The organism is Yoonia maritima (assembly GCF_003003285.1).
Lineage (GTDB): Bacteria > Pseudomonadota > Alphaproteobacteria > Rhodobacterales > Rhodobacteraceae > Yoonia > Yoonia maritima.
Genome location: NZ_PVTP01000003.1, coordinates 1 through 230686, shown reverse-complemented (window position 1 = coordinate 230686; position 230686 = coordinate 1). Strand labels below are relative to the sequence as shown.

Sequence of the window (230686 nt, the reverse complement as noted above, 5' to 3'; positions counted from 1 at the left end):
AGGGTGCATATTTAATTTAGCAACTGATTTAGGTTGCGTTGTGGTTGATGTAATCTAATTGGGTTGCGTCAACGCGGTATTCGCCCAGATACACAAATAAAAAGGCGGCCCAGTGGACCGCCGATCAAAAAGCTAACAGTGTTAGGGGGGGCTTTACATAAAGCCCAGCTCTAGCCGCGCCTCGTCAGACATCATTTCCATGCCCCACTGTGGTTCAAACGTCATCTCAACATCGACGTGTTTTACACCGGGCAGTGGTTCTACCGCATCTGCGACCCAGCCGGGCATCTCGCCCGCAACGGGGCAGCCGGGGGCGGTGAGCGTCATGATGATGTTCACGGCGTTATCTTCTTTGACATCAATCGTGTAGATCAGACCAAGGTCGTAAATGTTCACAGGGATTTCTGGGTCATAAACGGATCGGCACGCCTGTACGATCTCATCATACAGCGGATGATCTGTCGTGGATGGCGCGATCATTGGTGTGCCTTCGAGCTGTGCGTTCGTTTCAGTCATGACGTCAGTTCCCTAAAATCCTGACGAAACATATAGGGATTGCCGCAGGGGGCGTAAAGAGCAGACCGGACCAACTGGTAGCTGTATTACCCTATCTTCGTTTTACGCGGCCTCTTGGCATTTGCAGCAGGATCGGAGAAAGACACTGTATGACAAAACGTTTCTCTTTTTCTTTGAATGCCACTGATGGCAAAGCCCGCACTGGCGTTATTTCCACCCCACGTGGCGATATTCGTACGCCTGCGTTTATGCCCGTTGGGACTGCCGCCACCGTAAAAGCCATGATGCCAGAAAGCGTTGCGGCGACTGGGGCGGATATTCTGCTGGGTAATACCTATCACCTTATGCTGCGCCCCACGGCCGAACGGATCGACCGTTTGGGTGGCCTGCACAAGTTTATGAATTGGGATAAGCCGATTCTAACAGATAGCGGTGGCTTTCAGGTGATGTCGCTTGCCGATCTGCGCAAGCTGACTGAAAAAGGCGTTACGTTTAAATCGCATATCGACGGGTCCAAGCACGAGCTGACCCCAGAGCGGTCGATGGAAATTCAGCGCCTGTTGGGTTCTGACATTGTGATGTGTTTCGACGAATGCCCGGCACTGCCTGCAGATCGCACACGCATTAACGAAAGCATGCAGTTATCAATGCGGTGGGCTGCGCGGTCACGCGAGGCATTTGGCGACCGTCCGGGGCATGCGTTGTTCGGTATTCAGCAGGGCGGGCTTGAAGAAGACTTGCGGGCTGAATCGGCGCAGGCTTTGCGTGATATCGAATTTGACGGTTACGCTGTCGGCGGTCTTGCGGTCGGTGAAGGCCAAGAGGCGATGTTCAGCGTGCTTGATTTCGCGCCAGATCAGCTACCCACAGATAAGCCACGTTACCTGATGGGCGTTGGCAAACCTGACGATATCGTTGGTGCCGTAAAGCGGGGAATCGATATGATGGACTGTGTTCTGCCCAGCCGTTCAGGCCGGACAGGGCAGGTATTTACCCGCCGTGGTGTGCTAAACATCAAAAATGCGCGTCACATGGATGATCCGCGTCCGCTGGACGAACAGTGCACGTGCCCAGCCTGTAGCAACTATTCACGCGCCTATCTGCATCACGTGTTCCGTGCGCAGGAAATGATCAGCGGCATGCTGTTGACCTGGCATAACCTGCACTATTTCCAAGAGATTATGCAGGGCATGCGCGATGCGATCGCTGTTGGTGCGTTTGGCGCGTGGGAAGCTGATTTCCATGCGCAGCGCGCGTTAGGTGATATCGCGCCTTTGTGATCACTGCTTACAATTATGGCGGGCCGACAAAAAAACATGTTGGTTCGTGACCCTGTCTTAATATTTTTGCGTTTGTATGGTTGCGGCTGGGGACAGACACGGGCAGTCTACGGCGCGATATAACGACGTGTTTGGTTGAAAGGCGCCCCCATCAACCCCACATGCATTGGGCAAGAGGAGACTCTCAAGCTGCCGTCGAGCGGGGCTGGGTGTCTTGCCAAAAAAGGAAATGAATATGCAAGAACCGTTGAGTTCATCTTATCCCGTCCTGCCGTTGCGCGACATTGTGGTATTCCCACATATGATCGTGCCGCTGTTTGTTGGGCGTGAAAAATCGGTCCGCGCACTCGAAGAAGTGATGCAGGACGATAAACAGATTCTGTTGTCGAGCCAGATCGACGCTGGTGAAGACGATCCGGCGCAAGATGGCATCTATAAGACAGGTGTGCTGGCCAATGTGCTTCAGCTGCTAAAACTGCCCGATGGTACCGTTAAGGTGCTTGTCGAAGGCCGTAGCCGCGTGCGCATTACCGGATTTGTCGAAAACATCGACTTTTTCGAAGCGTCAGCAGAGTATCTTGACGAAACACAGGGCGAGGCCGCTGAAGAAGAAGCGCTTGTGCGCAATGTCGCTGCCGAGTTTGAGCGTTACGCGAAGATCAAGAAAAACATCCCCGAAGAAGCAATGGCCGCCGTTGGCGAAGCCACAGAGCCTGCAAAGCTGGCCGATTTGGTTGCGGGTCACCTTGGTATCGAGGTCGATCAAAAGCAGGGCTTGCTTGAGACGCTGTCAGTGACCGAACGCCTTGAAAAGGTTTACGGTCTGATGCAAGGCGAAATGTCTGTGCTACAGGTCGAGAAAAAGATCAAAACGCGCGTCAAATCCCAGATGGAGCGCACCCAGCGCGAATACTATCTGAATGAGCAAATGAAAGCCATTCAGAAGGAATTGGGCGACGGTGAAGAAGGTCAGAACGAAGTAGCCGAGCTTGAGGCGAAGATCGCTGAAACCAAGCTTTCGAAAGAGGCGAAAGAAAAGGTCGATGCTGAGCTGAAGAAGCTTAAGAACATGTCGCCTATGTCTGCCGAAGCTACGGTCGTGCGCAACTATCTGGATTGGATCTTGGCTGTGCCATGGGGCACCAAGTCACGCACGAAGAAAGATCTGGGCCACGCGCAGAAAGTTCTCGATTCCGACCACTATGGCCTTGAAAAGGTAAAAGAGCGGATCGTCGAATACCTTGCGGTACAGCAGCGCTCCAAAAAGCTGAAAGGCCCGATCATGTGCCTTGTTGGCCCTCCGGGTGTTGGTAAAACCAGCCTTGGGAAATCTGTGGCCAAAGCAACAGGTCGTGAATTCATCCGCATCAGCCTTGGTGGCGTGCGTGACGAATCTGAGATTCGTGGCCACCGTCGGACTTACATCGGGTCTATGCCCGGTAAGATCATTCAGGCGCTGAAAAAGGCGAAAACCACGAACCCGCTGATCTTGCTCGATGAAATCGACAAGATGGGGCAGGATTTCCGTGGCGATCCCGCGTCTGCAATGCTTGAGGTTCTTGATCCAGAACAGAACGGCACATTCGTCGATCACTATCTTGAAGTTGAATATGACCTTTCGAACGTGATGTTCCTGACCACAGCGAACAGCTATAACATGCCGGGTCCGCTTCTTGACCGGATGGAGATCATTTCGCTGTCGGGTTACACCGAGGACGAAAAGGTCGAAATTGCCAAGCAGCACTTGCTGCCGAAGGTCATGAAGAACCACGGCCTCAAGCCATCTGAATTCAGCGTTTCCGATGATGCGCTGCTGTCGATGGTCCGCGTCTACACCCGCGAAGCTGGTGTGCGGAGCCTTGAGCGTGAGTTGGCGAAAGTGGCCCGTAAGGCCGTGACCAAGATTGTGAAGAAAGAAGCCAAAGTAATTGAGGTCACTGCTGAAAATCTGACCGAATTCTTGGGCGTAGAAAAGCACCGCTTTGGCTTGGCCGAAGAAGAAGATCAGGTTGGTGTTGTCACCGGTCTGGCATGGACAAGCGTTGGTGGTGAGCTTTTGAACATCGAAGCACTGCGTTTGCCCGGTAAGGGTCGCATGAAAACGACTGGTAAGCTGGGCGATGTCATGAAGGAATCGATTGATGCGGCGTCTTCGTACGTGCGTTCGATTGCGCCTGAAATTGGTGTGAAACCACCGCAGTTCGATACGCTTGATATCCACGTGCACGTGCCCGATGGCGCAACGCCAAAGGATGGTCCTTCAGCCGGTCTTGCGATGGTGACATCTATCGTTTCTGTGCTGACCAAGATCCCTGTGCGCAAGGATGTCGCCATGACTGGCGAAGTGTCACTGCGCGGGAATGCGATGCCTATCGGTGGCCTAAAGGAAAAACTGCTGGCCGCGTTGCGCGGTGGGATCAAAACGGTCCTTATCCCGCAGGATAACGCCAAAGACCTTCCCGAAATTCCTGACAACGTGAAAGAAGGGTTGACGATTATCCCTGTCACTCACGTGTCTGAAGTTCTGGAGCACGCATTGGTCAGTAAGCCAGAGGCTATCGAATGGGACGAAGCCGCAGAGGAGGCCGCCGCGGCGGCCTTGAAAGCGAATGCTGCGGCTGAAGGCGCCCGCACGCATTAAGCGCCCGATGCAAGAATTGAAAAAGCGCGCCCATTGAGGCGCGCTTTTTTGTGGGTGAAGCCTATCTAAAACGACGACTGGCAGGCATGATGCCACCGTTGCTAGAGATTACTATGAAATAAAAGGAATGTGCGAATGACGACATCAGAAGAACCACAAGGTGACCCGATTGCGGAAGTTGCTCCAACGCTTAAGAAGCCCCAGCTTTTCAACGAAGTTGTTGCGCGGACTGGGTTGAAAAAACGCGATGTGAAACCCGCTGTCGAGGCGGCGCTTGCGGTGATCGGAGAGGCGCTCGCGCGGGGGGATGAGCTGATTCTGCCGCCGATGGGAAAAACGCGAATCGTAAAGACGAAAGACTTGGGGCAAGGTGCTACATTGCTGACACTTAAATTCCGCACGCCAAAGATTGATACTGCGCAGCCGGATACCGATGCATCAGATAGCTAATCCTTTCAAATGACATGAAGGTAAAAAACTACTTTGAACTATCCAGAACTATACATCCTGCGCCACGGCCAGACTGAATGGAACCTCGAAGGCCGTATGCAGGGGGAATTGAATTCTCCGCTCACGGCGCAGGGGCAGTTAGAAGCGGCACATCAGGGCGCGATTCTTGCGCAATGCGACCTGCAAGGATTCGCATTTTTGAGCAGTCCGCAGGGCAGGGCGGTGCAAACTGCGGGAATCGCTTTGGGGAATCTGGCTGAAACTATTCGCACAGACGACAGATTGCGGGAAATTGGCGTTGGTGACTGGTCAGGTTTATTGCGGGATACCTTGCCTTTGCCTGATGCCGAAGATCCCTATATGGCGCAATATGAGGTCGCGCCAAATGGCGAAGGGTTGGCTGCTGTGAAGGCGCGGTGTTACGCTTTTTTGCAAGAATTAAAGGGTCCTGCTGTGCTCGTCACCCATGGCGTGACGGGGCGTACTCTGCGCGAAATTCTTGCCGGGACTGACGCAATTCAGGGCACAACCATCCACGGTGGGCAGGGCTATGTGTATCATTTGAAAAATGGTTCACAAAAGTTGCTTTCTTAGGCTTGCGCCCACCGGCAACATACCCTAAATCACGCTTCATCGGGTGATTAGCTCAGTTGGTAGAGCGCTTCCTTTACACGGAAGATGTCGGGAGTTCGAGCCTCTCATCACCCACCATCCTATCCCATTGTTATTAAAGAAAACCCTTGCATTGCTAGGGGTAAGTCCGTTTCAAGGTTACAAACTTGGTTACAAACGGGCTGTGAAATGGCTGGGAAAGTTATGCATCTGCTGAACCGCAGGGGGCGCTATTTTGCGAGACTGGTTGTTCCCAAGGATCTACGGGGAATCGTCGGTAAGAGCGAATTGCGTACAGCGCTAGGTGCCGATTACCGCGACGCACTCAGGAAACTACCGGGTGCCGTTGCTAGCCTTCAAAACCAAATCGGTGAAGCTGAGCGCAAGCAAGGGCAGGTAGGGGCCGCGCCGCGTTATCCGCTTGCCGCCGATCAGATCGCTTATGCCCAGTATGTGCGCCGTATGGCGTTTGATGATCAGCTGCGTAACGACCCTAGATATGCCGCCATCGGGATTGATGATATACTGGCCCAAAGGTTGCGGGATGCAATTGCTGGCCGTGCAAATGATGCTGAGCTTGATGCCCTAACAGGTGATCAGCTCCAAAGGTTTCGTGCCGCAGGGAATTTCGACGCACCAACTGGAAGTGATGAATGGCGCGTTGTTGCGCGTGCTTTGTGTAGCGCTGAGCTAGAAGCCCTAGCGCGAGCCGCTGAGCGCGATGAAGGTGATTTTTCCGGGCAGCCTACGGCACCTATCATTGTGAATGCTACGCCTCTTGAGAAGCCGCAGAAACGGGTGAGTATCAAGAAGCTGTGGGCTGAGTATGTCTTGTCGCGCAAGCAAGCGGGTTTCATGAAAGACGGTGCAAAGCGGCAAACGCCGGTCATTGATAACCTATGCAAATTTCTTGGCCATGATAATGCGCTCAAGGTGACGAAGAAGAACCTGCTCGAGTGGCGCGACCACCTCTTAAAATCATATCAGGCTAAAACCATTAGCGATGTTTACTTATCGACAATGCGAACCCTCTTCGAGTGGGCTGTCGATAACGACCACATACCAGAAAACCCGGCGCTAAACGTAAAGCAGCCGAAACCTAAAAAGGCCTTCAGTCGTGAACGGGGCTATACAGACGAAGAAGCGGTCAAGCTGTTAAGGGCGGCCCGGTCCTACCAACCTCATGCAGATGAAAACGGATACATCCGAGAAACGCCGGCGTTTGTGACAGCAAAGCGGTGGGTGCCGATTATCTGCGCATTCACAGGCGCGCGCGTTACCGAAATTACGCAGCTACGCAAAGAAGATATTCGGCAAGTTGATGGCCTTTGGGTGGCTAGGATCACGCCAGATGCAGGTAGCGTGAAAACTGGTGGTTATCGCGATGTACCGCTGCATTCGCAGATCATAGACGAGGGATTTGCTGATTTGTTGAACGCATCAGGGCAGGGGCCTTTGTTCCACAACGGAAAGACGCCGGATAGCTATGTGCGCAAATCAAAGCAAATCTCAAACCAGCTTGCTACATGGTTGCGCACGGCGGGGTTAAGTCCGCAAGGTCTACCACCTAGTCACGCATGGCGGCATCGACTCAAGACGCAGTGTATGGAGCTTGGAATCTCTGATCGTGTGATGGATGCGATACAAGGCCATGCAGGGCGCACCGCTGGCGATGCATATGGTGATGTGACCATTGCCACCAAAGCCGCAGCCATTGAGAGATTGCCGAGGTACAGGCTTGGATAATAGGTCAGTTTTGCTGTCTTAATAAAAGGTCAGCAGTGCTGTCATTTTGTGGATTCACATGATCGCTCGAGTGTGCTATGTTATAACATACACAGTGGAAGCGGAAATGTATGGCCTTCGATAAGATCAAAAACGCCTTGGGCCTTAAAACTACCCAGAAGGCGTTGACCCTAACCGATCCAAGCGCTTTCGAGCTATTTGGTGCCTCGCCGACATCATCCGGCTTTTCCGTCAGCGCCAACTCTGCAATGCGCGTTCCTGCCGTATCTTGCGCTGTTGCCTTGATCAGTGAAAGCGTCGGCACTTTGCCAGTGAAGCTATTCACAGAAGCCAAAGAGGCCACCAAGGATCACCCGGCTTATCGCCTGATCCATGACGAAGCGAATGAATGGACCAGCGCAAGCGAGCTGCGCACTGCCTTGACCGCTGATGCTCTATTGAATGACAGGGGCGGCTTTGCTCAAGTTGTCCGGCTTGGCGATGGCACCCCGTTTGAGATGCATCGGCTTGATCCGGCGACAGTCACTCCCAAGCTTGAGGCGGATGGCACGCCTTATTACGTCGTCAAGCTGACTGCTGGCGATGCCCGCTTTGAATACCAAGACATTCTGCATATCCAGCCATTTGCTGGCGTAAGCCCGATCACACTGGGTAGGGAAGCTATTGGCCTTTCCCTCGCATTCGAACAGCACATTGCGACGCTCTTCGCCAATGGTGGGCGTCCATCCGGCATCATCAAGTCTGACAAGGCGCTTGATGTGGACGCAAAGAAAAAGATTGCCGCGTCTTGGTTTAGTACACATTCCGGCAAGTCCGCAGGCGGCACCGCCATTCTCGACGAAGGTATGTCTTACGACCAGCTCAGCTTGACCCTTGCGGACGCTCAGTTCGCAGAGAACCGGCTAGAGCAAATTCGCGAGATCGCACGCGCCTTTCGTGTGCCACCAACGATGCTTTTCGAACTCTCACGCGGTACTTGGTCAAACACCGAAGAGCTTGCGCGCCAGTTCTACCAAACAACGCTGCGGCCTTGGCTGGCAAGTTGGACTTGGGCCTATGCGAAGGTGCTGCTGACACCCGAAGAGCGCACCAGCCTCTATATCGAATTTGTAATTGATGACCTGCTGACCACCAACGCTGCAGCTAAGGCCACAGCCTTCGCGCAGTATCGGGCAATGGGCGCACTAACTGGTAACGAAGTTCGCGCCGCGTTGAACAAGGCACCGCTGCCAGACGGAAACAGTCTGTCAAATCCCAATATCACCACGATGACACCGACAACCCAATCAAAGGATGAAACCGAATGATTACGCACAAGGCATTCTTTGGCGATGCCGAATATCGGTTCGCGCTTACGGATGCTATGATTGCAGAACTTGAGCGGCTTACCGACACAGGTGTCGGTGCTCTCTACATGCGTACCGTCGCAATGCAGTTTAGCCTTGCTGATGTGGTCGAGATCATCCGGCTTGGCCTGATTGGTGGCGACATGGCTCCTGCCAAAGCAATGCAGCTAGTTGAAACCTACGCACGCAATCGGCCTATGTCGGAAACCTTCCCCCTTGCCTTGGACATCTTGGATGCACGCTGGTCAGGCGTGACTGATGAGGCCGCAGCATGAGCGACCGCTTAGAAATCAAGGCGACCCTTTCAGTTTCAGACGAAGGTGAGATTACCGGCATCGCATGGCCGTTCGGCACACCAGACCGGGTTGGCGACGTGATCGAAAAGGGCGCGTTTTCCATGCCAGCATCTTTGCCGATGCTGTTCGGCCATGATCAGACACAGGTGATTGGCGTCTGGGATGAAATCAGCGAAAGCGAGCAAGGTCTTATCGTTAACAGCAGTTGCTGATGCACTGACCAAAGCGCCTCCTGTACCGGGATATCTCTCGGACTTCGCCAAAGCAGAATGGCGGCGCGTTATGCCGGACCTGATCGCCAAGCGCATCCTGACTAAGGGTGACCTTGGCGGTGTAGAGGAATACTGCATTATGCGAGGCGTCATCCGTGAGATTGAAGCGGAGCGTAAGTCCAGTGGCGGCGCTATTGACCCAAGGTTGTTTGGGATTCAAAACCGCGCCGCAGCAACCGCACGGCAGTTGGCATCTGAGTTTGGCCTGACGCCTACGTCACGCCAGCGTATGGGCGTTGCAGGTGACGACGATGCCGACACCGACAACCCGCTGTTGATCAAATGAACGCCCTCGCACCGATCATCAAAGCAAGCACCTATCCGGATTGGATATATGACGGGTCAGCTATCCCTGATCCGCTTGGCTACGGTGATCGTGCAGTGCGTTTTCTCAAGGCACTTAGGCATCCCAATTCATCGGCAGACGGCAGGGCATTCCAGCTGCATCCATTCCAAGAGCGTATCGTGCGGCGGATTTACGGTCCAAGGCACCCGGACGGATCACGCATCGTTAAAAACGTGTTTCTGCTCATCCCACGCGGTAACCGAAAGACCAGCTTAGCCGCGGCGTTGGCGTTGCTGCATACGATTGGTCCCGAAAGCGTGGCTGCGGGGCAGGTGGTCTTTGCCGCTGCTGATCGTGAGCAAGCTGGCATCGGCTTCCGTGAGGCCGTCAATGTCATCCGTGAAGACAAGCGACTGGTTGCAGCGACGAAAATCTATGATGCGTTCAACTCTGCCAATCAGATCATCGTGAGGGACACAAAGACGACGCTCAAGGCAATCTCATCCGACGGTAAAGCGGCGCATGGGATGACACCCACCTTCACCTTGATTGATGAGATTCACGTTTGGAAAGGCCGCGACCTATGGGAAGCGCTGCGCAGTGGTGCAGCTAAGGTAAACGACAGCCTGACGGTGATCGCAACAACAGCCGGACGCGGCAACGAAACCGTCGCAGCTGGTCAGTACAACTATGCGTGTGATGTAGCATCGGGCAAAACCGAAAACCCGGCGTATCTGCCAATTCTGTTTGAGGCCGAAGCTGATGACGACTGGTTAGACGAAAAGGTTTGGCAACGCGTAAATCCCGGCTTGCAGCATGGCTTCCCCTCGCTTGAAGGCTTGAAAACCCTTGCGAAAGAGGCCGAAGGCAAGCCAGCCGACAAGCACGCCTTTGAGCAGTTCAACCTAAACATCTGGAAAAGCCATTCCCGCGATCCACTATTCGACTTAGCTACGTATGACAGCCGCATATTTGATCCGGACCTGTCTGATCTTGAAAGCTATCCGTGCTATGTCGGTGTTGATTTGGCTATATCTGGTGACCTTGCATCCGTGGTTGCCGCTTTTAAACACCCTGACGATCAGATCACCCTGCAGCCTTATTTCTTCATCCCCGGCGATGATATCAAAGCGAGATCGGACCGCGATGGGTTGCCCTATCAGCAATGGGCTGATGCTGGCCTCATTACGGTTTGCGATGGGCCTATTATCGACTTTGAAACGGTTGAGGACCAAATTCGCGAGCTATGCGGCACCAATGACGTGCAGGAAATTGCGGTAGATCCCCACCTTGCACGCCGCTTGATGCAGTCTTTGCACGATGACGGGTTGCCTGCTGTCGAGTTTAGGCAGGCACCCCTGACAATGGGTGTTGCCGCTGGTGACTTAGAGCGAACTGTTAATGGTCTAATGATCCGGCACGATGGTCATGCGGTCTTGCGGCAGCACTTCGACAGCGTGGTTGCCAGCCGTTCGGATAATGGCCTGATCAGGATGCACAAAGGTAAACGCACTGACCGAATTGATGGCGCAATCGCGGCAGCAATGGCTGTTTCTCGAGCATGTACCGCAGCGACCAATAACAGCAAATACAACAGCCCCGAAATCGACGGCTTGTTCACATTTTAAAGTAAGGAAAACACATGCCGACAGGTAACCTTCCCGGTCTAGTGGTTGAGCTAGAAGCGCGGATTGATAAATTCGAGCGCGGTTTGAAACGCGCCAACACGTTGCAACGGACATCTAGCCGCACATTGGAACGCCGCGCGAGCCAGTCGGCAGACAGGATGCGCAACAGCTAGCCGAAGAGGCCGGGTGCAAAGTCACCCAGACCAGCAGCCAAATTATGATCGAATTGCCCGCTGACGTGCGCCAAACACCGGCGTTCAATGACCACTACCTATCAGAGGCCCAATACGAAACCCTATTGCAGGCCCTGTTGCATCCTGCACCAAGCTTGGACCCACGCGGCCAATTGATCGAAACCTTAGGGGAATTGGGTGGCTTGTGGCCGATCAGTTGCCAGCCTGAGACGCAGGCAGCCGTTTAAATAGACACTTGCAAGTAAAGCGGACATTCACAATTCGTCCAGTGACTGCCCGCTTTGCAGGGCGGAGCATCCATTGGTGCATACCAATGAAAAGTCCGTTTTCAGCCTACAACAAACAAGGTTCCAGTGCCCCTAGCGCGTGTAGGATTTGGCACGGTGGGCGGATTGCGGACCTTCGCTGCATCATGCGCCAATGGTGGCATAGCTAAGTTTGCCAGACGCCCGCATCGTACCTCTGTTTGCTTGAGCGCGCACATGCCGCTCCCCAAAATCGAGAAATACCTCGTCAAGCACATAATCCACCTATTGTGCGGGCGACCATTTACATTGTGGGACAGCCCATTGATAGATAGTGATACCAAATTTCTCAGACGTTAAATCGTGTCGATATATTGTGGAGCTTCCGTTCAGCATGAAGAAATTTAAAAATAGCTGGCCAGGGACTCTGGAAGATGAATATTACAAGCTTGTCGCTGAGCAACTCATTGAGCTCGTTAACAGCTATTCATGGTCCAGTTACCGCGCGAAAGCTACCTCCACGCCCTTCAAAGCCGAAGAACTTAAGAGCCTTGCGTGGCAAGTGAAGAACGGTGAAATTGCTAAGTCCACCATTTCCCACGCGGTCGAGGAGTATATTGACGCACTCCAACGGGATTGTGCCGTAAAAGAGATTTGCCTTCAAAAGGGTATAGACTTAGCGTCGATATCGCCGAAATCTGACGCATCTGTTGATCGGATCATCATGCTAACAACAACCATGATTGAGGTAGTCTCTCCAGATTATATTAAGTTTTGTATCAGCGCTGTAGTGGAGGGCTGCACTGTCAATAAGTCAAAGAAACGAGTGAGGGAATTTTTAAAGCTCCTCGTTCCCGCACTTATAAATTCTGGAGTCCCCCGCCAGTGGCTCTATGAAAACACGAGCCAAACGTTCTATAAAGACGAAGTCAGTTCACTAACACCTGAAAAGATGAAGGGTTTCTTCAACTTATTCACGGAAGACACGGGGAAATATTGCTTTCTTTTCAAGACAAACAAGGAATTTGGTGAATATCTGAAAGGTCTGCAGGAGGAGATTGAGGTTTTTACCAAGCCTGAGGATGTGCCTGAAGGGTTTGCGAGCCAAATTGATAGGCTCCCGAATGTATCTGGGAGAAAGGACGTTTTTGTTTGGATGCCTTATCGCAAAGATCGTAATCCATACTCAGCGGCTAGAGCCTTTAACCAATGGATTTCGTTATTTAGATCTCTCCTTTATTTGGCAGATGTTGGCCGCAAAGGCTTTACCCCTAAGAGTGCGTTATGCCTGAAAGAGGGTGAGGATCACGCCTCCCTGCTTTACTTGAACGATTTTTTTCATCCAGGAAGAGAGCGAGCCCTTGAGCATGGCGGAGCGGCTAAGATCTCAGACGACCTTCATAGGTACGCAGTGCAAGTTGCACAAAGTCGCACTGAAAGCGTTCCGCAGCGCTTCTTTAGCTCTCTAAGTGCAGTATCGCTCGCAGCCAAAAGCCAGCAGCCCGATTCTCGAATTCTCGCGGTCTGGGCGGGATTTGAAGGGCTTTTACCTCCGCCACCAGACCAATCAGTCCCGAGAATTGTTCACTTTGAGAGAATGATAACACCCTGCGTTACCGCTGACTACGTCCCGAGGCTGTTCAGTGAATTTCGCCATGACTGCCTTTCAATAAACAGAGCCGCTGTTGAAAAACTCATCGGTGAAAACTTCGGTGACCATAACGCCCTCTCTAGCTTTATCGAGATATTTTACGCCGACGGTTCAATAAAATCCGAGTTTTGCTCAAAGATAGAGACGAGCCCTCTATTGCTCAATAGGGCCTACGAACTTGAAGCTCTTGCGAATAGTGCGGCTAAGTTACAGGCTTTGCGTCTATCGCACATTCGCAGAGTAAGATGGCAGGTAAACCGAATTTATCGCGAGAGAAATGCAATTATCCACAAGGCTTCTAGGACGAGTGTTGTGCAGAACCTTTCAGAACATGCGTATAGTTACTTTAGGTCCGTTATACTCGCCCTCGAATCCACATTTAATCGATATGGTTTGGCAGACACCGACGCTTCTCTGGAATTTATCCGCACCCAGTGCAACAACTTGTCTCAAGACATTGACAAGAAAGTTCGTAATTCTTCGGATTTTCATTCCCCTGAGGAACAGGCGAAAAGCGTGGTTAAATTGACCATGGATCGAAGGCTACGGGAAGCATAATGGTCGTTGATGTTCAAACCGGGCATCCGCGCTACTTGTCACGAACGACTCCTAAGGATCGGGATCGCCCAGAAGGGCGACCATGGTTCGTGATTTTTGCAGCGTCGGCTCCATACGGATTGCTGACTTCCGAGCCATACGCAGCATCCGGAACTTTAGGCTTTAGTCACCGTTCGCTGTGCGACCTATGAGCGTTCGCTTCGTCGGCCTGCTTTTGTACCCAATGACACGTCGGACGAAGTGATTCAGGCCATTTTGATTCTCAAGCAAGGCATGTTTGAGACTGGCCAGTTGTACGAACGCTCGCATCTGATCGAAACGCTTGGTGAGCTGGCAGATGCTTGGTCAGAGAGAATCTGGCCAAATAGAACCTGTAACCGCGTTGGCTGACTAAATGTCATGGGTGCTGACCTAACGTCATTGGTCCATTTGGTGGGTGGTTACATGGTTACAAATGCTATTGTAAGTCATTGAAATATATAGTTCGGGGGTGAATTCGAGCCTCTCATCACCCACCATACCCCCACGTTATAAGTTTATAGCTTAACGCACCCACAGCCGGTTTATCCGCGTTTGTTGCGTTTTTTGTGCTGCGATATCCTGTGCTCATTGGTCTGTTTTAGAAAAGATTCACATGAAGTCATTTTTTGCGCAAGGACCGCTTGACGGGGGCGGGGCACAGACATAGAAGCACCCCACGTTCGGTCACAGACCGGAAGTTAGATGCGCGGTTGTAGCTCAGCTGGTTAGAGTACCGGCCTGTCACGCCGGGGGTCGCGGGTTCGAGCCCCGTCAACCGCGCCACTAACTCCCATGTGACTAGATACGATGCGCGGTTGTAGCTCAGCTGGTTAGAGTACCGGCCTGTCACGCCGGGGGTCGCGGGTTCGAGCCCCGTCAACCGCGCCACTTATCCTAGATAGTTAATGAAGCACTCTTGATGTGTTATTGGATATTGGTTGTCTGCAGTAGTGACGAAGCCAGCATTCATGTCTGAGGTGCTTTAATCTTTAGAGATATCGACCTTGTTTATTGGAGTGCCAGCAGGAAGGCCGCGTATTTGCGCAAATATCTGACCTGAAATGCTCCAGCTGACTTCTAGATCCGCAATTTCGAAGTTGCTAAAAACGTCTTTCCCGCCAAGGCACAGGGGTACGGTATGGCTTACGCATTCCCCGTACCTAGGGCGTCGGCCTCCCGAGGAAAGCCAACTTTTGAATTTTGTATGGTCGACAGTTTCTTCGGGATATTGAACTAGCTCAATTTCGTGGAATGCTGTGTAACTACATGGGATTTCAAAAATTTCTTTCGTTGCAGGGTCAAGAAGAGCAACCTCTGGCTCGCCGTTTACCACCCTTTTATGATCGGTTGCGAACTGGCGTCCCATCCAGTCTGCTCCAAAACATCGAAACTGCTGTGCACGCTCCGGAAAGACGTCTTCTACGCATCTTGTAAAACGCGCAATATCTTCTTCGCGGTGTAATTGGTATGCACCATCAAGTATGGCAGTGTCCGCCTCTTTACGTTCCTTCTTTTTGAAGAAAAATTTCATCTGATTTCCTGCAGGTAATGGGCTCTCCGGCTGAACCTTGCACGCAAACTCAATTTAAAGATAGGGCTCGTAATTGACGTTCGATGTATTTCGAAAACCTGCTCGAGTGTCATCAAACGTTTCCTAAACTGTCATCTGTTTGGCGTGATCGTGTCACGTTGCGGTTGGATGTTTTTCGGATCAACTCTTGATCATGGAAGTTCAGAAAAATGCCACGTATTACACTCAATCGTCGTCAGACGCTTTTGGGTTCCGCAGCACTTGGAACCACTCTTTTTGTACCGTCGCTTAGCCGCGCGCAAAGCCGGCCTGTGATGACGCATGGAATTCAGTCGGGCGATGTTGCCCATGATGGCGCCGTTGTCTGGGCCCGTGCTGACCGCGAGTCGCGCATGATGGTCGAATGGGCCACGACCGAGAGCTTTGCGGATGTGCAGGCTGTTCCGGGGCTGTCTGTTGGTACGCCCAGCGATTTCACCGGTAAAATGTCGCTGTCCGGTTTGCCTTCGGATCAGGATATTTTCTACCGTGTTAAGATGGTTGGCTTGGCTGATGGTGCTGAGTCAGGGGCGCTGACGGGGCATTTCCGCACGGCACCACATGGCAGCCGCAACATTAGCTTTGTTTGGTCTGGCGATACCGCAGGGCAGGGCTGGGGTATTGATCAGGATCGCGGTGGGATGCAGACCTATGCCACGATGCTGCAGCATAATCCTGACTTCTTTTTACATTCGGGTGACACGGTTTATGCCGATGGTCCGTTGCAGGAAGAGGTCGAGCTGGCGGACGGTACGATCTGGAAAAACGTCGTGACTGAGGCAAAGACCAAGGTGGCGGAGACACTGACCGAATTTCGGGGCCAGCATCTGTACAATTTGATGGATGACAATGTGCGTGCGTTGAATGCGCAGGTGCCGATCATCGCGCAGTGGGATGACCATGAGGTGACCAACAACTGGTATCCGAACGAGGTGCTCAGTGCGGATGATCGCTATACCGAGAAATCAGCGGCGCTACTGTCTGCGCGGGCGGCCCATGCGTTCCACGAAATGATGCCAACGCGTCAGACGATGGACGAACCTAACCGCGTGTACCGGAAGGTGTCGTATGGCCCGTTGTTGGATATCTTTGTGATCGATATGCGCACCTATCGCGGTGACAACACGCCGAACACTGAAACCGCGCCGACGCCTTTCCTAGGTGCGGAACAGATGGCGTGGCTTAAGCGTGAGATGCTGAATTCAAAGGCGACTTGGAAAGTGATCGCGTCGGATATGCCGATTGGCATGATGGTCCGCGATGGCGATGAAAACATGGAGAACGGTGCCAATGGTGACGGGCCGGTGTTTGGGCGCGAGCAGGATATCGCAGCGATGCTTTCGTTTATCAAACATGCGCAAATCCAGAACACCGTGTGGCTGACGGCGGATGTGCATTATACGGCAGCGCATCATTATTCGCCTGACCGTGCGGTGTTTCAGGACTTTGAGCCGTTTTGGGAGTTCGTATCTGGTCCGTTACATGCAGGTACGTTTGGCCCGAGTGATTATGACAATACGTTTGGTCCTGAAGTCCGGTTTGCCAAGCATCCAGAGCCGGGGCAGGCGAACCTGCCGCCATCTGACGGTATGCAGTTTTTTGGTAAGGTCGATATTGCGGCCGATACAGGCGTCATGACTGTTCGCCTGATGGATCGTGCTGATGTTGAATTGTGGTCGGTTGAACTTGAGCCCAACCGCGCGTGAGTTGAGCGAGGGTGGGTTAAAACCCACCCTACGTTTGTGGTTCACTTTGTCATTTCATGCAGGATGCGTGCCCATGACCGTATCCCTTTGTGGAACGAGGATAGGTCGTATTTTTCGTTGGGCGAATGGATTTGATCGTCGTCTTTGCCAAAGCCGATTAGCATCGCGTCCATGTTCAAGATGTCCTTGAAGTGGCCCGCAATCGGGATTGATCCGCCGCAGCCAACATAGGCCGCCGCATTTGGCCATTCGTCGGATAGCGCTTTGCGGGCTTGGTCGAATGCTGGGTGGGTTGTGGTCATTTGTCCAGCCGCGCTTGCCCCATGATCGCTGAAGGACACGCTGCAATCGGCGGGCAGCATCTCTTGGACCATTTTGCGAAAGTTGTAGCGGATTTTAAGCGGGTCTTGCGTGCCGACCAATCGGAAGCTGATTTTTGCATGGGCCTCGGACGGCAGTACAGTTTTGAAGCCATCACCGGTGTAGCCTGACCAGATGCCGTTTACCTCGCAGGTTGGGCGCGACCAGATCATTTCAAGCGGGCGGCGGCCCTTTTCGCCAGCGGGTTCGGAAAGACCGACTTCGCCCAAGAATTCCTTTTCGTTGAATTTCAGGTCATCCCATGCCGCGGCGAGTTCGTTCGAAAGCTCAGGTACCCCATCGTAGAAATTCGGGATCGTGATCCGGCCATCTTCGTCATGCAGGGCTGCGATGACTTTGGCCAGCACGCGGGCAGGGTTCATTGCTAGCCCGCCGTACATGCCTGAATGCAGGTCTTTGTTCGGGCCGGTGATGGTCAGCTCTTCGCCCAGCAGGCCGCGTAGCTGTGTGATGATTGCTGGTGTGCTGTCGCCGTAAAGTCCTGTGTCACAGATAAGGGCCACATCGGCGGTAAGTTCCTCGGCGTTTTCGCGCATGAAGGGCGTCAATGATGGTGACCCTGATTCCTCTTCGCCTTCAAAGAACAACGTGATGTTGCCGGGCAGGGTGCCATGCACGGCTTTCCATGCGCGGCAGGCCTCGACAAAGGTCATCAGTTGGCCCTTGTCGTCAGATGATCCGCGCCCGCGAATGACTTTGCCTTTGGCGGTGTCTTCGACTTGTGGATCAAAAGGGTCGCGGTCCCACAGGTCCAACGGGTCAACAGGTTGCACATCGTAGTGGCCGTAGAACAGCACATGTGGGCCTTCGCCGCCGGAATGTGCGACAACCATCGGGTGGCCTGTTGTGGGGCGTTTTGTTGCATCGAACCCGATGCTTTGCAGGTCAGCGACCAGCCAATCGGCGGCTGTATCGCAATCGCCCTTATAGGCCGGATCGGTCGAGATTGACGGGATGCGCAATAGTTCTAGCAGCCGTTCGGTGGCGGCGTTCAGATCGCTATCAATACGCGAGAGGACGGGATCGAGGGTCATTTTATAGGTCCTATGTTTGTTTGCCGTCAGGGTGGCACGATTGGCGCGGGCGTCAATCCAAAACGCATAACTGTTTGACTTGGGGCATGTCGAAGCGGATTAATTAGCGCTAAGTGTGATTTATAGGCCAATGACATGATTGAGTACTTTCAGGATTTGATAGACGTCGCATTTGATTTCGAAAACACCAGTCGCGGTGCGCGAAAGATGGCGTTTGCGCAGCTTATGATCAGTGGCATTCTCGTTGTTGGTGTGCCGTTCAAAATCTTGATGTTTATCGGGGATCGTATCCGTGCTCGCCGGGCGGAGGCGTCTTTGTATCAAGACGTTTCACAGCGGCTTCCAGAAGACGCACGGCCCGGTCTTGCACGTGAGCTTGTCGAAAGCGAACAACTGAAAAGCAGGTTTTCACATCGGTATGTACCTCCGCCGCCGCTAAAGCTGGCACCGCGCCCAACAGATGGCAGGTATTTTGAAACGCTGCGCGCATTCGCCGAAGAAAAAAAGCGCACTGGCGAGGTGATGAATGAATATGAACGTGAAACAGTGGGAGTGATGGGGTTCTTGTATGAGGTGTTTGGTTTAAATGGCTTGGCGCATTTTGATAGCTTTGGTGGCATCGTGCCGTTTCGAAGTCATGAGTTGTGCGGCGCCTTGGAGCGATTGGGACTGAGCGAACTGACTACCACTATCGAGTCGGCCTTAGAGGTTCACCTGAAGCGTTATCAGCTGGGACAGGATTATATGGCAACGGGCATGCCTGCGGAGCAGGTCGCGTCACATCCTAATATGCCTACATATGAACAATTGGATGTGTCGCTGAATGTGCAGGGTGGTTCCGAGCGATTTATCCGTGCGGCGAACCGGTACTTAGAAGCAGCTTATCCGTGGGAGCCAGCACAGTCGTGTCCGAGTGCCCCTGACGCGCGAAACGACCTGCGTAACGAGTCAGCGGCAATCGACCCGTATTCGGCGATCGACAAGCAATCTGTAGTGCCTGCCGCGCGGCCTGAATTATCCGCGGACGAAGAAATCACGCTGGTTGTTGGTTCCGCAAAGCGCCCGCTTGATAAGAATTATTGGGAAGCGCTGTTGCGCCATTGCCAAGCCAAAAACCGCTGCGGCGCCAAGATGACACCTGATGAAGAACTTGTCGTTGGCCGACTGGCTTTTGCTGAACGGCTGCTGCGTGAACCGGGATGCCGTTTATTGGATACCTATCGGGATGGGCTTCCGTATACGGGTGCAGAGCTTGCTCGGGCGTTCAGGATGGTTGATCTACCTGAGCTGGGAGAGACTTTGGCTGTAGCGGTGCAGGTCTACGATCAACGCCGTTCAGTTCGGGGCAGTCTTTTGCAACAAGGTGTCGCCCCTTCCATAGTGGAGACACACAAAGAAATACCAACATATGACAGTGTTGATTATGACCTGATGATAGCTGGCGGTCATGGACGCTTTATATGGATCGTTAACCGTTATTTTGAACATGCTTACGAATGGGTGTCTGATGGTGATACGGCAAAATTTCCGAATTCGTTGATCTAGGTCAACGTCTCTCTTATCCTTCATCGGCACTAAGGTAGTAGGGGGCGACAGTTTGTAGCGTATTGCTTGGACGGGATTGGCCCTATATGACACTTAGAACGATTCAAAACCCAGGGCTGATCTGGGCTTTGTGCCGCAAGATGAAGGAAGTATCAGTGGACTATACTGCTCAACTGGATGTCGCGATTGACCGTTTGCACGAAGAAGGCCGTTACCGGACCTTTATCGATATTGAACGCAAACGTGGTCAGTTCCCCCACGCCACATGGCGCAAGGATGACGGAACTGAATCACCGGTGACCGTTTGGTGCGGTAATGACTATTTGGGTATGGGGCAGCATCCTGTTGTGCTGACTGCGATGCACGAAGCCGTTGATGCGACAGGTGCGGGCTCTGGTGGTACACGCAACATTTCCGGCACTACTGTTTATCACAAGCAGCTTGAGAACGAGCTTGCTGATCTTCACCAAAAAGAAGCAGCACTGCTGTTCACATCTGCCTATATCGCGAATGACGCAACGTTAAGCACATTGCCGAAATTGTTTCCGGGCCTGATCATCTATTCAGATGCGCTGAACCATGCGTCTATGATCGAAGGTGTGCGTCGCAATGGTGGTGCAAAGCGTATTTTCCGTCACAATGATCTTGACCACTTGCGCGAATTGTTAGCCGCTGATGATCCGGCAGCGCCTAAGTTGATTGCGTTCGAATCTGTTTATTCCATGGATGGTGATTTTGCCCCGATCGAAGCAATTTGCGATTTGGCTGACGAATTTGGTGCGCTGACTTACATCGACGAAGTTCACTCTGTTGGTATGTACGGACCACGTGGGGCAGGGATTGCCGCGCGTGACGGTCTGATGGGGCGCCTTGATATCATCAATGGGACGCTTGCTAAGGCATATGGTGTTATGGGCGGGTATATCGCTGCATCTGCTAAGATGTGTGATGCGATCCGGTCGTATGCGCCTGGCTTTATCTTTACCACGAGCCTGCCGCCTGCAGTTGCTGCTGGCGCTGCAGCCAGCGTCGCGCATCTGAAAACAGATGATAGCCTTCGGTTGCGGCATCAAACACAGGCGAAAATTCTAAAGCTTCGCTTAAAGGGGATGGGCCTGCCGATCATCGATCACGGTAGCCATATCGTTCCTTTGATTGTTGGCAATCCGGTTCACACGAAAAAGCTTTCTGATATGCTTTTGTCCGAATTCGGCATCTACGTGCAGCCGATTAACTTTCCCACTGTACCGCGCGGAACAGAGCGTTTGCGGTTCACGCCGTCACCTGTTCACGGCCCGCGTGAAATGGATGCATTGGTCAGTGCATTGGATAGTTTATGGTCGCACTGTGCGTTAAATCGCGCTGAATTGGCAGGTTAACCTTTTTTCAACATATGCAGGGCGGTTGCCAGTATGCTATTGATTGAAAAGGCGCTCATGTAAAATTGATTCGTATTACATGTGCGCTCAGGGGCAGTAACCGACGGGACAGTCGATGATCGGGAAGACCTTCAAGCGCGTAAACGCACCTGAGGACGTTAAAGCTAAAGGCTTTGATGACTTTGAGTTGCGACTTGGCGATTTAATGCGCGGTGAGCGTGCGACCATGGGTAAAAGCCTGTTGGACGTGCAGCGCGAGCTAAAGATCAAGGCAGCATATATCGCGGCAATTGAAAATGCGGACCCTTCTGCATTTGATACGCCTGGTTTTATCGCCGGTTATGTGCGGTCCTATGCACGCTATCTTCGGATGGAACCAGATCAAGCATTCGCAACCTTTTGTAAAGAAAGCGGTTTTGCGACAGCGCATGGTATGTCAGCAGAGGCGTCTTCGCTGCAAGGTAAGTCGGGCGAGCCTATTTCAGCCCCGCTTGGCAAAGATATTTTTTCAGGTTCAGCGACACCATTCATCCCCGCCGGGGATGCAGTAATGGCACAATTTGAGCCGCGCGCGATTGGTTCGGTTATGGTTTTGATCGCCTTGATTGGCGGGCTTGGCTATGGCGGTTGGACCGTTTTGCAAGAAATCCAAAAAGTTCAATTCGCACCGGTAGAGCAGTCTCCTGTTGTTGTGGCAGAGCTTGATCCGCTTTCTGGTGCGACGAATTCGGTCGAGACTTCTGACGCTTTGGCAGGATTTAGTACGCCTTCGAACGAGGCATTGAATCGCTTGTATCGCCCGCAGGCATTGGATGTACCGGTGCTGGTCGCGCGTGATGCGCCTATTTCGACGTTAAATCCTGGGTTGATCGGCTCTATTACGCCGACTGCCGATATCGTGCCAGACACAACAGTTGCAGAGTCTGCGACGGTCGTTCCGCATGCGCCCGCAATCCAAGTCGTTGAACCTGACGTGCCTGAGTTGCAGTTGGTCGCTGTGCGCCCTGCATGGGTTCGTGTACGTTCCGCTGATGGGGCTGTTATTTTCGAAGGCGTCATGGCACCCGGTGAAAATTTCGTGGTGCCTTCAACAGAAGAGCCCGCGACCTTGCGCGTCGGTGAAAGCGGTGCGATGTATTTCGCCGTGAACGGCGTGCACTATGGTCCTGTCGGACGCAAAGGGGTTGTGACATCGAATGTCGCATTGCAAGCCGATAGCCTGCTGGAAAATTACGCGGTTGCAGATCTGACCGCTGATGATGATCTTGCCGAAGTCGTCCGCGTCGCAGAAAACAGTACAAGCGAATAACACCTGCTGACTGGTTGCTGCATCCGTCATTGATGCTTAGGTTAAGGGCAAATCGCGATTGCCTGAAAGCAGCCCTATGTCCCTGAACAACATCCGTCCTTGGCGTCATATCGAACGTCGGAAATCCCGTCAGATTATGGTTGGCAATGTGCCTGTTGGGGGCGATGCGCCCATTTCTGTACAGACGATGACCAACACGTTGACGACTGATGTGAAGGGGACAATTGCACAAATTCAGGCGGCTGCGGATGCGGGCGCGGATATTGTGCGTGTGTCTGTGCCGGACGAGGCGTCAAGCAAAGCACTGCGCGAGATCGTTCCCGAAGTATCGGTACCCATCGTCGCTGATATTCACTTTCACTATAAACGCGGGATTGAAGCCGCCGAGGCAGGTGCTGCTTGTCTGCGTATCAACCCTGGCAACATCGGTGACGAAAAGCGCGTCAAAGAGGTGATCAAAGCCGCGCGCGACTATAACTGTTCGATCCGTATTGGGGTGAATGCTGGGTCGCTCGAAAAGCATCTGCTGGATAAATACGCTGAGCCGTGCCCCGACGCGATGGTCGAAAGCGGGCTGGATCATATCAAAATCCTGCAAGACAATGATTTTCATGAATTTAAGATTAGCTGTAAGGCGTCTGACGTCTTTATGGCTGCTGCTGCGTATCAGCAACTCGCCGATGCGACTGATGCGCCAATCCACCTTGGCATCACAGAGGCAGGGGGGCTGATCAGCGGTACCGTAAAATCTGCTATCGGGATGGGGAACCTGCTTTGGGCAGGGATCGGCGACACGATTCGCGTGTCCCTGTCTGCTGATCCCGTTGAAGAAGTGAAAATGGGTTTTGAAATCCTCAAATCCCTTGGCTTGCGTCACCGCGGTGTAAATATCATTTCCTGCCCATCCTGCGCGCGGCAGGGTTTTGACGTAATTAAAACTGTCGAGGCGCTTGAAAAACGTCTTGAGCATATCAAGACGCCAATGAGCCTAAGCATTATCGGCTGCGTCGTGAACGGCCCCGGTGAGGCGCTGTTGACAGACGTCGGTTTCACCGGAGGGGGCGCTGGATCAGGGATGGTCTATCTTGCGGGCAAGCAAAGCCACAAACAATCGAACGAAGACATGATCGAACATATCGTCGAGCAGGTCGAAAAGAAGGCCGAAGAATTGGAAGCTGCGCAGGCGGTCGAAGCGGCTGAATAAACTGTCTGTCGAATGTCTGGTTCGAGCCCAAATAGACATGAACCATCCAGCAATTCAATGTGGACCTGACTATCGAAAACGAATGATCGGACCTACATTGTTTCAACTGCAAAAACTGCTGCCGGTGCCAGTTCTTCCTACAGTTCTGGCTGTTAGCCTCCTCTGGCATTCGACCGTTTTCGCTGAAAACGACGAAATGGATGGGGCAATGAGCATAAAGTTCGATTGCGCCGTTCAAACCTCTGAAGGCGAGGTTCTCAAAATACTAGCCAGTCTTGATGGAGAGGACCAAGTCTCATTCAAAATCAATGGCATAAGTGTCGTCGGGCTTTTGGTGCCTACAGCCAACATCCATACGCCAACGATAGGGTTTGTTGCGTCTACTTTTGACGGAAGCATCTATACGTTGACGATCCACAGGGCATTGGTTCGACCCGAGCCTGACGGCTTTGATCCAACCGTTCCGCCTGCTGCATTGACCGTTCAATGGACTGACCAAGACATTTCACCTGTGGTTGATGTGTTCTTGGGCAATTGTGTGGTGCATGAATAATATTTAATGTCCGAAACGTCCCGCATGGCGGCCACTCGGTGTATTGCCCGCAGGGCAGTGAATACCGCCCTGCAGCTTTGATTTAGCTATACCAGTTGCCCATTTTCACTTCGGTCTCGCTGGTCAGGAGACTTGCGAATTCTTCGGGGTCTTGTGTGCCTCCGTCGCGGCCCCGGTAGTGGTAGGGATAGACGTAGGTGGGGGCGAATTCGGCGACGGCTGATGCGGCGGCGTTCAGGTCCATTGTGAACGGCAGGTTCATACAGACAAATGCAACGTCGATGTTTTCCAGCGCGCGCATTTCGGGGGTGTCTTCGGTGTCGCCTGAAATATAGACCCGCAACCCATCGACAGACACGACATATCCGTTGTCACGGCCTTGTGGGTGAAAGTTTAAACGATCTTCGGTGATATTATATGCCGGAATTGCTTCGACTCCGATTTCACCGGCACGTGCGGATTCGCCATTTGCGATGGCCGTTGTCAGCGCCTGTAGGTTTTCGGGCAGCATGTCATACACAGCCGGGTTTGATATCATCGCGGTTTGTTCTGTTGCTAACGCTGCCAGTGTTTCAGCGTTATAATGGTCGCCATGTTCATGTGTAATGAGGATGAAATCTGCGGCAGGCATGTCTTCGTAAAGCACAGCGTCACCTACTGGATCGACATAGACGACCCCTGCTGGTGTCTCCATGACGAATGATGCGTGCGCGATGGGGTGAATAGTGACAGCGCCATTGACAGTGTCAAAACTGTCGGCGCTGTGTCCAGCAGCGTTTAAGCGGAAGGGCAGTAGGGTAACGGTTCCCATAGCTGCGGCGGTGCGTAGAAAGGTACGACGTGTTGTCATTGTCCAGCTCCTTGTTGGTGCAATAGTCAACGAGACATAGCCCGTTGAAGCATATTGTCGACCAGAGCTTACTGACGATCACGTGACCTTTGCAACTACTCTCGTATTTCGGCGACGATCTGTTCCATCGCGTCTAGCGGTACATACCCGCGCAGTAACTGGTCTTCGATCACAAATGTCGGTGTGCCCGAGATTTGCATTTGTTGGCCTAATTCGCGGTTTTTGGTGATGATTGCAGTGACTTCATCTGAATCCATTTGTGCGATAATCGCTTCTGAATCGAGCTCTAGAATGTCGGCTAACCGCGTCATGCTGACCTGCGTTATGTCCCCGCGAAATTCCATCAGCGTATCGTGCACGCTCTTGTATGCGTCGTCACCTGCGACCAATTGCGTGGCTATGGCAAAACGTGCAGCGAGCACGGATTGTTCACCCAAGATAGGGTATTCTTTGACGATAAAGCGGATATTTGCGTCAGAAGCGAGTAGCGCTTCGACCTCTGGGAAGGCGCGTTTGCAATAGCCACAGCGGTAATCCATGAATTCGACAATTGTAATGTCACCGGCCGGGTTCCCGCCAACATATGAATGACGATCGTTGAACAGTTCATCGGCATAGTTTTCGATGAGCTGGGTGTCGGTTACGACTTGTGCCTGCTGCTCGCGCTGCTGAAGGACGGTGATTGCTTCTTGTAAAACCTCAGGGTTTTCGAGCAGGTAGGCCCGCACCTCGGATCGAAATGCGTCGCGTTCGGCGTCGGTCATCGCATCCAGTTCGAGGGCGGCGACAGGGCTGGTCATGGCAAACATGAGTGGCAAGGCAAAGCGAAGGGGCATCTGGGTCATCTCGTTAACATAATTTCGTGAACGACAGACCATATATGCCGACGTTTGCCAAGGTCCATTGACCTCACGTACTGGTGACGGGCAAACAGGACCAAAGCAATTCGGTAGGCAGGCATATGCGACATTCATCTCGGGGCGAGGTTGATCCATTCATAGTCATGGACGTGATGGAGGCCGCCCGCAAAGCGGAAGAAGCCGGACGACACATCATCCATATGGAGGTTGGTCAGCCAAGCACCGGGGCCCCTGAAGGTGCGCGCAAAAAGCTGATTGAGGAATTGGAGAATCCGCTTGGTTACACGGTTGGTCTTGGGCTGCCGGAACTGCGGGCGCGGATCGCCCGGCATTATGGCGAATGGTATGATGTTGATCTTGATCCAACACGCGTTGTCGTGACAAGCGGCGCTTCTGGGGCATTTTTGCTCGCGTTTTCAGCGCTGTTTGATAATGGCGAACGCGTTGGGTTGGGGACGCCGTGTTATCCTTCGTATCGCCAAATTCTAAAGGCAGTCGGTTTGTCACCGGTCGATATTCCCACTACGTTTGCCCAGCGGTTTCAACCTTTGCCGGGCGATGTTGCCGACTATGATCTTGCCGGGTTGATCGTTGCGTCCCCTGCGAACCCAACGGGAACTATGTTGGATCAGGGTTCTTTGGCGGCTCTTTTTGATGCCTGTCAGGCGGCCGATGCTGCGCTGGTGTCTGATGAAATTTACCACGGTATTGATTACGACACAGCCCCTGTTTCTGCCTTGCAAGTCACGAACGAGGCTTATGTGGTGAATTCGTTTTCGAAATATTTTTCAATGACCGGGTGGCGTGTCGGTTGGATGATTGTGCCGGATGACCACGTACGCCGGGTCGAAAGGCTGGCGCAAAACATGTTTATCTGTGCTCCGCACGCAGCACAGCGCGTTGCGTTACATGCGATTGATTGCACAGACGAGTTGGAGCAAAACAAGGCGATCTATGCCGCGAACCGGTCCTTAATGATTGATGGGTTACGGGCGGCTGAGCTTACCCGCTTTGCGCCGCCTGACGGCGCCTTTTATATCTATGTCGACGTTTCTGAATACACTGATGATGCGTTGAAATTTGCGGCAGAGATACTGGATGAAGCGGGGGTAGCCGTGACGCCTGGGCTTGATTTTGACGCCACACGAGGGCACCATTGGCTGCGGTTTTCTTATGCACGCGGTACAGATGATATTCGCGAAGGTCTGGATCGCATCGCCCGCTTTATGAAAGCGCGTCAGTCGTGATCCGTCTGCTTTGTCTGTTGATCTGCCTTTCCTCGACTGCAGGGGCGCAGGTTTATATCGATCCCGAACGTACCGAAGTCAAAGACGGATGGTGGCAGCTACAGGTCGCAGTTGGACTATCAACTGTGACCCCTTATCGATTGTTTACGCTTGATAATCCTAGGCGTCTTGTCGTTGATTTTCAAAATGCGAGTTGGCCAGAGGTGGCGCCAGATCAGTTGCTGTCAGGTGATCGCGCAACGGGATTACACTTTGGTGCGCTTGATACGACGTGGTCGCGGATGGTGGTCGATCTCGCCGGTCCAATGCGTGTGAAAGAGGCCGCGATGACCCGCTCTGATGTCGGGGCGGACCTGTCTATTGTTCTAAAACGTACCGGCGCTGATGAATTCGCGGCCAGTGCTGGTGCGCCTGCACAGGCGAATATTTTTGAACCGGTTCCGGTCCCTTCAATGGATTCTAACGCCAAGGGTTTTGTGGTGGTGATTGACCCGGGGCACGGTGGCATTGATCCCGGCGCAGAGCGTGGTGGCGTCAAAGAGGCGGATTTGATGCGTTTACTGGGGTTGGAAGTCGCGCAGGCATTAAACCAGATCGACGGAATTCATGCGGTGCTGACCCGCGACAGCGATGTATTCGTGCCGCTTGACGCGCGTGTAACTTTTGCCCGATCTGCTGGTGCGGGTTTGTTTATCTCATTGCATGCGGATGCGCTTGAGGAAGATGAGGCCAGTGGCGCGTCTGTCTATACCCTGTCAAAGGGGGGCGGATCGTCTGCATCCCGGCGCATGGTTGAGCGCCATGAACGTGGCGATCTGCTTGCCGGTGTCGATTTGGTTGATCATAGTGACCGCGTGGCGACAGTGCTTATGGAATTGGCACGGTCTGAAACCGGACCGCAGGGGCGGCAATTTGCCGACAGGTTGATCGCAGAGATGCGGGACGCGGGTGTGCGTGTAAATAGTCGGCCCCACCGTGAAGGGCAGTTGGCAGTGCTGTCTGCTGCAGATTTTCCCAGTGTTTTGATCGAAGTAGGGTTTCTTTCTAATGCCAGAGATCGTGCGCAACTGACTGATAGTTCAAGCCGCGCGCGGATCGTTTCTGCAATTGGGGCGGCCGTTGTCGGTTTCGCGCCGTAAGATGTGATCGCCGCAGGCGGCTTTGCGCATTTGGCCTTTTGACCATTCATCGGTGGCCGCGTATAAGCGCAGCCGAAACTATAGGACATAGATCACACGTGCTGCGCTTCATTTTTTCTTTCATCGGTGGGATTTTCACCCTGCTGACCATGGGCCTTATTATGGGCGCGCTGACGCTTGGCGGTGTTTTCTATATGTATGGCCAAGACCTGCCAACATATGAAACGCTTGCGCGTTATCAGCCGAAAACTATCAGTCGGATTTATTCCAACGAAGGGCAGATTATCGATGAATTCGCTGCTGAACGCCGTTTGTTCACGCCTGCTGAAGAAATCCCTGACATTGTAAAACAGGCGTTTATTTCTGCTGAGGATAAGAATTTCTATACGCACGGTGGCTATGATCCGCGCGGTATTTTGGCAGCGATCATCGAAGGTGTGACATCGCGTGGCGAAAACCTGCGTGGGGCTTCGACGATTACGCAGCAGGTGATGAAAAACTTCTTGCTTGATGGATCAACCACGCTTGAACGTAAGATCAAAGAAATCATCCTTGCGACGCGTATCGAAGGCGCGATGAGCAAGGAACAAATCCTTGAACTTTATCTTACTGAAATTGATCTTGGGGTACGGTCATTTGGAGTGACGGCGGCAGCGCGTTCGTATTTTAACAAACCTCTATCCGCGCTTAGCCCGGCTGAGGCTGCGTTTCTGGCTGTGCACCCAAAAGCTCCGTATAGTTATCACCCTGTTCGGAATCGTGACGCGGCCATTGCGCGTCGCAACTTTATTTTGCGCGAGATGTTCGAAAATGGGTACCTGACACGTGACGAACTTGCCGAAGCTCAAAATGACCCGCTGCGCACTGTGCAGAACGGCGATTTCCCAAGCTTTCAAGAAAGCCTGCCACCACGCGATTACTTTACCGATGAAATCCGTCGTCAGCTGTCGCAAAACTTTGGTGAAGATGAATTCTTTTCGGGTGGGTTGTCGATCCGCGCGACCGTTGATCCTGAATTGCAAGTAAACGCAGCGCATTCGCTTCAGCGGGCATTGGAAGAATACGACCGCGGGACTGGTGAATGGCGCGGGACCGGTGTGACTATTCCCGAAGAACAGCTTGCATCCGAAGACCTATGGCGCGCGGCGCTCAGCGACACGAATATTCCGCGTGATATCGACCTTGAATCTCATTGGTACGGGGCGGTTGTTCTTGCTGTTGAAGAAAACCAATTACGCCTTGGTATCGAAAACGCAGTTGAAAATGAGACCGAGCCGTTTGTTGTGCCGCGTCGTGATATCGAATGGATGCGCGGCAACTTCTTTGACAATTTTACTGTTGGCGATGTGGTTCATGTGCGTCGTATGACGTCTGACGATGATGGTTCGTTTATCCGTTGGTCCCTACGCCAAGTTCCGGAAGTGCAGGGCGGCTTTATGGCGATGGATGTCAATACCGGTCGTGTCATCGCTATGCAGGGTGGCTTTAGCTATCAGGATTCAGTCTTTAATCGCGCCACGCAGGCGCAGCGCCAGCCCGGTTCGTCGTTTAAGCCGTTTGTATATGCCGCCGCGCTTGATAGCGGGTATTCCCCGGCGACCATCGTTGTTGACGCTCCGATTACCATCAACACACCGCAAGGTGTGTGGCGGCCTAAAAACTCTTCCAATCAGTTTTATGGTCCAACGCCGCTGCGTACAGGTATTGAACGGTCGCGGAACCTGATGACGATCCGTCTTGCCCAAGAAATTGGTATGGATACGGTGGCCGCTTACGCCGAAAAATTTGGTGTTTATGAAAGTATGAACCAAGGCTTAGCTGCTTCATTGGGTGCTGATGAAACCACATTGTTCAAGATGGTTGCAGCCTATGCCATGTTTGCGAACGGTGGTGAACGTGTGGAGCCAACGCTGGTTGACCGGGTGCAAGACCGCTACGGCAATACTGTCTATCGCCACGATCAGCGTACCTGCGAAGATTGTGAAAATGCCTATATTCCTGCGGGCTTTGCGCCGCGGATTATTTCAAACCGCGACCGGGTTATGAACGAAATTACGGCCTATCAGCTCACATCAATGATGCGTGGCGTGGTTGAGCGTGGCACGGCAAGCCGGGCGATCAATTTGCCCGTGCCGATTGCTGGTAAAACAGGGACCACCAACGACGCAAAGGATGTGTGGTTCATTGGTTTTTCTTCGAACATCGTTGCTGGTTGTTATATTGGTTATGATACCCCACGCACATTGGGGCGAAGCGCATCGGGCGGTGGTATTTGTGGGCCGGTGTTTAACCGCTTTATGACCGAGGCAATCGAACATTACGGCGCCGGACCGTTTACGCCACCGGAAGATTGTCAATTTATCAATATTGACCGCTACAGTGGGGCACGTTTGCCTGACGGATCTTCAGGTGAAAACGTGATTGCGGAATGTTTCCGTCCGGGTGAAGAGCCGCTATTTGGCATCATGTTTGACGGTGGTTTCGCGATGGGAGGGGACCTTCCTTTGTTTGATGAAGTCCCACGCCAAGGTCGCCAAGTCACGACTTCGACTGGTGAAACCGCAACGGTTGGTCCAAAGGCTACCTTTGGTACACTTTCGACAGGTGGTCTTTACTGACCACCTGCTTGTGGGCGGGCGTGGCCCGCTGTAAGAACCACTGATAATTCATTCACGTAAGTAGGTGCACCATGCGCGCAGAAATCCAGACAACCGTGGAAGCGATCGAAAAGTCGCTGAACCTGCTTGCGCAGCGCATGGACCGCGAAACCGCGCCGCATCGGCTAGAAGAATTCAACGCCCGCGTTGAAGATCCGACCCTGTGGGACGATCCTGATGCGGCACAAAAACTGATGCGTGATCGTCAGATGCTGGTTGATGCGATGGCCAACTATGATGGTATCGCTCAAGAATTGGCCGACAACGTCGAGCTGATCGAATTGGGTGAAATGGAAGACGACGCCGAGGTCGTGACCGAAGCAGAAAATGGCATATTGGCGCTGCGCGAAAAAGCAGCGCAAAAAGAGCTTGAGGCACTGTTGGACGGCGAAGCCGATGCCAACGATACGTTTCTTGAAATCAACGCGGGTGCGGGCGGTACAGAAAGCTGTGATTGGGCAAATATGCTGGCGCGGATGTATGTGCGTTGGGCCGAGAAAAAAGGCTACAAGGTTGAATTGCAATCCGAGCAGTCCGGCGATGAAGCAGGCATCAAATCTGCATCATATAAGATCAGCGGTCACAACGCCTATGGGTGGTTAAAGTCCGAAAGTGGCGTGCACCGTCTGGTCCGCATTTCACCGTTCGATAGTGCCGCTAAGCGCCACACATCGTTTACGTCAGTTAAGGTCTATCCGGTTGTCGACGATAATATCGAAATCGAAGTGAACCCATCTGACATCCGTTTGGACACCTACCGTTCATCGGGTGCGGGCGGTCAGCACGTGAACACCACGGATTCCGCAGTTCGCATTACCCACTTTCCGACTGGGATCGTTGTGACGTCTTCTGAAAAGTCGCAACACCAAAACCGCGACATTGCGATGAAGGCACTGAAATCACGTTTGTATCAGATGGAGCTTGATAAACGGTCCACACTGGTCAACGAGGCGCATGAAAACGCAGGTGATGCAGGTTGGGGGAACCAAATCCGGTCGTATGTACTTCAGCCCTACCAGATGGTCAAAGACCTGCGCACAAGCTTTGAAACCTCGGACACCAAGGGCGTGCTTGATGGCGATCTTGATGGTCTGATGGGCGCGACTTTGGCGATGGATGTTTCCGGCAAAAGCCGGGCCGAGGCCAACGCCGAGTAATTTACATAGACTGGCTCGCGTTTGCTTCCTATTTTTCAATTGGGCGTATTGCCTGATTGGAGGATTTATCGAATGTCGCAGCCGGTCGTCCAGCAGCTTAAACTCGTTGACCTAAAGGCGGTATTGGCCTCAGGCATAGCCGATTTTCGAAACGCGCCTCAGTTCGGGCTGTTCTTCAGTGCCGTCTATGTCTTGGGTGGGTTTCTGTTGATCTGGCTTGGGGCAGGGCATGTCAGTTGGGTTCTGGCAACTTCGCTTGGCTTTCCGTTGGTTGCACCCTTTGCTGCTGCGGGGCTTTATGAGGTCAGCCGCAGAATAGAAAGCAGCCAGCCGCTGTTGTGGCCGCAGATCCTTGGCATTGTTTGGAACGAACGTACCCGTCAACTGCCGTGGCTGGGGGCGATCATCGTTATCTATTTCCTATTCTGGACCTTCCTCGCGCATATGATTTTCGCGTTGTTCATGGGGCTGTCGACGATGACCAATGTCTCAGAAAGCTATGAGGTATTCTTAACCCCTAACGGTTTGTCCATGATCGTGGCCGAACTGGGAATAGGGGCAGTGCTTGCGTTTATTCTATTCTCGCTGACCGTGGTCAGCCTTCCGCTGGTGTTGGACCGGGAAATAGATTTCGTGACCGCGATGATCCTGAGCGTGCAGGTCGTACGGCGCAATCCGATCGTCATGCTGATTTGGGCTGCGGTGATTGCTGTTTTATCGCTCGCGGCTTTGGTGCCGTGGTTTTTAGGCCTCATGGTCGTATTGCCGGTGTTTGGACATGCGACGTGGCATTTGTATCGGCGCGCGATTCTATAAACAAAAAGGGCGCCAAATTGGCGCCCTTTCTCATTCAGTCTTTGGACCGTTTACTGTGTTTGTGCACGGTGCGCAGACAGGTGACGGTTCACGATTTCAAACCACTGACCGTCAGCTTTGATCGAAGCGATGCCGCTGTTCATCATTGCCAGCATTTCTTCACGGTGTGGGTTCGATTTTGCGATAACAGGGCTTAGGTTCAGAACCTTGGTCAGCTGTTCGTTCAGCATGATTTGGTCTTGTGCGCCGAGTTCCAGAACAGCGCCTTGGCCGGGATCAACCGCAATGACGACGACATCATATGTGCCATCGAGCAGACCAGCCATACAGCTAGTGATCAGACCCTCTTGGCCGAACTTGATCGCTGGTTCGACAAGACCGTCTTCTTCCAGAACGAATGTTTCATATCCGTCAGGGCGACAGATGCTTTTGCCTGCCAGCTCTGCGTGGGTCGCAGGCAAAGGTTCGCCAGCGCGTCCGAAGTACCCCAACAGGATTTCGAACATCGGGTCAGACCATTCAAAGTTGTTGCAACGGAATTTTGCGTCATCTCCGAGCTGATCAATCAGATCGCAGGGGGGTTCATACCACGCTGTTGCAAAGTCATAGGCGTTGTCTGTTAACAGTGGCTGCAAGTGCGAGCCCCAGTCGTTGATAAAATCGATCTTATATTCTGGGCTGCCATCCGCAGCAGCCAATGCAACGTTGGTCAGTTCGGTAATCATGCCGCCCTGTTCTTGGCTTTCGTCAAAGTAGGGGGCCCAATCAGTTGCTGTAACAACGCGAATACCGGTGCCAGTCGGCGCGGCGAGCTGTTCGGTTGTGACAACTTTGCGAATAGCAGCTTCATTCGCCTGTGATTCTGTTTGGCCATCAAGGCAGGGGATATAGATCACTTGGCCAAGTGAGATGAGGCCAGGGTTTGGGCCGATAGATTCCGCATTCGCGCTATAGATAATTTGAAAGTCGGCCGCTGATCCGTAAACTTTTGCGGCAATGCCGGACAGTGAATCACCAGTCGCAATCGTATAAGGACCACCACAGGACACATCTTGGGCGGCCGCGCTATGTGCTGAAATCGTAAAGCCGATGGCTGCAACACCAACGGAAAGGGCCCGCAACGCGGGTTTGAAATAGTTCACTGGTTTCTCCATATGTGACTGGTCTTAATTTTTATTGACTAGTTAATCAAAGATACTCTGGAACAACCTAAGAGATCGTTGAAACAAGCGGCTGAAATCAGACCGGTTCGCGGCATTTTTCTGGCAATTACGCTTTATTTTGAAGAGTTAAGCGCTTTGTCGTCAAATAAGAAAAGGCGCCCAATGGGGCGCCCTTTGAGTATCTGCTAATGCCTAATAATTAGGACTTAGCGCTGTCCGCTGCGGCGGCTGTTGGCATCTTTTTTGAGCCGGTTGAAAGCGGATCATCCTGACGCTGAACAGAGCCTTCAAAATGGGCGCCGCTCTCTATCGCGATGGTCTTGTGAATGATGTCGCCTTCGACGCGTGCAGTCGATGTCAGGCGCACTTTTAGGCCTCGCACACGACCAACAACGCGGCCGTTTACGACCACGTCGTCTGCAACAACTTCACCCTTGATCGTAGCGCCTTCGCCGACTGTCAGCAGGTGCGCACGAATGTCGCCTTCTACTTGACCTTCGACTTGGATGTCGCCGCTGGTTTTTAGGTTACCAGTGATCAGCAAGTCAGAGGACAGCATCGATGCTGCTGGCTTTGCCTTAGGAGGAGCTGCCTTGAAGTCCGAACCTGACGCAGCGGTTTTTGTCGCGTCAGCGGCTTTGGGTGTTTCGGTGTCGGCCGACTTGGGCCCCGGTTCATTGATTTTGGATTTAGAAAACATCTTGTCCAGCTCTTATATAGATCATGGGGTTAACGGGCTCGCCTCCGACGCGAACCTCGTAGTGAAGGTGTGGGCCAGTCGAACGACCTGAGTTGCCCATATCACCAATTCGTTCTCCGCGCGAGACTCTTTGCCCGACGGTCACGTTCATTGCACTTAAGTGTGCGTATCTTGTCTCAATACCAAAATCATGTTGGATTTTAATGAGCCTTCCATACCCGCTCGACCATCCTGCGTGTACGACGCGGCCATCAGCAGTGGCGTAGATGGGGGTGCCGATTGGGCCCGCAAAATCTGTACCGGCATGTAGGCGTCCCCAGCGCTGGCCAAAGCCGGACGTAAAGCGGAAGTTGGCCTTCACCGGGATATCGAATGGCGCCTTTTCGGCGGCAATGCGGTAAAGGTTTATACGGTCCATCGACGACAAGATTGCATTTGCACGCAGTGCGTCGGGATCAGGTTGACCGCCGCGCGTCGAAAACTGGATCGGTGTAAGGGGGCCACCTTGGCCTGAATATCCGCGACGCACTTGATCAATCATGCTTTCGGGGTTCATGCCTGCTGCGCGGAACATATCATCAAGTGGCTCGACGGACACCAACATAGCTTCTTCGAGTTGGCGGAAGATCTGGTCGTTGCGTTCTTGAAGAAGACGCAGTTCAAGTTCGACCTCTTGAGCATGGCTGATTGCGAATTCGGCATCAGCGGCGATCAAGTCACGTTCGGCGGCAGTTTCGGCCAAGGCATTGGCAAGCAAATCAACTGTGCCGACCGCTTCTTCGCTGATAGCGGCAACCGCGTCCGGATCAACTTCTTCGGTCAATGTCGCGACTTGTGCGCGGGCTTCTTCGCGGGCTTTCATTGTATCGCGCAACGTGGATTGCACCACATCCAGCCCCGTTTCCAACTCGCGTCGCTTTTCCTCGGTGGCGAGCAATTCCGATTGCATGATCGAAATCTGACGCAACGCTGAGTTAAAGCGTTCTTGCGCAGCAGCAGCTTCTTGAGCGCGCGTGTCACGTTCTGACGAAAGTGCATTTAGGCGCTGTTCATAAGTCATCTGATCGCGTTGTGCTTGGGCGCGGAAATTTCCGGCACCAATACTATCCATCAGCAAGATTGCCGTGGCGACGATCGTCCATGCCACAACAACCGTACAGCCAATCCAAGCGATGAGCTGTGTTTCCGACTTTAGCCGAATGAACCTTGTTTCTGAATCTGATCTCAGGAAAAGGCGGCGTTCTGGGAACCAGCGTTCCAAAACGGTATGAATGTTTTTTGTCAGGCGTGATCGCACGATGAGGTCCTGTGTCGTCCCATTGATATTTGCTGGTCCCCACACCAGCGTTGCATACGTCTGTAAGCAGGCAAACGCCGCGCTGCAAGAAATTTGCGCAATGCCTGCGGGAACACGCCACCACTGGTTGTGATTGCGCGAAGCGCCGCCGTGTTTGGTCTATTTCTTGTGCTGTTCGGTCAATGGCCAATAGAAATCGGGCGGAATCCCTGCTTCAGCGCGCTTTTCTTCGTTGAAAGGCGGTTTCAATGAAGAATGAAAATACTTGCGCACAAGTTCATGAAACACCCCAGTCGGGTCGAGATCATGACGCCCACACAAAAAATTGAACCATTTCGCCCCGTAAGACACGTGATGCACTTCTTCTGCGTAGATGGTTTCAAGCGCCGCAACGGCTGATTTATTTTTCGCCTGTTTAAAGATATTGATCATGCCGGGTGTCACGTCTAGCCCGCGCGCCTCTAGGACCATGGGGACAACAGCCAGCCGCCCCATCAGATCATCGACGGTATCTTCGGCTGCACGCCACATCCCTGCATGTGCGGGCAAAGCACCATAGTGGCTGCCCAACTCCTCAAGGCAATCACACATCAGGTTAAAGTGTTTTGATTCCTCATCGGCGGATTTCACCCAATCATCGTAATAGCCAAGTGGTAGTTGGATATGTGCAAAACGAGGGATGATGTCCCAGTGCAAATCAATCGCGTTTAGTTCGATATGCGCAACCGCATGCAAAAGCGCGATCCGTCCTTCTTCAGTGCCGGGTTTGCGGTGTGGCACATCGCGCGGGTCCAACAGTTCTGGCTTTTCGGGTCTTGCTGCGCGTAGCGGTGGTTTCGCATGACCGATTTCTGGTGGTGTGCCGTTTGCGCGCGCCGCGCGCCACTGGGCGGCGTATTCGCGTGATAGGGCAGCTTTTGCGCGACCGTTCGCAGTGTTTAGTACTGCGACAGCCATTTCCGAAAGTGTCATAGATCGCGTACCGCTTGTAGGACGTCTTCGACGTGGCCGGGAACACGTACTTTGCGCCACACCTGTGCGATGTTACCATCAGCATTAATAAGGTACGTCGCGCGTTCGATGCCCATGAATGTTTTGCCATACATCTTTTTCTCGACCCAGATGCCATAGCGTTCGCAGACATCGCCGTCTTCGTCGGACAAGAGCGCGATTTTTAGGTTTTGTTTGGCGACAAAATTATCGTGCTTTTTGATCGAATCTTTGGAAACACCAAGGATAACGGTGTTCAGCGCATCGAAATCCGCAACGTTTTCTGTGAAGCCGATGGCTTCTTTGGTGCAGCCGGGCGTGCTGTCGCGGGGGTAAAAGTAGACAACCACATTTTTGCCTGCGAAATCCGCCAAATTCACAATTTCGCCGCCGTCTCGGGGCAGGGTGATGTCCGGTGCTTTGTCGCCGACAGAAAGAAGGGTCATGGTGCGTCCTTTTGTACGTTGTGCTTTTGTTTTAACTCGGCACAAGCAAAGATAAAGGGCCAATGACCCTAAAGCGGAGTGATCGTGGACGAAACCGACGAACAAACACAGACCGAACCGACAGGTAAACCGTGCAGGCGTTGGGGGCGGTGGTTTTTTTGTTTGCGTGCGCTTTTTGTGATTTGTCTTGCTCCGGTGATTTTTGCTGGTGTTGCTGCGGTGATGATGATCAATCGCGAAATCACTGCGCCGTCTTGGATCGTTGAACAGATTGAAGCGCGTGCGTCCGAAGTGTTGGACGGTGCGCAATTAGATTTTGGAACAATTACCGCGCGTATCGGTCGTGACCTACATCCACATGTGCGGCTGGTTGATACACGTTTGTTCGACCGCGATGGCGTGATGTTGACCCGTGTTCCTGTTGTCGAAGGTATGATGTCTCCGCGTGGGTTGATCCTGCGTCACGAGGTCATGATGCAAGAAATTCGTCTTATTGGTGCGCAGATTAATCTGCGCCGCGCGCGCGATGGGACTGTCGCTGTTGCCTTGGCATCGGATGCCGCAGAGGTCAGTCAGGCGCGATCTATTCCCGAGCTTTTAGACCAACTTGATCAGGTGTTTGAACGCCCGCAGTTGGAAGCATTGGAAACTGTGCGTGCAGAAGGATTGATTGTAAACTTTGATGATGCGCGTGCGCGGCGCAGTTGGGTCGTGGATGGCGGTACGCTTGCGTTGGATTTACGCAATGGTGAAACCGCGTTGCGTGGGAATCTTAGCTTATTGTCTGGCCGTGCAGAGGTCACGACCGTTACACTTTCTTACAGTAGCCCACGCGGAAGCCGTGCTGCACAGTTTGCCGTGAATATTGACGACGCCATAACAAGCGACATTGCGGCGCAATCGCCCGCGTTAACTTGGTTGCGCGATGTCGAAGCCCCGATTTCAGCGGCATTGCGGACTGAATTGGACGAAAACGGTGCGCTTGGCCCGCTGAGCGCGACACTGGAAATTGGTCAAGGTGCGTTGCAGCCAAATGAAGCGACGCAGCCAGTACAGTTTGAATCCGCTAAGGCGTATCTTACCTACGATCCCGTACACGATAAAATTTCTTTCACAGACATCGCGTTGGAAACTGAGTGGGGCAGTTTACGTGCGAACGGAGATGCGTATCTGCGTGAAATTATCGATGGGCTGCCGCATGCGCTTTTGGGACAGTTTCATTTTCGGGACGTCGCGCTGAACCCGCTAGGGCTTTATGACGTGACGCCGACTGTTGAAGCGGCATCTGTTGATCTTCGGTTGCGGTTTGATCCGTTTCGGATTGAAATTGGACAGATGGTGGCCAGTAACGACGGGTTACAAGTGCTTTCAAGCGGGAGCCTGACCGCCGCAGATGATGGTTGGATTGGCACGTTTGACAGTAGCATCAATGAAATTTCCCCAGATCAGCTGCTGGCGTTTTGGCCGCCAACTGTTAAGCCGCGTACCCGAAATTGGATTTCACAGAACCTTTCGCAAGGCCATGTGATCAACGGGAATGTGGGCATTCGTGTCGCACCGGGGCGACCCCGCGATGTTGCACTAGGGTTTGAGTTCGAAGATGCAGATATTCGTTTCTTGCGTCAAATGCCGTTAATTAACGGGGGCGCTGGCGTCGCATCTATCATTGACCACCGTTTTGTTGTGACCTTAGACAAGGGCACTGTCGTGCCAGCCCAAGGCGGTTCAATTGACGTAACGGGTACAACTTTTACCATTCTTGATACCCGCGAAAAGCCAAGTAACGGTGTCGTCGACTTGGCGTTGGACGGTTCTGTGACCTCTGTCCTGTCGGTCCTGAACGAAGAACCGTTTACGTTTCTGGATAAAGCCGGAAAGCCAGTTACCCTCGCCGATGGGCGGGCAGAAGTTGGCGGGCAAATTACTTTCCCATTACGACGTGGATTGACGTTAGATGAACTTGGGCTTGATGTTCGTGCAGACCTGCGGGGCGTGCGTAGTGATGTGCTGATACCCGGTCGTCGCTTCGCTGCGGCTCAGCTTGAGGTTGCGGTCAGCAATGAAGGGCTGACAATTAGCGGTCCTGTGCGTTTGGGGGGCGTGGCTGCGGATGGCGCTTGGACCCAGCGGTTTGGGGTTGAACATGCCGGTCGCAGTCAGGTTTCGGCACGCGTTGCGCTTTCTCAGGTGTTTATGGACGAATTTAATATTGGGCTGCCGCCGGGGACAATCAGCGGTAACGGGCGCGGGGATCTGACACTTGATCTGACGAAGGGGCGGTCGCCTGCATTTTCGCTTGTTTCAAACCTGCGTGGTTTGCGCGTTGCAATTCCGGCCGTTGGCTGGGTGAAGCCTGCAGACCAAGACGGAAATTTACGCATATCAGGCACGCTGGGTGCGGTTCCGTCAGTCGATCGGTTGCAGGTAAGCGGTGCTGGATTGACTGCCGAAGGTCAGATACGGCTGTCTGCCGATGGTGGTCTTGATACGGCACGATTTACGCGGCTTGAAATCGGGAATTGGTTAGATGCGCCGATTACACTGCAAGGGCGCGGGCAAGGCCAGCCAGTTGGAGTTGTGATCAATGGTGGTCGTTTGGATCTACGCCGTGCTAGTTTTGGGGCAAGCACAGGCGAAGGTGGGCCAATGCAGATCGCCCTTGATCGATTGCAAATCACCGAGGGTATTGCGCTCACGGCCTTTAGCGGGAACTTTAATGGCACTGGCGGTTTTTCGGGACAGTTTCGTGGGCAACTGAATGGCGTGGCACCTGTCGAAGGTGTCGTTGCGCCAAGGAACGGCAGGTCGGCTGTCCGCTTAAGCAGTAATGATGCGGGGGCTGTCATTCGCGCGGCAGGTTTCATGGATAACGCTAGCGGTGGTGACGTGACGCTGATCCTGCTGCCTGCTGGTGTCGAAGGTACCTTTGATGGTACGCTTTCGGTCAGTGATCTGCGCGTACGTGATGCGCCAACGATTGCTGCGCTTTTGGATGCTATCAGCGTGGTTGGCTTGTTGCAGCAATTGGATGGGCAGGGGCTTCGGTTTGACGATGTGGACGCAAAGTTCCGGCTGACGCCTCAGCAAGTCATCGTGTCAGAGGCCAGTGCCGTTGGTCCGGGACTTGGCATTTCGATTGATGGCATCTACACGCTGGCCAGCAAACAGATTGATCTGCAGGGCGTTGTGTCTCCGTTCTATTTGGTGAACAGCATTGGTTCTTTTTTAACCCGCAAGGGAGAAGGGCTGATCGGGTTTAACTTTAATATCGGCGGCACATCAGATGCCCCTCGGGTCAGCGTAAACCCATTATCGGCACTGACACCGGGCATATTCCGGGAAATCTTTCGCCGTGCGCCACCGGAAACGAATTGATGAAGCTAAGTGACTTTGATTTTGAGCTGCCCGAGGAATTGATCGCGACACGGCCCGCGCGGCCACGGAGTTCAGCCAAGCTGTTGCTCGCGGATAGAGACGGGGTCGCAGATCGCGTCGTTTCGGATTTGGTAGACATTCTAAAACTGGGCGATCGGCTTGTTTTGAATGACACTAAGGTTATCCCCGCGCGTCTGACGGGCCAGCGTTTTCGCGACGGAGAGCATGGTTTAACCAGCTCTAAGATCGAAGTCACCTTGCTTGAGCCGCGCTCATCAGGAGATTGGGCAGCGTTGGTAAAGCCGTTGCGCAAAATTCGTGACGGTGAAACAATCGTGTTTTCGGAAGTGTTATCCGCGACTGTGACGGGACGTGCAGACGGACAGGCGTTTTTACAATTCAACCTGACGGGCGACAATTTTGATGCCGCCTTGGCTGATGTGGGGGCGATGCCCTTACCACCATATATCGCGGCTAAACGGCCAGCTGATGAAGCGGATAAAGAAGACTACCAAACATATTGGGCACGTAATGCAGGTGCTGTGGCTGCACCAACTGCATCGCTGCATTTCGATGGGCCGTTGCTGGATGCGCTTAGGGCGCGCGGTGTGGAATTTACCCACGTCACTTTGCATGTTGGAGCAGGGACATTCCTACCGGTGAAAGTTGATGATGTACGTGATCATAAAATGCATTCCGAATGGGGTGAGGTCACGGAACAGGCTGTTGACGAGATCAATGCCACCAAGGCCGCAGGCGGGCGCATTATTCCTGTTGGTACGACGGCGTTGCGATTGATCGAAACGGCGGCAAAGTCAGGTACGTTGAAGCCGTGGGTGGGGCCAACCGATATTTTCATTACGCCGGGGTTCCAGTTTCAGGTGACTGACGGGTTGATGACAAATTTCCATTTACCCAAGTCAACGCTGATGATGTTGGTGTCCGCACTCATGGGCGTCCAACGCGTCAAAGACATCTATTCTCATGCAATTGGAACGGGTTATCGATTCTTTAGTTACGGCGATGCATCACTGTTGTTGCCAACAAAACCTTAAGCGACGCGAACAAGCAAGACAGCGTCGTTTTCGTGTGATGAACTTGGATCAGAATCATCCATAGGAGCGATCTGCCAACACACGAAGGGGCGCACGATGTTACAGGTTTTTACTGGCTCATGGGCCTTGTTCGTAGGGATGTTTATGCTGATGGTCGGAAACGGCCTTCAGGGGACCTTGCTAGGTCTGCGTGGTGACCAAGAAGGGTTCAGTACGCTTGCACTGTCCATTGTTATGTCTGCCTATTTTGTCGGCTTTTTGTTTTCGTCACGCTACACGCCAGAATTGATCCGCCGTGTCGGGCATGTTCGGGTGTTTGCCGCGATGGGGTCTTTGATCTCGGCTGTTTTGATCTGTTACCCCGTCCTGCTAGAGCCGTGGGCCTGGACGATTGGCCGGGTTATCATCGGGTTCTGTTTTTGCGGTGTGTATATCACAGCAGAAAGCTGGCTGAATAACGCGGCGACCAACGAAAACCGTGGCAAGGCGCTGTCCGTCTATATGATCGTTCAAATGGCAGGGATCGTCTTTGCACAGTGGATCGTCAGCCGCGGTGACGTTTCCGGCTATACGCTATTTATCATCCCATCAGTGATGGTGTCCTTGGCGTTTGCGCCGGTTTTGTTGTCTGCGCGTCCAATGCCAGCGTTTGAAACAACAAAACGTATGAAAATCAAAGACCTGATCGCCGCTTCTCCGCTGGCGTGTTTCGGGATGTTTATGCTGGGTGGCGTATTTGCAGCCCAGTTCGGCATGTCCGCTGTCTATGGCAACCGGGTGGGGCTGACTGTTGGTGAAATCTCTTTCTTTGTATCCGCGATCTATGTCGGTGCACTGGTCCTTCAGTATCCCATCGGTTGGCTGTCTGATCGCATGGATCGCCGTTTCCTGATCATTGGGCTTGCATTCATTGGTGGCGCTGGGTCGCTTGTTGCATACTTCATCACTGATAATTTTGCGGTCATCGTATTTAGCGGCGCTGTTGTCGGTGGGATGTCAAACCCGCTGTATGCGCTGCTGTTGGCCTATGCGAACGATTACCTCGACAAAGAAGACATGGCAGCCGGTTCAGGAGGTTTCTTGTTCGTGAACGGGGTAGGCGCAATTGCGGGCCCGCTGATCGTTGGCCGGATGATGGATGTGATCGGAAACAGCGGGTATTGGCTGTTCACTGCGGTGCTCATGCTCGCGATTGGGGCCTACGGTTTATACCGGATGACACAGCGTCCTCGTGCTGATCTTGATATGGAGGTCGTGCCTTATGCGCCGGTTTCAGCGGCTTCAACGCCCATCGTCGCAGAAGTGGCGCAAGAGGTCTATATCGAGGCTGGCGAAGAGGATGAGGCCATCGAGCCAGCCTAATTCTGATGCCAGAACGACACTGTTGGTGACATGCTGAAAGATCATGTGACCAATAGTGGTCTGTAACATCTTGTCAGATCGTCACTTGTCTGCTTGGCTTGACCCAGCGACATGTTGGTTGAGGAGTGGAGCCATGGTAACCCCTGAAGAGGTGTTGGCGTTTTGGTTGGATGAGTGCACACCTGCGGATTGGTATAAATCGGATCCGGCGTTTGACGCGCTCATACGTGAACGATTTCTAGAAACCTGGGAAGAGGCGGATGCAGGTGCTTGTGGGCTTTGGCTGACTTACCCGAGCGGCACGCTTGCTTACATCATCCTGACCGATCAGTTCCCGCGCAACATGTTCCGCGATGAAGGCAAGGCATTCGCAACAGACCGTGTCGCGCTCGCGGCGGCGAAAATGGCGATTGACCGCAATTGGGATATGAAGATCGACGAACCCGCACGGCAGTTTTTCTATCTGCCACTCATGCATTCTGAATGTTTAAGTGACCAAGATCGCGCGGTCCGGTTGTTTCATTCCCAAATGCCGCAAAGCGGGGCAAGTAACATTGATCACGCCTGCGCGCATCGCACTGTGATACGTGACTTTGGGCGTTTTCCATATAGAAACAAAGCATTATGTCGTGAGACTACGGTGTCAGAGCAAGAGTTTTTGGATGCAGGTGGCTACCGCGCGGCCTATCAGGCACAACTAGAAAGCGTCGCTTAGTCCCCGTTGCGCAGATCAAATGCCTGTTATGACCCAAGGTCACTAGAGGTCCGCTGAGAAATAGTTTAGTGTTCAACTAATTTCAGATTTGGAGGATCAGCGCATGGCTGCGAAGAACTTTGACATGATCGTAATCGGCGCTGGCCCGGGTGGCTATGTGGCTGCAATCCGTGGCGCGCAACTCGGCCTAAACGTCGCCGTGATCGAGCGTGAAAACCTTGGCGGTATCTGCCTGAATTGGGGCTGTATCCCAACGAAAGCGCTGCTGCGTTCGTCTGAGGTGTTTCATCTTATGCACCGTGCCAAAGAGTTTGGCCTGTCGGCTGATGGCATTGGCTATGATTTGGATGCTGTCGTCAAACGTTCGCGCGGTGTTGCCAAGCAGATGGAAGGCGGCGTGAAGCACCTTTTGAAAAAGAACAAGGTCACCGTCATCATGGGCGAGGCCACGATCCCGGCTAAAGGTAAGGTATCGGTCAAATCTGATGCCGGTACCGAAGAACTGACCGCCAAGAACATCGTTCTGGCAACTGGCGCTCGCGCCCGCAACCTGCCAGGCCTTGAGGCCGATGGCGAACGTGTTTGGTCCTATCGTCATGCCTTGGTGCCACCACATCAGCCGAAAAAGCTATTGGTGATTGGCTCTGGTGCTATCGGGATCGAATTTGCGAGCTTCTACAACACGCTAGGCGCTGACACGACTGTGGTCGAAGTCATGGACCGTGTGCTGCCCGTAGAAGACGCCGAAATCAGCGCCTTCGCGAAAAAGCAGTTCGAGAAGCAGGGCATGAAGATCATGGAGAAATCCGTGGTCAAGCAGCTTGATCGTACAAAAACCAAAGTAACAGCCCACATCGAAACGGGCGGCAAGGTTATCAAAGAAGAATTCGACACTGTGATCAGTGCCGTTGGCATCGTTGGCAACGTCGAAGGTCTGGGTCTTGAGGGCCTCGGTGTCAAAATTGATCGCACCCATGTTGTGACAGATGAATTCTGCCGCACTGGTGTTGATGGTCTATATGCGATTGGCGATATTGCTGGTGCACCGTGGCTTGCGCACAAAGCATCCCATGAGGGTGTGATGGTGGCCGAAGTTATCGCAGGTAAGCACGCGCATCCCGTGAAACCGGAAAGCATCGCTGGCTGTACATATTGTCATCCTCAGGTGGCCAGCGTCGGCTACACCGAAGCGAAAGCCAAAGAATTGGGTTACGACGTGAAGGTCGGAAAATTCCCGTTCATCGGTAACGGTAAAGCCGTCGCGCTTGGCGAACCAGAAGGCATGGTGAAAACTGTGTTTGACGCCAAGACCGGCGAATTGCTGGGTGCGCATATGGTTGGCGCCGAAGTGACAGAGCTGATCCAAGGCTATGTCGTGGGGCGTCAGTTGGAAACAACCGAAGAAGACTTGATGAATACAGTCTTCCCACACCCCACATTGTCAGAGATGATGCACGAAAGCGTGCTGGCTGCTTACGGTAAAGCGATCCATATCTAAGCGTTTCGACGATTTATGCAAAGGGCGGCTCTGAGCGAGCTGCCCTTTTTGCGTTTGATTTCTCTTGTTCCTTTAATGTTCTCATTTTTTGGTTGGATAGTTGGTATTCGTCTACTATCTGTTAACTGAAAATCCTGCGGGGGCCTTATGGCAGAGCTGAAGAACATCGAAGTGCGCGGCGCGCGCGAGCATAACCTTAAAAACATCGATGTGGATATTCCGCGCGATCAGCTGGTGGTTATCACTGGGCTGTCGGGTTCTGGGAAATCGTCGCTGGCGTTTGATACGATCTATGCCGAAGGCCAACGCCGCTATGTCGAGAGCCTGTCCGCCTATGCGCGGCAGTTCCTTGATATGATGGAAAAGCCCGATGTGGATCACATTAGTGGCTTGTCGCCAGCGATTTCGATCGAACAAAAGACAACGTCGAAAAACCCGCGTTCGACCGTCGGTACGATCACTGAAATTTACGACTACATGCGTTTGCTGTTTGCGCGGGCAGGGACGCCGTTCAGCCCCGCGACTGGTCTGCCGATTGAGGCGCAGCAAGTTCAAGACATGGTTGATCGTGTCATGGGCCTAGAAGAGGGCACTCGGGGCTATCTGCTTGCCCCGATTATTCGTGACCGCAAGGGCGAATATCGCAAGGAGTTCCTAGAGCTGCGCAAGCAGGGTTTTCAGCGGGTAAAGGTCGACGGCGAATTCTATGAATTGGACGAGCCGCCGACGTTGGATAAGAAGTTCCGCCATAACATCGATGTGGTCGTTGACCGGATCGTTGTACGCGAAGGGTTGGAAACACGGCTTGCCGATAGTTTCCGTACTGCGCTTGATCTGGCGGATGGCATCACCGTTCTTGAAACAGCCCCATCTGAGGGCGAGCCAGAGCGTATTACATTTTCCGAAAACTTTGCCTGTCCGGTGTCGGGGTTCACAATCCCCGAGATCGAACCGCGCCTGTTTTCGTTCAACGCGCCTTTTGGTGCCTGCCCAAGCTGTGATGGTCTTGGCGTAGAGCTGTTCTTTGATGCGGGGCTTTGTGTGCCTGATGTGACGTTGAAAATCGCTGATGGTGCGATTGCACCGTGGCGCAAAGGAAAGTCGCCTTATTTCTTGCAGACCATCGAAGCCATTGCAAAGCACTATGGTTTCAACAAGAATTCGCGCTGGAAAGACCTAGACCCAAAGGTACAGAACGTATTCCTCTACGGATCAGGTAAAGAAGAGATCAAGTTCCGCTATGACGAAGGCGGGCGTGTCTATCAGGTTGAACGTGCGTTCGAAGGCGTGATCCCGAATATGGAACGCCGCTATCGCGAGACGGACAGCAACTGGATCCGCGAGGATTTTGAACAGTACCAGAACAACCGGCCTTGTGGCACCTGCGGCGGTTACCGTCTGCGCCAAGAAGCATTGGCAGTGAAGATCGGTGGTCTGCACGCAGGGCAAGTGGTGCAGATGTCAATCAAGGACGCGTATGACTGGTGTCTTGCGGTGCCTGATCAATTGACCACGCAAAAGAACGAAATAGCCAAGGCGATCCTTAAGGAAATTAGTGAACGTCTTGGGTTCTTGAATAACGTCGGGTTGGAGTATCTGACGTTGGCCCGAAATTCAGGCACGCTTTCTGGTGGTGAAAGCCAGCGGATCAGGTTGGCGTCTCAGATCGGGTCGGGGCTGCAGGGCGTATTGTACGTGCTGGATGAGCCGTCGATCGGGTTGCACCAACGCGACAATGACCGCCTGCTGACGACGTTGAAGAACCTACGTGATCAAGGGAATACCGTGATCGTGGTGGAACACGACGAAGAAGCCATTCGCGAAGCCGACTATGTCTTTGACATTGGCCCAGGTGCGGGTGTGCATGGCGGGCAGGTGGTGGCCAAAGGTACCCCTGCTGAAATCATGGCGAACGCTGCATCGATTACAGGACAATACTTAACGGGCACCCGCGAAATTGCCGTGCCGGCCAAGCGCCGCAAGGGCAACAAAAAGAAGCTGACCGTTGTAAAAGCGACAGGGAACAACCTTAAGAACGTCACCGTCGATTTCCCATTGGGGCAGTTCGTTTGTGTGACAGGTGTTTCTGGGGGCGGGAAATCCACCCTGACGATTGAGACGCTGTTCAAGAACGCATCGCAAAAGCTAAACGGCTCGCGGCAGGCGCCAGCGCCTTGTGAAACGATCAAAGGGTTCGAACATCTGGATAAGGTGATCGACATTGACCAGCGTCCAATTGGCCGGACACCACGGTCAAACCCGGCGACTTATACTGGTGCGTTTACTCCGATCCGCGATTGGTTCGCTGGCATGCCGGAGGCCAAAGCACGCGGTTACAAACCGGGCCGCTTTTCGTTCAACGTGAAGGGCGGGCGTTGCGAGGCCTGTCAGGGCGACGGTGTCATCAAAATCGAGATGCACTTCTTGCCAGATGTCTACGTGACCTGTGAAACTTGTAAGGGCGCGCGCTATAACCGCGAGACGCTTGAGATCAAGTTTAAGGGAAATTCCATCGCCGATGTGCTTGATATGACAGTGGAAGATGCGCAAGAATTCTTTAGCGCGGTGCCGTCGATCCGGTCGAAAATGGATGCGCTGATGCGCGTTGGGTTGGGCTATATTAAGGTGGGCCAACAGGCGACGACCTTGTCTGGTGGCGAAGCGCAACGCGTGAAACTATCAAAAGAATTGGCGCGCCAATCTACGGGTCGTACGCTGTATATCTTGGATGAGCCGACCACAGGTCTGCATTTCGAAGACGTTCGCAAACTGCTTGAGGTGCTGCACGAGCTTGTTGATCAGGGCAATTCGGTTGTTGTGATCGAACACAACCTCGACGTGGTAAAAACTGCTGACTACATCATCGACATAGGCCCAGAGGGTGGCGATGGCGGTGGGCGCGTGGTTGCGAACGGCACACCCGAAAAGGTTGCCGAAGTCACCGAGAGCCATACAGGGCGATACCTGAAAGAGATGCTAGGCGCCAAGACCGTCGCAGCTGAATGAATTGACGCGTGGCATCAGTTTTCGTGATGCCGCGCGACAAATCGGGGCAACATTGATGAAAAGTCTTTGCCGCGGCCATCTTCGTTTTCGACGAAATCTGCGTAAAGGTCGCGCGCGGCCTGTCCTATTGGCGTATCTGCATCGGCAGCGGCTGCTGCCATTTGCGATAGATTCAGGTCTTTGAGCATCAGCTCAGCCGCGAAGCCGGGGATGTAGTCGTTGTCAGCAGGGCTGTTCGGTCCAATGCCGGGGGCAGGACAGTAGGTGTTCATGGACCAGCTTGATCCGCTGGATGTGCTAACCACATCGAACATCGCTTGCCGATCGAGACCTAGTTTATCCGCCAGCGCGAATGCCTCGCAGGTGGCAATCATGGTGACGCCAAGGATCATGTTGTTGCAGATTTTCGCGGCTTGACCACTGCCTGCATCACCGCAATGCACTGCCTTTTGCCCCATGATGTTGAACAGAGGTTGTACGGCTGCAAAGGCGTCCGGGGCGCCGCCGGCCATAAATGTCAGTGTGCCATTGCTGGCACCGCCGATACCACCTGACACAGGTGCGTCTACGGCCTTTAGCCCGTGGGTTGCAGCCTTATCCGCGACATACCGTGCAGAGTCGACGTCGACCGTTGAGCAGTCCAAATGAATTGCCCCTGAGGGCATCACAGGGTGAATTTCATTTGAAACTGATTGTAATATCTCACCGTTAGGAAGCATGGTGATAACGACATCTGCGTCTTTGGCGACGAGTGTGGCACTTGCCGCCAAAGGAATACCGTCAGGTTTGGCCGAAGGATCGTAGCCCACAACTTCATGGCTATCCATAAGGTTGCGCGCCATTGGGGCACCCATGTTGCCTAGTCCAATAAACCCGATTTTCATGTCGTTCCCTCCCTAACGGTATTCTGGCGAACTTTACTCCATTGGTTTGAAGTTAAATTCGCCACCTTCTTTGATGCCCGATGGCCAACGCGACGTCACGGTTTTAGTGCGCGTGTAGAATTTGAACGCATCAGGACCGTGTTGGTTAAGATCGCCAAAGACAGATTTTTTCCAGCCACCGAACGTGTGGTAAGCGAGCGGAACTGGGATAGGTACGTTAATCCCGACCATACCAATGTTGATCCGGCTAGCAAAATCTCGCGCGGCGTCACCATCGCGGGTAAAGATCGCGGTACCGTTGCCGTATTCATGGTCCATGGCAAGGCCGATTGCCTCTTCGTAGGATTGTGCTCGTACGCATGACAGGACAGGGCCAAAGATTTCCTTTTTGTAGATATCCATCTCTTTGGTGACGTTATCAAACAGATGTGGCCCTACAAAATAACCGTCTTCATAGCCTTGAAGGCTGAAATCGCGCCCGTCGACCACAAGGTCGGCACCCTGGGTAACGCCGCTTTCGATCAGGCTTAGGATATTTGCCTTGGCAGCAGCCGTGATGACTGGACCATAGTCCACATCATTGCCACCCGTGTACGGCCCAACCTTGAGCTTTTCAATCCGTGGGACCAGCTTTTCAATCAGACGGTCAGCAGTTTCGTCACCAACCGGAACGGCGACTGAAATAGCCATGCAGCGTTCACCAGCTGCACCGTACCCAGCTCCAATAAGCGCATCTGCTGCCTTATCCATATCTGCATCAGGCATGATGATCATATGGTTTTTCGCGCCACCAAAACACTGAACGCGTTTGCCATTCGAACAGCCGCGACCGTAGATATATTCGGCAATTGGGGTTGATCCGACAAAACCAATCGATTGGATCACGTCGTGATCAAGGATCGCATCTACCGCTTCTTTATCGCCGTTGACGACCTGCAAAATGCCTTTGGGCAGGCCTGCTTCTTCCATTAGTTCGGCCAGCATCAGCGGGACAGATGGATCACGCTCTGATGGCTTAAGAATAAAGGCGTTGCCGCAAACGATTGCCGGTGCAAACATCCACATTGGTATCATCGCTGGAAAGTTAAATGGTGTGATCCCGGCGGTGACACCCAATGCTTGCTTCATCGAGTACATATCAATACCCGGACCAGCACCATCGGTGAAGTCACCCTTGAGCATTTCTGGCGCACCGATGCAGTATTCAGCCACTTCAAGGCCGCGTTGTACGTCACCCGCAGCATCAGGAAGCGTTTTACCGTGCTCGCGCGAAAGAGCCTCTGCGAGCTTGTCCATGTCGCGGTTCAGTAGGTCGACGAATTTCATCATCACACGTGCACGACGTTGCGGGTTGGTGGCGGCCCAAGCCGGCTGTGCTTTTGCCGCGATATCAACGGCCTGCGCCATTTCATCAGCATTGGCGAGCGGGACTTTGGCCTGCACTTCGCCGGTTGCTGGATTGTAAACATCCGCAAAGCGACCAGATGTGCCCTTTACGTGCGCGCCGCCGATATAATGAGTAAGCTCTTGCATGGAATCCTCCGTTTGTTGCCAAAACTATAGGCTTGCGTTTTTCAACGTAAAAGAATGAATATACCAAAATTATTTTGCAAAAATGTAGGTATGAGATGGACAATTGGGATGACATGCGGGTGTTTCTCGCCGTTGCGCGTGCCGAAAGTCTGTCGGGGGCTGCGCCGGCCCTGAAAATGGACCCTGCCACATTGGGGCGACGTATCGCGCGGTTAGAGCGATCATTGGGGGCGACTTTGTTCGTGAAGTCACCGCAGGGTTATGCATTAACTGACCTTGGGGAACGAATGCGAGATCGCGCAGCCGAAGCAGAAGCGCATCTGGTTTTGGCGCGTGACGAAGGGCAGGGTGCGTCATCGGGGTTAACTGGACAGATCAGAATTGGTGCGCCCGATGGGGCAGCGAATTTTTTGTTGCCGCAGGTTTGTGCCGCGATTCAAGCCGAAAACCCTGCGCTTGAAATTCAAATTCTAGCTTTGCCACGCGTCGTTAACCTATCCCGCAGAGAGGCAGATATGGCCGTGACGGTTAGCCCGCCAGCCGCTGGCAGGCTGACGGTGCAACGTATTACAGACTATAAATTACACCTCGCATCCCGAGCAGATGATCCAGCATTGGCGACCCGCGAAGATATTCGTGGAAAACCTGTTGTCGGCTATATTCCGGATATGATTTTTGACAAAGAACTGGACTACCTTGGCGATCTAGGCGCGCAAGGGGTTCAACTGGCATCGAATTCTGTTGCGGTTCAACTACAGATGATCCGACAATCAGGTATAGGAATTGTTCACGATTTTGCGCTACCTTTCGCGCCTGAGTTGCGACGTGTTCTTGTGGATGAAATATCTCTGACACGGTCGTTTTATTTGGTACGTCACACGTCTGACCGCCAATCTGACAGATTGAATAAGGTGGCTAAAGCAATAATATTGGGCATTCATGGCGAAGTTGCGCGCTTAGAGAAAATCGCACGCTTGACAGATAGCCCTCTGATTTGAGAGCCTAACCACCTGCAACCCTATCAAGGAGTCCGCGATGATTGTTTCCCAAATCCTTAAAACCAAAGACAGCACTGGCGTTGTGTCAGTCAAGCCAAGTGATCCTGTCGCTGCCGCCGTAAGCCTGCTGTCCGAAAAACGGATTGGGACAGTGGTCGTTTCAGTTGATGGCGTGTCACTTGATGGTATTTTGTCAGAACGCGACATTGTGCGTGAAATGGGACGGCGCGGGGCAACTTGTCTGTCTGATAAAGTGGCGCAAATGATGACCGAAAAACTGGTCACATGCAGTCCTGGAGACACCGCGGATGCTGTTCTTGAGATGATGACGTCGGGGCGCTTTCGTCATATGCCGGTTATGGAAAACGGCGCGATGATTGGTCTGATTTCAATTGGTGACGTCGTCAAAGCCCGGCTTGCGGAACTGTCTATGGAAAAAGACGCGCTCGAAGGTATGATTATGGGGCACTAGCCCCCTTGCAATCCCCCGCGTAATATTGTTGCGTGCGCGCAGCTAAATCATAGAACGAGGTGCGCCATGCGTGTAGGACTTTATCCCGGTACATTTGATCCGGTCACGCATGGGCATATCGATATAATTCGCCGTGCTTGTTCGCTGGTTGACCGACTTGTGATTGGCGTAGCGATAAACCGCGACAAAGGCCCTTTGTTTTCTTTAGAGGAACGCGTGGCCATGGTAGAGGCCGAATGCGTCCCACTTGGCAAAGATCGCGGGTGCGAAGTTGTCGTTCATCCGTTTGAGAATTTGTTAATCGACTGCGCCCATGACGTTGGCGCTGGCGTTATTATTCGGGGGCTGCGAGCTGTTGCGGATTTCGAATACGAATTCCAGATGGTTGGCATGAACCGGTCGATGGATAACTCTATCGAAACTGTGTTTTTGATGGCCGACGCAAAGAATCAGGCAATTGCTTCAAAGCTAGTGAAAGAAATTGCGCGCCTTGACGGTGACGTTTCAAAATTCGTCACCCCGGCCGTAAATGCTGCGCTAAAGGACCGATTTGGTAAGTGATCTTAAAAGGTCTAGCGGGCATGTACCTACTTTACGCAGTGGTTATGATTTGGGCCCATCCGCAGTTTATCTACCCTTTTGCTGATGCGCCGTTTTCTAATCCTCAGTTTGAATCCGTGCAGTTGGCTGAAACTCATGCACATCTTCAGGTGCATGATGGGGCTGATGATGCGCCAGCGGTTCTTTACTTTATGGGTAACGGTGGCGCGCTTGCATATTTTCAACCGAACCTAGCGGTTCACGCAGATGCTGACCGCTCGCTTGTCGCGCTGGAGTATCCGGGTGGTGGCGGTATTCCGGGAACCCCGTCAGAGGTGTTGTTAAAGGCCCAAGCATTGGAGGTTTACGATTACCTAGCAGAGCATCATGACGGCTCGATCGTTGTCCACGGTTATTCGTTGGGAACGGGGCTGGCACTGTATGTCGCATCAGAACGTGAGGTTGATGCGGTGATTTTGGACGCCCCTTATGCGCGGATGTGCAATCTGATGACGGCCGCATCTTGGTTGCCTGCCTGCTATCTGCCCAGTGTGCAGCGTTGGAATTCACTTGAGTTCGTTTATCGGATCGATGCACCTGTTTTGATCTTGCACGGTACAGCGGACACGTTGATCCCGTTAAAAGAAGGTACGCGCCTTGCTCAGGCTATGGAACGCGCCCAAGTAGCCGTCACATTCGCGGAAATACCCGGCGCAACTCATCATAATCTTGCTATGCAATCTATGTACTCTGTGCGGATTAATGAGTTTTTGGAAGGTCTAACGACAAATGCTCAATGATTGCAGCCAATTCGGGCGATGCCGCTGTCAATGATATGACTGCGTTTCTTGCCCCTTCCGGTGACCAATGTGCATAGTCGATTACGTATAGGTCATTTTCAGGGGTTATAGACGGGCAATACGGGTCACAAAGTGTTCGGATTGATGAAGTGTAAGTTGCTGTGTTGTCGGCAAATTGGTTGTCCAACCATTGATCTAAACGTAGATCTGACTGAAAATCTGAAAGATGATAATACTGCCGCAAAGTTTCGGGGTCCGGGCTGCGCATGATTGCGATGTCTATCGTTGGATTGAAGCCTACGCGTGGTCCCCAAAAAAAGAGATCAACCGCATCTGGTACAAAATCGTCGAGGTTGGATATCAGTTGTTGCAGAATGTGGCTGTTTGGCCGCTCTATTCCACCAGCGCGATGCTGGAGAAGCGATCCGCCGCTTTGACTGTAGACAATAGCCGCAATTCTTGACTTATTTTCTTCCAGCCAGTTGCGCCAGTGACTAAAGAATGGCGCGCAAAAGCTATTTTCTTGCGTGTTTTTTCCAAGATGGCACCCATTACCCGTGAGCTGTACTATTGGGAGGTTAGGGAACGCAGTGCGCATCCCCATATATATATCCGCGGCATGACTGTCGCCCAAGATGACAACAACACTGGTTTCAGAGCTGGGGTTGCAATCGTCAAAGTTACTGAAATAACTCTCAGCTGAGCCGGTCGTTGCATTGCAAGTCCAGTCCCGAACACCTTTATGGCGCTCAATGATTGCGGTATTCAAGTCGCCCAATAGAGACGTTGTGTAAAGTGGGAACCTGGAAGGAACGCCATGTGAACTCTGGATTATTATACTTACTATGCAGATTGCGGTTGCGCTGATTATTGCCGCAACCCCCAAGGCCTTAGCCGACCAAATAAAGTCACCGGATCTTTTTTTCCTAAACGGGTTTTCTACAAAATGATACATGATAGCCCCGAGACCGACTGAAATTAGAAGCACGACCATGATTTCTGACGAACTTTCAGGCCGACCAAACAGCAAGCGGTAGTAAACCTGTACTGGCCAGTGGACCAAATACAGCGAGTAGCTGATGCGCCCGATGTACCTGATCGGAGCAAGCGAAAATGCGCGGTTCATACCGGTTTGGGGGCCTGCATAAATTAGAAATACGGTACCCAAAACTGGAACAAGGGCCGTGATCCCCGGAAAGTCTGTTTCGCTTGTGAATGTGACTGAGGCGTAAAATATGGCAGCGACGCCCGCGGCCGCCACAAGGTTTGAGGTCAGCTGATGCCGTGCCTGTGCACCGCAAAATGCAAGTAATGCACCTGCAGAAAATTCATAAATGCGGAATGGGGTTAAGAAAAAGCTAGCAGAGGGGGACGCTCCCAATGTCATTTGAGCTGCCAGAAGGCTTGACGCCGACATTATAAGTAAGGCTCCAATCAACCCGTTTCTAGAGAACGTCCTGAGGCAAAGGATGAATGCTGCCGGCCACAACAAGTAAAACTGTTCTTCAACCCCAAGTGACCAAGTGTGTAGCAACGGTTTGGAATATGCTTCTGAAGAGAAATAACCGGTATCCCACCAAAAAAATATGTTGCTGACTGACATAACTGTCGTCAACGCGGATTGCGCTGCTTCCTTATACATAGCAGGGGGAAGAATGAACCAACCTGCGACAAGAGTTGCCGTTAAAGTGCAAAGCATGGCTGGAGCTAGCCGTCGAACACGGCGAATGTAAAACGCGGCGTAAGAAAACCGACCTCCCGCAATCTCTCTTTGGATGAGCGCGGTGATCAAGTATCCACTGATCACAAAAAATACGTCCACACCAATGAAACCACCGGGAACACTGGCAAGCTCGGCATGAAAAAAGATAATTAGGAGAACAGCAAGAGCGCGCAGCCCATCTATATCGTGTCTGTATTGCAAAATAATCGCCCGATCACTGCATAGTTGATCATGGTTAGCATTCGCTAGACAGTGAGGCAATCAACAGTATTATACTTTATCCGTAAACGGCTTTGGTGGCGATATTTGCAGCGTCTTCGCGAAATAGACCAAGGTTCCCGCTGTTTCTTGCGGCATGCTTTGTAGTTCGTATTTGAGGTGTGAATAGGCGCCACGTTTCTGGACAGCGGACATTACGTTAGTGAAAACAGTCATTGTAAGCTCCTTTATTGGTCAGCTTATTTTTATCTTGCACTCGATATTTAGTGATATTGATTCGTCGCACAGCTGACGCTTAGGGCGTTCCGATATCATTAATTGCATGTCGCCATTTGTTGGGGCCTCAACAAAAAAAGCCGACCCAAATGGGCCGGCTTTGAAAATACGTTTTTGAGAGAACTGATTAGATCAGTTTACCCATAGCGACAGCTGTATCGCTCATCCGGTTAGAGAAGCCCCATTCGTTGTCGTACCATGTCAGGATGCGCACCATGTTGCCGTCCAGAACCTTGGTTTGATCAAGGTGGAAGATCGACGAATGCGGATCGTGGTTAAAGTCAGAGCTGACCATTGGCAGATCGGTGTAGCCCAAGATGCCTTTCAGCGGGCCATCGGCTGCTGCGATGATCGCTGCGTTCACTTCTTCGACGGTTGTCGCGCGTGAGGCTTCGAATGTTAGGTCAACAACAGAAACGTTTGGTGTCGGTACGCGGATCGCAACGCCGTCCAATTTGCCGTTTAGTTCTGGCAAAACCAGACCCACAGCTTTCGCTGCACCTGTTGATGTCGGGATCATGGACAAGGCTGCGGCGCGTGCGCGGTACAGGTCTTTGTGCATTGTATCCAGCGTTGGCTGGTCACCGGTGTAGCTGTGGATTGTTGTCATAAAGCCTTTGGTGATGCCGATGGCATCGTTCAGGACTTTGGCAACAGGGGACAGGCAGTTTGTTGTGCAAGATGCATTAGACACGACGATGTCGTCGGATGTCAGGGCATCGTCGTTCACGCCAAATACGATTGTTTTGTCGGCGTCTTTGCCCGGCGCAGAAATAAGTACGCGGCTAGAACCGTTATCAAGGTGCGCTTGGCAGGCTTCTTTGCTTGTGAAGATACCTGTGCATTCCAGAACAACATCAACATTTGACCATGGAAGGTCAGCAGGGTTGCGGATTGCAGTCACCTGCATCGGGCCGCGACCAACGTCGATTGTGGTCTCTGTGGTGGTCACGGTCGCAGGAAAGCGGCCATGAACAGAATCAAAGCGCAGCAGGTGTGCGTTTGTTTCCACTGGTCCCAAGTCGTTGATTGCGACAACTTCAATATCGGTGCGTCCGCTTTCAATAATAGCACGCAATACGTTACGGCCAATACGGCCAAATCCGTTGATGGCGACTTTGACGGCCATGATGGTATCTCCTAAAGGATGACTGTTGGCGCTAACATTGCGATTTATCCGAAAAGGTCAACCGTAGATCGGTATCAGCGCCAGATTGCGATGTAGTCAATTAGATCGATTAGCTTACGAAATAGGAACGGTACACTGCCCCATTCCAGCACGTAATGATCAAGGGCGACAAAGCCCATGATGAGTACAGCAAGAATGAATGCAATGGTGTTGGTCATGCTACCTGTCTAGCTTGCTTGAGCCTGAAACGTAAAGTTGGTTTCAGGCTAAGATCGGGAAACCCGATGCCTAGACAGGTGTTATCGTATTTTCAGTTTCGAAAAGGTGAACGCTTTAGTTCAAACGTCCCATCGTCGCGGCGACATCAGCCATGCGTGACGAGAAGCCCCATTCATTGTCGTACCATGCCAGTACGCGCACAGTTTTGCCGCCGACGACCTTTGTTTGGTCCGGTGCAAAGATGCTGCTTTGTGTGGTGTGGTTAAAGTCGATGCTGACTTTGGCTTCGTCGTCGTATGACATGACCATGCCCATGTAGCCATTCGCGGCCTCAGCCACGATTGCGTTCACGTCTTCGACGGAAACTGATTTACCAGCTTCAAACGTCAGGTCTACCGCGCTTACGTTGGGGGTAGGGACGCGCATTGCGGTGCCGTCAAGCTTGCCTGACAGCTCTGGTAGGACTTCGCCCAATGCTTTGGCGGCACCGGTTGATGTCGGGATCATTGCCATGGCTGCGGCGCGCGCGCGGTAAAGATCGCTGTGCCGGCGGTCGAGAGTGGGTTGGTCACCAGTGTAGCTGTGGATCGTGGTCATGATGCCGCGTTCAATTCCGATGGCATCATTTAGGACTTTGGCGAGTGGAGCTAGGCAATTGGTCGTGCAAGAACCGTTCGAAACCATGCGTTCGCTGGCCAATAGGTCGCGGTGGTTCACACCATAGACGACGGTGCGGTCAACATTCGTTGCCGGTGCCGAAATCAGAACCTTTTTTGCGCCGCGCTCTAAGTGGATATTTGATTTTTCGCCGTCGTTGAATTTGCCGGTGCATTCCAAAACGACATCGACGCCGGACCAATCAAGTTCTTCGGGGTTGTACGTCGACATGACGTCAATTGGGCCACGTCCGAGATCAAGGGTGTTTCCGTCAACCTTGATCGGGCTGCCGAAACGACCGTGGACGCTATCGTATTTTAGAAGGTGGGCATTTGTCTCAATCGGGCCAGTCGCATTAATTTTGACAACCTGAACATCATTGCGCGCGGCTTCGGCGATATGCGCGAGCGTACAGCGGCCGATCCGCCCAAATCCATTGATACCGATGGTGACTGTCATGCTCTTGCTCCATATCGCGGTGTTAAGTTTCCATAGGCAATGAATGGGGTTTGGAAAAGGCAAAAAGGTCATATAATCAACATGTTAGCGTTAACTTTTGATGGTTGCGCTAACTGTTTTCGCTAACGTATGGGGCTTGGCACATCGCACGGTTGCGCTACATTGACTGACGAATCAAACTTAGGGGCGGAACATGAGCGGATTACTTGCGTTGCTTGACGATGTGGCGGCCATTGCCAAAGTAGCGGCGGCATCGGTTGATGATGTGATCGGGCAGGCGACAAAGGCCGGGGCGCAAGCCGCGGGCGCGGTGATTGATGATGCCGCGGTAACCCCAAAATATGTGCACGGGTTTTCTGCGGATCGTGAGCTGCCAATCGTTGGCCGCATTGCGTTTGGGTCGATTAAGAACAAGCTGGTGTTTTTGCTGCCAGCGGGGCTTTTGCTGTCAGCGTTCGCGCCTTGGCTTATTCCACTGCTGTTGATGTTGGGCGGGGGGTATCTGTGCTTTGAAGGTGCTGAAAAGATCACCCATGCGTTTTCGTCGCACCACGACGGTTATGAAGATGTAGGCGATCCTGCGCATTTGGAAGAAGAAAAAGTCCAAGGCGCCATCAAGACAGACTTCATTCTGTCAGCTGAAATCATGACGATTGCGCTGGCAGCGATTGATAGCCCAAGCATTTGGATGCAAGCGGGCACATTAGTTGTTGTCGCATTTGGGATTACCGCGCTGGTCTATGGTGCAGTTGCGTTGATCGTCAAAGCTGATGACGTTGGGCTAGCCATGGCAAGTAAGGGCCGGTTGGGCGCGACCCGCGCTATGGGGCGTGGTCTCGTTCACGGTATGCCGGGTTTTCTATTGGTTCTGACGTGGGTTGGTACGGCTGCGATGCTTTGGGTCGGCGGGTCGATCATCGTCCACGGGCTAGAGGAAATAGGGTTTTCGTGGCTAGGCCATCAAATCCATGACTGGGCAGAGATCGCAGCGCATCAAGTGCCAGCATCGTTCCAAGCTACCACTAAGTGGTTCGCAACTGCCGGAATGGATGGGGTGTTTGGTCTTGCGCTCGGAATCGTGCTGATCCCCGTGGGAACCAAGATCATTGCACCTATTTGGCGCAAGGTAATGCCGGGATAATCAGCAAAGCACCGCTCAGCCAAGGTAATCCTCGGCTGAGCGGTGATAGCTTATTTGATTAGGGATTTAACCAGATCAGCTGTGTCTTTGGCAGTAATGCCGAACTCTTCGAACAGACGTTCTGCTGGGGCAGAGGCACCAAAGCCAGGCATGCCAACAAAGCCTGCCTTTTTGTTGTTGCCACGTTCGCCCATCAGCCATTTGTCCCAACCTAGGCGCACGCCTGCTTCGATAGCCACGCGCACTGGGCCAGCAGGCAAGACGCGCTTGCGGTAGGATTCGTCTTGGGCTTCGAACAGTTCCCAGCATGGCATTGAAACGACACGTGTACCGATGCCTTCAGCTTCTAGAAGTTCGCGTGCCGCAAGTGCGACTTCGACTTCGGAACCAGTCGCCATCAAGATCGCCTGACGCTTGCCGGTTGCTTCGGCCAGAACATACGCGCCTTGGGCGGTCAGGTTCTTGGTTTTGTGCTCGGTCCGGACAGTCGGCAGGTTCTGACGTGACAGGCACAGCACAGAAGGTGTGCTTGTCGATGTCAGGGCCATTTCCCAGCTTTCGGCCGTTTCCACGGTATCCGCAGGGCGGAATACGTGGGTGTTTGGCGTCGCGCGCATCATGGCAAGGTGTTCAACCGGCTGGTGGGTTGGGCCATCTTCGCCAAGACCGATGCTGTCGTGCGTCATGACATAGGTTGTCGGAATACCCATCAGCGCTGACAGGCGCATTGCGCCACGTGCATAGTCAGTAAAGCACATGAATGTACCGCCGTAAGGGCGTGCGCCGCCATGCAGCGCCATGCCGTTCATTGCCGCCGCCATACCGTGTTCGCGCACACCGTAGTAAATGTAGCGACCTTTGCGGTTCTCTGGGTTGAAGATACCCATGTCCGCAGTCAGCGTGTTGTTTGAACCCGTCAAGTCAGCAGAGCCGCCGATAGTCTCATTCATGATCGGGTTAACAGCTTGCAGTGTCAGTTCTGACGACTTGCGTGTCGCTACTTTTGGTTGGTCTTCGCTGACTTGCTTTTTCAGCGCACGGATTGTGGCTGACAGCTTTTTCGGTGCTTCGCCAGCGTAGGCGCGGTTGAACTCGGCTTGCTTCGTACCGGAAAGGGTCGCAAAGCGTTCTTCCCAAGCTGCGCGGGTTTCTGCACCGCGTGCGCCGATGGCTTCCCACTGGGCTTTGACGTCAGCAGCGACTTCGAAGTCACCCAAAGGTGCGCCGTAAAGCTCTTTGGTCGCTTTCAATTGGTCAGCGTTAGTAAGTGCGCCGTGACCTTTTGGAGTGTCCTGTGCCGCGTGACCCAAAGCGATGTGGGTTTTGCATGCGATCATAGATGGGCGTGGATCAGCCTTGGCAGCTGTGATTGCCGCATCAATTGCTTCTGGATCATGGCCATCAATTGACTGAACATGCCAGCCGGATGCCGCAAAGCGGGCAGGTTGGTCAGTGATGTCAGCCATATCAACGGTGCCGTCGATGGTGATGTTGTTGTTGTCCCAAAGAACACACAGGTGACCCAGCTTTTGCATACCAGCAAGGCCGATGGCCTCTTGGCTGACTCCTTCCATCAGGCAACCGTCACCAGCGATCACGTAGGTGTGGTGATCAATGATCTTTTTGCCCCAAGTCGCGCGCTGAATTTCTTCGGCGATCGCAAAACCGACAGAGTTCGCGATACCTTGGCCCAGCGGACCTGTGGTTGTTTCAATCCCACGTGCGTGGCCGAATTCAGGGTGACCAGCGGTTTTCGCGCCCCATTGGCGGAAGTCCTTGATCTGATCAAGCGTGATGTCTTCGTAGCCTGTCAGGTACATCAGCGAATAAAGCAGCATAGAGCCGTGGCCAGCAGACAGGATGAAACGGTCGCGGTCGGGCCAAGCAGGGGCCTTTGGGTCGAACTTAAGGTGCTTTTCAAATAATACGGTGGCAACGTCGGCCATGCCCATAGGCATACCAGAGTGGCCAGAGTTCGCAGCAGCGACAGCATCGAGCGTCAGTGTGCGAATAGCAGCCGCTTTGTTCCAGTGTTCAGGGTGGGCTGTACGCAGGGCTTTAATATCCAAGGTGGTCACGTCCTATTCCAAAGGTGAATGTCTTGCTTGTCAGCGTCATATCAGGGTGACCCCCAAGATCAAGCGCGACGGTTAAGCCGTTCAATTTCCTTAGCTGCTGTGATTTGCTGCCCACTCCGGTATCGCTTAGTCTGATCACCAAGGGGCACGATTCGGCAAGATGACGAAAGACTGAAGACAAAATTCAGCGTTAGTCGGATCACAGCAATATGAATGGCGGGCGCACGCCTCGGCGCAGGTGGGCCAAAAGGACGAGCGGATGAGTGATATTAGTACATTAGAAGGCCGTATCACGACGGCCTTGGATCGCATTAGGCGTGGTATCGAAAGCCAAAGCAGTGGCGATTCTGATGCCGGGCTACACGCTGCGCTGCAAAGCGAACGTGCCGCGAATGCGGAATTGGTCGAACGTGTGCGGGCGCTGAAAGATCGCCAAGACACCCAAGTCGCGAGCCTAACGGAACGTGTTGAAAAGCAACGTGCGCAGCTTGCCGCCTATGATGCACAGCTTCAAACATTGCGTGCTTCAAATGCCCAAATGCGCGAAATGAACACTAAATTGCGCGATGCTGTTACCCAAGGGCTGTCGCCTGAATTGGTCAACGAAGCTGTGGCCGCAGAGCTTAAGGCACTGCAAGATCAGAGAAACGCCGAAGCAACCGAGATCGACGCGATCTTGTCTGAACTAAAACCACTGGTCGAGGAGGCACCCCATGCCGCAGGTTGAGATTTCGATTGGGGGCCGCAGCTTTGAAGTGGCGTGTCAGGCTGGTGAAGAAGCATTTTTGCAGTCCGCTGCGGCAATGCTTGATGGCGAAGCATCCCATCTGGCTGACCAAATGGGCCGTATGCCCGAGGCACGTATGCTGCTTATGGCTGGTTTGATGTTAGCGGATAAGACTGTTGGTTTAGATGCCAAGCTGAACAAAGCACAGACCGAGGTTGAGGCGTTGCGTTCAGAGCTGAAAACACTGCGGTCGCAGCCTGCGCCGGTTCCTGAACGTGTAGAGGTGCCCGTGGTGCCTGCTGCTGTGAAAGATGCGCTGGCGGAAATCGCGGCCCGCGCCGAAGCCTTGGCTGATCAAGTCGACGGGCAGGCGTAGTTTAACCGCTTAGTAAACGAAAAATGCCGGGCGCAAACACCCGGCATCACTAAGCTATTCAATGGCAGTGGCTATGCGTTGGCTTCGCGGATTTTGTCAGCGGCGTCTTTGTCGAAGGCAACGCCGTTCTCTGTGAACAATGTGTCCAATTCGCCTGACAGCATCATTTCGGTGATGATGTCGCAGCCGCCAACAAATTCGCCTTTGACGTAAAGCTGAGGGATTGTCGGCCAGTCGGAGTAATCCTTGATGCCTTGGCGGATTTCGTCATCGGCAAGAACGTTCACGTCAGCAAAATCGACGCTCATAAAGTTCAGAACGCCCGCAACACGCGAAGAAAACCCGCACTGCGGCATGGATTTCGTACCTTTCATGAAAAGCACGACGTTGTTGTTAGTGACGGTATCTTTGATTTGGATTTCGGCGCTCATGAGTATGGTCCTTATTCTGGAATTTTGGTTGTGAGGGCTAGGGCGTGTAATTCGCCTTGGCTTCCATCCATTTTGCCTTTTAAGGCTGCATAGACAGCGCGTTGTTGCTGAACCCTGTTTTTACCCCGAAAGCTTTCGTCGATCACTTCGGCTGCGAAATGCGCGCCATCATCGCCTTGGACGTTAATGGTGGCTTCTGGAAAACTTTCGCGAAGGAGAGTTTCGATTTCGTTGGCGGTGATCGGCATAAGAAGTCCTTTGGTCGGTTACCTATAATCTAGGCACGCAAAACCGGGGCGGCAAGAGGCCACGCCCGGCTGAATAGTTTTAGCGGTTTCAGAATTTTACGCGACAGCGTCGGCGAAGGATGTTCTGAATGTATGCGCAAGTTCGCTAAGCGGTGCCTCGTATTGGCCAAAGCTGATCGTTTCGCCGCCGACTTTGCCAACCATAGTCAATGGAACGCCCGCCTCAGATGCTGCGATCATCAGTGCTTCGGCCATGTCGAAGTTACAGCCAATCAGATAGCGGGCTTGGTCTTCGCCAAATAGCGTCGGTGTGTCTTCGGCATCAATGCTGACACCAACGCCCGCTGCTTCAGCCAGCTCAAACGCCGCCAGTGCAAGGCCGCCGTCGCTTAGGTCGGTGCAGGCCGCGATCATTTCGTGGTTTGCACGGATAAAGTCGCCGTTGCGCTTTTCTGCGGCCAGATCGACATGCGGTGCATCGCCTTCTACACGGCCGTACACTTCGGCGAGTAGGGCGGACTGACCGAGGTGACCGGCCGTTTCACCGACAAGCAACAGAACGTGACCTTCACGGATTTGGCCGTTGATCATGTCTGCTGTGTTGCGGATGATCCCGACAGCACCAATGGTAGGGGTTGGTAGGATGCCTTTGCCGTCTGTTTCGTTATAGAGCGACACGTTGCCCGATACGATTGGCATATCCAAAGCTTTGACTGCTTCGCCGATCCCTTGGATTGCGCCAACGAATTGGCCCATGATTTCTGGCTTTTCTGGGTTCCCAAAGTTCATGTTGTCGGTTGTCGCAAGCGGTGTCGCGCCAACAGCCGTTAGGTTGCGGTAGGCTTCGGCGACGGCTTGTTTGCCGCCTTCAACAGGGTTGGCTTTAACGTAGCGCGGTGTCACGTCGCTGGTGAAGGCCAGCGATTTATCGGTGCCGTGGACGCGCACGATGCCTGAGCCTGCGCCCGGTGTACGTGCAGTATCGCCCATGACTTGCTGGTCGTATTGTTCATACACCCATTGCTTGCCTGCGTAGTTCGGGCTGCTAATCAGGGCCTTTAGGCCATCGATTGGCAGAACACCGGGAACATCAGTCAAAGGTTCGGCTGCAGGGGTCGGGACCCATGGGCGGTCATATTCTGGTGCGGAACCAGACAATGTGGCCAGCGGCAGGTCGGCTTTTACCTCACCGTTGTGTAGAATAATGAACCGATCTTCGGCGATGGTTTCACCAACGATCGCGAAATCGAGGTCCCATTTTTCGAATACAGCACGTGCTTCGGCTTCCAGCTCTGGCTTGAGAACCATCAACATACGTTCCTGAGACTCTGAAAGCATCATCTCATAGGCGGTCATGTTTTCTTCGCGCTGCGGCACGTTTTCAAGGTGCAGCGTAACGCCAAGTCCACCTTTGTCACCCATTTCAACTGCAGAGCAGGTCAGGCCAGCCGCGCCCATATCTTGGATCGAGATCACAGCGCCCGTTGCCATCAATTCAAGTGTGGCTTCCATCAGGCGTTTTTCGGTGAACGGGTCACCAACCTGAACGGTTGGGCGTTTTTCTTCTATAGTGTCGTCAAATTCTGCGGACGCCATTGTCGCGCCGCCAACACCGTCACGGCCGGTTTTTGCGCCCAGATAAACAACGGGCATGCCGACGCCGGAAGCAGCGGAGTAGAAGATCTTATCCGTATCGGCCAAGCCCGCAGCAAATGCGTTCACAAGGCAGTTGCCATTGTAAGCAGGGTCAAAGCGAACTTCGCCGCCAACCATAGGAACGCCAAAGCAGTTTCCATAACCACCAACACCAGCAACAACGCCGTTTACAAGCTGCCGGGTTTTATGGTGGTCAGGTTGCCCGAACGAGAGCGAGTTCATCGCAGCGATAGGGCGGGCACCCATTGTAAAGACATCGCGCAGGATGCCACCTACACCAGTTGCCGCGCCTTGGTAAGGTTCGATGTAGGACGGGTGGTTGTGGCTTTCCATCTTGAAAACCACGGCCTGACCGTCACCGATATCAACGATACCCGCGTTTTCACCTGGGCCGCAAATAACCTGTGGCCCTTCGGTTGGCAGGGTGCGTAGCCATTTCTTGGAAGACTTGTAAGAACAGTGCTCGTTCCACATGGCCGAAAAGATGCCGAGCTCTGTGAAAGTTGGCTCGCGTCCGATGATCTCTAGGATGCGCTCGTACTCATCAGGCGATAGCCCGTGTGAAGCGATCAGTTCATCGGTGATCTTTGGTTCGGTCATGGTCGTCTCCCAAGCAGCGTTGCGGCCTTTTACGGCCTTGTTGCGCTGGTTGGAAGGGTCAATAAATAGTCATTTGTTAGGTTGGTTCGCGGTTGATATCGGTTTGCACGATCATCGTGGGGCGTTGTCGCGTTCGCGGATGTTTGCACCGGGCAAAAAAATGCCGGGCGCAAGGCCCGGCGAAGTCCAACAGGGAGGTGAAAGCGATGAGCGTATAAGCATCTTCGCCTTCATGGAGCGAGATAGGGTCCATATTTTCAGCATTCAAGGAAAATACATAAATTATTATGCATTTCCGGTATGCGGAAAATGCATAGCTGCGGTTTTTATAGTTCAATATGGGCGGCGCGTTTACGGGGTGACTGTGGGGCTATGGTCGCTGTTCTTTGTAAAGCGAAAGCGACCATAGCCAAACATTTCGCTTTTTGGCGCAGCCTGTTCACGAACCATTTAATTCTGAGCGCTGATCAATGGTGCATTTTCATATTTCACTGGGCGGTTGTTCAGAAAGTGGTCCGTGGCCACTATTCCACATGGCCTTCTGCCGCCTCGCGGAGTTTGCGCCGGTGGGCGAAAATCTCGTCTTGGACAAAGTCGCGGAAGGCGCTGATGCGTTTGGATTGGCGCAGTTCTTCGGGGTAGGCGAGGAACACAGGCACTTCGCCGCTTTCAAGATCAGGTAGAATTCTGACCATATGAGGGAAGTCTTCGACGAGGTAATCGGGTAGGACGCCCACACCAAGGTTATTCACCACGCCCTGAAGTACGCCGAAATAGTTGTTGACGGTAAATAGGCTGTGCACGTCATAGGTCATCAGATGCTGCACAAGTGTAGCGCCAGCACTGACTTGGGTTGAATTTAGGCTTTGGCAGATCAGCCGGTGGTTGGTGATGTCTTCTACGTCATTAATCATGCCGTGTTTGGCGATGTATTCCTCGGATGCGTATAGGCGCATACGCACGGACATCAGCCGTTTGCGGATTAGATCAGCTTGCGATGGTTCTTTCATACGGATCGCCACGTCGGCTTCGCGCATTGGTAAGTCAAGCACGCGCTCTTCGAGCATTAGATCGATTTTCAGATCGGGGTACTTTTCGTATAGCTTGGGAAGGCGCGGCGCGAGCCACAACGTACCAAACCCAGTTGTCGTCGTGACACGTAGTTCGCCAAATACTTCTTCTTCGCTGTCTTTGATCCGTGCGGCTGCGGCCTCTAGTCGTTTGTTCATCGACTTGGTTGCGTCGAACAGCAGTTCGCCTTGCTCGGTCAGAATCAAGCCGCGGGCGTGGCGGTGGAACAGCGTGGTGTTAAGCGATTCTTCGAGCGCTCTGATTTGTCGACTCACGGCAGACTGGGACAGGTGAAGCGTGTCGCCCGCATGGGTAAGTGACCCTGCGTCAGCAACCGCGTGGAAAATTCGTAGTTTGTCCCAGTCCATATTAGCCCACTGTGTTTATTGTTATTGGCGGTTCATCGTCGTTTGTACGCTATTGCACTAAACGGTTGCAAACCTGTTAGCGTAATATTTTGTTCTTTGTAGGTCAGCATTTTTGACCTATGCTGATTTTGAGCGGTTTCATGCGCAGGGGAGGTGCGGAATGACCAATCAGAAGGCATCTTTGAATGACCGATATGATTTGACCAAGACGCAGGTGTTGCTGAATGGCACCCAAGCACTTGTTCGATTGATGCTCATGCAGCGTGCGCGTGATGAACGGGCGGAGTTGAATACTGCCGGTTATGTCACTGGCTACCGTGGTTCGCCCCTGGGCGCTGTAGATATGCAGATGGAACGTGCGGGTAAGTCCCTTAGGGATGCGCAGGTCACTTTTCAGCCCGGTTTGAACGAAGACCTTGCTGTGACGGCCCTATGGGGCACACAGCAGGCTGAACTGCGCGGCGAAGGCAAATACGACGGTGTCTTTGGTCTATGGTACGGTAAGGGGCCGGGTGTTGACCGTTCAGGCGATGCGATGCGCCACGCCAATATGGCTGGTACATCCCCATATGGCGGCGTTGTCATGGCTATGGGGGATGATCATACTGGAGAGAGCTCGACCACCTTGCACCAATCTGATTGGGCAATGGTTGACGCGTATATGCCCATTGTTTCACCTGCGGGTGTCCAAGAGGTCATTGATTACGGGCTCTATGCTTATGCATTGTCGCGTTATTCGGGGCTTTGGGTTGGCCTGAAGACCATGAAGGACACGATCGAGGTGACATCTGTCATAGATGGTGATCCGCATAGGCTGGATTTCGTGACTCCTGATTTGGACCTTCCAGAAGATGGGCTGAATATCCGCCTTGTTGATACGCCGCAGTTACAAGAGGCCCGGGTGATCGACCATCGCCGCTTTGCTGCTGAGGCGTTTTCACGAGCCAATAAGATGGATCAACGCAAATGGGGGAAACCTGGTGCGCGCATCGGGTTTGTTGCTGCGGGTAAGAACTGGCTGGATTTGCAGCATGCTATGGCGTTGCTCAACATTGATGAGCAAATGGCCGAAGCGATTGGGATCACGACGTATAAGATCGGGCAGGTATGGCCACTAGATATGGCTAGCTTTCATGATTGGGCCGAAGGGCTTGATCTGATCGTCGTCGTTGAGGAAAAGCGCAAGCTGATCGAGGTGCAGGTTAAAGAGGCCTTGTTTGATGATCGTCATGGGCGGCGTGTCTATGGCTGGCATAAAGGGGATGAGCATTCCGCTGGTCGTCGTGAGGAGGTGTTCCCGACAAAGGCTGCGCTTGACCCTATATGGATCGCTGAAAAGGTTGGCGGGATACTCGCCGAGGAAGGATGCGCCACTGATGGTGTCCTTGCGGGGTTAGAGATGCTTGATGCGGCCCGGCGTGCCGATAACGCCCCAGAGATCGCAGCGCGTTTGCCGTATTTCTGTTCCGGCTGTCCACATAACACATCCACTAAGGTTCCCGAGGGAAGTCGCGCCTATGCCGGGATCGGATGCCATTACATGGTGCAATGGATGGATCGCGACACGGTGGGCTTTACCCATATGGGGGGGGAAGGTGCTAACTGGATCGGTGAGGCCCCGTTTTCAACCCGTGACCACGTGTTCCAAAATCTGGGGGATGGTACCTATAACCATTCTGGCGTTCAGGCGATCCGCTTTGCACTGATGGCGGGCACCAATATCACCTATAAGATCCTGTATAATGATGCCGTCGCGATGACCGGCGGGCAGGGGAACGACGGTGGACTGACCGCAGAACAAATATGTCGTGAATTGCTTGCGATGGGGGTTGCGCATGTGGCCCTTGTCTATGATCCGAACCAAGATATCGATTTGGCGCAGTTCCCAAAAGGTCTGGATGTGCATCAACGTGATGAGCTGCCACGGGTACAAGATACCTATCGTCAGCATAAGGGCGTGTCGGCCATCGTTTATGTGCAGACTTGCGCTGCCGAAAAACGAAGACGGCGCAAGCGGGGGCAATTCCCCGACCCAGATAAGCGTGTCTTCATCAATACTGATATCTGCGAAGGCTGTGGTGATTGTGGTGTGCAATCGAATTGTGTCTCAATTACCCCAGTGGAAACAGAGCTAGGGCGCAAACGGGCCATTGATCAGTCTAGCTGCAACAAAGACTTTTCCTGCGTGAACGGTTTCTGCCCATCCTTCGTCACTATTGAAGGTGCGAAAATCCGGAAAAATGCCACGACGAATGTGGATCTGCCGGATATGCCAGAACCAGAGCTACCAATAATTGATGGCACCCATAACGTCGTCATCACTGGCGTTGGCGGTACAGGTGTTGTCACTATCGGTGCTGTTATGGCTATGGCCGCGCATCTTGACGGCAAAGGTGTCGGTATGATGGAAATGGCGGGGCTTGCCCAAAAGGGTGGTGCTGTGCACATCCATTGTCGGATTGCCGACGCGCCCGCTGATATTAACGCGATCCGCGTTGCGACGGGGGAATGCGATACGCTGATCGGTGGTGATCTGGTTGTCAGTGCTGGTGCCAAGACACTTGGGCTGATGAAGTCAGGCCGTACGCAAGGTGTCGTCAATAGCCACGAGATCATCACTGGCGATTTTACACGTGACACGACGTTCAAATTGCCAACCGACCAGCTTCGCGTCGCGCTAGAGGCGAGATTGCACGAAAAGCTTAACATGTTCGACGCCTCTGCGCTGGGCAAGGCGCTGCTGGGGGACAGTATTTTCTCAAACATGATGATCTTTGGTGCGGCTTGGCAAATGGGGGCGATCCCGCTTTCGTACGCGGCAATTACGCAAGCGATCACGCTAAATGGCGCTGCCGTCGATCAAAATTTACGAGCATTTGAAATCGGGCGCTGGGCCTATCTGCATCCTGCTGAGGCAGATGCAGTGATTACACCCAATGTGGTTTCAATGCCGCGTTCCTTGGAGGATCAGATCGCATTCCGCGAGGCGGCGCTGACGACCTACCAAGGTAAGCGGCTCGCACGGCGGTATCGCCAGCTTGTGGATCAGTTTCAGGACGAGCCGATGCGCAGGGCCGTGGCGATATCCTACCATAAGCTGTTGGCCTATAAGGATGAATATGAGGTCGCCCGGATGCTCTCCGACACAAAGGCAAAGGCCGAGGCTGAATTTGATGGGGACCTTAAGCTAACCTATCATTTGGCTCCGCCATTGTTGGCGCGTAAGGGGCACGATGGCCGTCCGAAAAAACGCGCGTTCGGGCAGTGGATCGGGCGATTGATGCCGCAACTGGCGCGGATGAAATTCTTGCGCGGGACGCCATTTGATCCGTTTGGCTATTCATCCGAGCGTAAACAAGAGCGCGCACTTAGCAGGCAATTCGTTGAAGATATGAATGATGTGCAACGTGTGATCCGTACTGACACACGTGATGCCGCGATTGCACTGGCAAATCTGCCGCAAGAAATACGAGGGTTTGGCCCGGTCAAAGAGGCGAGCATTCAAAAGGCGCAAGCGCGGCGACAAGAATTGCTTGCCGTCTTGCACGCGCCGCCCATTCAAGATGCCGCCGAATGATTGGAAATGTCATTTGCTTGTTGCTTGATTATGGTAATCTGAGCGGAACGAGTTTGATCAGGCCCGAGTAAATGGCGAAAAAAGAACGCGAAGTCGCACGCGACATATCCTATGCGACCTCAGTAAAGGGGCGCGGTAGCCGTGCTCTGGTCCGTGCCATGGAAAACGCGACGGGCCGCTTACACCTTATCCGTAAAGCACGAGGCTATGATTTGGATGTCGCGTCTGGGCAGGATTTTTGGGACGTTATAACAACGCGTTATGGGCTGGATCTTAATGTAATTTCGGGATCGATTGAAAGCATTCCTGCGACCGGGCCTGTTATCGTGGTCGCCAATCATCCCTATGGAATTTTGGATGGTTTGATGCTGGGGCGGATCATGTCGCAGCGCCGCGATGGTGACTTTCGGGTCCTTGCACATCGTGTGTTTCGTCGATCACCTGATCTAGAGCGAGTCATCTTACCGATCTCGTTCGATGAGACAAAAGAAGCGGCTAAGCTGAATTTGGCCACCCGCGCCGAAGCAGTGCGTTATTTGTCCGAAGGCGGCGCAATTGGCGTATTTCCGGGCGGTACGGTATCCACCGCTGCGACCCCTTTCTCTGCACCTATGGATCCGGGCTGGCGGACGTTCACTGCCAAGATGATCGCAAAATCAGGCGCGACGGTCGTTCCGATTTTCTTTGAAGGGGGTAATAGCCGTCTGTTCCAATTGGCTAGCCATATTCACAACAATTTACGCATGGGGCTTTTGATCAGAGAGTTCAAAACCCGCGTGAATAAACCCGTTCGCGTGGTTATCGGCGATCCCATATCTCCGGACACGCTGTTGGCGTATAAAAAAGACCCCAAAGGATGCATGGATTTCCTGCGTAAAGCCACGTATGACCTTAGCCCAAGCCCTATAGACTCAAGTCGTTTGGGGCATGAATTTGAGGCAAAATACAAGGTGCGTGATGGCCGTCGGGATTTTCGATAGTGGGCTAGGTGGGCTGACAGTACTTGATGCTGTTGCAAAGCGGTTGCCCGATGTTCCTCTTGTTTATTTGGGTGATAGTGCGCATGCGCCTTATGGTGTGCGGACCCCTGATGATATCTACAACCTGACAACCGCCGCGACGACGCGCCTGTTTGATGCCGGTTGTGATCTGGTCATTTTGGCCTGCAATACGGCGTCTGCCGCTGCACTGCGCCGGATGCAGGAAAGCTGGGTGCCCAAAGATAAACGTGTTCTGGGTGTATTCGTTCCGATGATCGAAGCACTGACAGAACGCCAATGGGGCGATAATTCGCCGCCACGTGAAGTAGCTGCGAAGCATGTCGCGCTTTTTGCCACCCCCGCAACCGTGGCAAGCCGCGCATTTCAGCGTGAACTGGCATTCCGTGCAATTGGTGTTGATGTAGAGGCTCAAGCCTGTGGCGGCGTCGTAGATGCAATCGAAGATGGGGATATGATCCTTGCCGATGCATTGGTGCGGTCCCACGTTGATGCGCTGATGCGCAAAATGCCGTCGCCAGACGCCGCGATCTTGGGATGTACGCATTATCCGTTGATGGAAGCAGAATTTCAGGCGGCGCTTGGTCCGGATGTTAAAGTCTTTAGTCAGGCCAACTTGGTTGCCGACAGCCTTGCCGATTATTTGACCCGTCGCCCTGAAATGGTGGGGCCGGGTACGGATGCGGCATTCCTGACGACAGGCGACCCGAAAAAGGTATCGGCGCGTGCGACGCAGTTCCTGCGACGACAGATCACCTTTACTGCAGCCTGATCGTACCTAAATATAGTCCCAAAGGGATAACACTATGACTTACAATGTCGCCATTCTTGGCGCTTCTGGCTACACCGGGGCAGAGCTTGTCCGGTTGATTGCTACTCATCCAAGCCTGAATATCGTCGGGCTTTCTGGTAACTCCAAAGCCGGCATGGCGATGGCAGATGTGTTTCCGCATCTGCGCCACTTGGACCTGCCTGTGTTGACGACAATCGACGAAATGTCATTTGATGGCGTGGACCTTGTGTTTTGTGCCTTGCCGCATGCCACATCCCAAGCCGTGATTTCAAAACTGCCAACACATCTGAAAATCGTGGACCTATCTGCCGATTTCCGGCTGCGTGATCCGGCCGCCTATGAAAAATGGTACGGTAAGCCGCACGCGGCATTGGAAATGCAAAAAGAAGCCGTCTATGGCCTGACTGAATTCTACCGCGACGACATTAAGAACGCACGCTTGGTTGCGGGAACAGGTTGTAACGCGGCCACTGGGCAATACGCATTGCGTCCGTTGATCGCGGCGGGTGTGATTGACCTCGACCATATCGTGTTGAATCTGATGGCCGCAGTGTCGGGCGCAGGGCGTAGCCTGAAAGAAAACCTGCTGCACGCCGAACTGTCCGAAGGGGCGCATGCCTATGCGGTTGGCGGCACCCATCGCCATTTGGGTGAGTTTGATCAAGAGTTCAGCGCTATTGCTGGTCGCCCGGTGAATATCCAATTCACGCCGCACCTTATCCCTGCGAACCGGGGCATCTTAGCGACGACATATGTGCAAGGTGATCCGCAGGTTATCTATGACACGCTGGCTGCCGCCTATGCGGACGAGCCGTTTGTCGTGATGCTTCCGATGGGACAGCATCCGTCGATCAAACACATTCGTGCGTCGAACTTCTGCCATATCGGCGTTGTTGCTGATCGTATTCCCGGCCGTGCCATCGTGATTGCGGCTTTGGACAACCTGACCAAAGGATCGTCGGGGCAGGCGCTGCAAAATGCGAACCTGATGTTGGGACTGCCAGAGACCGAAGGTTTGATGTTGGCACCGGTGTTTCCATGAGCGGGTTAAAGAGCCTCAAAAAGCGTCGTCGCGTTCAGGTCATCGGCATTGCCGGGGCCTGTGTTGCGGCGATTTTGGCCGCCTTGTGGTTCTTGCCTGACGACAGTTTCCAATACTTCCGATCACCTAGCGAGGTGGTCGCCGCACCGCCCGCACCTAATGAGCGGTTTCGTATTGGTGGGCTGGTCGAGGCTGGCACTCTGGTGCGCGGTCAGGGGCAAGAGATTACATTTTCGGTCACAGACGGCGGCGCATCGATCAATGTTGCCTACTCTGGCATTTTGCCGGACCTTTTTGACGAAGGTCAGGGGATGGTCGCACAGGGTAATTACATTAATGGTCGCTTTGAAGCTGTTGAAATTCTTGCTAAACATGATGAAACATACATGCCGAAAGAAGTGCTTGATGCGCTGAAAGAACAGGGCACGTATGTTGCACCGGACGGTACTGCGGTAACGAATTAACTTATCTAGCGCAGCCTTTGTGTCGCACAGACATGAGGGCTGACGATGCAAAGCATTACCGAAATTGCCACCGATATTGTCGCCCGCGAAGGCGGCTATGTGAACGATGCGGATGACCCCGGCGGGGCGACCAAATACGGTGTCACCGTGCATACCCTGCGTAGGCTTGGGATGGATTTGACTGGCGACAATGAAGTCACAGATGCTGACGTTCGTGTGCTAACCCGTGCCCACGCGGTTTCAATTTTCGTCGAACACTACTTTCGCGCACCCAAGATCGACAAGCTGCCTGACGCCATTCAGGCGTCAGTGTTTGATATGTATGTGAATGCCGGTGCGAGCGCTGTGCGGATACTGCAGCGCCTTTTGAACGATATGCGTATCGAGGTTTCTGTAGACGGTGTCATCGGCCCTCAGACGATTTTGGCGGCTAGTCGCGCGATTGGCGCAGCGCCCGATCATCTGGTTGATGCCTACGGAATTGCCCGTCGCAACTACTATTACGATCTTGCTGGCCGTCGTCCCGCTAGCCGCAAATACGCGCGGCGGCGTGATGGTGGTAAGGGCGGGTGGATTACCCGCGCCGAGGAATTCATCAGCCAACGCTATCACCTAACCGAGACGCAACATCGTGAAAGGACCGCGCAATGGGTTTGATCGCAGGTTTGATGACGTTCCTATTTGGTGACGGTCGCAATGTCGTGTCTGAGACAGCAGAAGTATTTCGTGAAAACGCAGAAGGGCGGGCTGTGCGTGTTGCGAACGCGCGATCGGAAAGTTTGCAGCAGTTCGCAGCAGAGTTTATCCATCCGCGCCGTGGTTTGTTTGATCGCTTTGTCGACGGGTTGAACCGATTGCCGCGCCCATTTTTGGCGCTAGGTACAATCTGGCTGTTCGTGGGAGCAATGGTGAACCCCGAAGAATTCAGCCGTGGGATGGAGGGGCTCGCGCTCGTTCCTGAACCGCTTTGGTGGCTGATGACAGCGATTGTTAGTTTCTATTTTGGCGCAAGGCATCAAGTGAAAGGTCAAGAATTTCAACGTTCTATTGCGGCAACGATGGCTGTCGCAGAGGCTCGGCGAAAGCCCATAGCCGAGGTGGAAAATTCAGCAATCCGGGATTGGTTGGCCGAGAATGGATAGGGATTGGTTTGATGATGTTGCGCGCCGTATCACCGCGCTAGAAACACGTAACGCAGTGGATGAGGTCCACCGCGAAAATGTCGCCGACCGGTTGGGCGCCATTGAAGACACCTTGAAGTGGCTTGTTCGTCTGATGATTGGCGGCTTTTTAATGGGGGCGCTGACCTATGCGTTACAGGGCGGTTTTCGGATCTGAATGAAGTCGCGTCAAAATGTATCGGTGATTTGACATCCTTGGCATGTTGTCATTGCCATATTTCGGTTATGACATCTGTTATGATTACAGAACTTGGACATTTCGCACTGATTCTGGCGTTTGGCATCGCCCTTGTTCAGATGATAATCCCTATGGTTGGGGCACATCGCAACAACCCCGCATGGATGGCGGTCGCTGAACCTGCGGCCATATCGCAGTTCCTGCTTGTGGCGCTTTCGTTCGGTGCGCTGACGTGGGCCTTTGTGACATCAGACTTTTCGCTACAACTGGTCTACGCGAACTCGCACACTGACAAACCGATGATCTATAAGATCAGCGGCGTTTGGGGGAACCACGAAGGCTCTATGCTCTTGTGGCAACTGATCCTGACGCTGTTTGGGGCAAGCGCAGCAGTTTTCGGTGGTAACCTTCCTGACCGGCTGCGGGCGCGTGTGCTGGCGGTACAGGCCTCGATTGCCGTTGCGTTCTTTGCGTTTATCCTTTTCACCTCTAATCCGTTTTTGCGACTGGCTGTGCCACCGCTGAACGGACGCGACCTGAACCCGCTGCTCCAAGATCCCGGCCTCGCGTTCCATCCGCCGTTTCTTTACCTCGGGTATGTTGGGCTAAGCATGGCGTTTTCCTTTGCAATCGCTGCGCTGATTGAAGGCAAGGTCGATGCCGCATGGGGGCGCTGGGTGCGCCCATGGACGCTCGCCGCTTGGGTATTCCTAACACTTGGAATCGCGCTGGGGTCTTGGTGGGCCTATTACGAATTAGGCTGGGGCGGCTTTTGGTTCTGGGACCCGGTTGAAAACGCATCATTTATGCCTTGGCTTATTTCAGCAGCATTGCTGCATTCTGCCATCGTGGTGGAGAAGCGCGAAGCGTTGAAAAGCTGGACGATCTTGCTTGCGATTTTGGCATTCGGGTTTTCATTGCTTGGGACGTTCATCGTACGGTCTGGCGTGCTGACATCGGTCCATGCATTTGCAAACGACCCGGCGCGCGGCGTGCTTATCCTGATTATTCTGGCTGTTTTCTTGGGTGGCGCGCTTACCCTGTTTGCTGTGCGTGCGGGTTCGATGGAATCCAAAGGTGTGTTTTCAGCGGTCAGCCGTGAAAGTGCGCTAGTGCTGAACAACGTCTTGCTGGCCGTTAGCTGCTTTGTTGTCTTCATCGGAACGATCTGGCCGCTTGTCGCGGAAATGCTGTTCGGTCGCACGCTATCCGTCGGACCACCATTTTTTGAGGCGGCATTTACACCATTCATGGTGGGGCTCGCGTCGGTGCTGCCGATTGGGTCAATCCTCGCTTGGAAGCGGGGCAGTCTGTCCCGCGCTACAAAACCGTTGCTACCTTGGTTCGTTTTGGCGATTGCACTGGGCTTGCTTGCCTATGCTGTTCAAAGTGGTCGTTCTGCGATGGGGCCGATTGGCGTTGCACTTGGCGTTTGGGTCGTTGGCGGCGCAACCGCGGATCTTTGGATGCGGAGTGGTCGTGGCGGTTGGATGGATCGCCTTGGCCGAATGCGGCGTTTGCCGCGCGCAGACTGGGGTAAAGCATTTGCGCATATGGGCATGGGTGTCACGATCTTTGGTATCGCTGCAATGATGGCGTGGGAAATCGAAGACATTCGCGTGACTGATATTGGCGACCGTTGGGATGTCGGGCAGTTTAGCTTCACGCTTGATGATGTGCGCCGCGTCGAAGGGCCTAACTATGTGACCACGATGGCAGACATGGGCGTCTGGCGCGGTGACAAACAGCTAACCGTGTTAACACCAGAAAAGCGTTTCTATCCGGTTGCTAAAATGCCCACGACCGAAGCGGCAATCCGTAACGGTATCCTGCGCGATATCTACGTCGTTATCGGTGATCCGCAGGTGGATGGTGGCTATGCGGTACGCGTTTACGTCAAACCATTCGCGAACTGGATTTGGGGTGGGGCGCTGTTAATGGCGCTTGGTGGTTTCGTTTCCTTGTCTGACCGCCGCCTACGCGTTGGCGCTGCATCTGCAAAGAAAACAAATATGGTGCCCGCAGAATGAAACGTTTGATCCTGGTCTTATGTATTATTGCGGCACCTGTGTTTGCGGTTGAACCGTCAGAAATGCTGGATGACCCCGCACTAGAGGAGCGCGCACGCGAATTGTCGCAAGGGCTGCGTTGCCCGGTTTGTCAGAATGAAACGATCGATGAATCGAATGCGACCCTTGCACAAGAACTACGGATCGTTCTGCGTGAACGGCTGGTCGCTGGTGATACCGACGAAGAGGCTGTCACCTATATGGTTAGCCGCTATGGGGAATATGTTCTGCTGCGTCCTGATGCGAGCGGTGCCAACCTGATCCTATGGTTGGCCGCGCCTTTGATGCTGCTGCTTGCGCTTTGGGTTGGGATAACGACCATTCGCCGTAGGAACATCGCACCAATGCCGCTAAGCCAAGACGAGGAAGAAGCGCTCGAAAAAATCCTGAAACAGTGACGCCCCGTCGTACTTTGCGTGGCGCGTCACTAGGATACTGTATGCACAACGCAGACAGAGGATACGCGCATGGATTATCAAGCAATCACTTATGAGATCACCGAAGGCGTGGCCTATATCACGCTGAACCGGCCTGCTTTGATGAATGCGTTGAACACGCAGATGCGGCTTGAGATTACGCATGCCTTTAAAGACGCAGAGCAAAGCGCGCGTGCAGTCGTCATGACGGGGGCGGGTGCATCTTTCTGTTCTGGTCAAGATTTGGCCGATGCGGCAGCCGGCGGAACCATCGACATGGAGGCCACGCTGCGTGATGAATATGTCCCAATGCTTAAGTCGATCTTTGATTGCAAAGTCCCAACCATCTGCGCCGTAAACGGGCCAGCTGCGGGGGCAGGGGCAAACCTTGCTTTGGCGGCCGATGTGGTGATCGCGTCAGAGGATGCGTATTTCGTCCAAGCTTTCACCCGCATTGGCCTGATCCCGGATGCAGGTGGCACCTACTGGCTGCCGCGACAAATTGGGGCCGCGCGTGCGATGGGTTCAACGCTTTTCGCTGATAAGGTAAGCGCCAATCAGGCTCGTGACTGGGGCATGATTTATGAAACGGCGCCAGCAGCCGAATTTGAAGCACATATAAAATCTCGTGCGCAGCAGTTGGCGAATGGTCCAACCGTCGCCTACGAACAGTTGAAAAAGGCTATTCGGGGCTCATTGGAAAACACATTGGACGAGCAACTGGCGCTCGAGGCCAAGCTGCAAGCCGTTTGTGGTAACACACATGATTTCAAAGAAGGCGTCACAGCCTTCCTTGAAAAGCGCGCGCCCCGCTACGAAGGGCGCTGAACCTGCGCAAGTAGGGCAAGCGCGTCCGCTGGGGGCGCTTGTTCAATCCTACGATAGGTCTTTCCATCGGTTGTGCGTGTCACAAGGCGGTGATCGATCAATGACCGCCGCAAAAGTGCATGATCACCAAAGCTGTGCCCGGTTTTTAGTACATCGTTGACTTGGGTTTCACTTAGATCCTGCTTGGCCGGTAACGCAGCCCAAAACACCCATAGGCATAATCCCTGCACCGAAGTCTGCTGTGGCCAGCGTGTCATGGTACCATCGTCAAAGACTCGCTGCGCCTTTTCTAGCGTGCGAGTGGTTGGTTCTTTTGCTAATGTAGGCGCGTCAGACTTTAAGTGCTGATAATTATCGTATCCGGCAGCCTTAGCGACCAGTGACAGCAACTTTGCATGCCCCGGGAAACTGTCTTGCTGCTGCAACGCGCTTCGCAGTGCTTTGGTAAAGGCGGATAGATCGCTGATCGCGATTTGTTGTGTTTGGCGTGGCATATTTTGCCCCTGCAATCTGTGCCGGAACCCGGTTGGGTCTGATGGTCGCCCTTGTCGCCCGGCTGATTGAAAGGTCAGCGGTCTATTTTGCCAATGTCAGGTTTAGCGTGATCCAACCGGATCGGCGACGCCTTGGTGAACTGATGACCAAGGGTATGCTAGCGCGTTCCATTCGGGCGCGGCAAGATGAAATACACGCTGTCTGACCAAATGCCGTTTATGCAAAAAGTATTCTTCTCGCGGTGGGTGTCCGTAAACCCCAAACGACGAATTAACCCGAAAGAGGCTGCATTTAGCGGGTCGGCTTCTGCGGTGAGTTCGGAATGATCGGTCGTATCAAATAAATATGGGATCACAGCTTGCATGGCCTCAAACACATAGCCCTTGCGCCAGTGGTCAGGGTGCAAAATAAACCCGACTTCGTTGTCACGATGGTTTCCCGCGCTTCCGATGTAGGCGTCACCTAACGTGATCTGAAAGTAGGTTGGGTTATTTTGCCAAGACGCAATGCAACGGTCGAGCAGCGCTTTGGTTACTGATCTATCCGCATGTGGGGCCGTTGACCAATATTTCATAGCGCGCGGATCGCTATACAGAGCATACATTGCATCCAAATCGTCAGCACGCGGTTCACGTAGGACAAGGCGGTCAGTCGTTAGCGTCACGGGTTATCCATCTTATGTGTCGCTTGGGGATGATGTCAGCTAAGAAAAAGGCCACCCGAAGGTGGCCTGCATCTTTTAGCGTTTTTCGATGTCGACGTAGTTGCGTGATGTTTCGCCAAGATAAAGCTGACGAGGGCGACCGATTTTCAGCTGTGGATCAGCAAGCTGTTCTTTCCACTGGGAAATCCAACCAACAGTCCGTGCCAATGCAAAGATCGGTGTGAACATGGATGTTGGGAAACCCATCGCTTCGAGGATGATGCCCGAGTAGAAATCAACGTTCGGGAACAGTTTCTTTTCAGCGAAGTACGGATCCGCCAGCGCTTGCTTTTCAAGCTCCATTGCGACCTGCAACAGTGGGTTGTCTTCAACGCCAAGCAGTTCAAGAACTTCGTCAGCGGACTGTTTCATCACAGTCGCACGTGGGTCAAAGTTTTTGTATACGCGGTGGCCAAAGCCCATCAGGCGGTAGCTGTCGTTCTTGTCTTTCGCGCGGGCGATGAATTCAGGAATACGGTCAACAGTGCCGATTTCCTTAAGCATTTCCAGACATGCTTGGTTCGCGCCACCGTGGGCAGGACCCCAAAGGCACGCGATACCAGCAGCGATACATGCAAACGGGTTTGCACCAGAAGACGACGCCAGACGCACGGTCGAAGTCGAAGCGTTTTGTTCGTGATCGGCGTGCAGCGTAAAGATACGGTCCATCGCGCGTGCCAGAATTGGGTTCACGTTGTATTCTTCGGCAGGGACCGAGAAACACATGTGCAAGAAGTTCGCAGCATAATCCAGATCGTTGCGTGGATATACGAACGGCTGGCCGATCGAATACTTATAGGCCATTGCAGCGATTGTTGGCATCTTCGCGATCAGGCGGATCGAAGCGACCTCGCGCTGGTGCGCATCGTTGATGTCAGTGGAATCATGGTAGAATGCGGACATCGCACCAACAACGCCAACCATTGTCGCCATTGGGTGTGCGTCGCGGCGGAAACCACGGAAGAAGTTGTGCATCTGCTCGTGAATCATCGTGTGGTTCGTTACCAGACGCTCGAACTTCTCAAGCTCAGCAGCTGAAGGCAGTTCACCGTAAAGCAGCAGGTAACATACTTCGAGATAGTGAGACTGGCTTGCCAGCTGGTCAATTGGGTAACCACGGTGAAGCAGTTCACCTTTGTCGCCGTCGATGAATGTGATCGTGCTGTCGCACGCGGATGTAGACGTAAAGCCTGGATCGTATGTGAATACGTCAGCTTGTGCGTAAAGCTTGCGGATGTCGATTACATCAGGGCCTGCCGTAGGGGAGTGGATCGGCAATTCGTATGTTTCGCCCTTGATGGTTAACTTCGCAGTGTCTGTATTTTCAGCCATATTTCTTCCCCTTATATGGTGCGCACGACAAATCATCGCCGGCGCATCTTTATTCGTCGGTGTTCCAGGTAACTGCCAATCGTAACGAATTGGTTTCAGTCGCTGGCGTCTTGAAGCCGGGCAATTGTTTCCTCTTGCCCCAAGACCAACATCATATCGAACACACTTGGTGAGACAGCACGCCCTGCGAGCGCCGCACGAAGCGGCCCAGCAAGTTTGCCAAGTTTCGTATCGTGAGCTTCGGCAATGGACGTGACAATCCCTTCTAAGGTGTCACGCGTCCAGCTAGCATTTTGCAACTGCGGCGTCAATTCCGACAGTATACCACGGGATACATCATTCAGCTGCGCTTTGGCTTTTTCGTCGATCTCTAGTGGGCGGGAAACAAGTGAAAAGTGTGCTTTTTCAAGTAATTCCGGAATGGTCTTTGCGCGTTCTTTTAGGCAGTACATTGCGCGCAATAGAAGATCAGATTGCTGATCTGTAAGGGCCTGTTCGCCAACAGATGCTAAATATTCGTGCACTTCCTGCAGCAGTGCAGCATCGTCAGTCACGGCAATGTGTTGGCCACAGATATTTGCGAGCTTTTTAAAGTCAAAACGGGCAGGCGATTTGCCAATTCCACTCAGGTCAAACCATTCGCGGGCCTGCTCATCCGAGAAGAATTCGTCGTCGCCGTGGCTCCAGCCCAGACGAGTCAGATAGTTGCGCATACCAGCGGCCGGATAACCCATTTGCTGGTACTCTGCCGCACCAGTCGCGCCGTGGCGTTTCGATAGCTTTTTACCGTCTGGACCAAAGATCAATGGAATATGGGCAAGCACGGGTTTCTCCCAACCCATGGCCTCGTAGATCAGGTTCTGACGGAAGGAGTTGGCAAGATGATCATCACCACGGATGACATGCGTCACGCCCATATCATGGTCGTCGACAACAACGGCCAGCATATAAACTGGGGTACCATCAGACCGCAGCAGGATCATGTCGTCTAGCTGGTCGTTGGACCAAGTGACATCACCTTGTACTTCGTCATGAAGGGTTGTTTTGCCGGTGCGCGGTGCCTTTAGACGGATGACGTAGGGCAGGTCAGGATGATCTGCCTCTGGCACATCGCGCCAAGGTGACTGGAACAGCGTCGACTGCTTTTCTGCACGCGCGTTTTCGCGGAATGCTTCGATTTCGTCTTGGGTGCTAAAACACTTATAAGCGTGGCCGTTGGCTAGCATCTCCAGCGCGACTTCGACATGGCGCGGGGCGTTTTCTGCTTGGCTGGTTGGTTCGCCATCCCAATCAAGCCCAAGCCAAGTCAGACCATCCAAGATCGCCTGTTTGTTTTCATCAGTCGAGCGTGACTTATCGGTGTCTTCGATCCGCAACAAGAATTTGCCACCACGACCACGCGCATAAAGCCAATTAAACAAAGCAGTGCGCGCACCGCCGATGTGCAAAGCACCAGTGGGTGACGGGGCGAAACGAGTGACGACTGACATGGAGAATTAACCTTTCGCTAACCAGCTTTCCGGTAGTGTCCGGATTGAATGGGAGATACGAAACTGCGGGGTAAAGAACAAGTGCGCACTGCTTTTCTTGACGTACTTCTGGCGCAACGCGGTGGGCTGATTGGCTGGGTTCCTGTTTGCCTGGGCATCGGCATCGGCACCTATTTCTCGCTTTCTCAAGAACCTAATCAAGCGATAATGGTCGGCGTCTGGCTGTTGGCGATAACCTTGCTGTGGATATCGCGATGGGTCCATCCCGCGCTGGCCCCCGTTGTTGTGGGCTGTTCACTTTTCCTCGCCGGTGCAGGCATCGCCCAGTGGCGAACGGCTCGTGTTGCCGAACCAGTGCTTAGTTTTCGCTACTATGGGCCGATTGAGGGGCGTGTGGTTAATATTGATCGGTCTGCAAGCGATGCAGCCAGATTAACGCTGGATAACGTTGTTCTTGCGCGTATGTCACCAGCCCGTACCCCGGAACGAGTGCGAGTCTCAGTTCATGGTGACCAAGTGATCCATAGCTATCAGCCGGACGAAACCCTGATCCTCACCGGGCACCTTTCGCCGCCCGCAGGTCCTGCGGAACCAGGTGGTTTTGATTTTCAACGACATGCGTGGTTTCTGGGGTTGGGGGCTGTCGGTTACACGCGCACTCCGGTTTTAAGGCTGGCCGCCCCGAGCGACCCAACATTGGCGATGCGCGTGTTTGCCACAAGGATGAAGTTATCTAGCTTTGTTCAGGCGGCGATCCCGGGCGAAGCAGGGGCATTTGCTGCTGCAATCATGACAGGCGACAGATCCGCGATGCGCCAAGAAACATTGGCGAATTTGCGTGCCGCTAATCTGGCGCATTTGTTGGCGATCTCTGGTCTGCATATGGGGTTGCTGACCGGATTCATCTTTGCGCTTGTCCGGTACGGATTGGCGCTTAGTGCGACGATATCGCTTCGGTATCAGACCAAGAAAATTGCTGCAGTCTGCGCATTAGTTGTCGGTGCATTCTATCTGGCACTTTCCGGAGGAAACGTAGCGACAGAGCGCGCATTCATAATGGTTGCAGTGATGTTGGTTGCAGTCCTACTGGACCGCCGCGCGTTAACTTTGCGCGCTGTGGCAATGGCTGCGATCATCGTGCTGCTATGGCAGCCAGAGGCGCTTACCGGGCCGGGGTTTCAGATGTCTTTTGCTGCGACGACAGCGCTGGTGGTGGTCTTTGGCGCATTGCGCCGCTTTGACATGTCGCGTTGGCCGAAATGGTTGCGTGCAGTGTTTTCTGTCGTTTTGTCATCCTTTGTTGCAGGGCTTGCGACCGCGCCTTTCGCTGCAGCGCATTTTAACCAAGTTGCACATTTTGGGCTCATCGCGAATTTGCTCAGCGTGCCATTGATGGGCGTCCTAGTTATGCCCGCAGCCGTTCTGGCGATCTGCCTTGCGCCGCTTGGGCTGTCGGGCGTCGGTTTTGCGCTCATGTCCGTTGGTTTGCGCTGGATCTTATGGGTTGCGGAAACTGTATCAGGCTGGGACGGGGCTGTCGGTCATATCGTTGCGCCCGGTCCTTGGGTTTTGTCGTTACTTGCGATGGGTTTGCTGTGGGGTGTCCTGTGGCAGGGCAAATTACGATTCGCAGGCGTTGCCCTTGTGATTTGCGCATTTGTGTCATGGTCGCAAGTAACCCGACCGCACTTACTGATCTCTGACAGCGGAGCGTTGATTGGGGTTTTAGGGCCTGAGGGGAGGGCACTTTCCAAGCCAACTGGCGACAGTTTTGTTGCGCGGATTTGGCTGGAAAATGACGGCGCAGTGTCTGACCAAGAAATCGCGGCAGGCCGCCCTGGATACCAGCGCGAAGGGCGGGTTGTTCGGGTGCAGGTCGGCGAATGGACTGTGTTGCAAGTATCGGGAAAAACCGCGCTTGCGGAGTTAGATGGATGCGATGGCGCTGATGTGATTGTTAGTAATCAAAAGGAAGTAACAGATTGGCCCTGTATCGTTTTTGATATTGACCAGCTACGCCGGACTGGCGCACTCGCTTTGGATATCAATGAACGTGGTGATTTAGTCGTTACCACTGCACAAGAGGTAACTGGGGTTCGTCCGTGGAACGCCGGAGCAGAATTGGCAGGTGGACAGATCATCCTGACCCAAGAAAACAAAAAGGGCCGCCAGAGCGACCCTTGAAGCAGCGTGAATACTCTAATCAGTAGGTGCGGATTAGCCCAACCAGCCGGCCTTGAACCTTGACCTGATCATCGCGGAATATGCGCGTTTCATATGCAGGGTTTGCCGCCTCGAGCGCGATAGCACTGCCGTTCCGGCGGAACCGTTTTAGCGTGGCTTCGTGACCTTCGACCAGTGCAACGACGATATCCCCATTATCAGCGACGGTGGTTTCACGGATCACAACAACATCGCCGTCATTGATGCCGGCGTCGATCATAGAATCGCCTTTAACTTCAAGCGCATAGTGGTCGCCTGCGCCGACCATCGACTGCGGGACCGAAACGTTGTGGGATACTTGGCTAATCGCCTCGATCGGGACACCGGCAGCGATGCGGCCCATCAAGGGAAGTTCGATCGCGCCATTGTCAATCGGCATTGCCGTTGCAGGGGTGCTGTCGGGTTTATCGCCGTCAATCACACGCGGGGTAAAGCCAGTTTTGCCCTGCATCGCGTCAGGTAGCTTAACGATTTCCAAGGCACGTGCGCGGTGCGCGAGGCGGCGAATAAATCCACGTTCTTCCAATGCTGTGATCAAACGGTGGATCCCCGACTTGGATCGCAGATCTAGCGCTTCTTTCATTTCATCAAAGCTAGGCGACACCCCATCGCGCTGAACGCGCTTGTGAATGAACTCTAGCAGGTCGAGTTGTTTTTTCGTCAGCATCGCATGTTCCCCTTGCAGGTTTTGCATATGTTCTATGCATGTTCCTGTTTTGTGTCAACTCTTGCGTGAGCACTGTGAACATTCAAGGTCAGATACGGATGATGTCGATTTTGTCGCCTGCGCTGCGGGCTGGGTCACCAATCGGACGAACAGCAAGACAATTAGCATCCGCTAGGACTGTCAAAAGCGCGCTGTCTTGGCGATCAAAGATGGTCACGCCGTCAGGGCCGATATGCGCGCGAGTATAGTGTTCTCTGATACCGTTTGGGCCAATGTCATGGGCAAGGGGGGCGGTTTCGCGTGGGGCAGGTGCCGTTCCCTGGCCAAGCATCTTGCGGATGACTGGCAGTAAAAAAATGTGCCCGCACACCATTGCAGAAACGGGATTGCCCGGCAGGCCAATCATCACAGAGTTGCCCATCCGGCCCGCCATCAGCGGTTTGCCCGGACGCATTGCGATCTTGTAAAACGACCGCTCCATTCCCTTGGCTTCTGCAACCTGTCCGACCAAATCATGATCGCCGACAGAGGCACCACCAATGGTCACAATCAGGTCGGCATCGGCTGACAAATCAAAAGCTAGTTCAAGGGCCGGAACGTTGTCGCGTGCGATTGGCAGCATACGGGCATGGCCGCCTGCGCCTTCGACAAGGGCCGCCAAACCATAACTGTTCGACGCAATGATCTGATCTGGGCCCGGAGTTTCGCCGGGCTGCACCAATTCATCCCCTGTCGCGATAATCGCGACAACGGGGCGGCGGGCCATCGGGACCTGCGCAATATTCATCGCAGCAAGAAGCGCAACATCCGAAGCAGACAAGACACGCGGTGCCTTAATCTGATCGCCATTCTTAAAGTCGGAACCAGCAGGGCGCACGTAAGATTTCGTTTCTAACGTGTCGCACAGGGTGATGGTGTTGTCGACACGGTCAACGTCTTCTTGGATCACGACCCAATCTGTTCCGGCGGGCATTGGTGCACCTGTGAAAATCCGCGCAGCCTGACCTGACCCGACGTTGCCAGCGAATGCGTGGCCGGCCGCAGCCTCTCCGACAACATCAAAGGTTGCGCCGGGGGCAACATCTGCACCAGCAACTGCATAACCATCCATAGCAGATGCAGCAAATGGCGGCTGATCACGGCGTGCGGCGACATCCTGCGCCAGCACACGTCCAAAGGCTTCTGCCAGTGGCACGGTTTCTGATGGTAAAGGCGAAACAAGAGCGAACAAGTGATCAAGTGCTTCGTTGACTGGGATCATGGATTTTCAAACCGTCCAGATTTTCCGCCGTCTTTTAGCGTCACCCGTATCCCGCCGATTTCCATATCTTTTTGAACCGCTTTGACCATGTCATAGACGGTTAGTGCGGTTGTGCTGACTGCTGTTAGGGCTTCCATCTCAACGCCAGTTTGGCCACCGGTTTTGACGGTGGCGCTGATCCTGATACCGGGTAGCGCCTCGTCCGGGGTCATTTCAATCGCGACCTTGGTGATGGGGAGCGGGTGGCAGAGCGGGATGAGGTCGGCTGTTTTCTTGGCCCCCATAATCCCAGCGATCCGGGCGATCCCCAGAACATCGCCCTTGTCTGCGCGTCCTTCGACAATCAAGGCAAGCGTTTCGGGGGCCATTTTGATGAAACCTTCGGCCACCGCGATACGTGCCGTGACGGGTTTGTCCGATACATCGACCATATGGGCTTTGCCGTCGGCGTCAAAATGGCTGAGGCCGGACATCACATGCCTCCGGTTGCTGGATTGGCAAGCAACGTGCGTGTCGCCGTTGCAACGTCATCCTGACGCATCAGGCTTTCGCCGATCAGGAAAGTGCGCGCGCCATAGCGGGCCATGTCTGCAAGTTCTTCGGGGGTGTTCAGGCCGCTTTCGCAGACGATTGTGCGATCTGCAGGCACCAGTTTCGACAGGGTGCGTGTGGTGTCTAACGTCGTTTCAAAGGTCTTGAGATTGCGGTTGTTGATACCCATCAGAGGGGATTTCAGCAGGCTTGCACGCTCAAGCTCTTCTGCATCGTGGACCTCAAGCAGGACATCCATTCCCCATTCAAACGCGGCATCCTCAAGCTCTTGGGCTTGGGCATCGCTGACCGACGCCAAGATGATTAGGATGCAGTCGGCGTGCAATGCACGGGCTTCGGCGACTTGATAGGTGTCGTACATGAAATCTTTGCGCAGGGCGGGTAGATCGACGGCGCTGCGGGCAGCCGTCAGGTAGCTATCATCGCCTTGGAATGATGGGCCATCTGTCAGCACGGATAGACATGTTGCACCGCCGGCCTCGTATGCTTTTGCAAGCTCAGGTGGGTTGAAATCGGGACGGATCAGACCCTTGGATGGGCTCGCCTTTTTGATTTCAGCGATGAGGCCATACCCTTCGCGGGCAGCCTCTTGTAGGCGATCCGCAAACCCGCGGGTGGGGGGCGCATCTTTGGCGCGCGCTTCTATCTCGGATAATGGAACAGCAGCTTTGCATGCAGCAACATGTTCCAACTTATAAGTTTTGATTTTTTCGAGAATGTCGCTCATGGGTCCGCCCAGTTTATTGGCTCTTGCCCTTGATCAATAAGCCACTGGTTGGTCTTTGAAAATGGGCGCGAGCCGAAAAAACCACGATGGCATGACAATGGGGAAGGGTGCGCTGATTTTAGTATCAGATGCTGTTCGCTGATGTGTTTGCTATAGCTCTGTGCCGGGCCGCCCCAAAGGATGAGCGCGCGCGGTGCATCATCCAGTCGCTTGATCACATCGACGACCAATTTCGACCAGCCAAGTTTGGCATGCGCCTTTGGCTTTCCGGGGGGCACCGTCAGGGCTGTGTTAAGTAATAAAACGCCTTGATCGGCCCAGTCCTGTAACCCAGTCTTGGTGCGCTTTTGATCCAGGTCGCTGTCTATCTCTTTGAAAATGTTGCCAAGACTATCAAGCCGACCGCCAAAGTCATCGGGAATTGAAAAGGCCAGACCGTCAGCTTTGCCGGGTGTGTGGTACGGGTCTTGGCCAATAATCACGACGCGGGTCTGATCGGGTTGGCAACGCTCTAGCGCCGCAAATGTCAGCGCCGGTGGCGGAAGTATATCGGCGTCGATCTTGGCTGTCAGAGCGGGAAGGTCGTCACCGAAAAACGGTAGATCGGCCCAACTGCCCAGACGACCAAGATCAAACATTAGGACGATGTGATCCGCGCGAGTGTTTCAACAGCCTGCTTTGCCTTGCCAGCATCAATGCTTTCGCGGGCGATTTCGACGCCTTCGGGCAGGGTGGCTGCCTTGTCGGCGACAACAAGTGCGGCAGCAGCGTTGAATAGCACGGCATCACGGTAGGCACCGGTCGCTCCATCCAGCAATGCGCGCATCGCATCTGCGTTCTCTTCTGGCGTCCCACCGATCAGATCGCGGAAATTGTGGACAGGTAGGCCCGCATCCTCTGGGTGGATTTCGCGCGATGTGACCTTGCCATTCTCGAGCGCGGCAACGGCGGTTGTGCCACAAATCGTGATCTCATCAGTGCCATCGCTGCCGTGCACAAGCCACGCTTTTTCAGTGCCAAGCTGCTGGAGCGTTTCGGCCATTGGGTGGATCAAATCGATCGCAAATGCGCCCGTAAGTTGGCGCTTTACGCCAGCCGGATTAGTAAGCGGCCCCAAGATGTTAAAGATCGTTTTGCATCCCAATTCTAGTCGTACAGGACCAACGTGTTTCATTGCTGGGTGGTGCATGGGCGCCATCATAAAGCCGATGCCAGCCTCAGCGATTGCACGTTCGACCACATCGGGCCCAACCATCACGTTGATGCCAAGCGCACTTTGCACATCTGCAGTGCCGGATTTAGACGATAGGTTGCGGTTACCATGTTTCGCAACGGGCACCCTGGCACCAGCCACAACAAACGCGGTTGCGGTTGAGATGTTCAAAGTGTGCTTACCGTCGCCGCCCGTGCCAACGATATCCATCGCACCTTCGGGGGCTTTGACAGGTACGCAATGCGCGCGCATGACAGCGGCCGCTGCTGAATACTCAGCTACGGATTCACCGCGTGTCCGCAGCGCCATCAGGAAACCCGCGATCTGAGCCGGTGTTGCCGTACCTTCGAACAGATATCCAAATGCGTCTTCGGCTTGCGCACGCGAAAGCGGGCCTTCCGATGCGGCGTAAATCAGTGGCTTCATCGCCTCGGTCATGCTGCAACCTTTGTCATCTCAAGGAAGTTGTTCAACAACTTGTGCCCGTGCTCTGACTTGATGCTTTCAGGGTGGAACTGAACGCCGTGGATTGGCAGCGTTTTGTGCTGGAGCCCCATGATCGTGCCGTCATCAAGTTCTGCCGTGATTTCAAGACTGTCGGGCAGGGTTTCGCGTTCTACAACAAGAGAATGATAGCGGGTCGCATCAAATGGGCTAGGCAACCCAGCAAACAGGCCCTTACCAGTGTGTTTCATCGCGCCCATTTTGCCGTGTACGATTTCGTGGCAGCGAACGACTTTCCCGCCAAAAGCTTCTCCAATCGCTTGGTGGCCCAGACACACACCCATCAAGGGTGTTTTGGTCTCGGCAGCGGCATGGACCATCGACAGGCAAATGCCTGCTTGCGACGGATCGCAAGGGCCGGGAGATAGCATAATTGCGTCGGGACGCATCGCCATTGCTTCTTGGACATTAAGCGCGTCATTTCGGCGCACAACGACGTTTGCGCCCAATTCGCCCAAGTAATGAACAAGGTTGTAGGTGAAGCTATCGTAGTTATCTATCAGCAAAAGCATGACAAAATCCCGTGCAGGTCGAATTAGGGCTACCGTCTCCCCCGTGGCTGACGGTATAATCAATGCCATACATGGGCCGGGACGCGGGGCAGCGTCAAGGTCGAACGGTGCGATTACAGACGACTTGAAGGGCGATTATTATATGCGGGGTAGTGTTTCAGGGAGTGTGTGGGCGCTTGTACTTGGTGGTGCAGGGTTAGGTGTTGCGTCACTAGTGAGCGAACAACCCGCAGGAAATGAACCGCCGCAGATGCCACAGGTTGCGGCACCACAAGCAACGCAAAGTGCTGAAATTGATCTTGATACTGGGACGACGCCGCCAGAGGTGGATCGTGAATTCGCTGTAACCGCGCCACGTGTTTCCGCCCCCGAAGCAGAAGTGGCGGAACCAACGACAGATACAGAACCTGCAGCGCCACCACAGACATTGCAGTTGGAAACCGAACTTAGCGTGCCGGCTGACGTGGGTGATGCGACGATTGTCACAGCGTTAGAGGAACCTGTTCTTGCGCCAACAACGGTTGAACCGCCTCAGATGCCTGTTGCGGATGAAAACGCTGTGATTGCAACACTGCCAGCACAACCGGAATCTGAGCCGAGTGAACTAGACGCGCCAATCGTGGCTGGCATTGCCGAAGATGCGTTGGTGCCGCCCCCGCCAGACGTCATTGTAAAACCCGCTGAACAGGTTCGTGTCGATGACGACGAACCCTTATTTGTGGCACCGACACCTGAAACCGTGGCTGAGCCGCCCGAAGCCGTTGTTATCCCAGAGCCCGATTTAGCAATCGTACCAGAGGCCACGGAGTTGCCAGAGGTCACCGCACTCCCTGTGCCTGACGAAACGCCGTCAGTGGAGGCAGAGATGACACCACCGGTGCAAGCGCCTATTATCATCGAGCCTGAGCCTGAGCCTGAGCCTGAGCCTGAGCCTGAGCCTGAGCCTGAGGCAGAAGCCGATGTCGCTGACGCTGAACAGCCTGTAGATAACACTCCGCCAGTAAACCGGGTCAAAGTGAACCGCCCTGGTGCGGAACCTTCCGAAACGTCAGAACCCGAAATCGAAGTATCTGTCCAAGAAGGCGAGGAAACTGTTTTGCCTGCGCTAGAACGTTATGCGACGGCATTTGAGAACCCAAATGGATTGCCGCTGATTTCAGTCCTACTCATTGACGACGGTTCAAATGGCGTGATGGCCGCAGAGGTGGCAGCTTTGCCATTACCCGTCACTGTTGTGCTTCATGCGCTTGACCCAAATGCAGCCGAGAATATGCGCGCTTACCGCGCTGCAGGTGTAGAGATCGCTATGCAAACCTCTTTGCCAGAAGGCGCGATTCCTACTGATGTCGAAGTGGCCTTTGAGGCAGCATTTGGTATTTTGCCGGAAACAGCGATTTTATTTGCGGACGGTACCGGCGTTTTGCAAAACAACCGGGCTGTAACCGAACAGGTTATGCGGGTTCTTGCAGCGGATGGCCGTGGGTTGGTTACAGTGCAACGCGGTCTCGGAAGTGCTCAACGCGCGGCTGAGCAGGCGGGAATCCCCACAGCAACTGTCTTGCGCGACCTTGATAGCGGTGTTGATGACCCGTCAATAATTGAAAGGTCATTGGACCAATCTGCGCTTCGCGCACGCCAAACTGGCAATGCGGTTCTGTTAGGTCATGCCCAAGAAAGTACGATATTGGCGCTAACCAACTGGGCACTTTCCGTGAACCAAGATCAAATGCTGCTGGCGCCAGTATCTGCGGTTCTACTGGACGCGAATTGAAAAACGTAAGCTGGATTTAAATCCAGCTTACGCTGAGCGGGCTAATTGCCACCTGTTTTGAACATGGTTGCGTCAGCCGCAGCTTTTCTGATGGCGTTCGATTTATGCACAGTTTCCTGATACTCGGCCTCTGGATCACTATCAAAGACCACACCGCCGCCAGCTTGGATGTATAGCTTTTCATCTTGCAACACCGCAGTACGCAGGGAAATACACATATCCATGTCGCCGTTTGCGCTGAAATAGCCACAGCCACCGCCGTAAACACCGCGTTTCTCAGGTTCCAGCTCGTCGATGATTTCCATCGCACGGACTTTGGGTGCGCCCGATACTGTTCCTGCAGGCATGCCAGCAAAGAATGCAGATAGCGCATCTTGATCATCGGCCAATTCGCCAACGACGTTTGAAACGATATGCATCACATGGCTATAGCGTTCGATAATGAATTCTTCGGTCGGGCGTACGGTTCCAACTTTACTGACCTTACCCGTGTCATTGCGGCCCAGATCAAGCAGCATGAGATGTTCAGCCAGTTCCTTTTCATCGGCAAGAAGATCGGCTTCGTTCGCTTTATCTTCGGCAGGGGTCGCGCCGCGGGGACGGGTACCGGCGATTGGGCGAATCGTAACCTCTTTGCCAAAAACGCGAACAAGGATTTCAGGGCTGGCCCCGATCACTTGGAAGCCGCCAAAGTTAAAGAAAAACATGAACGGCGACGGATTGGTCCGGCGCAGACTGCGATACAGTGCAAAAGGCGGTTCGCGGAATTCTTGGGTCCACCGTTGCGATGGCACGACCTGAAAGATGTCGCCAGCGCGGATGTATTCCTTAGCTGTTTCAACAGCGTCCAAATACCCGCTGTGGGTAAAGTTCGATACAGGTGGGCTTACTGGGGCTGGATCTGCCAGCGCGTGGCCATCTCCCGGCGTAGGGCGTTCAAGTGCGCGCTGCGCGTCCATCACGCGTTCAGCGGCTTGGGCATAGGCGGCACGCGCGTTTAATCCTGAGTTCACATAGGCAGGCGCAACAAGGATGACATCACCCTTCACGCCATCCAGCACGGCAACGACGGATGGGCGTAGCATCATCGCGTCAGGCAGCCCCAGAGGATCAGGGTTCACGTCCGGCAGGTGTTCAACCAACCTGATCATGTCATAGCCAAGATAACCAAACAGCCCCGCTGATGCGGCAGGTAGATCGGCGGGCAACGCGATCTTGGATTCGGCTATCAGCGCACGCAGCGCGGTTAGCGGGTCCGCATCCATTTCGATGAAGTCGGTGTCGTTGAAACGGGCGTTGCGGTTTACGCGTGACGTCGTTCCACGACATTCCCAGATCAAGTCAGGGTTCATGCCGATAATCGAATAGCGCCCGCGAATTTCCCCGCCCGTTACACTTTCGAGCATGAAAGCGTTAGTTCCAGCGCCTGATAGCTTCAGCATCAACGAAACGGGTGTATCCAAATCAGCGGCAATACGGGTATAAACGATTTGGTTTTCGCCCGCGTCATATCCACGGGCGAAGTTATCATAATCAGGTAAAAGCGACATTTTATCCTACTGGAACTGGGCGTTAACCGCGTTCACGGTGGCCTGATTAATATTCACGTCAGTCTCTTTTTGCAAAGCCGTCGCATAGGCGTCAAAGAGGTCCTGCGCGATAGATTGCGTTGCGTTGCTGCTGATACCTTCGATCCGTGCCGCCGTCAGTTCGTCTTCGGTATCTGGCGGTGTGATTGCGTCAAGACGCAAGATTACGGCACGGTCTTCTGCATCCAGAACAACAACATCCCCGGCCGCCATTTCGAACAGCTTCTCGTTAAAGGCGGGTGGGGTGCCTTCGACGAAATCGGTACGCGTTAGGTTTTCTTCGACCGTTGCCTGCAGTCCGAGCGTATCAAACCCGGTATTGGGTTGAATTTTGGCAACCAATTCTTCCGCACGTGCGATAACAGCATCTTGGACCGCCTGAACTTCCCACGCTTGAGCGACAGATTCGCGCACCTCATCAAGCGGTTGGACCGCCGGCGGGGTGATACCATCTAGACGCAATGCAAAAATACCGCCGTCTGCCAAGTCAATAACGTCCGCAAATGCACCTTGCTCAACGCGCGCAGCAGCGTCACGGAAATCATCATAGGCGGCGATTCCTTCGGCGACATCAGCTGTCCAATTGATGGTGCCAATTTGTAGGTCGGTCCGTTCCGCTAGATCCTCAAGCGTTGCGCCGCCTGCGATTAAGTCAAGAATACCATCGGTGTTACCAGAAATGACTTCGCGGGCTGCATCAGCCGCAAGTTCGTCACGCAATTGCGGTGTCGCTTCTTCGATTGGTGTTTCTTGGGCTGAGAGAACTGCGTTCATGCGGAACAATGCAGGCCCAAGAGGAGAGTTGAACGGACCGACGACTTCACCCGGAGTTGCCGTAAAGACGGCTTCGCCAGCGGCGCGCAGTTCTTCTTGGTCGACGTCGCCCATATCGACATCGTTCAGGGTAAGGCCACGTTCGGCAACAAGGTCTTCAAAGCTGGATTCGCCAGAATCGATGCGCGCGCGGGCTTCGTCCGCCTTCGCAGAGTCGAGATAAACCAAGCGTTCCACCAAGCGGCGCTCTGGCTGCATGAATTCAGCGATCCGGTCCTGATACAGCTGTTCAACGGCGGTTTCAGGAACTTCCATCTGATCCTGGATCATATCTGGGGTTAGCCAGACGTAGGTGATGTCACGTGTTTCGGGCAGAGTGAAATCTTCGGGATGGGCGTCGTAGTATTCTTGGATATCAGCATCTGTCGCACCAGGGATTGGTGCTGTCAGTGCCTCGGCATCGATTGATGTCCAAGTGGCACTGCGCTGTTCACCAATATAGGCGATCATCGTTTGACCAAAGACATCCATGCTTGGAACGCCGCTTACGACTGCGCCTTGCAGCAATGTGCGTGCCATTTCTTCGCGGAGTGTTGTTTCAAACGCGGATTCTGATTGACCAGCTTGCTGCAGCGCAAGGCGATAGCTATCGGCGTTAAATCCGCCACGACCTTGGAATTCTGGAATGGCTTTTAGCTGATCAAACACACGTTGATCACCAACGGAAATACCCAATTGGGCGGCTTCATTATCAAGCGTGCGGTTTAGGATCACGGACTGAAGCGCCTGACGGTCAATGCCAAGTGAAACAGCTTGTTGGAAGGTGATTTGCGTACCAAACTGCTGTGACATATTCTGAATCTGCGCGTTTAGCTGCCGCTGATAGGCTGTAATCGGCACGTCTTTGTCGCCGACGGTGCCTAGGCTGCGCATACTGCTTGAAAACCCGCTTGAGCCAAAGCCAGCCATACCAACAAGTACAACCCCGACAATGACCAATGGGCCGTACCGATTTTTCTTTTTTTCTGCCATAAGTCTCGTGCGCTCCGCCCTAATAGGTGGAGCATGAATACGGCCCTGCGCACATGGGTGCAAGGGTCAGTAGGGCAGGTTCGAAAGTCGATCGAATAAGGTCTCGATCCCGCTACGGTCGATATTGGCAAAAGCGATCCGCAATTGGCTTTCTCCGCCGGGTAGATCATCTGGCATAAACATTGTGCCGGGCAGTAAAAGGACGCCTGCGTCGCGGACCAATTTCGGAGCAAGCTCTGCTGATGAAATACCGTAAGGATGGCGCATATAGGCGAAATAGGCGCCGCATCCCAACAGTTCCCACCCGTGGGCAGCAAGTTTGGGGAAATGTTCATTGATCGCATTGCGACGATCAAGAATTTCTAACCGTTCACCTGCAAGCCACGCGTCAAGGTTCTGCATACCCCATAGCGCGGCACGTTGCCCAAGCTGGTTAGGGCAGATCGTGACCGTATCGAGAAACTTTTCAACCTCGGCTAGGCGGGCAGGGCTGGCGACAATGGCCCCCACGCGGTGCCCGGTCAGGCGGTAGGCCTTGGAGAATGAATAAAGCTGGATCAGCGTATCGTCCCAGTTGGGATCGGTAAAAAGATCGTGTGGCGAGCCCTCACGGCTGTCGAAATCCCGATAGGTTTCATCAACGATAAGCGAAATTTTATGTTTGCGTGCCAATGACATGAACGCACGCAAGGTCTCAGAAGGGTATTCCGCGCCGCATGGATTGTTGGGCGTCACAAGAGCGATTGCGCGGGTCCGTGGTGTGATGAGATTCTCGGCTGCGGCGGCATCGGGAATCATCCCGGCGCCAGCAAGCAACGGGACGGTTTTTACGCCCGACATATCCAGCCACATGCGGTGGTTGAAATAGTAGGGAACAGGAATGATGACCTCATCCCCTTCGGCGCAAAGGGTGGATATCGCGGCGGCAAAGGCCTGATTGCAGCCCGATGTGATTGCAACTTGGTCGGGCGATACAGTGCCGCCATATGCGCCGGTCCAACGTTCTGCGATTTCTGTCCGTAGTTCAGGAAGTCCTAATACCGGACCATATAAATGCGCGTTCGGATCGGTCAGGACGATTTGCGCCATTGCCTCGCGCAGGGGCGCGGGCGGTGGATCAACTGGGGCCGCCTGACTGACATTGAGCAATGGGCGGTCAGCCGGGTGGGACACACCATCTAACCAACGTCGTGCCTCCATCACTGGTGGAGCAAAGGTGATAGCGGTGCGTGGTTGTGTCATGGCTTGATCCAATAGAGCGGCTTTGCCGCACAGTATTTTTGGGTACCGTGCGGCAAGCGTTGTCTTCTTACAAGTCTGCTTAGTCTTTGCCGCGGTAGGGTTCGACGTATTGTAACGCCATGTCCCATGGGAAGAAGATCCAAGTGTCTTGGCTGACTTCGGTGATAAATGTATCGACCTGTGGTCGGCCTTTGGGCTTTGCATAGACTGTCGCGAATTGTGCGTTCGGATACATTTGACGTACGAGCTCAAGCGTTTTGCCGCTATCGACAAGGTCATCGACAATTAAAATGCCTGTTCCGTCGCCCATCAGCTCGGCATCTGGCGCCTTAAGAACCTTAGCTTCAGATCGATCTTGGTGATCGTAGCTTTTAACGCTGATCGTATCGACAGTACGAATGTCCAATTCACGAGCAACGATCATCGCCGGGGCCATGCCCCCGCGTGTAATAGCGACAACCGCTTTCCATGCGCCGTCATCAGGGCCTTGTCCATCAAGCCGCCAAGCAAGTGCACGGCTATCGCGGTGGATTTGATCCCAGCTAATGTGGAAACCTTTTTCGTGGGGCAGGCGTGTGTCGGTCATGGCAATGTTCCTTATGGCGGCTGTCAGGTTGCAGCTATCTTGACGCCGAGCAGTGCCAAAGTTGCACCAAAAGCGCGGTCGATGAGAGTTTTTAGGCTTATGTAGCCTTGGCGCGACCTTTCAAGCGAAAAGATACGTGCAACGAAAATATTCCAAATTGTTTCGTTAAGGAATACGGCCAATAGAATCGCAATATAGCCAATTATACTTGTGTCTTCCGGTACAGTTCCTAGGAATATAGCACTGAACAAAACCGCGGGTTTGGGGTTTGCGAGCTGTGTTTTAATGCCGAGCCAAAGTGCCGATAAACCGCTTCGGAGTGGTGCGTTTTGATCACCTAGGTCAAGAGGTGTGCTCGCCGAGCGCCAAAGCTTCCAAGCCATCCAGATCAAATATGAAGCGCCAAGGCACTTCATCCCAATAAGGAGTAAGGGAGCAGCCTTAAAAAGCACCTCTAGGCCGCAAAGTGCCATTAGTGCCCATATGACACCACCAATGCCGATGCCGACCGAGAGCATAGCCCCGGTCCGCATTCCTTCTATAACGCCTGTGCGGGCAGACATGACGACCGCTGGTCCGGGGCTAATTGCAGCGAGGAGATGCAAAAGCCAAATTGTGCCAAACGCCGTCAGTGTCATTGCTATTCCTTTGAGATGTCAGGGGCGTCTACGGCTTTCATGCCGACCACGTGATATCCTGCATCAACGTGAAGAACTTCGCCTGTGACGGCGCTGCCTAGATCGGACAGAAGGTACAGCGCGGATTTCCCGACCTCTTCTTGGGTCACTGTGCGGCGCAGCGGCGAATTGTATTCGTTCCATTTCATGATCAGCCGAAAATCGCCGATCCCAGAGGCAGCTAAAGTCTTGATTGTTCCGGCGCTAATTGCGTTCACGCGGATGGCATCTTTACCCAAATCTTCGGCTAAATATCGCACCGATGCCTCAAGCGCGGCTTTGGCCACACCCATAACATTATAGTGCGGCATGACCTTCTCTGCGCCGTAGTAAGTCAGCGTGAGGCAAGAGCCACCTTCAGTCATCATTTTTTCAGCGCGTTTGACAACGGCTGTGAAAGAATAAACCGAGATATCCATCGACATCAAAAAATTGTTTCGGCTTGTATCGACGTAGCGACCACGAAGTTCATTTTTATCTGAAAAACCAATGGCATGTACGATAAAATCAAGTTTTCCCCAGCGCTTTTCGAGCTCTGAGAATAGGTCATCAATAGACGTTTCGTCACCCACATCGCAGGGCAATACGATGTCTGATCCGACGGACTCTGCAAGCGGTCCAACCCGCTTTTTTAGCGCTTCGCCTTGGTAGGAAAATGCCAGTTCTGCACCGGCGTCAGCGCATGCTTTTGCGATCCCCCATGCGATGGATTTGTCGTTGGCTAGCCCCATAATGAGGCCGCGTTTGCCTTGCATCAGCTGTGACGTCATCGCTGTTGTTCCTTCGTCTTAGTTTACTTCGCGTTAGCCTCGTTTAGGCGATTGCAAAGACCGCATCAAGCTTTTGAACAGGTGGTCTAAAAAGGTTGCCACATGGGACGATTGTCCCTAAGCCTGTCACGCAAAGAAACGACGAGGTTTGTTAATGGGTGACAGGGACGGTATTTTCGCGGGCAGTGATCCGTTTACCATTGCACGTCAATGGCTTGATACCGCTAGGGAAATAGAACCTACCGATCCCAATGCAATTGCGCTCGCGACTGTAGATGCAACAGGTTTGCCAAACGTGCGGATGGTATTGCTCAAGGAGATTGAGCCAGAAGCATTTGTGTTTTACACCAACTACGAAAGTATAAAAGCACAAGAGATTGAAGAATCCGGTAAGGCTGCATTTGTCCTGCACTGGAAGTCGCTCGCGCGGCAGATTAGAGTTAGAGGGTTGGTCGACCGCGAGGACGGTCCAATCGCAGATGAGTATTATAAGTCACGATCTCTCAAGAGCCGGTTAGGCGCTTGGGCATCGCGGCAATCGCAGCCTTTGTCATCACGCGCGGCGTTGATGGCAGAAGTTGCGAAAGTAACGGTTCAAAAAGGGGCGGATCCGGGACGGCCGCCCTTTTGGGGTGGTTTCCGGATTGTACCTCTGGAGATCGAGTTTTGGTCAGATGGTGCGTTTAGATTGCATGACCGGTTTCGGTGGTCACGCGAAACAACTGATAGGCCGTGGGAAATAACGCGACTGAATCCTTAGCGTTCATAGTTATGAAGTGCGAGGAAGATTCGTTTTGGTTTCATGGTGCAGATCAGGATAAATTGAGGAAGACAGGGGCGATGTATGTCGTGCCTGAGGGGAATACGTAATGGAAACGCAGGGTGCTAGTGACCAACGGCGTGTAACGGGATTGGTAAAGTGGTTCGATCCGGCTAAAGGATTTGGCTTTGTCGTTGCTGACCAGGGTGGATCTGATATTTTGTTGCACGCCAATGTGCTGCGCAATTATGGTCAGGGTTCGGTTGTTGATGGATCTCATATAGAGATCGTCGTTCAAGATACCCAGCGGGGTCTTCAAGCGACCGAAGTTCTTACAATCACGCCGCCGCAGGCGGAAACAGCTGTGCCTTTAAAAGACATGGCAGAGTTTTCGCCCTACGACATTGCAAAGCGCGATATCGAGCCGGCGCGTGTGAAGTGGTTCGATAAGGCAAAAGGTTTTGGCTTTGCGAATATCTTTGGCAATAATGATGACGTGTTTATTCACATCGAAGTCTTACGCAGGTCAGGGCTGTCGGATTTACAATCGGGAGAGGCAATTGGCCTTCGCCTGGTAGATGGTGAACGCGGTCGTATGGCGATAGAGGTCGTTGGCTGGGAGATAGCAGCCAAGTGAAAGTTTGGGCCGTTGCTTTTTGTATAATAAGCGCGTCGCAGTCGGCATGGGCTGTTTGTGACGTAAACAAGGTGACGGTAAGCGGGGATTGGGGGCAGGCACATTTTAATGTGGATGTCGCCGATGACCCAGATGAACGCGCCAAAGGGCTGATGTTCGTCGAAGATCTACCTACACTGTCTGGAATGTTGTTCGTATATGAACAACCCCAAAGTGTGAGCTTCTGGATGCAGAACACATTGATTCCTTTAGATATGTTATTCGCCTCTCCGTCGGGTGAAATTCTCGCGATTCATGAAAATGCGATTCCCTTAGACACCACACCGATTCCCGGTGGGGACGGTATTCAATACGTTTTAGAGATAAATGGCGGGCTTTCGTCGCGTCTTGGGATCGAAGTTGGAAGTATTTTACAGCATCCGAGCTTTGGTTTTCAGGCTATTTTGCCTTGTGACGAAAAGAGTTCAAATTAGGTCTTTTCAAATCAGTTCACTGTGTTTAGAGAAGCGCTTGTCGGGGCGTAGCGCAGCCTGGTAGCGCATCTGTTTTGGGAACAGAGGGTCGGGAGTTCGAATCTCTCCGCCCCGACCATTCAACTGAAAAGTAGTGAATATAACGACAGCAGCCTCCGGGCTGCTGTGTCGTTTTAGCCGCGCTAAATATTTGATCATAAAGATTAACACGATCGGGCCGGGGCGGTGGAAAACTTCATCCGTTGTGTGAGAAATTTTGACTAAGTTAGCCGAACCAAAGGGCTTTCCGAAATCGCCGTTTCATTAACCTTCTGTGGACAATTTGGTGGATGAATCACTTCGGCGAGAAAGAGGCTGGCGGAATAGAGCCGTCAACCGTTTTAATCCGTATTTTGTGTTAAAAATCCGTTGACCCACTAGGGCTAGATGCGTCAGTTTGTGCGGGCAGATCGGCGATACACAAGATGTAGTGCTGGTTACCGGGGGCGGTTCAACAGGTAGGCCATAGGCCATTTACGTTATCCCAACACAGGTTTGGCCTTTGGCCAGAACGGTTGTGGTCGGCCAAAATGAACCCACGGGAAGCACATATTAGGTATCGCGCAGGCGGTTGGGATCAAGTTTTTTGCTGCAACGTCAGCAATGTCGATAAACAGGGGCAGACAGATGAAAATCGAACGTAATTTTACAAAGTCAGGGGAAGACGCGTACGCAGCGCTCGAATTCAAGACAACAACGTCCGAGATTCGTAACCCTGACGGCACAGTGGTCTTTAAACTGGATGAATGTGAAATTCCGGGTGGTTGGAGCCAAGTTGCATCTGACGTTATCGCGCAGAAATACTTCCGCAAAGCTGGCGTTCCTTCAGAGCTAAAGAAAGTCAAAGAAAAGGGTGTTCCTGAATTCCTGTGGCGCTCTGTCCCTGCCAAAGGCGCGACATTCGGTGGCGAAACATCTGCAAAGCAAGTTTTCGACCGTTTGGCTGGCGCATGGGCCTATTGGGGTTGGAAGGGCGGCTATTTCTCGTCTGAGGAAGATGCGCGCACTTACTTTGACGAAATGCGTTACATGCTGGCGACTCAGCGTGCTGCGCCAAACAGCCCACAGTGGTTCAACACTGGCCTGCACTGGGCCTACGGTATCGATGGTCCTGCACAGGGTCACTACTATGTAGATTACCAAACAGGCGAGCTGACCAAGTCAGCCTCTAGCTACGAGCACCCACAGCCGCACGCTTGCTTTATCCAATCGGTCGGAGACGACCTTGTGAACGAAGGCGGCATCATGGACCTATGGGTCCGCGAGGCGCGTTTGTTTAAATACGGTTCTGGCACTGGTACGAACTTCTCGTCTTTGCGTGGCGCAGGCGAGCCATTGTCAGGTGGTGGTAAGTCATCTGGCCTTATGGGGTTCCTGAAAATTGGTGACCGTGCGGCTGGAGCGATCAAGTCAGGTGGCACGACACGCCGCGCGGCTAAGATGGTTATCGTCGATGCGGATCACCCCGATATCGAAGAATTCATCAACTGGAAGGTCATCGAAGAGCAAAAGGTTGCGAGCATCGTAGCAGGTTCCAAGATGCACGAACGCTATCTGAACGATATCTTTGCTGCGATCAAAGCGTGGGATGGCTCTGAAGAGGGCGCTTACGACACCAAGACAAACGAATCTTTGGCGTCAGCTGTTCGCGCTGCGAAAAAGTCCGCCATCCCTGAGACATACATCAAGCGCGTGTTGGATTATGCAAAGCAGGGTCACACAAGCATTGAATTCCCAACTTACGACACAGATTGGGATTCGGAAGCTTACTCATCTGTCTCTGGTCAGAACTCGAACAACTCGATCCGTGTGACAGACGCATTCCTCGAGGCCGTTGAAAAAGACGCCGACTGGAAACTGATCAACCGTAAAAACGGCGAAGTCGCAAAGATCATCAAAGCACGCGATCTGTGGGAACAAGTCGGTCACGCTGCATGGGCTTGTGCCGATCCGGGCATCCAGTACCACGACACAGTCAACGCATGGCACACATGCCCAGAAGATGGTGCGATCCGAGGGTCAAACCCTTGTTCTGAATACATGTTCCTTGATGACACGGCCTGCAACCTTGCCTCGATGAACCTGCTGACATTCTACAAGAACGGCGAGTTCCAAGTCGAAGATTACATGCACGCCACACGTCTGTGGACTGTGACCTTGGAAATCTCTGTGATGATGGCACAGTTCCCATCCAAAGAAATCGCGCAGCGGTCTTACGACTTCCGCACGCTGGGTCTTGGCTATGCGAACATCGGCGGTCTGCTGATGAACATGGGCTTTGGCTATGACAGCAAAGAGGGCCGCGCCATGGGTGCTGCGCTGACTGCGATCATGACCGGCGTATCTTATGCGACATCTGCTGAAATCGCTGGCGAACTGGGCGCATTCCCTGGCTACAAGAAAAACGCAAAGCACATGCTGCGTGTTATCAAGAACCACCGTCTGGCGGCGCTTGGTAAAACAACTGGCTATGACAAGCTTGACGTAAAGCCTGTGCCATTGGACCACGCAAACTGCCCTGATCAACGTCTGATCGAACTGGCCGTTTCTGCATGGGACGAAGCGTTGGAACTGGGCGAACAGCACGGTTACCGCAACGCGCAAGTGTCTGTTATCGCGCCAACAGGCACTATTGGTCTGGTCATGGATTGTGACACAACCGGGATCGAGCCTGATTTCGCGCTGGTTAAGTTCAAGAAGCTTGCTGGTGGTGGTTACTTTAAAATCATCAACCAATCTGTTCCCGCCGCGCTTGAGAAACTGGGCTATGGCCCTGCGCAGATCGAAGAGATCATCTCTTATGCGGTTGGTCATGGCACAATCGGTCAGGCACCAGCAATCAACCATACTTCGTTGATCGGTCATGGTTTTGGTCAGGAAGAAATCGACAAAGTCGAAGCGGCGCTTGCCTCTGCTTTCGATATCCGTTTCGTGTTCAACCAGTGGACATTGGGCGATGATTTCTGCACCAAAACGCTCGGTATTCCGCACGAAAAGCTAAACGATCCAACATTCGATCTGCTGCGTCACCTTGGTTATACCAAGAAAGACATCGAAGCAGCGAACGATCACGTCTGCGGTACAATGACACTGGAAGGTGCGCCTTTCCTCAAGGAAGAGCACTATCACATCTTTGATTGTGCGAACCCATGCGGCAAAAAAGGTAAACGTTACCTAAGCGTTGACAGCCACATCCACATGATGGCCGCAGCGCAGTCGTTCATCTCTGGTGCGATCTCAAAAACGATCAACATGCCGAACGATGCAACCATCGAAGACTGCCAGAAAGCGTATGAGCTTTCTTGGTCACTGGGTGTGAAAGCAAACGCACTGTACCGTGATGGTTCAAAACTGTCTCAGCCTTTGGCTTCTGCTTTGGTCGAAGACGATGATGATGCAGCCGAGACACTTGAAAGCGGTACACCGCAGGAAAAAGCGGCAGTTCTGGCCGAGAAGGTGATCGAAAAGGTCATCATCCAAGAGGTACGCAACCGCGAACGCGAAAAGATGCCTCAGCGTCGTAAAGGCTACACGCAAAAAGCCATCGTCGGTGGCCACAAAGTTTACCTGCGTACGGGCGAATACGAAGACGGCAACCTTGGTGAAATCTTTATTGATATGCACAAAGAGGGCGCAGGCTTCCGCGCGATGATGAACAACTTTGCCATCGCGGTGTCTGTTGGGCTTCAGTATGGCGTGCCGCTCGAGGAGTTCGTTGACGCGTTCACATTCACGAAGTTTGAGCCAGCAGGCATGGTTCAAGGCAACGACAGCATCAAGAATGCGACGTCGATCCTTGACTATATCTTCCGTGAATTGGCTGTGTCCTATCTGGATCGTACCGATCTGGCGCACGTGAAACCCGAAGGCGCATCTTTCGATGACATTGGTCGCGGCGAAGAAGAGGGCGTTTCGAACATTCAAACGCCAACTGAAAACGCGGCTACCCGGTCATTGGAAGTACTGAAACAGATTTCCTCAACTGGTTATCTGCGCAAGCGCATGCCACAGGATCTGGTGGTGCTACAGGGTGGTGCGGGCACGACTGCACGGGCAAACGGAACCGATCCAGAAGTCACGCTGCAAGCCATCGTATCCGAGACAACAACCTCTGAGACGGCGATCAGCACTGGCACTGTGAGCATTTCGGCCCGCGATAAGGCCAAGATGCAAGGCTACGAAGGCGATCCATGTGGCGAATGCGGCAACTACACGTTGGTCCGTAATGGCACATGCATGAAGTGTAACACATGTGGCGGCACCTCTGGGTGTAGCTAAGGAATACCAAGATTATGGATTTTGCTTTCGAAATTGCTGGTTTTAGATGCGAGGCCAACTCCATGCGGATGCGTGGCCGGACATTGGAAGCCAGCTTTGAAACAGATGCGGCGGGCCCTTTGTCCGACGCATTCTTGAACAACACGGCAGTTTCATTCCTTGGGGCGTCTGAGCTTTCATCAGCCTATGCGATCAAGGCGATTGAAACTGACGCTGCAAACGGATGCACCGCAGTATTTGACGTGCTCAGTGCAGCGTAAAAGAATCCAGGGCGGGTGCGCTCGTCCTCGGCGTAGATCAGGCCGCAGGCAATAAACCGGGCAGTACATAAAGAGTGAGCCTGATCAACGAGACTACAGGGGGGCTTCGGTCCCCCTTTTTTTGCGCGCGTTAAGCGTATTACCGCCGGAAATGGTAAGGTTTTCCGCCAGTTGTTTGAAATTTCAGGGCGCACTACCATTTAGTCAGTACCTATTTTCATCAGGAGTTATTCACATGCGGTGTCACGAAGTAGATTACGAGATTTTTGGCGATGACATGCAGATCGTCGAGGTCGAATTGGACCCGCAAGAAACTGTCATCGCCGAAGCAGGGGCCATGAATTACATGGAAGACGGAATCGGCTTTGAGAGCAAAATGGGCGATGGAACGACCCCAAGCAGTGGCATGATGGGTGCGCTGTTGAATGTCGGTAAGCGTGTGCTCACCGGCGAATCTATCTTCCTGACCCATTTCAGCAATAACAGGCAGGGTAAAAAGCGCGTGGCCTTTGCCGCGCCGTATCCCGGAAAAATCATCCCTGTCGATATGTCCAAGGTGGGCGGTGAACTGATTTGCCAAAAGGACGCGTTCCTTTGCGCGGCTTTTGGTACGTCGACTGATATCGCGTTTCAAAAGCGCCTTGGGGCAGGGTTCTTTGGTGGTGAAGGCTTTATCTTGCAGCGTCTACGCGGTGACGGGATGGCTTTCATCCATGTCGGCGGAACAGTGATTAAGCGTGAACTCCAGGCTGGAGAGGTGTTGCGCGTCGACACGGGCTGTATCGCGGCATTTGATGCAGGCGTCACCTATGACATTGAACGCGCAGGCAACCTGAAATCGATGGTGTTCGGAGGTGAGGGTATCTTCCTTGCGACGCTTCGGGGACCGGGCACAGTGTATTTGCAAAGCTTGCCATTCTCGCGTCTTGCCGACCGTATCCTGCGTGCGGCCGGTCCGGGCGGCAGTAAGGGCGAAGGGTCCGTTTTAGGTGGGCTGGGGGACCTGTTCGGCGATCGCTAACGTGGGATGTCGAAACCGGGTTCGGCAAGCGTAAATCCAGCAAAGTCGAACCCCGGCGACACTGTACAGCTGACTAAAGTCCAGTCGCCCGTGGTGCGGGCGGCTTGCCAATGGTCGGTGGGTACAATGATTTGCGGTGTTTGATCGCCCAATACATCGGGTCCAAGAATGTGATCAACGGCAGGGCCGTTTTCAGTCTCGGCGAGCGAGAGCGTAATCGGTGCGCCAGCATGGTAGAGCCAGATTTCGGTCGCATCGACTTTGTGCCAGTGGCTAGATTCGCCAGCCTTTAGAAGGAAATAGATGCAGGTCCCGGTTGCGCGGCCTTCGTTATCTGCGACCCAGGTTTGACGATAATATCCTCCTTCGGGGTGTGGTTGCAGATTAAGCTTAGCAATGATGGCTTCTGCAGTCATTCGAACACCGGGATGTGGGCGCCAGCGGATCGGGGCAGGTGCCCGGTAAGCCGCGGATCAGGCGCGATTTCAATCTCTTGTTTGGTCGGGGTAAATCCCGCCCGCGTATAGAATCCCAACGCCTGCGGACTATCAAGCGTACACGTATGAACGTAAAAACGCTTGATCGAACGTGAAAACGCCCGCTTAATTGCGTGGGCCATCATCACGCGACCCGCACCTTTGCCAACCATAGTTGGCGTCAGTCCAAAGAACGCAAGTTCGCAGGCAACCGGAACACGGTGGTCAATTTCTATTAAACCTACGTCTTGTCCGTCCTGTTGCACTGTCCAAACTTCGTAGTTGGGGTCGTGCAATATCGTGGCAAGCGCATCGTCGGCCAAATGCAGCCGCGAAAACCACAACCAATCTTCGCCCACTGCCCGAAATAACGCGCGATACCAATCCAGGTTGGCGCGCGAATGGCGTAGAAAAGTGAATCCGGGGTGGTTTGTATCAGTGGATGGCGGCGCTGTCATCTCAAGGTGAGTAACAACAGTTGCGACCATGCCGCGCGGAATTTGGTGAAAGCCGGGTTTTAACATTCGGGCAGCTTAGGCCGGTTACTGGGGCAGAGCCAAGTAGATTTAAGAAGCCCCGCCAATCTAAAAAGATAAGCGGGGCTAATAAGTTAGGCTTTCAGGATCGAACGCCCAGCGTAGGTTGCTGTTTCGCCCAGCAGCTCTTCGATGCGGATCAGCTGGTTGTATTTTGCAAGACGGTCAGAGCGTGACAATGAGCCGGTTTTGATCTGGCCGCAGTTGGTCGCAACCGCAAGGTCAGCGATTGTCGCGTCTTCTGTTTCGCCGGAACGGTGTGACATCACGTTGGTGAATTGCGCACGGTGCGCCATGTCGACAGCTTGCAGTGTTTCAGTCAGCGTGCCGATTTGGTTCACCTTAACGAGCATAGAGTTCGCAGACCCTTTAGCGATGCCGTCAGCCAGACGGGCTGGGTTGGTCACGAATAGGTCATCACCGACCAGCTGAACCTTGTCGCCGATCATGTCTGTCAGTGTCTTCCAACCATCCCAGTCATCTTCTGACATGCCGTCTTCGATGCTGATGATGGGATAGTCGCTGGCCAGTTTTGCAAGGTAGGCCGCGTTTTCCTCGGACGTCAGGGACACGCCTTCGCCGACCATCTCGTATTTGCCGTTTTTGTAGTATTCAGTCGCCGCACAATCGAGCGCGAGATAAATGTCTTCGCCCGGCTTGTAGCCCGCTTTTTCGATAGATGTCATAATGAAATCAAGCGCTTCGCGGGTTGATCCAAGGTTCGGTGCAAAGCCGCCTTCATCACCGATGCCAGTGTTGTGGCCCGCAGCAGATAGCTCTTTTTTCAGCGTGTGGAAGACCTCAGAACCCATCCGTACGGCTTCTTTAATGTTCGCTGCCGATACAGGCATGATCATGAATTCTTGGATGTCGATCGGGTTGTCTGCGTGCTCACCACCGTTGATGATGTTCATCATTGGAACGGGCAGGGTGCGTGCCGATGTGCCACCGATATAGCGGAACAATGGCTGCGCGGTGAAATCAGCTGCAGCTTTAGCAACGGCCATGGAAACGCCAAGGATCGCGTTTGCGCCCAGGCGGCCTTTGTTAGGTGTGCCATCCAGTTCGATCATCGCCATGTCGATGCCGACTTGCTCTGTCGCGTCAAAGCCTAGGATTGCTTCAGCAATTTCACCGTTTACGGCGGCGACGGCTTCTAGGACGCCTTTGCCCATGTAACGGGATTTGTCGCCGTCACGCTTTTCAACAGCTTCGTGCGCACCTGTTGAGGCACCAGAGGGTACAGCAGCGCGGCCCATTGTGCCGTCTTCTAGGATCACGTCCACCTCGACCGTGGGGTTCCCCCGGCTGTCCAGAATTTCGCGGGCGTGAATGTCGATGATGGTGCTCATAATGTGCTCCGTTAGTGGGATGTTAGCGGTATCATACGCTCTATAGCGCGGGTTTTGACGCAAGGGAAGTACGACGCAGTCGTGCCTCGCGCCAGAGGGTATAGATCCCGGATGTAACAATGATTGCAGCGCCAAGTAGCGTAAGCGCATCCGGGTTTTCGTCAAACACGACAAAGCCGATCGTCAAAGCAAAGACAAGCCGTGTATAGCGGAATGGGGCGATGAGGGACAGTTGTCCAATGCGGGTCGCAGCCACAAGCATGTAATAGGCAGCTACCCCAACAATGACAGCGCCAGTCAGGAGCGCAATGTTTATGGGTTCTGGCATGACCATTGGCGTGCCGGTGACCAACATGACGGCGGCACCTGTCGGCACAAGGATCAAGAATGCATAGGTTGCTAACTGTCTCGATGTGACGCCAGCAGGCACCCGCCGCGTTGCGAGGTCACGTATTGCTAGCCCAATGACGCCCTGTACTGCGAACAAGGAATTTGCGTCAAATCCATCAAGGCCGGGACGCAAAACCAATAAAACCCCCAAAAGCCCGATACACACAGCAAGCCAGCGACGCCAGCCGACGGTTTCCCCTAAAAACAGGGCAGCACCTATCGTCACGGCCAGTGGTGTTGCCTGCAAGATGGCCGAGGCCGAAGAAATTGGGGTGAGTGCGATAGCCGTGACAAAACCCAGCGTCCCAATGACTTCGCCTGCGTTTCTGATTAAGACCGCAGGTTGCAGCAGATCACGTGACCATAATGTATCGCCATATGCGCGTGCCAAAATGGCAAAGACTATACCGCCAGCACCGCCCAAAAGGATCAGGATTTCCCCGACATGAAGCGCATCGGCAATCAGCTTGATAAACATGTCTTCGAAGGCAAAGCCAAGCATGGCAGCCACCATCAACGCGCTGCCGCGGATATTGTCCATTAGATGGCCTCGTCTCTGAGAGTTTCGCGATAGGCATACGCGGGGTTTTCAGGGAAGCAAAGACTGATAGCGTTATCTTTCTTCTGAATCCCCGCCGGAAAATCCGGGGCGATGCGTATCAGCTTTGATGCTGCGTACACAGCGCCACAACAAATAAAGCAAGGCCCTATGTCCCAGCACGATAATGATCCGCACCATGACGGCGATTTTACAAGTGATTTCAAACGTATGTTAACACGTCGTAATGTGTTAATTGGGGCAGGGGCGTTGTCGGTGGCTGGGGCCGCGCTCTGTGCGCAAGGGGCTGGTGTTCGCCCGTCTCCCATGAACCCAAGTCCAGAGGTCTTAGGCACCACCGAGAACGGTGAGATCTGTGTCGGGCAGCCGCAAGAAACCAACGGCCCATTCCCAGCTGATGGCACAAACACCCGCGAAGGGCAGACAGTATTCGCTCTATGAAATCGAAGATCAAAACTATCTGCGCGGGATGCAAATTGCCGATGCGAATGGCTCGGTCACTTTCAACAGCATCCTGCCGGGGGCATATCGTGGGCGCTGGCCGCACGTACATTTTGAAGTTTTCCGTAGCGCCCAAGCCGCCGTTTCAGGTGAAAAGGCGCTATTGGTAGGCCAACTCGCGTTCGAAAAGGCGCTGGTGTCTGGCTATTACGCTGCCGACACGCGCTATTCAGAAAGCATCCCGAACTTGGCCGTGCAAACGCTTAGCAACGACAATGTTTTTGGGGACAGCACCGCGCTGCAGCTCGACGCGCAAATGGTGAAGACAACTGCGCAGAACGCTAGCCGCGTTAGTTTTACATCCGAAATCGGATTGACTGGCGTCTAGTCTTTTTTGATGGGTACCGCGTAGAGCTCTAGGCGGTGCCCCTTTAATTCATAGCCCAGTTTAGTCGCAATGCGTTCCTGCAATGCTTCGATTTCGGGGTCCAAGAATTCAATAACCTCGCCGGTGTGCATGTCGATCAGGTGATCATGGTGGTCGCGATCAGCCGTTTCATAACGGGCGCGACCATCACCAAATTCGTGCTTTTCCAAAATGCCGGATTCTTCGAACAGCTTTACCGTGCGGTAGACGGTCGCCAATGAAATACGGGGATCAACGGCCGATGCGCGTTTATATAATTCCTCGACGTCGGGATGGTCGTCTGCTGCCTCTAGAACAGCCGCGATTGTCCGGCGTTGTTCTGTCATGCGCAGGCCATTGGATTCGCAACGATCAAGGATTGTGGGTTTCATAGGCGTCTCGGCTTTTTGGGTTTGTCCTAGTTAGCGTCAGTGACGCGCAGTTTCCAGATGCGATGGTCCGATTAGAACCATTTGATCCATCTTAAAATGGCATAAGTTCCGATCCCTAATGCAACCATGATCAGGCACAAAATCGCAAACGCATGAGGGTGATCCGTTCCTGGCACACCGCCTACGTTCACACCAAGAAGGCCGGTGATAAAACCGAGCGGTAGAAAAATCGCTGCAACAACCGATAGAGTATATCCGTTCCGCGCAACCCGTGCCTCGTGGGTCATATCGATATGAGCAGATAGCGCACGCAACCGGTCGCGCACTTCTTCGACCTCTTCCACGGATCGCATCGCACGGTTTGCAGTATCGCGCATGCGGTTACGTAGATTGTCGGGCATAAGGCCGCTGTGATTTTCAGCTAGTGCTGACAACGTATCCTTCATCGGGCCAATATGGCGGCGCAGCCGGATCGCTGTGCGTTGAATGTCAAACAGGTCAGGTAGCTCTGTCGCGCCACCTTCATAGACGGTGTCTTCCATTGCGTCGGCTTGTTCCTCAAGCTCGACAGACACGTTTTCGATGCGGTCGATAAGGTTTTCTGTAATCCGCGAGATCATATGCGCCGAGCTGGCGGGGCAGTCGCCACTAGCAATGCTCTTGCCGAGTTCGTCCATAGCAAAGACCCTTAGACGACGTACGCTGACGACCAAATTTCCCGTCATCCAGATACGCAACGACACCATGCTGGACAGATCTTGTCCCTCGTTCATATTGATGCCGCGCAAGGTTAGCACGATGCCTTTTTCGTCATCGTCCATATGAGGGCGGGTTTTTGCGGCAAGCAATGCCCGCCCTGCGCGGGGCGGCAATGCGTCGGCGCACCACGAAGCCAGTCCCGGGTCCGACAAATCAAAGTGAAGCCAGCGATAAGCGATGTCTTCTGGTACTTGGGCTGAAATCGCGGTGGCAGGCGTCGCGCGGCCATCACGCGTGATGTCATATGCATGCAAAGCGTTGGGATTAGGGTTAGTAGACAAGCTGTCCCTCCATTGTGCGCACGGCAGAGCCGCTAATCGTCACCGGAACCGGCGTCTTTAGCAGGGTTGTAGCCGTAATGAACGAAGGTCGCCCCATATCCTCGCCTTGAGTGATAGACAACTGTTGTGGGGCTTGGGTCTGCTCGGTCAACAGAGCGGCGAGCGTTGCTGCTGCGCTACCGGTCGCCGGGTCTTCGGGGATGTCATCAAGTGGGGCGAACATACGGGAATCAATCTCATTGCCATCGCGCACATAGGCATAGATCGCGAAATCCAAACCCGCAGGGTATTTCGCTGCGCCCTTGCGTATCGCGTCAATGGACGGCGCACATGCGGCAAGGCTTTCGCGGTCTGAAAGTTCTGCGATGACAAATGTTAAACCAAGACTGCACTGAATCGGGCTATGCGTAGCAGACGTGATAGCTGTTGCGGGTAGTCCCAGCGCTGCTGCAACAAGCGCAGTTTCAGGCTCGCTTATGCGTTCAAGCGGGGCGCTAGTCGTGAAAGACGCGGTGTCCCCGTCAAAGCGACAAGGGATCGGGCCGACACCAAGCTCTAGCACCATATCGCCAGTATGACCGCGATCACGCAGGGCAATCGCGGTTCCTATGGTGGGGTGGCCAGCAAAGGCGACCTCCATCGTTGGCGTGAAAATACGGACCTTCGCAGTATGCGCAGGATCACTGGGCGGATAGACGAATGTCGTCTCCGAAAAGTTGAATTCCCGCGCTATTTTTTGCAGGTCGGTTTCAAGTATTGCTGCCGCATCGGGAATGACAGCCAATTGGTTGCCGCCGAAAGGCTGTGTGGTGAACACGTCATAGACTACATAGTGGGTCATTGGGGTAACTCTGGTTCACTGCTAACGCGTTGTGCCAGCTTTGCAATGGTTAGCCCCTGCACAATGATTGAGAAGATGACCACGACATAGGTTGCCGTCAGGATGACGGGCTTCCATTCATTATCGGGCAGGGACAGCGCAAGCGCGACCGAAATGCCGCCCTTCAGCCCGCCCCATGTCATGACCGGGATGACACCGGACGCAAAGCTGCGGAACGGTTTGAGCATCAATACAGGCACGGCCACCGCCGCCAGGCGCGCGACCAGCGCAAGGGCAATGGAGGCAAAGCCCGTGACAACAAAGCTTGCGTCGAAGGCAATAGCAAAGACCTCGACACCGATCATCAGGAACAGGACAGCGTTTAGGATCTCGTCGATCAGCTTCCAGAACGCATCAACATACTGGCGTGTTTCTTCGGACATGCCGTGTTTGGCGCCGACGTCGCCAATCAAAAGGCCCGCGCAAACGGCCATAATCGGGGCCGAGACATGTAGGTACACCGCGAGTTCATAGCCACCAAAAGCAAGGCCAAGTGTGATCAGAACCTCAAGCGAGTAATCATCAATAAGCCGCATAACGCGGAACGTTAGCCAGCCCAACACGATACCAAGAACCGCGCCGCCAAGTGCCTCTTGAATGAAAAGTTCAGCGGCTGCCGCGGCACCGCTGCCATGGCTGTCGCCGTGTGGAAACGCCAACCCAACAAGGATCAGGAAGACGACATAGGCGACACCATCATTAAACAGGCTTTCGCCCGCGATCTTTGTTTCTAGCGATTTTGGCAGGTCTGCTTCGCGTAAAACCCCCAAAACGGCGACGGGATCCGTGGGCGAAATCAATGATCCAAACACCAACGCAATTAGGATCGGCATGCCTGTTAGCCATGAAAACCCGTAGCCGACAATCGTGGTCGAAAGCGCGATCCCGATCGTCGCCATCAGTGCAACAGGCACCCATTCGCGGCGCAGGTCCGAGATTTTCACATGCAGCGCGCCAGCAAATAGCAACAGTCCCAACATACCCTCAAGCAAGGCATCCGAAAAATCGATGCTAAGGACGGTGCTACGCACAGCCGCTTCCACGCCCAAGCTAGGCACGAAAAAGTCGAGGATCATCACACCAAATGACGCCAGCAACGACACGACCAGAATACCAATCGCCGCAGGTAGCCGCAAAAACAGATAATTAATGGACCCAAAGACCCCTGCTAGCACAATAAGCAGCGACGTAATTTGAAGCAGCGTCATAGTAGTCCCCTGAATTATTTTCCAAGTCTTATCAGTTGGTGTGCGTCCGGGCTACCCGCTAGAACATTCGCAGCCAGCTCCCTCCTAAGGGGCGGATATTGGCGCCCGTTCCGATCTTAAAACGGGCCAAGCCGGGGGCGCTGTGGGTGTCGACCGTCCCTAGATCAAGTTGGACAACACCCGTGTTCGCAAAACCATCCGCTGCTGCGATCAACATTCGATGGTGCGCGGCGTGTTTGCGGCCCGCTTCGTTGGACCAAGCAAGGTGATAGGTGGCGCATTTGCCATGTCGAATGAAAAGCATTCCGGCAACAATGTTCCCTTGCGATCTAGCTGTCCAAACTGTCACATCATTCGGTGCAATCGTGGAATAGCCGTGAATGATCCCGTGGGGGAGCGCGCGAAAACGCTTTTGTTTCTGCTGGGCAAGATCAGCTTTGAGCAACCATTGATGTTTCGCACTGTCGAAAGGTTCTTTGTATATCGTCAACGGGCTATGCTGCGCACGCCGCCATATGTTTCGCCATTTTTGGGTCATGTGTCGTTCTAGGCCGCGATCTAGCGCCAGTTCGGCGACATGGGCGGGTGTCATTAGCTGCCTGAACCCTGCGGCACGTAGGGCCTTTGCATCACCACCGTTGCTGTTGACTAGGCGTAGTCTGGAGCGCTTCAGTTCACCCACGTCACGACAATTGGAATGCCAGATCGGGCCGCGTGCCGCGAAATTTAGGCCAAAGCGTAGGATTACTTGCACAGGGACTGCATCTGGCAGGTCAATAACGGCGGTCGAAACGCCGATACGGTTCAGCGCGGCGCTATATTTCGGATGTTGTTGCAGTGGAAGGCGTAGGGGCAGGGACATGCCAACCGTTAAGCCATTCGAAACCTAAGGCGTGGTTAATGCGGCCATGAGGAACAACCAAAATTCAAATATCGTCGCTGGGATCGATGCACCACCGCCCCGGTCAACAACAATAGGGGCGGCCGTAGTGGCCGCCCTGATTGCGTTTCCAATTGGGGTTGCCCTATTGGTTCTAGACTTACTGTTGCTTTAGCCCAGCTGCACAAGCGCGTGACGCTTTTTGCCCGCACTTAGCTTGATTGGGTTCGCGAGCGCCGCCGCATCGATAACCATACCTGGGTTTTCAAGCGGTTCGTCGTTCACGCGCGCGCCATTTTCCGCGATTAGGCGTTTGGCCTCTTTGCCACTGCCGGAAAGGCCAGAGCGTACAAAAAGCTGCACGATGGAAATTCCGTCACCCAGTTCATCTGCGGTCAGCGTCAGCGTGGGCAGATCATCCCCTACGCCACCCTTTTCGAAGACTTCGCGTGCGGTCGCTTCGGCAGCTTTTGCCGCTTCAGCACCGTGCAGCAGGGTAGTGACTTCATTCGCGAGAATGATCTTTGCGGCGTTGATCTCAGAGCCTTCCAGCGCGCCAAGACGGTCACATTCTTCGACCGGAAGCTCGGTGTAAAGCTTGAGGAAGCGACCGGTATCGGCATCGGTGGTGTTGCGCCAGAACTGCCAGAATTCATACGGTGACAGCATGTCAGCGTTTAGCCAAACTGCGCCAGACTGGGATTTACCCATCTTCTTACCGTCTGATGTAGTCAGCAGCGGTGAGGTCAGGCCATAGATTTCATGATCCAGCACGCGGCGGGTCAGGTCGATACCGTTAACGATATTGCCCCATTGGTCTGAACCACCCATCTGCAGCAAACAGCCATAGCGGCGGTTCAGCTCTAGGAAGTCATAGGCCTGAAGGATCATGTAGTTGAATTCTAAGAACGACAGTGACTGTTCGCGGTCCAGCCGTGACTTCACGCTTTCAAATGATAGCATCCGGTTGATCGAGAAATGCCGCCCGATATCCCGTAGGAAATCGAGGTAGTTCAATTCGTCCAGCCATTCAGCGTTGTTAAGCATGAGTGCCTGATTGGGGGCCTCTGTGTCGTAGTCGATGTAGGCCGCAAAGACCTTTTTGATGCCAGCGATGTTGGCGTCAATTTGCTCTGGCCCAAGAAGCGGGCGTTCATCTGCACGGAAGGAAGGATCGCCCACCTTTGTCGTGCCGCCACCCATCAACGTGATCGGTTTGTGGCCGGTTTTTTGCAGCCAGCGTAGCATCATGATTTGGATCAGCGAACCCACATGCAGCGAACTCGCTGTGGCATCAAAGCCGATATAAGCAGGAACAACACCTTTGCTCAGCGCTTCGTCCAGCGCCTGATAGTCTGTGCAGTCGGCCAGAAAGCCGCGCGTCATCATGACAGACATAAATTCAGATTTCGGATGGTAGGTCATTGGCTTGTTCCTGCGGTTTGCACGGTGCACTCTATAGTCAGGTCAAGGCGCAAGGGAAAGCGTATGTTGAAAACTGGATTCGTAAAGGCGCTTGGCACGATGTCAGGAACGTCACTCGATGGCGTTGATGCCGCTGTGATTGAAACCGATGGCGTGACAATCAAGGCCTTTGGCACAAGTGATTATCGCCCATATTCGGCGCCCGAACAGTTGATCTTGCGCGATCACCTAGGACGATGGCCCGAAGATGGTGTTTCGCATGCTGCAAAAGTGGTTGAGGATGCGCATATCGCAATTATGTCTAGCTTTGCAGACGTCGATGTCGCGGGTTTTCATGGTCAGACGTTAGCCCATGATCCGGGCGGGCGTGGTACGCACCAATGTGGCGACGGTCAGCGGCTTGCTGATGAATTGGGTTTTCCTGTTATTTGGGATCTACGGGCCAATGATGTGGCGCAAGGCGGACAGGGTGCGCCTTTGGCACCATTCTATCACTTTGCACTTGCGAAATGGATCGGTGCGGATACGCCCGTTGCGTTTTTAAACCTTGGTGGCGTTGGCAATATAACTTGGGTTGATCCTAAATATGATGATCCAGCGTCTGATGGCGCGTTGCTTGCCTTTGACACAGGGCCGGCAAATGCGCCTATCAATGATGCAATGCAGGAGCGTTTGGGTATAGGGTATGACACCGAAGGGCAGCTTGCTGCGCAAGGAACACCAGAACCGGATATCATTGCGGCGTTTTTGGCGAACCCGTATTTTTCGCGCCTGCCGCCTAAGTCTCTTGACCGGGACGAATTCGTAGGATTGTCGGCTGCGGTGACTGGTCTTTCAAATGCCGACGCAATTGCGACGCTGACCAAAGCTGTGACCGAAAGTGTCGCACATGCGATCACCCAATGCCCGAAAATCCCCGCCCGGTTACTGCTCTGCGGAGGGGGGCGAAAAAACGTAACTGTTATGAATGAGCTTAAGGCTGCGACGGGCTGTGACGTGATCGCGGTTGAGGATGTCGGTCTTGATGGTGACATGCTCGAGGCGCAGGCGTTTGCATTTCTTGCGGTACGTGCGGCGCGTGGATTACCGATTTCCGCGCCAAAAACGACCGGAGTGAATCGGCCAACCACCGGCGGCCGAGCCGCGATGCCCGGAGACTCAGTTGAAATGGCTCCTTCACGGAACCTGCACCCAAAGTAAAATGCCTTTGGTTCACGGTGACGTGAACGCAAGTGATTGAAAGTACGCGGTGTTTTGCCAGAATTTACACGTTCTGTGCTCATTGCTGCCGACTTTCTTCACACAGCTGTGAGGCACTATTGAACCTTTTCCATTCGTGGGCAGTTGTATGCACAGACGACAACAAGACGAACGGAGAAAACAAAATGACTACGACTTATAAAATGGTTCGCACGAGCATCCTTGCTGCACCTTTGGCGTTGGCCGCTGGTATGGCTTCTGCAGGCGGGCTTTCTGAGCCAGTGGAAACTGTTGCACCAACCCCAGTGCCAGTAGCGGCACCTGTTATGACAGGTTCTGACTGGACAGGTTTCTACGCTGGTGGCCAACTTGGTTACGGTCAGTTGGATTCAGATGATCTGACCGAAGACCCAGATGGTCTGACCTACGGTGCGCACGCTGGTTACCTATACGACATGGGTAGCTGGGTTCTGGGTGCTGAACTTGATATCGACGGTACAGAAATCGAAGATGAAACAGCAGATGTTGCTGTTGACGCAATCACACGTGCAAAACTGCGCGTAGGTTACGATGCAGGTAACTGGCTGCCATACGTCACCGCAGGTGTGGCGCAAGCACGCGTTTCTGGTTCGCTTGACGCTGACGATACAGGCGGCTTTGCCGGTCTGGGTGCTGAATACCGCGTAAGCGACAGCATTCGTGTTGGTGCAGAAGTTCTGCAGCACCAGTTCGAAGATTTCGATGGTTCTGGCGTAGACATCGATGCGACAACTGCTGCAGCACGCGTATCCTTCCAGTTCTAATCACTGATTAGACGGTATTTGTTCGGGCAGGTGTCCTTCGTCCCTGAGGCCTTTTCCGGACAAACCATAAGGCCCACAGTGCAAGCTGTGGGCCTTTGCTGTTAGGTCAGCATTTTATCGATCGTGTCGCCGCTGATCCCATTTTGTAACGCGCTAAAATCACCGGTAAACATTTGCTGAGTTGCATCAAAAATAGCCCGGTGGGTCACCCGAGCGAGCGCTGAGCCCAGCGATATGCGGACCACGCCAATTGCGGCAAATTTCGCGTGACCATGCCCAGCAAAATCACCTGCAATCAACGCATTAACCGGCTTGTCCACGCTTTTGCATATGCGGGCCAAATCGGCCATGTTAGGCGGCATCGGCGCATAGAGACAATCAGCCCCTGCATCAGAAAATGCCTGTAGCCGTTTGATTGCCTCATCTGTGTCATAGACACCAAGCATGACACCATCAGCCCGTGCCGTCAGAACGAAATCATGGCTAAGGGCGCGCGCAGCACTGGTAGCTGCCCGAATGCGTTCCACTGCAAGGTCGAACACATAGGGGGCATCACCGGGAAGAATGATGTCTTCGATGCATATCCCCGCAAGTCCAATTTCGGCAGCCATGCGTACGGTTTCGGCGCAGTCATCTGGACTATCGCCAAATCCGTTTTCGAAATCACCCTGCACAGGCACCGTCGCGACCGAGAGGATCTCGCTCGCGTGGGCAAGCGCCTCATCTCGGGTAAGGGTGCCGCCGTCTGGCCGCCCCATCGTGAATGCATGTGCGGCGGATGAGGTGGCAAGTGCCTTGGCACCCATCACCTGCATCATCTTTGCGCTGCCACGGTCCCAGACGTTAGCCATTATAAATGGGTCGCCCGCGATGTGGAGGGCGCGGAATATTTCTCCGGGGTGGGTCATTTCAAATTCCTTTGTGCATATGTCTTTTCTAGATCAATCAAACGCTGTTTGCGCCACAGGCCGCCACCGTATCCAGTCAACGATCCGTCCGCGCCGATCACACGGTGGCAGGGGATGATCAGTGCGATCTGGTTCGCACCATTGGCGCGGGCAACGGCCCGGCTGGCAGTCGGTGCGTGGATCTTTTGCGCGAGCGCACCATAACTTCGGGTTTCTCCAGCGGGGATTTGCCGCAAAGCGTTCCAGACTTGGCGCGTGAATGGCGTGCCGTGTAGAACCAAAGGGACCGCAAAAGTGGCACTTTCACCAGCAAAGAATGCAGCCAATTCGGTTTCAACCTGATCTGTTGTGTCAAAGCGACCAAGGCCGATATCACCTTTAGTCAGTTTACGAAGACGCGCTAATTCGGTTGGCAGGGCTTTGCGGTCTGCAAACTCTAAAAGATGCAGCGCACGTTTGTCGCATACTGCGATCATATCACCCAGCGGTGTCGGGATATGTGCGGCACGTAACATGGCGTCAGTTTTGAAGCTGTTAGGCGGGGTTCCCAGCAGTTTAGCGAATGCAGTACGAAACGCAGCGGGGCTGTCAAAACCGGCCTCTAGTTGCGCGTCGATGACCTTGCCGGTTTCTAGCGCAGTAAATCCGTTGGCCAGCCGCCTTTGGCGCGCCATGTCCAGAAACGTCATGCCAAAGTGACGCTTAAAACTGCGCCGGATCGTCGAAGGATCGTATCCCATCCTGATAATATCAGCTTCAAACCAGCGCCGCGCCGGATCACTGTCCAATGCCGCAAGCAAAGCGGTAATCGCGGGGTCGTTCTGTGCTGCGGGGGCGACCGGATGGCATCGCTTGCAGGGCCGGAAACCCGCATGAATGCAATCTGATACGTTGCTGTAAAAGTTGCAGTTTTCGCGTTTTGGTTTGCGTGCTGGGCAAGTCAGTCGGCAGAATATTCCGGTTGATGAAACCCCTACAAAAGCGGTTCCATCATAAGCCGCATCGCGGGCAAGCAGCGCCTCATAAAGCGTGTCGTCATCTGGCAAGGTCATAAGCATGAAAACAGCTTATGCGATTCTGGACTGTCGTGCCGCCTGAAATCGGGCGTCTATTGTTCGACCATTTCAGAGGCAAAGGCGACCAGCCGTTTTAAGGCGGCGACATAGCGATCATCGTCAATTGTCATGGCAACCCGAATGTGACCTGCGGCTGCCGCACCAAAGCTTTCGCCGGGCATGACCGCGATCTGTTCGGCGTCCAGCAGCGCATTGGCGAAGCCTTCGCCAGATAGTCCGGTCGCGCGGATATCAAGCATCAGGTACATGGCTCCTTGCGCAGGTACAGCGCGAACTGCGTTCTGACCTGCCAGAACACTTAGTGACAGCTCGCGCCGCCGCCGAAACGGCGCGGCAACGGTTTCTTCGACCGATACGCCTTGGCCAAGCGCAAACTCGGCCGCATCCTGAACAAACCCAGCAACGCCGTAGGTCGTATGGGTGGCAAGGTTAATCAGATGGTTGATGACATGCTCTGGTGCGCAAACCCAACCAACACGGCTACCGGTCATCGCGTGGCTTTTGGACATTGAACCAACGACCAAAGTGCGTTCCGCCATGCCGGGTAGGGCGCGGGGGCTGATGTGATCGCCGTCCCAGACTTGGGTGTCGTACACCTCGTCTGAGATCAGCCAAAGATCGTGTTGCTGGCAGGTGGCGGCGATGCTTTCCATCGTAGCGCGCGAATAGACAGCACCCGTTGGGTTGTTAGGGCTATTGATCAACAGAGATTTCGCACCCGGCGCTGCCGAATCTAACGCGGCACGGGTCGGCTGAAACGCTGTGTCTGGTGTGGTGATAATCGCCTTTGGTACAGCACCGACGCTGCGGATCGTACCGGGATACGTTACATAGTAGGGATCAATGTAAAGCGCGGTGTCGCCTTGGTTACATACAGCGTTATGCGCGGCGAACAGTCCGGCCTGACCGCCAGGTGTCACTAGAATATTGGCGGCGGTGGTTGGCACGCCTGTTCGCGCTTGGATCCGCCCTGCAATTGCACTGCGCAAGCTGTCAGTCCCGGGAACAACAGCGTAGCCCGTATGCCCGCCGAGTGCCGCGCTATGCATGGCGTTCAGGATATCGGGGTGGGTGCGAATGTCATGTTCACCAATGTTGAGCTCGGTCACGGGGATGCCATCCGCGATCATGCGCCTTGCGCGATAAAATGTGTCCCAGCCGTCAGAGCCGCCAGCGGTGATATTCGTAATACGTTCAGAGAGTTCCATTCCGCATGGGAATGACACACGCCGACCAAAGTCAAGTCGGTAGCTTGGTCAAATTTCGCGGGCCGGGACCTTCGCGTGATTTGATGTCAGCCGGGTTATATAACGCGCAGCTTTTCAGGCTTAGACATCCGCATCCGATGCAGCCGTCTAATTTGTCGCGCAATTCCTCCATTGCGGCGATTCGAGCATCTATTTTTGCGCGAAAGGTTTTGCTGATCCGGGTCCAATCTGCCTTGTTGGGTGCTTTGTGATCGGGCAGGGCGCGTAGGTGTTCTGCGATTTCGGCGAGTGGAAAGCCGAGCGTTTGCGCCGCCATCACGAAAGATAAACGTCTGATATCCGCACGCCCATAGCGGCGATGCCCACCGCTGTTTCTAAGGGGTTTGACGATGTCATGCGTTTCATAGAACCGGATCGCAGAGACGGCTAACCCTGTGCGTTCAGCCAAGTCCCCGATGGATAAACCTTCAGCCATAAAAATAATCCTTGATCTCAAGTTAACTTGAGAAATTACAACCTGAATCACTGAAGAAATCTAGTGAGAAACGCCAATGTATAGCTCTAGCCAACGATTTTATCTTTCAGATAGCCGTGCTGCTGCGGCCCTTCGTCATGACGGGTTTGGTTGGGGGCACACAGATGACAGCGTCATACTGCCATCTGTCCGGCGGCGTGGATTGCTTGAACGTATGATTGGCAAACTGAAAAGGAACCTAAAAATGAGCCGTCTTGAACACATCAATATCACCGTCTCTAACCCCAAAAGCACCGCGCGTATGTTGGAGCAACTATTTGGCTGGCGTATCCGCTGGGAAGGCGAGGGCATGGCTGGCGCGGGCTATACGGTGCACGTCGGTGGGGATGACAGCTATGTCGCTGTTTATTCCGGCAAAGACCCAAAGCAAACAGTGCCCAAATCTGACGCTAGTTATGCCACCCGCGGTGCGATGAACCACATTGGCGTTGTCGTCGATAACCTTGATACGATTGAAGAAAAAGTCCGTGCGATGGGTTATGAAGCGCATAGCCATGCGGACTACGAACCCGGCCGCCGGTTCTATTTTCATGACGATGACGGCGTCGAATTCGAAGTTGTCAGCTACAGTTAAACCGCCCGAGGCTTGACCCGAGATGTCGCCGTGCCATTGTGATGGTGACAAAAGGAAAAAGCATGGCAAAGTTCGTCGCATTCTTACGCGGGATCAATGTTGGCGGGAACTGTAAGATTCCGATGGCTGATCTACGTGAGCTATGCGCCGAGGTGACCAATGATCCGGACGTCCGCAGCTACATCGCATCGGGAAATCTTGTGTTTGAAACTGATCGCGTTGCGGCTGATGTCGCAGCGCAGATCAGCGGGGCCATCAAACAAAAGTTTGGCTTTGAAGTGCCTGTTTTGGTTCTCTCAGAAATGAATATGCGTGCGATTTCGTCGTCTTGCCCATTCCCGGATGAGGCAGGCAACAAAGTGCACGCATTCTTGTGCCTAAATGACCCCGCCGTAAATCAGGACAAAATCGACTGTCTTAAAACCCCAACCGAACAAATCGCGATTATCGACCGGACGGTTTGGTTCTTTGCGCCCGAAGGGGTGGGGCGATCCAAGTTGATGGCCAATATGGAATCCTGCATCGGCCCGGCGACGGCACGCAATCTAAATACGATTTCTAAGATGGTCGAAATGCTGGACGACTGATCGCTTTGCTGCTATTTCGATCCGCATGAAGAGCATCTGCATCATTATCTGCTGCATTATTACCTGCTGACAACTGTCGCCGGCTGCTCTTTCACGTTTCAATTGAATGCTGAACTTGGTAAGCCCGCCGGCGAAACCCGTGCGTGAGGCGTTATGACTATTATCCGGCTGCAAAACACAAAGACCCGCAAACGCGAGGAATTTGTTCCCATCGATCCAAAGAACGTACGGATGTATCTGTGCGGCCCGACGGTCTATGACCGTGCCCACCTAGGTAATTCACGTAACGTGCTGGTGTTTGACGTTCTGTTTCGCCTGCTGCGCCATGTTTATGGTGCGGATCATGTGACCTATGTGCGTAACTTCACGGACGTGGATGATAAGATCAACGCACGCGCCGCCGAAAGTGGTCGCGAGATCGGTGATATCACGGCTGAAACCATCGGTTGGTATCATGATGATATGGATGCGCTGGGTGCTATGCGTCCAACGCACGAACCTCGCGCGACAGACTACATCGCTGAAATGATCGCGATGATCGAAGACTTGATCAAAAAGGGTCACGCTTACGCTGCAGAAGGTCACGTGCTTTTTGCCGTCGAAAGCTATGACAAATACGGGGCACTTTCTGGTCGGTCGTTGGATGACATGATCGCTGGTGCGCGTGTTGAAATTGCGCCCTATAAGCGTAATCCAATGGATTTCGTGCTGTGGAAACCATCAGGTGACGGTGTGCCGGGGTGGAGCAGCCCTTGGGGTTATGGCCGTCCGGGCTGGCATATCGAATGCTCGGCTATGTCTTATGATCTGCTGGGCGAAAGCTTTGACATTCATGGCGGCGGCAATGATCTGCAATTCCCGCACCACGAGAACGAGATTGCCCAAAGCTGCTGTGCCCACCCAGAAGGTGAATTTGCACGATATTGGATCCACAACGAAATGCTTCAGGTCGAGGGCAAGAAGATGTCCAAATCTTTGGGTAATTTCTTTACCATCCGCGATCTGCTTGATCAGGGTATCCCCGGTGAAGTGATCCGCTTGGTTATGCTAGGTACGCATTACGGCAAAACCACCGATTGGACCGAGGCCCGCCGCGCAGAGGCCGACGGAACGCTGCGTAAATGGTACGGCATTTTGCAGGGGCACGGTTTTGGTCCAGATCTGATCAAGGCGTTGCGGGCTGATGGCAAATGGGAAGCCGACGCTGAATTTATCGGTGTGTTGGGCAACGATCTGAATACACCCGGTGCACTTGCACGGTTGCATGTCTTGTCTAAGGGCAAAACACCTGCGGCGCTCGCTGGTTTTGCACATGGTTTGGAAATGCTGGGGCTGGTTAATGACTGGTCCAATATCCCAATGTTCGAAGGTGGCGAGGCGGGACCTGATGTCGCACCAGCCGTTGCGGCACGTGTTGACGCGTTGCTGGCGGATCGTGCCTCCGCGCGCGCAAATAAAGACTGGGACCGTGCAGATGAGGTCCGCGATATCCTGAACGCCGCGGGCGTGCAGGTCACCGACGTGGGCGGGCAGGCGACTTGGGCACCCGGTCCAGATTTTGACGCGGCTAAGCTGGGGGATCTGTGATGACGAAAGAACGTCTTTACCTGTTCGACACGACGCTGCGCGATGGGGCGCAGACCCAAGGCGTGCAGTTTTCTGCGGATGAAAAGCGTCAGATCACAGCGGTTCTGGATAAACTGGGTATCGATTACATCGAAGGCGGTTGGCCGGGTGCGAACCCGACCGATACCGAGTTCTTTGCCGATGTGCCGGAAACGCGCGCGACGATGACAGCTTTTGGGATGACCAAACGGCTAGGTCGGTCAGCAGAAAACGACGATATTTTGGCCGGTGTAGTGAATGCTGGAACGTCTGCCGTTTGTCTGGTGGGGAAATCGCATGATTTCCATGTGACGACCGCGCTTGGCATAACACTTGAAGAAAACACTGAAAACCTGCGCGCTAGCTTTGCTTATTTGAAAGAACGTGGGCGTGAAGGGTTGTTCGATGCAGAGCATTTCTTTGATGGCTATAAATCGAACCCCGCATATGCGCTTGAGGCTATTCATGCGGCATACGACGCTGGTGCGCGCTGGATTGTCTTGTGTGATACCAACGGTGGCACACTGCCGCATGAGGTGACCGATATCGTGACGGCTGTGATCGCCAGCGGTATTCCGGGCGATCACCTTGCGATCCATACGCATAACGATACCGAAAACGCGGTTTCCAACACGTTGGCTGCTGTCATGGCGGGCTGTCGTCAGGTGCAGGGTACGCTGAATGGTCTGGGTGAGCGTTGCGGCAACGCGAACCTGACCACACTCATCCCGACGTTGTTGTTGAAAGAACCATTCGCGAGCCAGTTTGAAACGGGTGTCAGCCTTGATGCGCTGAAAGGCCTGCGCAAGGCGTCACGTATGCTGGATGATATCTTGAATCGCGTTCCTGCGAAACAGGCGGCCTATGTTGGGGCGTCCGCCTTTGCGCATAAGTCTGGTTTGCATGCCTCGGCCATTGCCAAAGACCCGTCGACCTATGAACACATCGATCCAGCAGCTGTTGGGAACAGTCGTATCGTGCCGATGTCCAACCAAGCAGGGCAGTCGAACCTAAAGGCGCGTTTGGCCGACGCAGGGATCGAGGTCGAACTGGGAAATCCGGCGCTCGCACGGATTGTTGAGCGGATCAAAGAGAAAGAAGCCCAAGGGTTTTCTTATGATACTGCGCAGGCCAGCTTTGAATTGCTTGCCCGCGAAGAACTGGGCACTTTGCCTGAATTTTTTGAAGTGAAGCGCTATCGTGTGACGATTGAGCGCCGCAAGAACAAGCGGGGCAAGATGGTATCTTTGTCAGAGGCGGTTGTTGTCACCAAGGTCAATGGCGAACGGTTCCTGAATGTATCCGAAAGCCAAGGCCCAGACGGTAGTGACCAAGGTCCAGTTAACGCGCTGTCGCGTGCATTGTCCAAAGATTTGGGCCCTTATCAGCAGTATATTGAAGATATGCAGCTGGTTGATTTTAAGGTGCGTATCACGAATGGCGGCACCGAGGCTGTGACACGGGTAATCATCGATTCAGAAGATGCTCAGGGAAGACGCTGGTCGACTGTCGGTGTCAGCGCCAACATCGTAGATGCTTCGTTTGATGCACTAGTTGATGCGATCAATTGGAAACTGATCCGTGATGGCGCAAAGGTCTGATTTTTGAGTATTTTTGGCAAGATGATAGTGCGATGAGTCTGAACGCTTGTGCCGCTTTGGTCGAGAAGGCTGACCCAGAACGTTTCCGCGCGACGATGGCGGCACCGGTTGCTGCGCGTCGTGTGTTGTTTCCACTATACGCCTTTAACGTTGAGGTCGCACGTGCGCCTTGGGTGACAGAAGAACCAATGATCGCAGAGATGCGATTGCAGTGGTGGCGTGACGCGCTTGAGGAAATTGCGGGTGATACGAAACCACGCAAGCACGAAGTTGTTGACGCCTTGGCCGAGGTTTTGGATGCCGAAGGTGCGACGTTGCTGGATGGTTTGATCGCAGCGCGTCGTTGGGATATTTATAAAGATCCATTCGAGGATACCGCGCATTTCGATAGCTATATCGATGCGACATCGGGACATTTGATGTGGACTGCTGCGCGGCTTCTGGGGCAGGGCGATGAAGCTGTTATCCGGGATTTTGCCTATGGTGTGGGGGCCGCCAATATGTTCCGTGCCATTCCTGACCTAGAAGAACGGGGGCGCAAGCCACTGCTGGATGGCTCCGAGTCGGGTGTACTTGCCCTTGCGCAAAGTGCAGAGGCGCGGCTGACAGCAGCGATCAAGAAACGTAAGACTATCGCAGTTGATGCTGCGCCAGTTTTGTACGCGGGATATCTGGCCCGCCCCGTTCTGCGGCAAATTCACAAAGAGCCGGGCAAAGTTGCACGTGGCGCACTTGGCTTGCCGCCGTTGCGCGAACACTTGCGGTTTACCAATGTCGCGCTGCGCGGATGGTGGCGTTAGGTCGCTGTCGTCGGCTGTCGCACGAGCCAGATTAGCGATCCGCCTGCAAGTACGAGGAATGGGATCATAGCGAGGTTAACTGCGGTCCAGCCCTCGACTGCGGTCCCGCCTGAACAGTTCATTAGGCCGCCGGACGCCAGCGACGCAATTGTCACCATCCCAAAGACGATCATGTCGTTCATACCTTGGACGACGCCGCGTTCTTCGGGGCGATGGGCCCCAGCGAGCATTGTCGTGGCGCCGATGAAACCAAAGTTCCAACCAAGCCCAAGTAAGATCAGGGCACCATAAAAGTTGGTGAGCGTTACGCCTGATAGCGCAACGACACCAGCGCCAGCGAGGATGATGAGACCAGTCGCGACGATCCGTTCAACCCCGAAACGCGCGATCAGATGCCCAGTAAAGAATGACGGAACAAACATTGCGAGCACATGCGCAGAAACGATATCGTTTGCATTGTTTTTGTCGAAGCCACATCCGACAACGGCCAGTGGAGTGGATGTCATCACAAGGTTCATCAAAGCGTATGACACCATACCGCATATGATCGCTACCAATACGCGTGGTTCACGCAGCAGTTCGAGCCTGCTGCGCCCTGTTGGTGCGTCGGTGGCTGTGGGGCTTTGTTTGGTTCCCTTTGGCAGGTCTAAGAAGAAAAACAGTATCATGCCGCCCAAGTTCAATCCCGCTACTGCGAGGTAAGAGCCGAGGAACGGTACTGCGTAGGCATCTTGGACGACTTTGTTTAGCTGTGGGCCAATGATTGCCGAAAGCAGTCCGCCGGCCATGACATAAGAAATAGCTTTGGGTCGAAAGGCATCGGATGCCGTATCAGTCGCTGCAAATCTGAAAAAGCCCTGTGCCGACATATAGATACCGGTCAAATATGATCCCGATAAAAGAATGGGAAAGGATGCGACATACAATCCATATGCAGAAATGAGCGCGCCGACTGCGCCGGCGAACGCGCCGATGAAAAATCCGAAGCGGCGTCCGTTTCGTTGCATCAATGGGCTAAGCCATGGTGCCGTGGTCATCGAGCCAAAGACGATAAATGAAATAGGAAGCGTTGCAAGACAGGGGTTGCTTGACAGCATACCACCGGCAAGGCCGCCGATGACAAAAATCATCGGCATTTGTGCGCCTAGTATTGCTTGGGCCATGACCAGAACAGCAACGTTCCGTTTCGCGCGGGTATCGTCTGTGTAATCCATATGCCTATCGGTAAGCACCGATTAGGGCAGTGGCAATGCCCTTTATGTCGCGTCGATCAAATGCGCGAAGGAACCTGATACATTGTCGTTAATGAGCCCCATCGGTGGAAGGTGATTGCCTTCGGCGTCTTGGGCTTGGAATAGCGGTGTACCTTGCGCGTGTAGCGTTGTTGCGTAGTGGAACTCGTGTCCGGCCCAGCTACCTTGCATTGGTCCATCAGTCGTTTGCAATTGTCGGTAGCCCAGATGCAATTTCCGTTTTGCAAAGGATGTTTCTAGTCGCAACAGTCCAGCCATTGGGTGACTGTATCCGTCAGCGTCCGTTAGGCTGTCGCCTAAGACCATGTAACCTCCGCATTCTCCGAAAATCTGTGCGCGCGTGGTTTTCAGGCTGCTAAGGAAACGGTGGTTGCCAGAGAGACGTCCTGCGTGAAGTTCAGGGTAGCCGCCAGGTAAATAGATGAAATCAGAATCTGGTGCAGGATCGTCGTTGAGCGGCGAGAAAAATGAAAGTGAAGCACCTGCGGAGTGCCAATCGTTGATCAGATGGGGGTAGCAAAAGGCAAAGGCTTCGTCTTGGGCGATTGCGATGGTTTGGGATGGTGGTTTGAGTGTCGTGGATTTGCGCGCAGGAAGCGTCGCAGAGCGAAGGCTGATTAGCGCCTTAAGATCAACTGAATTTGAAATAAGATCAGCTGCGGCATCAAGGTATGCATCAAGGTCGGGGCGTTCTTGGGCTTGGATGAGGCCAAGGTGACGAGACGGTTGTGTCAATCCTGCCGTGCGCGGGACAGCACCAAGGATAGTAATCCCCACGAGTGCGCGTCTGAGCATGGCTTCGTGTCGGGGGGAGCCGACATTATTCAATATGATGCCCGCGATGTTCAGTTTTGGGTCGTGGTTGATAAACCCTTGTGCAAGGGCCGCCACTGAACCTGCCATCCGCCCTGCGTCGATGACGAGCACGACCGGAAGATCCAGAATGCGTGCGACATCGGCTGTAGCACCTTTTCCGTCGGGTGGTGCACCGTCGAACAGACCCATCGCGCCTTCGACAATCAGTGGGGTTGTTCCTGCTGCCAGCGACCGAACGCGTGCCGACGACATCGCCCACGCGTCAAGATTTAGGCAGGGCTGGCCACATGCCGCTTCGTGAAAACGGGGGTCGATGTAATCGGGGCCGGATTTGGCGGCGCGTATGGGGGTGATACGGCTGATCGCCCGGAGTAATCCAAGCGTTATCGTTGTTTTGCCGCTTCCCGATGATGGGGCGGCAATGACAAAGCTCATGTTTGGGTGAGGCGTTGCGCTGCCTCCGGCGGGAGTATTTTGACCAAAGCGAGGCGCATTTAGGCTGTTTCTGCGGGGCGGCCGCGCCCTAACGGGTCGAGGTTGCGTGGTCGTTGCCCCAGTGCCATGCCTTGCCAGTCGAGAACTTGCCGCATGAGAACAGATTTGCCGACGCAGATGATTGCGGGCGGCTGTAGGCCAGATTTGGCAATGTCATCTACCATTGCTCCCAGTGTCGTTTCGAGTACGCGCTGATCTGATGTCGTCGCTGATGTGACGACTGCCACGGGCTCATCTGATCCGCGCCCGGCATCCAGCAGCTTGGTCGCGATTTGGGCTATATGTTTCATGCCCATATAGATCACGAGGACCTGAGAACCTTTGGAAATGCTGTCCCAATCGAGCGATCCGGGAGTGTTACCTGATTGATCATGCCCGGTCACAAACGTTACCGATTGGTTCACGTCGCGGTGGGTGACTGGGATGCCAGCGTAAGCTAACCCGCCGATACCCGCTGATATACCCGGAATGATCCGCACGGGGACGTCATGTTGGATGAGAGTTTGTGCCTCTTCTCCGCCGCGACCAAAGACAAAGGGGTCGCCCCCTTTTAGTCGCAGTACTTTTTTGCCTGCGCGTGCGAGATCAACCAGCTGTAGTGAAATATCACGTTGTTTAGCTGATGGTTTGCCCCCGCGTTTGCCGGCATAGACGTGTTCTGCCTGCGGTGCCCAATCCAAAATAGCCTCTTGGACGAGCGCATCGTAGATAACGACATCTGCTTGACGTAATGCGTTTGCGGCATGCAGTGTCAAAAGCCCCGGATCGCCGGGGCCCGCGCCACAAAGCCAGACCCAGCCGGGTTCCATTTGGGGCCATGCGAAGGCGGGGAGATCAGGTGTGTTTGTCATGCCCCCTTTATGCCGTCGAACGCAGAGCTTGGAAAGGTGCCAAACGACCAAAGATTGCGGATTGGCGGCATCGTTATGCGCGCTTATAGTCGCACTAATGACAAGAAAGCCAATCGGAGAGTTGCGCCGTGGTTGGACCACAGGTGCTTGTGCGACCGCAGCAACAAAGGCTGCGTTGATCCGCCTGTGGGGTGGGACGTTCCCGAGCGACGTTGGTATCGTTTTGCCTAGAGGGGAAGCTCCGCAATTTCCGTTAGCATTGGCCGAGGCCGGTGAGGGGTGGGCGCGCGTTGGAATTACGAAAGACGCAGGCGATGATCCCGACGTCACGCATGGTGCATTAATTATCGTGACGGTCCGTCGATCTGCGGGAGGGGTTCAGTTCAAAGCGGGTGAGGGTGTCGGTATTGTCACACGGGCAGGTTTGCCCATCGCAGTTGGGGAGCCAGCCATCAATCCGGTCCCGCGTCAGATGATGCAGGGCGTTGTTGCGGAGGTCGCCGCCCAGTTTGGAGAGGCTGCAGGTGTTGAAATTGAGATTTCTATTCCCGATGGAGAAGCCATCGCACAAAAGACTTGGAATCCGCGGCTAGGGATAAAGGGTGGCCTTTCTATCCTTGGAACGACAGGTGTTGTTCGCCCGTTTTCTTGTGCGGCTTGGATTGCGTCGATTCATCGCGGGATCGATGTGGCGCGTGCAGATGGGCTGAAGCACGTCGCTGGATGTACGGGTGCCACATCTGAAAAAACGGTACAGACGTTATTTGGCCTGCCGGATCATGCCATGTTGGATATGGGTGACTTTGCGGGTGGTTTGCTGAAATATCTGCGTAAGCATCCTGTTGATCGCGTTACGATCGGCGGTGGGATCGGAAAGATGGCAAAGTTGGCGCAAGGGGCAATTGATTTGCATTCATCGCGGTCGCAAGTGGATTTCTCGGTGCTGGCAGAATGGGTCGATATGTCAGAGGTAAATCACGCGAATACCGCGCTTGAAGCTTTTGAAATGTCTGGTGAAAAGCTTTCCATTTTCATTGCAGATAGAGCGCGAGTTAAAGCTCAATCGTTGGTTGGTGATCAGGTTAGTATCGACACAATCGTCATTGATCGCGCAGGAAAAGTTATCGCAAGGTCTACGGCATGACTGTGTTGATTTTAGGGGGAACCAGTCAGGCGCGCCGCCTAGCTGAGGCATTGGCGGGGACCAATGCGATCGTCTCTTTGGCAGGCGCAACACGTGCACCAGATCCGCTACCGTTATCAACGAGAGTCGGGGGTTTTGGAGGGAAACAAGGGTTTCAAGAATACTTGGAGCGACATTCTATTTCTGCCGTTCTAGATGCGACCCATCCTTTCGCGGATCGGATTACAACCCGCACTGCCCAGATTTGCAGCCAGGTAAACATGCCTTATCTTCAGCTTCTGCGTCCTGGATGGTCAGCCGAACCGGGAGACAACTGGATTGAGATACATTCAGAACAAGACGCTGTCGATCATGTGCCAATTGGGTCCGCCGTATTTTTAGGCACTGGTCGTCAAACGCTTGACCGGTTTGCAAATTTGAAGGGTAGGGAACTTATTTGCCGTCAGATTGATCCGCCAAACGATCCGTTTCCATTTTCAGGTGGCCGATTTTTGGTTGGGCGACCGCCGTTTTCTGTCGAAGATGAAGTATTGCTATTTTCGGAATTGGGGATCGACTATTTGATAGTCAAGAATGCCGGCGGGGCTGCAAGCCGAACCAAGCTGACTGCGGCAAACCATTTGGGAATTCCGGTGTTGATGATCGCCCGACCTCCGCGTGGGAACTGGCAAATTGTCGAAACTGTTGATGCGGCCCTTAAATGGGTGCGGGCGTTATGAACGACCGGGTTATCATGTCTCTGGATTGCGTTGCAGAGGGCGCGGAATGGCTGTGTCAGCATGAGCCACGTTTTGGGCGCGCGATGCGGGGGCTGCCGCCATTGCCGCTACGCCGCAAGCCGGATGGCTTTGCTGAATTGTTAAACGCGATTGTCAGCCAGCAGGTCAGCGTGGCATCGGCGAATGCGATTTGGGGGCGGCTTCAAGGTGCGGGGATGATTTCCCCGGATGTGATTACACGCGCTTCTGGTGATGATTTACGGTCATTGGGGCTCAGTCGTCAGAAAGCAAAATACGCTAAAGCTTTGGCAGATGCAGGAATTGATTTTGACGCACTGCGCCTGCTGCCGACAGATGATGTGGTGAAGACACTGACTGCGGTTTCTGGCATTGGTGTTTGGACCGCTGAAATCTATGCGATGTTTTCACTGGGCCGGGCAGACGTGTTTGCGCCGGGAGATTTGGCGCTTCAGGAAGCCGCCAAGCTTATATTTGAACTGGATGAACGCCCCAAAGACCGCGCATTACGAGAAATGGCGCGCGATTGGTCGCCTTGGCGATCGGTTGCAGCGCGGATCATGTGGGCCTACTACAAACAAAGCAAACAACGGGAAGGTATCAGATGACACGGGCACTCGATGCGCAGCGGCGCGAGCCAATTTCGGGCGAAATACGATCTTGTGTGGTGTTCCTGCACGGATACGGTGCGAACGCTGCTGACCTGATCGGCCTTGCCGATCCGCTAAGTGAACATATGCCCGATACCTTGTTTATCGCGCCCGATGCACCAGAAGATTGCGCAGGTTCCCCAATGGGGTTTCAGTGGTTTCCAATCCCATGGATCGACGGTTCGTCCGAAGAAGAAAGCCGCGCAGGGCTAGAGCGGGCAGCCGCAGATTTGGATGCGTTCTTAGATGGTGTCATGGTCGACGAAGATCTATTGCCCGAACAAGTAATCGTTCTGGGGTTTTCGCAAGGCACCATGATGGCATTGCACGTGGTGCCGCGCCGCGAAGATTCCGTTGCGGGAATCGTCGCATTTTCGGGTCGATTGTTGGATCCTGAACTGCTCGAAGACGAGGCGAAGTGTCGTCCGCCCGTTTTGCTGATTCATGGCGACGAAGACGATGTCGTACCGCCGCAGTCGCTTCCTCAAGCTGCAGAAGCCTTGCAGGGCGCTGGTTGGAAAGAGGTTTTTGCCCATATTATGAAGGGTACTGGCCACGGAATCGCGCCGGATGGTTTGCAAGTTGCGTTGGCATTTATGCGCGATCGGTTCGGAATGGGTTAGAAAACCGGTTCCGTTAACGAAGCCGTTACCGGTCATGTGCAACAACATTGCATGTGACCGCGTCAAAAAGGCTTTGATATATGTTTCATCCGCAGGTGATTAACACGCTCGCCCCGAATTCGGTGCTTGGATGGGTATTGCGGATGCCAATATTTGCTGCGGTGTTTATCGGTCTGACGATGTCGCAGCGTGTATTGCTTGGCAAGATTGGGCTGGAAACGTATGCCCAAGCTGTATTGGTTTCAGTTTTTGGTGTTTTGTTTGGGACGTTTTTCGTTGTTGTGTTGCGTAAGGTTAAGTCGCTTCAAAGCAAGGTGCAGGCCGTAGGTTCTGCCGACCCTCTGACAGGTGTTTGGAACCGTAAGGCATTTTGTGAAGCAGCTGGGCGCCTCGTTTCGCAAAATGGCGTGCTGCTTGTTCTCGATATTGATCATCTTGGTGCGATGAACAGTAACCATGGGCGCGGCGCGGGGGGCGTGTGTCTTATGGCGCTTGCGCAGCGATGCCGTGAATTGACGCGCGAAACAGATGTTGTGGGCCGTCTTGATGGGGCGTCAATCGCAATTTACCTGCCCGGCGTACCCGCCGAGATCGCGAGGGAAATCGCAGACCGATTGAAAGACGGTATTCAAGTGTGCTCGGGTGGGCAGATTCTCGAAGCGACAATTTCTGTTGGTGCTGTTGTCGTCAGAGGTAAGCCTTCTATCGAAACGCTTTTGCGCTTTGCAGAACGCGCCTTGGATCGCGCCAAGTCCGAGGGGCGGGCACGTGTCATCATGCGTGGGTGGCCTAAAGCCGCCTAGTTCGCCTATATTTTGTACAATTTCCGGTAGATGCTGGGGGTTGTCACATTTCTGACGCGATATATAGTCCTTAATTAAGAGGACTGCGGGAACGCCGCTTTGCACAGTTCCCGCACTTCGTGGTGTGGGAATTAAGATATGACGCAGGCAGAATTTCGAATTGATTTCGTACGTGAACCCGCGGCGCTAAAGCAATATCCAGCTTTGGTGTTGAACGCGGATTATCGTCCGTTGTCATACTACCCGTTGTCACTATGGCCTTGGCAAGACGCGATCAAGGCAGCTTGGTTGGATCGGGTGGATATCGTCAGTGAATACGACGAATACGTTCATAGCCCAACGACAAAAATCCGAATCCCAAGTGTTGTCGTCCTGAAAGATTTTGTGAAACCGCGGAAACAGGTCGCGTTCACACGATTCAATTTGTTTTTAAGAGATTCGTTTTGCTGTCAGTATTGTGGTGCAAAAGGTGATTTGACGTTCGATCACGTTGTTCCGCGTGCTGCGGGTGGGGTTACAAGCTGGGAAAACGTTGTGGCCGCCTGTTCACCATGTAATTTGCGCAAAGGGTCAAAGTCGCTCAAACAATGTGGGATGAGTTTGCGAAAACCGCCACGTCAGCCTGTAACTGAACAGCTTCATAATGTGGGGCGCAAGTTTCCGCCAAATCATTTGCATGAAAGTTGGGTCGATTTCCTTTATTGGGATGCAGAACTAGAAGCTTAGCGCTATCTGGTGCTAGACTTGCCTAGCTGCGCGGGTTAGATACGCGGCGTTAGCGCTAACGTACCTAAACTAAGCGGAGTAAGCTATGGTTTCTCGCGTCATTCCCGTCGAAACTTTTGATCTTGTCATTTTTGGCGGGACCGGTGACTTGGCTCGCCGTAAAATTCTACCCGGTCTGTTCCGTCGGTTCCGTTCGGGGCAAATGCCAGAAGGATCACGTATTATCGGTGCAGCCCGTTCTGATCTTGATCAAGCAGGATACCGCCAGATGATTGCGGATGCAGTTGCGGAATTCGGCGGTGAAGAAAAGAAAGATTCCAAAGGCTTGGATGCTTTCATTGAAACCCTTGATTACGTTGCAATTGACGCCAAAGGCGACGGTGGCTGGGCGAAGCTTGCGGAAATCGTTCGAAAAGATGTTGTTCAGGCATTCTATTTCTCAGTCGCGCCATCGCTGTTTGGTGATTTGGCCGAACGTCTACACACAAATAACATTGCAAACGAGCAAAGCCGGATTGTTGTCGAAAAACCGTTTGGTCGCGATCTTGAAACAGCACGTGCACTGAACGAGACTTTGGCGACACACTTCGATGAAAGCCAAATCTACCGAATTGATCATTATCTTGGTAAAGAAACGGTTCAAAACCTGATGGCCGTGCGCTTTGGTAATATGCTGTTTGAGCCGCTTTGGAACAACCACTACGTTGATCATATCCAAGTCACAGTAGCTGAGACAGTGGGCGTCGGTGGCCGCGGCGCATATTACGATAAATCAGGTGCGATGCGCGACATGGTGCAGAACCACCTAATGCAGTTGCTATGCCTTATCGCGATGGAACCCCCCAGCCAATTTGGCGCGGATGAGGTTCGTGACGAAAAACTAAAAGTTATCCGTGCGTTGCAGCCAGTTGAACCGCACCATATCGTGCGTGGACAATACGACGCTGGACCAAATGGCCCAAGTTATCGTGAAGATGCTGAAAATGCCCGCTCGTTTACTGAGAGCTTTATCGCGATGAAATGCGAAATCGCGAACTGGCGTTGGGCAGGGGTGCCGTTTTATCTACGGACCGGGAAGCGTATGAAAGCGCGATCTTCTGAAATTACAGTTGTGTTTAAGGATCTTGGGCATTCGATTTTCGAAGGCGACGAGGCACGTCACCGTAATATTCTGTCGATCCGGTTGCAGCCAAATGAGGGCATGGATTTGCAGGTCACCATCAAAGAGCCTGGCCCAGGTGGCATGCGCTTGATTGACGTTCCTTTGGACATGACCTTTGCTGACGCGCTTGGCCCGGATGCTGAAGAAGTGCCGGACGCTTACGAGCGTTTGATCATGGACGTCATTCGCGGAAACCAAACACTGTTTATGCGTGGTGATGAGGTAGAAGCTGCGTGGCGTTGGACCGATCCGTTGATCAATGGCTGGGAAGCACGCAATGACGTACCGAAGCTTTATGATGCTGGCTCTGCTGGGCCCGAAGATGCATTGGCGATGATGCATCGTGACGGCAGAAGATGGCGTGAAATCAAAGCATAACGCTACTATTTTAATCTAATAATTGATCACATGAAAGGCGCTGCAATATGAAGCTGCTTGAATATCCCGATGCGGAAATGATGATGATGAACTTGGCGGATACTTTGGCCGGAGAGCTGAAGAATGCGCTACTGACACATGACACCGCATCGCTTGCGGTGCCGGGTGGAACGACACCGGGGCCGATATTTGACAGCTTGTGCAGTGTTGATCTGGACTGGTCGCGAGTGCATGTGATGCTGACTGATGAACGTTGGGTGCCTGAAGATTCCGAACGCTCGAACACACGGCTTTTGCGTCAGCGCCTGCTGGTCGACCGAGCGGCAGCAGCGCAGTATATGCCGCTTTATGCGAAGGCAGAAACGCCAGAAGAAAAGCTACCTGAATTGGCTGCGGACTTAGATTTGGCACTGCCGATTTCCGTTTGCCTGCTGGGTATGGGCGCGGACATGCACACGGCGTCGATCTTTCCGGGGGCGGATCGGCTTGATTTAGCGTTGAACGGAGATGACCGTTTGGTCGCCATGCGCGCACCGGGCGCGCTAGAACCGCGCATCACACTATCTGCGGCGGTTTTGAACGCGGCGATCAGTCGGCACATTGTGATCGTTGGTACGGAAAAACGCGCGGCATTAGAACGTGCCCAGCAGTTAACACCAAGCGAAGCGCCTGTTGCCGCGATCTTGAACGGCGCAACAGTACATTGGGCGGAGAAATAACATGTGGAACGAACTTAAAACGCACCATAATACTGTTGCAGATCGCCGGTTTGAGACCTTGGTTGACGCGTCGCGTGCACGCGATTTTTCTGCGCAAGCCGGCGATATGCTGTTTGACTATGCCAAGACGAACATTGATGCGACGGGGCGCGCGCTGTTGGTCAAGCTGTTGGATGACGCCGGGGTCGCGGACAAACGCGACGCGATGTTTGCTGGCGCACCGATAAATGAAACCGAAGGCCGGGCGGTGTTGCATACAGCGCTGCGCAACCTTGATGGCGGGCCTATCACCGTTGATGGCGCCGACGTGATGCCCGAGATATTAAGCACGCTTGATCGTATGTCCGAATTTGCCACATCCGTGCGTGACGGTAGCTTTGCCGGGCAGGGTGGTAAGATCACTGATGTGATTAACATTGGTATCGGTGGCTCTGATCTGGGGCCTGCTATGGCGGTTAAGGCGCTGGCGCCGTATCACGATGGACCGCGTTGCCATTTTGTAAGCAATGTCGATCCGGCAGATATTGCGGGTGTTTTGCGCCAATGTGATCCGGCCACGACGCTCGTTATCGTTGCGTCTAAGACTTTTACAACCATTGAAACCATGACAAACGCGCGCACGGCGCAGGCATGGATGGGGCAATCTGTGACTGACACAGGCGCGCAGTTTGCTGCATTGTCCACGGCCGAAGACAAGACCGCCGCGTTTGGGATTGATCCAAGCCGTGTCTTTGGTTTTGAGGATTGGGTCGGCGGCCGCTATTCAATGTGGGGGCCGATTGGTCTTTCGCTCATGATTGCGGTTGGTGGTGATGCCTTTCGCGCGTTCTTACGCGGCGGCCAGGCGATGGACGTACATTTCAAATCAGCTGCGTGGGATGAAAACGTACCGGCTTTGCTCGCGTTGGTTGGCATTTGGCACAATCAGATTTGCGGGTACTCAACACGTTCCGTTCTGCCTTATGATAATCTTCTCAGTCGTTTACCTGCCTACCTTCAACAGTTGGAAATGGAGAGTAACGGCAAAGGGGTCAGCATGGATGGTGCTGATTTGGATGTAAATTCAGGCCCCGTTGTGTGGGGCGAACCCGGCACGAATGGCCAGCATGCTTTCTATCAGTTGATCCACCAAGGTACGCGCGTCATACCTTGCGAGTTCCTTGTCGCGGCGCGTGGTCATGAGGATGATCTACACCATCAGCACCAGTTGCTTGTCGCAAACTGCTTGGCGCAGTCCGAAGCATTGATGCGCGGCCGTGATTTGGACGAAGCACGCGGTAAAGTCGCAGATAAGTTTGAGGGTGCCGAGCTCGAACGTCAAGCGAAGCATCGCGTGTTTCCCGGCAACCGCCCGTCCGTCACAATCGCCTATCCGCAGCTTGACCCGTTTATGTTGGGGCAGATTATCGCGCTGTATGAACACCGTGTTTTCGTTGAAGGCGTTGTTTTGGGGATCAACTCTTATGATCAATGGGGCGTTGAGCTTGGGAAAGAGCTTGCCACGGCGTTGCAGCCTGTTGTCGAAGGGACACAAGGCACAGATGGTAAAGACGGATCAACGGCTGCGCTTGTGAGTTTCTTGCAAAAGAACGGTGTTTAGCGCAAAGCTGGGTAACCGAATAACGAAAGTAACGCGATGATTACCCAATATGTTCCATATGTGATGTCGGCAATTTTGATTGTTGCGGTCATGATTGATGTACGTACTGCGCGTATGCCAAACTGGCTAACACTTTTGCCTTTGGTCCTGTTCATCGTGCAGGTCGGGGCATCAGAAACGCCGTCGGCATTTACATGGCAACTTATGCAGGGGGTGATCGTTTTTCTGCTTGGGATTGGCCTTTTCGCAGCGGGCGGTATCGGTGCAGGTGCTGTTAAGCTAATGGCTGGCACAGCTTTAATTGTACCAACGTCCAGCGCGTTTTACGCGATCTTTGGGTTTGTCGGGTCTGTTTTTGTGCTGTTCCCGATTGTTATCATGGTCCGCAAGGCAATTGGATCAGACGACAGTAAGTGGGCAGTGCTATCACGGCAGATTTTGCCAATGAGCCTGCCAATCGCTGTGGCAGGCTTACTGGGTATGTTTGCGGTATAGGTGGATCTGGATCCACCCTACGTTAAATCGCTGCAGTTACGATAATTTCAACGTTGTAGTCTGGCGTGGCAAGTTTTGCTTCGCCAGTCCAGCGGGCAGGGGCGTGTCCTTGGGGTACCCAAGCATCCCAAGCTGCGTTCATTTCCGCGAACTCATTGACGATGTCTGACACCCATACTTGAGCTGTTAGGATGTTAGTTTTGTCAGTGCCAGCCTCGGCCAGAAGGGCGTCGATCTTGGACAGAATATCATTGGTTTGATCGGTGACAGATGCGCCGGCAATACCGACCTGTCCGGCTAAATATGCAATCCCATTATGGATCACCATTTGGCTCATCCGGGCGTTTGTGTGCTTACGGGTAATTTCGGGCATCGGGGCCTCTTTGCTGTTGGAAAACATGGAGCGGGTAACGAGAATCGAACTCGTAACTGAAGCTTGGGAAGCTTTCGTGATACCTTTTCACCATACCCGCTCGTGCGCCATCGTCTAAGCCGCGGTGCGGCCTTCGTCAACGTCTATTACGTGGTTGCGTTTACGCGTAAATATCCTCGCGAGTGGCGGGTGGACCTGTTACACCGATACGTCGTTTCGACGACAGTGTTTGGTAGAGGTTGACCACGTTACGTTGGAAACCAACCTCAAACAGCGCAAAGTAAGCCAACCAGAGACGAACGAGTTCGTCACCCACCAGTTCTTCGGCTTCGACGCGGTTTTCCCATAATTTATCGTGCCAAAGTTCGAGGGTAAGGCGGAAGTGCTCGCGGAGCGATTCAGTGTCGTGTACTTCAAATCCATGGCGTTCGAAGTCTGTGATCGTGCGACCAATATGGTCCAATTCACCGCCCGGGAAAATATATTTGGTGATCGTTTTTTGATAGCCTGTCGGGTGATCAAAGTCGGCCAAGTTGGGCGTTACCCGACGTGTAGATGCTTGGTGTAAGCACAATCCGCCAGGTTTTAGCATACGGTGGATGTTCTTGTAGTAGCTGTCGTAGTTGTCAGCGCCAATATGTTCAAACATCTCGATCATCGAGATTTTATCAAAGTGGTTGCGCTCTTTAAGATCGCGGAAGTCGGTGAGTTCGACGGTAACTTTGTCTTCTAGGCCACGTTGTTTGATCCGTTCATTGACCAACGCGAACTGCGTTTCAGACAGGGTTACGCCCTTGACGGTCACACCGTAAAATTCTGCAGCATGGCAAGCAAGACTGCCCCAGCCGCAACCTACATCAAGCATCTGCTCGCCTGGTTTTAGCCGAAGCTTGCGGCAAATATGGTCGAGCTTGTCGATCTGCGCTTGGTCAATATCGTTGTCCCAATCCTTAAAGTATGCGCAGCTATAGACCATGCCGCTATCAAGGAAGAGTTTGTAGAAATCGTTAGAGACATCGTAGTGAAATGCGATCATCGCCTTGTCGTCACGTTTGCCTTTTTGGAAACGGTCCAAAAATGCCCGTGGCGAAAACTTTGCGCGTTCTTTGAACACAAATGGTGCCAATGCCTTGGCCAATTTTGCCTTAGAGTAAGACTTGAAAAACTTGAGGATGCTGACGTGGTCAGTCGCCTTAAGCAGTTGCAGCGGGGACGCGTCGGTAATGCTGATGTCACCGCTTCCGTATAGCCCGAATAGCGTTGCGATATTTGGCTTGAGTAACATTTGGCGGATTGTATCCGCAGAATTGATGACCACTTCGATATTTGGTGCATCGGTACGGTTGTAATCTATCGTGGACCCGTCCCAAAGTTTCACCGTTAGGTCGGCTTTGACCGAATCTTTTGCGGCGTTAAGGAGGGTGCTAATCGATTGAAGTTGAGCGCTCAAAATAAATACCTTCTGCTTTGTTGGCCCGAAGTTATCGACGTGGCGTAACCGCGTCCATAGCTTTGGTTCAAAAAACAAAAAATGGTGTTATCGGACTGAGAAACGTTGTTTTAGCTCGTGCTGGTGGGGCGTTTACGTCGGCGTCTGGTTTGTCCGCTACCTTCGTTAAATTTGACATCGGGCAGGGGCGCGATTGATCGCAATATTTCGAATGGGTCAACGGCGTTTGGCATGGCTGACGCGTTTACGAAATGCTCTTGGAAGCACGGTTCAATCGCTGTTTCGATTTTATGGATTTGTCGGACTGTTTCTTCGATTTCGCGACGTGCATCGGTGTTCAGTAATGCGATTCTTGCGCCTGTGCCTGCCGCGTTGCCAGCGCTGGTGACCTTATCTAAGGGCACATCAGGGATCATCCCAAGAACCATCGCGTGTTTTGGGCTGATATGTGCGCCGAAAGCACCGGCAAGGATAACCCGATCGACGTGATCGACGCCGAATTTATCCATTAGCAGTCGTGCACCTGAATACAGTGCTGCCTTCGCCATTTGGATTTGTCGCACATCGTTGTTGGTCACGGTGATTTTAGGGCCGTCGTTTTCAGTGCCGTCAAACAGCAAATAGGAATTTGTCCGCCCATCGGCAAAGCAATTTGGCGATCCGGTTTGTTCGGCAGATCCGATTAAGCCGGGCGCATCGACGATGCCAGCCATGCGCATTTCGGCGACGACTTCGATAATCCCAGAGCCGCAGATGCCGGTAATTCCTGTCTGTGCGATAGCCGCGTCAAAGCCTGCTTCGTCAGACCAAAGATCAGAACCGATGACTTTGAAACGTGGCAGTTTGGTAATTGGATCGATTTCGACGTGTTCGATTGCGCCGGGTGCTGCGCGCTGACCAGAACTGATTTGCGCACCTTCGAATGCAGGACCTGTTGGCGATGAACACGCCAGCACCTTTTGGCGGTTGCCCAGTAAAATTTCGGCGTTGGTGCCGACATCCACCACGAGCATGAGGTCCTCGGATTTGCCCGGTGCCTCTGATAATGCCACGGCTGCAGCATCCGCGCCAACGTGTCCGGCAATGCAAGGAAGAATGTAAACGCGTGCTGCAGGATGCAGTTTTAGGTCAAGGTCGACGGCGCGAAGTGATAGGCTGTCAGACGTCGCGAGCGCAAAGGGCGCTTGGCCAAGTTCATAGGCATCGATTCCGAGAAACAGGTGATGCATGACGGGGTTACAAACGAACACCGCATCAACGATCAGCGTTCGATCAATGTCAGCTTCTTGCGCAATTTGGACAAATAACGTGTTCATCCCTTCACGAACGGCCGCAGTCATTTCGTCAGAACCCGTTGGGTTCATCATGCCATAGCTAACCCGGCTCATCAGATCTTCGCCAAAGCGGATTTGCGGGTTCATGATACCAGATGATGCGACGACTTCTCCGGTGCGCAGATCGCACAAATGGCCGGCAATGGTCGTTGAACCCAGATCAATCGCAAGTCCGTAAATCGCGCCTTCGTAATAGCCGGGCCAGATGTTGATAATACGTGGGCTATAGCTGTCATCCCCAAGATGCACAGCGACGGTGACTTTCCATTCACCTTTTCTTAACGCGGGTTGGAGAGTCCTGAGAACGCCCAAATCCGCCTCAAGCTGGGGTAGTTCCCATTCGCGGCGTAGTGCATCAACAAGGCGTTCAAGATCGCCTGACGGATCGTGCATGTCGGGTTCGGCGACTTCAACATAATACAGCCGCGTCGATGGGTTCATGACGATATCACGCGCCTCGGCACGTTTGCGCACGACTTGCTTGTGTACTTGGCTTTCGGCAGGAACGTCGATCACGATATCGCTTTGCACCGTTGCCTGGCAGCCAAGGCGGCGACCCTTCTTTAGCCCCCGAATAGTGTCATAGCGCTCTTCGACGCTGTTCCATTCTGATAAAGCGTCGGGCGCAACGGTCACGCCGTGTTTGGAAAACTCACCATAGGACGGCGTAATTTGGCATTTCGAACAAATGCCGCGCCCGCCACAGACACTATCAAGGTCAACGCCAAGCTGACGCGCAGCCGTTAAAACAGGGGTGCCAACCGGAAAGCGCCCGCGCTTTCCTGAGGGCGTAAAGATAACAAGTGGATCAGAGCTCATGAACGCGGCCTTGGATTGTTTGTGCCTAGATAGCGTGGTGCGCGGCAAATGTAAGGTCAGAACCCGTCATAATGATTATGTGATGCGGCATTGAGTGACACTCTGTGACCGAATGGGGTATGTGCTGGATTGAAATTGGTTATGAAGGCATGGCTGTGTGGCCGTGCAAATGCTGAGGTGATTTTGATGAAACGTCCTGTCTTATTTGTAGCGCTCCCTGCTTTTGCGTTCATGGTCGTTTGCGCGCTGGATATCATACGTGAATCGCCACCTTGGGACGTGGTCGATATTGCGCTTGATGTCGCGCAAACTGCGATGCTTGTGCTGATGGTTGTCGTTGTTGCGTGGTCGACGCAGCGTGTTGCGCAGATGCGCGATGATCAGCAGGCATTCCGTGATTCCATTATGCGAAACAATGCGCAGGGCGACGACTGGCGTGCCGCACGATCCCAAGAGATTGCAGCAATGAGCGACGCAATCGCGCTTGAGTTTCGGGCATGGGGCTTGACGGGTGAAGAAATGGATGTTGCTGAACTGTTACTCAAAGGGGCATCGCTAAAGGAGATCGCTTTGGACCAAAGAGCATCGTTCGCCAAAATTCGCGACAAAGCCCAGTCTATTTATCGCAAAGCAGGCATTTCCGGACGGGTCGAACTTTCTGCCTATTTTTTGGACAGCTTGTTTGCGAAAACAGCCAGAGCCGAATGAGCGCTTAAGTGCCACTTGTTGATCTGGCGCAAGGCATTGTTATCTAAGTGCGGTTTATCGTTTCCTTAAGGGAGGCGTTAATCATGGCCGCTAAAAACAAAGTTGAACTGCTTGAAATTACGCATAAAGGGTTTGGAAAGCTTGTAAAACTGTTTGAAACGCTGTCCGAAAAAAACAGCGCTCCACAAAGGTGATGAAGATACATCAATAAAGGATGTAATAGCCCGCCGCGCGGATTGGATTGATCTGTTTTTGGGCTGGTATTCGGATGGTCTTGCCGGGAAGACGGTTTATTTTCCTGCCGAAGGTTACAAATGGAATGATTTGAAACGGTATAATGCTGATCTGCGCGCGTGGCAAAATGACCTGGACTGGTCAGGTGCGGTTGCGCTGCTTCAGGCCCGCTACGATAAGCTGACGGCATTTATCGAAGGCTGCTCAGAAAACGAACTTTATGGTGGGCCGATGAAGGGTGCGAACAATAAATGGACGCCCGGACGCTGGGCTGAGGCCGCAGGGCCAAGCCACTTTCGATCAGCGTCAAAGTATCTTCGCGCAGCTCTTAAAAAGGCCAAGGATTCCGACGGTTGAATCCTCGCAATCGCCCGCATCACAGGCTTCACAGCATTGTATGATGTCCATTTCGTGGTCTTCGCCGCTTTGGGGGTTTTGTAAGAGGCATTTCCATGCGATAGCGCAGTGCCAACGATGCCACCCAAGGAGACGGTTGATGGAGATTCGCGAGGCGCTTACCTTTGATGATGTGTTGTTGGTGCCGGGGGCATCAAACGTGATGCCATCTACGGCTGACACATGCACACATGTAACCAAGTCGATTGCTTTGAATATTCCGGTTTTGTCCAGTGCTATGGACACAGTCACCGAAGGGCGGATGGCGATTGCCATGGCCCAAGCAGGCGGCATGGGTGTTATTCACAAGAACCTGAATGTTGAAGAGCAGTCCAAAGAAGTGCGCCGCGTAAAGCGTTTCGTATCTGGGACCGTCTATAACCCCGTTACCCTGCGACCTGATCAGACATTGGCAGATGCTAAGGCGCTGATGGAACGCTACCGCATCACCGGTTTCCCGGTCGTGGGCGAGGGTGGCAAGATTGTTGGTATCGTAACCAACCGTGACATGCGCTTTGCGCAAAACGACGATACGCCGATCAGCGTCATGATGACGACCAAGGATCTTGCGGTTTTGCAGGAACCTGCAGATCTGGACGAAGCTCGTTCACTGATGCAGGCGCGTCGGATCGAAAAGCTGCTGATCACCGATACTGCCGGTAAACTGACAGGCCTGCTGACGTTGAAAGACAGTGAGCAGGCGGTTTTGAACCCAATTGCATGCAAAGACAGCCTTGGCCGTTTGCGTGTCGCTGCGGCGTCTGGTGTTGGTGATGCTGGGTTTGAACGCACACAGGCGTTGATTGAAGCGGGCGTTGACATGGTTGTCATCGACACCGCGCACGGCCATTCTGAAGGTGTGGCGCAGGCTGTAGAACGCGTAAAGGCACTGTCAACGGACGTGCAGATCGTTGCCGGTAACATCGCAACAGGCGAGGCGGCTAAAGCCCTAATCGGTTCGGGTGCAGATGCAGTTAAGGTTGGTATCGGCCCCGGCTCTATTTGTACAACGCGCATGGTTGCCGGTGTTGGTGTTCCTCAGTTGACCGCGATCATGGATTGCGCGGCGGCGGCGGGTGACATTCCGGTCATCGCTGATGGTGGGATTAAATTCTCTGGGGACTTTGCAAAGGCAATCGCAGCGGGTGCTTCATGTGCAATGGTCGGTTCAATGATCGCAGGTACGGACGAAAGCCCGGGCGAAGTGATTTTGTACCAAGGGCGTTCGTTCAAATCATATCGTGGTATGGGCAGCCTTGGCGCCATGGCGCGTGGTTCTGCTGATCGTTATTTCCAAAAAGATGCGGCAAGCGACAAACTGGTTCCCGAAGGCATCGAAGGTCAGGTGCCCTACAAAGGATCGGCGAGCGCGGTAGTTCATCAACTTGTTGGCGGTTTGCGTGCTGCAATGGGGTATACTGGCAATGCCACTATCCCTGAGATGCGCAAAAACTGCAATTTCGTGAAAATCACAGGTGCGGGCCTGAAAGAAAGCCACGTGCACGACGTGCAAATCACGCGGGAAAGCCCGAACTACCGGATTGGTTAATGGAACACATCGCACACCATAAGGTCGAAGAGGTAGACGTTTTCTGCTTGACCGATGGTGGGCTGGAGTTTCCGCCTAGAATATTTCCCGGCGTTGAGGAACAGCGCCGAGAAGCACTTTTGAAGGATGCAGGTCTAAACGGCGTGCAGACTGTATTTAACTGCTATGTGTTGCGGTTTTCTGACGGTCGCGTCGCGATGGTGGATACCGGTTGCGGTGCGGAGTTCGGTGAAAAGGGCGGGCGGATGCGTCTCCTTTTATCTCGGCTTGGTATTTTACCCGAAGACGTTTCGCGGATTATCTTTACTCATTTGCACAGCGATCACTGCGGTGGCGCATTGACTGGTGATGAACTGACTTTTCCAAATGCCGAGATCACGCTGCACGCCCGAGAAGCTTTGCACTGGAATGGGAAGGATGCTGTAGCCGGCCGTTTGCTGGATCGTGTTTTCTCTGTTCGTACAGTGCGTGGAGATGACGATCTGGGGGATGGGATAACTGTGTGGTCGTTGCCGGGTCACACGCCCGGGCATATCGGGCTGCGCTTGGGAGGTTTGGCGCTCGTTGGGGACGTCGTGCACTCAGAGGCGCTCCAGTTGCCTGACCCTGCCACACGTCCAATCTATGATGAGGACCCGGACCTAGCGATTCAAAGCTGTAATCTTGCGCTGAACGCAATTGTTGATGACGGACTTGTGTGGTCGGGGTGTCATATGCTTGGCCCTGAAAAATTTGCGCGCCTCGTGCGTCAGGGACGGGGATTTGTACGGATGTCACTTTGATGCTGACGCATCGAGACACCCGCCGATATGAAGGTCAGCGTATAGGCTGATCGTGGAATGATTGCCGTTGTTTCGCGGCATTTGCATTGCGGCGCAGGACAAATTTTAGCGCTGCAAGCGCGATTAAGAACAGCGCGATGCAATTGAGCGTTTGCGAAAAGGTCATTCCTTGTGACGCGCGCGGTGCGAGTGCGGCGGCGCGGCCATTGACCCAAGGCTCAATGTAAAAGAACCGAGACGCTCGCCGCAGGCCTTCTTTTTCAATCGCTTCACGTGCGACATCGTCGTAGGAAACCGTACTTTGGTACGCGCCGTTAAAGTGAAATACTGGTCCGAGTTTTCCTTGATCATGGATGTTTTTGAATATCCAGCCAAGAAATTCGTCGGCATCTGAGTTTGGGATAACGATTGCGGCCTTTACTTCGCGCTCTGATCCGTTGGCTTGTGGATCGAACAACAGCCACATGGCTCTTGCGTTGCTATCCTCGCCCTCTCCTCGGTGCAGACGATAGTTGTAGTTGGTGTTGATCTGCGCTGCGATGTTGATCTCGCTTGCGAGCCCGATATCATCCCAAGTGAAGTCACCCAGCGCAATTGGTTTCGGTGTAGGCGCGGCAAGGGCCGCCGCACGCGTTTCTGCAGCGGCAATCTGTCCATCGCGTGAATTCATTCCGAAATAGATCGCTAAGGCCGCCAATACGATGTAGCCTAGTGGTGGAAGTCTGAAAAATAGATGTAATAAATGCTGCACGAATACGCTTTCTTAGATAGTTGATGGCGCTATTGTTCAGTCGAAACATGTCAAGAATTTGTCTCGCGTGGCGATTTTACGTATCGCTCAAAAATTTCTCTGACGTGTCTTTGAAAGTTGGAAAACCGTGGTTATACCGACCGTCTCGCTCTTGATCTTGAAGGTTTTTGATAATGTCTACCCAGCATCAGCTTTCGTATAGGTCAAAGCAATGACCCCCGGCGCACGTGTCGCTGCCGCAATAACTATTCTTGATGTGATACGCGAAGGCCAAGCGGCAGAGCTGGCGCTGACAAGTTGGGCGCGTGGAAGCCGTTTTGCCGGATCCAAAGATAGGGCTGCCATCCGCGATCACGTATTTGATGTGCTGCGTGCACGGCGTTCACTGGGTGACGGGACTGGGCGCGAACTAATGATGCAGCTTGTTAAGCGTGATGGCTTATCAATGGATACGCTATTCTCGGGCGAAAGGCATGCGCCAGACCCGCTGACAGAGGAAGAGCGTGCGGTCTTAGAGACACCTGTGTCGCTGTCGCCAGCTGCGACATGTGATGTGCCTGACTGGCTCTGGCCGCATTGGAAAGACAGCCTAGGCCGACACTCAGAAATCGCGGCTTTAGCGCAGCAATCCCGTGCGGATGTCTTTTTGAGGGTGAACCAGCGCCGTGCGACTGTGCAGAACACGATGGATATGTTGTCAAAAGACGGTATATCGGTTGTGCCTCATCCCGACATCGACGGTTGTTTGCGCGTGACTGATAACCCGCGCCGCGTCAAAATTGCTGAGGCATTTGTCGACGGTATCGTCGAATTGCAAGACGCGTCGTCGCAATTCGCGATTAATGCAGTGACAGTTTCCGATGGGGCGCGGGTGCTAGACTACTGTGCAGGCGGCGGAGGTAAGGCGCTTGGCTTTGCTGACAGGTATAACGCTGCTGTGTTCGCACATGATATTGCCCCAGCACGTATGAAGGATTTATCGACGCGTGCTGCGCGGGCCAAGGTTGAAATTACACAGGTGGCGACTGATAGTTTGCTGAGCCACGGCCCATTCGACGTTGTGTTTTGTGACGCGCCATGTTCCGGCAGTGGGACGTGGCGGCGAACGCCTGATGCAAAGTGGCGACTTACCCAAGAGCGACTTGATACTTTGAACGCGATGCAGACCGAAGTCGTCGCAGGCGCAACGCAGCTGGTCGCAGATGATGGGGTGTTAGCATACGCAACCTGTTCTGTTCTTTCTTCCGAGAATGATGCGATTGTTGATACGTTTTGTGCGGCGAACCCGGACTGGCATAGTGTGCAACGCCATCAGCTGTTTCCAGGACCTGACGGAGACGGTTTCTATTTGAATTTATTGCGTAAATTCTAACCACCCTCTTTTCGCGGGCGCGTTGCCACGGTACGCATTAAGGATTGGTTAAGCATTTCTAGGCTAAGCCAGTCCCGAGCGAGCAGTGAGGTTGGCAGTGTCCACAAATCAAATGGTTGATGTTCCGCGATTGTCGCCGATCATTCCAATATCGAGACGTCTTTTGTGGTGTGGTAGTGCCGGATTGTGCTTGGTCGCATCAGTCTTTGTACCTGACATGGCTGTACGGCTTGGTTTGGTCGTTGCGGGCGGGGGGCTTGGTTATATTGGTGGGCGTCCGTCTGGGATCGAACAACGTACCGCGCGGCTGATTGCGCATGACCCAGATCATGCATTTATCACGGATAGGCATGGGAACGTCGGATATACCAATCATACTGCAGTCGGTCGCTTTGGCGATTGTCGTGGGCGTAAGCTTTCTGATGTGTTTGAAAATCTGATTGCGGACCCTGCTTCGCTGCTCGACCGTATGCAGCGCGCAACAGCGCAGCAGCATTCGTGCAAAGAATACATCATTACGCGGCGGGCACATTTTAGGCTTCGCATTTCTAAACTGGACCAAGAACAGTTTTTGTGGCGGCTAGATGAGCTAGGCGGAATTGACGCGATCCAAGGTGAAGGGTTGATGTTTCCGCTGGTTACGGCAGCCTCTGATGGTGTGATATCGCATCAAAACAAAGCCTTCCGCGAACTTTATGGCGGGTCGGTGAACCACCTACGTGATGTGTTCGATGAGTTGCCGCTTATGTCAGGCCAAACCGTATCAATGAAAACGCTGAGTGGGCGTGTTTCCGTTGTTATCGCTGAAACCAAAGGTCAGGCTGGGCGTCGTGATATTATCGTTATGCCATCTGACAAACTGCCCAAAGTGATGCCAACGCTTGGTGCTGGATGGGATGCAATCGAGGATTTGCCTGTCCCGCTTTTGAAAATTGGTGCAGAAGGCGCGATCCTTGCGTCGAACCGCGAGGCGCGGCAGCTACTTGGGATGGAGCTTTCGCGAGAGCAGCGTATGTCTGATATCTTAGACGGGTTAGGGCGTCCTATAAACGATTGGCTGCGTGAAGCTGCAGAGGGACGCGGCGGACATGTGTCTCAGTTCTTAAGAGGACGCGCAGATCGTCAAGGTACTTTTGTTCAAGTGACGCTCAATATCGCAGGAAAGGCAAACGATCCTCATTTGATAGCCGTCTTGAACGATGTCACAGAATTAAAAACGCTAGAAGCCCAGTTTGTACAAAGCCAAAAAATGCAGGCAATTGGTCAGTTGGCTGGTGGCGTTGCACATGACTTTAACAATTTATTAACTGCAATTTCAGGGCATTGCGATCTGTTGTTGTTACGCCATGATGAAGGCGATCAAAACTACGGCGACCTTATTCAAATTCACCAAAATGCTAATCGCGCAGCAAGCCTTGTCGGGCAGTTACTTGCCTTTTCACGAAAACAAAACCTGCAACCAGAGGTCATTGATTTGCGTGACACGCTGTCGGACCTGACCCATTTGTTGAACCGGCTTGTCGGTGAAAAGGTTACTCTCTCGCTGCACCACGATCCGGGATTGGCGCAGATCAAGGCGGATAAGCGCCAGCTTGAACAAGTGTTGATGAACCTCGTGGTGAACGCCCGGGACGCGATGAACGGCGCGGGTGAAATTCAGGTCGAAACTGAAAATCTTGTCCTGACAGAACCGATGATAAAAGACCGCGCAGTGGTGCCGCCCGGCGAATATGTATCGGTCAAAGTTATTGACGAGGGGCATGGGATCGCCCCTGAGAAGCTCCCTAAGATATTTGAGCCGTTCTACACCACCAAGCGTACTGGCGAGGGGACGGGGCTTGGCTTGTCGACGGCCTACGGCATCGTCAAGCAAACCGGCGGCTATATTTTCGCCGATAGCGAAGTTGACAGCGGGACTGAGTTTTCCTTGCTGTTCCCAAGCTATGATATCCCGGTGGCAGAGCCTTTGACATCTGTCGTTGATACCGCCGAGCTGATGGCGCAGCCTGTCGATGGTGTTGTGCTCTTGGTCGAGGATGAAGCACCGGTGCGTGCGTTTGCGTCACGCGCATTGCGCTTGCGTGGCTACACGGTGCTAGAGGCTGACTGTGCTGAAGCCGCGATTGATTTGCTCGCCGATCCAGAGCTTCATGTTGATCTGTTCGTCACGGATGTGATTATGCCGGGAATGGACGGCCCAACATGGGTGCGCCAAGCGTTACAGCAGCGGCCCAACACAAAGGTTGTCTTTGTTTCTGGATATGCAGAAGATGCATTTGGGGACGGCGAAACGCGCATCCCCAATTCTGTATTTCTGCCAAAGCCGTTCTCTCTCAATGCATTAACGCAAACAGTTCAAGCGCAACTTAATGACGCAGCTTAGGCAATTAGTGACCTTTAGAAAGGCTTACAAGGTGTGCGGCTGAGCCTGTCAAAGCGGCATAGTCATCGTGAACGACATGTACGCCAAAATTGGTCATAAAGCCTGCAAAACGCCCCTTATCGCGAAATGCGTCGCCAAACCCTAGCGTGGTCAAATGTGCAGAGATCGCACGTGCAACGCCGCCCACCAAATACACCCCACCAAAGGGTAATTGGATCAGGGACAGGTTGCCGCAAACGGTCCCCAAAATACGGGTGAATAAACGCGCGGCTTCGATCGCGCGCGCGTCTGTCCCGTTGTCGCAGTGCACCATGATGTCTTTGGCTGACAGTTCACGCGGATCGTTGGCTTCGACACCTAAGAAGGCATAAGCGCGTTCAAGCCCTCGTCCAGAAAGAACGTCTTCGACGGCAGGAAAGCCATGTGCTGTGGACACAAACTGGCAAAGACGCAGCTCCATTTCGTTACGGATCGGTAGGTTTGCGTGTCCGCTCTCTGATGGGGGGACAACACGTCCGTGTTCAAGATCAAACACAGGCGCTGCGTTAAAGCCTGTTCCGACACCGACAACCAGCTTTGCCGCGTTATCGGGTACATCCGGCCCTTCAAGCACAGTTTGGATGTTTTCTGGGTCAAGGTGTCCCAAGGCATGCCCTTGCGCTTGAAGGTCATTCAGGATCGCCACAGTTTCAGCGCCAGTCGCACGCAAAAGCGTATCTTTGTCGATGGTCCAATCTAGGTTGGTCATCGTTGCTTCGCCGTCGCGTACAGGGCCCGCTACGGCCACACAGGTTGCGATCGGGTCAACGTCGCCTTCGTCGCTGATGTATTGGCGCAATACAGATTCCAATCCTGGGAATTTGTTGTTGCTGTAGCGCCGGATTGTATGTGTTAGAACTTTCTTGCCATCGGCAAGCGCAACACGCGTATTTGTGCCACCAATATCAGCGACGAGTGAATAAATGTTGTCTGGGTGGCTCATGGGGGGACCTAACGCGCGATAGCTGTTTTAAGTGCGTGATAAGACGCTTTTGGCGTCCGCTTCAAGGTGTCAAAATCAACATGGATCATACCGAAGCGCTTCTCATAGCCAAAGGCCCATTCATAGTTATCGAGTAAGGACCAATAGAAGAAACCTTTGACGTTTGCGCCTTCTGCGATGGCGTGTTTTGCGGCCATAATATGGTCTGAAACATACTGCATCCGAACCGGATCAAATACCGCACCATTTTCAACATGATCGTCCCAGGCCATCCCATTTTCGGTCACATAGATCGGCATATCACCCACGTATTCTCGGGACATCCGGGTTAGAATGCCTTGCAGCCCTTGGGGGTAAATTTCCCATCCCATTTGCGTCAGGTCTAATGTTGGTTCAGCCGCTTTTAAGCTTGGCCATGCAGTATCAGGATCAGGTAAAATTTCATGACGAGTGTAGTAGTTCACACCAAGCCAGTCCATTTTTTGACTAATCTGGGCCATGTCGTCTTGCCAACCTGCAGGCATATGATCACCGAATCCATCAAGAACCTCTTGGGGGTAGGTGCCTTTGGTTGCAGCTTCGATAAACCAACGATTATAGATCGCGTCTTGTAGGTTTGCGGCGGCAATCGTGGCAGGTTCATCATTCGCAGGCGGGCTATGTTCAAAGTTCAAAACGATACCGCAATTATCCATTCCTTTGGCGCGCAGCCGTGTAATGGCCTCACCATGAGCAAGCATGATGTGATGCATCGCGCGCGCGGTCGCGCGAAGATCGCGTAATCCCGGTGCATGGTGGCCAAGGAAATGCGATAGGAATGACACGCACCACGGTTCGTTGATGGTTGCGATGGATGCCATTCGGTCGCCGATTTTGTCGGTGATGATATCCGTGTAATCGCCAAAGTATTTGGTCGTATCCCGATTGGTCCAGCCGCCTTTATCCGCAAGCGCCGAGGGAAGTTCCCAATGATAAAGTGTTTGGAATGGCTTCAGTCCGCGTTCGAGGATCGCGTCAGTCAAACGGTCGTAAAAATCCAATCCTTCAGGGTTCACCGTGCGCCCGTCAGGCATCACGCGTGCCCAAGATGTTGAAAACCGGTAGGCGTCCATCCCAGCATCTTTGAGAAGATCAAGATCTTCTGGGTAGCGGTGGTAGTGGTCGCAGGCCAGTGCACCGTCTTCGGCACGGATAACATTGCCGGGTGTGGCTGCAAACGTGTCCCAATGGGTTGAACCTGCGCCACCAAATTTGTGACCTTCGATTTGATAGGCAGCCGTGGCAGCACCAAACAAGAAATCCTTTGGGAAATCAGAGCGTTTAAAGTCCATCTTAATCCTTTCGGGGGGCCGGGCCCGTTGATTGCCCAACCACAAATTCACATTCAAGAATGACGCGTTGTGGCGGTTTTGTTGTGTGTTCGATTGTATTCAAAAGCACCTCTGCCAGCCGTCGTCCGGCAGTGCGCACGGATGAGCGTGTGGCGGTGAAAATCGGGGTATCGCCACCGTTTTGCAGGTATGACAGAACGTCATCGTGGGTGATGACCGATACGTCTTTGCCCATGGTCAATCCGTGATCTTCGATCGCCCGGCGCACACCAAGGGCGCTGATCAATGACGCGCACAGAAACGCTGTCGGCGGATTAGGCAGCGCAAGCTGCTTATAAGCAGCCTCATATCCGATGATCTCGGTCATTTCGTTAGAACACATCAATGCGGTATCAATCGGAATGCCATGAGAACGTAAAGAGGCTTCGTATCCGCACCGCCGTCGGTGTGCAAAGTCCATGTTTTCAAGACCGTTGACGAGGGCGATCCGACGATGGCCGAGATCAAATAAATAGTCAGTTGCTTGCTCGAAGGCTTCGTGGTTGTTCACGTCCAAAAAGGTATAGGGCAGGTCGCAATGTGTCACCTGGCCGTGTACAGCAAAGGGTAGTTCAAGGCTGGTCAGAAGCGCGATCCGGGGGTCATCGATACGCGGACCGTGGACAATCACCCCGTCGACGGCGCGACGCGATTTGAGGCTGCGATAGATTTGTTCTTCGTTCAGATCGTCCACGATAGACAAGATCATTTCAAAGCCGTTGCGGGCATATGTTTCACCAGCGCCAGCGATAAAATCACCAAAAACAGGGTTAACCATTTCGTGTTTGGTCGACACGGGAATAACGTGTCCAATTGCAAGCGCACGACCAGTGGCAAGTCCCTTTGCACGGGTGCTTGGGTGGTAATTGAACTCTTTCGCGGCACGTTCGACTCGGTGTCGAGTTGCTGCGCTTACCTCTGGATAGCCGTTCAGCGCGCGGCTGACCGTCGTTTGGCTAAGACCTAGGTTTTTAGAGAGTTCTTTGAGGTTCATGGTGCTTCGGGGTGCCGCTTTCGTGGGTCAATATTGAAGTGAAAGCCCGATTTTTGGGCGTAAAACTGTTTCGTAATCGTTTCAGTAGTCAGCATTTTGTCAAATTCCAAGAACTTTTTGATGTCAGGCAGTTGTTGACTTTGGTGCTATGTTGGATGAGTGTAAACAAATCCAAAGCGCTTTGGGAAGCTCTGATTCCTGCTGCGCTTGACGGAGGTGAGTGCACGTGATGTGCTTTTTAGATTGCGCGCTATTTTGGCGTGAATGGGAGGACAATCCATGAAAACGAAACTTTATGCAGGCGTTGCAGCCGTTGCTTTGTCGGCAGGCATGGCAAACGCAGCGAGCCACGTTGAGCTGACGCCGGGCGAGGGTGACTTCACTTGGGATAGCTATAACTCTTTTGCCGAAGCAAATGATTTTGCGGGCGAAACAGTCACAATTTCGGGCCCTTGGTTGGGTTTGGAAGCTGACAACTTCGCGAGCATGGCAGCATTGTTTGAAGCCGCAACTGGCGCAAGCGTTTCATACGTAGGTTCTGACAGCTTTGAGCAGCAGATCGTTATCGATGCCGAGGCTGGCTCTGCTCCTAACATCGCTGTGTTCCCACAGCCTGGTCTTGCGGCAAACATGGCTGCTCGTGGCCTGTTGACTGCGCTACCAGAAGGTACAGCTGATTGGATCAACGACAATTACGCCGCTGGTTCGTCTTGGGTTGATTTGGGCAGCTATCCAAATGCTGACGGCGAAACAGAAACTTACGGTTTCTTCTTTAACGTCAACGTGAAATCGCTGGTTTGGTATGTTCCAGAGAACTTCGAAGACGCTGGCTATGAAGTCCCAACAACGATGGAAGAACTGCTTGCGCTGTCCGACCAAATCGTCGCTGATGGTGGTACACCATGGTGCATCGGTCTGGGGTCGGGTGCTGCGACTGGTTGGCCTGCGACTGACTGGGTCGAAGACATCATGCTGCGCACTGCGTCATTGGAAACATATGACGGCTGGACAACAAACGACGTTAAGTTTGACGATCCTGCAGTGATCAACGCAATCGAAACATTCGGCAAATTCGCACGCAACGACGCGTGGGTTGCTGGTGGCGCCGGCGCTGTCGCAACAACCGACTTCCGCGAAAGCCCAAAAGGCCTGTTTGACAGCCCTCCACAGTGCTACATGCACCGTCAGGCGTCGTTCATTCCTGCGTTCTTCCCAGAAGGCACAGAGCTTGGCGAAGATGCTGACTTCTTCTACTTCCCATCTTTCGAAGCCGAAGATCTGGGTAACCCGGTTCTGGGTGGTGGTACGCTTATGGCGATCACAACTGCATCTGACGCGACTAACGCATTCATGGAATTCATGAAGCTGCCAGTCGCACACGAAGCAATGATGGCCCAAGGCGGCTTCCTGACACCACACTCTGGTGTGAACACAGCGACATATGCTGATGACACACTGCGTGGTCAGGGCGACATCCTGCTGAACGCGACATCTTTCCGCTTTGACGGTTCTGACCTGATGCCGGGCGCTGTTGGCGCAGGTTCTTTCTGGACTGGCATGGTTGACTACACAGGCGGCAAAGACGCAGCAGCAGTCGCTGCTGACATCCAAGCTTCTTGGGACGCAATTAAGTAAGCGATACCGCTTATGAGAAATTGGGCCAGCGCGGTATTTATCGCGCTGGCCCCCACAAGTTTTACCCGGGGGGGAACGGACGATGCATCCAGCGGCACAGGGTCTTCTGACAATTTTTCTAGGGGTAGGTGGATGTATCGCCTATTTCTACTTTTCCAACCAATTTCTAGACAAGGTTTTGTTCCCTGCAAAAGGTGAACACGCTGGTCGCAACATTAACCGCGCTAACATGGTGCGCCCTTGGCTCTTTCTTTTTCCAGCAATTTTTGCCCTTGGTCTTTACCTCGCTTACCCCGTCTTCGCGACGCTGTGGTATTCATTGACGGACCGTGATCAAGGCGGTGCTTTTGTTGGGTTAGCCAACTATCGCCAGATGTTTGACGACCCCAAATTCTGGGAAGCTGTTCAAAACAACATGCTGTGGCTGCTTGTTGTGCCTGCTGCATCGACTGCGTTTGGTCTACTTGCTGCGCAACTGACTGACCGGATCAAATGGGGCTCAATCGCGAAATCCTTGATCTTTATGCCAATGGCCATTTCATTCGTCGGTGCCTCGGTCATCTTTAAACTGATCTATGATACGCGCCCCGTCGGCCAAAGCCAGATTGGTGTACTCAATGCGGTGTGGCTACAATTTGACGGCGGGGTAGGGTCGTTCCTGATCTTACGTTTGGTGCCGGGCCTATTGATGATCTGTGCTGCTGCCGCTGCGCTTTATGTTGCTTGGGGCATGGTACAAAAAGCGCTCGTCGGCAAAGGTGGCGGTTTGGCAACTGCGCTTCGCGGGGTAGGTACTTTGCTTCTTGCCGGCATCGCATTTGCAGCGCTTGCTTTGGCGTTTGGCGCGTTCACAAAAACCTACGCATACGGTGTTCCACAGACTTGGCTGACGATCCCGGGCTGGAACTCATTCTTCTTGATGATCGTATTGATCTGGATCCAGACTGGTTTCGCGATGGTGATCTTGTCCGCCGCACTTCGCGGTATTCCCGAAGAAACAGTCGAGGCTGCAATCGTTGATGGCGCGAACCCGTTTCAGGTCTTCTTTAAGATCAAGATGCCACAGATTTCTGGGACAATTGTCGTCGTTTGGACAACCATTACGCTGGTCGTTCTTAAGGTCTTTGACATTGTATTCGCGATGACAAACGGCCAGTGGGAAACCCAAGTTCTGGCCAACTATATGTACGACAAACTGTTCCGGGCAAACGACTGGGGCCTTGGATCCGCGAGCGCGATGATCATCATGTTGCTTGTGTCACCCATTCTAATTTGGAACGTCTATAACGCCCGCAAGGAGATGCGCTGATGGATAATATTGCTGGCAGCAAGTCCTCTTTAACGTGGATCGTTCACATCTCTGTGGCGCTTCTTGTGGCGCTGTGGTTGTTCCCAACCGTTGGTCTTTTGGTGTCATCATTCCGGACGACTGACCAGATTTCTAGCTCTGGTTGGTGGCAGTCACTGTTCCCGACGGAACAGAACGTTACATTGCGGACAACCGATCCCGACGACGAAGGTGTGCAGACACTTGTAGATGGCGTTTACACGATCACAGGCAATTTGTTTGAAGAAGCAGGCGCAGAAATTAGCGTTTGGGGATCATCGTCACGCGCGATTGATGCCTACACTGTGGGCGAGACAGCTGACCTTGGCGATGGTGAAACAATCACCGTGCAAGCGAACGGTGACTACGTATGGACTGGAAACGAAGAACTATCAGGCCGGGGGCAACGTGTTTTTGCAACAGCGAAAACACCGCCAGAGTTTACTTGGGCTAACTACAAACGCGTATTGTTCAGCGGGTCATCGACAGACAGCATGGCCAAGGCGTTCTTTAATACGCTGACCGTGACGATCCCGGCGACCATCATTCCAATCGTTATCGCAGCCTTTGCAGCCTATGCGCTGGCATGGATGGATTTCCCAGGTCGTGCGATCCTTATCGCGCTGGTCGTTGGATTGCTGGTTGTGCCGTTGCAGCTTGCTTTGATCCCACTACTGCGCTTACATCTGAACATCGGTATCGGCAAAGGGTATCTGGGGGTTTGGCTCGCGCATACCGGCTTTGGGCTTCCGCTCGCGATCTATCTGCTGCGGAACTATATGGTCGGACTGCCGCGCGACATCATCGAGAACGCAAAGGTTGATGGCGCAACTGATTTCCAGATCTTCACCAAGATCATTCTGCCGCTGTCTTTCCCCGCGCTTGCGTCATTTGCGATCTTCCAATTCCTGTGGACTTGGAACGATCTACTGGTCGCCAAAGTGTTCTTGATCGACGCGACCGGGCAAACCACCGTCATGACGAACCAAATCGTCGAATTGTTAGGGACGCGGGGTGGTAACTGGGAAATCCTTGCCACAGCGGCATTCGTGTCGATCGCGGTGCCATTGGCCGTGTTCTTCGCCATGCAAAAGTATCTCGTGCGCGGTCTGTTGGCCGGCTCGGTTAAGTAAGCCTGTCTTGGGAACCCCCAAGGCTTTCATCAAATCCATCCCAAAGCCCCGTGCAAAGTCACGGGGCGGGGTGCAGTAGGAACGACGTTTATGACTACGGCTCTTGCCACAAAACCTGGAAACGCCAACGACAAAGATTGGTGGCGCGGTGCGGTGATCTATCAGATTTATCCGCGTAGCTATCAGGACAGTAACGGTGATGGCATTGGCGATCTTTTGGGTATCGTTCAACGGCTTCCATACATCGCGTCGCTTGGCGTCGATGCAATCTGGATTTCACCATTCTTCATGTCGCCCATGAAGGATTTTGGCTATGACGTTAGCGATTATTGCGATGTCGATCCGATGTTCGGATCACTGGCAGATTTCGATGCGGTGATTGAAACGGCACACAGCCTTGGCGTGAAGGTCATGATTGACCTTGTGCTTAGCCACACCAGTGATCAGCACCCTTGGTTTGCTGAAAGCCGGGCTAACAAAATCAATGACAAGGCGAACTGGTATGTTTGGGCCGACCCGAAACCAGATGGGACCGCGCCGAACAACTGGCTGTCCATCTTTGGTGGGTCTGGCTGGCAGTGGGATGCGCGCCGCGAACAATATTATATGCACAACTTCCTTGTGTCCCAGCCTGACCTGAACTTCCATGAACCAGCCGTGCAAGAGGCGCTGCTGGACGTGGGCCGTTTTTGGTTGAACCGTGGCGTTGATGGTTTCCGTCTGGATACGATCAATTTCTACATGCATGACGAACAGTTGCGCGATAACCCTGCGCTGCCACCTGAACGCCGGAACGCAAACACTGCGCCAGCGGTGAACCCGTACAACCACCAAGAACACCTGTACGACAAGAACCACCCCAAGAACGTTGAGTTCCTGCGCCGTCTACGTGCCGTCATGGAACCCTTTGGCGCGGCTGCGGTCGGAGAAGTCGGCGATAGCCAGCGTGGTTTGGAAATTTTGGGCGAATACACACGCGGCGATGATCTAATGCAGATGTGCTATGCGTTTGAATTCCTTGCGGCTGACATTCCAACCGCCGACCGCATCGTCGAAGTGATGGAAGAAGTTGACACGGTGGCTGGCGAAGGCTGGGCATGTTGGGCGTTTTCCAATCACGATGTGGTGCGCCACGCGACACGTTGGAACCTTGCACCCGGTGCGCAACGGATGTTCACAACTTTGATCATGTGTTTGCGTGGTTCGGTTTGTATCTACCAAGGCGAAGAACTGGGCCTGCCAGAGGCCGAAGTCGCATTTGAAGACCTGCAAGATCCATATGGCATCGAATTTTGGCCCGAATTCAAAGGCCGTGATGGTTGCCGTACGCCAATGGTTTGGACTCCTAACAGCCAAAACGGTGGCTTTTCGGACGCAAAACCGTGGTTGCCAGTCGCGTCCGAGCATTTGCCTCTTGCCGTATCAGCACAAGAAGACGAGCCGGGGGCGCTTTTGCATCACTATCGCAAAGCAATTGCATTTCGCCGTGCCCATTCGGCGCTAAGCCAAGGTAGCCACGATAAATTGCGTGCCAAAGGTGACGTTATCTATTTCACACGGACCGACGGGGAGCAGACGATTTTCTGCGCATTCAATGTAAGTGAAACACCATCCGATTTTGATTTGCCAGACGGCAACTGGATCCCCATTGGGGCCGAGTTGGGCAGCGCGCATGTGTCAGCTGACGGTCGTTTGCATCTTGGCCCATGGCAGGTTTGCCTTGCGCTGAAGACAGATATTTAAGGGAGTGAGACATGGCTGATTTAAAACTAACGGACATCGCCAAGACATATGGTGGCACTGTCGAGGTGCTGAAGCATATCGACCTTGATATCAAAGAAGGTGAGCTGATCGTTTTTGTCGGCCCTTCGGGCTGCGGTAAATCGACATTGCTGCGGATGATTGCAGGTCTTGAAAAGATCACCAGCGGTACGCTTGAGATCGACGGACAGGTCGTCAATGACGTGCCCCCGGCACAGCGTGGCATTGCGATGGTGTTCCAGTCCTACGCGCTTTATCCTCATATGACCGTTCGCGAGAACATGTCGTTTGCATTAAAGTTGGCCAAGAAATCCGCGTCCGAGATCGAAGAGGCTGTGAACAAAGCCGCACAAATTCTGCAGCTAGAGGAATACTTGGATCGGTTGCCAAAGGCACTGTCGGGCGGCCAACGTCAACGTGTTGCAATTGGCCGTTCTATTGTTCGCGACCCAAAGGTCTATCTATTTGATGAACCGCTTTCCAACCTTGATGCGGCGTTGCGTGTCGCTACCCGAATCGAAATAGCCCAACTTAAAGAATCGATGCCCGAAAGCACGATGATCTATGTCACACACGATCAAGTTGAGGCGATGACGCTTGCGTCACGTATCGTGGTTCTTGCGAACAAAGGTATCGCACAAGTTGGTACGCCGCTTGAGCTCTATGAGCGTCCAGAAAACGAATTTGTGGCGCAGTTTATCGGTTCACCTTCGATGAACCTGTTGGCCGGCGAAATCATTGAAACAGGCACGCAAACGGTCGTGACGCTGGACGGCGGCGGTACAGTGACATCTGCCGTGCCAACACGCGATAATGAAAAGGGACTCAGGGTAAACGTTGGTGTTCGCCCCGAGGATATGTTGGAGACAACCGGTGATGACTACCTGTTTGAAGGCAAAGTGAACTTTACCGAAGCTTTGGGCGAGGTAACGTTGCTGTATTTTAATAAAGTGGGCGACAACGATGCCGTGATTGGCAAATTGCCAGGTGTCCACGCTGGGTTGCGCGGCAAGTCCGTTCGCATGAAGGCGGAGCCTGAAAAAGTTCAGGTGTTTCATAACGGTAAGTCGCTTTACTATCGTTAAAGCGTTGTGAAAACAAAAAAGGACCGCTGAGAGATCAGCGGTCCTTTTGCATGGCTGAATGCCAATTGACTATCCGCGGCGGCGACGTCCGGTGCGCGCGCGACCTTCGCCGGCTTTCACGGGCGCGCGGTTGAACTTGATCCAGTCCGATCCTGACGGATCGTTGTCCGTAAGGAAGTTCGCTGCGCGGATGGCTTCCATTTCAGAGCCTGCCTTGGCTTTGGTTGATCCCATGCCAAACAGCGTGACAAACAACTCGTCATCGATGTCTTCTGGCAAGATAATCCCGGCGGCGGCGATTTCTGCTTTCTTTTCTGCGATTTTTTTGGGGCCGACGGGCAGGGCAATTGGGTTCATGATGGCGGATGTCATCCCCGCTTCCATTGCCATTGGCAGGAATGCGTTGTTCACGCCGTGACGGTTTGGCAAGCCAAAACTGATGTTGGACGCGCCGCATGTTGTGTTCACGCCTAATTCTTCGCGCAAGCGACGAACCAATGTGAACACCTGCAAACCAGCCGTGGCCATTGCGCCAATTGGCATCACAAGCGGATCAACCACGATGTCATGCGCGGGGATGCCGAAATCAGCGGCGCGCTCTACGATCTTTTTTGCGACAGCAAAGCGCACGTCGGGATCTTCGGAAATGCCTGTGTCATCGTTCGAGATCGCGACAACAGGCACGTTGTATTTCTTAACCAGCGGCAGGACGAGCTCCAACCGTTCTTCTTCGCCAGTGACAGAGTTCAGCAGCGGGCGACCCTCTGCGGCGGCAAGACCGTTTTCCAACGCGCCGGGAACAGAGCTGTCGATACACAATGGTGTGTCGACAACCGCTTGAACGCGTTCGATCAGTTCTTTCATCAACGGCGGTTCAACAAAGTTGTTGTCGGCGTAACGTGGATCTTCGGCCATTTTGTTCGAAAACACAGCGCCAGAGTTTACATCAAGGATGTTTGCGCCAGCGGCGGCTTGTGCAATTGCGTCGGCTTCGACGCGACTGAAATCGCCTTGTTCGAGTTCGGCGGCCAGAATTTTGCGACCCGTCGGGTTAATCCGTTCCCCGATCACACAAAAGGGTTGGTCGAACCCGATGATGGCAGTCTTTGTTTTAGATTCGACAATCGTGCGGGTCATAAGATTTCCTTGGTTTTATTTGCGGGGACAGTCGCGCTGCCGCCGTTATCAATTGCCCAATTTGCATTCGTCTTAATCCCGCCCAGAGGGAAGAAATGCACATTGGTGATGTTGAACTCTGGGTTTGCCGCTTTGTGGAGGGCGAGTTCGGTTAACACATCTGTTGGCTCATATGGCAAAAGAAGCTTTGTCACATCCATAGCGCGCTTTTGCAGAACCTTCAGTGAGGGGCCAACACCGCATGCAATCGCAAATTTAATCAGGGTTTGCAACTTAGCCGGACCCGCGATCCCAATATGCACGGGGATTGTGATCCCCGCATCACGCAAGGCATCAGCCCACGCGATGATTGGCTTCGCTTCAAACGCGAATTGTGTCGCTAGCGCCATTTTGGCGTCAGTCGTTTCCGAGAAGCGTTGCTTCCAATGCAGCGCTTCCATGACGTTTTTGTCGCTGCCGTCTTTGTCGATGTCGCGGTTACCTTCGGGGTGGCCGGCCACGTGCAGGCGTTTGAAATCGCCGAACAGCCCGGTTTCCAGCAACTGCATTGAGCTGTGAAAATCTCCCTTGGGTTCCGCAACACCACCGGCCAGCAACAAGGCCTGATCAACATCTGCTTCGCCTTGGTACCGCGCGATCCAATCAGCAAGCATTGCTTTGTCTTGAATGATCCGTGCAGGGAAATGCGGCATGACCTTGTAGTCATCTGCCGCTAAGCGTTTTGCTGTCGCAACCATATCTTCAATCGGTGTCCCGTCGATATGTGCGATGTAGACGCGTGTGCCTGCGGGAAGGAGGTCTTTGAAGTTGTCAATTTTTTCTGCAGTTCTCGGCATCACCTCGATTGAATAGTCTTGCAGCAAAGCAGAAATTTCGGGGGATGCCCCCAAAACAGTGGCGTCTTTCCGTTTTAAAAAGGGAAGCAGGGACATGGCGACCTCCGTAATGCGCGCGGGTATTTTGACCGGTGTCTTCAATTCCAGCCATCGTTTGCGATAAGCGTTTTCAGGCGCTCTTGATCGTATTCGGTTTCAATGCGCGCTGCCTCTGCGGTGGCGGCCTTAATATCGGTACCGTCAACGGGGTAGGGGGCGGCTTTGCGGAAGCCAGCCAGATAATCGTCAGACCCTGCTGCGCCAGATTTCATCGCAGCGCGGTCAATGGCCTGTTCAAACCGTTCTGGCAGTGGCATTTTAGTGCCTTTGCGCCCACGGCCGACGATGACTTGGGCGGGCATATCGCGCCAGTAGACAATAGTGACATCGGGCATGCGGTGATTCCCCTCATTGCTGTTACTTCGGTTCTAACATTCGATTTTTGTCCCCGATGTCGGTTTTCGACATCACGGACGCAATCAGCGACCGAGACGTGCTAACGCGGTAGGCCTGCGCGGGCTAGGGCTGCGCAGGCTCATAATCCTCATGTTCCAGATGTATCTTATTCAGATAGCGTTTGTTGCACGATGTTGACGTGTCGCAAGCGCGACGACCCCAAACCCGACCAGCCCAACAGCCACTGTGGCCAGTATTGCCCAGCCATGCACTGCAAAAATGACACCCGACGCCAGCGAGGCGAGCGCCGCACATATGGCTAAGGTCATATCGTTTATACCTTGAATCAAGGGGCGCTCTTCGGGGCGCAGTGCTGTTTGCAGCATATAGGTGCCGCCAACAAAACCAAAATTCCACCCGACGCCAAGCGCGATCAAAGCTGCATAGAATTGAAACGGTGTTTTCCCTGTTAGGGGGATCATAGCTGCAATAAGAAGCAGTATCAGCCCGCTTATTGCGATCTGCGTGCTTCCATATTTCTGGATAAGCTTCCCCGTAATAAGGCCGGGCGCAAACATTGCGACAACATGCCAACGGATCACGTCGGCGGCTTGGTCTTCACCTAAGCCGCATCCGACCATCGCGAGCGGGGTAGGTATCATCAAAAATATCATGATTGCATGGGCAAATGCAGCGACTGCAATGGCTGTCACAACCCGAGGGTTTTCGCGTAAAATTGCGATTTTATTACGGTTTAGTCGCATGGGTTTTGTAACGTCGTGCGGAATACGCAATGCGGCCACCGGGATCATCCCCAGTGTACCTAACGCGACGATCCCGATATATGCCCCTGCAAAGGGAATTGGCGCCAACAGATCCTTTAAACCGCTAAATAGTTGTGGCCCGACCAAGGCTGCCACAAGGCCGGATGCAATCGTCACTGACATGGCTTGCGCCTTGTGTTGATCATCGACAACATCCGCCGCAGCGAACCGAAAATAGTTCACGCAGATCAACCCGGCACCCAAAATGATGTGACTGATGCAAAGTAGTGAAAAGCTTTGATGTATCATTGCATAGGCCCCCAGCGCGCCACCTGCAATCGTCAGGCACGCGGCAAGCATGAACCCAGCCCTGCGGCCATATTTGCCCATAAACAGCGAAATCGGCGTGGCGACTGCAACGCCGACAATCAGTTGTACAGTTGGTGGCAAGGTTGCCATCCATTGCACCGGCGCAAGATACCCGCCAGCCAAAGCCCCTAATATAATCAGCATCGGCATCGCAGCCCCAAGCAGGATATTCCCGCATAAAATCATTGAGAAATTTCGATTAAACATCACCTATGTCCTTTGATTGGTTTCAATGAACATTATTGATTGCCTGTGTTGTCTAAAATGACATACTATCATCAATTATGGACAATACTGATCGACGCATTGATGTGCTTTTATATGACGGTGTGAATGCGGTTGACGTCACAGGGGCCGCGCAGGTTTTTAGCTCTGCGACTGATCTGGCTGACGCCCAGTATGTAATCCGCTACGTATCGATGGATGGTGATCCAGTGCAAAGCAGTTGCGGTCTACGGGTAATGGCCGATGCGGCGTTTAATATTGGTTCAGATGCGGATGACCTGATTGTTCCGGGCGGGCAGGGTGTTGATCGTGCATTGGAATGCACACCGATTTTAGATTTGATTGCGGGTTGGCAAAACCGCAATGGTCGCCGGGTTATCTCGGTGTGTTCGGGGGCTTTGTTACTTGCGAAGGCAGGGCTGCTACACGGGCGTGTTGCGACGACCCATTGGCGACGATCGGGTTATGCCGCGTCGCAATTCCCTGATGTTGATTGGCAAATTGATCGGCTTTATTGCGACGATGAAACTGTGATGACCGCTGCCGGGGTAACGTCAGGTATTGATCTGGCTCTTGCCATTTTGCGCAAAGATCATGGTGATGATACTGCATTGCAGGTGGCACGTGAAATGGTGGTCTATCTGCATAGGCCGGGTGGGCAGAACCAGTTTGCCGACGTCCTAAAGGCCCAATTCGCCCAAACCGAAGACTTGCGTGTGTTGGTCGATACTATGGTTGATAATCCTCAGCAGGGATGGACATTGGACCAGATGGCCGATGTCGCCTGTATGACGCCGCGCACGCTCACGCGGCGATTTGCAGCGGGATATGGGCTTTCGCCGGTGAAGTTTTTGGAACGTATTCGCGTGAAACAGGCCGAAGCTGCATTAGGGGCCGGTGCGCCCGTTGCAGATGCGTGCGCTGTGGCTGGATTTCGTGATTTTCAGCAAATGCAGCGCGCGTTTAAGCGCCATAACGGCACAACTGTCGGTGAATATCGCAAGCGATTTGGGCCTAATATGCGGGCTTAGACCGGTTATCTGGTCACGAAGTTGAGACGGCCCTTGCGCCACGACGCCCAGAGGCCTAGCTTGGGGATAACTCGAAAATGGAGGGCGTGACTATGGCGCCCAAGCGTCCCAAAGGTGCGGGCGCGTTCCCAAAAGCGGTCGATACCCCCGCGCCAAAACGACCTGATCCTGAATCGCTTTATGCGGCGCTGGATCTAGGTACAAATAGCTGTCGTATGTTGATTGCCCAACCAAAGGGCAGCCAATTTCATGTTGTCGATAGCTTTTCAAAATCTGTGCAGCTTGGCCATGGCCTTGAAAGCACAGGACGGTTGTCGCGTGCGTCGATGAACCGAACCATTTCTGCTATGCGGATTTGCCGTGAAAAACTAAAACGTCACGGCGTAAAGCACATGCGTCTTGTCGCGACCGAAGCCTGCCGGCGCGCACATAACGGTAGCAATTTCATTGCACAGGTGCGGCGTGAAACAGGGATGGAGCTTGAAATTATCAAGCCCGAAGAGGAAGCCCGGCTTGCCGTGATTTCCTGTGCGCCTTTGGTCAGCGTGAACACGGAACAACTTCTTGTCGTGGATATTGGCGGCGGTTCGACCGAGCTGGTTTGGATTGACCTTACCAATGTCCCCAAACGCGAACGGCCGCGCGCTATTATGCGTTTACATGCGGGTTTTAAGTCTGATCCAGGTCCTTTTGCTGCGGCGAAAGTGGTTGACTGGATCTCTGTTCCGTTGGGCGTCGCGACGCTGCGCGACCAATTCGCTGATGTCGAAGATGATGCCGCACGGTTTGCACTGATGAGCTGGTTCTTTGAGGAAAACTTAGAAGAGTTTTCGCCTTATGCTGCTGCCCAAGCGCGCGAAGGGTTTCAGATTATCGGAACAAGTGGAACGGTAACAACCGTCGCAGCGAGCTATTTAGGGCTCAAGCGCTATGATCGCACCAAAGTCGATGGGTTGCGCATGACGTCTGACCAGATTGATACCGTCATCCGAGACTATCTGACGCTTGGTCCGGCCGGTCGACGTGCTGACCCGCGCATTGGAAAAGATCGCCAAGCGCTGATCATGTCAGGCTCTGCAATTTTGCAGGCGTTGATGCGGCTTTGGCCGACAGATCGGCTGTCTGTGGCGGACCGTGGTTTACGCGAAGGGCTACTTTATGCGCAAATGTCCGCAGATGGGGTCTTGGAAGACGCACCGTTTTAAGCGATAGGCAAGAGTATGGCCAAGAAAACAACAAAGAACTCATCCGGACGCGGACAACGCGATCTGACGGTTAAGGTAAAGACTGCAAAAGGGCGCAAGCTTAGCTCGACGCTGTGGCTGCAGCGGCAATTGAACGATCCTTACGTAAAGCGTGCGCAGACAGATGGGTACCGCGGGCGGGCGGCCTATAAGATTTTGGAACTTGATGACAAGTTTCGGTTTCTTGTGCCGGGTGCGCGCATTGTTGATCTGGGTTGTGCGCCCGGTGGTTGGCTACAAGTTGCTGTTAAGCGTGCAAACACATTGGGCGAACGCAAGAGCAAGGCGCAAGGCTATGTTCTTGGCGTTGACCTGCAAGAGGTTGATCCGATTGCGGGCGCCGAAATCCATCAGCTTGATTTCCTAGAAGACGATGCCGACCAAAAGGTCATGGGCTGGCTTGGCGGTACGGCTGATGTTGTAATGTCTGATATGGCGGCCTCTGCGTCAGGACATAAACAGACGGATCACCTGCGGATCATGACGCTGTGCGAAGCTGCGGCCTATTTTGCGTTCGATGTTCTGACCGAAGGCGGCACGTTCGTTGCCAAAGTTTTGGCCGGTGGGGCAGAAGGCGATTTACAAAAATTGCTTAAGTCGCGGTTTACCAAAGTTGCAAACGTAAAACCGCCTGCGTCGCGGTCTGACAGCTCTGAAAAATTCGTTGTGGCGACAGGTTTCAAAGGTCGGGTTGACGACGAATCCTAAACTAAGACTGCGCGCGTTCCCAAATCGCGAATTCTTCACTGCGCTTTTCGTGCAATTTGTCTTTGATATCCGGTGATAGCTGTAGATCAAGGACTGGCGAAACATTCCTCATCGGTAGATCGATTTCTACATCAAGACGTTGTTCAAGAAATTGAACGGCTTTGTTGAGGGATTCGTATCGAAATAAGTGATCGACACCAAGATTATCGTCATTCAAGCGCACAAATTTATTTTGCGATCCAACCTTTGCAAATTCTGCTGGCTTGCCTTTGCAATATTCGAGCACAAAGTCGTCAAAGCTAATGTTGGCAGTGCTATTTTCATGGCCCAAAAGTGCATCACGCGTGCGGTAGCGATACCAGCTTCCCAGCCAGTCAACAGGATGTCGGATGATGGCCATCACTTCGGGCCCAGTTTCCTGTGATTGGTTTATGAGGGGACGTAAGAATCGCTGATATCGGCGCATGTTTACGTGTTTAATCGACGGAGGGTTTCGCAAAACCATAGATGCCCGCGGCGCAAGGGCAGCAGATAGGGCCGATGTTCCGGTCTTTGGGACGGCAAGGATAACGAGTTGTTCTTTGGCAAAAACAAGCATTTATGAGGTAAATCTCCATCAGGTCACGGTGGACCATAAGTCATCAATATAATTTTAACCACTATCGAGAAAGCTGTGGATAGGAAATTTTTAGTTGCAATGTTCTCCTTTTGGTCTCATTGGTGTGGGAACATAAAAAGAACAAAGCAGTGATTGCCGCCTTGGCAGGCGCGTGAAATAAGGACTTGAAACATGGCAACGGCAGAGCTCCTCAAAATGGCTGACAAGAAAACGGCAGATAAAGAAAAAGCGCTCGAAAGCGCATTAGCGCAAATCGAACGTCAGTTCGGTAAGGGCTCTATTATGAAGCTCGGCGGTCAAAATCAGATGGCCGACATCGAGGCAACATCGACCGGTTCACTGGGGCTTGATATTGCGCTTGGCATCGGCGGTCTGCCCAAAGGGCGGATCATTGAAATTTATGGGCCAGAATCTTCTGGTAAAACCACTCTGACGCTCCATGCGATCGCGGAAGAACAGAAAAAAGGCGGTGTTTGCGCGTTTGTAGACGCCGAACACGCGCTTGATCCGACCTATGCGAAAAAGTTGGGTGTGAACCTAGATGAACTGCTGATTTCTCAGCCCGACACAGGGGAACAGGCGCTCGAGATCGTGGATACGTTGGTGCGTTCAGGTGCCGTGAGCATGGTCATCGTCGACTCGGTTGCGGCGTTGACGCCGAAGTCAGAGCTTGAGGGTGATATGGGTGACAGCAGCGTTGGTGTGCATGCGCGTCTGATGTCGCAAGCGATGCGTAAGCTAACTGGTTCGATTAACCGTTCCGGTTGTATGGTTATCTTTATCAACCAAATCCGGATGAAAATTGGCGTTATGTTTGGCTCGCCTGAAACAACAACGGGCGGTAACGCGTTGAAATTCTATGCGTCTGTCCGTTTGGATATTCGTCGGATCGGCGCAATCAAAGACCGTGACGAAATTGTCGGTAACGCTACTCGTGTGAAGGTCGTGAAAAACAAGGTAGCACCTCCGTTCAAGCAGGTTGAATTTGACATCATGTATGGCGAAGGCATTTCCAAGATGGGTGAATTGCTTGACCTTGGTGTGAAAGCTGGTGTCGTCGAAAAATCAGGCGCATGGTTTAGCTATGGCGACGAACGCATTGGGCAGGGCCGTGAGAATTCTAAGACGTTCTTGCGTGAAAACTCGGCCATTGCGATTGAGATTGAAGATAAGATTCGTGCCGCGCACGGTCTAGATTTTGATGCACCAATGGGTGGTCCTGACGATGACGATCTTGTCGAGGTATAGGTCCGCGCGTTGAATTGAATAGAAGGCGTCGCCGTTGCGGCGCCTTTTTCGTTGCTGAACCCGATTTATCTATAGCAAGAATTGCCTGCGTACTGTGGACAGTGGGCAGGTGCACCGCTATTTCTGCGCAGGACTATGACGCATTTATGAAAGTCTGCCATGACAAGCCTCGCTGACATCCGATCCACCTTCCTCAACTATTTTGGTAAGCAGGATCATGAAGTAGTGGCCTCTAGCCCGCTGGTGCCGCGCAACGATCCAACCTTGATGTTTACGAACTCGGGTATGGTACAGTTCAAGAACTGTTTCACTGGGGTTGAAACCCGTGATTACGCGCGCGCGACGACCAGTCAAAAATGTGTGCGTGCCGGTGGTAAGCACAACGATCTTGATAACGTCGGGATGACCGCGCGCCACCTGACATTTTTTGAGATGCTCGGTAACTTTAGTTTTGGCGACTATTTCAAAGAACAGGCGATCCCATACGCATGGGAAATGGTGACCAAAGAGTTGGACATACCTGCGGAAAAGCTGCTGGTCACGGTTTATCATACGGACGACGAAGCCGCTGACCTTTGGAAAAAGGTTGCTGGTTTGCCGGATGAACGGATTATCCGCATCCCGACAGATGATAACTTTTGGCGGATGGGGCCGACTGGCCCGTGTGGTCCTTGTACTGAAATCTTCTTTGATCACGGCGATCACATTTGGGGTGGCCCTCCCGGTTCGCCCGAGGAAGATGGCGACCGGTTTATCGAAATCTGGAACCTTGTTTTCATGCAAAACGAGCAGTTCGAAGATGGATCGATGAAACCGCTACCCAAGCAGTCGATCGACACTGGCATGGGGCTAGAGCGTATTTCGTCGCTGTTGCAGGGCACGAACAACGTCTTTGAGACTGACCTGATGAAGGCGCTGGTCGACGCGTCAGCGCATGCTACATCGACCAGCACGGACGAAAGCATTGTAATGCACCACCGCGTCATTGCGGACCACCTGCGTTCCACGTCATTCTTGATTGCCGAAGGCGTGCTGCCATCAAACGAGGGCCGCGGTTATGTGCTACGCCGCATTATGCGACGCGCGATGCGTCACGCACATTTGTTGGGTGCAAAGGACCCGGTCATGCACCAGTTGGTCCCCGCATTGGTTCAGCAGATGGGTGCGGCTTATCCTGAACTTGGTCAGGGTCAGCGTTTGATCGAAGAAACACTGCTGAACGAAGAAGTGCGCTTTAAGCAGACCTTGGATCGCGGTCTTAAGTTGCTTGATGATGAAGTTTCAAATCTGCCCGAAGGCGCCGCATTGCCCGGTGAAGCTGCATTCAAGCTCTATGACACATATGGTTTCCCGTTGGATTTGACCCAAGACGCACTGCGTGATCGTGGTCGCACGGTGGACACCGATGGGTTCGACACTGCTATGGCCGAACAAAAGGCCAAGGCACGTGCCGCATGGTCCGGCACAGGCGAGGCCGCTGACAGCACGATATGGTTCGATGTTGCTGACCAGCATGGCACGACAGATTTCTTGGGCTATGACACGACTTCTGCCGAGGGCCAGATCGTCGCGCTTGTTGCTGATGGTGCACTGGCTGATACCGCTGATGGTACAGTTCAAATTGTGCTGAACCAAACGCCATTCTATGCAGAAGCAGGCGGTCAGGTTGGTGATGCCGGTTTGCTTACCACTGAAACAGGCACTGCCGAAATCACGGACACGAAGAAAGTGGCAGGCGTTTACGTGCACTTTGCAAAAGTGACCAAAGGCTCGATCAATAAAGGGCAGGGCGCGACGCTTGTCGTTGATCCTTCTCGCCGTGCAGCCATTCAGGCAAACCACTCTGCGACGCACCTGTTGAACGAAGCCCTGCGTGAAGTACTGGGTGATCATATTGCACAGCGCGGGTCATTGAATGCGCCTGACCGCCTTCGTTTTGACTTTAGCCACACCAAGGCATTGTCAGCGGCTGAACTGGCGAAGGTCGAACGCGATGTGAACGCGGTGATCCGCCAAAATACAAAGGTTGAGACCCGTATCATGACACCTGACGATGCACGCGCGATGGGTGCGCAGGCGTTGTTTGGTGAAAAATACGGCGACGAAGTTCGCGTGGTTTCAATGGGCCGTCAGGCCGGGTCTGGAAAAGGCACGTCAGCCGACACTTATTCGCTTGAGCTTTGCGGGGGTACGCACGTTACTCAGCTTGGTGAGATCGGTGCGTTTGTCGCGCTTGGCGATAGTGCATCAAGCGCTGGTGTCCGCCGGATTGAGGCGCTGACAGGTCAGGCCGCGCTTGATTATCTACGTGGGCAAGACGAACGGTTGATGGCTGCGGCAGCGGTTCTAAAGGCACCTGCATCCGAACTTGCAGACCGTGTCAAAGCCCTGATGGACGAGCGCAAGGCGCTTGCTAACGAAGTGGCGCAGCTACGTCGCGAGGTCGCGATGGGTGGCGGCGCGAAAGAGGCTGCACCATCAGAAGTTATCAACGGCGTTGCGTTCCAAGCGCAGGTCTTGCAGGGCGTAACGGGCAAGGATTTGCCCGCGCTGATCGACGAAATGAAAACGGCTATGGGCAGCGGTGCTGTTCTATTGATCGCTGACACGGGCGGCAAGGCTGCCGTTGCTGTTGGCGTGACCGAAGATTTGGTGGGACGCGTTTCTGCTGTCGACATCTTGCGAGCTGTCACGCCCGAGCTTGGCGGTAAAGGTGGCGGTGGCCGTCCGGATATGGCCCAAGGTGGCGGTGCTTCTGCTGAAAACGCAGAAGCCGCGATCGCTGCCGGTAGATCTGTCTTGGAGGGATTGAAATGAGCGCACTTTGGATTGCCCACGTCACTGTAACGGATGACGCAGCTTACAAAAAATACGCGGAACTCGCAGGGCCAGCAATCGCAGACCACGGCGGGACATTCATTGCTCGCGGTGGTCGCTATGTGCAGCTAGAAGGCAAAGAGCGCCCGCGCAATGTTGTGGCGCGTTTTCCATCCGTCGATGAGGCGGTGGCCTGCTACCATTCCGATGCCTACCAAAAAGCGTTGGATCACGCACGTGGCGCATCCGAGCGCGAGTTAGTCGTCGTCGAAATTTCAGAATAATTAAAGGCGCGGCATCGACCGCGCTTTTTTATTGCCGTGATAGGCTAGGGGCGCTGTCAGCGACGAGAGCTTCGATCGCATCTGCCAGATGCACCTTGTCGATGTGATCATCACCCGCAGCGACTCGGATTAAGTGCGCGCGGTGAAGCACATCTGTATGCGTATACCCCTGCGGCGGTTCAAAGCGGTAGCTGGCCAATTCAATCAGCATTCCACATGGATCGCGGAAATAGATGCTGTCCATAAAACCCCGATCCTTTGGACCGGAGTTCGGAATTTTTCGTTCTTTCAGTCGATCAACAGCCTGATCAAAGCTGACCTTTGAAACCGCAAAGGCCAAATGATGTAGATAGCCTTGGCTTTGGTCAACAATCTGGCGTTTGGGGGTCCGGTCTTCGGCGGTGAAAACGGTAATCAATCTGCCATCGCCTGGATCGAAATAGAGATGCCCTTGGTCAGGGTCGTCCAAATTTGGCTGTTCGAACACAAACGGCATGCCCAGAACGCCTTCCCAAAAGTCGATGGTAGACTGCCGGTCTGCGCCGGTGATGGTGATGTGATGCACACCTTGGCTTTGTAGCTTTTGCATGGTCGCCTCCTGCGGTTTGTTCACAAGATAGTAGAGTTCGCGCAAAGAAAAAGGGCGGCCCATGCGGACCGCCCTGTGCAAAATTGCAGTGTTGCCGCGAATTAAGCGGAGCGTGACTGACGCTTGCGCTCGTGCGGATCAAGGTAACGCTTACGCAGACGGATCGCGTTTGGCGTGACTTCAACCAGTTCATCGTCATCAATATAAGCGATGGCTTGTTCCAGTGACATGGTCACAGGCGTTGTCAAACGAACTGCTTCATCCGTACCAGAGGCACGCACGTTGGTCAGTTTCTTACCTTTCAATGGGTTCACTTCAAGGTCGTTTTCACGGCTGTGCTCACCGATGATCATACCTTGGTACACTGGTTCTTGTGCGCCGATGAACATCTTACCGCGATCTTCGAGGTTCCAAAGCGCAAACGCAACTGATGTACCGTTTTCCATGGAAATCAGAACACCCTGACGACGGCCATCGATCTTACCTTTGTAAGGTGTTGTGCCGTGGAAGATACGGTTCAATACACCCGAACCGCGCGTGTCGGTCAGGAATTCACCGTGGTACCCGATCAGGCCACGTGACGGCACATATGCAATGATACGGGTTTTGCCAGCACCGGCAGGTTTCATCTCGATCAGCTCACCCTTGCGTGGGCCGGTTAGCTTTTCAACAACGACACCTGTGTATTCGTCATCCACGTCGATGGTGACTTCTTCAACAGGTTCCATGCGCTGGCCGTCTTCTTCGGTAAAGATAACCTGAGGACGTGAGATTGACAGCTCAAAGCCTTCGCGACGCATGTTTTCGATCAAAACACCCATCTGCAATTCGCCACGACCGGATACTTCGAACGCGTCGCCACCGGGGGTGTCCGCGATTTTGATCGCAACGTTGACTTCGCATTCTTTTTCAAGACGGTTGCGGATCACACGTGATTGCACGTGTTTACCGTCACGGCCAGCAAGCGGGCTGTCGTTGATGCCAAAGGTCACTGTGATGGTTGGCGGATCAATCGGCTGGGCAGGGATCGCTTCGTCGATGCTCACGTCACAGAGTGTGTCAGCAACGGTAGCTTTGGTCATGCCTGCGATCGTGACAATGTCCCCCGCTTCGGCAACATCGATCGGCTGCTGAGAAAGACCGCGGAACGCGAGGATTTTAGAAACGCGGAACTGTTCGATTTTTTCGCCAGTACGGGACAGGGCTTTGATCGTGTCGCCGGCTTTCAATGTACCAGTTTCAACACGACCTGTCAGAATACGGCCAATGAATGGGTCCGCAGACAGTGTTGTCGCAAGCATTTTGAACGGTTCGTCTTTGTGTTCAATCTGCTTTGGCGTTGGGACGTGCTCGACGATTTTGTCGAACAGCGCGTCAAGGTTTTCGCGTGGACCGTCCAATTCATTGTCACACCAGCCAGAACGGCCAGATGCAAACATGGTTGGGAAATCAAGCTGATCGTCGTCTGCTTCAAGTGCAGCAAACAGGTCGAATACGGAATCAACAGCCTGATCAGGTTCACCGTCTGGCTTGTCGACTTTGTTCACAACAACGATTGGACGCAGACCCAAAGCAAGCGCCTTGGAGGTCACGAATTTAGTCTGTGGCATCGGGCCTTCGGCCGCGTCAACCAGCAGCACAACACCATCAACCATCGACAGGATGCGTTCAACTTCGCCGCCAAAGTCGGCGTGGCCGGGCGTATCAACGATGTTGATCCGTGTGCCTTTCCATTCGACAGACGTACACTTCGCAAGGATTGTGATGCCACGCTCGCGTTCGATGTCATTGCTGTCCATCGCCCGTTCTTGGGTGGCTTCGTTTTCCCGGTATACGCCGGATTGCTTTAGAAGTTCATCAACAAGAGTAGTCTTGCCGTGGTCAACGTGCGCGATGATCGCGATATTGCGGATATCCATAGGTCTGCCTTTTGGGTAAGTTGTCGCGCGGATACCGTGCAATCGCAGCAAAAGCTACCCCTTATTCGCAAGACGGTGCGTTAGTGCGTCGAAGTGTTTGAAAATAGGTGTATGATAATGATCCCAATCAGGATCAGCGCAATGCCAATGACGGCCGGTAGGTCAAGCTTTTGGCCAAACACGGCGTATCCGATCCCTGCGATCAATACGATCCCGAGGCCGGACCACATCGCATAAAGAATTCCCACCGGCATGACCTTAAGCGCGAGCGCAAGTAGGTAAAACGATGCCGCATAGGATATAACCACAAGAACAGATGGCCAAAACCGCGTAAACTGTGCGCTGGCTTGCAAGGCTGATGTGCCAATCGTTTCTGTGATAATCGCAAGGATGAGGTGAATGTAATGTGCTGGCATAGATCTGACGTAGCTCAGTTGGCCGATACTGTCATTAAACAAAACGGCGGCTTTGTGCATAAAATGACGCTGCAGTTGGATCAACTATAGTGGTCGCAAGGTTTACCGTTATAGTATTCTGAAATTAGAAACAGCGCTCGTACGGTTGTACGACTTTAAGAAGAAAGAATAGGACCTCTGGATGAAGCTTCACTTTGCTAAACCATTGATGACCACGTTATTATTAGTGACAGCCGCTTGTGGTGGCGGAGGCGGTGAAGATGATGATCCCATTGTTCCAGGTAATGATCCTACCCCGGGTTCAAACGGGTTAGACTATGCCGTGTCGCAAAATCTTAGAGATGCTGAAGGCAATGCAATGACATTGACGTCAGCATCATTCGAAAGTGGTGCAGGGGCATCAGCGCAATCAGGCAGTATTACGCTAGATGCCGGTTTTTTGTCCGGAGGCGCATTGAGCGGTAGCGTTGATGTATTAGGCGAAACCGTGGCGATTACGAATGGCACTGGCAATCTGGCGAATGGTCAAGATGTGACGCTCGTTTACGAAGCAGGCCGTTCCGGTGATTATGTTGGCGCTGTTGAGCTGGTTGCGTCTGAAACTGGTGGCGCTGTTGCGGGCGAAACACATTACGTATTCGGATTCGAAACTGACCCGGCAGAAATCACCTCTGGTACGGCGACTTATTCTGGGGGTTTTCAGGCGTCAGGGCTGCTGAATGGAACGACAGAGGCGGAATACGAAGGTGACGCAACTTTCGACGTGAACTTTGCGGGCCGTGTTGAGGGGGCTTTTTACGGGCGGTTGAATGACACAACCGATGTTGATCTTACCCTTGGCCAGACGTCCTTTGGCGGGAATAGTTTCGAAGGTGATCTTTCGTGCGCAAATGGTTGTTCTGGCACGGCTGGCAGCGTTGGCGGCACGTTTTATGGTCCAGATGCCGAAGAACTGGGGGGCGTTCTTGCACTTGAGTTCGGTAACTTTGAAGGTGCAGGGACGCTTATTCTAACCGTGGATTAAGCCTAGCGGGCAACATAGCGGTCGGGCCGGTGATTGACGGCGATACTTAAGTTGATAATCACCGCGCCCAGCAGCGACCAAATGACCAAGTGAAATGGCAATATGAAAAACGCGACGCTAAATAAAATTGCGTCGACAATCAGCTGAAAGTACCCGGCGCGGAACCCCGTCGCATCCTGTATGATCAGGCCCAACACACCAAACCCGCCCAGCGATCCGTTATGGCGAAACATCACGATGAGGCCGACACCAGTGACACAGCCGGCGACGACTGCCCCGAGCCACGGTGTAATTGTTCCCATCTGCCAGCCTATCGGAAGTAGCTCGGTTACGACTGAGAGAAGGGTCACTGACACAAGTGATTTTATAGTGAATGCAACGCCCAGTCGCAGGTATGCGAGAATATAAAACGGGATATTGATCACGAAAAATACGGCGCCGAATGACCAGCCGGTCAGGTAGCTAATAATCACAGCAAGCCCAGCAGTTTGGCCCGTAATGAGGCCAACGTGAGTTAAAACATGTAGGCCAATGCCGCATAGAAATACTCCGAGGGCAAGTCCCTGTGCGTCATCAATGCGGCTGTGTTTTGGTGGGGTGGGGGAAACAGTCATAAAGTGATCTTAGGTCAATAATGTTGACCCTCACAATCCAATTCTGATGGTGTGTCGGAGACAGCCACAACTGCCCCCGACGCAAGTATTACATAGCGGCGTTTAGGTTTTCGTCGATCTTTTCAAGGAAGCCTTCGGTAGTCAGCCAGCTTTGATCCGGGCCAACCAACAGTGCCAAGTCTTTGGTCATAAAGCCGCTTTCGACGGTGTCGACGATGACTTTTTCCAGTGTGGATGCAAAACCCATCAGCTGCGCGTTGTCGTCAAGTTTCGCGCGGTGCTTGAGGCCGCCCGTCCAGGCAAAGATCGACGCGATAGAGTTTGTCGACGTCGCTTGGCCAGCTTGGTGCTGACGGTAGTGACGCGTCACCGTACCGTGTGCCGCTTCGGCCTCGACAATTTTCCCATCGGGCGTCATCAACTGCGACGTCATCAGGCCAAGTGAACCAAAGCCCTGCGCGACCGTGTCAGACTGCACATCGCCATCGTAGTTCTTACAAGCCCAGACGAATTTGCCGGACCACTTCATCGCGGAAGCAACCATGTCGTCGATCAGGCGGTGCTCGTAATAGATGCCCGCTTCTTTGAACTTCTCTTCGAATTCTTCTTCATAGACCTTTTGGAACAGATCCTTGAAGCGACCGTCGTAAGCTTTCAGAATCGTGTTTTTGGTCGACAGATAGACGGGCCAGCCGACATTCAGGCCATAGTTCAATGAAGCGCGTGCAAAGTCGATGATCGATTGATCAAGGTTGTACATGCCCATAGCGACACCAGCAGAAGGGGCGTCGTAGACCTCTTTTTCGATCACAGTGCCGTCTTCGCCAACGAACTTCATCGTAAGTTTACCAGGGCCGGGCATCAGGAAATCGGTTGCTTTGTATTGGTCACCAAACGCGTGGCGTCCGATAACAATCGGGTCGGTCCAGCCGGGCACAAGGCGCGGCACGTTTTTACAGATGATTGGCGCACGGAAAACAACACCACCAAGGATGTTCCGGATTGTACCGTTAGGGCTGCGCCACATCTTTTTCAGGCCGAACTCTTCGACGCGCGCTTCGTCAGGTGTAATGGTCGCACATTTTACGCCAACGCCGTATTTCTTGATCGCTTCGGCCGCATCGATCGTGATCTGGTCGTTTGTCTCGTCGCGGACTTCCATCCCAAGATCGTAATACTTTAGGTCGAGGTCCAGATAAGGCAGGATCAGCTTTTTCTTGATGAAATCCCAAATGATGCGAGTCATTTCGTCGCCGTCTAGCTCGACGATCGGGTTCTCTACCTTGATCTTAGTCATGTGTCTCTCCGTATGAGGATGGATTCTGTGTATCCCATAACGTAAAATTATGGCCGCAGGAAGTCTGTATACATTGGTATACCTGATATTTTTATAGCAATTTGTAACCTAATGCGGTGTGCTGATTGATTGGGTGAATTGGAAACACAGTGGGGTAAAGATGGTAGGCCCGGCAGGACTTGAACCCGCAACCAAAGCGTTATGAGCGCTCTGCTCTAACCAGTTGAGCTACAGGCCCCCCGTGGCGCATGAAGTAACAGAACATGCAGAGGCGTCAAGCAGCAGTTACGCAATCTTTTCAATCTATAGGGAAGCGAGTACTTTTAGGTAAACGGCGGGAACTATTAGGTTTGAACCGCCAGTTTCCGCCGTTTCGTTTGTCTAGAGATACCATTGAAGTTGAGGAGGGCTTCGGTCTCTGGCTGTGAATACGCGTGAAAAGGTTAATAAACCGTATGTGAATCGCATTTTATTATGGTTTCAGCGCGCCAGTGCGTTGCGCAATCGCGGGGCTTGGGCTATCGCAGCTTCAACGTAAAGATGGGGTGTCACAATGACCAAAAACGGCCTGACCTACGCAGATGCTGGGGTGGATATCGACGCTGGCAATTCGCTGGTAGAGCGCATTAAACCAGCAGCAAAGCGCACGGCCCGTCCGGGCGTGATGGCCGGACTTGGCGGTTTTGGTGCATTGTTTGACCTAAAAGGTGCGGGTTACACCGACCCGGTTCTGGTTGCAGCCACTGACGGTGTTGGAACCAAGCTTCGCATCGCGATTGACACAGGCAACGTTGATACCATCGGGATCGATTTGGTCGCTATGTGTGTGAACGATCTGGTGTGTCAGGGCGCAGAGCCACTGTTTTTCCTTGATTACTTTGCGACTGGTAAGCTCGAACTAGACGAGGCGACCCGCATTATTGAAGGCATTGCTGCTGGATGTGAAGCATCAGGTTGTGCGCTGATCGGCGGTGAAACCGCTGAGATGCCCGGCATGTACCACGAAGGTGATTTCGATCTGGCAGGTTTCGCGGTCGGCGCAATGGAACGTGGCGCAGAATTGCCTGCTGGTGTTTCCGAGGGTGACATACTGCTGGGCCTCGCATCTGATGGTGTGCACTCAAACGGGTATTCTTTGGTGCGCCGCGTTGTTGAGCTTTCTGGTTTGACTTGGGGGGATGATGCGCCGTTCACCGATGGCACATTGGGCGAGGCGCTGCTTGCGCCAACACGTCTTTATGTCAAACAAGCGCTCGCTGCGGTGCGCGCCGGGGGCGTTCACGCGCTGGCCCATATCACTGGTGGTGGCCTGACTGAAAACCTGCCGCGTGTTCTGCCAGAAGGCTTGGGCGCGCAGATTGATCTGGGTTCATGGGAGCTTCCTCCGGTTTTCCGTTGGCTCGCAGAAACTGGCGGGATGGCAGAAGCTGAATTGCTGAAGACATTCAACGCCGGTATCGGCATGGTTCTGGCCGTAGATGCCGCCGAAGCAGAGGCGCTGACCGTGTTGTTGGCCGAGGCCGGTGAAACGGTTCATCACCTTGGCACAATCACCAAGAGCGAAGGCGTTTCATACACAGGCGCACTTTTGTGACCAAACGCGTTGCGATCCTGATTTCTGGCGGCGGTTCTAATATGGTGACGCTGGTCAATTCCATGACCGGCGATCATCCGGCGCGGCCTGTTCTGGTGCTTTCGAACGATCCAAATGCTGGCGGTCTTGCCAAGGCGCGTGCATTGAACGTTCCAACCTTTGCTGTCGATCACAAACCGTTTGGCAAAGATCGCCCCGCGTTTGAGGCCGCATTGCAAAAGGCATTAGAAGTCGCAAAACCTGACATTATTTGTCTTGCTGGATTTATGCGTATTTTAACACCCGAATTTACGCGCAACTGGGAAGGGCGAATGTTGAACATCCACCCGTCACTGCTGCCGAAATACAAAGGCCTGCACACGCATGTCCGCGCGCTTGAGGCGGGCGATACCGAACACGGCTGCAGCGTGCATGAAGTTACCGCAGAATTGGACGGTGGTCCGATTTTAGGGCAGGCGAAAATAGCGATCAGCGCTGATGATACTGCCGAAACATTAGCAGCCCGTTTGTTGCCTTTTGAACACCAATTATACCCGCAAGTGTTGCAACGTTACGCCGCTGGGGATCGTACCCCGGTAATGATTAACGGCTAATGCACGGCCGACCTTTTCATTTTTTGGTCAATCGCTTATCAAATGTCACCACTGTGGCCTAGTATTGAACGATTGACGGACGACCTATGAAAAAGATCACTACGACCGAAGCTTTGGCGGACTTCTGTAAAGAGGCGGCAAAGCGGCCATATGTAACCGTAGATACCGAGTTTTTACGCGAACGGACGTATTATTCAAAGCTGTGTCTCGTGCAGTTGGCCTATCAGGATGAGAACGGCGAAGACGCTGTTCTGGTTGATCCACTTGCTGATGGTCTGTCGTTGGAGCCACTATATGATCTTTACCGTGACGTTGGGGTGGTCAAAGTATTCCATGCTGCCCGCCAAGATCTTGAGATTTTCTTTGTTGATGCAGGGGTGATCCCTGAACCACTGTTTGACACGCAGGTCGCTGCGATGGTCTGTGGCTTTGGCGAACAGGTTGGGTATGAAACGCTTGTGCGAAAGATCGCAAAGGCTGATTTGGATAAATCGTCACGCTTTACGGATTGGTCACGTCGTCCGCTGACGGATGCGCAATCCAAATACGCATTGGCAGATGTGACGCATTTGCGCGATATCTATGAATTCTTGTCGGCACAGTTGGATAAATCGGGCCGTAAAAAATGGGTTGCGGAAGAAATGGCAGTACTTAAGGATCCTGCGACTTATCAGGCCGATCCTGATGCCGCATGGAAACGCGTGAAGACACGAACGCAATCGGGTCGTTTTTTGGCGATCGTCCGCGAATTGGCCCGGTTTCGCGAAATATATGCCCAAGAACGTAACATCCCACGTAGCCGTGTTTATAAGGATGATGCATTGGTCGAGCTCGCCTCAACCAAGCCACAAAACGAAGCCGACTTGGGGCGTTCACGTCTGCTACTGCGCGAGGCGCGCAGAGGCGATATCGCTCAGGGTATTCTGAAAGCTGTCCAAGATGGGGTAAATGTCAAACCCGAAGACATGCCAACTGTCGTGAATCCGCGGGCGAAATTACAAGTGAACCCTGCGTTGGCAGACATGTTGCGTGTTCTGTTAAAGGCGAAAACAGATCAAGAGGGTGTCGCGCAAAAGCTTGTTGCGACATCTGCTGATTTGGATGCTTTGGCGGGCGGTGAACGCGATGTCCCAGCACTTAAGGGATGGCGCCGCGAGGTGTTCGGTCACGAAGCGCTGCGGATGTGTGACGGGTTGGTCGGTTTGGCTGTGAAAGGTCAGAAAGTCGTCACCGTCACGCTTTGATCTGGACCTGCAGGGGCTGTGCCCCTACATGACAGTCAAACACCTAAAAGGTACTGCAATGGCAAACCCTGATTTTGAAGAACTTGTTGAAACCTTTGAATTCCTTGATGATTGGGAAGACCGCTATCGTCATGTGATTGACATGGGTAAGGCGATGGAGCCGCTCGAAGAAGCGCTCCGCGTTCCCGCGACCAAAGTGGACGGATGTGCCAGTCAGGTGTGGCTTGTTCCGCAAATCAAAGACGGTCTATTTACCTTTCATGGGGCAAGTGACGCAATGATCGTGCAAGGTTTGATTGCGGTGCTGCTGGCGTTGTACAATAATCAGCCCGTCGCGGATGTCGCCGCCATTGATGCGCCTGCTGAGCTCGCCCGGCTTGGGCTGAATGACCATTTGTCGGCACAACGTTCAAACGGCCTACGCGCGATGGTTGACCGTATTCGCGAGACAGCTGCTGCTGCTTAGGCGGACCGCAGTGCGGCAGTTAGATCACCATAACCAGTAAATCGATACTCAAATTTGAGGCCAAGCCTATCAGCGCATTCACGTGCCTTTTCAATAAGTTCTGGGTTTTCTGTTTGTCCTTGGTAAACTAGCTTTTCGTAATTGCCGAAATACATATCGCGAAGTTGGGGGTGCTTTGATAGGCCTAATGGTTCCCAGACGAATGCATCAAATTGACGGACCAAAAAGTCGGTCAGGTAAAAGGATGTAACTTCATCCAGCGCGTTAAAGGCTTTGTTACCTTCAAAGAACGAATAACAGTGGGGCCCTGCGATCATTTCAACGCCCAGTTCATTGCAGGCAGTAGCTAATTCGCCGCCGGTTCCGCAGTCGGCGTAGACGACAAAAATTCGGTCGTAATCTGCACGATGTTGTTCGATCGCAGCGCGAACAGCAGGAACTATTTTTTCAGGTCGAGCATGATAGATGGCGGGCAAACACTGTAGATCAAGGTGATCCCAGCCGTTCCCATCGCGCACCGCAATGATTTCGCGTGCCAGTGCACCACAGGCAATCAGCAGTACCCGGCCACGTCCTTCAGGCGGTAGCCCATCAGTTGTAAGGGTGGCGTCGCTCGTCATTGGCGCCAGGCAACAAAATAGCGCAGGCACAAAGTAATGCAGAGCACGATCAAAACCGTAACGGGACCAAAACCGCTGCCGAATGCTGTGATCATCCAAACGGTGATTGCCGCGCATCCAATGACGCAAAGCAAGATGAGTGCAAGTGTCGTACGCGGCATCTTAGGTCCTTATCAACTTGAACGGATGCCGCGTCAGAAAGTTTTTACGCCGAGGCACCTTGGTTATGTTTACGCGCCACAAGCGCTTTGGCTGTTTCAACCGCAACAGCCGCATCGCGGCAATATGCGTCTGCGCCGATGGCTTTGCCGAACTCTTCGTTCAAGGGGGCACCACCAACAAGAACGATATAATCATCGCGCATGCCTTTTTCGACCATCGTGTCGATCACAACCTTCATATAAGGCATAGTGGTCGTTAGTAGGGCGGACATACCTAGGATGTCAGCATCTTCAGCTTCAATAGCTTCGATGTAGGCCTCGACCGCGTTGTTGATGCCAAGATCGGTCACTTCAAAGCCAGCGCCTTCCATCATCATCGCAACAAGGTTTTTGCCGATGTCGTGTATGTCGCCTTTGACGGTGCCGATCACCATCTTGCCCATGCGCGGCGCACCAGTGGCGATCAGCAATGGTTTCAAAATGGACATGCCACCTTTCATAGCGTTTGCAGCCAGCAAAACTTCGGGGACGAACAAAATGCCGTCGCGGAAGTCGTGGCCAACAATCGTCATTCCGCCGACCAAGGCCTCGGTTAGAACCTTATACGGGGCCCAGCCGCGTTCGATTAGGATGTTCACACCCTCTTCGATCTCTTCCTTCATGCCATCATAAAGGTCGTCAAACATCTGCGCGACGAGATCCTCGTCATTTAGTTCGGACAGGATGATGTCATCTTCTTCGTCGGACATTTGGCACCTCTATTGCATTTCGTCCTTACGTAATGCGCCTTTATTGATTTGACCAGCCAGTGATTTGCGACATTCAAAAATTCAAGACCGACGAACACTTGTTGATGTTCGCTTTATGTTCTATTTGGGGGCATGGTTGATGATCTCACGCAACGACATAATCGTACGCCGGCGCGGGCGGCTATTTCTAATCCTGATGTCCGGTTCGATAGATACACAGCGCGGGCCGTGGATGATGGCTGGCACCAAGACGAAGATTTGCCAATCTTGCGGACAGAGGTCAGCGAAGAACGTGCACGTAAGATTATCACACGTAATAATTCGCCAGACCTGTCGTTTGGTCAGACCATAAACCCGTATCGTGGGTGTGAACATGGATGCATCTATTGCTTTGCACGCCCTAGTCATGCGTTTCTAGGTCTTTCGCCCGGATTGGATTTTGAAACCAAGTTGATCGCACGACCAAATGCCGCAGAGCAATTGCACAAAGAACTTTCGAGCTCTCGATATGAACCTGCGACGATTGCAATTGGGACGAACACTGACCCTTATCAGCCGATCGAAAAAACGCGCGGGATTATGCGCGATATCATGCAGGTACTCTCAGATTTTAATCATCCTGTCGCGATCGTGACCAAAGGCACGTTGATCGAGCGCGATATTGATATCCTTGCACCTATGGCTGCAAAGGGTTTGTTACGTGTCGGGGTGTCTGTAACAACGCTAGATCCGAAAACGTCGCGAGCAATGGAACCGCGTGTTCCGCAGCCTGCAGCCCGTTTGCGAACGATAGCGAGGTTAACCGCTGCCGGTGTCCCTGTGCGTGTGATGGTGGCTCCGATTGTGCCGGCCCTAACGGATCATGAGCTAGAAGCAATTTTAGAGGCATCTTCCAGCGCTGGAGCTGTGGCTGCGTCGTCGATTGTGTTGCGGTTACCCCAAGAAGTGGCCGGTTTGTTTCAGGACTGGTTGCAGCAGCAATATCCGGATCGGGCAAAACGAGTTATGGGGCGTATCCGAGAGTTGCACGGGGGTAAGGATTACGATCCACAGTTCGGAAAGCGGATGACCGGGCAGGGGGAATGGGCGGCAATGATCAAACAGCGGTTCAAACTTGCCACACGCAAGTTGGGGCTTGATCGGTCGTTGCCCGATTTGCGGACTGATCTATTCGCGCGGCCCCCGCAGCGCGGGGACCAACTATCGTTGCTTTAGCTTTTATTTGCGGCGTCGGCCGCGGCGTGGTGCTGCCTCTGGTCCGGCGCCATCAGTGCCGTCAGACGCTGAGGAAAATCCTCCCAAGCTTTCTGAAATCTGTTCCAGCGTCGGGCGTTCGCCACGTGGGCGTGTTTCGAGCGCTTCGCGCATGGCGCGCAGATGCTCTGGTGTTGTTCCACAGCAACCGCCAATAATTGTGGCGCCGCAATCACGTGCCAGCACCGCATAGTCACCCATCAATTCAGGCGTACCGTCATAGTGGATGTGACCGTCGTGGTACTTAGGGATGCCTGCATTCCCTTTTGCGATGATCGGCGCAGTTGGGCCAGCAGCAGTAAAGCCCAAGACGGTACGCAGCAGGTCGGATGCACCAACGCCACAGTTTGCGCCAAATGCGAGCGGCTGGTGTGCAATTTTGCCGACCTTTTTGACCATGTCTGCCGATGTCAGCCCCATCATTGTACGCCCAGCAGTGTCAAAGCTCATGGTGCCACACCAAGGCATGCCTGCAAGCGCGAATGCTTCGGCAGCCGCGTCGAATTCTTCTGCCGCACTGATGGTTTCAACCCAAAGCACGTCTGCGCCACCTTCTTTTAGGCCCTCGGCCTGTTCGTGGAACATTTCAACAGCGCGTTCGTGTGTCAGGCTACCCATTGGTGCCATGATTTCGCCGGTTGGCCCAACAGAACCCGCCACGACGATCTTGCGACCAGAGGCGTCAGCAACTTCGCGCCCTAGCTCAGCGGCTGCTTTGTTCAATTCATGCACACGGCTTTCTGCGCCGTGCAGTTTCAAGCGTGAAGCGTTTGCACCAAAGCTGTTGGTCAAGAAGATATCGCTGCCCGCATCGGCTGCACCGCTGTACAATGCTTTGATCTTGGCGGTTTCATCAACGTTCCACATTTCAGGCGCATCGCCGGACATAAGCCCCATATTGAACAGGTTCGTTCCGGTCGCACCGTCGGCCATCAGCCAGTCGCGCGTTTCAAGCAGTTCTGAAAGGACGTTCGTCATGATCTCTCGGGGCTCCCGTTTTGTTTGACTAGTCGCTTGTCATGTCTTGGGGATAACTTCAATTCTAAAGCTGCTATTTTGATGAGACGTAACGCTTTCCAAGGTAAGTTTTGCAATGGACGGTGTATCGCAACAGCGATGACCAGGCCGCTGATCCAAAACATTAGCTTGTTGGGGGCAGCGTGGTAGCGCGGCAGCCAAACTGGTGAAAAGCTACGTTTGAATTGGATTAACCCGCGTTTTCGTTCCGACCAATATGACGGTGTGTGTCGTGGGTCTGGCACTGTCGCAAGTGAAACAAGCGTAACGTTTTCCGCTGCGGCGGCGTCAATGGCGGCGACAATCGCGGCATGCATGGCCCCATCTGGAAGACGGCCTTGGTGGCGGATTAGATCAAGGTGCCAGTTATCGTGGCTAATGCAAAATGTAACAAAACCAATGGTTTCGCAGTCATTTTTAATTAAAAATACACGCTGTTTCGCGATCAGGTCGGTTGAAAACCGACCCATCGAGAACCCCATTTCACCACCATGCTGAATTGCCCAGTTGCGCGCGATTTTCGCGAGAACCGGCATGGTATGGGCGTCATTGGCTTGTTGGATGTGAACACCTGCCAATTGGGCACGGCGTAACTTGCGACGTAAAGTTTGAAACCCGCGCCCTTCGAGCGTCCAATTGTTGGGGCGAACTACGGCCTCCATTGCGATCCGGCGCACGTACCATCCAGCCCGGTCTGCGGCTGCAGCAAGTCGTGGTGAGCAATTATAAAAAACACCGCATCGGCCGCGACGTCGTGCTACGCGGCCAATTTTTTGCACATCTACAGGTTCGCTATGCTGTTGATCGTGTGCCCCAATGCTACAGTGAAAAAATGGCAACCGCCCGATGAACCAATCGCGCCCAGCGATGTGCCGCAGGTCGCCTGTTTGATATGCGAGACCCCAAAATGCAGGGCCTTTTATGTCGGAGGTGGTCGGTGTTTTGCGTGACATGATCGCAATGAATGCAATTGCGGCTGGAATTACGTAATAGATCACGCGAAAGATTATTAGACTTGCGACCATCTCTTCTTGGCCTGAAAGCAGTGTTAATAGGGTGAGGTCGAATGCGCCCGCGCCACCGGGGCTGCTTGATAAGAGCCCTGCACCCAACGCGATAATATAGGCAGCGAATAACATGGTGAACTGCGTTTCAGTACCGGCAGGTAACAGAACGTAAAGCGCAGCGGACGCGCACAACATGTCAAACCCGGTCCAGCCCATAAGCTGGAAAAGTCGTGTCGTTGTCAGCGCACCTTTAAACCTATCGCGTCCAAATGCGACAGCGCCAAGCATAATAATAGAAGTCAGTGCGATGAGTATGACCCAAATCGGTGAAAGCTTCATGGTTGCCCCTAGCCACCATACTGCGACAAGCGCGTAAAGCGCCCAGCATGCCATAAACGTCAGTGATACCGCCGCCGAAAGCTGCGTCACCTTCCATAGTGACATTTGCGGGAGTGAACGGAGCCGTACCAAGCTGGCCGTTATTGCGCCGAACCCCAGCGTTTGAGCGATTGCAACTGCTGTCATGCCAGCGCGCGCGGCAACATGAGGAGCAATCCCTGTCCGCAGAGTTTGATGCCAGATTGCATCGTATTGTCCGACCGCTCGTAAGCTTAGCCAAGTCGCCAACGCAGCAATGGAGCACGATTTGAGCTCGACAGCGACCAGTGCATTTTTAATCGCGCTGATGTCCATCGCGACGATTTTCTGCCAAAGTAAAGTAACACAAACCGCAAAAATGAGTATGGGTAAGGCGATTTTTATCCCTCTCGTGACAGCGAAACGAGAAGCTTTGTTAGATGATTGATTCATACTTGCTCCGGGTTACCAATTCCGGAGTACGCATATGTGATGAATTGCAAATTAATGCGAGAGTTAAAAACTTAAAATGTGCAGTTACGGTGGGTGCTGTTGCTTTGTTTCAGGTTTCGGACAGGATTTGTTCTTTGGCCTCAAGCAGCAATACAGTCATTTGTGCACGAATTGTCGTTTCATTTGCGTGGTCTACAAGATCAGCTACCAGTTTATTGATCAGTTCGCGGTCGTCAGGGTGCGTCATGTCAGCCGTAACGACTTCACTAGCATAAACCGCAGATTCTTCGGGCGATTTATTCATGAGCGCGGCGGCCCAAAGCCCAAGTAGGCGATTTCGCCGCGCCACGGCTTTAAATTGCATTTCGGCGTCATGTGCGAATTTGGCCTCAAAGGCGCGTTCGCGTTCTTGAAACGTGTCCATAATAACCTCGTGGCTTTGTTGAACAGATATAGAATATATGGTTTCGCAGGTGCTTGCTCGCAAGGTGTGCTTGCACTATGACGCGCGTATGACGCGGCCCAGGGCGGGCAGGCGCATGTAAAAAGAGGTGAGCATGGCACGCCGCAAGAAAATTTATGAAGGCAAAGCGAAGGTCTTATATGAAGGTCCTGAGCCAGGGACGCTTGTCCAGTACTTCAAGGATGATGCGACCGCTTTTAACGCGGAAAAGAAGGCTGTAATCGACGGTAAAGGTGTGTTGAACAACCGCCTTTCAGAGTTTTTTATGACCGGCCTGAGTAATATCGGTATTCCGACGCATTTCATTAAGCGTTTGAACATGCGCGAACAGCTAATTCGTCAGGTAGAAATCATTCCGCTTGAAGTGATTGTGCGCAATGTTGCGGCAGGTTCGATGGCGAAACGTCTTGGTATGGAAGAGGGCACCCCGTTGCCGCGTCCGATTGTCGAATTTTCGTACAAAGACGATGCCTTGGGTGATCCGTTAGTTCCCGAAGAATACATCGTTGCCTTCGGTTGGGCGAGCCAGCAGGACTTGGACGATATTATCAGCCTTGCGCTGCGTGTGAATGACTGGATGTCGGGCGTCATGTTCGGTGTTGGTATCAAGCTGGTTGATTTCAAAATTGAGATCGGTCGCGTTTGGGACAACGAATTCCCGCGTCTGCTTTTGGCCGATGAAATTAGCCCCGATAGCTGCCGTTTGTGGGACATCGAGACAGGTCAAAAATTGGATAAAGACGTGTTTAGGCGCGATCTTGGCGATTTGGCAGATGCATACACTGAAGTTGCGAAACGTTTGGGTGTTATGCCATCGAATGTGACACATGCGACAAAGCCCACATTGATCAACTAAGGTTGATTTTTGACTACTTAAACAAAGCGAACAAGGGAAAGCCACTGATGAAAGCCCGCGTATATGTAATGTTGAAAAACGGTGTACTTGACCCGCAGGGAGAGGCTGTGCGTCATGCGCTTGGTAGCCTTGGCTTTGATGGCGTCGAAGGTGTGCGTCAGGGTAAAGTGATTGAACTTGATCTAACCGAAGGCACTACCGAAGCAACGATCGAACAGATGTGCGAAAAACTGCTCGCGAACACTGTGATCGAAAGCTACCGGATTGAGGTGCTTTGATGCGCGCTGCTGTCGTTGTTTTCCCCGGTTCCAACTGCGACCGCGACATGGCGGTCGCGTTAAAAGCGGCCGGCGCTGATGTAAGTATGGTCTGGCACAAAGATGCCGCGTTGCCTGACAATGTCGATCTTGTTGCTGTTCCGGGCGGGTTCTCGTTTGGCGATTATCTGCGTTGTGGCGCGATTGCCGCGCAGTCTCCGATCTGCAAGGCGATCGTGGAACACGCAAACCGCGGCGGTTACGTTCTTGGTGTCTGTAATGGATTTCAGGTCCTGACTGAAACCGGATTGCTTCCGGGCGCATTGATGCGCAATGCGAACCTTAAGTTCATCTGTAAATCTGTTGATTTAAAAGTGGAAAATTCAAATTCTGCATTTACGTCAGGTTACGCCGCAGGTGATGTGGTTGCCTATCCAGTTGCGCACCACGATGGAAATTACTCGGTTGACGCCGAAGGCCTTAAGAAGATCGAAGCAGAGGGTCGCGTCGCGTTCCGGTATGTCGACAACCCGAACGGGTCAGTTGCCGATATCGCGGGCGTTTTGTCAGAAAACCGTCGCGTTCTTGGAATGATGCCTCACCCAGAACGTGCTGTTGATGAAGGTCACGGCGGCACGGATGGGCAGGCGCTTTTCCGCGGACTGATAGATCAATTGGTTACTGCCTAAGTTGCGTCCTTGCTGCGGGGGTACCGCGGCCATAGAGTGCGTGCATGAGCACGATAAAGACAACGAACGGGCGGCACGGTCAGGGCAGATGGTTTCTGCGTCTTTCGATTCTGGTCGTCTGCCTGTTTGCATTGATTGTTATTTATGTTTCCAACCAGCTTTTAACAAAGCGGTTTACAGAAACTATTAGTGATAGTTCTGAGGTTAGGCTTGCGCTTTATGTCACGAACCTGACCAGTGAATTGCAGCGAAATTCGGTTGTGCCACAGCTTCTGGCGCGTGATCCAGAGCTGATCCGTGCGCTGGAAACGCGCGATTTTTCAAAATCTTCAGATCACTTACTGTCATTTGTTTCGGAAATTGGATCGGCTTCGCTACTGCTGCTTGATCGCATCGGCGAAACAGTTGCCGCGACGGCCCATGATGAAGTTGGCGTTCTGCACACAAATGAACCCTACTTTATGAATGCATTGAATGGCGATCAAACCGTCTATGCAACCACGCGCAACGCTGACGGTGATTTCACCTATGTATTTTCCCGTAAAATAGAAGTTTTTGGTCAAGTGCGTGGCGTGATTGCTGTCGAAGTGAACTCTGCGTTGCTACAAGCGGGGTGGGTTGGCGGATCAGAGGCCGTTCTTGTGCTTGATAGCGAAGGCCAAATCATCATGGCCACAGAGCCACCCTGGCGCGGTTTGACAGAGCAAGAGGCGTTACGCGATAGCCGCAATATAACATTTTGGGATGTTATGCAGCGCAAATTTCGCGCGCTTACAGGGCTGCCTGCAGATGCGTATTTGTCTGGCGAAGCCGTATTACGCCGTGAGGCCCGTGTCCCTCACGAAGGTTGGAAGATGGTTAGCTACACGGCCTATGCATCGGTTCGCGAACGTGTGAACGGTATTCTAGCTATCGAAGTCATGGGATTTGCGATTCTATTGGCAGTGATGTTTTGGTTTATGTCACGCAAGACAGCTTCTAGATTGGTGTTTTTCCAACGTGAATCGGCTGAACTTCGTGCGCTAAATCGCCGTTTGCAGCGGGAAATTGCCGAACGCGAAAAGGTTGAGCAAACGCTTCAGGTTGCAGAGCAAACGATTGCGCAATCGTCGAAACTGGCGGCACTTGGGGAAATGTCTGCAGCGGTAAGTCACGAGCTAAACCAACCATTGGCTGCGATGAAAACATATCTCGCGGGCGCACGGCTTTTGCTACAACGTGAACGCCCAGAAGAAGCAATGTCATCCTTTCAGCGTATCGACGATCTACTTGAACGTATGGGCGCGATTACCCGTCAACTTAAGTCATACGCACGAAAAGGTGCCGATGCATTTGAACCGATGGATATTCGTGCGGCAGTATCGACTGCGCTTGCGATGATGGAGCCTCAATTAAAAATAAGAGACGTCAATATCATCAGATCGCTTCCCAACGAACCGGTGATGATTTTGGGTGATCGGTTACGATTAGAGCAGGTCATTGTGAACCTGCTTCGCAACGCATTGGATGCAACGAAGGGGGCAAGTAACCCAACGGTTGAAATTTTGCTCGCGGCTGGTGATACAATCAGTCTACAAATTCGAGATAACGGAGAAGGTATCGAAAACCTCGATCAGTTGTTTGAGCCGTTTTACACGACCAAACAGCCGGGGGATGGAACCGGATTAGGATTGGCGATCTCATCTGGGATCGTTGGCGACCTTGGCGGGCGACTGATGGCTCGGAATGCCGTAGATGGCGGGGCTATTTTTGAGGTCCAGTTGCCGCGCTTGAAAAATGACGTCGCTGCGGCGGAGTAAGTAGGAAAGAAAATGAGCATGAACAAAGCCATGAAAATTGCAATCGTGGATGACGAAACGGATATGCGGCAGTCAATTAGTCAGTGGCTGACGCTATCTGGCTTTGAAACTGAAACATTCGCGTCTGCCGAGGATGCCCTGAAGGGTTTAGGGACGGATTATCCAGGTATCGTCGTTTCTGATGTGCGGATGCCCGGTATGGACGGTATGCAGTTTTTGAAAAAACTCAAAGGTGTCGATAGCACGCTACCTGTGATCATGATCACAGGTCATGGTGATGTGCCGATGGCGGTTGAGGCAATGCGCGTTGGGGCTTTTGATTTCCTTGAAAAGCCATTTAATCCGGATCGAATGACCGAACTTGCGAAAAAGGCGACGCATGCACGACGTTTAACACTGGATAACCGTGCGCTTCGCAAGGAATTGTCAGACGGATCCGCGTTGATCAAAAAATTGATCGGTCAGTCACCACCGATGGAGCGTTTGAAAGAAGACATTTTGGATCTGGGGCAGGCCGATGGCCATGTGCTGATCGAAGGCGAAACCGGCACAGGTAAAACGCTTGTCGCACATGCCTTGCATGCCGTTGGGGCCCGCGCGTCTAAGAAATTCGTACTGCTCAGCTGTTCTGCTTACGATGAAGAGACACTTGGTCGTGTGATCTTTGGCCCCGCTCGCGATGATGAACCGATCCCTGCGATCGAAGAAGCCCGTGGTGGCACATTGGTTCTTGAGGATATCGAGGCGCTAAGCCACGCATTGCAGGCGCGGTTGTTGACTGCGATCAATGAGCAGGGGACACCTGCAGAAACGCGCATCGTTGCGATTTGTAACCTGCAAGAGCAGGATAAAACTTGCGAAAGCGTGCTGCGTCCCGATTTGTTTTACCGGTTGGCGGCACTGCGCATCACTGTTCCACCACTACGCCAACGCGGCGAAGATATCCTGACGCTATTCGCTCGTCTGAGCGAACAGTTTGCTGATGAATATGGGTGTGATGCCCCAGAGGTGAGCGCACAAGAAGCCGCCCAGCTTTTGCAAGCGCCGTGGCCGGGTAACGTTCGACAGCTTATCAATGTGGCAGAGCGTGCAGTTCTTCAGAACCGTCGCGGTACCGGATCTATCGCCTCGCTACTGATGGCAGATACCGAAGAAATGAAGCCCGCAATTACGACTGAGGGTAAGCCGCTAAAAGAATTCGTTGAGGCCTTTGAACGGATGCTTATCGACAACACAATGCGTCGTCATCGCGGGTCTATTGTTTCGGTAATGGAAGAGCTTTGTCTGCCGCGCCGAACGCTGAATGAAAAAATGGCTAAATATGGATTGCAGCGGTCTGACTATCTTGGGGGTTGATGTCAGGCCTCTTCAATAAATTTTGGCTGGCAGGGATGATAGTACATTCCTGCCATTTTTCTTTTAAGCCTCCGAATATCGCATTTGATGCACATTTTATGCTTATTTCAACGATTTGCGTTTGGTCGTGAACGGAAAAGAAACAGTTTCCGATTGTAATCTGTCACTGTCCTCCCTTATGTATGAGGGACGGGTGACGTGGGAATGTCCTGCACCTTTGACAGATTCTCTGCATCAATAGTGTTTTACACATGTTGATCGCAGCTGATTTGATCCCAAGGGATCAGAAGAACGCTCTGGTCATGCGGTTAAAGACGCTGACCGGGCCCTTAATGGGCCTTAGGCTTGACCTAAGGTCGGAGAAGAAACGCGATGCAACGCGCGACGTATATAGGCAAGGATGCAGTGGCCCTGAGGGGCCCCGTATTTGCCCGCGCGCAGATCGCCTTAATCAGACACGTAACACGAACAACTGCTCCCCCAGGGGGGGCTATCGGGTTATGTGCGAACGGACAATATGCCAAAGAAAATGTTAATCGATGCGACACACGCGGAAGAAACCCGCGTCGTTGTCGTAGACGGCAACAAGGTCGAAGAATTTGATTTTGAAAGCCAGTTCAAACGCCAGCTAGCTGGCAACATATACCTCGCTAAGGTTACGCGCGTCGAACCATCCCTGCAGGCTGCATTCGTAGACTACGGTGGAAATCGTCATGGGTTTTTGGCGTTTTCGGAAATTCACCCCGATTACTACCAGATTCCGGTTGCTGACCGCGAAGCGCTCATGGCTGAAGAAAAAGCCTATGCTGAAAGCCTAAAGGCTGAGGCCGAAGCAGAGGAAGAAAAACCTAAACGCCGCCGCAGCCGCGCGAAACCAAAGCCAGCAGCGGTTGAAACTGAGGATGCCGTCGTAACAGCCGAAGCTGCACCCGCAGAAGATGCCGCTGACACTGAATCCCCGGCGGTCGCCGAAGTCGAAACACCCAAAGTCGAAACGCCAGACGAGCAGACCTCTGGTGATATTGCGGGTATGGAAACCATCGATCTTGGTGACGACGACGAAGGCAGCTCTCCTATGGTGCTGGTCGCTGATACACCGGTTGAAACGCCGTCTGCCGATGATGCGGATGACGAACAGCCGCAGTTGGACGCGCGTAGCAAAGATGACAGCATCGAAAGTGTCGCCGAAGAGGATGACACCGACGAAGTGCGCCCAGTGCGCAAACCGCGTCCTAAGCGCTACAAAATCCAAGAGGTCATTAAGGTCCGCCAGGTCCTGTTGATCCAAGTTGTCAAAGAAGAACGCGGCAATAAGGGCGCGGCGCTAACGACTTACCTGTCGCTGGCTGGTCGTTATTGCGTACTTATGCCGAACACCGCGCGCGGTGGCGGTATCAGCCGTAAGATCACAAATGCAGCTGACCGTAAAAAGCTGAAAGAAATCGCCGGCGAAATGACTGTGCCTGATGGCGCTGGTCTTATCATTCGTACAGCCGGTGCGCAGCGCACCAAGGCTGAGATCAAGCGCGACTACGAATATCTGCAGCGTATGTGGGAACAGATCCGCGAACTGACTTTGAAATCTGTCGCCCCAGCTAAAATTTATGAAGAAGGCGATTTGATCAAACGCTCGATCCGCGATCTTTACTCAAAAGAGATCGACGAAGTGATTGTCGCGGGCGAGGCAGGTTACCGCACCGCCAAAGACTTCATGAAAATGATCATGCCGTCTCATGCCAAAAACGTAAAATACTACACGGAACAGTTGCCGCTTTACGCCCGCTATCAGGTCGAAGGCTATTTGGGTGGTATGTTCAACCCAACCGTTCAACTGCCTTCGGGTGGCTATATCGTGATCGGCATCACCGAAGCGCTTGTCGCGATTGACGTGAACTCTGGCCGTGCCACGAAAGAGGGTTCAATTGAGCAAACCGCGCTAAAGACTAACCTTGAGGCGGCTGATGAAGTTGCGCGCCAATTGCGCCTGCGCGATTTGGCCGGTCTGATCGTGATCGACTTTATCGATATGGACGAGCGTAAGAATAACAGCGCCGTTGAGAAGCGTTTCAAAGACAAGCTCAAGACTGATCGTGCCCGTATTCAGGTCGGTCGTATTTCGGGCTTTGGTCTGTTGGAAATGTCCCGTCAACGTCTACGCCCCGGCATGCTCGAGGCGACAACACAGATGTGTTCGCATTGTCATGGTACGGGTCTGCTGCGGTCTGACGATAACGTATCTCTTTCGATCCTGCGTCAGCTGGAAGAAGAAGGCGTGCGCGGTCGTTCCAAAGAAGTATTGGTAAAGGCGCCAATCACGATCGCCAACTTCTTGATGAATGGCAAGCGTGAGCATATCGGCGATATTGAAGCACGTTATGGTTTGTCTGTGCGTATTGAGTGTGACCCAACGCTTGTGTCGCCCGATTTTGCGATTGAAAAGTTCAAAACCGCAACACGCGTTGTGCCAGAGGCCGCACCTGTCGTGACGAGTACTGTTATCATGGACGACGATCATGACATCGCGGTCGAGGCCGAGGTCGAAGACAACGAATTTGCCGCGAATGACGAAAACGGTGATGGTGACGATAAACCCAAGCGTAAACGTCGGCGTCGTCGGCGTCGTCGGGGTGGTAACGGAAATGGTGAAAACCAACAGGCTGAAGGCGGAGAAACAAACGATGTTTCTGAAACTACCCCAGCAGAAACACCTGTTGAGGCCCAGGATGCCGCCCCAGTTGAAGCAGATGCACCTGTTGTAGAAGCCGACGCTGAAGTAGCTGTTGCTGAGGAAAAGCCAAAACGCACGCGCTCGCGGACACGTAGAGCAGCGCCTAAGGCTGAAGATACGGCGGAGACTGTTGTGGCGGATAAAGCAGGTGAAGCAGATAAAACTGCTGCGCCAGAAGCCGAAGAGAAACCTGCGCCTAAGAAGCGGACTCGTACCCGTAAAAAGGCGGAGCCTAAGCCAAAAGAAGCACCAGCTGAGGCTTCTGCAACAGATGATGAGGTTGTCGCTGAAAAGCCAAAACCAAAGCGCCGTAGTCGCGCAAAGCCCAAAGCGGCCGTTGTGACTGAGGATGCTGTTGTTACTGAGCCCGCGCCAGATGTTGCGGCGACGCCAGCTGCTGAAGCAGAAACGCCAGTGGCGGTTGCTGAAGTGAAGGCGGAGCCCGAGCATGTCGTCGAGGTGAAACCTGAGCCTACTGTTGAAGTAGTGCCAGATTCAGCACCGGTGGCAGAACCAGCTCCGGAACCGGTATCCGTTGCTGAAACTGCGCCTGCTGAGGTATCTGATGAACCTGCCAAGCCAAAGCGCAAAGGTTGGTGGTCATTAGGGCGCTAAGCTTAAATACCATCATGTAAAAAACAAACGCCGTCCCTTGGGGGCGGCGTTTTGCGTTTAACCTTTTTGGATCAAGTATATTTGACCGTCTTTAGCACCCTCGGTGCTGATCAGGTTATGGCCAGCCTCGGTGCAAAAATGTGGAACGTCGATAATCGCAGCAGGGTCATCTGCAACCATTCGTAAAACCTGTCCACTTTGTAGCGCTTGCAAGCGCTTGCGCGCCTTTAGGACGGGAAGGGGGCACAGCAGGCCCCGTGCATCTAAATCAGCATCATGTGTCATACCTTTCGATTAGGGCTGATGTTTCAATATGTCCACTAAGATGTGACAAAACGGCAGGTGACCAAATCACGGACGTCGCTTAGGAAGGGACACAAGAGGTTACCTAATGTTCGAAACAACTACAATTTTTGATGCCGGCCTGCTGCCTGCTATGCTGGTCGCGCTTGCTGCTGGCGTGTTATCATTTCTAAGCCCATGCGTGCTTCCCGTCGTGCCACCCTATCTGGCTTACATGGGGGGCGTATCTGTTAGTGAGCTTGAGGAACAGCGTCACGCACGACGCCGCGTTTTTGTTGCCGCGTTGTTTTTTGTACTTGGGCTGTCGACGATATTCATCCTACTTGGCATCGCCTTTTCGACCATGGGCCGGGCATTGCTTCAGTATCAGGACTATTTTAGCACCGTCGCAGGGATTGTCGTTATGATCCTTGGTGCCCATTTCGTGGGTGTTTATCGGATCGGATTTCTTGACCGTGAGATGCGCTTGGACGCAGGGGATAAGGGTGGGTCTGCTTTTGGTGCTTACCTTTTGGGATTGGCGTTTGCATTCGGGTGGACGCCCTGCCTTGGTCCTATTCTTGGTGCAATCCTAAGTCTGGCGGCATCCGAAGGTAGTATCGGGCGTGGAACGATATTGCTAGCAGTCTACGCGATTGGACTTGGCATTCCGTTTTTAGTGGTCGCTGCATTCTTTCCACGGTTGAAGGGTGCAATGGGCTGGATGAAACGGCACATGGGACGCATTGAACGGACCTCTGGCCTATTGCTTTGGACCGTTGGTCTGATGATGCTGACAGGACAGTTCGCCGCGATAAGCTATTGGCTGCTTGAGCATTTTCCAGCGTTAGCTGCCGTCGGATAAGACTTATGTTTTTGGTTGTGATCCGCTAACCTGTCATAACAGGGGATCAACAAGGATCAGCGATGACCGACCAATCCACGCAGGTCAAACGACGCCGGGTGTTTCACATTCCGGGCTATGATCCCATTCCGCCAAGGCGTTACCGCGAACTTTACAGGACCGAAAGCGCTGCGCAGGCTGCGATCAGTGGATACGAGATCGATGTGCAGGCGCGTTCAACTAACAAGACCTTTGGCTGGACTGTGAACGCAAATATTGATGATCAAAATGTTGCTGCACGCATCGACGTATTAGTGTGGTCTGACATTGTACGTGACAGTATGGCGCAGTCTATTCCGGCGACTTATTGGCAACTGCTTCAGACTACGTGGATATATATCAGTACAGGAACATTGCGCAGACTAATGTGGATGCGCAAAGGGCCAGTGATAGCCGCACTGTATCCGGTTGGGATGCTGTTATTGCAGTTGTTCGCAGCGGTGTTCATCGGACGCTTCATTGGGGGGGGCGTTCAAAGCGGATTAACGTGGATTGCCGCGTTGGTTGGAAGCGGGATTGTAGCAGATTTTGTCGGTTGGTTTGCTTGGGTGGTAAAGTATCTTCTTTGGGCTGGCATCGTGATCGTCGTGCTCCGTTGGTTCAAGGCAAAAGACGGCAAGCTGTTCGCCTATTACCTGATGCATGATTACGCATTTTCAGCACGGTCCTATGGCGCAATCCCAGCAGCTTTAGGTGACCGTATGAAAGAATTCGGTGACACAATTGCAGAGGCGTTTTCTGGAAACGTTGATGAGGTGCTGATCGTGGGACATTCGTCGGGTGCGCATCTCGCCGTGTCAGTATTGGCTGATCTGATCCGCGAAGGCAGGGTACCTGCCAATGGTCCAAAGCTGGCTTTTTTATCTTTGGGGCATGTGGTGCCGATGGTGTCGTTTCTTCCACATGCGCGCAGATTACGGACAGACCTTGCATATCTTGCGACACAAAACGTGCTGACTTGGGTCGATGTGACCGCACCGGGCGATGGGTGTTGTTTTGCGCTATGTGATCCAGTTGCGGTTACCGGTGTGTCACCACCCGGTAAACATTGGCCGCTTGTGATTTCTGCCGCCTTTACCCAAAGTCTAACACCTGCCCGTTGGAAGGCGCTGCGCTGGCGGTTTTTTCGGCTACATTTTCAATATCTATGCGCGTTCGATCAGCCAAAGGACTATGATTACTTTCAAATCACGGCTGGCCCGGTGACATTGCAGGGCCGTTATGCTGGGCGGCCGCCTTCGAAATCGCGCATTGATGTAGCAGTTTCAAAGTACACATCGGTTATGCCTTCATGACCGAGATACCGCCGAAACCTAAAGCGCGCCCTGAACGCGTGTCGCTCTTCCGGTATCTACGTTTGTTTCGGCGCGATATTTTATCGGCGCAACCAGCAAAGTTATATCGTGCGTGGATGGCAGAGTTTCGGACGCCGTTTTTTCGGAGCTACATGATCAACGATCCAAAGTTGATCAACGAGGTACTAAAGGCCCGCCCCGACGAGTTTCCAAAGTCGGAACGCATTGGGGCCGGACTGCGCCCGCTTTTGGGTGAAAGCGTCTTTCTGACGAACGGAGAAACATGGAAACGCCAACGCAGGATAATTGATCCTGCGTTTGAAGGCGGGCGGTTGCGCGATACGTTTCCCGGCATAATGGCGGCGGGGCAGGCGGCAGCACAGCGTCTTGAGCCTCTTGCAGATGACACACCTCAAGAAATTGAAGCGCTCACCAGTCATGCCGCCGCTGACGTTATTTTTCGTACGCTGTTTTCACTACCCATCGAAGATGAGACTGCCCAACAGGTATTTCACGAATTTAGGGCATATCAACGGTCGCAGCCCATTCTGAATCTGGCAGCATTTATACCGGGGCCGCAATGGATGCCGCGGTTCTTTAAGTCAGAAACACGCCGGACTGCGCGAAAAATCCGTTCTTTGATTACGCAGCTCACGCAAGATCGGTTAGCGTTGATTGCCGCTGGGACCGCGCCAGATGATCTTGCGACCAAGATTATGACGACCTGTGATCCAAAGACAGGCGAAACATTCACTGTCTCAGAGATGGTCGATCAGGTCGCTATTTTCTTTTTGGCTGGGCATGAAACCAGCGCGTCGGCACTGGCATGGACACTGTATTTATTAGCGCGATACCCCGAATGGCAGGAAAAGGTGGCGGCAGAAGCCGCAGACTTTGACGGAAGCTTCTCGAACCTATCAAAGCTTAAAGTGACAAGGGATGTATTTCGCGAAGCATTGCGATTGTATCCTCCCGTGCCAATGATGGTCCGCGAGGCCACCAGCACGTCTACATTTCGAAACCGCTTGGTACGACGCGGTGCACAGGTCGTGCTGTCACCTTGGCACCTCCACCGACATAGTCGACTGTGGGATAATCCTGATGGTTTTGATCCCGGCCGCTGGGCTACTGAAAATGGAAAATCCCGCGTACGAGATGCGTACATGCCATTTTCAAGCGGTCCACGTGTATGTTCTGGCGCAGGGTTCGCGATGATCGAAGGTGTGGTTCTGATGGCATCTTTGTTGAACGGTTTTGAGTTTAAAACAGTTGAGAATCGCGAGCCAATACCTGTGGCATATCTTACGGTGCGCGCAAGGAATGGTATCTGGCTGAGAATCAAACGACGTCGATTGGAATGATTCTGACTAAATGATCAAAAAATAGGCGGTGTCGGCTGAAGTTTGTCTGCATTGCGGCATAAGTGCGCTTTGATTGTGTCGAATTGTGCGGCTTCCCGCTCACAGTTGCTTGAACGTGGCGTTTTTGTCGACACATGGCGGCATTTACATGTATCGTTAATATAGGAAGTTTGATTTTCACCTGAACATCAATCTGCCTTCGGGAAAATAAAAACTGCTCGCGAAACGAGGACAATCATGACTATTGCACTACCAGGTTCGTCCAAAAAAGGTATTGGTGGACTATTTGGACGTAAGTCTAAAACTGAGAAAAAGTCGCCTACTGCTGAAAAGCAACTGACTCCGCAAGAAGTAGCGAAAATGTTTAAGGGCCCAGCTGCTGTTAAAGTGGTGAAGCCAACCAAACTGAACGACGTCGAAAAGAAAGATGTTGAGCGTTTGGGTAGCCTGCGTGGTGCGCTTTATTCAAAAGACTGATCGCGCAACAACGCGTGCTCTAACACATAGACCCGCAAGGCCGACGCGAGACCGATGTCTCCTCGGCCTTCGTCTATTTCAGCGGCTAAGCCATTGATTGTTTTGCCATCTTGGTCCGCGATTTTCCGAAACTGATCCCAGAAAATATCTTCGAGCGACACGCTTGTCCGGTGACCGCGCAGTGTGAGTGACCGTTTTGCAGGGCGCGCATGATCAGTCATCTTCGAATTTCAACTGCGATAACCTATCATTTGTTTGCTTATCACGAGACGCTTCCAATAGCCGTTCGGCCTTGGTGCGGCCAAAGCGGACGGCATTTTCGTCCGCTTTGGCTTTGGCCTCGGCGCGATTACGCGCTTTACGGGCCTGGTTTAGGTTGATCGGCTTCACTTAGGACCGATCATGTCTTCAGGGCGCACGACCTTGTCGAAGGTTGCTTCGTCCACAAAGCCCAGTTTGATTGCTTCTTCTTTCAGGGTAGTGCCATTCTTGTGCGCAGTCTTCGCAACGGTTGTCGCGTTGTCGTACCCAATGGTAGGCGCCAGCGCTGTGACGAGCATCAGGCTTTCGCGCATCAGCTTTTCGATCCGCGTACGATCAGCACGGACGCCAACAACACAGTTGTCAGTGAACGCCGAGGACGCATCACCCAAAAGCTGCATAGATTGCAATACGTTATAGGCCATCATTGGCTTCATTACGTTCAGTTCAAAGTGACCTTGCGAACCCGCGAAACCGACAGCGGCGTCGTTACCCATGACATGCGCACAGACCTGCGTAATCGCCTCAACCTGAGTTGGGTTAACCTTGCCGGGCATGATGGATGAACCTGGCTCGTTCTCTGGCAGCATCAATTCACCTAGACCACAACGTGGGCCAGAACCCAGCATGCGGATGTCGCAAGCGATCTTGTAAAGGCTGGATGCAACAGTTTTCAAGGCGCCGGACATTTCGACCAATGCGTCATGTGCAGCCAGTGCTTCGAATTTATTAGGTGCTGTGACAAACGGTAGGCCAGTGATTTCAGCCATGTTCGCGGCAACTGTTTCACCCCAACCTTTGGGCGTGTTCAGGCCAGTGCCCACGGCTGTACCACCCTGCGCCAATTCATAGATCGCGGGCAGGGCGGCTTTGATGCGGCGCAGGCCCATTGCGACCTGATGACTGTAACCGCTGAATTCCTGACCCAGTGTGAGCGGCGTCGCGTCCATTGTATGGGTGCGGCCGATTTTGATGATGTCAGCGAATTCTTCTTGTTTCGCGATCAGTGCTGCGTGCAGTTTTTCAAGACCGGGTATCAGAACGTCACGTGCAGTCGTCGCAACTGCGATGTGCATAGCGGTTGGGAACGTGTCGTTAGAAGACTGACCCATGTTGCAGTGATCGTTGGGGTGGACCGGGTCTTTGGATCCGATCACGCCACCCATCAATTCGATCGCGCGGTTGCTGATCACTTCGTTGGCGTTCATGTTTGACTGCGTGCCGGAACCTGTCTGCCATACGACCAGCGGAAAGTGATCGTCCAATTTGCCGGCGACGACTTCGGAGGCTGCTGCAATCATGGCGTCTGCTTTGTCAGCGTCCAATTTGCCACGTTCTTTGTTCGCCATGGCGCAGGCTTGCTTGATCACACCAAGCGCACGAACGATTGCAACTGGCTGCTTTTCCCAACCAATTGGGAAGTTCATCAAAGAACGCTGGGTTTGCGCACCCCAATAGCGGTCCGCTTGGACCTCAAGTGGGCCAAAACTATCGGTTTCTGTGCGTGTCTCGGTCATGGATGAACCCCTTTTGAAATAATTTCAAAACAGGGTTTAAGCTGCAGCCCGCAGGATCGCAAGATCGCAGCGTTACTTACGGAATTGATCCAAGCTAACCACTTCAGCTTCTTTACGCTCTTCTGGCTCTGCCTCAGGCTCGACCATTTCTTCCATCGGCGCTTCTTCGATATCAAGAATATCTGCGTCATCTTCATCGTCTTCGGGGCTTTCAAAGCGCAGGCCGAACTCAACAGAAGGGTCAACGAAGGTGCGAATAGCGTCGTAAGGGATATAAAGCCGTTCAGGGCTGTCGCCAAAGTTCAGGGTGATTCCGAAACCTTCGTCAGTAACATCAAGGTCCGCAAACCAGTGCTGGATCACGACGGTCATATCACCGGGGTAACGGTCTGATAGCCAATCTGCGATCTCAACATCAGGGTGCATTGTGTCAAAGGTGACAAAGAAATGGTGTTCGCCAGGAAGGCCATCCTTGGCGATATCAGTCAGCACATTTTGGATCAGGCTCCGCATTGCACGGTGCATTAGGTTTCCATAGTCGATGGTGCTGGTCACTGGCATTTCCCCACATTTCTTACCCTTAGCATACGTGGTTTTTGGCGAGTGAAAAGGGGGCGGTTTCAGAATGCGCCGATGATTAGCCCCGCGAGTGCCGAGATCAGTAAAACAAGTGGTAAGGACCAGTTTTTTCCAAGTAGTAGAAATCCCGATAATACTGCTAGTGCCACAGCTGCAGGCTGGATCGATGCAAAGCTTGGCCAAATCAGCGAAAAGATACCCCATTCATGGGTGGTGATTTGGTCAAAGAATACGTGAAGCGCAAACCAGAGAGATAGGTTGGCGATGACCCCAACCACGGCTGCTGTGATCGCAGCGAGCGCCCCACGAAGCCGCGGCCGGCTATCAAGCCAGTCAATTAGTGGTGCCCCGGCAAATATCCAAATAAAACAAGGGACAAAGGTAACCCAAAGGGTTAACGCTCCAGCCGCTAACGCCAAAGCTGTTCCGCCCTGCGCTAAGCCTGCGATCATGCCAACAAATTGGGTGACAAGTATCAGCGGTCCCGGTGTTGTCTCTGCAAGACCCAGCGCATCCATCATTTGATCGGTGTTAAGCCATTGATAGGAAACGACGACCTCTTGGGTCATGTAAGCTAGAACAGCGTATGCACCTCCAAAGGTGACGACGGCCAAGACAGAAAAGAACTTGCCAACTTCTAAAAGGAACTTTTGTTGGGTTATAGCGACAATAATCAAGGGTGCTGCCCAAATCGCGAGGCCGATCATGATCGTCGTGATAGTCTTCCGCAGGCTGGGTAGTTTGGCGTCTAAATTGTTTGTTGTAGGGGCTTGAAAAAATGCTCCAATCAGCCCCGCACTCAGAACAACCAGCGGAAAAGGCGTGGCAAAAAAGAAAAGCGCGACAAACGCGGCGATTGCGATCATGTTATGTGCTGGCTGTTTCAAAGCGCGCTTTGCGATCTTAATCAGGGCTTGGATCACAATTACGACAACACAGGCTTTGACCCCCAAGAACAGTGATTGGACAAGCGGAAGATCACCATAAGCACCGTAAGCCAGAGCCAGCAGGGTGATGACAATCGCGCCGGGGATAACGAACAAGCCACCACCAATGAGACCACCGAGAATGCCAGCGCGTTTCCAGCCAGCATAGGTGGCCAACTGCATTGCCTCGGGCCCGGGTAGCAGCATGCAAAACGACAGCGCCTTGAGGTATTCATCCTCAGAGAGCCAAGGACGATCCTCGACCAGTTCTTTGTGCATCAATGCAATCTGCGCCGCTGGCCCACCGAAGGATAGCAATCCGATACGGCCAAATACACGAATAAGTTCAGAAATCATGGGTTTCATCCTGCGCATCACGTGCCCAGCGATAAAGCGCGTCATATATTTCCATTCCAGCGATTAGCTGCGCGTCGTCATTGCGATACATACGCGAAAGCCCAACTGATATCGCAAGCAATCCCGCTGCCTGTGGGGCAAGCGCATGCCGGTTTGTATCTGCAGCCCGCACCACCGTCGTCAATGTGTCTAGGGAAGGGGTATGCAACTCGAATTCGTCCAACATGGTGTCAAAGGTGCATTGATCGCCTCTGTGGCCCCAATGCGTATCTGCAATATCAAATGGCGTGGCGCCGAAACGATCAGCGACATCTAAGACTTGGGCGGGTGGGACGAACATGAACTCTGCAAAAGGATCAACAAACCTCTTAATCAGCCAAGGGCATGCAATGCGGTCGATCTTGGGCCGGTGGCGAGTCACCCAAAGCGATCCGGGGACTTTTGCGGCGGGAACGCGGGGAAGCTGTGCATTTTTCCAAGCTATATTCCCGCCTTCCAATGCCTGTGCGTCAATACCTCGGCTACGCAGTCGGGCAGCAACGCCATGCGAAAGTTTTAAACCCTTTTGGCAGATAATAATTGTCTGTTTGTCTGCAGACCGCGCGACAATCCCGTCGATGTCAGTATGCGGGTGTCGTTGCGCGGTTGGAATAAGATAGGGATCATCGGCAAAGTCGGGATCAATGCAAACGTCAATCAGCACGGGACATTGCGGTGTGCCGATTAAGCGCATCAAGTTCGCGGGTGAGATTTCGTTCAAAGCAGCCATGTGCATCCTTTCTGAAAAGTGGTCAGTGGATGCGACGCTTTGGCCTGAACCTTACGGGGTGTTCGCGGACCCCATGCTGCATTGATGCGAAATGAAACCAGTTAGGTCAATACTATCCAATAACTTTACTAAGTTCGCGCAGGATCTTTGCTCGGATGGCTTCGGGGTAATTGCGGTGTGTGCGTGCTGTCATAGCAAAACCGTCGCGGGTAATAACGGCACCACGATAGAAATTCGTGATGGCTAGCCCCATGGATTCAATTGCAATGGCGTTGATGGTCACATCGGAGCGTTCCGCGGCTTGGCGCGCAAGATTGACGTCGCTGCCACCATTCGGCGTACCGTCACCTGAAATGTCGATCACCTGACGCTCGCAATCTGGCGCGCTGTCAAAAAGCCCTAGCGCAAAGTGGATCGCTTCGGCAGGCGCAGTGTCTGATAGGATAAACGCGCGTTCCATCAATCGAGCACGATCGGCCAACAGATTTGCGTCTAATGATGTACGAATGGTTGTCCAAGGTATCGAAAGCTGCTGTTTATCCGATCCCGACCATTGCATGACCGCGATTGGGACTTCGCCTTCGACCATCGCAGCGACGATTTCAGGGTCACGCAATGCGTCTGCCATTCCATCGGTTTGCAGCCGGTACTCTGCGACATCAATAGAGTTCGATACGTCTATACTAAGGACAAGAGCTGTATCGCAGCCGACAATTGCAAATATATTGAAGCGGGGGAGTTAGGTGCAGGTTTCTGTTGCCAGGTACCTGCGAACCCCGCCATAAGCTGCGAGCCTATGGACTTAAGTTTTCGATATTTCGCACAGCTTACGCTGCGAGAGCCATCGGTGCTTTGTTGTCATTTGCAACTAGCTTTGATGAACCGATAACGGTGGTGTCTCACCGAAACAAAGCAAACCCCTTTAGACGTTCGTCGATCCTATTTCGTCCCCATGGCTGCCAAATGAGCAGTTTTTGGTGGAGACGCAGGGTACCGCCCCCTGGTCCGATCCGCTTATTACGAGCGCGTTTATGTTCATAGTCCCGAAGGACAAGTTACAGATAGGTGTTCAGGCGGGGTTGTGCAAGTGGGCGAATGCAGGTGTGCAACTTGCCCGCTGCGATCACATCTTAGTGCGTTTGACGCTTTTAAGGTGGTTTTGCTCGTGCCGGGGTGGTCATCTTTTTGCTGAACCGCTACGCGTCCCGAAAAAATTGCGAGTGCTTAAGTTAGATGTTAAAATTAATCCCCGCTGTGACCTATGTCGCCGCAATCTTTGTCGTTGTTAGCCCCTTTGGACAGTCGCAGGCAGAAGATACCAACCAAATTTCTTTGGGCCATTTAAAGACAGACACCTTTGACGGTGGATATCTTTTTGGTAACTTTAACCTATCGGTGGGCGAGAGGGCTTGGGGCGCAGAACTGGGCATGTTTGGTGTCGTCGGACGCTTACATGAAACATATGCGTCTGCGACATGGACCCAGAATGGTCACAAAATCGAACTGGGTTTTCCGCGACCTGCATATGATCGCTTTGCTGTTTCTGGACTGACGCAGCTGATGCCGCGTCTCGCGCTTTTCAGTATTAGCACAACCCGTAGCCGGGCAACCGACGGGGTTATGACCGAATCTGAATTCCTCCCTTATGGCGCGGTCTACAGCGATCACGTGCGTGACCTTAGCATTTCTGTGCATGGCGTGCCGGATACCGACATTACGATATACGGCATTGGTACCAGCGTTGCTTCAGGTCAATGGGATGTCGATTTGGCCGCCGAGGCCGTATCAGAAAATTCAGCTTGGGATTGGAATGCAAAGACGCAGCTGCGCTATGATGCTGGGCCTGCACGCCTAGGTCTTGGGCTGTATGCAGCTGAGGCAAATGATGCTGGACATACCGCTGAAATGTTTGCCGAATTTGATATTCACGACGATACAGAGCTAACCGCATTGCTGCGGCAAACCGAAGGCACAGACCCTGCGATCGGTCTGGGCGTTGCATATGCGTTTGACCTTGGGATCAGCACTGATTTCATAATGGTCCATGCCGCAGACGAAGGGCTTGCTGTCGCTGCGGCTGTTTCTTACGGATTTTGATCAAGACGCTTGTGAATACTGTGCCGTTGTATCGCTAACGTTGTCATAGCGTTGTGCGATGATACGGGTGAGTGGTCGACCTTCGGGTGTGATCCGCAAAATATTGTCGTCACGCACAACAAGACCAGCAAAATCGACAAGCAACGCATCGTGGATCGGGGTGAGCGCACACGCGTCTGGAAATTCATCTAACGCGCTTAGATCAATTTCGAACTGGCACATCAGCATGTTGATCGCCGCAGCGCGCGGTCTGTCCGATGCGGACAGGTGATAACCACGATGACCAGCCAAGTTTTCGCCAATAATCCGCTGAATGTAAGCGGCTGTCGTGGATGCGTTTTGCATATAACCTTGCGCGAATTGCGAGATTGATGAGGCGCCGATTCCAATTAGGCTTTGACTGGTGTCGTCGGTGTAGCCCTGAAAATTGCGGCGTAGTTGTCCGTGATTTCGCGCAGTTGTAAGCGAATCTTCTGGCTTTGCAAAATGGTCGATACCAATGGCTTCGTATCCGCTTGCTCCAAACGCGCGGGCGGCTTGTTGGGTAAGTTGGTAGCGCGTTTCTTCATCTGGTAATGCTGCGTTGGGAATAAGCTGTTGGCGTTTCGCAAAGTTAGGCACATGGGCATAGCCAAACAAGGCAATGCGGTCGGGATCCAGTTGCATGACTTTTGAAATCGTATCATCCAGCTTTCTAGCGTTTTGATGAGGTAGCCCATAAACCAGATCGGCGTTTAACGATGTAACCCCTGTCGCACGTAGGCTTTCGACGCAGTAGCGCGTGGTTTCAAAGCTTTGTTCACGGCCGATAGCCGCTTGAACATCAGGTGCAAAATCTTGAATGCCAATGCTTGCCCGCGTCATACCCACTGCTGCGAGCGCCTCAATTTTGGCGTCATCGACAAGTGTAGGGTCAACCTCAACTGAGAATTGAAAGTTTGCGGCAGGAGGGATAACATCCATGATTGCGGTCGCGAGGTCCCGGATCATGTCTGGCGTCAAAATGGTTGGCGTGCCACCACCCCAATGCAGCTGCGCCATTTTCACCCCAGCGGGCAAAGTTTTTCGCAATAATTCTAGTTCTGCTTTTAGGGATGTCAGGTAGGTTTCAACCGGTTTGAGTGTCGTTGTGCCTTGCGTGCGGCAGGCGCAGAACCAGCATAGGCGTTCACAAAATGGGATGTGAACGTAGACAGACACGGGGTTGTCGGCGTCGAGAGTGCGTAAGCATTCAGACTGAAACGCTACTCCGGTCTGCGCGGAAAACGCGGTTGCAGGCGGGTAGCTGGTATAGCGGGGCACACGGGTATCGAATAATCCGTGTTGGCGAAGGCGTGACATATTATTCATGTCGCCTGAAATGGCATATCCCCGCGCCTGTGTATTTGCGCCAGATCAAATGGCGCGGGGAAAGTTGTTAGGTTGCAGTGTCCATAAAACATGCTGTAATTTCAGCGATTTGTTCGGGTGTGTGGTCGCGTTTAAAGAACGTCGCGAACCCGGTGTCGGGCATCATCAGATATGTCTGGGTCGAATGATCGACGAGGTAGTATTCATCGTCGCCATCTTGTTTACGGTAGTAAGTACGATACGCCTTAGAGGCGACGCTGACTTGCTCTGCCGATCCGGTTAGACCGATCATGTCCTCGTGAAAGTTTTCTGTGAAATCACTCACGACCTGCGGTGTATCGCGGTCAGGGTCAATCGATATGAATACAGTGCCAATATCGTAGCCTTCGTCTTCCAAAAGGTAAGCCGCCTGCGCGTTCCGAGCGCTATCAAGTGGGCAAACATCGGGGCAAAAAGTGTACCCAAAATAAACGAGTGTCGGTTTCGTGATAACGTCTGTATCCGTGACGGTTTCACCAGTTTCAGATACGAGCTCGAATGGTCCGCCAATCGCTGTTGATGCGACTGCGGTATCGCCGCAAGGGATTTGCGTCGCGTTTTGCGATACATTCCAAGTGTATAGGCCCAACCCCGCCGCCGCAATAAGGGTTGTTGTCCCAATAATGACAGCTTTCATTGCCGTCTCCTTTGGTTTTGCGCCTTCGGTGGGCCGAAGGCGCGTGTCGGGTTATCAGTGATTGTGTTCCATGGTGCGTTCGACCACTTCAAAAGTGATATCCACTTCGCCAGCATGTTCAAAAATCAACGTTGCGGGAATGGTTTCACCGACCTCAAATGGGTTGCCCTGTAACCCCATGAACATCACATGATAACCGCCCGGCTCGAGCGCAACCATTCCGCCCGCCGGAACTGGGACACCTTCGACATGCATCATTTTTGCGACGCCATCGGTGAATTCCGTGGTGTGCAGTTCAACACGTGGAAAGTCGGCTTCGACGCCAAGAAGGGTATCATCTGTGTCGCCGTCGTTTGAAATATGCATGAAGCCACCGCCAGCCATCGCGGTTGGTGCTGTTTCAAAAGCGGCGGGGTGCATCACTGTGATGTTGGATTCTGCCCATGCAGCTGGTGCGGTGAGAAGCAGAAATGTACTTGCGATAAGGGTATTCAGTTTCATGGTTCGACTTTCTTAAGGGGCCGGGCCAAAGGCCGGACGATAGCATTGATTGTTGGTTGTCGGCGCTAAGCCAATGGAGGCGCACGTGCGGCGTAGGCCCAATCAAGAATAGAAAGACGTGAAATTGATGCGTTTTCCCCAATCCAAAGAGTGGATGTCGCAAGCTGCAGAGCAGGAAACTGTGCAGGAGTAGGCGTCAAACAGCCATGTGAAACAATGCAAGCAAGGCATTGGTCAACTCTGGCGTGACGTGGATCACCAGTTTGACCACAGATGTCGGCCCAGTCACCGCCAGCAAGAACGTAAGCCGTCGCTTGGGTATCAACCGCTGGTGTAAGAGCGCGATGCCCAAAGCCAACAAAGGCAAGGGCGAACACAACAATACATGAGATAAGGCCGCGTCTGATCATGCCGCAAGATTTAAGCGATCTTATCGCAAGATACAAAGGCTAAACCGTCGCAGGTGCGGTGGATCAAGATCCACCCTACGCGGTAAAGGCGGCACCTAAGGCGCCACCTGTGCGATAGCTATTTAGAAGCCAGCTTTTATGAGCTCAAACGTTTCTGCTTGGCGTTCGCGCATTGCGTTGCTCATTGGGAGTTGCGCCAAAACAGGAACGTCTATTGTGCCAAGGCCCGATGCGATCAAATCGTCCTCGCTGACTTGGGTCGAAAGTGCGACTGCGTTTGCAGAGCCGTAACCGGCGTCAAGCAGTGGCACAACAGATGCATCTGCAAGCATGGCATTCATATAGTCATAGGCTTTGTCTTCGACGCCGGGACTGTCAGCAAGGTTGACGTAACCGCATAGCCACAGAGATGAGCCTTCTGTGGCCTCGCGTTGAAAGGCAATTGGCCGTTCTTCTTCGACCATGGCCGGATAGGTTTCGTTCCATGCCCAGCTAATTAGGATTTCGCCAGATGAAAGCAGCTGTGCCAGCTCTGCTGGGTCCGTCCAGTAGGTGCGTAGGTTGGGGTGAACTTCACGCAGCCAATTTGAAGCGGCTTCAAATTGTTCATCAGTTGCGTTGGTCCAATTATCGACCCCAGTCGCAAGGTAGGCCAGCGCGTAGGCATCATCGACGTTGTCTGGCAAGGTAAGTCGGCCAGCATAAGCGGGGTTTTTGAAAACTTGCAGGGTCGCAACGTCATCTGCTGGGACTTGTTCAGGGTTATATGCAATGGCTGTTGAGCCAAAATCAGTCGGGATGAAATAGACTGCTTCAGCGGCGGCAACATCTGTGCCCGTTAGATTGCTATCCAAATCACCATATGCGGTGATTTTGTCGATATCCCATGCTTCAATAATACCGCTTTGTGTCCATTTGCTTACAGAGCCAGCGCAGATATGTGCGACATCTGCCTTAAAACCAGAGCGAATTTTTTGGAATGCTTCGTCTTCATCCCCGAAGAACGCGAAGGTTGGAGCGTCGCCGTGCAGTTCCACGTATCCACTGTGAAAAGCCGGATCTTCAAAGCCGGAATAGTCAAAGACCAGTAGATCAGCGTCTTGCGCAGAGGCCGCGGATGTAAGCGCAACAAGTGAAACAGCGCTAAGAAGTGTATTAGATTTCATAAATCGTACTCCCGATTATACTCTGAAAGAGAGATTAGGTCTGCAACGGACGTGCGGCAAGTGGGATTTGATTGTAAGCTGGTGCCATATTTGAAAGGCGTAGCATTTGAGCGATTTCAGCGGTGATGCGCATTGAAATGCACGCGTGTGATTTCTTGACAGGATTGCGAAACTTGCTTTTCTTAGCTGAGTATCCCTGCACCTCGAGTGATTGAAAAAAGGATTTCAACGGTGATTACTCCTGAATACTGCCGCACGATGGCAGCTTATAACAAATGGCAAAATGATGGGCTGCGTGAGATTGTCAAAACCATGGATTCAAAGGCGCTTGAACAAGATCGGGGCGCATTTTTTGGATCTATCATTGCGACGCTGAACCATTTGCTTTGGGGTGATACGCTTTGGATTAGCAGATTTGATGGCGGTCCTGCCCCAGATCAAACCATTAAGGACAGCACGCAATATATGCCAACTTCGGCGACTTGGGCGGCGCAACGGTTTCGTGTGGATGGGCGCATCACACATTGGGCCGATCATGTACACGCCATTGATCTAACTGGTACCTTGCGTTGGTATTCCGGATCGTTGCAACGGGATTTTGAAAAACCGGTGGGCTTATGTGTGATGCAATTGTTTAACCATCAAACACACCATCGCGGACAGGTACATGCAATGCTAACGGCTGCTGGCGAAAAACCTAATGATACTGATCTTCCCTTTATGCCAGAAAGCTGATCCTTTGATGATATCGCAATGAGGGAGGTGCATATGTTCAATGCTTTGATCGTTGAAAAAGGCGAGGATGGGAAAACCACGGCGGGCGTGCAGCAAATTGAGATTGATCAATTGCCTGCTGGCGATGTGACTGTGGCAATCGAATATTCAACCGTGAATTACAAAGATGGGCTTTGTATCGGTCCCGGTGGCGGGCTTGTTCGGAATTACCCACATGTGCCCGGCATTGATTTTGCGGGCACGGTTGAGGCATCTGATGACGCGCGCTATGCGCCGGGTGATAAGGTTGTTCTGACCGGATGGCGTGTCGGAGAAGCGCATTGGGGTGGCTATACTCAAAAGGCCCGAGTGAAGGCTGATTGGTTGGTGCCGCTTCCTACTGGGATCGATACGCGTCACGCGATGGCTGTTGGGACCGCTGGTTTTACGGCTATGCTGGCTGTTATGGCGCTCGAAGATCATGGGATCAAAGATGGTCCGGTGCTGGTTACTGGGGCAGCTGGAGGAGTGGGGTCAGTTGCAACAGCCATTTTGGCAAACCTTGGCTATGATGTCGCCGCAGTGACGGGGCGTCCTGAAACTGCAGATTATCTAACATCGTTGGGTGCAACGCAGATCGTCGCACGTGAAGACATCAACGAAACGACCAAACGTCCGCTTGAGGCGGAAGCGTGGGGTGGCTGTATCGACGCAGTCGGAAGCGCCATGCTTGCGCGCGTGCTGGGACAGATGAAATATGGTGCGTCTGTTGCGGCTGTGGGCCTTGCTGGAGGGGCTGATTTACCCGCAACTGTGATTCCATTTTTGCTGCGCGGGGTGAACCTGCTAGGGATTGATAGTGTCATGCAACCTTATGAAAACCGTTTGCGCGCCTGGGAGCGGATTGCACAAGACCTTCCGATGGCGAAACTTGAAGCGATGATCCAGCCTGCGACGTTGTCGGACTTACCAGATTTGGGGCGCGATATTTTGCAAGGTAAAGTAAAAGGGCGCGTCGTTGTGGATGTGAACGCTTAGGATAAGCGCATTGTAATTGTATGCGCTGCGCGGGTGAGCCACAAAAAGCCACTTGAATTTGGGGCCTTGATGTATTTGCATCAGGGCCCTTTTTATATCACGGGCTTGACCTGCGCCAATCGACGCTAAGTCATGTGAAAATACTTTTAGGACGCAGCGATCATATGAATAACTCACCTATTATAGTCTGGTTTCGGCGCGATTTACGGCTGCGCGATCACGAAGCATTGGCTGCGGCTTGCGCAACGGGGCGGCCTGTGATTCCAGTGTTTATATCTGACACGCTGGTCGACAGCTTAGGTGCTGCGCCGAAAATGCGGCTAGGTCTTGCGGTGGATCATTTTGCAAAGCTGCTCCGATCAAACTCAAGCAATCTGGTATTACGAAAAGGCGATGCGTTAACGGTCTTAAGAGAGCTCGTTGCCGAGACTGGGGCAGGGGCTGTGTATTGGTCACGCCTATATGACCCCCAGCATAAATCGCGTGATACCGCTGTTAAGGCCGCGCTTAAGCAAGACGGAATCGATGTCCACAGTTTCACAGGGCATCTGTTGTTTGAGCCGTGGACAGTTGAAACGAAAATCGGCGGTTTCTACAAGGTATTCACGCCGATGTGGAAGTCTGTGCGTGACCGTAGCTTAGCGATGTCATTGCGTACACCGGATGGAATTGCATCTCCGGATCAGTGGCCAATATCTGAAAGCCTGGAAGATTGGCACATGAGTGCTGCGATGAAGCGCGGTGCTGATGGTTTGGCAACCTACTGTGTCGTCGGAGAGAACGCTGCAGCAGACCGCTTGCAACAGTTTTTAAGTGAAAAAATCGGCCGATATGTGGAAAATAGAAACATACCGGGCGTCGCTGGAACATCTGGGCTGTCGGAAAACCTAACCTATGGAGAGATCAGCCCGCGCCAATGTTGGCACGCAGGTTGGAAGGCTTTGCATGATGGACATGCGGGGGCGGAAACGTTTTTGCGAGAGCTTGTCTGGAGAGAGTTCGCATATCATTTGGCTCACCATACTCCGCGGTTGTTGACCGGTAATTGGAAACCCGAGTGGGATGCCTTTCCGTGGAATACCAATGAAACAGAACATGTTACGGCGTGGAAGCAAGGTCGAACAGGTGTCCCTTTCGTGGACGCTGCAATGCGTGAAATGTACGTAACGGGGGTTATGCATAACCGTGGTCGCATGATTGTTGCATCATATTTAACAAAGCACCTGCTAAGCCATTGGAAAATCGGTTTGGACTGGTTTGCGGATTGTCTGATCGACTGGGATCCGTGTAGCAACGCGATGGGATGGCAGTGGGCGGCCGGATCTGGTCCCGATGCAGCGCCTTACTTTAGGGTTTTTAACCCTATATCACAGCTCGATAAATTTGACCCTCAACGCACATACGCGGATCGTTGGATCGCTGAGGGGAAAGCAAACCCCAGTGATACGGCGCAATCTTATTTCGATATGGTGCCGAAGTCTTGGGGGATATCAAAGCAAGATGCTTATCCTGCAACGATTGTCGATGTGAAGCTAGGGCGTGAACGTGCGTTGGATGCGTATAAAACGCGTTAATCGGGGCCGATAACGGCAAACACGCAACACATTTTATGTTGGGGTGTTTGGTTGGATTTGTCATGCAATTATCTGATAATATTTGTTTATTATTATTATTGATGGTAACTTTGGTGCCGTTTTTGTTCTTGTAGGCGCTTTTACGCATGATCGATCCGATTGTTCATGTGTGCCTCTTGCATGGATTAAGATCATCGCTGAAAATAGGGCTGAAATTTTGCCTGCGGCCTTGGCCTGTGGGCGGGAACAATAAGGATAAAAGATTTATGCCTACTGCTGGACGGCTTGCTGGTGCCGTATTTCTTGCTTTGTATGGTTGGTATATAGCAGGTATCGCAATTCCATATTTTCCAGAAGCAAACGCGCCCGGATATCTAATACCTTTATGTGCTGCTTTAGGGGTGTTTTTTGGATGGCGTATGTTAGGGCGTCATGCTGGGCTTGGGTATCAAGCTGCGATAGGACAAGGCTTAACGGTAGGGCTAGTTTTTGGTTTTAGCGTTTTGTTTGTTATGGGGTTTATGCAGATGATAAGTAAGGCGATGCGACATCATTATGATGGGCCTATGGAAGCATTGCTTGGGTCTTTTACTGAGGCCGGTGTAATCGCGCTATATTTTGCAAGCATAAATATTATCGCATCTATTTTGATTGGCGGCGTCTTGTGTGCTTGGGGCACAGAGTATTTCGCGAAACGATACCCGTAACTTATGAATATTTTCGTGTACGGGACGTTGATGTCCCCCGAACTGTTCCGCGCCGTTTCCGGCAGGTCCGGGTCATCATATTTGACGGCACGGCTGGATGGCTACACCCGTCATACGGTCGATGGCGATGTGGTGCCATTTATTGCGCCTGAGGGAACTGGCCAAGTTACTGGGCTTGTCTGGCTTGATGTGAGCGAGGCGCAGCTGTCCCGCCTTAGCTTGTATGAGGGTGCCTTTGGATATGAATTGCTCCCGATTTCGGTGATCGGGCCCGACGGAGTGCTTGAGGTAATGTGCTATATGCCGCCTGCTGGGATCACTGCTTCTCAAACGCCTTGGTCACTTGCCGAATGGGAAAAAACCCATCTTGCGCCCGCGTTATTGGCTGCGGATGAGCTCTATTCACACGTTCCTTTGCCGGGTCCTGAAACGTTACGTCGGATGTGGCCTATGATTGAAACGCGCGCTTGGGCCAAACATCGTGTGCGGGTTGCGCCTGCAACTGTGCGGCATGATGCTAAGCAAAGCGATGTTTTGGTTGTGTCAAAGCGTCCTCCTATGGGCGAATTCTTTCGGTTGCAGAATATCGATGTGCATCATCGGACCTTTGATGGTGGGCGGTCTGATACTTTGAACAGGGAAGCATTCCTTGTTGTTGATGCCGCTATGGTCCTGCCTTACGATGCTAAGCGCGATAAAGTGTTGTTAATCGAACAGTTTCGGGTTGGTCCTGCAATGCGCCATGATCCCAACCCATGGATGCTCGAGCCGATTGCAGGAATCATTGATGCGCGCGAAACGCCAGAGCAGGCGGCACACCGTGAAGCCGAAGAGGAAGCTGGGCTTAAGATAAGCCATCTTGAACCCATCGGAGAGTTTTATGCCTCTCCCGGTGCGAATACTGATTATTTTTACACCTATATCGGCCTATGTGAACTATTGGCAGACGCGCCGTATTTTGGCGGTTTAGCGGACGAAGGAGAAGACATTCGCTTGCATCCAATGCGTTTTGACGATGCTATCGCGCTTGCAGATAGTGGCGAAATCCAAGTTGGACCGCTGTTGTTGATGCTGAATTGGCTTGCACGCCATCGTGACCGACTTCGCAGCATGGCTTGAGTTCACGCGAGCGCGGTTCTACACAGGTAGAACGTAATGAAAGGCGCCGCTATGACCATCCGAAACGACCTTGCCGATGCAGTTGGCAATACGCCACTGATTAAACTTCGCGCTGCATCCGAGGCGACAGGGTGTACGATTTTAGGCAAAGCTGAATTTTTGAACCCCGGGCAGTCTGTTAAGGATCGCGCGGCGCTTTATATGATCAAAGATGCAATCGCGCGTGGCGACCTAAAGCCGGGCGGGACAATCGTTGAAGGCACTGCTGGGAATACTGGTATTGGGCTTGCGCTTGTTGGTGCGTCTATGGGGTTCAAAACCGTAATTGTGATTCCTGAAACGCAAAGTCAGGAAAAGAAAGACATGCTACGTCTTGCAGGCGCGCAGTTGGTAGAAGTGCCGGCTGCACCGTATCGCAATCCAAACAATTTTGTTCGTTATTCTGAACGCTTGGCGATTGAACTTAATAAGGTTTTACCGAACGGGGCCGTTTGGGCGAACCAATTTGATAATGTCGCAAACCGCCAATCACACATCGAAACCACTGGGCCAGAGATTTGGGAACAAACCGATGGTAAAGTGGATGGATTCATCTGTGCTTGTGGATCTGGTGGTACGCTGACAGGTGTTGCTATGGCGTTGCAGCCGAAGGGTGTGAAAATTGGATTGGCTGATCCTGATGGCGCGGCGCTGTATTCGTTTTACACAACCGGCGAGCTGAAGATGGAAGGCGGTTCGATCTCGGAAGGGATTGGCCAGGGGCGCATCACCAAAAACCTCGAAGGTCTCAAACCTGATTTTTGCTACAATATCAATGATCAAGAGGCCGTTCCTATTGTTTTTGATCTATTGCAAGACGAAGGTCTGTGTATGGGCGGGTCAACGGGTGTGAACATCGCTGGTGCAATCCGTATGGCGCGTGACATGGGGCCAGGCCATACAATTGTGACCGTGTTGTGCGACTATGGTACACGCTATCAATCAAAGTTGTATAATCCCGAATTCCTACGGGAAAAGGGCCTTCCGGTTCCTGAATGGCTTGAGGCCGAAGTGAACCTCCCCTCCGTTTTTGAGACCACATGATCCGCAATTTCTGTCTCGTCTTTTGCCTTGCTGTGATTTGGCCCTTGGCTGGGTTCACGCAAGATTTGCCCGAAGAGGCCGCTCAGACGTGGGAACAGGTCGCGACACGTGCCGAAAGTGTGGCCTTGCGCGATGATGTGTCGCAATTTGCGATGAAACGTCTACGCGCAGAGCTGGTCATTTGGCGTGATCGATTTCTTGAACGCACAACGCTTAACGCGGGGCGGGTGGCGACGGTTGATGCGCAAATTGCGGCGCTGGGGCCGGTGCCTGAGTCCGGCGAAGAGGCGGATTCAATCAGTGATCGGCGCGCTGCACTGGCTGCGCAACGGCAGACTCTGGTTGCGCCACGGCTTTTGGCCGAGGAAGCCTATGCGCGCGCAAACGGATTAATTGGCGAATTCGACGCGTATGTTTTGCAGCAACAAAAGGATGTTTTGACCGAAAGGGGGGATGTTCCCCTGAATCCCATTTACCTAGCACCTGCGATCACTGCGGTTTGGACGATGCTTGAAAACTTGGCCGTTGAAACACGCGCAGGTTTTTCTGTCCAAATCGAACAGGATACACTGTTGCCAAAGCTACCACGGGCGGGCTTTTTTCTTTTGCTTGCAGTTGCGTTGCTGGGGGCTGGGCGTCGGCAGGTGACGGCATGGCGAGCTGCATTGACTGAAATTGACGGGCGACTGATGGCGCTTTGGCTGTTTGGTCTCTCTCTCTTGCAGATATTGGTTCCTGTACTTGGCCTTGAGGCATTGACCACGGCGCTTGAAACACTGGATGTGTTTGGCGTCACAGGCAGGGCCATTGTGGCGCGTATGCCTTGGGCGGGGTCTGTGGTTGTGTTTGCATGGTGGCTCAGCCGTCAAATTTTCCCCACCGGGCAGCGGTGCGGTTATTTGGGGTATGACGCGGACACGCGCGCGGCCGGGCGGCGATATGGCCTAACCATCGCATGGGTCGTTGCAGTTACTTCGTTGTTTGACGCCGGTATCAACACCATTGATGTTGCCAGTGGTGTCGTTGGCGCGATTGAGCTTCCTGCGATGATTATTGTTTCATTGTTGCTGTGGCGGTTTGGTGTCGCCGTTAAGACCAAGCCAGTCGCGATCGATGGGCAAACAGTATCGCAAGGACGGGTTCGAGGTGTCGTTGGCAAGGTCTGCATCGTCTTTGCTGTTGTGACGCCAATAATGGTGGCCATTGGATACGGTGCTGGTCGCAACTTGATTTTCTCGTGGCTTCTTACGCTGGGCGTTATCGGTGTGGTTCATATTCTACAGCGATTAGTGCATGATCTAAGTGCACCAAAGGACGCGTCTGACGAACAGGGCACGGGCGTTCTTGCGCTGATGCCAGTGCTGATAAACTTGGGGCTATATCTGGCAAGCCTCCCTATTATTGCACTGGTGTGGGGTGCACGTGTCGACGATTTAGTCGAAATATGGGCGCGCTTTCGTGAAGGTTTCGCTCTTGGTGATAGCCGCATTTCCCCAATGGATTTCGTGACCTTTGCGCTGGTTTTTGGACTGGGGTATCTGCTGACCCGTACGATACAAGGCACGTTGCGAAAGACCGTTCTACCGCGCACCCGGCTTGACCTTGGTGGTCAAAATGCTGTCGTCGCCGGGTTCGGTTATGTCGGGATTATTCTGGCAGCGATTGTCGCGATCACGAGCGCGGGGATTGATCTGTCAAATCTTGCGATTGTTGCTGGTGCGCTATCTGTCGGTATCGGTTTTGGTCTTCAGAACATCGTTTCAAATTTTGTGTCTGGGATCATTTTGCTGATCGAACGGCCTGTCAGCGAAGGCGATTGGATCGAAGTCGGTGGGCAGATGGGCTACGTCCGTTCTATCTCAGTAAGATCAACACGGATCGAAACGTTTGACCGGACAGATGTAATTGTTCCGAACGCTGATTTGGTTAGCGGGCAGGTGACAAACTGGACACACGGTAATTTGGTTGGTCGCGCCATCGTTCCGGTTGGCGTTGCCTACGGAACTGACGTTGAAAAGGTCACCACGATCCTGCGTGAAATCGCAGAAGCTCATCCGTTGGTGATCATGACGCCACCACCGAATGTTTTGTTCATTGGTTTTGGCGCGGATTCGCTCGACTTTGAAATTCGGGCAATCTTACGCGATGTGAACTTTGTGCTGTCCACAAAGTCTGAGATCAACCATGCAATCGCGAAACGGTTCGCCCAAGAGGGTATCGAAATCCCATTTGCGCAGCGCGATATTTGGCTGCGAAACCCAGAAGCCCTGGACGGAGGAAAAGAATGACCGACCTGCTATTTCGCGATGATGCGTATTTGCGCGAAGCAAAGGGCAGGGTGGTTGCGATTACCTCTGAAGGGGGGATCGTGCTGGATCAAACTGTCTTTTATCCAACCTCGGGTGGGCAGCCGGGCGATAGCGGCATGTTGGTCTGGGATGGTGGTGCCATAGATATTGCGACCGCTGTGAAGGGGGAAGGCGACAGTGTCGTTCTGCTTCCTGCTGAACCCGCTGCATTGCCGTCAGAAGGCATCGTTGTAACGCAAAGTATCAACTGGGATCGGCGTCACCGTTTGATGCGCGTTCATACAGCGTTGCATCTATTGTCGGTTGTCATTCCATTGCCTGTGTCTGGTGGGGCGATTGCATCTGATAAGGGGCGTCTTGACTTTGATATGCCAGGAGCACCCGAAGATAAGGCCGCGCTAGAGGATGATCTAAACCGCCTTATTGCTTGCGACATGGATGTAAGTTCAGAATGGATCACAGATGATGAACTTGATGCTCAGCCTGATTTGGTAAAGACCATGTCGGTCCAGCCCCCGCGCGGAAGCGGCAAAATCCGCTTGGTCCGAATTGGTGTGGGGAATGAAACCGCAGATCTGCAGCCTTGTGGTGGTACACATGTCGCCAATACCCAAGAAATCGGGCGTGTTCGGCTGGGGAAGATTGAAAAGAAGGGTCGCCAGAACCGGCGAGTCTATCTACATCTGGAGTAATTGATGAAACCTTTTGGTATTGCTGTCATAGTGACGTTTTGTTGTTCTCCGGCTTTCGCTGATAATTTTGTTGGCTGTAGCAAAGAAGAAGCACACATCGTTGATACGGCATTTCGCAACGCAAAGGCGCTTACGCTAAAAGCTGCGACAACAATCGGTGACACGCCCGAATACGCCCGTTGGTTTGGTGAATATTCGACAGCGAATGCAGAAAATGTACGTTCAAACCTTAAGGCCGTCGTAGGCGCAATCCGTAGCGGCAGTGTCACCGCGCAGTGTAATCAACGTTTCGAAGACGGCTGCGATGCAGGGGAGTATGCTTGGGTGTACCCGAACGAGGCTTATTTGATGCATCTATGTCCGCCGTTCTTTACGCTCCCGCAGTTAACGGCGTTAGAACCCGGTGCACAGGAAAGCAATAATGGGACGCAAGAAGGAACGATCGTGCATGAACTGTCACATTTTTTACGTGTTGCGGGAACGGATGACTATTGCTACTCGCGTAGTGCCTGCGCTGAAATGGCGGACACCGACACCCATAGGGCGATAGATAACGCTGACAGCTATCAGTATTTCACAGAGGACGTGACGTACTACGCGCGCCAACGCATTTCTGGAAAACCGTCCCAATAGGGGGCTGATTACTGCGGTTTTATCGTCGGCGCTCGTGCCCGAACAAATCATGATCGAGCGGTTGATCAAGCATCTGTTCAGTCTCGGCCAGCCCTTCACGTGACAATAAAATCGCAAGCGGGCGCAAGCCGGGTACATAGCTGCATACCACCAACATCATAACCATGATGGGGACAGACAAGAACATTCCCGGCACGCCCCAAACCGCGCCCCAGAACGCCAACGACAAAATAATCCCGAATGATGACAGTCGCAGCGCACGCCCCATAAGCATCGGATCAATAATGCTGCCATTTACAAATTGAATGACCGCAGAGATCGAAAAAATAGCCAACGTAACGGCTGAATCCCCGATTTGTACATGCGTGATAAGTGCAATCAAGAACGTTGCGATGATCGAGCCGATATTTGGAATAAAGTTCAAGACGAACGTGATGATCCCAATGGATGACGCCAGTTCAAGCCCAAAAGCCTTTGCCAACAAAAATACCATCCCACCAGTGATGGCGCTAATCAGTGTTTTTACAAGCAGATAATAGTTCACGCGGTGAATGATAGATTGGATAATTTTACCTATCCGTACCGCTTGGGCTTCGTTGCCGACGAAATTATTCAGTTTGGTTTGAAACCAGATGCGTTCCGCGAATAGGAACCCGACAAACAGGATAACAAGCACCGTAGCTTGCATGATGCCACTGGCTTGGCTCGCGGCGGTGCGTGCATAGCTCTGTACGTCGATGGATCGGAGCGCATTCAGGACTGCGAGCTCACTATCGTCGCCCATCCAAGCAAATAAAGACGCGATCGCCGATGGCGCACGTTCTGTATACGATAGGGTTGTAACAAGGACGGTGTTCACCTGTGCCAATAGAATCGAAGCAAGCATTAATAACGCGGTGGCAATCAGAACCATTGCGACAAGGCTGGCCAATGCATTGGGGATGCGAAATGGCCCGATACGCTGGCGTGCGATGAAGGTAATGACGTCACTTGTTAGGCTGAAAAGAATGATCGCAGTGGCAAGTGTGATAAGCATGAAGCGCGCTTGCACAAGCAAAAACAGGACGACAGCAAAGGCAATGATCACAACGGCACCCGTCTGCAGCCGGTTTGAATCACGCTTTTCACCAGCGCCTGTTACTTGAAGGTCATTGTGCATATGAGCATGTCATTAGTCGTTTAAGTTGTCTTACTATATGGTCCAGACGACGGCAGGGTAAACACCTGCAAAAACATATCTATTTGGTCTTGCAAAGGTGGGGCAGATAAGGCTAAACCGCGCCCCACGGACAGGTGGCCGAGTGGTCGAAGGCGCACGCCTGGAAAGTGTGTAGGCGGGAGACCGTCTCCAGGGTTCGAATCCCTGTCTGTCCGCCACTAAACTGCCCGTATGTTGGGCGTTTATTCACGAATTATTGCATCTTTTCAGCCCTGTAAGGTTTTATTAACCTTTTGTGGTCAGTCTTTTTCGCATGAATTCCCGCATATAATCCCGCATAGGCGGTGCATTTTAGAGGAGGCTTGTGGATGGGCTTAACCCTAGATCGTGGGCGTTATTATTTTGTACTGAACGTCCCAAAGGAGTTGTTTGGTAAGGTGGTAGGCCGGAACGGCCAACCTGTGCGGCAGATACGTCAAGCTTTGAAGACTGCGGATCGCAGTGTCGCGAAGCGTAAGGCATTTGCGCTTGAAGAGCTCAAGCGCGCCGAATGGCAGTTATTGCGTCTTGGTGAAGATGCCCTAGCATATCAAAAATACGAGGCTGCGAAGCAGATATCAGAGTCACATGGGTTTGAGTATATCCCCAGTGATGTGCTCTTGCAGCGGTCCTTTCAAGACAACCTGCCGCGTTTGAAAGCTGCCGCAGGCCGAGAGAACAATCCGCCACCGCCTGAAGTTGCCAACGCCATTTTGGGCGGGGTCGATGTAGCGCTTCCGCCGCTTCGCATCGTCTTGTCGGAATACATCGCGCTCACCAAAACCAAACACATCCGTAAATCTGATCGACAGCGACACCTTTGGCAATTGCCAAGAGAGCGCGCTGTCACCAACTTTGAAAGGGCCGTGCCAAAACGAAGCGCCGTCGGCATTGATAAGATCACACGTGATGATGCGTTGAAGTTCCGGGACTGGTGGGGCCAGCGTATTCAGACTGGTGAAACCCGTGCGGAAACGGCCAACAAGGACTTTGGACACCTGTCGCAACTGCATCGGGAATGGTGCGAACTCAAAGGACATACGGGTCTTGAGAACCCGTTCGCCAAGCTTCGTTTCGACAAGGCCATTGATCCATTAGTCACGCGACCGCCATTCTCTCGGGCGTGGATCCAATCGAAGCTGCTGGGTCAAGGCGCGCTGGACGGGTTGAACGCTGAGGCTGCGGATGCCCTGCTCGTGATGGTTAACACTGGGCTCAGGCCATCTGAGATACTGTCCTGTCCGTTGGACGACTTCTGCCTTGACCAAGACATCCCCTTCATTCGCGTCGCGGCACATGGGCGCGAGCTAAAACAGCGCCACACGGCACGGGACATTCCTTTGCTTGGCACCTCTCTTGCGGCGGCAAAGCGGATTGTCGCGCGCGGCGGCATAACCCGCTATCTACATAAGGCGAATACTTGGTCGAGCTTGGTCAACAAATACCTAGAGAACAACGGCCTCAAAGAAACGCCCGCACACACGGCCTATAGCCTGCGCCACTATGTTGAGGACGCCTTATTGGCGGCTGGCGTGGATGATCGGATCCGCGCTGATATCCTTGGTCACAAATACGCGCGACCTGTTTATGGCTCTGGCGGTGGGTTGAAAATGCGTAACGATGCGCTCAACAAGATAAAATTGTGAACCACTTTTCACTTTCTGATTGACTTTGCGACAGGCTACCTCCTGTTGGGGTAGGACGAGTTCACCACACTGAGGAGCCACCTCGCTAGTCTACCCTGCCTTCGTCACCCGCCCCCTGAATACCCCAAATAGCCACTTGGCTTGACCAAGTGAAAGGAGATTGAATGTCTATGCAAATAGGCAATGGCGGAGCTATGTCTGAAACCAAGTTTTCAGAACATGCTTCCCACGCCGACGACTCCCCGCAAATTGAACCACCTGAACCTCTTCTGCGCCAAAGACATAAAGGGCTTGCCTTACCGTTAGATTACCTTGGTCCGCTTCGCGAACCAGTCGAAGCCATCGCCAAGCTCACCGACGCACCCATTGAGATTGCCTTTCAATCTGTGTTGGGGACAGTCGCCCTTTTCACACAGCATATTTGCGACGTTGAAACGCTTGCAGGGCCTGCACCGTTAACCGACGGACAACGCGTTCATTGAAGCATTTAACGGCAAGTTCCGTCAAGAATGTCTGAACGCGCATTGGTTCTTGAGCCTTGCAGATGCCGCAGAAAAGTTGGAGACTTGGCGTAGATACTACAATGAAGAACGGCCCCACAGCGCGATCGGGAATAAGTCTCCGATCATGCTAGTAAAATCAGACGGTGACACCAGCCCACCAATCTGACGAAAGCCGGAAATATCTAGATCCAGGTGGTCCAAGGTTGGGGGCAAGTGCAATTTCAATATCCCAATGATCTTTTCTTCACTAAAACGGCTTCTCTTCATCGTCTGTCTCCTTGTTGGAGAACAGGCTAATTCAAAACACTGGACTTTTCAGGGGAGCAGGTCACAGCCCCCCTCAACACAGGTCAAAATCATTACCCCCTTCTCACGTTAAACGATACAGACTGTTCAAAATTTCTGAAATTGCCCGCTCTGAAAAGTTATCTTTCACGCTATCCAAATTTTTCTGATGCCATGTCTGCATGTCACCAGAAGACGATAATAACGACTTTATACTATCTATAGTTTGGCCCAAGTTGTCCCGATCCTCGACAACGAAAGAGGCATCTCCGGCGATCTGCTCGCTGAAACCGTGGTTTGTTACAATTGGGATACAGCCTTGGCTCATAGCTTCGGTGAGAGCGTTTGAATGACCCTCTCCGTACCAATGGGACAAGAAGACAAAGAAATGTGCCTTGGACAATGCCGCCTGAATTTTGGGATAAGGTTGTGGTCCATGAAACTTGAGAATTTCAGGAGCATTCAATATTTCGGATACCTCGTTTTTAAAATCCGAACTTACACGGCCAAAGACATCAAACTGGACTTTTATACCTTTTTCGTGAAGTGCCTTGACCAGTTGTGCGCCATGCTTGACACCCTTTGCGTCATTCACTGCGCCCACGTAGACGAACCGAATGATATCGTTAGGTTTTGGCGGTACTGTCGATGGAATTTCGTTATCCAAGATAAAGTTTGGCAAATGATGGATGGTTAAGTCGGGCCTCATTTCCTGAAGAAAAGGGATAAATCGCTCACCTTCAACTGAGATCGCATCAGCGAGGTCCATAAATTTTCGGAAGAGATGTTGGTAGAGTGGCCCGAATTTTTCATAGTCTTTCACAAGGCGGCCTGCCCTGAGATCAATGATAACCTTGTTGTCATTTCGTTTGAGGCGCTTAACCAGCATATATTCCCAAAGCAAAAATTGTTTATAGAGGGGCGTTATGTGACACAAAGTGTTAGTACTACATTGGGTCGCGTCGTTTTTTATTTTCCGAAAGCTACGATGGTAAACAGAAAGCTTGCTTAAAGAGCCATGTGTTTCGCCACCAGAGTAGGCACACTCAAAAACGTTAAACCCCAACCTTTCTTGCAAATCAGAGAGCCGCCTATTGGCAGCTTCAAAGCCTCCAGGTGCTGGGATATTCTTGCCAGCAATTGGACCAATGATTACGATAGATTTGGACACGCCTTCAGAGGCTGATTGCTCTTGGACTGGACTGATGTCTGAATACGTCATGGCCTCACCTTTTGCGAAATATATGTCTATTTAATTGCCTCATAACTCGCATCTTGCTAACATCTTTTGCAACGTTATTTTTCATTATACTTCCTCCATTACTAGATGTACTGACCAACCTCCTTCTACGGTAGATTGATCACTTCTGTTAGAGCAAGAGCAAGTATATGAGTGAATCTGGTACCCCCAGCCTATGCTGACGTAATTTGGATATATATGTTTAGTCGTCGAAAGCTATTGAGTGACTCCTTACTTCTTCTCGCCGCGAAGGTTGGGGGGATTGGGGTCCAACTCGTAACAACAATTTTTCTGGCCCGTTCACTCGCTCTTGAAGCTATGGGGCTTTACGCCCTTTTCTACACAGCAATAGGTATTTCCAGAGCTGCAGGTCCGCTTGGGATTGATCAAGCTTCGACACGCCTAATTGCGATGGCTGAGGCCGGAAATCATACTCGTGTTTCACATATATCCCTCGCGGGCAGCGGATTAACATTATTGATGGGACTCACACTTGGTGGCGCGATTTGGGCTTGTTCTGAATTTTCTGGACTTTTAAATGCCTATAGTCCGACCGAAATGATTATTTTTTCCGTAGGCATCCCTGTATTCATGGGAATAGGGCTCTTGCTTGGGCAAATCCGAGGGATGGGACACAATCTTTTAGCACAAGCCCCCGATGCCTTAGGGCTGCACGTCTTGTTATTGATTCAAATACTCTTTTTACGTGCTGATGGCGCTTTAACACTAACATCCGCAATGGCTTCGCTGGCTATTGCAGGCTGGGCCGTATTCATTTTTCAATGCATCGTACGATTGAATCTTGGGAAACTGTTTCTAGGCCTACCCTCCAAGCATACCATACGCGAGTTGATCACAGAAGGACTGCGGATTTTCCAAGCGCACTTTCTCACGGTTGCGACCACCAACCTTCCTGTATTTTTTGCCGCTGCCCTCGCCGGGCCTGCAGCCGTTGCTATATTTGAGATTGCTCGTCGATTTGGGAATCTATTCTCAGTACTTACATCATCAATCGGTGCGACTTATAGTCCGAGTTTTGCAAAGTTCTCCCAGTCAGGGGAAACTCAAAGGCTCAAGCGTCTTATTCTCGATGCAGGTATGTTGGCCGGCGGCGCAGCATTTATTTATGCTGTACTCATCGCGCTTCTTGGAAAGCACGTCATTGGGATATTTTTCCCGCAAAGCTATTTGGCGGCTGTTCAGCCGATGGTCATCATTGCTGTCGCCACAGCTATAAATGCAACCTTTAGCTCGGTATCAACATGTTATCTAATGTCGGGCCGATCTCATATTGTCCGCAACTTTACATTAGCAGCCTTTGGCATTGTCTGTCTGATAAGCTGGTGGCTTGGTCCTGTTTTTGGGGCCACCGGAATTTCGATAGCAATTATTCTTTCTCGGTTAACCCGAGATGGCGGTATAGCTTACCATTTTTGGAAAAGGTCTAGGTAGTGATTTTTCTAACCTAGTTCTCTTTGTAAAGCCTTCGCCTTTTCTTCAGACAATTCTTTCATAGCCAGCGAATAGCAAATCACCGCGAAAAATAGAAATATTGCATTGGGGCGCACTAATAATGCATTTGAAATGCAAGAGGTAAGCGCGAGTGCCGCAAACGGTGCAAAGAGGTTACCCCTCTTGTAGCTTGAGCCTAGATAGAACCATCCTGCGACGACTAGTGCCCCAAAGAGCCCAGATTCCCAAATATATTTTAGGATATCAGAATGTGAGTCTTTATAATCCCACCACCATATACCTGTGCGTAACAAGTCCGTTCCCGGACCTGTCCCAAACAGAAATGTGGGCACGCCACGTTGGTAGATTCTTGTCAATCGTTCAGCATAATTAGGAATACGTCCACTTGAAAATTGGGATAACTCATTAACATCCCCAAAGACAAAAAAAGCAGTAAATGCAGCCAAGACAAAGCCAGCTACTATATATAAATACGGAGAAACGCCCAATCTATTTCTATCGTCTCGGAAAACCTGTAATCCAACAATGATAATGAGAAAAAGTATAGGTGTGCGAACACCATTGCCTATAATTAAGAAAATGAGCGCGCCACATATCACGATGAAAATATTCCGTGAAACCTCATGTTGCCGATGAAGTGTGAATGCAGCAAGCATTAGAATGACTAAAATATAGCCAGTTGTGTGCAACCCCGCAGTAAACGGGGCAAATCGTGGAGAAAAATTAAGAATTTCTTTCGGCAAAAGCAGTGCGTGCCCAAGAGCTGACGCAATAAATATATAAAGTATCCACTTGAGAAGTCTGGCTGAGATTTGGCTTCGCCCTGCTAAAATCCCCAAAAACATAAAAAATACGCTTCCCTGGCGAACCCCGACAAGCATGCTTGGGGGAAAGGGAGTAGGATCATTTGCCCAAACGAGAGACCCTATAATCCAGCATATAGAGATGCCCCAAATAGGAAGAGCAAACTTCAACACATCCAAATGGCGGCCACGCCCAAAATTTATGAGCGCCACGGAAACATACCCTACCATAAGAGCACCACTTATGGCGCTCGCTAGCCCTTCGGGCACATAATCAAATGCTAAAACGAATAAAGCATGGCCAGCTAAAATAACATTTATCATATGACCTCAGATCTTAGGATTAACTGCCAAATATAATATGAAATCCCGACCATAGGCTTATAAAATCTTTCACGTTCAATACCAATAGTTGCGCAAAGAGAAAACTAACTTATCGGACCTTTATCATGCAGGTGTTGCGCAAACTGTAGGCGATGCGAACGTCCCACTAAGGAACATAAAACATTATCACTTTAGAGTATCTGGACCTGTCGCGGATTTGTTCCGCTCCTTTGACTTGGTATTTTGCCTCAAAGGAGAAACGAAATGGCATCACCACAACGAACCCCAGAATTCAG

At 52.9% G+C, this 230686-nt stretch carries 218 protein-coding genes, 7 tRNA genes, 1 other RNA gene and 1 pseudogene; 128 read left to right on the top strand and 99 right to left on the bottom strand.

The features are described from left to right. Nucleotides 1-153: 153 nt before the first annotated feature. On the bottom strand, nucleotides 154-516 hold the full coding sequence (locus CLV80_RS05760; protein ID WP_106355789.1) for an SUF system Fe-S cluster assembly protein: 363 nt from the start codon (nucleotides 514-516) through the stop codon (nucleotides 154-156). A 149-nt stretch (nucleotides 517-665) separates the two neighbouring features. Between CLV80_RS05760 and tgt the strand changes: the two genes are divergently transcribed. The 16 genes from tgt (at nucleotide 666) to CLV80_RS05685 (ending at nucleotide 14630) form a co-directional block, all read left to right on the top strand. After that, complete coding sequence (gene tgt, locus CLV80_RS05755; protein ID WP_106355787.1) at nucleotides 666-1796, top strand: tRNA guanosine(34) transglycosylase Tgt; 1131 nt, start codon at nucleotides 666-668, stop codon at nucleotides 1794-1796. 235 nt (nucleotides 1797-2031) lie between these two features. Further along, nucleotides 2032-4437, top strand: a complete 2406-nt coding sequence (lon, locus tag CLV80_RS05750) for an endopeptidase La (RefSeq protein ID WP_106355785.1) — start codon at nucleotides 2032-2034, stop codon at nucleotides 4435-4437. Between the two features lie 135 nt (nucleotides 4438-4572). After that, entirely contained in the window at nucleotides 4573-4887 is a 315-nt protein-coding gene (locus tag CLV80_RS05745) for an HU family DNA-binding protein (protein ID WP_106355783.1), read from the top strand. A 33-nt stretch (nucleotides 4888-4920) separates the two neighbouring features. Beyond that, nucleotides 4921-5481 (top strand): histidine phosphatase family protein, encoded by a 561-nt coding sequence (locus tag CLV80_RS05740; RefSeq protein WP_106355781.1) that lies wholly within the window; start codon nucleotides 4921-4923, stop codon nucleotides 5479-5481. Between the two features lie 41 nt (nucleotides 5482-5522). Then, nucleotides 5523-5598, top strand: a tRNA-Val gene (locus CLV80_RS05735). Between the two features lie 90 nt (nucleotides 5599-5688). After that, nucleotides 5689-7245 carry a DUF6538 domain-containing protein gene (locus tag CLV80_RS05730; RefSeq protein ID WP_106355779.1) on the top strand — a complete coding sequence of 519 codons (1557 nt, stop codon included), beginning with the start codon at nucleotides 5689-5691 and terminating at the stop codon, nucleotides 7243-7245. 110 nt (nucleotides 7246-7355) lie between these two features. Further along, nucleotides 7356-8552 carry a phage portal protein gene (locus tag CLV80_RS05725; RefSeq protein ID WP_106355778.1) on the top strand — a complete coding sequence of 399 codons (1197 nt, stop codon included), beginning with the start codon at nucleotides 7356-7358 and terminating at the stop codon, nucleotides 8550-8552. Continuing rightward, nucleotides 8549-8866: a gene transfer agent family protein gene (locus CLV80_RS05720; RefSeq protein WP_106355776.1), complete on the top strand. Its 318-nt coding sequence runs from the start codon at nucleotides 8549-8551 to the stop codon at nucleotides 8864-8866. The genes CLV80_RS05725 and CLV80_RS05720 overlap by 4 nt, the downstream gene beginning before the upstream one ends. Next, on the top strand, nucleotides 8863-9099 hold the full coding sequence (locus CLV80_RS05715) for an HK97 family phage prohead protease (RefSeq protein WP_106355774.1): 237 nt from the start codon (nucleotides 8863-8865) through the stop codon (nucleotides 9097-9099). Before CLV80_RS05720 ends, CLV80_RS05715 begins: the two co-directional genes overlap by 4 nt. Continuing rightward, the gene (locus CLV80_RS05710) at nucleotides 9050-9445 is read left to right on the top strand and encodes a P27 family phage terminase small subunit (protein WP_106355772.1); all 396 of its coding nucleotides are present in this window, start codon (nucleotides 9050-9052) and stop codon (nucleotides 9443-9445) included. Before CLV80_RS05715 ends, CLV80_RS05710 begins: the two co-directional genes overlap by 50 nt. Beyond that, the gene (locus CLV80_RS05705) at nucleotides 9442-11073 is read left to right on the top strand and encodes a terminase large subunit (protein ID WP_243394437.1); all 1632 of its coding nucleotides are present in this window, start codon (nucleotides 9442-9444) and stop codon (nucleotides 11071-11073) included. Before CLV80_RS05710 ends, CLV80_RS05705 begins: the two co-directional genes overlap by 4 nt. Before the next feature lie 14 nt (nucleotides 11074-11087). Continuing rightward, nucleotides 11088-11246, top strand: coding sequence for a hypothetical protein (locus tag CLV80_RS18405; protein ID WP_165793334.1), 159 nt, complete (start codon nucleotides 11088-11090; stop codon nucleotides 11244-11246). A gap of 44 nt (nucleotides 11247-11290) precedes the next feature. Next, nucleotides 11291-11494 (top strand): hypothetical protein, encoded by a 204-nt coding sequence (locus tag CLV80_RS05700; protein ID WP_106355770.1) that lies wholly within the window; start codon nucleotides 11291-11293, stop codon nucleotides 11492-11494. 412 nt (nucleotides 11495-11906) lie between these two features. Continuing rightward, the gene (locus tag CLV80_RS05695; RefSeq protein ID WP_106355768.1) at nucleotides 11907-13721 is read left to right on the top strand and encodes a hypothetical protein; all 1815 of its coding nucleotides are present in this window, start codon (nucleotides 11907-11909) and stop codon (nucleotides 13719-13721) included. A 727-nt stretch (nucleotides 13722-14448) separates the two neighbouring features. Continuing rightward, nucleotides 14449-14525: transfer RNA gene (locus CLV80_RS05690), tRNA-Asp, on the top strand. 28 nt (nucleotides 14526-14553) lie between these two features. Next, nucleotides 14554-14630: transfer RNA gene (locus CLV80_RS05685), tRNA-Asp, on the top strand. Between the two features lie 94 nt (nucleotides 14631-14724). Here the strand turns inward: CLV80_RS05685 and CLV80_RS05680 are convergent. Continuing rightward, nucleotides 14725-15273, bottom strand: a complete 549-nt coding sequence (locus CLV80_RS05680; protein WP_106355766.1) for a DUF1851 domain-containing protein — start codon at nucleotides 15271-15273, stop codon at nucleotides 14725-14727. 209 nt (nucleotides 15274-15482) lie between these two features. On the opposite strand from CLV80_RS05680, the gene CLV80_RS05675 reads away from it, so the two are divergent. Continuing rightward, on the top strand, nucleotides 15483-17018 hold the full coding sequence (locus tag CLV80_RS05675; protein WP_106355764.1) for an alkaline phosphatase D family protein: 1536 nt from the start codon (nucleotides 15483-15485) through the stop codon (nucleotides 17016-17018). A gap of 41 nt (nucleotides 17019-17059) precedes the next feature. Here the strand turns inward: CLV80_RS05675 and CLV80_RS05670 are convergent, their stop codons facing one another. Continuing rightward, entirely contained in the window at nucleotides 17060-18433 is a 1374-nt protein-coding gene (locus tag CLV80_RS05670) for a M20/M25/M40 family metallo-hydrolase (RefSeq protein WP_106355762.1), read from the bottom strand. A 135-nt stretch (nucleotides 18434-18568) separates the two neighbouring features. On the opposite strand from CLV80_RS05670, the gene CLV80_RS05665 reads away from it, so the two are divergent. The 5 genes from CLV80_RS05665 (at nucleotide 18569) to CLV80_RS05645 (ending at nucleotide 24423) form a co-directional block, all read left to right on the top strand. Continuing rightward, complete coding sequence (locus CLV80_RS05665; RefSeq protein WP_106355760.1) at nucleotides 18569-19978, top strand: hypothetical protein; 1410 nt, start codon at nucleotides 18569-18571, stop codon at nucleotides 19976-19978. 155 nt (nucleotides 19979-20133) lie between these two features. After that, the gene (gene hemA / locus CLV80_RS05660; RefSeq protein WP_106356156.1) at nucleotides 20134-21357 is read left to right on the top strand and encodes a 5-aminolevulinate synthase; all 1224 of its coding nucleotides are present in this window, start codon (nucleotides 20134-20136) and stop codon (nucleotides 21355-21357) included. Nucleotides 21358-21472: 115 nt separating this feature from the next. Continuing rightward, on the top strand, nucleotides 21473-22666 hold the full coding sequence (locus CLV80_RS05655; RefSeq protein WP_106355757.1) for a helix-turn-helix domain-containing protein: 1194 nt from the start codon (nucleotides 21473-21475) through the stop codon (nucleotides 22664-22666). A gap of 76 nt (nucleotides 22667-22742) precedes the next feature. Next, a complete protein-coding gene (ispG, locus tag CLV80_RS05650; RefSeq protein WP_106355755.1) occupies nucleotides 22743-23870 on the top strand; it encodes a flavodoxin-dependent (E)-4-hydroxy-3-methylbut-2-enyl-diphosphate synthase in 1128 nt (375 codons plus the stop codon). A gap of 82 nt (nucleotides 23871-23952) precedes the next feature. Then, on the top strand, nucleotides 23953-24423 hold the full coding sequence (locus CLV80_RS05645; protein ID WP_106355753.1) for a hypothetical protein: 471 nt from the start codon (nucleotides 23953-23955) through the stop codon (nucleotides 24421-24423). An 82-nt stretch (nucleotides 24424-24505) separates the two neighbouring features. Here the strand turns inward: CLV80_RS05645 and CLV80_RS05640 are convergent, their stop codons facing one another. Together CLV80_RS05640 and CLV80_RS05635 are read right to left on the bottom strand one after the other, a co-directional pair. Beyond that, entirely contained in the window at nucleotides 24506-25273 is a 768-nt protein-coding gene (locus tag CLV80_RS05640; RefSeq protein WP_106355751.1) for an MBL fold metallo-hydrolase, read from the bottom strand. 95 nt (nucleotides 25274-25368) lie between these two features. Further along, on the bottom strand, nucleotides 25369-26118 hold the full coding sequence (locus CLV80_RS05635) for a DsbA family protein (RefSeq protein ID WP_106355749.1): 750 nt from the start codon (nucleotides 26116-26118) through the stop codon (nucleotides 25369-25371). A gap of 116 nt (nucleotides 26119-26234) precedes the next feature. Between CLV80_RS05635 and CLV80_RS05630 the strand changes: the two genes are divergently transcribed. From CLV80_RS05630 to CLV80_RS05610, 5 genes are all read left to right on the top strand, one after another. Continuing rightward, nucleotides 26235-27380 (top strand): pyridoxal phosphate-dependent aminotransferase, encoded by a 1146-nt coding sequence (locus tag CLV80_RS05630; protein WP_106355747.1) that lies wholly within the window; start codon nucleotides 26235-26237, stop codon nucleotides 27378-27380. Further along, on the top strand, nucleotides 27377-28519 hold the full coding sequence (locus CLV80_RS05625; protein WP_106355745.1) for an N-acetylmuramoyl-L-alanine amidase: 1143 nt from the start codon (nucleotides 27377-27379) through the stop codon (nucleotides 28517-28519). Before CLV80_RS05630 ends, CLV80_RS05625 begins: the two co-directional genes overlap by 4 nt. A 98-nt stretch (nucleotides 28520-28617) precedes the next feature. Continuing rightward, complete coding sequence (locus tag CLV80_RS05620; protein WP_106355743.1) at nucleotides 28618-31137, top strand: penicillin-binding protein 1A; 2520 nt, start codon at nucleotides 28618-28620, stop codon at nucleotides 31135-31137. Nucleotides 31138-31208: 71 nt separating this feature from the next. Further along, on the top strand, nucleotides 31209-32333 hold the full coding sequence (gene prfB / locus CLV80_RS05615) for a peptide chain release factor 2 (RefSeq protein ID WP_106355741.1): 1125 nt from the start codon (nucleotides 31209-31211) through the stop codon (nucleotides 32331-32333). Between the two features lie 72 nt (nucleotides 32334-32405). Then, nucleotides 32406-33149 (top strand): DUF2189 domain-containing protein, encoded by a 744-nt coding sequence (locus CLV80_RS05610; protein ID WP_106355739.1) that lies wholly within the window; start codon nucleotides 32406-32408, stop codon nucleotides 33147-33149. Nucleotides 33150-33199: 50 nt separating this feature from the next. Here the strand turns inward: CLV80_RS05610 and CLV80_RS05605 are convergent, their stop codons facing one another. The 5 genes from CLV80_RS05605 to bcp all read right to left on the bottom strand — a co-directional run bounded on the left by CLV80_RS05605 (nucleotide 33200) and on the right by bcp (nucleotide 37745). Beyond that, nucleotides 33200-34291: a LysM peptidoglycan-binding domain-containing protein gene (locus CLV80_RS05605; protein WP_165793333.1), complete on the bottom strand. Its 1092-nt coding sequence runs from the start codon at nucleotides 34289-34291 to the stop codon at nucleotides 33200-33202. Between the two features lie 220 nt (nucleotides 34292-34511). Beyond that, nucleotides 34512-35012 (bottom strand): bactofilin family protein, encoded by a 501-nt coding sequence (locus tag CLV80_RS05600; protein WP_106355734.1) that lies wholly within the window; start codon nucleotides 35010-35012, stop codon nucleotides 34512-34514. Continuing rightward, on the bottom strand, nucleotides 35002-36309 hold the full coding sequence (locus tag CLV80_RS05595) for a M23 family metallopeptidase (RefSeq protein ID WP_106356153.1): 1308 nt from the start codon (nucleotides 36307-36309) through the stop codon (nucleotides 35002-35004). Before CLV80_RS05595 ends, CLV80_RS05600 begins: the two co-directional genes overlap by 11 nt. A 159-nt stretch (nucleotides 36310-36468) precedes the next feature. Beyond that, nucleotides 36469-37281, bottom strand: coding sequence for a ferritin-like domain-containing protein (locus tag CLV80_RS05590; RefSeq protein ID WP_106355732.1), 813 nt, complete (start codon nucleotides 37279-37281; stop codon nucleotides 36469-36471). After that, a complete protein-coding gene (gene bcp, locus CLV80_RS05585) occupies nucleotides 37278-37745 on the bottom strand; it encodes a thioredoxin-dependent thiol peroxidase (RefSeq protein WP_106355730.1) in 468 nt (155 codons plus the stop codon). Before bcp ends, CLV80_RS05590 begins: the two co-directional genes overlap by 4 nt. Nucleotides 37746-37829: 84 nt before the next feature. Between bcp and CLV80_RS05580 the strand changes: the two genes are divergently transcribed. The 6 genes from CLV80_RS05580 (at nucleotide 37830) to uvrA (ending at nucleotide 48756) form a co-directional block, all read left to right on the top strand. Further along, the gene (locus CLV80_RS05580; protein WP_243394435.1) at nucleotides 37830-41120 is read left to right on the top strand and encodes an AsmA-like C-terminal region-containing protein; all 3291 of its coding nucleotides are present in this window, start codon (nucleotides 37830-37832) and stop codon (nucleotides 41118-41120) included. Continuing rightward, a complete protein-coding gene (gene queA / locus CLV80_RS05575; RefSeq protein ID WP_106355728.1) occupies nucleotides 41120-42175 on the top strand; it encodes a tRNA preQ1(34) S-adenosylmethionine ribosyltransferase-isomerase QueA in 1056 nt (351 codons plus the stop codon). Before CLV80_RS05580 ends, queA begins: the two co-directional genes overlap by 1 nt. Before the next feature lie 96 nt (nucleotides 42176-42271). Further along, nucleotides 42272-43537 carry an MFS transporter gene (locus CLV80_RS05570; RefSeq protein WP_106355726.1) on the top strand — a complete coding sequence of 422 codons (1266 nt, stop codon included), beginning with the start codon at nucleotides 42272-42274 and terminating at the stop codon, nucleotides 43535-43537. Between the two features lie 133 nt (nucleotides 43538-43670). Then, the gene (locus CLV80_RS05565; protein WP_106355724.1) at nucleotides 43671-44252 is read left to right on the top strand and encodes a DUF924 family protein; all 582 of its coding nucleotides are present in this window, start codon (nucleotides 43671-43673) and stop codon (nucleotides 44250-44252) included. Nucleotides 44253-44355: 103 nt separating this feature from the next. Then, nucleotides 44356-45750 carry a dihydrolipoyl dehydrogenase gene (gene lpdA / locus CLV80_RS05560; protein ID WP_106355722.1) on the top strand — a complete coding sequence of 465 codons (1395 nt, stop codon included), beginning with the start codon at nucleotides 44356-44358 and terminating at the stop codon, nucleotides 45748-45750. 147 nt (nucleotides 45751-45897) lie between these two features. Continuing rightward, entirely contained in the window at nucleotides 45898-48756 is a 2859-nt protein-coding gene (gene uvrA / locus CLV80_RS05555) for an excinuclease ABC subunit UvrA (RefSeq protein WP_106355719.1), read from the top strand. Nucleotides 48757-48770: 14 nt separating this feature from the next. Here the strand turns inward: uvrA and mmsB are convergent, their stop codons facing one another. Together mmsB and CLV80_RS05545 are read right to left on the bottom strand one after the other, a co-directional pair. Beyond that, the gene (mmsB, locus tag CLV80_RS05550; RefSeq protein ID WP_106355717.1) at nucleotides 48771-49640 is read right to left on the bottom strand and encodes a 3-hydroxyisobutyrate dehydrogenase; all 870 of its coding nucleotides are present in this window, start codon (nucleotides 49638-49640) and stop codon (nucleotides 48771-48773) included. A gap of 33 nt (nucleotides 49641-49673) precedes the next feature. Continuing rightward, a complete protein-coding gene (locus CLV80_RS05545; protein ID WP_106355715.1) occupies nucleotides 49674-51173 on the bottom strand; it encodes a CoA-acylating methylmalonate-semialdehyde dehydrogenase in 1500 nt (499 codons plus the stop codon). Nucleotides 51174-51268: 95 nt separating this feature from the next. On the opposite strand from CLV80_RS05545, the gene CLV80_RS05540 reads away from it, so the two are divergent. The 4 genes from CLV80_RS05540 (at nucleotide 51269) to CLV80_RS05525 (ending at nucleotide 53983) form a co-directional block, all read left to right on the top strand. Then, nucleotides 51269-52171, top strand: a complete 903-nt coding sequence (locus tag CLV80_RS05540) for a LysR family transcriptional regulator (protein ID WP_106355713.1) — start codon at nucleotides 51269-51271, stop codon at nucleotides 52169-52171. Between the two features lie 37 nt (nucleotides 52172-52208). After that, the gene (locus tag CLV80_RS05535; protein ID WP_106355711.1) at nucleotides 52209-52643 is read left to right on the top strand and encodes a CBS domain-containing protein; all 435 of its coding nucleotides are present in this window, start codon (nucleotides 52209-52211) and stop codon (nucleotides 52641-52643) included. Nucleotides 52644-52709: 66 nt separating this feature from the next. Then, entirely contained in the window at nucleotides 52710-53204 is a 495-nt protein-coding gene (gene coaD, locus CLV80_RS05530) for a pantetheine-phosphate adenylyltransferase (protein ID WP_106355709.1), read from the top strand. Next, complete coding sequence (locus CLV80_RS05525) at nucleotides 53201-53983, top strand: alpha/beta hydrolase (RefSeq protein WP_106355707.1); 783 nt, start codon at nucleotides 53201-53203, stop codon at nucleotides 53981-53983. The genes coaD and CLV80_RS05525 overlap by 4 nt, the downstream gene beginning before the upstream one ends. Here the strand turns inward: CLV80_RS05525 and CLV80_RS05520 are convergent. The 5 genes from CLV80_RS05520 to gap (CLV80_RS05510) form a co-directional block, all read right to left on the bottom strand. Next, nucleotides 53943-55907 (bottom strand): acyltransferase family protein, encoded by a 1965-nt coding sequence (locus CLV80_RS05520; RefSeq protein WP_165793332.1) that lies wholly within the window; start codon nucleotides 55905-55907, stop codon nucleotides 53943-53945. The two genes, CLV80_RS05525 and CLV80_RS05520, sit on opposite strands and share 41 nt — an antisense overlap. Before the next feature lie 69 nt (nucleotides 55908-55976). Further along, the gene (locus CLV80_RS18400) at nucleotides 55977-56141 is read right to left on the bottom strand and encodes a hypothetical protein (protein WP_165793321.1); all 165 of its coding nucleotides are present in this window, start codon (nucleotides 56139-56141) and stop codon (nucleotides 55977-55979) included. A gap of 187 nt (nucleotides 56142-56328) precedes the next feature. Continuing rightward, the gene (gene gap, locus CLV80_RS05515; protein ID WP_106355702.1) at nucleotides 56329-57330 is read right to left on the bottom strand and encodes a type I glyceraldehyde-3-phosphate dehydrogenase; all 1002 of its coding nucleotides are present in this window, start codon (nucleotides 57328-57330) and stop codon (nucleotides 56329-56331) included. A 74-nt stretch (nucleotides 57331-57404) separates the two neighbouring features. After that, entirely contained in the window at nucleotides 57405-57548 is a 144-nt protein-coding gene (locus CLV80_RS18395) for a hypothetical protein (RefSeq protein ID WP_165793331.1), read from the bottom strand. Nucleotides 57549-57663: 115 nt separating this feature from the next. Further along, nucleotides 57664-58665: a type I glyceraldehyde-3-phosphate dehydrogenase gene (gap, locus tag CLV80_RS05510; RefSeq protein WP_106355700.1), complete on the bottom strand. Its 1002-nt coding sequence runs from the start codon at nucleotides 58663-58665 to the stop codon at nucleotides 57664-57666. A 193-nt stretch (nucleotides 58666-58858) separates the two neighbouring features. Here gap (CLV80_RS05510) and CLV80_RS05505 point away from each other — a divergent pair, with 193 nt between their 5' ends. After that, the gene (locus CLV80_RS05505) at nucleotides 58859-59806 is read left to right on the top strand and encodes a DUF808 domain-containing protein (protein WP_106355698.1); all 948 of its coding nucleotides are present in this window, start codon (nucleotides 58859-58861) and stop codon (nucleotides 59804-59806) included. A gap of 50 nt (nucleotides 59807-59856) precedes the next feature. Here the strand turns inward: CLV80_RS05505 and tkt are convergent, their stop codons facing one another. Then, on the bottom strand, nucleotides 59857-61875 hold the full coding sequence (gene tkt, locus CLV80_RS05500; protein ID WP_106356148.1) for a transketolase: 2019 nt from the start codon (nucleotides 61873-61875) through the stop codon (nucleotides 59857-59859). A 268-nt stretch (nucleotides 61876-62143) separates the two neighbouring features. Between tkt and CLV80_RS05495 the strand changes: the two genes are divergently transcribed. Together CLV80_RS05495 and CLV80_RS05490 are read left to right on the top strand one after the other, a co-directional pair. Next, the gene (locus CLV80_RS05495) at nucleotides 62144-62611 is read left to right on the top strand and encodes a hypothetical protein (protein WP_106355696.1); all 468 of its coding nucleotides are present in this window, start codon (nucleotides 62144-62146) and stop codon (nucleotides 62609-62611) included. Continuing rightward, nucleotides 62598-62987 carry a cell division protein ZapA gene (locus CLV80_RS05490; protein ID WP_106355694.1) on the top strand — a complete coding sequence of 130 codons (390 nt, stop codon included), beginning with the start codon at nucleotides 62598-62600 and terminating at the stop codon, nucleotides 62985-62987. The genes CLV80_RS05495 and CLV80_RS05490 overlap by 14 nt, the downstream gene beginning before the upstream one ends. A 71-nt stretch (nucleotides 62988-63058) precedes the next feature. On the opposite strand, the gene grxD is transcribed toward CLV80_RS05490, so the two are convergent. From grxD to purL, 3 genes are all read right to left on the bottom strand, one after another. Continuing rightward, on the bottom strand, nucleotides 63059-63418 hold the full coding sequence (grxD, locus tag CLV80_RS05485; RefSeq protein WP_106355692.1) for a Grx4 family monothiol glutaredoxin: 360 nt from the start codon (nucleotides 63416-63418) through the stop codon (nucleotides 63059-63061). A gap of 11 nt (nucleotides 63419-63429) precedes the next feature. After that, nucleotides 63430-63666 (bottom strand): BolA/IbaG family iron-sulfur metabolism protein, encoded by a 237-nt coding sequence (locus CLV80_RS05480; protein WP_106355690.1) that lies wholly within the window; start codon nucleotides 63664-63666, stop codon nucleotides 63430-63432. Between the two features lie 96 nt (nucleotides 63667-63762). Beyond that, entirely contained in the window at nucleotides 63763-65922 is a 2160-nt protein-coding gene (gene purL / locus CLV80_RS05475; RefSeq protein WP_106355688.1) for a phosphoribosylformylglycinamidine synthase subunit PurL, read from the bottom strand. Between purL and CLV80_RS18540 the strand changes: the two genes are divergently transcribed. Then, nucleotides 65921-66331: a hypothetical protein gene (locus tag CLV80_RS18540; RefSeq protein WP_106355686.1), complete on the top strand. Its 411-nt coding sequence runs from the start codon at nucleotides 65921-65923 to the stop codon at nucleotides 66329-66331. The two genes, purL and CLV80_RS18540, sit on opposite strands and share 2 nt — an antisense overlap. Nucleotides 66332-66446: 115 nt before the next feature. Here CLV80_RS18540 and CLV80_RS05465 read toward each other — a convergent pair whose 3' ends face one another. After that, the gene (locus CLV80_RS05465) at nucleotides 66447-67361 is read right to left on the bottom strand and encodes a LysR family transcriptional regulator (protein WP_106355683.1); all 915 of its coding nucleotides are present in this window, start codon (nucleotides 67359-67361) and stop codon (nucleotides 66447-66449) included. Nucleotides 67362-67521: 160 nt separating this feature from the next. On the opposite strand from CLV80_RS05465, the gene CLV80_RS05460 reads away from it, so the two are divergent. From CLV80_RS05460 to CLV80_RS05410, 11 genes are all read left to right on the top strand, one after another. Then, nucleotides 67522-70938 (top strand): indolepyruvate ferredoxin oxidoreductase family protein, encoded by a 3417-nt coding sequence (locus CLV80_RS05460; RefSeq protein WP_106355681.1) that lies wholly within the window; start codon nucleotides 67522-67524, stop codon nucleotides 70936-70938. Nucleotides 70939-71009: 71 nt separating this feature from the next. Beyond that, nucleotides 71010-71918: a lysophospholipid acyltransferase family protein gene (locus CLV80_RS05455; RefSeq protein WP_106355679.1), complete on the top strand. Its 909-nt coding sequence runs from the start codon at nucleotides 71010-71012 to the stop codon at nucleotides 71916-71918. Continuing rightward, a complete protein-coding gene (locus CLV80_RS05450; protein WP_106355677.1) occupies nucleotides 71896-72708 on the top strand; it encodes a glutamate racemase in 813 nt (270 codons plus the stop codon). Before CLV80_RS05455 ends, CLV80_RS05450 begins: the two co-directional genes overlap by 23 nt. A 34-nt stretch (nucleotides 72709-72742) precedes the next feature. Continuing rightward, nucleotides 72743-73771 (top strand): N-acetyl-gamma-glutamyl-phosphate reductase, encoded by a 1029-nt coding sequence (gene argC, locus CLV80_RS05445; RefSeq protein WP_106355675.1) that lies wholly within the window; start codon nucleotides 72743-72745, stop codon nucleotides 73769-73771. Then, nucleotides 73768-74235, top strand: a complete 468-nt coding sequence (gene ccmE, locus CLV80_RS05440) for a cytochrome c maturation protein CcmE (protein WP_106355673.1) — start codon at nucleotides 73768-73770, stop codon at nucleotides 74233-74235. Before argC ends, ccmE begins: the two co-directional genes overlap by 4 nt. A 45-nt stretch (nucleotides 74236-74280) precedes the next feature. Then, nucleotides 74281-74892, top strand: coding sequence for a holin-associated N-acetylmuramidase (locus CLV80_RS05435; RefSeq protein ID WP_106355671.1), 612 nt, complete (start codon nucleotides 74281-74283; stop codon nucleotides 74890-74892). Further along, entirely contained in the window at nucleotides 74883-75377 is a 495-nt protein-coding gene (locus CLV80_RS05430; RefSeq protein WP_106355669.1) for a holin family protein, read from the top strand. The genes CLV80_RS05435 and CLV80_RS05430 overlap by 10 nt, the downstream gene beginning before the upstream one ends. After that, nucleotides 75370-75573, top strand: coding sequence for a hemolysin XhlA family protein (locus CLV80_RS05425; RefSeq protein ID WP_106355667.1), 204 nt, complete (start codon nucleotides 75370-75372; stop codon nucleotides 75571-75573). Before CLV80_RS05430 ends, CLV80_RS05425 begins: the two co-directional genes overlap by 8 nt. Nucleotides 75574-75653: 80 nt before the next feature. Continuing rightward, a complete protein-coding gene (locus tag CLV80_RS05420; protein WP_106356146.1) occupies nucleotides 75654-77624 on the top strand; it encodes a heme lyase CcmF/NrfE family subunit in 1971 nt (656 codons plus the stop codon). After that, nucleotides 77621-78061 (top strand): cytochrome c-type biogenesis protein, encoded by a 441-nt coding sequence (locus CLV80_RS05415; protein WP_106355665.1) that lies wholly within the window; start codon nucleotides 77621-77623, stop codon nucleotides 78059-78061. The genes CLV80_RS05420 and CLV80_RS05415 overlap by 4 nt, the downstream gene beginning before the upstream one ends. A gap of 69 nt (nucleotides 78062-78130) precedes the next feature. Beyond that, entirely contained in the window at nucleotides 78131-78907 is a 777-nt protein-coding gene (locus CLV80_RS05410) for an enoyl-CoA hydratase-related protein (RefSeq protein WP_106355663.1), read from the top strand. Here the strand turns inward: CLV80_RS05410 and CLV80_RS05405 are convergent. From CLV80_RS05405 to gltX, 4 genes are all read right to left on the bottom strand, one after another. Then, on the bottom strand, nucleotides 78892-79401 hold the full coding sequence (locus CLV80_RS05405; protein WP_106355661.1) for a DUF2087 domain-containing protein: 510 nt from the start codon (nucleotides 79399-79401) through the stop codon (nucleotides 78892-78894). The genes CLV80_RS05410 and CLV80_RS05405 overlap by 16 nt on opposite strands. 158 nt (nucleotides 79402-79559) lie before the next feature. Beyond that, nucleotides 79560-80066: a GNAT family N-acetyltransferase gene (locus tag CLV80_RS05400; protein WP_106355659.1), complete on the bottom strand. Its 507-nt coding sequence runs from the start codon at nucleotides 80064-80066 to the stop codon at nucleotides 79560-79562. 75 nt (nucleotides 80067-80141) lie between these two features. Next, nucleotides 80142-81437, bottom strand: a complete 1296-nt coding sequence (locus tag CLV80_RS05395) for a citrate synthase (RefSeq protein ID WP_106355657.1) — start codon at nucleotides 81435-81437, stop codon at nucleotides 80142-80144. 95 nt (nucleotides 81438-81532) lie between these two features. Then, nucleotides 81533-82927: a glutamate--tRNA ligase gene (gene gltX, locus CLV80_RS05390; protein ID WP_106355655.1), complete on the bottom strand. Its 1395-nt coding sequence runs from the start codon at nucleotides 82925-82927 to the stop codon at nucleotides 81533-81535. Between the two features lie 48 nt (nucleotides 82928-82975). Between gltX and CLV80_RS05385 the strand changes: the two genes are divergently transcribed. Beyond that, nucleotides 82976-85111, top strand: a complete 2136-nt coding sequence (locus CLV80_RS05385; RefSeq protein WP_106355653.1) for a ComEC/Rec2 family competence protein — start codon at nucleotides 82976-82978, stop codon at nucleotides 85109-85111. Nucleotides 85112-85130: 19 nt separating this feature from the next. On the opposite strand, the gene lexA is transcribed toward CLV80_RS05385, so the two are convergent. From lexA to CLV80_RS05350, 7 genes are all read right to left on the bottom strand, one after another. After that, nucleotides 85131-85817: a transcriptional repressor LexA gene (gene lexA, locus CLV80_RS05380; RefSeq protein ID WP_106356143.1), complete on the bottom strand. Its 687-nt coding sequence runs from the start codon at nucleotides 85815-85817 to the stop codon at nucleotides 85131-85133. A gap of 88 nt (nucleotides 85818-85905) precedes the next feature. Next, nucleotides 85906-87078, bottom strand: a complete 1173-nt coding sequence (locus tag CLV80_RS05375) for a molybdopterin molybdotransferase MoeA (protein WP_106355651.1) — start codon at nucleotides 87076-87078, stop codon at nucleotides 85906-85908. After that, nucleotides 87075-87551, bottom strand: a complete 477-nt coding sequence (gene moaC, locus CLV80_RS05370; RefSeq protein WP_106355649.1) for a cyclic pyranopterin monophosphate synthase MoaC — start codon at nucleotides 87549-87551, stop codon at nucleotides 87075-87077. The genes CLV80_RS05375 and moaC overlap by 4 nt, the downstream gene beginning before the upstream one ends. After that, entirely contained in the window at nucleotides 87551-88357 is an 807-nt protein-coding gene (trpC, locus tag CLV80_RS05365) for an indole-3-glycerol phosphate synthase TrpC (protein ID WP_106355647.1), read from the bottom strand. Before trpC ends, moaC begins: the two co-directional genes overlap by 1 nt. Then, complete coding sequence (locus CLV80_RS05360; protein WP_106355645.1) at nucleotides 88354-88995, bottom strand: uracil-DNA glycosylase; 642 nt, start codon at nucleotides 88993-88995, stop codon at nucleotides 88354-88356. The genes trpC and CLV80_RS05360 overlap by 4 nt, the downstream gene beginning before the upstream one ends. After that, nucleotides 88995-90008, bottom strand: coding sequence for an anthranilate phosphoribosyltransferase (gene trpD / locus CLV80_RS05355; protein ID WP_106355643.1), 1014 nt, complete (start codon nucleotides 90006-90008; stop codon nucleotides 88995-88997). The genes CLV80_RS05360 and trpD overlap by 1 nt, the downstream gene beginning before the upstream one ends. Beyond that, complete coding sequence (locus tag CLV80_RS05350) at nucleotides 90005-90586, bottom strand: anthranilate synthase component II (protein ID WP_106355641.1); 582 nt, start codon at nucleotides 90584-90586, stop codon at nucleotides 90005-90007. Before CLV80_RS05350 ends, trpD begins: the two co-directional genes overlap by 4 nt. Before the next feature lie 214 nt (nucleotides 90587-90800). On the opposite strand from CLV80_RS05350, the gene CLV80_RS05345 reads away from it, so the two are divergent. Beyond that, the gene (locus CLV80_RS05345) at nucleotides 90801-92357 is read left to right on the top strand and encodes a divergent polysaccharide deacetylase family protein (protein ID WP_165793330.1); all 1557 of its coding nucleotides are present in this window, start codon (nucleotides 90801-90803) and stop codon (nucleotides 92355-92357) included. 41 nt (nucleotides 92358-92398) lie between these two features. Here the strand turns inward: CLV80_RS05345 and trpE are convergent, their stop codons facing one another. The 6 genes from trpE to fabI form a co-directional block, all read right to left on the bottom strand. Then, entirely contained in the window at nucleotides 92399-93907 is a 1509-nt protein-coding gene (gene trpE / locus CLV80_RS05340; RefSeq protein ID WP_106355638.1) for an anthranilate synthase component I, read from the bottom strand. Nucleotides 93908-93913: 6 nt separating this feature from the next. After that, nucleotides 93914-95752 carry a peptidyl-prolyl cis-trans isomerase gene (locus tag CLV80_RS05335; protein ID WP_106355636.1) on the bottom strand — a complete coding sequence of 613 codons (1839 nt, stop codon included), beginning with the start codon at nucleotides 95750-95752 and terminating at the stop codon, nucleotides 93914-93916. 66 nt (nucleotides 95753-95818) lie between these two features. Beyond that, nucleotides 95819-96994 (bottom strand): aminotransferase, encoded by a 1176-nt coding sequence (locus tag CLV80_RS05330; protein ID WP_106355634.1) that lies wholly within the window; start codon nucleotides 96992-96994, stop codon nucleotides 95819-95821. Nucleotides 96995-97073: 79 nt separating this feature from the next. Continuing rightward, nucleotides 97074-97580 carry a xanthine phosphoribosyltransferase gene (gene gpt, locus CLV80_RS05325; RefSeq protein ID WP_106355632.1) on the bottom strand — a complete coding sequence of 169 codons (507 nt, stop codon included), beginning with the start codon at nucleotides 97578-97580 and terminating at the stop codon, nucleotides 97074-97076. Nucleotides 97581-97603: 23 nt separating this feature from the next. Further along, nucleotides 97604-98218: a LysE family translocator gene (locus CLV80_RS05320; protein WP_106355630.1), complete on the bottom strand. Its 615-nt coding sequence runs from the start codon at nucleotides 98216-98218 to the stop codon at nucleotides 97604-97606. A 2-nt stretch (nucleotides 98219-98220) separates the two neighbouring features. Further along, nucleotides 98221-99027 carry an enoyl-ACP reductase FabI gene (gene fabI / locus CLV80_RS05315; RefSeq protein WP_106355627.1) on the bottom strand — a complete coding sequence of 269 codons (807 nt, stop codon included), beginning with the start codon at nucleotides 99025-99027 and terminating at the stop codon, nucleotides 98221-98223. Between the two features lie 154 nt (nucleotides 99028-99181). Between fabI and pdxH the strand changes: the two genes are divergently transcribed. From pdxH to CLV80_RS05280, 7 genes are all read left to right on the top strand, one after another. Continuing rightward, nucleotides 99182-99787, top strand: coding sequence for a pyridoxamine 5'-phosphate oxidase (pdxH, locus tag CLV80_RS05310; protein ID WP_106355626.1), 606 nt, complete (start codon nucleotides 99182-99184; stop codon nucleotides 99785-99787). A 109-nt stretch (nucleotides 99788-99896) separates the two neighbouring features. Beyond that, on the top strand, nucleotides 99897-100424 hold the full coding sequence (locus tag CLV80_RS05305; RefSeq protein ID WP_106355624.1) for a cold-shock protein: 528 nt from the start codon (nucleotides 99897-99899) through the stop codon (nucleotides 100422-100424). Further along, on the top strand, nucleotides 100421-100897 hold the full coding sequence (locus tag CLV80_RS05300) for a DUF192 domain-containing protein (protein ID WP_243394434.1): 477 nt from the start codon (nucleotides 100421-100423) through the stop codon (nucleotides 100895-100897). Before CLV80_RS05305 ends, CLV80_RS05300 begins: the two co-directional genes overlap by 4 nt. Nucleotides 100898-100938: 41 nt before the next feature. Further along, nucleotides 100939-101015 (top strand) — tRNA-Pro (locus CLV80_RS05295). 548 nt (nucleotides 101016-101563) lie between these two features. Further along, nucleotides 101564-105214, top strand: a complete 3651-nt coding sequence (locus CLV80_RS05290) for a vitamin B12-dependent ribonucleotide reductase (protein ID WP_106355622.1) — start codon at nucleotides 101564-101566, stop codon at nucleotides 105212-105214. 14 nt (nucleotides 105215-105228) lie between these two features. Then, nucleotides 105229-105474 (top strand): hypothetical protein, encoded by a 246-nt coding sequence (locus CLV80_RS05285; protein WP_106355620.1) that lies wholly within the window; start codon nucleotides 105229-105231, stop codon nucleotides 105472-105474. A 235-nt stretch (nucleotides 105475-105709) separates the two neighbouring features. Continuing rightward, complete coding sequence (locus CLV80_RS05280) at nucleotides 105710-106495, top strand: TIGR00266 family protein (RefSeq protein ID WP_106355618.1); 786 nt, start codon at nucleotides 105710-105712, stop codon at nucleotides 106493-106495. On the opposite strand, the gene CLV80_RS05275 is transcribed toward CLV80_RS05280, so the two are convergent. The 4 genes from CLV80_RS05275 to CLV80_RS05260 all read right to left on the bottom strand — a co-directional run bounded on the left by CLV80_RS05275 (nucleotide 106492) and on the right by CLV80_RS05260 (nucleotide 109790). Then, nucleotides 106492-106911, bottom strand: coding sequence for a cupin domain-containing protein (locus tag CLV80_RS05275; protein WP_106355616.1), 420 nt, complete (start codon nucleotides 106909-106911; stop codon nucleotides 106492-106494). The genes CLV80_RS05280 and CLV80_RS05275 overlap by 4 nt on opposite strands. Next, nucleotides 106908-107495: a GNAT family N-acetyltransferase gene (locus tag CLV80_RS05270; RefSeq protein ID WP_106355614.1), complete on the bottom strand. Its 588-nt coding sequence runs from the start codon at nucleotides 107493-107495 to the stop codon at nucleotides 106908-106910. The genes CLV80_RS05275 and CLV80_RS05270 overlap by 4 nt, the downstream gene beginning before the upstream one ends. A gap of 86 nt (nucleotides 107496-107581) precedes the next feature. Continuing rightward, a complete protein-coding gene (eno, locus tag CLV80_RS05265; RefSeq protein ID WP_106355613.1) occupies nucleotides 107582-108859 on the bottom strand; it encodes a phosphopyruvate hydratase in 1278 nt (425 codons plus the stop codon). A 40-nt stretch (nucleotides 108860-108899) separates the two neighbouring features. Further along, the gene (locus CLV80_RS05260; protein ID WP_106355610.1) at nucleotides 108900-109790 is read right to left on the bottom strand and encodes a DMT family transporter; all 891 of its coding nucleotides are present in this window, start codon (nucleotides 109788-109790) and stop codon (nucleotides 108900-108902) included. Nucleotides 109791-109958: 168 nt separating this feature from the next. Here CLV80_RS05260 and CLV80_RS05255 point away from each other — a divergent pair, with 168 nt between their 5' ends. Together CLV80_RS05255 and CLV80_RS05250 are read left to right on the top strand one after the other, a co-directional pair. Further along, nucleotides 109959-110249, top strand: coding sequence for a hypothetical protein (locus CLV80_RS05255; RefSeq protein WP_133169755.1), 291 nt, complete (start codon nucleotides 109959-109961; stop codon nucleotides 110247-110249). After that, entirely contained in the window at nucleotides 110206-110637 is a 432-nt protein-coding gene (locus CLV80_RS05250) for a peptidase associated/transthyretin-like domain-containing protein (RefSeq protein WP_133169754.1), read from the top strand. Before CLV80_RS05255 ends, CLV80_RS05250 begins: the two co-directional genes overlap by 44 nt. Here CLV80_RS05250 and CLV80_RS05245 read toward each other — a convergent pair. From CLV80_RS05245 to tyrS, 6 genes are all read right to left on the bottom strand, one after another. Further along, nucleotides 110634-111047: a Fur family transcriptional regulator gene (locus CLV80_RS05245; protein ID WP_106355604.1), complete on the bottom strand. Its 414-nt coding sequence runs from the start codon at nucleotides 111045-111047 to the stop codon at nucleotides 110634-110636. The genes CLV80_RS05250 and CLV80_RS05245 overlap by 4 nt on opposite strands. A gap of 71 nt (nucleotides 111048-111118) precedes the next feature. Beyond that, on the bottom strand, nucleotides 111119-112087 hold the full coding sequence (locus tag CLV80_RS05240; protein ID WP_165793329.1) for a CorA family divalent cation transporter: 969 nt from the start codon (nucleotides 112085-112087) through the stop codon (nucleotides 111119-111121). Further along, nucleotides 112077-112928: a PhzF family protein gene (locus CLV80_RS05235; protein WP_106355600.1), complete on the bottom strand. Its 852-nt coding sequence runs from the start codon at nucleotides 112926-112928 to the stop codon at nucleotides 112077-112079. The genes CLV80_RS05240 and CLV80_RS05235 overlap by 11 nt, the downstream gene beginning before the upstream one ends. Continuing rightward, a complete protein-coding gene (locus CLV80_RS05230) occupies nucleotides 112925-114175 on the bottom strand; it encodes a cation:proton antiporter (protein ID WP_106355597.1) in 1251 nt (416 codons plus the stop codon). Before CLV80_RS05230 ends, CLV80_RS05235 begins: the two co-directional genes overlap by 4 nt. A gap of 58 nt (nucleotides 114176-114233) precedes the next feature. Then, nucleotides 114234-115037: a GNAT family N-acetyltransferase gene (locus CLV80_RS05225; RefSeq protein WP_106355595.1), complete on the bottom strand. Its 804-nt coding sequence runs from the start codon at nucleotides 115035-115037 to the stop codon at nucleotides 114234-114236. Between the two features lie 189 nt (nucleotides 115038-115226). Next, a complete protein-coding gene (tyrS, locus tag CLV80_RS05220; protein WP_106355593.1) occupies nucleotides 115227-116480 on the bottom strand; it encodes a tyrosine--tRNA ligase in 1254 nt (417 codons plus the stop codon). A gap of 63 nt (nucleotides 116481-116543) precedes the next feature. Here tyrS and CLV80_RS05215 point away from each other — a divergent pair, with 63 nt between their 5' ends. Then, nucleotides 116544-117680, top strand: a complete 1137-nt coding sequence (locus CLV80_RS05215; RefSeq protein WP_106355591.1) for an anhydro-N-acetylmuramic acid kinase — start codon at nucleotides 116544-116546, stop codon at nucleotides 117678-117680. Between the two features lie 185 nt (nucleotides 117681-117865). After that, a complete protein-coding gene (locus CLV80_RS05210) occupies nucleotides 117866-118483 on the top strand; it encodes an outer membrane protein (protein ID WP_106355589.1) in 618 nt (205 codons plus the stop codon). Nucleotides 118484-118584: 101 nt separating this feature from the next. Here CLV80_RS05210 and CLV80_RS05205 read toward each other — a convergent pair whose 3' ends face one another. Genes CLV80_RS05205 through soxR form a run of 4 tightly spaced genes read right to left on the bottom strand, consistent with a single transcriptional unit; the run spans nucleotide 118585 to nucleotide 122150 of the window. Continuing rightward, the gene (locus CLV80_RS05205) at nucleotides 118585-119391 is read right to left on the bottom strand and encodes an isocitrate lyase/PEP mutase family protein (RefSeq protein ID WP_106355587.1); all 807 of its coding nucleotides are present in this window, start codon (nucleotides 119389-119391) and stop codon (nucleotides 118585-118587) included. Next, entirely contained in the window at nucleotides 119388-120449 is a 1062-nt protein-coding gene (locus CLV80_RS05200) for a bifunctional transcriptional activator/DNA repair enzyme AdaA (RefSeq protein WP_106355585.1), read from the bottom strand. Before CLV80_RS05200 ends, CLV80_RS05205 begins: the two co-directional genes overlap by 4 nt. 50 nt (nucleotides 120450-120499) lie before the next feature. Continuing rightward, on the bottom strand, nucleotides 120500-121675 hold the full coding sequence (locus CLV80_RS05195; protein WP_106355583.1) for a pyridoxal phosphate-dependent aminotransferase: 1176 nt from the start codon (nucleotides 121673-121675) through the stop codon (nucleotides 120500-120502). A 31-nt stretch (nucleotides 121676-121706) separates the two neighbouring features. Then, nucleotides 121707-122150 carry a redox-sensitive transcriptional activator SoxR gene (gene soxR, locus CLV80_RS05190; protein WP_106355581.1) on the bottom strand — a complete coding sequence of 148 codons (444 nt, stop codon included), beginning with the start codon at nucleotides 122148-122150 and terminating at the stop codon, nucleotides 121707-121709. A gap of 244 nt (nucleotides 122151-122394) precedes the next feature. Here soxR and CLV80_RS05185 point away from each other — a divergent pair, with 244 nt between their 5' ends. From CLV80_RS05185 to CLV80_RS05165, 5 genes are all read left to right on the top strand, one after another. Further along, the gene (locus tag CLV80_RS05185; protein ID WP_106356138.1) at nucleotides 122395-122784 is read left to right on the top strand and encodes a VOC family protein; all 390 of its coding nucleotides are present in this window, start codon (nucleotides 122395-122397) and stop codon (nucleotides 122782-122784) included. Between the two features lie 62 nt (nucleotides 122785-122846). Continuing rightward, entirely contained in the window at nucleotides 122847-123371 is a 525-nt protein-coding gene (locus CLV80_RS05180) for a DUF1697 domain-containing protein (RefSeq protein ID WP_165793328.1), read from the top strand. A gap of 153 nt (nucleotides 123372-123524) precedes the next feature. Beyond that, nucleotides 123525-124958: a cysteine--tRNA ligase gene (gene cysS / locus CLV80_RS05175; protein WP_106355576.1), complete on the top strand. Its 1434-nt coding sequence runs from the start codon at nucleotides 123525-123527 to the stop codon at nucleotides 124956-124958. Further along, the gene (gene cimA, locus CLV80_RS05170) at nucleotides 124958-126577 is read left to right on the top strand and encodes a citramalate synthase (protein WP_106355574.1); all 1620 of its coding nucleotides are present in this window, start codon (nucleotides 124958-124960) and stop codon (nucleotides 126575-126577) included. The genes cysS and cimA overlap by 1 nt, the downstream gene beginning before the upstream one ends. 32 nt (nucleotides 126578-126609) lie before the next feature. Further along, nucleotides 126610-127377: a squalene/phytoene synthase family protein gene (locus CLV80_RS05165; protein WP_106355572.1), complete on the top strand. Its 768-nt coding sequence runs from the start codon at nucleotides 126610-126612 to the stop codon at nucleotides 127375-127377. Here the strand turns inward: CLV80_RS05165 and CLV80_RS05160 are convergent. Genes CLV80_RS05160 through cobA form a run of 3 tightly spaced genes read right to left on the bottom strand, consistent with a single transcriptional unit; the run spans nucleotide 127374 to nucleotide 130792 of the window. Continuing rightward, a complete protein-coding gene (locus tag CLV80_RS05160) occupies nucleotides 127374-128591 on the bottom strand; it encodes an MFS transporter (protein ID WP_106355570.1) in 1218 nt (405 codons plus the stop codon). The two genes, CLV80_RS05165 and CLV80_RS05160, sit on opposite strands and share 4 nt — an antisense overlap. Nucleotides 128592-128633: 42 nt before the next feature. Further along, on the bottom strand, nucleotides 128634-129881 hold the full coding sequence (locus CLV80_RS05155) for a cobyrinic acid a,c-diamide synthase CobB (RefSeq protein WP_106355568.1): 1248 nt from the start codon (nucleotides 129879-129881) through the stop codon (nucleotides 128634-128636). A 59-nt stretch (nucleotides 129882-129940) separates the two neighbouring features. Continuing rightward, the gene (cobA, locus tag CLV80_RS05150) at nucleotides 129941-130792 is read right to left on the bottom strand and encodes a uroporphyrinogen-III C-methyltransferase (RefSeq protein ID WP_106355565.1); all 852 of its coding nucleotides are present in this window, start codon (nucleotides 130790-130792) and stop codon (nucleotides 129941-129943) included. Between the two features lie 97 nt (nucleotides 130793-130889). On the opposite strand from cobA, the gene CLV80_RS05145 reads away from it, so the two are divergent. The 10 genes from CLV80_RS05145 to CLV80_RS05100 all read left to right on the top strand — a co-directional run bounded on the left by CLV80_RS05145 (nucleotide 130890) and on the right by CLV80_RS05100 (nucleotide 139829). Then, the gene (locus CLV80_RS05145; RefSeq protein WP_106355562.1) at nucleotides 130890-131936 is read left to right on the top strand and encodes a cobalt-precorrin-5B (C(1))-methyltransferase; all 1047 of its coding nucleotides are present in this window, start codon (nucleotides 130890-130892) and stop codon (nucleotides 131934-131936) included. Next, nucleotides 131933-132655: a cobalt-precorrin-6A reductase gene (locus tag CLV80_RS05140; RefSeq protein WP_106355560.1), complete on the top strand. Its 723-nt coding sequence runs from the start codon at nucleotides 131933-131935 to the stop codon at nucleotides 132653-132655. The genes CLV80_RS05145 and CLV80_RS05140 overlap by 4 nt, the downstream gene beginning before the upstream one ends. Further along, nucleotides 132652-133281: a DNA-3-methyladenine glycosylase family protein gene (locus tag CLV80_RS05135; RefSeq protein WP_106356136.1), complete on the top strand. Its 630-nt coding sequence runs from the start codon at nucleotides 132652-132654 to the stop codon at nucleotides 133279-133281. Before CLV80_RS05140 ends, CLV80_RS05135 begins: the two co-directional genes overlap by 4 nt. Then, nucleotides 133278-133946, top strand: a complete 669-nt coding sequence (locus tag CLV80_RS05130) for an alpha/beta hydrolase (protein ID WP_106355558.1) — start codon at nucleotides 133278-133280, stop codon at nucleotides 133944-133946. Before CLV80_RS05135 ends, CLV80_RS05130 begins: the two co-directional genes overlap by 4 nt. 80 nt (nucleotides 133947-134026) lie before the next feature. After that, nucleotides 134027-134749 carry a GGDEF domain-containing protein gene (locus CLV80_RS05125; RefSeq protein ID WP_106355555.1) on the top strand — a complete coding sequence of 241 codons (723 nt, stop codon included), beginning with the start codon at nucleotides 134027-134029 and terminating at the stop codon, nucleotides 134747-134749. A gap of 138 nt (nucleotides 134750-134887) precedes the next feature. Next, nucleotides 134888-135475 carry an HNH endonuclease gene (locus CLV80_RS05120; protein WP_106355553.1) on the top strand — a complete coding sequence of 196 codons (588 nt, stop codon included), beginning with the start codon at nucleotides 134888-134890 and terminating at the stop codon, nucleotides 135473-135475. A gap of 85 nt (nucleotides 135476-135560) precedes the next feature. Continuing rightward, the gene (zwf, locus tag CLV80_RS05115; protein ID WP_106355550.1) at nucleotides 135561-137015 is read left to right on the top strand and encodes a glucose-6-phosphate dehydrogenase; all 1455 of its coding nucleotides are present in this window, start codon (nucleotides 135561-135563) and stop codon (nucleotides 137013-137015) included. A gap of 47 nt (nucleotides 137016-137062) precedes the next feature. Continuing rightward, nucleotides 137063-137734, top strand: coding sequence for a 6-phosphogluconolactonase (gene pgl, locus CLV80_RS05110; RefSeq protein ID WP_106355548.1), 672 nt, complete (start codon nucleotides 137063-137065; stop codon nucleotides 137732-137734). A 1-nt stretch (nucleotide 137735) separates the two neighbouring features. Further along, nucleotides 137736-139334: a glucose-6-phosphate isomerase gene (gene pgi, locus CLV80_RS05105; protein WP_106355546.1), complete on the top strand. Its 1599-nt coding sequence runs from the start codon at nucleotides 137736-137738 to the stop codon at nucleotides 139332-139334. A gap of 36 nt (nucleotides 139335-139370) precedes the next feature. After that, a complete protein-coding gene (locus CLV80_RS05100; RefSeq protein WP_106355544.1) occupies nucleotides 139371-139829 on the top strand; it encodes a prepilin peptidase in 459 nt (152 codons plus the stop codon). A 22-nt stretch (nucleotides 139830-139851) separates the two neighbouring features. On the opposite strand, the gene CLV80_RS05095 is transcribed toward CLV80_RS05100, so the two are convergent. The 4 genes from CLV80_RS05095 to CLV80_RS05080 all read right to left on the bottom strand — a co-directional run bounded on the left by CLV80_RS05095 (nucleotide 139852) and on the right by CLV80_RS05080 (nucleotide 143805). After that, a complete protein-coding gene (locus CLV80_RS05095) occupies nucleotides 139852-140202 on the bottom strand; it encodes a RidA family protein (RefSeq protein ID WP_106355542.1) in 351 nt (116 codons plus the stop codon). A gap of 26 nt (nucleotides 140203-140228) precedes the next feature. Continuing rightward, a tRNA-Gly gene (locus tag CLV80_RS05090) sits at nucleotides 140229-140302 on the bottom strand. Between the two features lie 60 nt (nucleotides 140303-140362). Beyond that, a complete protein-coding gene (locus CLV80_RS05085) occupies nucleotides 140363-141652 on the bottom strand; it encodes a class I SAM-dependent methyltransferase (protein ID WP_106355540.1) in 1290 nt (429 codons plus the stop codon). Between the two features lie 110 nt (nucleotides 141653-141762). After that, nucleotides 141763-143805: an ASKHA domain-containing protein gene (locus tag CLV80_RS05080; protein ID WP_106355538.1), complete on the bottom strand. Its 2043-nt coding sequence runs from the start codon at nucleotides 143803-143805 to the stop codon at nucleotides 141763-141765. Between the two features lie 186 nt (nucleotides 143806-143991). On the opposite strand from CLV80_RS05080, the gene CLV80_RS05075 reads away from it, so the two are divergent. From CLV80_RS05075 to CLV80_RS05060, 4 genes are all read left to right on the top strand, one after another. Further along, nucleotides 143992-144513, top strand: coding sequence for a helix-turn-helix transcriptional regulator (locus CLV80_RS05075; RefSeq protein ID WP_133169753.1), 522 nt, complete (start codon nucleotides 143992-143994; stop codon nucleotides 144511-144513). Nucleotides 144514-144666: 153 nt separating this feature from the next. Continuing rightward, nucleotides 144667-145104 (top strand): ClbS/DfsB family four-helix bundle protein, encoded by a 438-nt coding sequence (locus tag CLV80_RS05070; RefSeq protein WP_106355534.1) that lies wholly within the window; start codon nucleotides 144667-144669, stop codon nucleotides 145102-145104. Between the two features lie 139 nt (nucleotides 145105-145243). Next, a complete protein-coding gene (gene guaB / locus CLV80_RS05065) occupies nucleotides 145244-146692 on the top strand; it encodes an IMP dehydrogenase (protein WP_106355532.1) in 1449 nt (482 codons plus the stop codon). Next, complete coding sequence (locus tag CLV80_RS05060) at nucleotides 146692-147474, top strand: MBL fold metallo-hydrolase (RefSeq protein WP_106355530.1); 783 nt, start codon at nucleotides 146692-146694, stop codon at nucleotides 147472-147474. The genes guaB and CLV80_RS05060 overlap by 1 nt, the downstream gene beginning before the upstream one ends. A gap of 34 nt (nucleotides 147475-147508) precedes the next feature. On the opposite strand, the gene CLV80_RS05055 is transcribed toward CLV80_RS05060, so the two are convergent. Further along, complete coding sequence (locus tag CLV80_RS05055) at nucleotides 147509-148225, bottom strand: hypothetical protein (RefSeq protein ID WP_207766516.1); 717 nt, start codon at nucleotides 148223-148225, stop codon at nucleotides 147509-147511. A 211-nt stretch (nucleotides 148226-148436) separates the two neighbouring features. Between CLV80_RS05055 and CLV80_RS05050 the strand changes: the two genes are divergently transcribed. Together CLV80_RS05050 and CLV80_RS05045 are read left to right on the top strand one after the other, a co-directional pair. After that, entirely contained in the window at nucleotides 148437-149597 is a 1161-nt protein-coding gene (locus tag CLV80_RS05050) for an RsmB/NOP family class I SAM-dependent RNA methyltransferase (RefSeq protein ID WP_106355526.1), read from the top strand. Nucleotides 149598-149781: 184 nt separating this feature from the next. Then, entirely contained in the window at nucleotides 149782-151980 is a 2199-nt protein-coding gene (locus CLV80_RS05045) for an ATP-binding protein (RefSeq protein ID WP_375342190.1), read from the top strand. Nucleotides 151981-151984: 4 nt separating this feature from the next. Here CLV80_RS05045 and CLV80_RS05040 read toward each other — a convergent pair whose 3' ends face one another. Genes CLV80_RS05040 through CLV80_RS05030 form a run of 3 tightly spaced genes read right to left on the bottom strand, consistent with a single transcriptional unit; the run spans nucleotide 151985 to nucleotide 155326 of the window. Beyond that, nucleotides 151985-152962 (bottom strand): glucokinase, encoded by a 978-nt coding sequence (locus tag CLV80_RS05040; protein WP_106355521.1) that lies wholly within the window; start codon nucleotides 152960-152962, stop codon nucleotides 151985-151987. A gap of 8 nt (nucleotides 152963-152970) precedes the next feature. Continuing rightward, the gene (locus CLV80_RS05035; protein WP_106355519.1) at nucleotides 152971-154293 is read right to left on the bottom strand and encodes a GH1 family beta-glucosidase; all 1323 of its coding nucleotides are present in this window, start codon (nucleotides 154291-154293) and stop codon (nucleotides 152971-152973) included. A 1-nt stretch (nucleotide 154294) separates the two neighbouring features. After that, nucleotides 154295-155326 carry a LacI family DNA-binding transcriptional regulator gene (locus CLV80_RS05030; RefSeq protein WP_106355517.1) on the bottom strand — a complete coding sequence of 344 codons (1032 nt, stop codon included), beginning with the start codon at nucleotides 155324-155326 and terminating at the stop codon, nucleotides 154295-154297. A gap of 279 nt (nucleotides 155327-155605) precedes the next feature. Here CLV80_RS05030 and CLV80_RS05025 point away from each other — a divergent pair, with 279 nt between their 5' ends. The 5 genes from CLV80_RS05025 (at nucleotide 155606) to CLV80_RS05005 (ending at nucleotide 162267) form a co-directional block, all read left to right on the top strand. Continuing rightward, complete coding sequence (locus tag CLV80_RS05025; protein ID WP_106355515.1) at nucleotides 155606-156961, top strand: ABC transporter substrate-binding protein; 1356 nt, start codon at nucleotides 155606-155608, stop codon at nucleotides 156959-156961. Nucleotides 156962-157043: 82 nt separating this feature from the next. Next, nucleotides 157044-158270 carry a carbohydrate ABC transporter permease gene (locus CLV80_RS05020; RefSeq protein WP_106355513.1) on the top strand — a complete coding sequence of 409 codons (1227 nt, stop codon included), beginning with the start codon at nucleotides 157044-157046 and terminating at the stop codon, nucleotides 158268-158270. Next, nucleotides 158270-159421: a carbohydrate ABC transporter permease gene (locus CLV80_RS05015; protein WP_106355511.1), complete on the top strand. Its 1152-nt coding sequence runs from the start codon at nucleotides 158270-158272 to the stop codon at nucleotides 159419-159421. Before CLV80_RS05020 ends, CLV80_RS05015 begins: the two co-directional genes overlap by 1 nt. A 90-nt stretch (nucleotides 159422-159511) precedes the next feature. Further along, entirely contained in the window at nucleotides 159512-161164 is a 1653-nt protein-coding gene (locus CLV80_RS05010) for an alpha-glucosidase (protein WP_106355509.1), read from the top strand. An 11-nt stretch (nucleotides 161165-161175) separates the two neighbouring features. Continuing rightward, entirely contained in the window at nucleotides 161176-162267 is a 1092-nt protein-coding gene (locus CLV80_RS05005; RefSeq protein ID WP_106355507.1) for an ABC transporter ATP-binding protein, read from the top strand. Between the two features lie 69 nt (nucleotides 162268-162336). Here CLV80_RS05005 and CLV80_RS05000 read toward each other — a convergent pair whose 3' ends face one another. From CLV80_RS05000 to CLV80_RS04985, 4 genes are all read right to left on the bottom strand, one after another. After that, nucleotides 162337-163404, bottom strand: a complete 1068-nt coding sequence (locus CLV80_RS05000) for a dihydropteroate synthase (protein WP_106355505.1) — start codon at nucleotides 163402-163404, stop codon at nucleotides 162337-162339. Then, nucleotides 163401-164336 (bottom strand): methylenetetrahydrofolate reductase, encoded by a 936-nt coding sequence (locus CLV80_RS04995; RefSeq protein ID WP_106355503.1) that lies wholly within the window; start codon nucleotides 164334-164336, stop codon nucleotides 163401-163403. Before CLV80_RS04995 ends, CLV80_RS05000 begins: the two co-directional genes overlap by 4 nt. A gap of 41 nt (nucleotides 164337-164377) precedes the next feature. Continuing rightward, the gene (locus tag CLV80_RS04990; protein WP_106355501.1) at nucleotides 164378-164674 is read right to left on the bottom strand and encodes a virulence factor; all 297 of its coding nucleotides are present in this window, start codon (nucleotides 164672-164674) and stop codon (nucleotides 164378-164380) included. Between the two features lie 171 nt (nucleotides 164675-164845). Then, on the bottom strand, nucleotides 164846-166015 hold the full coding sequence (locus CLV80_RS04985) for an MFS transporter (RefSeq protein WP_106355499.1): 1170 nt from the start codon (nucleotides 166013-166015) through the stop codon (nucleotides 164846-164848). Nucleotides 166016-166092: 77 nt separating this feature from the next. On the opposite strand from CLV80_RS04985, the gene CLV80_RS04980 reads away from it, so the two are divergent. The 3 genes from CLV80_RS04980 (at nucleotide 166093) to CLV80_RS04970 (ending at nucleotide 169016) form a co-directional block, all read left to right on the top strand. Then, on the top strand, nucleotides 166093-167064 hold the full coding sequence (locus CLV80_RS04980; protein ID WP_106355497.1) for a GlxA family transcriptional regulator: 972 nt from the start codon (nucleotides 166093-166095) through the stop codon (nucleotides 167062-167064). A 92-nt stretch (nucleotides 167065-167156) separates the two neighbouring features. Continuing rightward, entirely contained in the window at nucleotides 167157-168269 is a 1113-nt protein-coding gene (locus CLV80_RS04975; RefSeq protein WP_106355495.1) for a Ppx/GppA phosphatase family protein, read from the top strand. Nucleotides 168270-168284: 15 nt separating this feature from the next. Then, nucleotides 168285-169016, top strand: a complete 732-nt coding sequence (locus tag CLV80_RS04970) for an RlmE family RNA methyltransferase (RefSeq protein WP_106355493.1) — start codon at nucleotides 168285-168287, stop codon at nucleotides 169014-169016. 1 nt (nucleotide 169017) lies between these two features. Here the strand turns inward: CLV80_RS04970 and CLV80_RS04965 are convergent, their stop codons facing one another. After that, nucleotides 169018-169416: a hypothetical protein gene (locus tag CLV80_RS04965; RefSeq protein WP_311135517.1), complete on the bottom strand. Its 399-nt coding sequence runs from the start codon at nucleotides 169414-169416 to the stop codon at nucleotides 169018-169020. A gap of 390 nt (nucleotides 169417-169806) precedes the next feature. Here CLV80_RS04965 and recA point away from each other — a divergent pair, with 390 nt between their 5' ends. The 3 genes from recA to CLV80_RS04950 all read left to right on the top strand — a co-directional run bounded on the left by recA (nucleotide 169807) and on the right by CLV80_RS04950 (nucleotide 173984). Further along, nucleotides 169807-170883, top strand: coding sequence for a recombinase RecA (gene recA / locus CLV80_RS04960; RefSeq protein ID WP_106355489.1), 1077 nt, complete (start codon nucleotides 169807-169809; stop codon nucleotides 170881-170883). Nucleotides 170884-171042: 159 nt separating this feature from the next. Beyond that, nucleotides 171043-173700, top strand: a complete 2658-nt coding sequence (gene alaS / locus CLV80_RS04955) for an alanine--tRNA ligase (protein WP_106355487.1) — start codon at nucleotides 171043-171045, stop codon at nucleotides 173698-173700. Further along, the gene (locus CLV80_RS04950; RefSeq protein ID WP_106355485.1) at nucleotides 173697-173984 is read left to right on the top strand and encodes a DUF1330 domain-containing protein; all 288 of its coding nucleotides are present in this window, start codon (nucleotides 173697-173699) and stop codon (nucleotides 173982-173984) included. The genes alaS and CLV80_RS04950 overlap by 4 nt, the downstream gene beginning before the upstream one ends. Nucleotides 173985-174012: 28 nt before the next feature. On the opposite strand, the gene CLV80_RS04945 is transcribed toward CLV80_RS04950, so the two are convergent. The 3 genes from CLV80_RS04945 to CLV80_RS04935 all read right to left on the bottom strand — a co-directional run bounded on the left by CLV80_RS04945 (nucleotide 174013) and on the right by CLV80_RS04935 (nucleotide 176908). Further along, the gene (locus tag CLV80_RS04945; protein ID WP_106356134.1) at nucleotides 174013-174573 is read right to left on the bottom strand and encodes a VOC family protein; all 561 of its coding nucleotides are present in this window, start codon (nucleotides 174571-174573) and stop codon (nucleotides 174013-174015) included. Between the two features lie 101 nt (nucleotides 174574-174674). Next, nucleotides 174675-176492 (bottom strand): translational GTPase TypA, encoded by a 1818-nt coding sequence (gene typA, locus CLV80_RS04940; RefSeq protein WP_106355483.1) that lies wholly within the window; start codon nucleotides 176490-176492, stop codon nucleotides 174675-174677. Nucleotides 176493-176572: 80 nt separating this feature from the next. Next, a complete protein-coding gene (locus CLV80_RS04935; RefSeq protein ID WP_106356131.1) occupies nucleotides 176573-176908 on the bottom strand; it encodes a DMT family transporter in 336 nt (111 codons plus the stop codon). A 181-nt stretch (nucleotides 176909-177089) separates the two neighbouring features. Here CLV80_RS04935 and CLV80_RS04930 point away from each other — a divergent pair, with 181 nt between their 5' ends. Continuing rightward, nucleotides 177090-177932, top strand: coding sequence for a transferrin-binding protein-like solute binding protein (locus CLV80_RS04930; RefSeq protein ID WP_106355481.1), 843 nt, complete (start codon nucleotides 177090-177092; stop codon nucleotides 177930-177932). Between the two features lie 2 nt (nucleotides 177933-177934). On the opposite strand, the gene CLV80_RS04925 is transcribed toward CLV80_RS04930, so the two are convergent. The 3 genes from CLV80_RS04925 to CLV80_RS04915 form a co-directional block, all read right to left on the bottom strand. Further along, nucleotides 177935-178546, bottom strand: a complete 612-nt coding sequence (locus CLV80_RS04925) for a YitT family protein (RefSeq protein WP_106355479.1) — start codon at nucleotides 178544-178546, stop codon at nucleotides 177935-177937. Between the two features lie 88 nt (nucleotides 178547-178634). Beyond that, a complete protein-coding gene (locus tag CLV80_RS04920) occupies nucleotides 178635-179843 on the bottom strand; it encodes an NADP-dependent isocitrate dehydrogenase (RefSeq protein WP_106355477.1) in 1209 nt (402 codons plus the stop codon). A 161-nt stretch (nucleotides 179844-180004) separates the two neighbouring features. After that, nucleotides 180005-180081, bottom strand: a tRNA-Ile gene (locus CLV80_RS04915). 315 nt (nucleotides 180082-180396) lie between these two features. On the opposite strand from CLV80_RS04915, the gene purM reads away from it, so the two are divergent. The 4 genes from purM (at nucleotide 180397) to CLV80_RS04895 (ending at nucleotide 183740) form a co-directional block, all read left to right on the top strand. After that, entirely contained in the window at nucleotides 180397-181437 is a 1041-nt protein-coding gene (gene purM, locus CLV80_RS04910; protein ID WP_106355475.1) for a phosphoribosylformylglycinamidine cyclo-ligase, read from the top strand. Continuing rightward, a complete protein-coding gene (gene purN / locus CLV80_RS04905) occupies nucleotides 181434-182030 on the top strand; it encodes a phosphoribosylglycinamide formyltransferase (RefSeq protein ID WP_106355473.1) in 597 nt (198 codons plus the stop codon). Before purM ends, purN begins: the two co-directional genes overlap by 4 nt. A gap of 86 nt (nucleotides 182031-182116) precedes the next feature. Then, nucleotides 182117-183274 (top strand): ribonuclease D, encoded by a 1158-nt coding sequence (rnd, locus tag CLV80_RS04900; protein ID WP_106355471.1) that lies wholly within the window; start codon nucleotides 182117-182119, stop codon nucleotides 183272-183274. A gap of 58 nt (nucleotides 183275-183332) precedes the next feature. Further along, a complete protein-coding gene (locus tag CLV80_RS04895; RefSeq protein WP_106356129.1) occupies nucleotides 183333-183740 on the top strand; it encodes a SufE family protein in 408 nt (135 codons plus the stop codon). On the opposite strand, the gene CLV80_RS04890 is transcribed toward CLV80_RS04895, so the two are convergent. The 3 genes from CLV80_RS04890 to CLV80_RS04885 are packed head-to-tail and all read right to left on the bottom strand — an operon-like array spanning nucleotide 183737 to nucleotide 185270. Beyond that, nucleotides 183737-184360 carry a DUF1638 domain-containing protein gene (locus tag CLV80_RS04890; RefSeq protein WP_106355469.1) on the bottom strand — a complete coding sequence of 208 codons (624 nt, stop codon included), beginning with the start codon at nucleotides 184358-184360 and terminating at the stop codon, nucleotides 183737-183739. The two genes, CLV80_RS04895 and CLV80_RS04890, sit on opposite strands and share 4 nt — an antisense overlap. Beyond that, entirely contained in the window at nucleotides 184357-184521 is a 165-nt protein-coding gene (locus CLV80_RS18390; RefSeq protein ID WP_165793326.1) for a hypothetical protein, read from the bottom strand. The genes CLV80_RS04890 and CLV80_RS18390 overlap by 4 nt, the downstream gene beginning before the upstream one ends. 44 nt (nucleotides 184522-184565) lie before the next feature. Further along, complete coding sequence (locus CLV80_RS04885) at nucleotides 184566-185270, bottom strand: cobalamin B12-binding domain-containing protein (RefSeq protein ID WP_106355467.1); 705 nt, start codon at nucleotides 185268-185270, stop codon at nucleotides 184566-184568. A 132-nt stretch (nucleotides 185271-185402) separates the two neighbouring features. Between CLV80_RS04885 and CLV80_RS04880 the strand changes: the two genes are divergently transcribed. Further along, nucleotides 185403-186485 carry a PA0069 family radical SAM protein gene (locus CLV80_RS04880; RefSeq protein ID WP_106355465.1) on the top strand — a complete coding sequence of 361 codons (1083 nt, stop codon included), beginning with the start codon at nucleotides 185403-185405 and terminating at the stop codon, nucleotides 186483-186485. A 3-nt stretch (nucleotides 186486-186488) separates the two neighbouring features. Here the strand turns inward: CLV80_RS04880 and bmt are convergent, their stop codons facing one another. The 3 genes from bmt to CLV80_RS04865 form a co-directional block, all read right to left on the bottom strand. Next, nucleotides 186489-187502 (bottom strand): betaine--homocysteine S-methyltransferase, encoded by a 1014-nt coding sequence (bmt, locus tag CLV80_RS04875; protein WP_106355463.1) that lies wholly within the window; start codon nucleotides 187500-187502, stop codon nucleotides 186489-186491. Continuing rightward, the gene (locus CLV80_RS04870; protein ID WP_165793325.1) at nucleotides 187499-189241 is read right to left on the bottom strand and encodes a phosphatidylglycerol lysyltransferase domain-containing protein; all 1743 of its coding nucleotides are present in this window, start codon (nucleotides 189239-189241) and stop codon (nucleotides 187499-187501) included. The genes bmt and CLV80_RS04870 overlap by 4 nt, the downstream gene beginning before the upstream one ends. Nucleotides 189242-189467: 226 nt before the next feature. Continuing rightward, nucleotides 189468-189782, bottom strand: a complete 315-nt coding sequence (locus CLV80_RS04865) for a DUF1476 domain-containing protein (protein WP_106355458.1) — start codon at nucleotides 189780-189782, stop codon at nucleotides 189468-189470. A gap of 133 nt (nucleotides 189783-189915) precedes the next feature. On the opposite strand from CLV80_RS04865, the gene purC reads away from it, so the two are divergent. From purC to CLV80_RS04835, 6 genes are all read left to right on the top strand, one after another. Further along, on the top strand, nucleotides 189916-190677 hold the full coding sequence (gene purC, locus CLV80_RS04860) for a phosphoribosylaminoimidazolesuccinocarboxamide synthase (RefSeq protein ID WP_106355456.1): 762 nt from the start codon (nucleotides 189916-189918) through the stop codon (nucleotides 190675-190677). Between the two features lie 47 nt (nucleotides 190678-190724). After that, nucleotides 190725-190955, top strand: coding sequence for a phosphoribosylformylglycinamidine synthase subunit PurS (gene purS, locus CLV80_RS04855; RefSeq protein WP_106355454.1), 231 nt, complete (start codon nucleotides 190725-190727; stop codon nucleotides 190953-190955). Further along, nucleotides 190955-191623 (top strand): phosphoribosylformylglycinamidine synthase subunit PurQ, encoded by a 669-nt coding sequence (purQ, locus tag CLV80_RS04850; protein WP_106355452.1) that lies wholly within the window; start codon nucleotides 190955-190957, stop codon nucleotides 191621-191623. Before purS ends, purQ begins: the two co-directional genes overlap by 1 nt. A 44-nt stretch (nucleotides 191624-191667) precedes the next feature. Beyond that, nucleotides 191668-193422, top strand: coding sequence for a sensor histidine kinase (locus tag CLV80_RS04845; RefSeq protein WP_106355450.1), 1755 nt, complete (start codon nucleotides 191668-191670; stop codon nucleotides 193420-193422). 18 nt (nucleotides 193423-193440) lie between these two features. Then, on the top strand, nucleotides 193441-194778 hold the full coding sequence (locus CLV80_RS04840; RefSeq protein WP_106356127.1) for a sigma-54-dependent transcriptional regulator: 1338 nt from the start codon (nucleotides 193441-193443) through the stop codon (nucleotides 194776-194778). Between the two features lie 517 nt (nucleotides 194779-195295). Then, on the top strand, nucleotides 195296-198121 hold the full coding sequence (locus tag CLV80_RS04835) for an Rne/Rng family ribonuclease (RefSeq protein WP_106355448.1): 2826 nt from the start codon (nucleotides 195296-195298) through the stop codon (nucleotides 198119-198121). A 57-nt stretch (nucleotides 198122-198178) separates the two neighbouring features. Here the strand turns inward: CLV80_RS04835 and CLV80_RS04830 are convergent, their stop codons facing one another. Next, a complete protein-coding gene (locus tag CLV80_RS04830; RefSeq protein WP_106355446.1) occupies nucleotides 198179-198406 on the bottom strand; it encodes a sulfurtransferase TusA family protein in 228 nt (75 codons plus the stop codon). Between the two features lie 106 nt (nucleotides 198407-198512). On the opposite strand from CLV80_RS04830, the gene CLV80_RS04825 reads away from it, so the two are divergent. The 4 genes from CLV80_RS04825 (at nucleotide 198513) to CLV80_RS04810 (ending at nucleotide 202440) form a co-directional block, all read left to right on the top strand. Then, entirely contained in the window at nucleotides 198513-199268 is a 756-nt protein-coding gene (locus tag CLV80_RS04825; RefSeq protein ID WP_106355444.1) for a cytochrome c biogenesis CcdA family protein, read from the top strand. A gap of 62 nt (nucleotides 199269-199330) precedes the next feature. Next, on the top strand, nucleotides 199331-200602 hold the full coding sequence (locus tag CLV80_RS04820) for a hypothetical protein (protein WP_106355442.1): 1272 nt from the start codon (nucleotides 199331-199333) through the stop codon (nucleotides 200600-200602). Next, the gene (locus CLV80_RS04815; protein WP_106355440.1) at nucleotides 200599-201963 is read left to right on the top strand and encodes a cytochrome P450; all 1365 of its coding nucleotides are present in this window, start codon (nucleotides 200599-200601) and stop codon (nucleotides 201961-201963) included. Before CLV80_RS04820 ends, CLV80_RS04815 begins: the two co-directional genes overlap by 4 nt. Before the next feature lie 237 nt (nucleotides 201964-202200). Beyond that, on the top strand, nucleotides 202201-202440 hold the full coding sequence (locus CLV80_RS04810; protein WP_106355438.1) for a hypothetical protein: 240 nt from the start codon (nucleotides 202201-202203) through the stop codon (nucleotides 202438-202440). On the opposite strand, the gene CLV80_RS04805 is transcribed toward CLV80_RS04810, so the two are convergent. The 8 genes from CLV80_RS04805 to ssrA all read right to left on the bottom strand — a co-directional run bounded on the left by CLV80_RS04805 (nucleotide 202425) and on the right by ssrA (nucleotide 207940). Continuing rightward, complete coding sequence (locus tag CLV80_RS04805; RefSeq protein ID WP_106355436.1) at nucleotides 202425-202661, bottom strand: ribbon-helix-helix domain-containing protein; 237 nt, start codon at nucleotides 202659-202661, stop codon at nucleotides 202425-202427. The genes CLV80_RS04810 and CLV80_RS04805 overlap by 16 nt on opposite strands. After that, a complete protein-coding gene (locus CLV80_RS04800) occupies nucleotides 202654-202830 on the bottom strand; it encodes a DUF4169 family protein (RefSeq protein ID WP_106355434.1) in 177 nt (58 codons plus the stop codon). The genes CLV80_RS04805 and CLV80_RS04800 overlap by 8 nt, the downstream gene beginning before the upstream one ends. Continuing rightward, entirely contained in the window at nucleotides 202827-204218 is a 1392-nt protein-coding gene (gene fumC / locus CLV80_RS04795) for a class II fumarate hydratase (RefSeq protein WP_106355432.1), read from the bottom strand. The genes CLV80_RS04800 and fumC overlap by 4 nt, the downstream gene beginning before the upstream one ends. Before the next feature lie 72 nt (nucleotides 204219-204290). Beyond that, the gene (locus CLV80_RS04790) at nucleotides 204291-204773 is read right to left on the bottom strand and encodes an SspB family protein (RefSeq protein WP_106356125.1); all 483 of its coding nucleotides are present in this window, start codon (nucleotides 204771-204773) and stop codon (nucleotides 204291-204293) included. A gap of 65 nt (nucleotides 204774-204838) precedes the next feature. Continuing rightward, nucleotides 204839-206080: a chromate efflux transporter gene (gene chrA / locus CLV80_RS04785; RefSeq protein WP_106355430.1), complete on the bottom strand. Its 1242-nt coding sequence runs from the start codon at nucleotides 206078-206080 to the stop codon at nucleotides 204839-204841. Continuing rightward, the gene (locus CLV80_RS04780; protein WP_106355428.1) at nucleotides 206070-206849 is read right to left on the bottom strand and encodes a chromate resistance protein ChrB domain-containing protein; all 780 of its coding nucleotides are present in this window, start codon (nucleotides 206847-206849) and stop codon (nucleotides 206070-206072) included. Before CLV80_RS04780 ends, chrA begins: the two co-directional genes overlap by 11 nt. Nucleotides 206850-206961: 112 nt before the next feature. Further along, nucleotides 206962-207573: a DUF1194 domain-containing protein gene (locus CLV80_RS04775; RefSeq protein ID WP_106355426.1), complete on the bottom strand. Its 612-nt coding sequence runs from the start codon at nucleotides 207571-207573 to the stop codon at nucleotides 206962-206964. Nucleotides 207574-207591: 18 nt separating this feature from the next. Further along, nucleotides 207592-207940, bottom strand: a transfer-messenger RNA (tmRNA) gene (gene ssrA / locus CLV80_RS04770). A 142-nt stretch (nucleotides 207941-208082) separates the two neighbouring features. On the opposite strand from ssrA, the gene CLV80_RS04765 reads away from it, so the two are divergent. Further along, nucleotides 208083-208946 (top strand): hypothetical protein, encoded by an 864-nt coding sequence (locus tag CLV80_RS04765; protein WP_106355424.1) that lies wholly within the window; start codon nucleotides 208083-208085, stop codon nucleotides 208944-208946. Here CLV80_RS04765 and hemN read toward each other — a convergent pair whose 3' ends face one another. The 5 genes from hemN to CLV80_RS04740 form a co-directional block, all read right to left on the bottom strand. Beyond that, nucleotides 208947-210296 (bottom strand): oxygen-independent coproporphyrinogen III oxidase, encoded by a 1350-nt coding sequence (hemN, locus tag CLV80_RS04760; protein ID WP_106355422.1) that lies wholly within the window; start codon nucleotides 210294-210296, stop codon nucleotides 208947-208949. Between the two features lie 67 nt (nucleotides 210297-210363). Beyond that, the gene (locus tag CLV80_RS04755; RefSeq protein WP_106355420.1) at nucleotides 210364-210972 is read right to left on the bottom strand and encodes an SCO family protein; all 609 of its coding nucleotides are present in this window, start codon (nucleotides 210970-210972) and stop codon (nucleotides 210364-210366) included. Nucleotides 210973-211026: 54 nt separating this feature from the next. Continuing rightward, nucleotides 211027-211473 carry a copper chaperone PCu(A)C gene (locus CLV80_RS04750; RefSeq protein WP_106355418.1) on the bottom strand — a complete coding sequence of 149 codons (447 nt, stop codon included), beginning with the start codon at nucleotides 211471-211473 and terminating at the stop codon, nucleotides 211027-211029. A 65-nt stretch (nucleotides 211474-211538) separates the two neighbouring features. Beyond that, nucleotides 211539-211883, bottom strand: coding sequence for a hypothetical protein (locus CLV80_RS04745; RefSeq protein WP_106355416.1), 345 nt, complete (start codon nucleotides 211881-211883; stop codon nucleotides 211539-211541). Between the two features lie 122 nt (nucleotides 211884-212005). Continuing rightward, the gene (locus tag CLV80_RS04740; RefSeq protein ID WP_106355414.1) at nucleotides 212006-213049 is read right to left on the bottom strand and encodes a type 2 periplasmic-binding domain-containing protein; all 1044 of its coding nucleotides are present in this window, start codon (nucleotides 213047-213049) and stop codon (nucleotides 212006-212008) included. A 231-nt stretch (nucleotides 213050-213280) separates the two neighbouring features. Here CLV80_RS04740 and CLV80_RS04735 point away from each other — a divergent pair, with 231 nt between their 5' ends. The 9 genes from CLV80_RS04735 (at nucleotide 213281) to CLV80_RS04695 (ending at nucleotide 222918) form a co-directional block, all read left to right on the top strand. Continuing rightward, entirely contained in the window at nucleotides 213281-213784 is a 504-nt protein-coding gene (locus CLV80_RS04735; RefSeq protein ID WP_243394431.1) for a DinB family protein, read from the top strand. A gap of 33 nt (nucleotides 213785-213817) precedes the next feature. After that, nucleotides 213818-214801, top strand: a complete 984-nt coding sequence (gene acuI, locus CLV80_RS04730; RefSeq protein ID WP_106355410.1) for an acryloyl-CoA reductase — start codon at nucleotides 213818-213820, stop codon at nucleotides 214799-214801. A gap of 164 nt (nucleotides 214802-214965) precedes the next feature. Continuing rightward, a complete protein-coding gene (locus CLV80_RS04725) occupies nucleotides 214966-216375 on the top strand; it encodes a cryptochrome/photolyase family protein (RefSeq protein ID WP_106355407.1) in 1410 nt (469 codons plus the stop codon). A gap of 146 nt (nucleotides 216376-216521) precedes the next feature. After that, the gene (locus tag CLV80_RS04720; protein ID WP_243394429.1) at nucleotides 216522-217082 is read left to right on the top strand and encodes a TrgA family protein; all 561 of its coding nucleotides are present in this window, start codon (nucleotides 216522-216524) and stop codon (nucleotides 217080-217082) included. A 3-nt stretch (nucleotides 217083-217085) separates the two neighbouring features. After that, nucleotides 217086-218201, top strand: a complete 1116-nt coding sequence (locus CLV80_RS04715) for an NUDIX domain-containing protein (protein ID WP_106355402.1) — start codon at nucleotides 217086-217088, stop codon at nucleotides 218199-218201. Nucleotides 218202-218252: 51 nt separating this feature from the next. Next, a complete protein-coding gene (locus CLV80_RS04710) occupies nucleotides 218253-219284 on the top strand; it encodes a cysteine synthase A (protein WP_106356123.1) in 1032 nt (343 codons plus the stop codon). After that, nucleotides 219281-221572: a mechanosensitive ion channel family protein gene (locus CLV80_RS04705; RefSeq protein WP_106355400.1), complete on the top strand. Its 2292-nt coding sequence runs from the start codon at nucleotides 219281-219283 to the stop codon at nucleotides 221570-221572. Before CLV80_RS04710 ends, CLV80_RS04705 begins: the two co-directional genes overlap by 4 nt. After that, on the top strand, nucleotides 221569-222285 hold the full coding sequence (locus CLV80_RS04700) for an alanyl-tRNA editing protein (protein ID WP_106355397.1): 717 nt from the start codon (nucleotides 221569-221571) through the stop codon (nucleotides 222283-222285). Before CLV80_RS04705 ends, CLV80_RS04700 begins: the two co-directional genes overlap by 4 nt. A 3-nt stretch (nucleotides 222286-222288) precedes the next feature. After that, a complete protein-coding gene (locus tag CLV80_RS04695) occupies nucleotides 222289-222918 on the top strand; it encodes a M35 family metalloendopeptidase (RefSeq protein ID WP_106355395.1) in 630 nt (209 codons plus the stop codon). A gap of 19 nt (nucleotides 222919-222937) precedes the next feature. Here the strand turns inward: CLV80_RS04695 and CLV80_RS04690 are convergent, their stop codons facing one another. Then, the gene (locus tag CLV80_RS04690) at nucleotides 222938-224077 is read right to left on the bottom strand and encodes an AI-2E family transporter (protein ID WP_106355392.1); all 1140 of its coding nucleotides are present in this window, start codon (nucleotides 224075-224077) and stop codon (nucleotides 222938-222940) included. A gap of 128 nt (nucleotides 224078-224205) precedes the next feature. Here CLV80_RS04690 and CLV80_RS04685 point away from each other — a divergent pair. The 4 genes and pseudogenes from CLV80_RS04685 to CLV80_RS04670 form a co-directional block, all read left to right on the top strand. After that, nucleotides 224206-224295, top strand: a tRNA-Ser gene (locus tag CLV80_RS04685). A 150-nt stretch (nucleotides 224296-224445) separates the two neighbouring features. After that, nucleotides 224446-225762: a tyrosine-type recombinase/integrase gene (locus CLV80_RS04680; RefSeq protein ID WP_106355390.1), complete on the top strand. Its 1317-nt coding sequence runs from the start codon at nucleotides 224446-224448 to the stop codon at nucleotides 225760-225762. 164 nt (nucleotides 225763-225926) lie between these two features. Further along, a complete protein-coding gene (locus tag CLV80_RS04675) occupies nucleotides 225927-226244 on the top strand; it encodes a hypothetical protein (RefSeq protein WP_106355388.1) in 318 nt (105 codons plus the stop codon). Next, nucleotides 226222-226431: pseudogene (locus tag CLV80_RS04670) on the top strand (integrase core domain-containing protein); the annotation flags it as partial. The gene CLV80_RS04675 and the pseudogene CLV80_RS04670, both read left to right, overlap by 23 nt. Here CLV80_RS04670 and CLV80_RS18285 read toward each other — a convergent pair. Next, nucleotides 226341-226532 carry a hypothetical protein gene (locus CLV80_RS18285; protein ID WP_133169752.1) on the bottom strand — a complete coding sequence of 64 codons (192 nt, stop codon included), beginning with the start codon at nucleotides 226530-226532 and terminating at the stop codon, nucleotides 226341-226343. The pseudogene CLV80_RS04670 and the gene CLV80_RS18285 sit on opposite strands and share 91 nt — an antisense overlap. A gap of 103 nt (nucleotides 226533-226635) precedes the next feature. Next, nucleotides 226636-227772: a glycosyltransferase family 4 protein gene (locus CLV80_RS04665; RefSeq protein ID WP_106355386.1), complete on the bottom strand. Its 1137-nt coding sequence runs from the start codon at nucleotides 227770-227772 to the stop codon at nucleotides 226636-226638. A gap of 237 nt (nucleotides 227773-228009) precedes the next feature. Here CLV80_RS04665 and CLV80_RS04660 point away from each other — a divergent pair, with 237 nt between their 5' ends. Further along, nucleotides 228010-229242 carry a lipopolysaccharide biosynthesis protein gene (locus CLV80_RS04660; protein WP_165793324.1) on the top strand — a complete coding sequence of 411 codons (1233 nt, stop codon included), beginning with the start codon at nucleotides 228010-228012 and terminating at the stop codon, nucleotides 229240-229242. 8 nt (nucleotides 229243-229250) lie between these two features. Here the strand turns inward: CLV80_RS04660 and CLV80_RS04655 are convergent, their stop codons facing one another. Continuing rightward, complete coding sequence (locus tag CLV80_RS04655; protein ID WP_106355382.1) at nucleotides 229251-230390, bottom strand: O-antigen ligase family protein; 1140 nt, start codon at nucleotides 230388-230390, stop codon at nucleotides 229251-229253. Nucleotides 230391-230686: the final 296 nt, after the last annotated feature.

Coding starts and splice junctions, on each gene's coding strand:
- gpt (WP_106355632.1), bottom strand. CDS start 97,580: ATGACCGACACACGCCTGCCCCACGAAAAAGGTTTCCACATTAGCTGG.
- lon (WP_106355785.1), top strand. CDS start 2,032: ATGCAAGAACCGTTGAGTTCATCTTATCCCGTCCTGCCGTTGCGCGAC.
- uvrA (WP_106355719.1), top strand. CDS start 45,898: ATGGCAGAGCTGAAGAACATCGAAGTGCGCGGCGCGCGCGAGCATAAC.
- CLV80_RS05425 (WP_106355667.1), top strand. CDS start 75,370: ATGGATAGGGATTGGTTTGATGATGTTGCGCGCCGTATCACCGCGCTA.
- guaB (WP_106355532.1), top strand. CDS start 145,244: ATGGAGATTCGCGAGGCGCTTACCTTTGATGATGTGTTGTTGGTGCCG.
- CLV80_RS05540 (WP_106355713.1), top strand. CDS start 51,269: ATGGACAATTGGGATGACATGCGGGTGTTTCTCGCCGTTGCGCGTGCC.
- CLV80_RS05395 (WP_106355657.1), bottom strand. CDS start 81,437: ATGGCTGAAAATACAGACACTGCGAAGTTAACCATCAAGGGCGAAACA.
- CLV80_RS05495 (WP_106355696.1), top strand. CDS start 62,144: ATGAGTGATATTAGTACATTAGAAGGCCGTATCACGACGGCCTTGGAT.
- CLV80_RS05040 (WP_106355521.1), bottom strand. CDS start 152,962: ATGAGCCACCCAGACAACATTTATTCACTCGTCGCTGATATTGGTGGC.
- CLV80_RS05255 (WP_133169755.1), top strand. CDS start 109,959: ATGTCCCAGCACGATAATGATCCGCACCATGACGGCGATTTTACAAGT.
- moaC (WP_106355649.1), bottom strand. CDS start 87,551: ATGTCCGGCCTCAGCCATTTTGACGCCGACGGCAAAGCCCATATGGTC.
- CLV80_RS04870 (WP_165793325.1), bottom strand. CDS start 189,241: ATGGACATCAGCGCGATTAAAAATGCACTGGTCGCTGTCGAGCTCAAA.
- zwf (WP_106355550.1), top strand. CDS start 135,561: ATGGTTTCTCGCGTCATTCCCGTCGAAACTTTTGATCTTGTCATTTTT.
- tyrS (WP_106355593.1), bottom strand. CDS start 116,480: ATGACCTACCATCCGAAATCTGAATTTATGTCTGTCATGATGACGCGC.
- CLV80_RS04895 (WP_106356129.1), top strand. CDS start 183,333: ATGGCAAACCCTGATTTTGAAGAACTTGTTGAAACCTTTGAATTCCTT.
- CLV80_RS04995 (WP_106355503.1), bottom strand. CDS start 164,336: ATGTCCCTGCTTCCCTTTTTAAAACGGAAAGACGCCACTGTTTTGGGG.
- CLV80_RS05260 (WP_106355610.1), bottom strand. CDS start 109,790: ATGGACAATATCCGCGGCAGCGCGTTGATGGTGGCTGCCATGCTTGGC.
- chrA (WP_106355430.1), bottom strand. CDS start 206,080: ATGATTTCTGAACTTATTCGTGTATTTGGCCGTATCGGATTGCTATCC.
- CLV80_RS04920 (WP_106355477.1), bottom strand. CDS start 179,843: ATGACTAAGATCAAGGTAGAGAACCCGATCGTCGAGCTAGACGGCGAC.
- CLV80_RS05670 (WP_106355762.1), bottom strand. CDS start 18,433: ATGACCCTCGATCCCGTCCTCTCGCGTATTGATAGCGATCTGAACGCC.
- CLV80_RS05590 (WP_106355732.1), bottom strand. CDS start 37,281: ATGACACTTTCGGAAATGGCTGTCGCAGTACTAAACACTGCGAACGGT.
- CLV80_RS05160 (WP_106355570.1), bottom strand. CDS start 128,591: ATGGATTACACAGACGATACCCGCGCGAAACGGAACGTTGCTGTTCTG.
- CLV80_RS05225 (WP_106355595.1), bottom strand. CDS start 115,037: ATGTCCCTGCCCCTACGCCTTCCACTGCAACAACATCCGAAATATAGC.
- CLV80_RS05665 (WP_106355760.1), top strand. CDS start 18,569: ATGATTGAGTACTTTCAGGATTTGATAGACGTCGCATTTGATTTCGAA.
- CLV80_RS04965 (WP_311135517.1), bottom strand. CDS start 169,416: ATGGCCATCATCCGACATCCTGTTGACTGGCTGGGAAGCTGGTATCGC.
- CLV80_RS05420 (WP_106356146.1), top strand. CDS start 75,654: ATGATTACAGAACTTGGACATTTCGCACTGATTCTGGCGTTTGGCATC.
- CLV80_RS05640 (WP_106355751.1), bottom strand. CDS start 25,273: ATGACAACACGTCGTACCTTTCTACGCACCGCCGCAGCTATGGGAACC.
- CLV80_RS04830 (WP_106355446.1), bottom strand. CDS start 198,406: ATGACACATGATGCTGATTTAGATGCACGGGGCCTGCTGTGCCCCCTT.
- purM (WP_106355475.1), top strand. CDS start 180,397: ATGACCAAAAACGGCCTGACCTACGCAGATGCTGGGGTGGATATCGAC.
- pgi (WP_106355546.1), top strand. CDS start 137,736: ATGTGGAACGAACTTAAAACGCACCATAATACTGTTGCAGATCGCCGG.
- CLV80_RS05275 (WP_106355616.1), bottom strand. CDS start 106,911: ATGACTGCAGAAGCCATCATTGCTAAGCTTAATCTGCAACCACACCCC.
- CLV80_RS05435 (WP_106355671.1), top strand. CDS start 74,281: ATGCAAAGCATTACCGAAATTGCCACCGATATTGTCGCCCGCGAAGGC.
- CLV80_RS05095 (WP_106355542.1), bottom strand. CDS start 140,202: ATGCCCGAAATTACCCGTAAGCACACAAACGCCCGGATGAGCCAAATG.
- CLV80_RS04990 (WP_106355501.1), bottom strand. CDS start 164,674: ATGCCCGATGTCACTATTGTCTACTGGCGCGATATGCCCGCCCAAGTC.
- CLV80_RS04865 (WP_106355458.1), bottom strand. CDS start 189,782: ATGGACACGTTTCAAGAACGCGAACGCGCCTTTGAGGCCAAATTCGCA.
- rnd (WP_106355471.1), top strand. CDS start 182,117: ATGAAAAAGATCACTACGACCGAAGCTTTGGCGGACTTCTGTAAAGAG.
- CLV80_RS05720 (WP_106355776.1), top strand. CDS start 8,549: ATGATTACGCACAAGGCATTCTTTGGCGATGCCGAATATCGGTTCGCG.
- eno (WP_106355613.1), bottom strand. CDS start 108,859: ATGAGCACCATCATCGACATTCACGCCCGCGAAATTCTGGACAGCCGG.
- CLV80_RS05215 (WP_106355591.1), top strand. CDS start 116,544: ATGTTGAAAACTGGATTCGTAAAGGCGCTTGGCACGATGTCAGGAACG.
- CLV80_RS05535 (WP_106355711.1), top strand. CDS start 52,209: ATGATTGTTTCCCAAATCCTTAAAACCAAAGACAGCACTGGCGTTGTG.
- CLV80_RS05360 (WP_106355645.1), bottom strand. CDS start 88,995: ATGTTTGATCTTGGTCGTCTGGGCAGTTGGGCCGATCTACCGTTTTTC.
- CLV80_RS05545 (WP_106355715.1), bottom strand. CDS start 51,173: ATGCAAGAGCTTACTCATTATATCGGCGGCGCGCACGTAAAGGGCACA.
- CLV80_RS04690 (WP_106355392.1), bottom strand. CDS start 224,077: ATGCACAATGACCTTCAAGTAACAGGCGCTGGTGAAAAGCGTGATTCA.
- CLV80_RS05135 (WP_106356136.1), top strand. CDS start 132,652: ATGAACGACCGGGTTATCATGTCTCTGGATTGCGTTGCAGAGGGCGCG.
- grxD (WP_106355692.1), bottom strand. CDS start 63,418: ATGAGCGCCGAAATCCAAATCAAAGATACCGTCACTAACAACAACGTC.
- purL (WP_106355688.1), bottom strand. CDS start 65,922: ATGACCGAACCAAAGATCACCGATGAACTGATCGCTTCACACGGGCTA.
- CLV80_RS04985 (WP_106355499.1), bottom strand. CDS start 166,015: ATGTTTAATCGAAATTTCTCAATGATTTTATGCGGGAATATCCTGCTT.
- CLV80_RS04710 (WP_106356123.1), top strand. CDS start 218,253: ATGACCATCCGAAACGACCTTGCCGATGCAGTTGGCAATACGCCACTG.
- tgt (WP_106355787.1), top strand. CDS start 666: ATGACAAAACGTTTCTCTTTTTCTTTGAATGCCACTGATGGCAAAGCC.
- CLV80_RS04950 (WP_106355485.1), top strand. CDS start 173,697: ATGAGCGCACTTTGGATTGCCCACGTCACTGTAACGGATGACGCAGCT.
- CLV80_RS05710 (WP_106355772.1), top strand. CDS start 9,050: ATGAAATCAGCGAAAGCGAGCAAGGTCTTATCGTTAACAGCAGTTGCT.
- CLV80_RS05165 (WP_106355572.1), top strand. CDS start 126,610: ATGAGTCTGAACGCTTGTGCCGCTTTGGTCGAGAAGGCTGACCCAGAA.
- CLV80_RS05490 (WP_106355694.1), top strand. CDS start 62,598: ATGCCGCAGGTTGAGATTTCGATTGGGGGCCGCAGCTTTGAAGTGGCG.
- CLV80_RS18405 (WP_165793334.1), top strand. CDS start 11,088: ATGCCGACAGGTAACCTTCCCGGTCTAGTGGTTGAGCTAGAAGCGCGG.
- CLV80_RS05505 (WP_106355698.1), top strand. CDS start 58,859: ATGAGCGGATTACTTGCGTTGCTTGACGATGTGGCGGCCATTGCCAAA.
- CLV80_RS04890 (WP_106355469.1), bottom strand. CDS start 184,360: ATGACGAGCGACGCCACCCTTACAACTGATGGGCTACCGCCTGAAGGA.
- CLV80_RS04980 (WP_106355497.1), top strand. CDS start 166,093: ATGGACAATACTGATCGACGCATTGATGTGCTTTTATATGACGGTGTG.
- CLV80_RS05195 (WP_106355583.1), bottom strand. CDS start 121,675: ATGGAACTCTCTGAACGTATTACGAATATCACCGCTGGCGGCTCTGAC.
- ccmE (WP_106355673.1), top strand. CDS start 73,768: ATGAGCGGGTTAAAGAGCCTCAAAAAGCGTCGTCGCGTTCAGGTCATC.
- CLV80_RS05270 (WP_106355614.1), bottom strand. CDS start 107,495: ATGTTAAAACCCGGCTTTCACCAAATTCCGCGCGGCATGGTCGCAACT.
- CLV80_RS05385 (WP_106355653.1), top strand. CDS start 82,976: ATGGGAGATACGAAACTGCGGGGTAAAGAACAAGTGCGCACTGCTTTT.
- CLV80_RS05570 (WP_106355726.1), top strand. CDS start 42,272: ATGTTACAGGTTTTTACTGGCTCATGGGCCTTGTTCGTAGGGATGTTT.
- purQ (WP_106355452.1), top strand. CDS start 190,955: ATGCGCGCTGCTGTCGTTGTTTTCCCCGGTTCCAACTGCGACCGCGAC.
- soxR (WP_106355581.1), bottom strand. CDS start 122,150: ATGGCTGAAGGTTTATCCATCGGGGACTTGGCTGAACGCACAGGGTTA.
- CLV80_RS05010 (WP_106355509.1), top strand. CDS start 159,512: ATGACTACGGCTCTTGCCACAAAACCTGGAAACGCCAACGACAAAGAT.
- gap (WP_106355702.1), bottom strand. CDS start 57,330: ATGGCCGTCAAAGTCGCCATCAACGGATTTGGCCGTATTGGCCGTAAC.
- CLV80_RS05760 (WP_106355789.1), bottom strand. CDS start 516: ATGACTGAAACGAACGCACAGCTCGAAGGCACACCAATGATCGCGCCA.
- CLV80_RS04935 (WP_106356131.1), bottom strand. CDS start 176,908: ATGCCAGCACATTACATTCACCTCATCCTTGCGATTATCACAGAAACG.
- CLV80_RS05060 (WP_106355530.1), top strand. CDS start 146,692: ATGGAACACATCGCACACCATAAGGTCGAAGAGGTAGACGTTTTCTGC.
- CLV80_RS05635 (WP_106355749.1), bottom strand. CDS start 26,118: ATGACCCAGATGCCCCTTCGCTTTGCCTTGCCACTCATGTTTGCCATG.
- CLV80_RS18285 (WP_133169752.1), bottom strand. CDS start 226,532: ATGAAGAGAAGCCGTTTTAGTGAAGAAAAGATCATTGGGATATTGAAA.
- CLV80_RS05715 (WP_106355774.1), top strand. CDS start 8,863: ATGAGCGACCGCTTAGAAATCAAGGCGACCCTTTCAGTTTCAGACGAA.
- CLV80_RS05155 (WP_106355568.1), bottom strand. CDS start 129,881: ATGAGCTTTGTCATTGCCGCCCCATCATCGGGAAGCGGCAAAACAACG.
- queA (WP_106355728.1), top strand. CDS start 41,120: ATGAAGCTAAGTGACTTTGATTTTGAGCTGCCCGAGGAATTGATCGCG.
- CLV80_RS05250 (WP_133169754.1), top strand. CDS start 110,206: ATGGCACAAACACCCGCGAAGGGCAGACAGTATTCGCTCTATGAAATC.
- CLV80_RS05695 (WP_106355768.1), top strand. CDS start 11,907: ATGAAGAAATTTAAAAATAGCTGGCCAGGGACTCTGGAAGATGAATAT.
- CLV80_RS04780 (WP_106355428.1), bottom strand. CDS start 206,849: ATGGCTGCTTTGAACGAAATCTCACCCGCGAACTTGATGCGCTTAATC.
- CLV80_RS05020 (WP_106355513.1), top strand. CDS start 157,044: ATGCATCCAGCGGCACAGGGTCTTCTGACAATTTTTCTAGGGGTAGGT.
- CLV80_RS18395 (WP_165793331.1), bottom strand. CDS start 57,548: ATGACCAACACCATTGCATTCATTCTTGCTGTACTCATCATGGGCTTT.
- CLV80_RS04695 (WP_106355395.1), top strand. CDS start 222,289: ATGAAACCTTTTGGTATTGCTGTCATAGTGACGTTTTGTTGTTCTCCG.
- CLV80_RS04665 (WP_106355386.1), bottom strand. CDS start 227,772: ATGACGTATTCAGACATCAGTCCAGTCCAAGAGCAATCAGCCTCTGAA.
- CLV80_RS05375 (WP_106355651.1), bottom strand. CDS start 87,078: ATGATCCCAGTCAACGAAGCACTTGATCACTTGTTCGCTCTTGTTTCG.
- lexA (WP_106356143.1), bottom strand. CDS start 85,817: ATGCTGACGAAAAAACAACTCGACCTGCTAGAGTTCATTCACAAGCGC.
- CLV80_RS04750 (WP_106355418.1), bottom strand. CDS start 211,473: ATGAAACTGAATACCCTTATCGCAAGTACATTTCTGCTTCTCACCGCA.
- CLV80_RS05145 (WP_106355562.1), top strand. CDS start 130,890: ATGACAAGAAAGCCAATCGGAGAGTTGCGCCGTGGTTGGACCACAGGT.
- CLV80_RS04970 (WP_106355493.1), top strand. CDS start 168,285: ATGGCCAAGAAAACAACAAAGAACTCATCCGGACGCGGACAACGCGAT.
- CLV80_RS04755 (WP_106355420.1), bottom strand. CDS start 210,972: ATGAAAGCTGTCATTATTGGGACAACAACCCTTATTGCGGCGGCGGGG.
- CLV80_RS05015 (WP_106355511.1), top strand. CDS start 158,270: ATGGATAATATTGCTGGCAGCAAGTCCTCTTTAACGTGGATCGTTCAC.
- CLV80_RS05205 (WP_106355587.1), bottom strand. CDS start 119,391: ATGACCCACCCCGGAGAAATATTCCGCGCCCTCCACATCGCGGGCGAC.
- alaS (WP_106355487.1), top strand. CDS start 171,043: ATGACAAGCCTCGCTGACATCCGATCCACCTTCCTCAACTATTTTGGT.
- ispG (WP_106355755.1), top strand. CDS start 22,743: ATGTCCCTGAACAACATCCGTCCTTGGCGTCATATCGAACGTCGGAAA.
- CLV80_RS05005 (WP_106355507.1), top strand. CDS start 161,176: ATGGCTGATTTAAAACTAACGGACATCGCCAAGACATATGGTGGCACT.
- CLV80_RS05430 (WP_106355669.1), top strand. CDS start 74,883: ATGGGTTTGATCGCAGGTTTGATGACGTTCCTATTTGGTGACGGTCGC.
- CLV80_RS04680 (WP_106355390.1), top strand. CDS start 224,446: ATGGGCTTAACCCTAGATCGTGGGCGTTATTATTTTGTACTGAACGTC.
- CLV80_RS05600 (WP_106355734.1), bottom strand. CDS start 35,012: ATGTTTTCTAAATCCAAAATCAATGAACCGGGGCCCAAGTCGGCCGAC.
- CLV80_RS05630 (WP_106355747.1), top strand. CDS start 26,235: ATGCGACATTCATCTCGGGGCGAGGTTGATCCATTCATAGTCATGGAC.
- CLV80_RS05725 (WP_106355778.1), top strand. CDS start 7,356: ATGGCCTTCGATAAGATCAAAAACGCCTTGGGCCTTAAAACTACCCAG.
- prfB (WP_106355741.1), top strand. CDS start 31,209: ATGCGCGCAGAAATCCAGACAACCGTGGAAGCGATCGAAAAGTCGCTG.
- CLV80_RS04885 (WP_106355467.1), bottom strand. CDS start 185,270: ATGTCCGACGAAGAAGATGACATCATCCTGTCCGAACTAAATGACGAG.
- CLV80_RS04805 (WP_106355436.1), bottom strand. CDS start 202,661: ATGACTGATCATGCGCGCCCTGCAAAACGGTCACTCACACTGCGCGGT.
- CLV80_RS05290 (WP_106355622.1), top strand. CDS start 101,564: ATGAAAATCGAACGTAATTTTACAAAGTCAGGGGAAGACGCGTACGCA.
- CLV80_RS04810 (WP_106355438.1), top strand. CDS start 202,201: ATGACTATTGCACTACCAGGTTCGTCCAAAAAAGGTATTGGTGGACTA.
- CLV80_RS05080 (WP_106355538.1), bottom strand. CDS start 143,805: ATGAGCTCTGATCCACTTGTTATCTTTACGCCCTCAGGAAAGCGCGGG.
- CLV80_RS05100 (WP_106355544.1), top strand. CDS start 139,371: ATGATTACCCAATATGTTCCATATGTGATGTCGGCAATTTTGATTGTT.
- CLV80_RS05610 (WP_106355739.1), top strand. CDS start 32,406: ATGTCGCAGCCGGTCGTCCAGCAGCTTAAACTCGTTGACCTAAAGGCG.
- CLV80_RS05335 (WP_106355636.1), bottom strand. CDS start 95,752: ATGGCAGAAAAAAAGAAAAATCGGTACGGCCCATTGGTCATTGTCGGG.
- CLV80_RS05125 (WP_106355555.1), top strand. CDS start 134,027: ATGTTTCATCCGCAGGTGATTAACACGCTCGCCCCGAATTCGGTGCTT.
- CLV80_RS05305 (WP_106355624.1), top strand. CDS start 99,897: ATGGAAACGCAGGGTGCTAGTGACCAACGGCGTGTAACGGGATTGGTA.
- CLV80_RS18400 (WP_165793321.1), bottom strand. CDS start 56,141: ATGACTGTTTTCACTAACGTAATGTCCGCTGTCCAGAAACGTGGCGCC.
- CLV80_RS04840 (WP_106356127.1), top strand. CDS start 193,441: ATGAACAAAGCCATGAAAATTGCAATCGTGGATGACGAAACGGATATG.
- cysS (WP_106355576.1), top strand. CDS start 123,525: ATGACTATTATCCGGCTGCAAAACACAAAGACCCGCAAACGCGAGGAA.
- CLV80_RS05230 (WP_106355597.1), bottom strand. CDS start 114,175: ATGACGCTGCTTCAAATTACGTCGCTGCTTATTGTGCTAGCAGGGGTC.
- CLV80_RS05745 (WP_106355783.1), top strand. CDS start 4,573: ATGACGACATCAGAAGAACCACAAGGTGACCCGATTGCGGAAGTTGCT.
- CLV80_RS05450 (WP_106355677.1), top strand. CDS start 71,896: ATGGCCGTCGGGATTTTCGATAGTGGGCTAGGTGGGCTGACAGTACTT.
- CLV80_RS05180 (WP_165793328.1), top strand. CDS start 122,847: ATGGCAAAGTTCGTCGCATTCTTACGCGGGATCAATGTTGGCGGGAAC.
- CLV80_RS05120 (WP_106355553.1), top strand. CDS start 134,888: ATGACGCAGGCAGAATTTCGAATTGATTTCGTACGTGAACCCGCGGCG.
- CLV80_RS04815 (WP_106355440.1), top strand. CDS start 200,599: ATGACCGAGATACCGCCGAAACCTAAAGCGCGCCCTGAACGCGTGTCG.
- fumC (WP_106355432.1), bottom strand. CDS start 204,218: ATGACCGAGACACGCACAGAAACCGATAGTTTTGGCCCACTTGAGGTC.
- CLV80_RS04925 (WP_106355479.1), bottom strand. CDS start 178,546: ATGACTGTTTCCCCCACCCCACCAAAACACAGCCGCATTGATGACGCA.
- argC (WP_106355675.1), top strand. CDS start 72,743: ATGACTTACAATGTCGCCATTCTTGGCGCTTCTGGCTACACCGGGGCA.
- CLV80_RS05075 (WP_133169753.1), top strand. CDS start 143,992: ATGAAACGTCCTGTCTTATTTGTAGCGCTCCCTGCTTTTGCGTTCATG.
- CLV80_RS04835 (WP_106355448.1), top strand. CDS start 195,296: ATGCCAAAGAAAATGTTAATCGATGCGACACACGCGGAAGAAACCCGC.
- CLV80_RS04725 (WP_106355407.1), top strand. CDS start 214,966: ATGAATAACTCACCTATTATAGTCTGGTTTCGGCGCGATTTACGGCTG.
- CLV80_RS05675 (WP_106355764.1), top strand. CDS start 15,483: ATGCCACGTATTACACTCAATCGTCGTCAGACGCTTTTGGGTTCCGCA.
- hemN (WP_106355422.1), bottom strand. CDS start 210,296: ATGAATAATATGTCACGCCTTCGCCAACACGGATTATTCGATACCCGT.
- CLV80_RS05025 (WP_106355515.1), top strand. CDS start 155,606: ATGAAAACGAAACTTTATGCAGGCGTTGCAGCCGTTGCTTTGTCGGCA.
- CLV80_RS04820 (WP_106355442.1), top strand. CDS start 199,331: ATGACCGACCAATCCACGCAGGTCAAACGACGCCGGGTGTTTCACATT.
- typA (WP_106355483.1), bottom strand. CDS start 176,492: ATGGATATCCGCAATATCGCGATCATCGCGCACGTTGACCACGGCAAG.
- CLV80_RS05185 (WP_106356138.1), top strand. CDS start 122,395: ATGAGCCGTCTTGAACACATCAATATCACCGTCTCTAACCCCAAAAGC.
- CLV80_RS05285 (WP_106355620.1), top strand. CDS start 105,229: ATGGATTTTGCTTTCGAAATTGCTGGTTTTAGATGCGAGGCCAACTCC.
- fabI (WP_106355627.1), bottom strand. CDS start 99,027: ATGACGTCACAGCTGATGCAAGGCAAACGCGGCCTCATTATGGGGCTA.
- CLV80_RS05200 (WP_106355585.1), bottom strand. CDS start 120,449: ATGCTTATGACCTTGCCAGATGACGACACGCTTTATGAGGCGCTGCTT.
- CLV80_RS05140 (WP_106355560.1), top strand. CDS start 131,933: ATGACTGTGTTGATTTTAGGGGGAACCAGTCAGGCGCGCCGCCTAGCT.
- CLV80_RS05565 (WP_106355724.1), top strand. CDS start 43,671: ATGGTAACCCCTGAAGAGGTGTTGGCGTTTTGGTTGGATGAGTGCACA.
- CLV80_RS05645 (WP_106355753.1), top strand. CDS start 23,953: ATGATCGGACCTACATTGTTTCAACTGCAAAAACTGCTGCCGGTGCCA.
- CLV80_RS05700 (WP_106355770.1), top strand. CDS start 11,291: ATGATCGAATTGCCCGCTGACGTGCGCCAAACACCGGCGTTCAATGAC.
- CLV80_RS04745 (WP_106355416.1), bottom strand. CDS start 211,883: ATGATCAGACGCGGCCTTATCTCATGTATTGTTGTGTTCGCCCTTGCC.
- cobA (WP_106355565.1), bottom strand. CDS start 130,792: ATGACAAACACACCTGATCTCCCCGCCTTCGCATGGCCCCAAATGGAA.
- coaD (WP_106355709.1), top strand. CDS start 52,710: ATGCGTGTAGGACTTTATCCCGGTACATTTGATCCGGTCACGCATGGG.
- CLV80_RS05330 (WP_106355634.1), bottom strand. CDS start 96,994: ATGACACAACCACGCACCGCTATCACCTTTGCTCCACCAGTGATGGAG.
- CLV80_RS04930 (WP_106355481.1), top strand. CDS start 177,090: ATGAAGCTTCACTTTGCTAAACCATTGATGACCACGTTATTATTAGTG.
- CLV80_RS05410 (WP_106355663.1), top strand. CDS start 78,131: ATGGATTATCAAGCAATCACTTATGAGATCACCGAAGGCGTGGCCTAT.
- CLV80_RS05210 (WP_106355589.1), top strand. CDS start 117,866: ATGACTACGACTTATAAAATGGTTCGCACGAGCATCCTTGCTGCACCT.
- gltX (WP_106355655.1), bottom strand. CDS start 82,927: ATGTCAGTCGTCACTCGTTTCGCCCCGTCACCCACTGGTGCTTTGCAC.
- bmt (WP_106355463.1), bottom strand. CDS start 187,502: ATGACGAACGTCCTTTCAGAACTGCTTGAAACGCGCGACTGGCTGATG.
- cimA (WP_106355574.1), top strand. CDS start 124,958: ATGACGAAAGAACGTCTTTACCTGTTCGACACGACGCTGCGCGATGGG.
- CLV80_RS05235 (WP_106355600.1), bottom strand. CDS start 112,928: ATGACCCACTATGTAGTCTATGACGTGTTCACCACACAGCCTTTCGGC.
- CLV80_RS04825 (WP_106355444.1), top strand. CDS start 198,513: ATGTTCGAAACAACTACAATTTTTGATGCCGGCCTGCTGCCTGCTATG.
- purC (WP_106355456.1), top strand. CDS start 189,916: ATGGCACGCCGCAAGAAAATTTATGAAGGCAAAGCGAAGGTCTTATAT.
- CLV80_RS05460 (WP_106355681.1), top strand. CDS start 67,522: ATGACCAATCAGAAGGCATCTTTGAATGACCGATATGATTTGACCAAG.
- CLV80_RS04705 (WP_106355400.1), top strand. CDS start 219,281: ATGATCCGCAATTTCTGTCTCGTCTTTTGCCTTGCTGTGATTTGGCCC.
- CLV80_RS05655 (WP_106355757.1), top strand. CDS start 21,473: ATGATCGGGAAGACCTTCAAGCGCGTAAACGCACCTGAGGACGTTAAA.
- CLV80_RS04740 (WP_106355414.1), bottom strand. CDS start 213,049: ATGAAATCTAATACACTTCTTAGCGCTGTTTCACTTGTTGCGCTTACA.
- CLV80_RS05415 (WP_106355665.1), top strand. CDS start 77,621: ATGAAACGTTTGATCCTGGTCTTATGTATTATTGCGGCACCTGTGTTT.
- CLV80_RS05320 (WP_106355630.1), bottom strand. CDS start 98,218: ATGACACTGACGGCGTTTGGCACAATTTGGCTTTTGCATCTCCTCGCT.
- CLV80_RS05030 (WP_106355517.1), bottom strand. CDS start 155,326: ATGAACCTCAAAGAACTCTCTAAAAACCTAGGTCTTAGCCAAACGACG.
- bcp (WP_106355730.1), bottom strand. CDS start 37,745: ATGACCCTTCTTTCTGTCGGCGACAAAGCACCGGACATCACCCTGCCC.
- CLV80_RS05350 (WP_106355641.1), bottom strand. CDS start 90,586: ATGCTTTTGCTGATAGATAACTACGATAGCTTCACCTACAACCTTGTT.
- recA (WP_106355489.1), top strand. CDS start 169,807: ATGGCAACGGCAGAGCTCCTCAAAATGGCTGACAAGAAAACGGCAGAT.
- CLV80_RS05480 (WP_106355690.1), bottom strand. CDS start 63,666: ATGCCGATCACCGCCAACGAAATCGAAACTCTCCTTCGCGAAAGTTTT.
- CLV80_RS05730 (WP_106355779.1), top strand. CDS start 5,689: ATGGCTGGGAAAGTTATGCATCTGCTGAACCGCAGGGGGCGCTATTTT.
- CLV80_RS05455 (WP_106355679.1), top strand. CDS start 71,010: ATGGCGAAAAAAGAACGCGAAGTCGCACGCGACATATCCTATGCGACC.
- CLV80_RS04715 (WP_106355402.1), top strand. CDS start 217,086: ATGAATATTTTCGTGTACGGGACGTTGATGTCCCCCGAACTGTTCCGC.
- CLV80_RS04765 (WP_106355424.1), top strand. CDS start 208,083: ATGTTAAAATTAATCCCCGCTGTGACCTATGTCGCCGCAATCTTTGTC.
- pdxH (WP_106355626.1), top strand. CDS start 99,182: ATGGGTGACAGGGACGGTATTTTCGCGGGCAGTGATCCGTTTACCATT.
- trpC (WP_106355647.1), bottom strand. CDS start 88,357: ATGAGCGACATTCTCGAAAAAATCAAAACTTATAAGTTGGAACATGTT.
- CLV80_RS05705 (WP_243394437.1), top strand. CDS start 9,442: ATGAACGCCCTCGCACCGATCATCAAAGCAAGCACCTATCCGGATTGG.
- mmsB (WP_106355717.1), bottom strand. CDS start 49,640: ATGAAAATCGGGTTTATTGGACTAGGCAACATGGGTGCCCCAATGGCG.
- trpD (WP_106355643.1), bottom strand. CDS start 90,008: ATGACCGAGGCGATGAAGCCACTGATTTACGCCGCATCGGAAGGCCCG.
- CLV80_RS05000 (WP_106355505.1), bottom strand. CDS start 163,404: ATGACCCGCACGATTGTCGAATCTAAAACAAAGACTGCCATCATCGGG.
- CLV80_RS05245 (WP_106355604.1), bottom strand. CDS start 111,047: ATGAAACCCACAATCCTTGATCGTTGCGAATCCAATGGCCTGCGCATG.
- CLV80_RS04655 (WP_106355382.1), bottom strand. CDS start 230,390: ATGATAAATGTTATTTTAGCTGGCCATGCTTTATTCGTTTTAGCATTT.
- acuI (WP_106355410.1), top strand. CDS start 213,818: ATGTTCAATGCTTTGATCGTTGAAAAAGGCGAGGATGGGAAAACCACG.
- CLV80_RS04975 (WP_106355495.1), top strand. CDS start 167,157: ATGGCGCCCAAGCGTCCCAAAGGTGCGGGCGCGTTCCCAAAAGCGGTC.
- CLV80_RS18540 (WP_106355686.1), top strand. CDS start 65,921: ATGGTCGTCTCCCAAGCAGCGTTGCGGCCTTTTACGGCCTTGTTGCGC.
- pgl (WP_106355548.1), top strand. CDS start 137,063: ATGAAGCTGCTTGAATATCCCGATGCGGAAATGATGATGATGAACTTG.
- gap (WP_106355700.1), bottom strand. CDS start 58,665: ATGACAGTCACCATCGGTATCAATGGATTTGGGCGGATCGGCCGCTGT.
- CLV80_RS04880 (WP_106355465.1), top strand. CDS start 185,403: ATGGTTGATGATCTCACGCAACGACATAATCGTACGCCGGCGCGGGCG.
- trpE (WP_106355638.1), bottom strand. CDS start 93,907: ATGTCGCTTTTACCTGATTATGATAACTTCGCCCGTGGATATGACGCG.
- CLV80_RS05130 (WP_106355558.1), top strand. CDS start 133,278: ATGACACGGGCACTCGATGCGCAGCGGCGCGAGCCAATTTCGGGCGAA.
- CLV80_RS04845 (WP_106355450.1), top strand. CDS start 191,668: ATGAGCACGATAAAGACAACGAACGGGCGGCACGGTCAGGGCAGATGG.
- CLV80_RS04675 (WP_106355388.1), top strand. CDS start 225,927: ATGTCTATGCAAATAGGCAATGGCGGAGCTATGTCTGAAACCAAGTTT.
- CLV80_RS05280 (WP_106355618.1), top strand. CDS start 105,710: ATGCGGTGTCACGAAGTAGATTACGAGATTTTTGGCGATGACATGCAG.
- purS (WP_106355454.1), top strand. CDS start 190,725: ATGAAAGCCCGCGTATATGTAATGTTGAAAAACGGTGTACTTGACCCG.
- CLV80_RS04700 (WP_106355397.1), top strand. CDS start 221,569: ATGACCGACCTGCTATTTCGCGATGATGCGTATTTGCGCGAAGCAAAG.
- CLV80_RS04945 (WP_106356134.1), bottom strand. CDS start 174,573: ATGCAAAAGCTACAAAGCCAAGGTGTGCATCACATCACCATCACCGGC.
- lpdA (WP_106355722.1), top strand. CDS start 44,356: ATGGCTGCGAAGAACTTTGACATGATCGTAATCGGCGCTGGCCCGGGT.
- CLV80_RS05050 (WP_106355526.1), top strand. CDS start 148,437: ATGACCCCCGGCGCACGTGTCGCTGCCGCAATAACTATTCTTGATGTG.
- CLV80_RS05035 (WP_106355519.1), bottom strand. CDS start 154,293: ATGGACTTTAAACGCTCTGATTTCCCAAAGGATTTCTTGTTTGGTGCT.
- CLV80_RS05405 (WP_106355661.1), bottom strand. CDS start 79,401: ATGCCACGCCAAACACAACAAATCGCGATCAGCGATCTATCCGCCTTT.
- CLV80_RS04720 (WP_243394429.1), top strand. CDS start 216,522: ATGATCGATCCGATTGTTCATGTGTGCCTCTTGCATGGATTAAGATCA.
- CLV80_RS05465 (WP_106355683.1), bottom strand. CDS start 67,361: ATGGACTGGGACAAACTACGAATTTTCCACGCGGTTGCTGACGCAGGG.
- CLV80_RS05680 (WP_106355766.1), bottom strand. CDS start 15,273: ATGAAATTTTTCTTCAAAAAGAAGGAACGTAAAGAGGCGGACACTGCC.
- CLV80_RS18390 (WP_165793326.1), bottom strand. CDS start 184,521: ATGCCGCGTACGACACTTGCACTCATCTTGCTTTGCGTCATTGGATGC.